This is a genomic window from Bibersteinia trehalosi (assembly GCF_004346205.1).
Lineage (GTDB): Bacteria > Pseudomonadota > Gammaproteobacteria > Enterobacterales > Pasteurellaceae > Bibersteinia > Bibersteinia trehalosi.
The window spans coordinates 1-230,686 of the sequence record NZ_SMAM01000001.1; the positions used below are offsets into that span (position 1 = coordinate 1).

General features: G+C 40.5%; 224 protein-coding genes, 5 tRNA genes, 1 rRNA gene, 1 other RNA gene, 4 pseudogenes, 1 CRISPR repeat array, 3 riboswitches and 1 other annotated feature (1 of these 240 cut by a window edge). Of the genes and pseudogenes, 169 read left to right on the plus strand and 66 right to left on the minus strand.

Annotated features, from left to right (window positions below; translation table 11 throughout):
• The 4 genes from rrf to EDC51_RS00015 form a co-directional block, all read left to right on the plus strand.
• Positions 1-94 (plus strand): 5S ribosomal RNA (gene rrf, locus EDC51_RS11060); the annotation flags it as partial.
• A 434-nt stretch (positions 95-528) separates the two neighbouring features.
• Positions 529-933, plus strand: a complete 405-nt coding sequence (locus tag EDC51_RS00005) for a hypothetical protein (RefSeq protein WP_131927831.1) — start codon at positions 529-531, stop codon at positions 931-933.
• Positions 934-968: 35 nt separating this feature from the next.
• On the plus strand, positions 969-1,373 hold the full coding sequence (locus EDC51_RS00010; protein WP_131927832.1) for a hypothetical protein: 405 nt from the start codon (positions 969-971) through the stop codon (positions 1,371-1,373).
• 446 nt (positions 1,374-1,819) lie between these two features.
• Positions 1,820-1,999 (plus strand): YegP family protein, encoded by a 180-nt coding sequence (locus tag EDC51_RS00015; protein ID WP_015432215.1) that lies wholly within the window; start codon positions 1,820-1,822, stop codon positions 1,997-1,999.
• Positions 2,000-2,046: 47 nt separating this feature from the next.
• Here the strand turns inward: EDC51_RS00015 and EDC51_RS00020 are convergent.
• Together EDC51_RS00020 and EDC51_RS00025 are read right to left on the minus strand one after the other, a co-directional pair.
• Positions 2,047-3,253: pseudogene (locus tag EDC51_RS00020) on the minus strand (IS3 family transposase).
• Between the two features lie 78 nt (positions 3,254-3,331).
• Entirely contained in the window at positions 3,332-4,786 is a 1,455-nt protein-coding gene (locus tag EDC51_RS00025) for an aminoacyl-histidine dipeptidase (RefSeq protein ID WP_131927833.1), read from the minus strand.
• A gap of 167 nt (positions 4,787-4,953) precedes the next feature.
• On the opposite strand from EDC51_RS00025, the gene gpt reads away from it, so the two are divergent.
• The 4 genes from gpt to thiI all read left to right on the plus strand — a co-directional run bounded on the left by gpt (position 4,954) and on the right by thiI (position 9,217).
• Positions 4,954-5,433 carry a xanthine phosphoribosyltransferase gene (gene gpt / locus EDC51_RS00030; protein WP_015432219.1) on the plus strand — a complete coding sequence of 160 codons (480 nt, stop codon included), beginning with the start codon at positions 4,954-4,956 and terminating at the stop codon, positions 5,431-5,433.
• Between the two features lie 103 nt (positions 5,434-5,536).
• On the plus strand, positions 5,537-6,160 hold the full coding sequence (gene gmk, locus EDC51_RS00035; RefSeq protein ID WP_015432220.1) for a guanylate kinase: 624 nt from the start codon (positions 5,537-5,539) through the stop codon (positions 6,158-6,160).
• 117 nt (positions 6,161-6,277) lie between these two features.
• On the plus strand, positions 6,278-7,675 hold the full coding sequence (gene tdeA, locus EDC51_RS00040) for a toxin/drug exporter TdeA (protein ID WP_131927834.1): 1,398 nt from the start codon (positions 6,278-6,280) through the stop codon (positions 7,673-7,675).
• A 93-nt stretch (positions 7,676-7,768) separates the two neighbouring features.
• On the plus strand, positions 7,769-9,217 hold the full coding sequence (thiI, locus tag EDC51_RS00045; RefSeq protein WP_131927835.1) for a tRNA uracil 4-sulfurtransferase ThiI: 1,449 nt from the start codon (positions 7,769-7,771) through the stop codon (positions 9,215-9,217).
• 86 nt (positions 9,218-9,303) lie between these two features.
• On the opposite strand, the gene pfkA is transcribed toward thiI, so the two are convergent.
• From pfkA to EDC51_RS00070, 5 genes are all read right to left on the minus strand, one after another.
• Positions 9,304-10,269, minus strand: a complete 966-nt coding sequence (gene pfkA / locus EDC51_RS00050; protein ID WP_015432223.1) for a 6-phosphofructokinase — start codon at positions 10,267-10,269, stop codon at positions 9,304-9,306.
• Between the two features lie 95 nt (positions 10,270-10,364).
• Complete coding sequence (locus EDC51_RS00055) at positions 10,365-11,168, minus strand: Rossmann-fold NAD(P)-binding domain-containing protein (RefSeq protein ID WP_131927836.1); 804 nt, start codon at positions 11,166-11,168, stop codon at positions 10,365-10,367.
• Positions 11,156-12,352: an aminotransferase class V-fold PLP-dependent enzyme gene (locus EDC51_RS00060; RefSeq protein WP_131927837.1), complete on the minus strand. Its 1,197-nt coding sequence runs from the start codon at positions 12,350-12,352 to the stop codon at positions 11,156-11,158. The genes EDC51_RS00055 and EDC51_RS00060 overlap by 13 nt, the downstream gene beginning before the upstream one ends.
• Positions 12,349-13,020 carry a thermonuclease family protein gene (locus EDC51_RS00065; protein ID WP_131927838.1) on the minus strand — a complete coding sequence of 224 codons (672 nt, stop codon included), beginning with the start codon at positions 13,018-13,020 and terminating at the stop codon, positions 12,349-12,351. The genes EDC51_RS00060 and EDC51_RS00065 overlap by 4 nt, the downstream gene beginning before the upstream one ends.
• On the minus strand, positions 13,020-13,370 hold the full coding sequence (locus tag EDC51_RS00070) for a DsrE/DsrF/TusD sulfur relay family protein (protein WP_015432227.1): 351 nt from the start codon (positions 13,368-13,370) through the stop codon (positions 13,020-13,022). The genes EDC51_RS00065 and EDC51_RS00070 overlap by 1 nt, the downstream gene beginning before the upstream one ends.
• Before the next feature lie 431 nt (positions 13,371-13,801).
• On the opposite strand from EDC51_RS00070, the gene yedE reads away from it, so the two are divergent.
• The 7 genes from yedE (at position 13,802) to rplI (ending at position 18,438) form a co-directional block, all read left to right on the plus strand.
• A complete protein-coding gene (yedE, locus tag EDC51_RS00075; RefSeq protein WP_131927839.1) occupies positions 13,802-15,019 on the plus strand; it encodes a selenium metabolism membrane protein YedE/FdhT in 1,218 nt (405 codons plus the stop codon).
• A 30-nt stretch (positions 15,020-15,049) separates the two neighbouring features.
• Positions 15,050-15,319 carry a sulfurtransferase-like selenium metabolism protein YedF gene (yedF, locus tag EDC51_RS00080; protein WP_131927840.1) on the plus strand — a complete coding sequence of 90 codons (270 nt, stop codon included), beginning with the start codon at positions 15,050-15,052 and terminating at the stop codon, positions 15,317-15,319.
• Between the two features lie 281 nt (positions 15,320-15,600).
• Positions 15,601-16,857, plus strand: a complete 1,257-nt coding sequence (locus tag EDC51_RS00085) for an NRAMP family divalent metal transporter (RefSeq protein WP_015432237.1) — start codon at positions 15,601-15,603, stop codon at positions 16,855-16,857.
• A 187-nt stretch (positions 16,858-17,044) separates the two neighbouring features.
• Positions 17,045-17,422, plus strand: a complete 378-nt coding sequence (rpsF, locus tag EDC51_RS00090; protein ID WP_025267160.1) for a 30S ribosomal protein S6 — start codon at positions 17,045-17,047, stop codon at positions 17,420-17,422.
• Complete coding sequence (priB, locus tag EDC51_RS00095; protein ID WP_038443097.1) at positions 17,397-17,735, plus strand: primosomal replication protein N; 339 nt, start codon at positions 17,397-17,399, stop codon at positions 17,733-17,735. Before rpsF ends, priB begins: the two co-directional genes overlap by 26 nt.
• Positions 17,736-17,745: 10 nt before the next feature.
• Complete coding sequence (rpsR, locus tag EDC51_RS00100) at positions 17,746-17,973, plus strand: 30S ribosomal protein S18 (RefSeq protein WP_005598105.1); 228 nt, start codon at positions 17,746-17,748, stop codon at positions 17,971-17,973.
• Positions 17,974-17,988: 15 nt separating this feature from the next.
• Positions 17,989-18,438, plus strand: coding sequence for a 50S ribosomal protein L9 (gene rplI, locus EDC51_RS00105; RefSeq protein ID WP_131927841.1), 450 nt, complete (start codon positions 17,989-17,991; stop codon positions 18,436-18,438).
• A gap of 43 nt (positions 18,439-18,481) precedes the next feature.
• On the opposite strand, the gene EDC51_RS00110 is transcribed toward rplI, so the two are convergent.
• A complete protein-coding gene (locus EDC51_RS00110) occupies positions 18,482-18,697 on the minus strand; it encodes a YdcH family protein (protein WP_015432242.1) in 216 nt (71 codons plus the stop codon).
• A gap of 171 nt (positions 18,698-18,868) precedes the next feature.
• Here EDC51_RS00110 and EDC51_RS11030 point away from each other — a divergent pair, with 171 nt between their 5' ends.
• Complete coding sequence (locus EDC51_RS11030) at positions 18,869-19,567, plus strand: pyruvate formate lyase-activating protein (RefSeq protein ID WP_131927842.1); 699 nt, start codon at positions 18,869-18,871, stop codon at positions 19,565-19,567.
• Positions 19,564-20,502: a substrate-binding domain-containing protein gene (locus EDC51_RS00120; RefSeq protein ID WP_015432244.1), complete on the plus strand. Its 939-nt coding sequence runs from the start codon at positions 19,564-19,566 to the stop codon at positions 20,500-20,502. Before EDC51_RS11030 ends, EDC51_RS00120 begins: the two co-directional genes overlap by 4 nt.
• Before the next feature lie 53 nt (positions 20,503-20,555).
• Here EDC51_RS00120 and groL read toward each other — a convergent pair whose 3' ends face one another.
• From groL to EDC51_RS00140, 4 genes are all read right to left on the minus strand, one after another.
• The gene (gene groL, locus EDC51_RS00125) at positions 20,556-22,199 is read right to left on the minus strand and encodes a chaperonin GroEL (RefSeq protein WP_025267158.1); all 1,644 of its coding nucleotides are present in this window, start codon (positions 22,197-22,199) and stop codon (positions 20,556-20,558) included.
• A gap of 110 nt (positions 22,200-22,309) precedes the next feature.
• Complete coding sequence (locus EDC51_RS00130) at positions 22,310-22,597, minus strand: co-chaperone GroES (RefSeq protein ID WP_025289181.1); 288 nt, start codon at positions 22,595-22,597, stop codon at positions 22,310-22,312.
• Positions 22,598-22,730: 133 nt separating this feature from the next.
• Positions 22,731-23,615, minus strand: coding sequence for an NAD(+) kinase (locus EDC51_RS00135; RefSeq protein ID WP_015432247.1), 885 nt, complete (start codon positions 23,613-23,615; stop codon positions 22,731-22,733).
• Positions 23,616-23,648: 33 nt separating this feature from the next.
• On the minus strand, positions 23,649-24,587 hold the full coding sequence (locus EDC51_RS00140) for a DMT family transporter (protein WP_131927843.1): 939 nt from the start codon (positions 24,585-24,587) through the stop codon (positions 23,649-23,651).
• A 49-nt stretch (positions 24,588-24,636) separates the two neighbouring features.
• On the opposite strand from EDC51_RS00140, the gene EDC51_RS00145 reads away from it, so the two are divergent.
• The 5 genes from EDC51_RS00145 (at position 24,637) to rlmC (ending at position 30,627) form a co-directional block, all read left to right on the plus strand.
• Complete coding sequence (locus EDC51_RS00145) at positions 24,637-25,827, plus strand: BaiN/RdsA family NAD(P)/FAD-dependent oxidoreductase (protein WP_025267155.1); 1,191 nt, start codon at positions 24,637-24,639, stop codon at positions 25,825-25,827.
• An 88-nt stretch (positions 25,828-25,915) separates the two neighbouring features.
• Positions 25,916-27,589, plus strand: a complete 1,674-nt coding sequence (gene recN / locus EDC51_RS00150; RefSeq protein ID WP_131927844.1) for a DNA repair protein RecN — start codon at positions 25,916-25,918, stop codon at positions 27,587-27,589.
• Positions 27,590-27,684: 95 nt separating this feature from the next.
• Positions 27,685-28,356, plus strand: coding sequence for a DNA mismatch repair endonuclease MutH (mutH, locus tag EDC51_RS00155; RefSeq protein WP_025267153.1), 672 nt, complete (start codon positions 27,685-27,687; stop codon positions 28,354-28,356).
• Between the two features lie 65 nt (positions 28,357-28,421).
• Positions 28,422-29,459 (plus strand): beta-N-acetylhexosaminidase, encoded by a 1,038-nt coding sequence (gene nagZ / locus EDC51_RS00160; RefSeq protein WP_131927845.1) that lies wholly within the window; start codon positions 28,422-28,424, stop codon positions 29,457-29,459.
• Positions 29,452-30,627, plus strand: a complete 1,176-nt coding sequence (gene rlmC, locus EDC51_RS00165; RefSeq protein WP_131927846.1) for a 23S rRNA (uracil(747)-C(5))-methyltransferase RlmC — start codon at positions 29,452-29,454, stop codon at positions 30,625-30,627. Before nagZ ends, rlmC begins: the two co-directional genes overlap by 8 nt.
• Before the next feature lie 63 nt (positions 30,628-30,690).
• Here rlmC and EDC51_RS00170 read toward each other — a convergent pair whose 3' ends face one another.
• The gene (locus EDC51_RS00170; RefSeq protein WP_015432254.1) at positions 30,691-32,058 is read right to left on the minus strand and encodes an alanine/glycine:cation symporter family protein; all 1,368 of its coding nucleotides are present in this window, start codon (positions 32,056-32,058) and stop codon (positions 30,691-30,693) included.
• A 103-nt stretch (positions 32,059-32,161) separates the two neighbouring features.
• A riboswitch (glycine riboswitch) is annotated at positions 32,162-32,279 on the minus strand.
• 2 nt (positions 32,280-32,281) lie between these two features.
• Positions 32,282-32,367, minus strand: a riboswitch (glycine riboswitch).
• Between the two features lie 155 nt (positions 32,368-32,522).
• Here EDC51_RS00170 and hemC point away from each other — a divergent pair.
• The 18 genes from hemC to EDC51_RS00260 all read left to right on the plus strand — a co-directional run bounded on the left by hemC (position 32,523) and on the right by EDC51_RS00260 (position 47,928).
• The gene (gene hemC, locus EDC51_RS00175; protein ID WP_131927847.1) at positions 32,523-33,446 is read left to right on the plus strand and encodes a hydroxymethylbilane synthase; all 924 of its coding nucleotides are present in this window, start codon (positions 32,523-32,525) and stop codon (positions 33,444-33,446) included.
• A 5-nt stretch (positions 33,447-33,451) separates the two neighbouring features.
• Positions 33,452-34,210 carry a uroporphyrinogen-III synthase gene (locus tag EDC51_RS00180; protein WP_015432257.1) on the plus strand — a complete coding sequence of 253 codons (759 nt, stop codon included), beginning with the start codon at positions 33,452-33,454 and terminating at the stop codon, positions 34,208-34,210.
• An 18-nt stretch (positions 34,211-34,228) separates the two neighbouring features.
• On the plus strand, positions 34,229-35,623 hold the full coding sequence (locus tag EDC51_RS00185; protein ID WP_064318066.1) for a uroporphyrinogen-III C-methyltransferase: 1,395 nt from the start codon (positions 34,229-34,231) through the stop codon (positions 35,621-35,623).
• Positions 35,624-35,636: 13 nt separating this feature from the next.
• On the plus strand, positions 35,637-36,902 hold the full coding sequence (locus tag EDC51_RS00190) for a heme biosynthesis protein HemY (RefSeq protein ID WP_125135293.1): 1,266 nt from the start codon (positions 35,637-35,639) through the stop codon (positions 36,900-36,902).
• A 378-nt stretch (positions 36,903-37,280) separates the two neighbouring features.
• Complete coding sequence (locus EDC51_RS00195; protein ID WP_015432260.1) at positions 37,281-38,831, plus strand: cytochrome ubiquinol oxidase subunit I; 1,551 nt, start codon at positions 37,281-37,283, stop codon at positions 38,829-38,831.
• Positions 38,832-38,843: 12 nt separating this feature from the next.
• Positions 38,844-39,980: a cytochrome d ubiquinol oxidase subunit II gene (gene cydB, locus EDC51_RS00200; protein ID WP_015432261.1), complete on the plus strand. Its 1,137-nt coding sequence runs from the start codon at positions 38,844-38,846 to the stop codon at positions 39,978-39,980.
• A gap of 11 nt (positions 39,981-39,991) precedes the next feature.
• The gene (locus EDC51_RS00205; protein WP_081601334.1) at positions 39,992-40,090 is read left to right on the plus strand and encodes a cytochrome bd oxidase small subunit, CydX/CbdX family; all 99 of its coding nucleotides are present in this window, start codon (positions 39,992-39,994) and stop codon (positions 40,088-40,090) included.
• A 13-nt stretch (positions 40,091-40,103) separates the two neighbouring features.
• Positions 40,104-40,391, plus strand: coding sequence for a cyd operon protein YbgE (gene ybgE / locus EDC51_RS00210; RefSeq protein WP_131927848.1), 288 nt, complete (start codon positions 40,104-40,106; stop codon positions 40,389-40,391).
• A gap of 141 nt (positions 40,392-40,532) precedes the next feature.
• On the plus strand, positions 40,533-40,922 hold the full coding sequence (ybgC, locus tag EDC51_RS00215) for a tol-pal system-associated acyl-CoA thioesterase (RefSeq protein ID WP_015432263.1): 390 nt from the start codon (positions 40,533-40,535) through the stop codon (positions 40,920-40,922).
• Between the two features lie 33 nt (positions 40,923-40,955).
• Positions 40,956-41,636, plus strand: coding sequence for a protein TolQ (gene tolQ / locus EDC51_RS00220; RefSeq protein WP_015432264.1), 681 nt, complete (start codon positions 40,956-40,958; stop codon positions 41,634-41,636).
• Positions 41,637-41,696: 60 nt separating this feature from the next.
• Positions 41,697-42,137, plus strand: a complete 441-nt coding sequence (tolR, locus tag EDC51_RS00225; protein WP_015432265.1) for a colicin uptake protein TolR — start codon at positions 41,697-41,699, stop codon at positions 42,135-42,137.
• Between the two features lie 17 nt (positions 42,138-42,154).
• Positions 42,155-43,447, plus strand: a complete 1,293-nt coding sequence (gene tolA, locus EDC51_RS00230; RefSeq protein WP_131927849.1) for a cell envelope integrity protein TolA — start codon at positions 42,155-42,157, stop codon at positions 43,445-43,447.
• A gap of 18 nt (positions 43,448-43,465) precedes the next feature.
• A complete protein-coding gene (gene tolB / locus EDC51_RS00235) occupies positions 43,466-44,752 on the plus strand; it encodes a Tol-Pal system beta propeller repeat protein TolB (RefSeq protein ID WP_064318062.1) in 1,287 nt (428 codons plus the stop codon).
• Positions 44,753-44,773: 21 nt separating this feature from the next.
• On the plus strand, positions 44,774-45,253 hold the full coding sequence (pal, locus tag EDC51_RS00240; RefSeq protein ID WP_015432268.1) for a peptidoglycan-associated lipoprotein Pal: 480 nt from the start codon (positions 44,774-44,776) through the stop codon (positions 45,251-45,253).
• A 125-nt stretch (positions 45,254-45,378) separates the two neighbouring features.
• A complete protein-coding gene (gene djlA / locus EDC51_RS00245) occupies positions 45,379-46,224 on the plus strand; it encodes a co-chaperone DjlA (protein WP_131927850.1) in 846 nt (281 codons plus the stop codon).
• 13 nt (positions 46,225-46,237) lie between these two features.
• Positions 46,238-47,206, plus strand: coding sequence for a tRNA dihydrouridine(16) synthase DusC (gene dusC, locus EDC51_RS00250; protein ID WP_131927851.1), 969 nt, complete (start codon positions 46,238-46,240; stop codon positions 47,204-47,206).
• A gap of 1 nt (position 47,207) precedes the next feature.
• Positions 47,208-47,648: a nucleotidyltransferase substrate binding protein gene (locus EDC51_RS00255; protein ID WP_131927852.1), complete on the plus strand. Its 441-nt coding sequence runs from the start codon at positions 47,208-47,210 to the stop codon at positions 47,646-47,648.
• 16 nt (positions 47,649-47,664) lie between these two features.
• A complete protein-coding gene (locus EDC51_RS00260) occupies positions 47,665-47,928 on the plus strand; it encodes a nucleotidyltransferase family protein (protein ID WP_170169261.1) in 264 nt (87 codons plus the stop codon).
• Positions 47,929-48,069: 141 nt separating this feature from the next.
• On the opposite strand, the pseudogene EDC51_RS11035 reads toward EDC51_RS00260, so the two are convergent.
• Positions 48,070-48,279, minus strand: a pseudogene (locus tag EDC51_RS11035) (tetratricopeptide repeat protein); the annotation flags it as partial.
• A 164-nt stretch (positions 48,280-48,443) separates the two neighbouring features.
• On the opposite strand from EDC51_RS11035, the gene EDC51_RS00275 reads away from it, so the two are divergent.
• The 4 genes from EDC51_RS00275 (at position 48,444) to EDC51_RS00290 (ending at position 51,430) form a co-directional block, all read left to right on the plus strand.
• Positions 48,444-49,478: a YcjF family protein gene (locus tag EDC51_RS00275; RefSeq protein ID WP_131927853.1), complete on the plus strand. Its 1,035-nt coding sequence runs from the start codon at positions 48,444-48,446 to the stop codon at positions 49,476-49,478.
• A gap of 80 nt (positions 49,479-49,558) precedes the next feature.
• Positions 49,559-50,155 carry a LemA family protein gene (locus EDC51_RS00280; RefSeq protein WP_015432274.1) on the plus strand — a complete coding sequence of 199 codons (597 nt, stop codon included), beginning with the start codon at positions 49,559-49,561 and terminating at the stop codon, positions 50,153-50,155.
• Between the two features lie 49 nt (positions 50,156-50,204).
• A complete protein-coding gene (locus EDC51_RS00285) occupies positions 50,205-50,654 on the plus strand; it encodes a TPM domain-containing protein (protein ID WP_131927854.1) in 450 nt (149 codons plus the stop codon).
• Complete coding sequence (locus EDC51_RS00290) at positions 50,651-51,430, plus strand: TPM domain-containing protein (RefSeq protein ID WP_131927855.1); 780 nt, start codon at positions 50,651-50,653, stop codon at positions 51,428-51,430. Before EDC51_RS00285 ends, EDC51_RS00290 begins: the two co-directional genes overlap by 4 nt.
• A gap of 77 nt (positions 51,431-51,507) precedes the next feature.
• On the opposite strand, the gene menC is transcribed toward EDC51_RS00290, so the two are convergent.
• Complete coding sequence (gene menC, locus EDC51_RS00295; protein WP_131927856.1) at positions 51,508-52,479, minus strand: o-succinylbenzoate synthase; 972 nt, start codon at positions 52,477-52,479, stop codon at positions 51,508-51,510.
• A 1-nt stretch (position 52,480) separates the two neighbouring features.
• On the minus strand, positions 52,481-53,389 hold the full coding sequence (locus EDC51_RS00300) for a LysR family transcriptional regulator (RefSeq protein WP_025289195.1): 909 nt from the start codon (positions 53,387-53,389) through the stop codon (positions 52,481-52,483).
• 358 nt (positions 53,390-53,747) lie between these two features.
• On the opposite strand from EDC51_RS00300, the gene atoD reads away from it, so the two are divergent.
• The 6 genes from atoD to EDC51_RS00330 all read left to right on the plus strand — a co-directional run bounded on the left by atoD (position 53,748) and on the right by EDC51_RS00330 (position 60,019).
• Positions 53,748-54,395: an acetate CoA-transferase subunit alpha gene (atoD, locus tag EDC51_RS00305; protein WP_125135298.1), complete on the plus strand. Its 648-nt coding sequence runs from the start codon at positions 53,748-53,750 to the stop codon at positions 54,393-54,395.
• Between the two features lie 18 nt (positions 54,396-54,413).
• Positions 54,414-55,073 carry a 3-oxoacid CoA-transferase subunit B gene (locus tag EDC51_RS00310; protein WP_131927857.1) on the plus strand — a complete coding sequence of 220 codons (660 nt, stop codon included), beginning with the start codon at positions 54,414-54,416 and terminating at the stop codon, positions 55,071-55,073.
• A gap of 10 nt (positions 55,074-55,083) precedes the next feature.
• Entirely contained in the window at positions 55,084-56,427 is a 1,344-nt protein-coding gene (locus EDC51_RS00315; RefSeq protein WP_015432281.1) for a TIGR00366 family protein, read from the plus strand.
• A gap of 125 nt (positions 56,428-56,552) precedes the next feature.
• Entirely contained in the window at positions 56,553-57,734 is a 1,182-nt protein-coding gene (locus tag EDC51_RS00320) for an acetyl-CoA C-acetyltransferase (protein ID WP_015432282.1), read from the plus strand.
• A gap of 35 nt (positions 57,735-57,769) precedes the next feature.
• Positions 57,770-58,528: a 3-hydroxybutyrate dehydrogenase gene (locus tag EDC51_RS00325; RefSeq protein WP_015432283.1), complete on the plus strand. Its 759-nt coding sequence runs from the start codon at positions 57,770-57,772 to the stop codon at positions 58,526-58,528.
• 102 nt (positions 58,529-58,630) lie between these two features.
• Positions 58,631-60,019, plus strand: a complete 1,389-nt coding sequence (locus EDC51_RS00330; RefSeq protein ID WP_015432284.1) for a GntP family permease — start codon at positions 58,631-58,633, stop codon at positions 60,017-60,019.
• 87 nt (positions 60,020-60,106) lie between these two features.
• Here the strand turns inward: EDC51_RS00330 and EDC51_RS00335 are convergent, their stop codons facing one another.
• Positions 60,107-62,029, minus strand: a complete 1,923-nt coding sequence (locus EDC51_RS00335) for an ABC transporter ATP-binding protein (protein WP_131927858.1) — start codon at positions 62,027-62,029, stop codon at positions 60,107-60,109.
• A gap of 78 nt (positions 62,030-62,107) precedes the next feature.
• Between EDC51_RS00335 and EDC51_RS00340 the strand changes: the two genes are divergently transcribed.
• The 4 genes from EDC51_RS00340 to EDC51_RS00355 all read left to right on the plus strand — a co-directional run bounded on the left by EDC51_RS00340 (position 62,108) and on the right by EDC51_RS00355 (position 64,896).
• A complete protein-coding gene (locus EDC51_RS00340; protein ID WP_025267145.1) occupies positions 62,108-62,728 on the plus strand; it encodes a MarC family protein in 621 nt (206 codons plus the stop codon).
• A 15-nt stretch (positions 62,729-62,743) separates the two neighbouring features.
• Positions 62,744-63,973 (plus strand): molybdopterin molybdotransferase MoeA, encoded by a 1,230-nt coding sequence (gene moeA, locus EDC51_RS00345; protein WP_131927859.1) that lies wholly within the window; start codon positions 62,744-62,746, stop codon positions 63,971-63,973.
• Between the two features lie 19 nt (positions 63,974-63,992).
• A complete protein-coding gene (moeB, locus tag EDC51_RS00350) occupies positions 63,993-64,751 on the plus strand; it encodes a molybdopterin-synthase adenylyltransferase MoeB (RefSeq protein WP_131927860.1) in 759 nt (252 codons plus the stop codon).
• 69 nt (positions 64,752-64,820) lie between these two features.
• A tRNA-Asn gene (locus EDC51_RS00355) sits at positions 64,821-64,896 on the plus strand.
• Positions 64,897-65,034: 138 nt separating this feature from the next.
• Here EDC51_RS00355 and trpCF read toward each other — a convergent pair.
• Positions 65,035-66,450, minus strand: coding sequence for a bifunctional indole-3-glycerol-phosphate synthase TrpC/phosphoribosylanthranilate isomerase TrpF (gene trpCF / locus EDC51_RS00360; protein ID WP_131927861.1), 1,416 nt, complete (start codon positions 66,448-66,450; stop codon positions 65,035-65,037).
• A gap of 51 nt (positions 66,451-66,501) precedes the next feature.
• On the opposite strand from trpCF, the gene EDC51_RS00365 reads away from it, so the two are divergent.
• From EDC51_RS00365 to EDC51_RS00380, 4 genes are read left to right on the plus strand one after another with little or no spacing between them, the layout of a single operon-like run.
• Positions 66,502-66,810 carry a YqcC family protein gene (locus EDC51_RS00365; RefSeq protein ID WP_131927862.1) on the plus strand — a complete coding sequence of 103 codons (309 nt, stop codon included), beginning with the start codon at positions 66,502-66,504 and terminating at the stop codon, positions 66,808-66,810.
• Between the two features lie 46 nt (positions 66,811-66,856).
• Positions 66,857-67,588 (plus strand): tRNA pseudouridine(65) synthase TruC, encoded by a 732-nt coding sequence (gene truC, locus EDC51_RS00370; RefSeq protein WP_015432291.1) that lies wholly within the window; start codon positions 66,857-66,859, stop codon positions 67,586-67,588.
• 17 nt (positions 67,589-67,605) lie between these two features.
• The gene (locus tag EDC51_RS00375) at positions 67,606-67,761 is read left to right on the plus strand and encodes a YoaH family protein (protein ID WP_015432292.1); all 156 of its coding nucleotides are present in this window, start codon (positions 67,606-67,608) and stop codon (positions 67,759-67,761) included.
• Entirely contained in the window at positions 67,762-68,226 is a 465-nt protein-coding gene (locus tag EDC51_RS00380) for a hypothetical protein (protein ID WP_025267142.1), read from the plus strand.
• 51 nt (positions 68,227-68,277) lie between these two features.
• Here the strand turns inward: EDC51_RS00380 and EDC51_RS00385 are convergent, their stop codons facing one another.
• Positions 68,278-69,117 (minus strand): CYTH domain-containing protein, encoded by an 840-nt coding sequence (locus EDC51_RS00385; protein WP_131927863.1) that lies wholly within the window; start codon positions 69,115-69,117, stop codon positions 68,278-68,280.
• A gap of 87 nt (positions 69,118-69,204) precedes the next feature.
• Here EDC51_RS00385 and EDC51_RS00390 point away from each other — a divergent pair, with 87 nt between their 5' ends.
• Entirely contained in the window at positions 69,205-70,611 is a 1,407-nt protein-coding gene (locus tag EDC51_RS00390) for a YcjX family GTP-binding protein (protein WP_131927864.1), read from the plus strand.
• Between the two features lie 82 nt (positions 70,612-70,693).
• A CRISPR array of direct repeats spans positions 70,694-71,524; the repeat unit is 32 nt; unit sequence GTTTCAACTCTCAGCTACCTACAGGTAGCTGC.
• Positions 71,525-71,859: 335 nt separating this feature from the next.
• Here EDC51_RS00390 and alr read toward each other — a convergent pair.
• A complete protein-coding gene (gene alr, locus EDC51_RS00395; protein WP_015432296.1) occupies positions 71,860-72,984 on the minus strand; it encodes an alanine racemase in 1,125 nt (374 codons plus the stop codon).
• A 123-nt stretch (positions 72,985-73,107) separates the two neighbouring features.
• Here alr and EDC51_RS00400 point away from each other — a divergent pair, with 123 nt between their 5' ends.
• Both EDC51_RS00400 and EDC51_RS00405 read left to right on the plus strand, forming a co-directional pair.
• Entirely contained in the window at positions 73,108-74,031 is a 924-nt protein-coding gene (locus EDC51_RS00400; RefSeq protein ID WP_015432297.1) for an SPFH domain-containing protein, read from the plus strand.
• Positions 74,032-74,067: 36 nt separating this feature from the next.
• The gene (locus EDC51_RS00405) at positions 74,068-74,505 is read left to right on the plus strand and encodes an NfeD family protein (RefSeq protein ID WP_025289199.1); all 438 of its coding nucleotides are present in this window, start codon (positions 74,068-74,070) and stop codon (positions 74,503-74,505) included.
• Positions 74,506-74,721: 216 nt separating this feature from the next.
• Here EDC51_RS00405 and hrpA read toward each other — a convergent pair whose 3' ends face one another.
• The 4 genes from hrpA to grpE form a co-directional block, all read right to left on the minus strand.
• On the minus strand, positions 74,722-78,714 hold the full coding sequence (gene hrpA / locus EDC51_RS00410) for an ATP-dependent RNA helicase HrpA (protein ID WP_131927865.1): 3,993 nt from the start codon (positions 78,712-78,714) through the stop codon (positions 74,722-74,724).
• Positions 78,714-79,166: a DUF441 domain-containing protein gene (locus EDC51_RS00415; protein ID WP_131927866.1), complete on the minus strand. Its 453-nt coding sequence runs from the start codon at positions 79,164-79,166 to the stop codon at positions 78,714-78,716. The genes hrpA and EDC51_RS00415 overlap by 1 nt, the downstream gene beginning before the upstream one ends.
• Positions 79,167-79,226: 60 nt before the next feature.
• Positions 79,227-79,508, minus strand: a complete 282-nt coding sequence (locus EDC51_RS00420) for a CCDC90 family protein (RefSeq protein ID WP_131927867.1) — start codon at positions 79,506-79,508, stop codon at positions 79,227-79,229.
• A gap of 96 nt (positions 79,509-79,604) precedes the next feature.
• Complete coding sequence (gene grpE, locus EDC51_RS00425) at positions 79,605-80,180, minus strand: nucleotide exchange factor GrpE (protein WP_015432303.1); 576 nt, start codon at positions 80,178-80,180, stop codon at positions 79,605-79,607.
• Positions 80,181-80,340: 160 nt separating this feature from the next.
• Between grpE and aspS the strand changes: the two genes are divergently transcribed.
• Together aspS and EDC51_RS00435 are read left to right on the plus strand one after the other, a co-directional pair.
• Positions 80,341-82,107: an aspartate--tRNA ligase gene (gene aspS / locus EDC51_RS00430; RefSeq protein ID WP_131927868.1), complete on the plus strand. Its 1,767-nt coding sequence runs from the start codon at positions 80,341-80,343 to the stop codon at positions 82,105-82,107.
• A 111-nt stretch (positions 82,108-82,218) separates the two neighbouring features.
• Positions 82,219-83,136, plus strand: coding sequence for a glutaminase (locus tag EDC51_RS00435; RefSeq protein WP_249038444.1), 918 nt, complete (start codon positions 82,219-82,221; stop codon positions 83,134-83,136).
• Between the two features lie 50 nt (positions 83,137-83,186).
• Here EDC51_RS00435 and hpf read toward each other — a convergent pair whose 3' ends face one another.
• Positions 83,187-83,474, minus strand: coding sequence for a ribosome hibernation-promoting factor, HPF/YfiA family (hpf, locus tag EDC51_RS00440; protein ID WP_025267140.1), 288 nt, complete (start codon positions 83,472-83,474; stop codon positions 83,187-83,189).
• Positions 83,475-83,650: 176 nt separating this feature from the next.
• Between hpf and EDC51_RS00445 the strand changes: the two genes are divergently transcribed.
• The 5 genes from EDC51_RS00445 to EDC51_RS00465 all read left to right on the plus strand — a co-directional run bounded on the left by EDC51_RS00445 (position 83,651) and on the right by EDC51_RS00465 (position 86,830).
• Complete coding sequence (locus EDC51_RS00445) at positions 83,651-84,592, plus strand: Kdo(2)-lipid IV(A) acyltransferase (protein ID WP_131927869.1); 942 nt, start codon at positions 83,651-83,653, stop codon at positions 84,590-84,592.
• A gap of 87 nt (positions 84,593-84,679) precedes the next feature.
• The gene (gene rdgB / locus EDC51_RS00450; protein ID WP_015432308.1) at positions 84,680-85,276 is read left to right on the plus strand and encodes an RdgB/HAM1 family non-canonical purine NTP pyrophosphatase; all 597 of its coding nucleotides are present in this window, start codon (positions 84,680-84,682) and stop codon (positions 85,274-85,276) included.
• A gap of 10 nt (positions 85,277-85,286) precedes the next feature.
• A complete protein-coding gene (locus EDC51_RS00455; protein WP_125135319.1) occupies positions 85,287-85,604 on the plus strand; it encodes a YbjQ family protein in 318 nt (105 codons plus the stop codon).
• Positions 85,604-86,068, plus strand: a complete 465-nt coding sequence (locus tag EDC51_RS00460) for a YcgN family cysteine cluster protein (RefSeq protein ID WP_131927870.1) — start codon at positions 85,604-85,606, stop codon at positions 86,066-86,068. Before EDC51_RS00455 ends, EDC51_RS00460 begins: the two co-directional genes overlap by 1 nt.
• Positions 86,069-86,077: 9 nt before the next feature.
• Complete coding sequence (locus EDC51_RS00465; protein ID WP_131927871.1) at positions 86,078-86,830, plus strand: SDR family oxidoreductase; 753 nt, start codon at positions 86,078-86,080, stop codon at positions 86,828-86,830.
• A gap of 62 nt (positions 86,831-86,892) precedes the next feature.
• Here the strand turns inward: EDC51_RS00465 and leuD are convergent, their stop codons facing one another.
• The 4 genes from leuD to rsuA all read right to left on the minus strand — a co-directional run bounded on the left by leuD (position 86,893) and on the right by rsuA (position 91,201).
• Positions 86,893-87,498, minus strand: coding sequence for a 3-isopropylmalate dehydratase small subunit (gene leuD / locus EDC51_RS00470; protein ID WP_131927872.1), 606 nt, complete (start codon positions 87,496-87,498; stop codon positions 86,893-86,895).
• A 94-nt stretch (positions 87,499-87,592) separates the two neighbouring features.
• Entirely contained in the window at positions 87,593-88,999 is a 1,407-nt protein-coding gene (gene leuC, locus EDC51_RS00475) for a 3-isopropylmalate dehydratase large subunit (RefSeq protein WP_015432313.1), read from the minus strand.
• A 316-nt stretch (positions 89,000-89,315) separates the two neighbouring features.
• On the minus strand, positions 89,316-90,509 hold the full coding sequence (locus EDC51_RS00480) for a Bcr/CflA family multidrug efflux MFS transporter (RefSeq protein WP_131927873.1): 1,194 nt from the start codon (positions 90,507-90,509) through the stop codon (positions 89,316-89,318).
• Positions 90,509-91,201, minus strand: coding sequence for a 16S rRNA pseudouridine(516) synthase RsuA (gene rsuA, locus EDC51_RS00485; protein WP_131927874.1), 693 nt, complete (start codon positions 91,199-91,201; stop codon positions 90,509-90,511). Before rsuA ends, EDC51_RS00480 begins: the two co-directional genes overlap by 1 nt.
• A gap of 364 nt (positions 91,202-91,565) precedes the next feature.
• On the opposite strand from rsuA, the gene EDC51_RS00490 reads away from it, so the two are divergent.
• From EDC51_RS00490 to trpA, 5 genes are all read left to right on the plus strand, one after another.
• The gene (locus tag EDC51_RS00490) at positions 91,566-92,216 is read left to right on the plus strand and encodes a YchE family NAAT transporter (RefSeq protein WP_015432317.1); all 651 of its coding nucleotides are present in this window, start codon (positions 91,566-91,568) and stop codon (positions 92,214-92,216) included.
• The gene (locus EDC51_RS00495) at positions 92,216-93,769 is read left to right on the plus strand and encodes a peptide ABC transporter substrate-binding protein (protein WP_131927875.1); all 1,554 of its coding nucleotides are present in this window, start codon (positions 92,216-92,218) and stop codon (positions 93,767-93,769) included. Before EDC51_RS00490 ends, EDC51_RS00495 begins: the two co-directional genes overlap by 1 nt.
• Positions 93,769-94,866, plus strand: a complete 1,098-nt coding sequence (gene apbC, locus EDC51_RS00500) for an iron-sulfur cluster carrier protein ApbC (protein WP_131927876.1) — start codon at positions 93,769-93,771, stop codon at positions 94,864-94,866. Before EDC51_RS00495 ends, apbC begins: the two co-directional genes overlap by 1 nt.
• A gap of 126 nt (positions 94,867-94,992) precedes the next feature.
• A complete protein-coding gene (trpB, locus tag EDC51_RS00505; protein WP_131927877.1) occupies positions 94,993-96,183 on the plus strand; it encodes a tryptophan synthase subunit beta in 1,191 nt (396 codons plus the stop codon).
• Positions 96,183-96,995: a tryptophan synthase subunit alpha gene (trpA, locus tag EDC51_RS00510; RefSeq protein ID WP_131927878.1), complete on the plus strand. Its 813-nt coding sequence runs from the start codon at positions 96,183-96,185 to the stop codon at positions 96,993-96,995. The genes trpB and trpA overlap by 1 nt, the downstream gene beginning before the upstream one ends.
• A 79-nt stretch (positions 96,996-97,074) precedes the next feature.
• Here trpA and EDC51_RS00515 read toward each other — a convergent pair whose 3' ends face one another.
• Positions 97,075-97,839, minus strand: coding sequence for a TOBE domain-containing protein (locus EDC51_RS00515; protein WP_170169254.1), 765 nt, complete (start codon positions 97,837-97,839; stop codon positions 97,075-97,077).
• Positions 97,840-97,996: 157 nt separating this feature from the next.
• Here EDC51_RS00515 and EDC51_RS00520 point away from each other — a divergent pair, with 157 nt between their 5' ends.
• The 18 genes from EDC51_RS00520 to recO all read left to right on the plus strand — a co-directional run bounded on the left by EDC51_RS00520 (position 97,997) and on the right by recO (position 113,142).
• Positions 97,997-98,278: a hypothetical protein gene (locus tag EDC51_RS00520; RefSeq protein ID WP_125135327.1), complete on the plus strand. Its 282-nt coding sequence runs from the start codon at positions 97,997-97,999 to the stop codon at positions 98,276-98,278.
• Positions 98,279-98,287: 9 nt separating this feature from the next.
• A complete protein-coding gene (locus EDC51_RS00525) occupies positions 98,288-99,070 on the plus strand; it encodes a DUF5358 family protein (RefSeq protein WP_131927879.1) in 783 nt (260 codons plus the stop codon).
• A gap of 179 nt (positions 99,071-99,249) precedes the next feature.
• Entirely contained in the window at positions 99,250-99,624 is a 375-nt protein-coding gene (locus EDC51_RS00530) for a type II toxin-antitoxin system RelE/ParE family toxin (RefSeq protein WP_131927880.1), read from the plus strand.
• A gap of 1 nt (position 99,625) precedes the next feature.
• On the plus strand, positions 99,626-99,937 hold the full coding sequence (locus EDC51_RS00535; RefSeq protein WP_025289220.1) for a helix-turn-helix domain-containing protein: 312 nt from the start codon (positions 99,626-99,628) through the stop codon (positions 99,935-99,937).
• An 88-nt stretch (positions 99,938-100,025) separates the two neighbouring features.
• On the plus strand, positions 100,026-100,781 hold the full coding sequence (modA, locus tag EDC51_RS00540) for a molybdate ABC transporter substrate-binding protein (protein ID WP_131927881.1): 756 nt from the start codon (positions 100,026-100,028) through the stop codon (positions 100,779-100,781).
• 82 nt (positions 100,782-100,863) lie between these two features.
• Positions 100,864-101,550 (plus strand): molybdate ABC transporter permease subunit, encoded by a 687-nt coding sequence (modB, locus tag EDC51_RS00545; RefSeq protein ID WP_025289222.1) that lies wholly within the window; start codon positions 100,864-100,866, stop codon positions 101,548-101,550.
• Positions 101,550-102,605, plus strand: a complete 1,056-nt coding sequence (modC, locus tag EDC51_RS00550; RefSeq protein WP_131927882.1) for a molybdenum ABC transporter ATP-binding protein ModC — start codon at positions 101,550-101,552, stop codon at positions 102,603-102,605. Before modB ends, modC begins: the two co-directional genes overlap by 1 nt.
• Before the next feature lie 85 nt (positions 102,606-102,690).
• Positions 102,691-102,766, plus strand: a tRNA-Ile gene (locus EDC51_RS00555).
• Between the two features lie 137 nt (positions 102,767-102,903).
• On the plus strand, positions 102,904-103,587 hold the full coding sequence (locus tag EDC51_RS00560) for a 2,3-diphosphoglycerate-dependent phosphoglycerate mutase (RefSeq protein ID WP_015432328.1): 684 nt from the start codon (positions 102,904-102,906) through the stop codon (positions 103,585-103,587).
• 99 nt (positions 103,588-103,686) lie between these two features.
• An RNA gene (gene rnpB, locus EDC51_RS00565) (RNase P RNA component class A) lies at positions 103,687-104,076 on the plus strand.
• Between the two features lie 54 nt (positions 104,077-104,130).
• Positions 104,131-104,766: a DUF1007 family protein gene (locus tag EDC51_RS00570; RefSeq protein ID WP_131927883.1), complete on the plus strand. Its 636-nt coding sequence runs from the start codon at positions 104,131-104,133 to the stop codon at positions 104,764-104,766.
• Complete coding sequence (locus EDC51_RS00575; protein WP_211334979.1) at positions 104,763-105,755, plus strand: nickel/cobalt transporter; 993 nt, start codon at positions 104,763-104,765, stop codon at positions 105,753-105,755. The genes EDC51_RS00570 and EDC51_RS00575 overlap by 4 nt, the downstream gene beginning before the upstream one ends.
• A 186-nt stretch (positions 105,756-105,941) precedes the next feature.
• Entirely contained in the window at positions 105,942-107,390 is a 1,449-nt protein-coding gene (locus EDC51_RS00580) for an alanine/glycine:cation symporter family protein (protein WP_015432331.1), read from the plus strand.
• 172 nt (positions 107,391-107,562) lie between these two features.
• A complete protein-coding gene (gene lepA, locus EDC51_RS00585) occupies positions 107,563-109,356 on the plus strand; it encodes a translation elongation factor 4 (RefSeq protein ID WP_064318342.1) in 1,794 nt (597 codons plus the stop codon).
• 140 nt (positions 109,357-109,496) lie between these two features.
• Positions 109,497-110,459, plus strand: a complete 963-nt coding sequence (gene lepB / locus EDC51_RS00590; RefSeq protein WP_131927885.1) for a signal peptidase I — start codon at positions 109,497-109,499, stop codon at positions 110,457-110,459.
• 48 nt (positions 110,460-110,507) lie between these two features.
• Positions 110,508-111,179 (plus strand): ribonuclease III, encoded by a 672-nt coding sequence (gene rnc / locus EDC51_RS00595; protein WP_025289228.1) that lies wholly within the window; start codon positions 110,508-110,510, stop codon positions 111,177-111,179.
• 289 nt (positions 111,180-111,468) lie between these two features.
• Entirely contained in the window at positions 111,469-112,368 is a 900-nt protein-coding gene (era, locus tag EDC51_RS00600) for a GTPase Era (RefSeq protein ID WP_131927886.1), read from the plus strand.
• Positions 112,369-112,419: 51 nt separating this feature from the next.
• Positions 112,420-113,142: a DNA repair protein RecO gene (gene recO / locus EDC51_RS00605; protein WP_064318030.1), complete on the plus strand. Its 723-nt coding sequence runs from the start codon at positions 112,420-112,422 to the stop codon at positions 113,140-113,142.
• Between the two features lie 17 nt (positions 113,143-113,159).
• Here the strand turns inward: recO and metX are convergent, their stop codons facing one another.
• The gene (metX, locus tag EDC51_RS00610; protein WP_282957647.1) at positions 113,160-114,284 is read right to left on the minus strand and encodes a homoserine O-acetyltransferase MetX; all 1,125 of its coding nucleotides are present in this window, start codon (positions 114,282-114,284) and stop codon (positions 113,160-113,162) included.
• 265 nt (positions 114,285-114,549) lie between these two features.
• Here metX and EDC51_RS00615 point away from each other — a divergent pair, with 265 nt between their 5' ends.
• The 8 genes from EDC51_RS00615 (at position 114,550) to EDC51_RS00650 (ending at position 120,416) form a co-directional block, all read left to right on the plus strand.
• The gene (locus EDC51_RS00615) at positions 114,550-115,161 is read left to right on the plus strand and encodes a SanA/YdcF family protein (protein WP_249038454.1); all 612 of its coding nucleotides are present in this window, start codon (positions 114,550-114,552) and stop codon (positions 115,159-115,161) included.
• A 77-nt stretch (positions 115,162-115,238) separates the two neighbouring features.
• Positions 115,239-115,844 (plus strand): LPS export ABC transporter periplasmic protein LptC, encoded by a 606-nt coding sequence (lptC, locus tag EDC51_RS00620; RefSeq protein ID WP_131927888.1) that lies wholly within the window; start codon positions 115,239-115,241, stop codon positions 115,842-115,844.
• Positions 115,845-115,857: 13 nt separating this feature from the next.
• Positions 115,858-116,370, plus strand: coding sequence for a lipopolysaccharide transport periplasmic protein LptA (lptA, locus tag EDC51_RS00625; protein ID WP_131927889.1), 513 nt, complete (start codon positions 115,858-115,860; stop codon positions 116,368-116,370).
• A 9-nt stretch (positions 116,371-116,379) separates the two neighbouring features.
• Positions 116,380-117,105 carry an LPS export ABC transporter ATP-binding protein gene (gene lptB, locus EDC51_RS00630; protein ID WP_025289234.1) on the plus strand — a complete coding sequence of 242 codons (726 nt, stop codon included), beginning with the start codon at positions 116,380-116,382 and terminating at the stop codon, positions 117,103-117,105.
• 54 nt (positions 117,106-117,159) lie between these two features.
• On the plus strand, positions 117,160-117,678 hold the full coding sequence (locus tag EDC51_RS00635; RefSeq protein ID WP_015432342.1) for a PTS sugar transporter subunit IIA: 519 nt from the start codon (positions 117,160-117,162) through the stop codon (positions 117,676-117,678).
• Positions 117,678-118,541: an RNase adapter RapZ gene (rapZ, locus tag EDC51_RS00640; protein WP_131927890.1), complete on the plus strand. Its 864-nt coding sequence runs from the start codon at positions 117,678-117,680 to the stop codon at positions 118,539-118,541. Before EDC51_RS00635 ends, rapZ begins: the two co-directional genes overlap by 1 nt.
• Position 118,542: 1 nt before the next feature.
• Positions 118,543-119,727 carry an FAD-dependent monooxygenase gene (locus tag EDC51_RS00645; protein WP_131927891.1) on the plus strand — a complete coding sequence of 395 codons (1,185 nt, stop codon included), beginning with the start codon at positions 118,543-118,545 and terminating at the stop codon, positions 119,725-119,727.
• A gap of 134 nt (positions 119,728-119,861) precedes the next feature.
• Positions 119,862-120,416, plus strand: a complete 555-nt coding sequence (locus EDC51_RS00650) for a hypothetical protein (RefSeq protein WP_025267130.1) — start codon at positions 119,862-119,864, stop codon at positions 120,414-120,416.
• A gap of 59 nt (positions 120,417-120,475) precedes the next feature.
• On the opposite strand, the gene yacG is transcribed toward EDC51_RS00650, so the two are convergent.
• From yacG to ppdD, 6 genes are read right to left on the minus strand one after another with little or no spacing between them, the layout of a single operon-like run.
• Positions 120,476-120,682 (minus strand): DNA gyrase inhibitor YacG, encoded by a 207-nt coding sequence (gene yacG / locus EDC51_RS00655; protein WP_131927892.1) that lies wholly within the window; start codon positions 120,680-120,682, stop codon positions 120,476-120,478.
• Between the two features lie 2 nt (positions 120,683-120,684).
• On the minus strand, positions 120,685-121,302 hold the full coding sequence (gene coaE, locus EDC51_RS00660) for a dephospho-CoA kinase (protein WP_131927893.1): 618 nt from the start codon (positions 121,300-121,302) through the stop codon (positions 120,685-120,687).
• A gap of 29 nt (positions 121,303-121,331) precedes the next feature.
• The gene (locus EDC51_RS00665) at positions 121,332-121,997 is read right to left on the minus strand and encodes a prepilin peptidase (protein WP_131927894.1); all 666 of its coding nucleotides are present in this window, start codon (positions 121,995-121,997) and stop codon (positions 121,332-121,334) included.
• Positions 121,994-123,190 (minus strand): type II secretion system F family protein, encoded by a 1,197-nt coding sequence (locus tag EDC51_RS00670; RefSeq protein WP_131927895.1) that lies wholly within the window; start codon positions 123,188-123,190, stop codon positions 121,994-121,996. Before EDC51_RS00670 ends, EDC51_RS00665 begins: the two co-directional genes overlap by 4 nt.
• Positions 123,183-124,580, minus strand: coding sequence for a GspE/PulE family protein (locus EDC51_RS00675; protein WP_131927896.1), 1,398 nt, complete (start codon positions 124,578-124,580; stop codon positions 123,183-123,185). The genes EDC51_RS00670 and EDC51_RS00675 overlap by 8 nt, the downstream gene beginning before the upstream one ends.
• A gap of 58 nt (positions 124,581-124,638) precedes the next feature.
• The gene (ppdD, locus tag EDC51_RS00680; RefSeq protein ID WP_025267127.1) at positions 124,639-125,085 is read right to left on the minus strand and encodes a prepilin peptidase-dependent pilin; all 447 of its coding nucleotides are present in this window, start codon (positions 125,083-125,085) and stop codon (positions 124,639-124,641) included.
• Positions 125,086-125,259: 174 nt separating this feature from the next.
• Here ppdD and radA point away from each other — a divergent pair, with 174 nt between their 5' ends.
• Positions 125,260-126,639: a DNA repair protein RadA gene (gene radA / locus EDC51_RS00685; RefSeq protein WP_125135342.1), complete on the plus strand. Its 1,380-nt coding sequence runs from the start codon at positions 125,260-125,262 to the stop codon at positions 126,637-126,639.
• A gap of 90 nt (positions 126,640-126,729) precedes the next feature.
• Here radA and EDC51_RS00690 read toward each other — a convergent pair whose 3' ends face one another.
• A complete protein-coding gene (locus tag EDC51_RS00690) occupies positions 126,730-128,274 on the minus strand; it encodes a Na+/H+ antiporter NhaC family protein (RefSeq protein WP_131927897.1) in 1,545 nt (514 codons plus the stop codon).
• Between the two features lie 115 nt (positions 128,275-128,389).
• Positions 128,390-128,558, minus strand: a riboswitch (Lysine riboswitch).
• Between the two features lie 220 nt (positions 128,559-128,778).
• On the opposite strand from EDC51_RS00690, the gene EDC51_RS00695 reads away from it, so the two are divergent.
• The 25 genes from EDC51_RS00695 to epmB all read left to right on the plus strand — a co-directional run bounded on the left by EDC51_RS00695 (position 128,779) and on the right by epmB (position 155,884).
• Positions 128,779-129,180: an H-NS family histone-like protein gene (locus tag EDC51_RS00695; protein WP_015432355.1), complete on the plus strand. Its 402-nt coding sequence runs from the start codon at positions 128,779-128,781 to the stop codon at positions 129,178-129,180.
• Positions 129,181-129,521: 341 nt separating this feature from the next.
• Entirely contained in the window at positions 129,522-129,980 is a 459-nt protein-coding gene (gene rnhA / locus EDC51_RS00700; protein ID WP_064318020.1) for a ribonuclease HI, read from the plus strand.
• Between the two features lie 193 nt (positions 129,981-130,173).
• Complete coding sequence (locus tag EDC51_RS00705) at positions 130,174-131,763, plus strand: ABC transporter substrate-binding protein (protein ID WP_025289243.1); 1,590 nt, start codon at positions 130,174-130,176, stop codon at positions 131,761-131,763.
• A gap of 138 nt (positions 131,764-131,901) precedes the next feature.
• Positions 131,902-132,855: an ABC transporter permease gene (locus tag EDC51_RS00710; protein WP_131927898.1), complete on the plus strand. Its 954-nt coding sequence runs from the start codon at positions 131,902-131,904 to the stop codon at positions 132,853-132,855.
• Positions 132,855-134,819, plus strand: coding sequence for a dipeptide/oligopeptide/nickel ABC transporter permease/ATP-binding protein (locus EDC51_RS00715; RefSeq protein ID WP_131927899.1), 1,965 nt, complete (start codon positions 132,855-132,857; stop codon positions 134,817-134,819). Before EDC51_RS00710 ends, EDC51_RS00715 begins: the two co-directional genes overlap by 1 nt.
• Positions 134,816-135,622 (plus strand): ABC transporter ATP-binding protein, encoded by an 807-nt coding sequence (locus tag EDC51_RS00720; protein WP_131927900.1) that lies wholly within the window; start codon positions 134,816-134,818, stop codon positions 135,620-135,622. Before EDC51_RS00715 ends, EDC51_RS00720 begins: the two co-directional genes overlap by 4 nt.
• Positions 135,623-135,660: 38 nt before the next feature.
• Entirely contained in the window at positions 135,661-137,244 is a 1,584-nt protein-coding gene (locus EDC51_RS00725; protein WP_131927901.1) for an FAD-binding protein, read from the plus strand.
• Positions 137,245-137,253: 9 nt separating this feature from the next.
• Complete coding sequence (locus EDC51_RS00730) at positions 137,254-137,748, plus strand: CvpA family protein (RefSeq protein ID WP_015432362.1); 495 nt, start codon at positions 137,254-137,256, stop codon at positions 137,746-137,748.
• Between the two features lie 227 nt (positions 137,749-137,975).
• Positions 137,976-139,871 carry a two-partner secretion domain-containing protein gene (locus EDC51_RS00735; protein WP_131927902.1) on the plus strand — a complete coding sequence of 632 codons (1,896 nt, stop codon included), beginning with the start codon at positions 137,976-137,978 and terminating at the stop codon, positions 139,869-139,871.
• Positions 139,872-139,992: 121 nt separating this feature from the next.
• Positions 139,993-141,117 (plus strand): hypothetical protein, encoded by a 1,125-nt coding sequence (locus EDC51_RS10890; protein WP_249038445.1) that lies wholly within the window; start codon positions 139,993-139,995, stop codon positions 141,115-141,117.
• A gap of 12 nt (positions 141,118-141,129) precedes the next feature.
• The gene (locus EDC51_RS00745; protein ID WP_025289250.1) at positions 141,130-141,468 is read left to right on the plus strand and encodes a hypothetical protein; all 339 of its coding nucleotides are present in this window, start codon (positions 141,130-141,132) and stop codon (positions 141,466-141,468) included.
• A 111-nt stretch (positions 141,469-141,579) separates the two neighbouring features.
• Positions 141,580-141,735, plus strand: a complete 156-nt coding sequence (locus EDC51_RS00750; RefSeq protein WP_231495165.1) for a hypothetical protein — start codon at positions 141,580-141,582, stop codon at positions 141,733-141,735.
• Between the two features lie 14 nt (positions 141,736-141,749).
• Positions 141,750-142,109 (plus strand): hypothetical protein, encoded by a 360-nt coding sequence (locus tag EDC51_RS00755; RefSeq protein WP_064318009.1) that lies wholly within the window; start codon positions 141,750-141,752, stop codon positions 142,107-142,109.
• A gap of 1,311 nt (positions 142,110-143,420) precedes the next feature.
• Positions 143,421-144,725, plus strand: a complete 1,305-nt coding sequence (locus EDC51_RS00765; RefSeq protein ID WP_015432366.1) for an acetyl-CoA C-acyltransferase — start codon at positions 143,421-143,423, stop codon at positions 144,723-144,725.
• A gap of 8 nt (positions 144,726-144,733) precedes the next feature.
• Positions 144,734-146,878 (plus strand): 3-hydroxyacyl-CoA dehydrogenase NAD-binding domain-containing protein, encoded by a 2,145-nt coding sequence (locus EDC51_RS00770; protein WP_131927904.1) that lies wholly within the window; start codon positions 144,734-144,736, stop codon positions 146,876-146,878.
• 26 nt (positions 146,879-146,904) lie between these two features.
• The gene (locus EDC51_RS00775; RefSeq protein WP_131927905.1) at positions 146,905-148,272 is read left to right on the plus strand and encodes a YdgA family protein; all 1,368 of its coding nucleotides are present in this window, start codon (positions 146,905-146,907) and stop codon (positions 148,270-148,272) included.
• A gap of 19 nt (positions 148,273-148,291) precedes the next feature.
• The gene (gene ttcA, locus EDC51_RS00780; protein ID WP_131927906.1) at positions 148,292-149,215 is read left to right on the plus strand and encodes a tRNA 2-thiocytidine(32) synthetase TtcA; all 924 of its coding nucleotides are present in this window, start codon (positions 148,292-148,294) and stop codon (positions 149,213-149,215) included.
• 100 nt (positions 149,216-149,315) lie between these two features.
• Positions 149,316-149,452: a sequence feature (His leader region), on the plus strand.
• 50 nt (positions 149,453-149,502) lie between these two features.
• Entirely contained in the window at positions 149,503-150,873 is a 1,371-nt protein-coding gene (locus EDC51_RS00785; RefSeq protein ID WP_025267118.1) for a Na+/H+ antiporter family protein, read from the plus strand.
• 64 nt (positions 150,874-150,937) lie between these two features.
• Positions 150,938-151,741, plus strand: coding sequence for an exodeoxyribonuclease III (gene xthA / locus EDC51_RS00790; protein WP_131927907.1), 804 nt, complete (start codon positions 150,938-150,940; stop codon positions 151,739-151,741).
• Between the two features lie 170 nt (positions 151,742-151,911).
• Positions 151,912-152,385 (plus strand): N-acetylneuraminate anomerase, encoded by a 474-nt coding sequence (gene nanQ / locus EDC51_RS00795; protein ID WP_015432373.1) that lies wholly within the window; start codon positions 151,912-151,914, stop codon positions 152,383-152,385.
• Entirely contained in the window at positions 152,386-153,252 is an 867-nt protein-coding gene (locus tag EDC51_RS00800; RefSeq protein ID WP_025267115.1) for a MurR/RpiR family transcriptional regulator, read from the plus strand.
• A 77-nt stretch (positions 153,253-153,329) separates the two neighbouring features.
• Positions 153,330-154,211: an N-acetylneuraminate lyase gene (gene nanA, locus EDC51_RS00805; protein ID WP_015432375.1), complete on the plus strand. Its 882-nt coding sequence runs from the start codon at positions 153,330-153,332 to the stop codon at positions 154,209-154,211.
• A 188-nt stretch (positions 154,212-154,399) separates the two neighbouring features.
• Complete coding sequence (secG, locus tag EDC51_RS00810) at positions 154,400-154,723, plus strand: preprotein translocase subunit SecG (protein WP_025267114.1); 324 nt, start codon at positions 154,400-154,402, stop codon at positions 154,721-154,723.
• Positions 154,724-154,737: 14 nt separating this feature from the next.
• A tRNA-Leu gene (locus EDC51_RS00815) sits at positions 154,738-154,822 on the plus strand.
• A gap of 51 nt (positions 154,823-154,873) precedes the next feature.
• Positions 154,874-155,884, plus strand: a complete 1,011-nt coding sequence (epmB, locus tag EDC51_RS00820) for an EF-P beta-lysylation protein EpmB (RefSeq protein ID WP_131927908.1) — start codon at positions 154,874-154,876, stop codon at positions 155,882-155,884.
• 36 nt (positions 155,885-155,920) lie between these two features.
• Here epmB and ycaO read toward each other — a convergent pair whose 3' ends face one another.
• Positions 155,921-157,684, minus strand: coding sequence for a 30S ribosomal protein S12 methylthiotransferase accessory factor YcaO (ycaO, locus tag EDC51_RS00825; RefSeq protein ID WP_064318002.1), 1,764 nt, complete (start codon positions 157,682-157,684; stop codon positions 155,921-155,923).
• Positions 157,685-157,976: 292 nt separating this feature from the next.
• On the opposite strand from ycaO, the gene nrdD reads away from it, so the two are divergent.
• The 4 genes from nrdD (at position 157,977) to EDC51_RS00845 (ending at position 163,388) form a co-directional block, all read left to right on the plus strand.
• The gene (gene nrdD / locus EDC51_RS00830) at positions 157,977-160,103 is read left to right on the plus strand and encodes an anaerobic ribonucleoside-triphosphate reductase (protein WP_015432380.1); all 2,127 of its coding nucleotides are present in this window, start codon (positions 157,977-157,979) and stop codon (positions 160,101-160,103) included.
• Between the two features lie 12 nt (positions 160,104-160,115).
• The gene (gene nrdG / locus EDC51_RS00835; RefSeq protein WP_015432381.1) at positions 160,116-160,595 is read left to right on the plus strand and encodes an anaerobic ribonucleoside-triphosphate reductase-activating protein; all 480 of its coding nucleotides are present in this window, start codon (positions 160,116-160,118) and stop codon (positions 160,593-160,595) included.
• A 94-nt stretch (positions 160,596-160,689) separates the two neighbouring features.
• The gene (gene rng, locus EDC51_RS00840) at positions 160,690-162,165 is read left to right on the plus strand and encodes a ribonuclease G (protein WP_015432382.1); all 1,476 of its coding nucleotides are present in this window, start codon (positions 160,690-160,692) and stop codon (positions 162,163-162,165) included.
• Positions 162,166-162,350: 185 nt separating this feature from the next.
• Positions 162,351-163,388, plus strand: a complete 1,038-nt coding sequence (locus EDC51_RS00845; protein WP_025267112.1) for an extracellular solute-binding protein — start codon at positions 162,351-162,353, stop codon at positions 163,386-163,388.
• A gap of 288 nt (positions 163,389-163,676) precedes the next feature.
• Here the strand turns inward: EDC51_RS00845 and EDC51_RS00850 are convergent, their stop codons facing one another.
• The 3 genes from EDC51_RS00850 to EDC51_RS00860 all read right to left on the minus strand — a co-directional run bounded on the left by EDC51_RS00850 (position 163,677) and on the right by EDC51_RS00860 (position 166,317).
• Positions 163,677-164,282, minus strand: coding sequence for a TIGR04211 family SH3 domain-containing protein (locus tag EDC51_RS00850; protein WP_131927909.1), 606 nt, complete (start codon positions 164,280-164,282; stop codon positions 163,677-163,679).
• Between the two features lie 80 nt (positions 164,283-164,362).
• Positions 164,363-165,625 (minus strand): inorganic phosphate transporter, encoded by a 1,263-nt coding sequence (locus tag EDC51_RS00855; protein ID WP_131927910.1) that lies wholly within the window; start codon positions 165,623-165,625, stop codon positions 164,363-164,365.
• An 11-nt stretch (positions 165,626-165,636) separates the two neighbouring features.
• The gene (locus tag EDC51_RS00860) at positions 165,637-166,317 is read right to left on the minus strand and encodes a TIGR00153 family protein (protein ID WP_015432386.1); all 681 of its coding nucleotides are present in this window, start codon (positions 166,315-166,317) and stop codon (positions 165,637-165,639) included.
• A gap of 254 nt (positions 166,318-166,571) precedes the next feature.
• On the opposite strand from EDC51_RS00860, the gene pheS reads away from it, so the two are divergent.
• The 4 genes from pheS to EDC51_RS00880 all read left to right on the plus strand — a co-directional run bounded on the left by pheS (position 166,572) and on the right by EDC51_RS00880 (position 171,035).
• Positions 166,572-167,555 carry a phenylalanine--tRNA ligase subunit alpha gene (pheS, locus tag EDC51_RS00865; protein WP_131927911.1) on the plus strand — a complete coding sequence of 328 codons (984 nt, stop codon included), beginning with the start codon at positions 166,572-166,574 and terminating at the stop codon, positions 167,553-167,555.
• 188 nt (positions 167,556-167,743) lie between these two features.
• Positions 167,744-170,131 (plus strand): phenylalanine--tRNA ligase subunit beta, encoded by a 2,388-nt coding sequence (gene pheT / locus EDC51_RS00870; protein ID WP_131927912.1) that lies wholly within the window; start codon positions 167,744-167,746, stop codon positions 170,129-170,131.
• 10 nt (positions 170,132-170,141) lie between these two features.
• Positions 170,142-170,438, plus strand: a complete 297-nt coding sequence (locus EDC51_RS00875; protein ID WP_015432389.1) for an integration host factor subunit alpha — start codon at positions 170,142-170,144, stop codon at positions 170,436-170,438.
• A 54-nt stretch (positions 170,439-170,492) separates the two neighbouring features.
• Positions 170,493-171,035 (plus strand): NlpC/P60 family protein, encoded by a 543-nt coding sequence (locus tag EDC51_RS00880; protein ID WP_131927913.1) that lies wholly within the window; start codon positions 170,493-170,495, stop codon positions 171,033-171,035.
• 211 nt (positions 171,036-171,246) lie between these two features.
• Here EDC51_RS00880 and EDC51_RS00885 read toward each other — a convergent pair whose 3' ends face one another.
• The 5 genes from EDC51_RS00885 to EDC51_RS00905 all read right to left on the minus strand — a co-directional run bounded on the left by EDC51_RS00885 (position 171,247) and on the right by EDC51_RS00905 (position 174,943).
• Positions 171,247-172,962, minus strand: coding sequence for a DUF3413 domain-containing protein (locus EDC51_RS00885; RefSeq protein WP_131927914.1), 1,716 nt, complete (start codon positions 172,960-172,962; stop codon positions 171,247-171,249).
• A 7-nt stretch (positions 172,963-172,969) separates the two neighbouring features.
• The gene (locus tag EDC51_RS00890; protein WP_064317997.1) at positions 172,970-173,185 is read right to left on the minus strand and encodes a YejL family protein; all 216 of its coding nucleotides are present in this window, start codon (positions 173,183-173,185) and stop codon (positions 172,970-172,972) included.
• Between the two features lie 100 nt (positions 173,186-173,285).
• A complete protein-coding gene (gene can, locus EDC51_RS00895; protein WP_015432393.1) occupies positions 173,286-173,981 on the minus strand; it encodes a carbonate dehydratase in 696 nt (231 codons plus the stop codon).
• A gap of 84 nt (positions 173,982-174,065) precedes the next feature.
• The gene (locus EDC51_RS00900; protein WP_015432394.1) at positions 174,066-174,275 is read right to left on the minus strand and encodes a cold shock domain-containing protein; all 210 of its coding nucleotides are present in this window, start codon (positions 174,273-174,275) and stop codon (positions 174,066-174,068) included.
• 98 nt (positions 174,276-174,373) lie between these two features.
• Positions 174,374-174,943, minus strand: a complete 570-nt coding sequence (locus EDC51_RS00905) for a DUF1439 domain-containing protein (protein WP_015432395.1) — start codon at positions 174,941-174,943, stop codon at positions 174,374-174,376.
• Between the two features lie 73 nt (positions 174,944-175,016).
• Here EDC51_RS00905 and EDC51_RS10985 point away from each other — a divergent pair, with 73 nt between their 5' ends.
• The 8 genes from EDC51_RS10985 (at position 175,017) to mukB (ending at position 184,660) form a co-directional block, all read left to right on the plus strand.
• A complete protein-coding gene (locus EDC51_RS10985; RefSeq protein WP_015432396.1) occupies positions 175,017-175,148 on the plus strand; it encodes a hypothetical protein in 132 nt (43 codons plus the stop codon).
• Between the two features lie 64 nt (positions 175,149-175,212).
• Complete coding sequence (lolA, locus tag EDC51_RS00910) at positions 175,213-175,860, plus strand: outer membrane lipoprotein chaperone LolA (RefSeq protein ID WP_015432397.1); 648 nt, start codon at positions 175,213-175,215, stop codon at positions 175,858-175,860.
• A 91-nt stretch (positions 175,861-175,951) separates the two neighbouring features.
• Complete coding sequence (trpR, locus tag EDC51_RS00915) at positions 175,952-176,260, plus strand: trp operon repressor (protein WP_015432398.1); 309 nt, start codon at positions 175,952-175,954, stop codon at positions 176,258-176,260.
• Complete coding sequence (gene mtgA / locus EDC51_RS00920; RefSeq protein ID WP_015432399.1) at positions 176,247-177,032, plus strand: monofunctional biosynthetic peptidoglycan transglycosylase; 786 nt, start codon at positions 176,247-176,249, stop codon at positions 177,030-177,032. Before trpR ends, mtgA begins: the two co-directional genes overlap by 14 nt.
• A gap of 7 nt (positions 177,033-177,039) precedes the next feature.
• Positions 177,040-177,945, plus strand: a complete 906-nt coding sequence (locus tag EDC51_RS00925; RefSeq protein WP_131927915.1) for an ATP-grasp domain-containing protein — start codon at positions 177,040-177,042, stop codon at positions 177,943-177,945.
• A gap of 115 nt (positions 177,946-178,060) precedes the next feature.
• Complete coding sequence (gene mukF / locus EDC51_RS00930; RefSeq protein ID WP_131928043.1) at positions 178,061-179,395, plus strand: chromosome partition protein MukF; 1,335 nt, start codon at positions 178,061-178,063, stop codon at positions 179,393-179,395.
• Positions 179,396-179,468: 73 nt separating this feature from the next.
• Positions 179,469-180,200: a chromosome partition protein MukE gene (mukE, locus tag EDC51_RS00935; protein WP_025267108.1), complete on the plus strand. Its 732-nt coding sequence runs from the start codon at positions 179,469-179,471 to the stop codon at positions 180,198-180,200.
• Positions 180,200-184,660, plus strand: coding sequence for a chromosome partition protein MukB (gene mukB / locus EDC51_RS00940; RefSeq protein ID WP_131927916.1), 4,461 nt, complete (start codon positions 180,200-180,202; stop codon positions 184,658-184,660). Before mukE ends, mukB begins: the two co-directional genes overlap by 1 nt.
• A 93-nt stretch (positions 184,661-184,753) precedes the next feature.
• On the opposite strand, the gene EDC51_RS00945 is transcribed toward mukB, so the two are convergent.
• The 8 genes and pseudogenes from EDC51_RS00945 to lolB all read right to left on the minus strand — a co-directional run bounded on the left by EDC51_RS00945 (position 184,754) and on the right by lolB (position 190,281).
• Positions 184,754-185,404 carry an IS1595 family transposase gene (locus tag EDC51_RS00945; protein ID WP_131927917.1) on the minus strand — a complete coding sequence of 217 codons (651 nt, stop codon included), beginning with the start codon at positions 185,402-185,404 and terminating at the stop codon, positions 184,754-184,756.
• A 48-nt stretch (positions 185,405-185,452) separates the two neighbouring features.
• Positions 185,453-185,569 (minus strand): annotated as a pseudogene (locus EDC51_RS00950) (HI_0552 family protein); the annotation flags it as partial.
• 13 nt (positions 185,570-185,582) lie between these two features.
• Positions 185,583-186,311 carry a hypothetical protein gene (locus tag EDC51_RS00955; RefSeq protein ID WP_249038446.1) on the minus strand — a complete coding sequence of 243 codons (729 nt, stop codon included), beginning with the start codon at positions 186,309-186,311 and terminating at the stop codon, positions 185,583-185,585.
• A 59-nt stretch (positions 186,312-186,370) separates the two neighbouring features.
• Positions 186,371-186,691: pseudogene (locus EDC51_RS00960) on the minus strand (IS1595 family transposase); the annotation flags it as partial.
• Between the two features lie 6 nt (positions 186,692-186,697).
• Positions 186,698-187,726, minus strand: a complete 1,029-nt coding sequence (gene pyrD / locus EDC51_RS00965) for a quinone-dependent dihydroorotate dehydrogenase (RefSeq protein ID WP_131927918.1) — start codon at positions 187,724-187,726, stop codon at positions 186,698-186,700.
• 111 nt (positions 187,727-187,837) lie between these two features.
• Positions 187,838-188,788 (minus strand): ribose-phosphate pyrophosphokinase, encoded by a 951-nt coding sequence (locus tag EDC51_RS00970; protein ID WP_015432408.1) that lies wholly within the window; start codon positions 188,786-188,788, stop codon positions 187,838-187,840.
• Positions 188,789-188,806: 18 nt separating this feature from the next.
• Positions 188,807-189,649: a 4-(cytidine 5'-diphospho)-2-C-methyl-D-erythritol kinase gene (gene ispE, locus EDC51_RS00975; protein ID WP_131927919.1), complete on the minus strand. Its 843-nt coding sequence runs from the start codon at positions 189,647-189,649 to the stop codon at positions 188,807-188,809.
• Positions 189,649-190,281, minus strand: a complete 633-nt coding sequence (gene lolB, locus EDC51_RS00980; protein WP_064317991.1) for a lipoprotein insertase outer membrane protein LolB — start codon at positions 190,279-190,281, stop codon at positions 189,649-189,651. The genes ispE and lolB overlap by 1 nt, the downstream gene beginning before the upstream one ends.
• 128 nt (positions 190,282-190,409) lie before the next feature.
• On the opposite strand from lolB, the gene sbcB reads away from it, so the two are divergent.
• The 4 genes from sbcB to EDC51_RS01000 all read left to right on the plus strand — a co-directional run bounded on the left by sbcB (position 190,410) and on the right by EDC51_RS01000 (position 194,524).
• Positions 190,410-191,966, plus strand: coding sequence for an exodeoxyribonuclease I (gene sbcB, locus EDC51_RS00985; RefSeq protein ID WP_131927920.1), 1,557 nt, complete (start codon positions 190,410-190,412; stop codon positions 191,964-191,966).
• 122 nt (positions 191,967-192,088) lie between these two features.
• A complete protein-coding gene (locus EDC51_RS00990) occupies positions 192,089-193,084 on the plus strand; it encodes an SAM hydrolase/SAM-dependent halogenase family protein (RefSeq protein WP_131927921.1) in 996 nt (331 codons plus the stop codon).
• 31 nt (positions 193,085-193,115) lie between these two features.
• On the plus strand, positions 193,116-193,709 hold the full coding sequence (locus EDC51_RS00995; protein WP_131927922.1) for a DNA glycosylase: 594 nt from the start codon (positions 193,116-193,118) through the stop codon (positions 193,707-193,709).
• Positions 193,706-194,524, plus strand: a complete 819-nt coding sequence (locus EDC51_RS01000; protein WP_131927923.1) for a PHP domain-containing protein — start codon at positions 193,706-193,708, stop codon at positions 194,522-194,524. The genes EDC51_RS00995 and EDC51_RS01000 overlap by 4 nt, the downstream gene beginning before the upstream one ends.
• A gap of 47 nt (positions 194,525-194,571) precedes the next feature.
• On the opposite strand, the gene folC is transcribed toward EDC51_RS01000, so the two are convergent.
• Together folC and accD are read right to left on the minus strand one after the other, a co-directional pair.
• The gene (gene folC, locus EDC51_RS01005) at positions 194,572-195,870 is read right to left on the minus strand and encodes a bifunctional tetrahydrofolate synthase/dihydrofolate synthase (protein WP_131927924.1); all 1,299 of its coding nucleotides are present in this window, start codon (positions 195,868-195,870) and stop codon (positions 194,572-194,574) included.
• Positions 195,870-196,766 (minus strand): acetyl-CoA carboxylase, carboxyltransferase subunit beta, encoded by an 897-nt coding sequence (gene accD / locus EDC51_RS01010; RefSeq protein WP_015432416.1) that lies wholly within the window; start codon positions 196,764-196,766, stop codon positions 195,870-195,872. Before accD ends, folC begins: the two co-directional genes overlap by 1 nt.
• Before the next feature lie 180 nt (positions 196,767-196,946).
• On the opposite strand from accD, the gene parC reads away from it, so the two are divergent.
• The 8 genes from parC to mltA all read left to right on the plus strand — a co-directional run bounded on the left by parC (position 196,947) and on the right by mltA (position 204,567).
• Positions 196,947-199,193, plus strand: a complete 2,247-nt coding sequence (gene parC / locus EDC51_RS01015) for a DNA topoisomerase IV subunit A (protein ID WP_025289275.1) — start codon at positions 196,947-196,949, stop codon at positions 199,191-199,193.
• 18 nt (positions 199,194-199,211) lie between these two features.
• Positions 199,212-199,457, plus strand: a complete 246-nt coding sequence (gene moaD / locus EDC51_RS01020; RefSeq protein ID WP_025267098.1) for a molybdopterin synthase sulfur carrier subunit — start codon at positions 199,212-199,214, stop codon at positions 199,455-199,457.
• Complete coding sequence (moaE, locus tag EDC51_RS01025; RefSeq protein ID WP_025289276.1) at positions 199,458-199,910, plus strand: molybdopterin synthase catalytic subunit MoaE; 453 nt, start codon at positions 199,458-199,460, stop codon at positions 199,908-199,910.
• A gap of 16 nt (positions 199,911-199,926) precedes the next feature.
• A complete protein-coding gene (gene ybeY / locus EDC51_RS01030; protein WP_025267096.1) occupies positions 199,927-200,418 on the plus strand; it encodes an rRNA maturation RNase YbeY in 492 nt (163 codons plus the stop codon).
• Positions 200,418-201,488, plus strand: coding sequence for an AAA family ATPase (locus EDC51_RS10895; RefSeq protein ID WP_249038447.1), 1,071 nt, complete (start codon positions 200,418-200,420; stop codon positions 201,486-201,488). Before ybeY ends, EDC51_RS10895 begins: the two co-directional genes overlap by 1 nt.
• Positions 201,409-202,221: a GNAT family N-acetyltransferase gene (locus tag EDC51_RS10900; RefSeq protein WP_249038448.1), complete on the plus strand. Its 813-nt coding sequence runs from the start codon at positions 201,409-201,411 to the stop codon at positions 202,219-202,221. The genes EDC51_RS10895 and EDC51_RS10900 overlap by 80 nt, the downstream gene beginning before the upstream one ends.
• A gap of 73 nt (positions 202,222-202,294) precedes the next feature.
• Positions 202,295-203,275, plus strand: a complete 981-nt coding sequence (gene mglB, locus EDC51_RS01040) for a galactose/glucose ABC transporter substrate-binding protein MglB (RefSeq protein WP_125135041.1) — start codon at positions 202,295-202,297, stop codon at positions 203,273-203,275.
• 185 nt (positions 203,276-203,460) lie between these two features.
• Entirely contained in the window at positions 203,461-204,567 is a 1,107-nt protein-coding gene (gene mltA, locus EDC51_RS01045) for a murein transglycosylase A (RefSeq protein ID WP_131927925.1), read from the plus strand.
• 106 nt (positions 204,568-204,673) lie between these two features.
• Here mltA and EDC51_RS01050 read toward each other — a convergent pair whose 3' ends face one another.
• The 3 genes from EDC51_RS01050 to znuC all read right to left on the minus strand — a co-directional run bounded on the left by EDC51_RS01050 (position 204,674) and on the right by znuC (position 207,182).
• The gene (locus EDC51_RS01050) at positions 204,674-205,474 is read right to left on the minus strand and encodes a class II glutamine amidotransferase (RefSeq protein WP_025267094.1); all 801 of its coding nucleotides are present in this window, start codon (positions 205,472-205,474) and stop codon (positions 204,674-204,676) included.
• Between the two features lie 113 nt (positions 205,475-205,587).
• Positions 205,588-206,373 (minus strand): zinc ABC transporter permease subunit ZnuB, encoded by a 786-nt coding sequence (gene znuB, locus EDC51_RS01055; protein ID WP_131927926.1) that lies wholly within the window; start codon positions 206,371-206,373, stop codon positions 205,588-205,590.
• Between the two features lie 8 nt (positions 206,374-206,381).
• Entirely contained in the window at positions 206,382-207,182 is an 801-nt protein-coding gene (znuC, locus tag EDC51_RS01060) for a zinc ABC transporter ATP-binding protein ZnuC (protein WP_131927927.1), read from the minus strand.
• Between the two features lie 137 nt (positions 207,183-207,319).
• On the opposite strand from znuC, the gene mepM reads away from it, so the two are divergent.
• The 6 genes from mepM (at position 207,320) to dapA (ending at position 214,286) form a co-directional block, all read left to right on the plus strand.
• Positions 207,320-208,891, plus strand: coding sequence for a murein DD-endopeptidase MepM (gene mepM / locus EDC51_RS01065; RefSeq protein WP_131927928.1), 1,572 nt, complete (start codon positions 207,320-207,322; stop codon positions 208,889-208,891).
• Between the two features lie 16 nt (positions 208,892-208,907).
• Positions 208,908-209,591 (plus strand): bifunctional protein-disulfide isomerase/oxidoreductase DsbC, encoded by a 684-nt coding sequence (gene dsbC / locus EDC51_RS01070; protein ID WP_015432428.1) that lies wholly within the window; start codon positions 208,908-208,910, stop codon positions 209,589-209,591.
• A gap of 111 nt (positions 209,592-209,702) precedes the next feature.
• On the plus strand, positions 209,703-211,421 hold the full coding sequence (recJ, locus tag EDC51_RS01075; RefSeq protein WP_131927929.1) for a single-stranded-DNA-specific exonuclease RecJ: 1,719 nt from the start codon (positions 209,703-209,705) through the stop codon (positions 211,419-211,421).
• 128 nt (positions 211,422-211,549) lie between these two features.
• Positions 211,550-212,404, plus strand: coding sequence for an OmpA family protein (locus tag EDC51_RS01080; RefSeq protein ID WP_025289283.1), 855 nt, complete (start codon positions 211,550-211,552; stop codon positions 212,402-212,404).
• Between the two features lie 62 nt (positions 212,405-212,466).
• Positions 212,467-213,282 (plus strand): pyridoxal phosphatase, encoded by an 816-nt coding sequence (locus EDC51_RS01085; RefSeq protein WP_025289284.1) that lies wholly within the window; start codon positions 212,467-212,469, stop codon positions 213,280-213,282.
• Between the two features lie 116 nt (positions 213,283-213,398).
• Positions 213,399-214,286 (plus strand): 4-hydroxy-tetrahydrodipicolinate synthase, encoded by an 888-nt coding sequence (gene dapA / locus EDC51_RS01090; RefSeq protein ID WP_025267089.1) that lies wholly within the window; start codon positions 213,399-213,401, stop codon positions 214,284-214,286.
• A gap of 43 nt (positions 214,287-214,329) precedes the next feature.
• On the opposite strand, the gene folD is transcribed toward dapA, so the two are convergent.
• A complete protein-coding gene (folD, locus tag EDC51_RS01095; protein WP_015432433.1) occupies positions 214,330-215,181 on the minus strand; it encodes a bifunctional methylenetetrahydrofolate dehydrogenase/methenyltetrahydrofolate cyclohydrolase FolD in 852 nt (283 codons plus the stop codon).
• 224 nt (positions 215,182-215,405) lie between these two features.
• Here folD and EDC51_RS01100 point away from each other — a divergent pair.
• The 5 genes from EDC51_RS01100 to EDC51_RS01120 all read left to right on the plus strand — a co-directional run bounded on the left by EDC51_RS01100 (position 215,406) and on the right by EDC51_RS01120 (position 217,725).
• A tRNA-Pro gene (locus tag EDC51_RS01100) sits at positions 215,406-215,482 on the plus strand.
• Positions 215,483-215,522: 40 nt separating this feature from the next.
• Positions 215,523-215,599 (plus strand) — tRNA-Arg (locus EDC51_RS01105).
• A 239-nt stretch (positions 215,600-215,838) separates the two neighbouring features.
• Positions 215,839-216,990, plus strand: coding sequence for a tRNA guanosine(34) transglycosylase Tgt (gene tgt, locus EDC51_RS01110; protein ID WP_131927930.1), 1,152 nt, complete (start codon positions 215,839-215,841; stop codon positions 216,988-216,990).
• Positions 216,983-217,495: a hemerythrin domain-containing protein gene (locus tag EDC51_RS01115; RefSeq protein WP_015432435.1), complete on the plus strand. Its 513-nt coding sequence runs from the start codon at positions 216,983-216,985 to the stop codon at positions 217,493-217,495. The genes tgt and EDC51_RS01115 overlap by 8 nt, the downstream gene beginning before the upstream one ends.
• Positions 217,495-217,725, plus strand: coding sequence for a sulfurtransferase TusA family protein (locus tag EDC51_RS01120; RefSeq protein ID WP_131927931.1), 231 nt, complete (start codon positions 217,495-217,497; stop codon positions 217,723-217,725). The genes EDC51_RS01115 and EDC51_RS01120 overlap by 1 nt, the downstream gene beginning before the upstream one ends.
• Before the next feature lie 66 nt (positions 217,726-217,791).
• Here EDC51_RS01120 and EDC51_RS01125 read toward each other — a convergent pair whose 3' ends face one another.
• From EDC51_RS01125 to EDC51_RS01135, 3 genes are read right to left on the minus strand one after another with little or no spacing between them, the layout of a single operon-like run.
• Entirely contained in the window at positions 217,792-219,756 is a 1,965-nt protein-coding gene (locus tag EDC51_RS01125) for a TRAP transporter permease (protein ID WP_131927932.1), read from the minus strand.
• The gene (locus EDC51_RS01130; RefSeq protein ID WP_131927933.1) at positions 219,722-220,228 is read right to left on the minus strand and encodes a DUF1850 domain-containing protein; all 507 of its coding nucleotides are present in this window, start codon (positions 220,226-220,228) and stop codon (positions 219,722-219,724) included. Before EDC51_RS01130 ends, EDC51_RS01125 begins: the two co-directional genes overlap by 35 nt.
• Before the next feature lie 3 nt (positions 220,229-220,231).
• Entirely contained in the window at positions 220,232-221,239 is a 1,008-nt protein-coding gene (locus tag EDC51_RS01135) for a TAXI family TRAP transporter solute-binding subunit (protein ID WP_131927934.1), read from the minus strand.
• Positions 221,240-221,598: 359 nt separating this feature from the next.
• Between EDC51_RS01135 and EDC51_RS01140 the strand changes: the two genes are divergently transcribed.
• Positions 221,599-222,678 (plus strand): zinc-dependent alcohol dehydrogenase family protein, encoded by a 1,080-nt coding sequence (locus tag EDC51_RS01140; RefSeq protein ID WP_015432439.1) that lies wholly within the window; start codon positions 221,599-221,601, stop codon positions 222,676-222,678.
• Between the two features lie 185 nt (positions 222,679-222,863).
• Here EDC51_RS01140 and leuB read toward each other — a convergent pair whose 3' ends face one another.
• Entirely contained in the window at positions 222,864-223,940 is a 1,077-nt protein-coding gene (gene leuB, locus EDC51_RS01145) for a 3-isopropylmalate dehydrogenase (RefSeq protein WP_025267087.1), read from the minus strand.
• Positions 223,941-224,066: 126 nt separating this feature from the next.
• Between leuB and EDC51_RS01150 the strand changes: the two genes are divergently transcribed.
• Entirely contained in the window at positions 224,067-224,297 is a 231-nt protein-coding gene (locus EDC51_RS01150; protein WP_025289290.1) for a YceK/YidQ family lipoprotein, read from the plus strand.
• Position 224,298: 1 nt separating this feature from the next.
• Here the strand turns inward: EDC51_RS01150 and ubiG are convergent, their stop codons facing one another.
• Positions 224,299-225,021: a bifunctional 2-polyprenyl-6-hydroxyphenol methylase/3-demethylubiquinol 3-O-methyltransferase UbiG gene (gene ubiG / locus EDC51_RS01155; protein WP_064317975.1), complete on the minus strand. Its 723-nt coding sequence runs from the start codon at positions 225,019-225,021 to the stop codon at positions 224,299-224,301.
• A 280-nt stretch (positions 225,022-225,301) separates the two neighbouring features.
• On the opposite strand from ubiG, the gene gdhA reads away from it, so the two are divergent.
• The 3 genes from gdhA to EDC51_RS01170 all read left to right on the plus strand — a co-directional run.
• Entirely contained in the window at positions 225,302-226,651 is a 1,350-nt protein-coding gene (gdhA, locus tag EDC51_RS01160; RefSeq protein WP_131927935.1) for an NADP-specific glutamate dehydrogenase, read from the plus strand.
• A 123-nt stretch (positions 226,652-226,774) separates the two neighbouring features.
• Positions 226,775-228,793: an excinuclease ABC subunit UvrB gene (gene uvrB, locus EDC51_RS01165; RefSeq protein WP_131927936.1), complete on the plus strand. Its 2,019-nt coding sequence runs from the start codon at positions 226,775-226,777 to the stop codon at positions 228,791-228,793.
• A gap of 184 nt (positions 228,794-228,977) precedes the next feature.
• Positions 228,978-230,686 carry the 5' portion of a DUF262 domain-containing protein gene (locus tag EDC51_RS01170; RefSeq protein ID WP_131927937.1) on the plus strand. It continues 43 nt past the right edge of the window, so the window shows 1,709 of its 1,752 coding nt (coding positions 1-1,709); its start codon is at positions 228,978-228,980; its stop codon lies off the right edge, out of view.

The window sequence follows — 230,686 nt, forward strand, 5'->3', positions numbered from 1 at the left end:
TCCCACCTGACTCCATACCGAACTCAGAAGTGAAACGCAGTAACGCCGATGGTAGTGTGGGGTTTCCCCATGTGAGAGTAGGGCAACATCAGGGTTTAATTTAAGGAACCCCAAGTCGCAAGGCTTGGGGTTTTTGCTTATGGATGTTTTGAGTTTATCCGAAATGTTTTATTGTATCTGCTACGTATTCGCTACACCTTTGCAGATTTTTAGAAGAAACAAACCGCTTGTTTAATAATGTTCCATTTGGGCGTACGATGTATTCCCCTACAAATGAGCAATTCTAGCCGGAGTGTAAAAATTCCAAGTGTAGGGATGCGATGCGTCCGCAAAATCTTAGCCTACAGTTTGTATTCAAGAAGAGAATACAAGCAGTTTTTTTATGCCTGAAATTTGCAAAAGTTGGTTTTTATGCAAGTGAATAAATAATAATCAGCAAATAGGATAATCCTATTATTCTACTTGCTACACAACTAGAATAAATCAATGCCTATCAAAATATAACAGAAATATAGGAGAATGAGAGTTATGGAGCTTGTTGTTATTTATGCTGCTGCAAATCGTGGTAAAACTACGATGTTAGAAAATGTTATTCATTTTCTTCAGCCTGAACTTATTTTGGACGAATGTCGTTCTGTTGTTATTTCTGTTAATGGCGTTCAGATAGGAATTGCTTTAGATGGTGATGATGAACAAACAGTAAGCAATAATTTAGAGGCATTTAGAAAAGCGAAATGTGATCTTATTGTTACGCCATCTCATGTAAGGGATAAAACGGTTGATGTGGTTAAAGAATTTGCGCAGCAATATAAAATAGCACCTATTTGGATTAAAAAATCAGAGTTATCAGAATATCTTAAAGATTATTATGATGAATTGAATAAATGTGAGGCTAAATGCCTTGTTGATTATCTAAAACGTAATTTTATTTAGGAGCTTATTATGAAGAAATTAATTTTTTCTTTTCAATGTTCTTTTTTTTAAATCCTGCTGTATTTGCTAATGTAGATACACCTTATCCACCTGAGTTGATGAAGTTTTTGGGCTGTGGTAGAGAGAATAGTTTGCAGGCTTCAGAAGCAATGGCTATTTTAGCAGAGTATAGGAAAACCCTTAACCCATTTCCCGAGCCTTCTTCCCGTAAGGGGAGTAGCAATAAACCCGAAGTTATCGCATATCGCCAAGAGGCTGAGCGAATAAGAGAAATGTTCCAAAAGAAAGAAGAGGAATATTGTGCGGCTAAAAATCCTATTTCTAGTTATGAAGATATTGTAAAGCTGCCTATTTCTGATTTTGCTATCATATTACAAAAGAATTATTTTTATGGGAATCAATTTGCTTTTAATTCAATGGAAGCAATTTTAGATTGCTGAATTTGGAAATGGGTTTATATATTCATTTCCTATATATCGAGTAGCAGATGTTAGTTTGGAGGATGCCGCAGAATGTCCCTATATAAACTATGAACAATTACAGGAAAATTTAGTTAAACAATATGGCAAACGAAATCTAGATCAAGTTAATGCTGTAATTAAGCAGGTAAAATCCCGTTGTGCATCTATGCTGCAAGTGAAAACAGGCGATTTAATTGAAACATATGTCAAACAGTTAAAAAGATAATTTTGTAGAAGCCAAATTTTAACTTTTGTAATTTATCTTTCTGAACAGCAAAAGCTTTACTTTGCTAGGAAAAAGGAGCATTCAGGAATTTAAAAGGGTTACAAATAAAGATTACGCAACTCTTGCTTTTTTCCTCCCTTGTTTATAAGCTAGTAGCTCTAAGCACTTTTGCTTAGTCTTTATACAAGAGGGTACTAAAATGTATTTTGAAATTTACAAAGATGTACGAGGCGAATTTCGTTGGCGCTTAAAAGCGGGTAATCATCAAGTGATCGCAACTGGTGGTGAAGGATATTCAAGTAAGCAGTCTTGTCAAAAAGGCATTGAGGCTGTGAAGAAAGTGACAACTGAAACAGAAGTTAAAGATTTATCACTATAAAAAGTAAGGCTAGATTATCTGATCTACCCCCAAAAAGTTAGACTCATTTAATTCAAGGACTGAGTTCTGTACGCCACAGGACTTAGTCCTTTTAGTTTCACTTGAATACGCTCATTATTGTAGTAGTGAATGTAATCGTGAATAGTTTGCTTAAGTTCAGCCAGCGTTTCAAACCGCTTGTCAAAGTAACATTCCGTTTTCAGCCGTCCGAAAAAACTCTCCATTGCCCCATTATCCAAACAATTTCCCTTTCTTGACATACTTTGAATTATGCCATTCTGTTTGCAAATTGCTTGAAAACCCGGCATCTGATACTGCCAGCCTTGAGCGGAATGTAACATCGGTTTTTCGCCGTTCAGCCTTGCTATTGCTTGATTTATCATTCGAGTAATCTGTTCAAAATTAGGGCTTTCTGCTAAATCATAGGCGATAATTTCACCATTAAATAAATCTTTGCTCGGCGATAAATAGAGCTTACCTTCTGCACATTTGAACTCAGTCACATCTGTCACCTATTTCTCATTTGGCTGAGCCGCAAAGAAATGTTGTTTTAAGAGATTAGCCGTAATTTTGCCGACTTCGCCTTGATATGAACGGTATTTTCTGCGCTTGCATTTCCCTTTTAATCTCAATTTTTGCATTATCGCTTGGACTTTTTTGTGATTGATTGTCCAGATTTTTTTCAATAAAAAAGTGATACGACGATAGCCAAAATTTCCAAAGGAAATTGCATTCGTAAGGCTTTTACGAGACCTGCTTTTTCCGCATTTTTGCTTGGTTGAGTTCCTGCAACTTTTTTAGGACAGCAACCTCCGCTTCTAACTCTAAAATACGATAACGCAAGCGTTCTTCTTCGGTTTTAGGCGGCGGAGGCATTTTGGGGTATTTTGGTTTCATTGGCGGACGCCCTTTGAGTTTAGGTAACAGCGCGTTTATACCTTGTTTATCAAAGACTTGCAACCATTGGCTAATACTCCCCGAGTTGGCGATACCAAAATAAAGACAGGCAGATTCTGCAGAAAATTGCCCATTTTTGACCGCTTGTATCACGGATAATTTGAATTCAGGTGAGTAAACCTGTTTAGTTTGACAAACAGCTAACCCATTGATGCCATTATGATTATATTGCTGAATCCAATGTCGTAATGTCGTATCTGTAAGCTGAAAATATTGACGAGCCAGTGACCGATTTTTACCATTTTGAAGATAAAACTCGATGACTTGTTGTTTGAAAGATTGGTTGTATTTAGTCATAAAAAATCTGCACCTTAATCTGTTGGTTTTTTAGTCCAACTTTTGGGGGGCAGATCAATTATCCTCTAGCCTTTTAAATTATTTATTCGGTACTTGTTCTAACAATTTTGTTAGCAATTCCCAGTAAATTTGCACAGCTGGAATATGCACTTTTTCGTCTGGCGAGTGGGCGTTTCTGATAGTTGGTCCAATAGAAACCACATCTAAATCAGGGTAAACTTTTTTAATCAATCCACATTCTAGCCCTGCGTGAATGACTTTAATTTTAGATTCATAGCCCAGTACTTCATCGTAGATTTTTTTCGTGAGCGGGGTAATGGCTGAGTTTGGATCGGGTTCCCAACCAGGATAGTTGCCAGAGAATGTGGCTTTTGCCCCGACAAGTTCGGCAAGTGAGGTTAATTTTCCACGCACATCTGCTTTGCCACTTTCCACTAATGAGCGAATTAAGATATTTGCTTGTACGCAGTCGGCTTTTGTTTCTAAAATCCCGATGCTCAATGATGTTTCTACTACATTTTTTACCACATCACTATTACGAATAATGCCGTTTGGTAACACGTTTAAGAAGCGGATCACATTTTGGCTGGTGGCTTGATCAAAAATTTGAGTTGGGGTTTCGCATTCATTTAGTTCAAATTGCATATTTGGTTCGGCATATTGCAATTCTGTTTTTAATTCTTGGCTAATTCGCTCAATACAAGCGGTGAGTTTTGCCTGATTTTCTGCAAAATAACTTAGCGTTACGCTTGCTTCTCTTGGAATCGCATTGCGAACTGTGCCTCCTCTGATATGAGTAATTTGGAACGGCACTTCGGCATTTAATGCGGCTAGAAAACGTGCTAAGAGTTTGATTGCATTTACACGGCTAGTATGAATATCACAGCCAGAATGTCCGCCATTTAAACCTTTGAGATTAATTTGTAGTGTGCGATCAAAAGAGTTTGCTTGAAGTTGAACGGGCAGCTGTAGATCGGCATCTTCTCCCCCTGCACAGCCGATATAGATTTCACCATTATCTTCGGTATCGGTGTTGATCAACATTTCTGCTTTCAACCAATTTGGTTTCAAGGCAAGAACGCCTTCCATTCCTGCTTCTTCGGTCATAGTAAGCAATGCTTCAATTTCTGGATGGGCTAAATCATCACTATCTAATACCGCAAGGCAAGATGCTAGTCCGATGCCATTATCAGCCCCAAGAGTTGTGCCTTTTGCTTTCACCCATTCGCCGTCAATATAAGGCTTAATCGGATCTTTGGTGAAATCGTGAATTGTGCCCTCATTGGCTTGTGGTACCATATCTAAATGAGCTTGCAGTGCAACAGTTTTGCGATTTTCCATGCCTTTTGTTGCCGGTTTGCGAATTAAAATATTACCGGCGTTATCTCTTTCAGCAAAAAGACCTTTGCCTTTTGCCCAATCAAGAATAAATTCAGCCAATTGCTGTTCATGGTAAGAGGGGTGAGGGATCGCGCAAATTTGATCAAACCATTTCCAAAGCAGGTGAGGTTGTAGTGTTTGAATTTCTGACATTGTTTTTTTCCTTATGAGTAGCGAGCGGTTAAATTGGCAGAAAAATCTGCAAAATCGACCGCTTGTATGAAAAATTAAGGGGTAAATCATAGCACGAAAGCCATTTTTAGGTTATCATTCGGCAATTTTTTTATTCAGCAATTTTATTACTCTTTTAGGTGAATGTTATGAGCGAAAAATATACAAATGAAAAATATGTGGTAACGTGGGATATGTTCCATATGCATGCCCGTAAATTAGCGGAGCGTTTGTTACCAGCAACACAATGGAAAGGCATTATTGCAGTTAGCCGTGGTGGTTTATTCCCTGCTGCAGTATTGGCTCGTGAATTAAGCATTCGCCATGTAGAAACAGTTTGTATTGCTAGTTACGATCACGATAATCAAGGTGAGCTGAATGTGTTACACGCTAGTCAGCCAGCTAATGGCGGTGAAGGCTTTATTGTCGTGGATGATTTAGTGGATACAGGGAATACGGCTCGTGCAATTCGTGAAATGTACCCAAATGCAAAATTTGTTACTGTATTTGCTAAGCCATTAGGTGCTGACTTGGTTGATGATTATGTCGTGGATATTCCACAAGAAACGTGGATTGAACAGCCTTGGGATTTAGGCATCACTTTTGTGCCACCATTAGCGAAACAGTAATTTTTGAAGGACACAATGGTGTCCTTTCTTCATTGTAGGGGCGTATGCCATACGCCCTATGTGTAAACGGACGTATAATATACGTTCCTACGATATTGTTATTATGAATTTAGGTAATCTTTATATTATTTCTGCACCAAGTGGTGCCGGAAAATCTTCTTTAATCAATGCATTGCTTGCGGATTTACCGCGTAGTGAAGTACAACTTTCTATTTCACATACCACGCGCAATCCTCGTCCTGGTGAAGAGAATGGCGTACATTATTACTTTACCGATCACGCAGAATTTAAAGCGTTAATTGAAAAAGGGCATTTTTTAGAATGGGCGGAAGTATTTGGTAATTATTACGGTACCTCACTCCCGATGATTGAGCGTAGTTTGGAACAAGGGATTGATGTTTTTCTTGATATTGATTGGCAAGGTGCGCGCCAAATTCGCGAAAAGTTGCCCAATGTAAAAACCATTTTTATTTTACCGCCAAGCCGAGCAGAATTAGAAAAGCGGCTTATCGGGCGCGGACAGGATTCTATAGAAATCATCGCAGCTAGAATGGAAAAAGCAGTATCAGAAATGAGTCACTATAATGAATTTGATTATGTGATTATTAATGATAATTTTAAAAGCGCATTAAGCGAATTGAAATGTATTTTAGCTGCGGAACGGTTAAAGCAAACTAGTCAGGCTATACGCCATAAGGTGTTGATTGAGCAATTATTAGCAGATTAACAAGCGGTCGTAAGTTGGCAATTTTTTGCAAAATGAACGTTCGTTCATTTTTCGCTAGTCTAACGGAGCGTATTTGGCTAAAATACGCGCCATCGTTTTTTATAAGGATATTTTAAAATGCAATTATCTAAATCGCTTTCTGCTATTGCTTTAGCTGTTGCGCTTGCCGCTTGTAGTTCTGGAAAAATGACACAAGATGGAACTCTTGAACATGCGCAGGCAACTTATCAGCAGTATGAAGATATTACACGACAATATCATGTTACAGAGCAGTGGTGGCTAGGCTATAACGATCAGCAACTTAATCGTTTAATTGAACGCGCATTAGCCAATAATATTGATTTGGCTAAAGCTGCAATCGCAGTAAACCGAGCTTACTATAATGCCAATTTAGTTGGTGCAGATTTAGTTCCAACTTTTAGTGGTTCTGCATCTTCTTCGGTTTCTAAAGGTGTTGGTTCAGCAAGCCATAATGTTAATTCAACAGGCGCGTCAAACATCGGTAATAATCTTGGATTTAATTTAAGTTATACTATTGATCTCTGGGGGCGTTTAAAAGATGCGGCGAGTGCAGCTGAATGGGAGCATAAAGCGACTCAGGAAGACTTGCAGGCTGCACGCTTATCTATAATCAATGGTGTAATCAGTAGCTACTATAATTTGGCGTACTATAAAGATGCCATCAATGTGACTCAGCAGACGATCAAAAACTACGAGCAGATCAGCAAAATTATGAATAATAAATTGAATGCTGGCGCAATTGATAGTTTAAGTGTTGATCAAGCTACTCAAGCTACTCTAGGTGCAAGAAGCACGCTTATTAGCTTACAGACAGCACAAAAGGCGACCGAACAAACGTTACGGAATTTGTTGAATGTAAAACCCAATGAACCACTGAATGTGCGCTACCCAAGTATCCTAGGCGTGAAATTACAGGGGGTAAATACAAATGTGCCAGTCTCTGCGATCGCGAATCGTCCCGATGTTATTGCTGCATTGCAACGATTGCAAGGTTCGTTTAAAAGCTTAAGAGCCATGGAAAATAGCTGGTTTCCAACGATTACCCTTGGTGGTAGTTTAACTAGTGCAGCGCGTAATATTGGCAACATCGGTGAAAATCCATTAGCGGGAGGAAGCATTTCATTTAGCCTACCGTTTTTAGATTGGAACCGTGTGCAAAATAATATTCATCTTTCGGAAGAAAGCTATAAGCTTGTGAAACTTAACTATGAGCAAACTATCACATCAGCCCTAAATGAGATAGACAACTACTATTACGCTTACCAACAATCTCGTCACGGTTATAGTAACTTGCAGAAAAAATATGAGTATGACAAGAAAATCACTGGCTACTATAAAAACCGTTATGACCAAGGTGTATCAGAATTCCGTGAATGGGTAAATGCGATTAATACTGAACGCTCTTCACTGCTTTCATTATTAGATGCGAAATACAGTATTCTAAGAAATGAAAATGCAGTATATCAAGCGATGGCAGGTAAATACCGCCGTTAATTTCTGTTAAATCAAGCGGTGCGATTTTCCCGATTTTTTGCAAAAATTTGGTAAAATCGCACCGCTTGTTATTTTTATTTTTTGATTTTTATTATGAAATTTATCATTAAACTTTTCCCTGAAATTATGATTAAAAGCGATTCGGTGAAGAAACGCTTTATTAAAATTCTTACCTCGAATATCCGCAATGTGTTGCTGCGTGAAACTGAAGAGATTTCAGTCGTTCGTTTTTGGGATTGCATTGAAGTGCGTGCAAAAAATCCTGACGAAGCACCGCTTGTGTTGGATCTGCTGAAACGTACACCGGGTATTCACCATATTTTAGAAGTGGAAGAAACGCCATTTACGGATTTGCATGATATTTTTGAGCAAACTTATGCAGCAGTGAAAGATGAGATTGCAGGCAAAACATTTAGCGTGCGTGCTAAACGTAAGGGGAAACATGAGTTTCGCTCCCTTGATATTGAACGCTATGTAGGCGGTGGTTTAAATCAACGAGTGGAAAGTGCCAGCGTTCGTTTGAAAAATCCTGATGTAACCGTTCGGATTGAAATTGATCATGACAAAATGTTGCTGATTAAAGCTCGCCACGAAGGGCTAGGCGGTTATCCAATCGGCACACAAGAAGATGTGCTTTCACTGATTTCTGGCGGTTTTGATTCAGGCGTATCAAGTTATATGCTGATTCGTCGTGGTTCTCGCACCCACTACTGTTTCTTTAATTTAGGCGGTGCAGCACACGAAATTGGTGTGAAACAGATGGCATATCATATCTGGCAGCGTTATAGCTCATCACACAAAGTCCGTTTTGTGGCGATCAATTTTGAAGGCGTGGTCGGAGAAATTTTAGAGAAAGTGGATAACGGGCAAATGGGCGTAGTGCTAAAACGAATGATGGTGCGTGCTGCCAGCAAAGTTGCCGAACGTTTTGATATTCAAGCGATTGTAACAGGTGAAGCACTCGGACAAGTTTCCAGCCAAACGCTTACGAATTTACGCTTAATTGATAAAGCAGCGGATGCCTTAGTGTTGCGTCCATTAATTACCCACGATAAAGAGCAAATTATCAACATTGCCAAAGAAATTGGGACGGACGATATTGCCAAATCTATGCCAGAATTTTGTGGCGTGATTTCTAAAAATCCAACGGTAAAAGCGGTAGAAAGCAAAATTTTGCAAGAAGAAAGTCATTTTGATTTTACGATTTTGGATCAAGCGGTACAAAATGCCCAATATCTTGATATTCGTGATATTGCTCAACAAACCGAGCAAGAAGTCATTTCAGTAGATACCACCTCAGAAATTGGCGAAAACGATGTGATTTTGGATATTCGTAGCCCCGAAGAGACCGATGAAAATCCATTTGAATTAAACGGTGTGAATGTGCAAATAATGCCGTTCTACAAACTCTCAAATAATTTCGGTTCGTTAGATCAAAGCAAAAATTATTTGCTTTATTGCCAACGAGGGGTAATGAGTAAATTACAAGCCTTGTATTTAAAAGAGCAAGGTTTTGCGAATGTGAAGGTGTTTCGTCAATAATTGAGAGCAATATGTTTTAGCAATGGAATGCTAGTTTGAACAGATAAAAAAATGCAGACATAAGTCTGCATTTTTTGTTAGCTTGATTAGAATAATTTTCTTGCGGTTTCGAAAATTTCTTTTTTGAAAGGACGGCGCATATTATTAATTGCATCAATAATATCGTGATGAACCAATTGTTCTTTTTGGATCCCCACACAGCGACCTTTATGTCCTTGCATTAAGAGTTCTACAGCGTAAACCCCCATGCGAGAAGCTAAAATGCGGTCAAATGCACAAGGTGCTCCGCCACGTTGGATATGTCCTAACACTGTTGCACGGGTCTCGTGTCCAAAACGTGCTTCAATTTCTTTTGCCAGTGCGTGTACATCGGTCATTAATTCTGTGATCGCAATAATGGCATGGCGTTTGCCTTTTTGGAATCCTTCATCAATATGGCGCATGAGTGATTCTTTATCTAAGCCATTTTCAGGCACAATGATGTATTCACAGCCACCAGCTAATGCCGCGCTAATAGTGAGATCGCCACAGTGACGCCCCATAATTTCTACAATTGAAATGCGTTGGTGTGAAGTTGAAGTATCACGTAAACGGTCAATGGCATCTAGCGCAGTCTCTAGTGCAGTTTGGTAACCAATGGTGTAATCGGTACCTGCTACATCGTTATCAATTGTTCCTGGTAAACCGATACAGGCAATACCATGTTCTTCAGTGAGTAATTTCGCTCCCATATAAGAACCATCACCACCGATAACGACTAAAGCATCAATGCCATGTGATTTCAAATTTGCTACACACTGTTTGCGTACTTCTGGATCGCGGAACTGTGGGAAACGCGCGGAGCCCAAGAATGTTCCTCCGCGGTTGATAATTTCTGATACAGAACGGCGTTCAAGAGGGATAATTTTATTGTGAAATAAGCCAAAATAGCCATCTTGTACACCACATACATCTAAGCCTTCGCTTAATGCAGCACGAACCACACCGCGGATCGCGGCATTCATACCTGGCGCATCACCACCACTGGTTAGCACAGCAATTTTTTTAATCATAAATTTACCTATTAATTTTAAAGTTTAAAATAAATCGAAAACGGTGCGAAGATTAACGCATAAGTGTTTTTTGTTCTAGCAAAAAATGTGGTAAATCACGCTTTTTTTGATCTGTTTTCATGTTTGAAATCATAAGGCGAGCGGTAGCGATACTGAAAACCAAGCGTATAACAAATTTTATCTGCAAGGATAATGCGCTCAAGCGGGTCTTTTTCTGGTAAAAAATGCAAAGTAGGTAGCTGAAGTTGCTGAGCCATATCGCAGTAATACGCTTGTCGGGTTGGATGCTCTGGCGCACAAAGATGAAAAATTCTCGCCCCGTTCGGCTTTTCTAGTAATAGGGTAATCGCTTGAATGGCATCCTCTAAATGCACTAAATTCACCGGCTGATTTGCCCCGCTCAACTGCTGTTTGCCTGCCAAATAGTAAACAGGGTGGCGTTGTTTTCCGACTAATCCAGCCAAACGTAAAATATCACAATGTATCGGTTGTGAAAGTAGCCACTGTTCTAAATCAGCTAATAATGAAGGTGCTATTGGCGTATTTTCATCAAATTGCCCTGTTTGCATCGGTAACACAGAAGTAGAACTAATAAAAATTAAATGCGCTAGCCCGTGCTGTTGTGCTTTTCTCACTAAACGTTGAATACCTTCTCGATATTTTTCGGGCGTGGTGGTATTCGGCGGTAAAGTGATAATCATCGCTTCACTTTGCAATACCGCATAGAGTTCATCACTGATAGCAAATTGGTTAAGATCGAAAGAATAATTTTCAATCGAGCAATGTTCAACTTTGCGTTTTGTGCCTTTAACTTGCCAGCCCTGTTGTTGTAGATGTTCAGCAAGGGGTAAGCCAAGCCAGCCTAACCCCCAAATTGAAACGTTTTTTATACTTCGCATAAGATAGCCAAAGCCGTATTTAGTGCGGTGATCAAATGCTCAACATCCTCTGCCGTATTATAGTGAGCTAAAGAAACGCGTAATGTGCCACTTTTGTTGAGATAACGTAAATAGGGCTTTGCACAATGCTCACCTACACGAATGGCGACTTTTTGTTCATTTAACAGCGCGGCAATATCGGCATGGTGTTGCCCTTTAATCTGAAAACTGAAGGTTGTGCGTTTCGGATTATCCCCTAAAATTTGCAAATTTTCGATGCTATTTAACCGCTTGTAGAGCTGTTCGCCAAGTTGATAGAGCCTATGATTGAGCGATCTAAAATCCCAGTTTTCCAACCATTTCAATACCTCGCCAAAGCCAATAATGCCAGCAATGTTGGGAGTGCCTGCTTCTAAACGATAGGGTAGTTCTGCAAGGCTTAAATGGCTTTCACTGATATCTTGCAACATTTTTCCACCGAAAAAGAGTGGGCGAAGCTCATTTAAACTTTCTTTTTTACCCATCAATACTCCAACCCCTGTTGGGCCATAGATTTTATGTGCTGAGAAAGCGTAAAAATCCGCATCAAGCTGTTGCACATCGACTTGTTCCGTACAAACTGCTTGAGCGAGATCCAAGACTATTTTGGCTGAACTATACTGCCGAATGATTGGGATCAATGTTTCGGCAGGCTGGCGAATACCGGTTACATTTGAAACCAAATTAAACGCTACAATTTTTGTACGCTCAGAAAGTGCCTGACGTAGTGTCTGTGGCGCGATCTGATATTGCTCATCTAACGGCAGCACAATTAATTTTGCTCCTGTTTGCAGGGCAAGCTGTTGCCACGGAATAAAATTGGCGTGATGTTCGGCAACAGAAATAATAATTTCATCGTTCGTATTGAGTTGAGATGCCAAACCTTGTGCCACTAAATTTAGCGAATGGGTTGTGCCACTTGTCCAAATCACGCAACGAGGATCAGCAAGCTGAAAGCGTGCAGCGACTAATTGGCGAGCTTGCTCAAAAGCCTGTGTTTGTGGCAAATCGTACTGGCTACGATGCACCGAGCCTGCTGAACGATAAAACTCGCCAGTGCTATCAATCAATACTTGTGGCTTGAGCGTAGTTGCCGCAGAATCAAGATAAGTCCACTCTTGGTGTTCTGTAAAAAAGGGAAAATGTTGGCGAAATTGTTGGATCATCGTTGTTGTGCCTTACGATAGAGTTTATTACACGGAATACCATCGTTATTACCATCGAGCTCTTGCCAGCCACATTGCCGAAAATGGAGAAGTGCGGTGGTGTAATCATTAAACTGTGAGCAGCTTTTTTTTACATGACAATTTACGTTATTGATGACAATCGGTGCAGTTTGGCGATTGTTCGGCAAAATTTGACCGCTTGATTTCTGGTTAGCCCGCCATTCGATAGGCTCGATCGGATGTTTATCTTGCCAAAGCCCTAAACGTTTTTGCTGTGCAGTCTGTTGGGCATAACGGTATTCGTCTCTGGTCTGGCGATATGCCCACGCCATTCCTTGTTCGACAAGTGCAAGGTTGATATTTCGCTTGCCGTCCCATACCACTGCAAGTAAACGGTTATAGCGATCATAGCCTGAAATTTGCAAACGAACTTGCTTTTTAAACACCATGCTGGCAAGTGCCTGTTTGGATTTTTGACCATAGGCTTGCCCACTTTCAGGTGCATCAATATATTGTAGGCGTATTTTTAATTGATTACGCTCATGTAAACAAGTAAGCGTATCGCCATCAGCGATAGCAACGACTCGGCATTGAAGTTGGCGTTCATCCGCTTGGGCAAGCGGTAGAAAAGCGAGCAAAATGTGCAAAATAATAAGGAAACGCAGCATTAGAAATTTAGCACCTTATCTGCCCAAAGTGTCCAATCAGCAAGCTCGACTAACGTACCGATTTCCACGCCTTCTGCAAGGGGTAATTCCGTTATACCGCGTGCGTTGGTACAGGTTTTACACAGTTTAATACCTGCTCCTTGAGCGGTAAGAATTTCTAACATTTGCTGTAGATGATAACCCTCCGCAGGATTTTGTTTTGCCAGTCCGCCGCTGACTGCATCAGACATTAAGAAAATTTTGATTTCAGCTTGTTTGGTTTCCTGAATTTGCAAGGCTAAACGTAAGCCACTAAAGAAAGATTCGTTGCCGTATGGGGCTGAATGGATGATAAAGAGTAATTTTTGCATACAATATTCCTAGTATTAGAAAATGATATCCTATTAGAGATGGTTTCAATACGGTTGTGTTTTTCTAAAAGTCTTTACTTTAGAATCAATTTGCTAGGCAAGGTATTGCTTGATCCCATATCTCTCTAAAAAGGGGGGAAAGAGATTTTTAGAGAAATGAATCAAAAAACATATGATGTCTCATTTTATCTCTTGCTTACTAATCCTTATTACATAGCCTAAAAATGGCGGTATTTTAGCATAATCAAGCGCCTGTATTTTACGAAAATTTTACAATTCTAATTTTCCCGCGTACAATTTATCTGCATTTTTGCATTTCGTTATATCGCAAGTTTTGTGTATAGGAAATGAACAAATTTCTAATTTTCATTGTTATACCTCTCTTGCAAATTTCTTTTCATCCTCCTTTATAAGGTTTATAGGGCATTTTTATGAAAGAGATTTGGCTTCAATTTAAACAAGACTATCTTATCAAATTCTGGAATCCAACTGCTGCTGTAATAGCCGCGGGGATTCTATCAGCATATTATTTTGGATTAACTGGCACATATTGGGCGGTAACGGGGGAATTTACGCGTTGGGGCGGGCATTTTTTGCAAGCCATTGGCGTAGATATTTCTGATTGGGGATATTTTAAAATTATCGGCTTAGAAGGAAACATTTTTACCCGTATTGATGGGCTTATGATTTTAGGAATGTTTGCTGGTTGTATCGCAGCGGCACTTTGGGCAAACAATATGAAAATTCGTCTGCCCCAAAATAAAATCCGCATTGTGCAAGCGGTGATTGGCGGTATTCTTGCTGGCTTTGGTGCAAGACTCGCAATGGGCTGTAATCTTGCTTCGCTATTCACCGGCATTCCTCAATTCTCAATGCACGCTTGGTTTTTTACCGTTACCACTGCAATTGGCTCTTATATCGGCGTAAAAGTTACGTTACTTCCTATTTTCCGTCCACCGCTTAAATTAAAAAAAGGGGCAGGGAAAGTGGAAAAAACCGATTCTAAGCAAGCTCAACGCCGTTTTTGGTTTGGTATGTTAATTTTTGTGCTTTGGGCAGTTGCTTCAATTTATGTGATGCAAGCGGTGAGTATCAAGCTGGGTTTTGCCATGTTATTTGGCTTGGGCTTTGGCTTGTTAATTGAACGTGCACAAATTTGTTTTACTTCCGCATTTCGTGATCTCTGGGCAACTGGACGTGCTTATATGGGCAAAGCGATTATCTACGGTATGCTTATCGGCACAATCTGCGTATTTAGCTACATTCAAATGGGTGCGAACCCGAAAATTATGTGGGCTGGCCCGAATGCTATTTTAGGCGGTTTGCTTTTTGGTTTTGGAATTGTGTTAGCAGGCGGCTGTGAAACTGGCTGGATGTACCGAGCAATGGAAGGGCAAGTCCATTTTTGGTGGGTGGGATTAGGCAATGTGATTGGCTCAACAATTTTAGCCGCTTGGTGGGACGATATTGCTCCTGCGCTTGCCTTAGATTATGACAAAATCAATTTACTCAAATCCTTTGGTGATATTGGTGGGCTATTGATTAACTATGGCTTAATGATTGCTTGCTTAATTTTCATCGTTTGGTGGGAAAAACGCTTTATTGCCAAAGCAAAACAAACTCGCAATACACCATCTTGCGGTTGCTAATACTAACATTACATACAAAAGGAAAACATTATGGCTATGACTGTTGTTCAACAACTTGATAAACACCCTTCTGAAATCACCCCAGATTATACGCTAGATATGCTAGGTGAACCTTGCCCCTATCCAGCGATTGCAACCCTTGAAATTATGCCTACTTTAAAAGAAGGGGAAATTTTAGAGGTGTTAAGTGACTGCGCACAATCTATCAATAACATTCCCGTTGATGCCAAAAATCACGGCTATACCATGTTAAGTATTGAGCAAGATGGCGCAACTTTGCGTTATTTGATTCAAAAATAAGCGCTTAATTGCAGGCGATAAGATTATTTTATCGCCTGTTGTTTACAAAAAATCAATCTACCATTTTTTTCTCCTTTCTCCCTACTTTAAAATGACAATTGTCATTTGTTTGGTTTTAAATCCTTTATTATGTGTTTTTATTGAAATTTTATTTTTTCTCAAGGTGAAAATATAGGCTGTTTTTAGTGTTTTTCTTTATTTTATTTTTATCTTGGGGTTGAGATTATTTTCTATTTATGAGTAAACTTATACAGATTTTTAACAAATAAACAGGAACAGATATGACACAACAAGTAGAATCAGCTTCTTCATGGGCAAGCAAATTTGCCGCGGTGGGGCCAGGGATTTTAATGGCATCTGCCGCAGTTGGAGGATCACACATTATTGCTTCAACCCAATCTGGTGCAATTTATGGGTGGCAGTTGGCTATCATCATTATTCTAGCCAATCTTTTCAAATATCCATTTTTCCGTTTTGGTGTGCAGTATACTCTCGCCACCAATAAAACATTATTAGAAGGTTATAAAGAAAAAGGGACATTTTATTTACTGGTTTTCTTTTTCCTCAATGTATTTGCAACAGTTGTCAATACCGCAGGAGTAGGAATTGTTACTGCCGCGATTTTAAGTTTCTTGATGCCTGATCTCGGTTTGAGTATTCCTGTGGCAAGCACGGTGATTATCGCGCTTACTTGGGGAATGATTTTGCTTGGGCAATACCGTTTTTTAGATCGCCTTTCAAAATGGATCATGATCGCATTGACCATTTCTACCGTAACAGCCGTGATCATTGCGGCCTTTAAAGGTTCAGTTCGGGCGCCTGATTTTATTGATCCATCGCCGTGGAATTTAGCTTCGCTAGGTTTTATTGTTGCGCTAATGGGGTGGATGCCTGCGCCAATTGAGATTTCCGCAATTACTTCGATGTGGTCTGTCGCGAAACGTCGTATTCAAAAAGTGAGCTATCAAGATGGCTTATTTGATTTTAATGTAGGTTTTATTGGCACAGCATTATTAGCATTGGTGTTCTTAGCGTTAGGTGCATTGATTCAATATGGCACAGGCGAGCAGGTGGAGCAAGCGGGTGTAAAATATATCGCTCAACTTATTAATATGTATGCTTATGCAATTGGGGATTGGTCTCGTTTATTGATTGCATTAATTGCCTTTATGTGTATGTTTGGTACAACAATTACTGTCATCGATGGCTATTCTCGTGCTAATGCAGAGGCATTACGTTTATTAAGCAATAAAGCAGAAACACCTGTTCGTCAATTAAACATTTGGTACACTTTTGCAGCGGCCTCAGGCTTAATTGTGATTGCTTTTTTTATGAGTGATGTTGCTGCAATGCTTAAATTTGCCATGATTGCTTCATTTGTTTCCACACCAATTTTTGCATGGTTGAACTTATCGTTGGTTTTAAAAGGCGAGCATAAAGTACAAGGTGGGCTATTCTGGTTAGCGATTATAGGTTTGATTTATCTCACAGGCTTCACCCTGTTATTTATCTTGTGGCAGTTAGGTTTGCTTAGCTAATAAATACTTCTAGCAAGCGGTTAGTTTTGTAAAAAATTTTGCAAAATTACCCGCTTGTTTATTTTTTGATTGCAAAAAGTTTTTGGCTGCGTATAATGCGTGCCTTCAGTCACATTTTTCCTTTTAATCCTTGCTTCCAAAGCTGGTGACTGGCATGTTGGGGGCTATTAACCCGTAAGGATCAATAATGCGTCACTACGAAATCGTTTTTATGGTTCACCCGGACCAAAGCGAACAAGTACCAGGTATGATCGAACGTTATACTGCTGCGGTTAAAGAAGCAGGCGGTCAGGTACACCGTTTAGAAGATTGGGGTCGTCGTCAATTAGCATACCCAATCAACAAACTTCACAAAGCACACTATGTGTTAATGAATGTAGAAGCGCCACAAAGCGTAATCGATGAGTTAGAAACTAACTTCCGTTATAACGATGCGGTTCTTCGTAACTTAATCGTTCACACTAAAGCTGCAGTAACCGAAGCATCTCCAATGGCAAAAGCTAAAGAAGAGCGTAAAGCAGCAGAAGTGGTTGCAGAAGTTGCAACAGAAGAAGCAGGCGAATAATTCGCCGATTGATAACTGTTTAATCCTAAGTGGCACAGTTGCTACAAGTATTAAACAGAGCCGAAGCCCGATTGGCATTCCCACTTATTCTTTTTATTTAGAACATCGTTCTAAACAGCAAGAAGTGAATTTAGAACGCCAAGCGTGGTGCAAAATCCAAGTGGTTTTGGCAGGCAATCAATTTAGTGGTATAACCCAACAATTAACAGTCGGTGTGAAAGTACGAGTGAAAGGATTTATCCACACTCACAAAGATTTTAATGGTTTAAACCAATTAGTGTTACACACCGAACAGATTGAATTTATAGATTAGGAGAAGCCAAATGGCACGTTATTTCCGTCGTCGTAAGTTCTGCCGTTTCACAGCGGAAAATGTTGTTGAAATCGATTACAAAGACATCGCGACATTAAAGAACTACATTTCTGAGAGCGGCAAAATTGTTCCAAGCCGTATCACTGGTACTCGTGCGAAGTATCAACGTCAATTAGCTCGTGCAATCAAACGTGCACGCTACCTTGCGTTACTTCCATACACTGATAACCACCAATAATCAGGAGAGAGTACAATGCAAGTAATTTTATTAGATAAAGTAGCTCACTTAGGTACTGTGGGCGATCAAGTAACTGTTAAAGCAGGTTTTGCTCGTAACTTCTTAATCCCACAAGGTAAAGCAGTGATGGCAACTGCGGCAAACATTGCTCACTTTGAAGCTCGTCGTGCGGAATTAGAAGCGAAAGCAGCAGAAGCTCTTGCAGCAGCGCAAACTCGTGCAGCAGCAATTGCTAATCTTGCAGCAGTTGTTATCACTTCAAAAGCAGGTGATGACGGTCGTTTATTCGGTTCTGTTGGCGCTCGCGATATTGCAGATGCAGTATCAGCAGCAGGTGTTGAAGTGGTTAAATCTGAAGTTCGTTTAGGCGAAGGTGCGTTACGTACTATCGGTGAACACGAAGTGAAATTACACTTACACCCAGAAGTGAATGCAGTTGTAACAATCAACGTTACTGCTGAATAATTCATAGAAAACCCGACGTTATGTCGGGTTTTTTGTTTGTCAGCTAGTCAGATTTTTTCTTCAAAATAGCATACAGTTCATCTTTTAATTGCAACTTCTCTTTCTTGAGAACCTCAATCTCAGCTGCTGTTGCAAGTTCAATCTGTGCTTCCATATTCTTAATCTGTTGATCGAGTTCGTTGTGTTTATCAAACAGTTTGGCGAAATGAGCGTCTTTAGTTTTTAATTGTGTGATTAAATCACGATATTCAGGAAACATAGTTACTCCTTCATGGTTAAATTCTGTTAATAATATTAACATTTTCATTTCATTTCATAAGTATAAAATATTAAATTTTTGAACTCGATCACAATTTATTCTTTATTGCATGGGGATTATTTTGTTTTAGCGCTATAATGTACATATTTTGCTTTGTATTATGTGAATAGAATGATACGTCGTTTTTTTATTTTGCTCTCTGTTTTTCTTTCAGCACAGTCGGTTGCACAATGGCTAAAGATAAGTGATGCAGATTATATCTGGGGGCCTTTTAAGATCTATAATATCGCCCTTTTTTCAGAGGATGGGGGATATGTAGAGGGCTCTCGCCCACTTATGCTGACGTTAAAATATGCTAAGCCTGTGGAAGGACGTGATTTTGCAATTTCTCTGGCACGTTCTTGGTCAAACCTTGGTATTACATTGCCTGAACAAGACAGTGTTGTTGAACGTTTAAGAAAAATTATGCCGAATATTCGTACTGATGATCGGCTAAGCTACATAGCCTTGGAAGATCGCGGTTATTTCATTTTAAATGATCAAGTTATTCCAGAAGAGTTTAATCAAGACTTTAATAATGCGGTAGTATCTGTTTGGCTAGATCCGCGAGTTGAAATTGGACGTACTTTATTAAAAGATGTGCCAAAAACGTTAGTTTCAGCTCCGGTTGAAACGAAAGAAAACGCAATTGTGCCAGAGAGTCTGGGTTTGGAGACAAATGTTGTGTCATCAGAAATGATTCACCATAGTCTAATTGAAAATAATCAGGATACGAAAGGGAGCGAGCAACATTCAGATACAAAGTATCCTAATCCTGAGATTGAGATATTGCCACCATTTGATGCGCCTTTGAATATTAATGACAAATGAAATATACCATTAACGATATAGCCCAGATTTGTAAAGTTGGGAAATCAACAGTTTCACGAGTTTTGAATAAAGATCCAAATGTGAAAGAGGAAACTCGCCTACGCGTGCAAGAAACTATTGATCGACTAGGATTTCAGCCTAACCGTAGTGCACGCGCTATGCGTGGTATTTCAGAACGCGTGGTGGGTATTATTGTGACTCGCTTGAATTCAACTTCTGAATCTCAAACGTTGAGTAAGATTCTACAAGAGTTACATTTACAGAATATTACCCCCCTGATTGTCGAGAGCCAGTTTCAAGAAGAGTTAGTTAAGCGTCATTTACAAGTATTTCGGCAAAGACAAGTGGATGGTGTAATATTATTTGGTTTTTCAGGGCTAAACCAGGATGCGTTAAAATTGTGGAAATCGAGTCTTGTAACAATTGCAAGGCAGTATCCTGGTTACTCGGCAATTTTATATGACGATGAGAATGCGGTAAGTTATTTACTTACTGAATTTTATCAAAAGGGGTATCGTCATATCGGTTACCTAGGTGTCAATGCGAATGATGAAACAACTGGAAAATTGCGTAATGCAAGCTATCAACGTTTTTGTCAAAAGCATTGTATGGAGAGCAATTCCGTCCTAGGTGAGTTAAGCGCAGAAAGTGGCTATCAGAATATTACAAAATTATTTGAGCAAGAAGTGGATGCCATTGTATGTGCGAGTAGTAGCTTAGCTATAGGGGCATTAAAATTTTTGCAAAAAAATGAACAAAAAGTCCCGCTTGCTTGTATTGGCAAAAATGAGCTGCTGCAATATCTTATACCTGATATGATTTGTTTAGACTTTGGTTATCAGACCGCTGGTCACTGGGCGGTTGAAATGTTAATGAAACAAATTAATGGCGATAGGCATATTGAGCAACGTATTGTTCCATTTAAATTGAGCTAAAAAATGCCACGAGATTTAATCTCGTGGCATTTTGTTTAGGGGGTAAAAGGGAATTACATCATTCCGCCCATTCCACCCATACCGCCCATACCAGCAGCAAGGTCTGCTTTTTCATCTTTTGGTAAGTCGGTGATCATACATTCAGTCGTGATCATTAAGCCTGCAATAGATGCTGCAAATTGTAATGCAGAACGAGTTACTTTGGTTGGATCTAAGATACCCATTTCTAACATATCGCCATATTGCTCTGTGCCTGCATTATAGCCGTAGTTACCGCTACCGTCTTTGACGTTACGAGCCACAACTGACGCTTCTTCACCCGCATTGGTCACGATTTGACGAAGTGGAGCTTCCATCGCACGAAGGGCTAATTTGATCCCCACATTTTGCTCTTCGTTGTCGCCTTTTAATGTTTGAGCAACTTTAGTTGCTGCACGCACTAATGCCACACCACCACCAGGGACGATACCTTCTTCTACTGCGGCACGAGTTGCGTGAAGGGCATCATCAACACGGTCTTTTTTCTCTTTCATTTCAACTTCGGTTGCTGCACCCACTTTGATTACCGCCACACCGCCAGCGAGTTTCGCTACACGCTCTTGCAATTTCTCTTTGTCGTAGTCAGAGGTTGAATCTTCAATTTGTTGGCGAATTTGGGCAATACGACCTTTAATTTGTGCTTCATCACCGATACCATCAATGATAGTGGTATTGTCTTTGCTGATCACCACACGTTTTGCTTGACCTAGCTCTTCAAGGGTTGCTTTTTCAAGCTCCATACCGATCTCTTCAGAAATTACGGTACCTGCGGTTAAAATCGCAATATCTTGTAACATTGCTTTACGGCGATCACCAAAGCCTGGTGCTTTCACCGCAGCCACTTTCACGATACCACGCATCGTATTCACCACTAAGGTTGCTAATGCTTCGCCTTCAATATCTTCTGCGATAATAAGTAATGGTTTACCTGCTTTTGCTACCGCTTCTAACACCGCTAATACTTCACGAATGTTAGAGATTTTTTTATCTACTAATAAAATATATGGATTTTCTAATTCCACTGTGCCATTTTCAGGTTTGTTGATGAAGTATGGAGAAAGATAGCCACGGTCAAATTGCATACCTTCAACTACATCTAACGCATCTTCTAAGCCTGTACCATCTTCAACGGTAATCACACCTTCTTTGCCCACTTTTTCCATCGCTTGAGCAATCAATTTACCTACAGTTTCATCAGAGTTTGCAGAAATTGTACCGACTTGCTCAATCTCTTTTGAGCTTTCACATGGTTTAGAAATCGCTTTTAACTCTTCCACTACCGCAGAAACCGCTTTATCAATCCCACGTTTTAAATCCATTGGGTTCATACCTGCGGCAACTGCTTTTAAACCTTCGTTTACGATAGCTTGTGCAAGTACAGTTGCAGTAGTGGTACCATCGCCAGCTGCATCGTTTGCTTTGCTCGCAACTTCTTTTACCATTTGTGCGCCCATATTTTCAAATTTATCTTCTAACTCAATTTCACGAGCCACAGATACACCGTCTTTGGTAATAGTTGGTGCGCCGAAAGATTTATCTAACACCACGTTACGGCCTTTTGGACCTAAGGTTACTTTTACTGCGTCTGCAAGAATGTTCACGCCGTTTAACATTTTTACACGAGCATCATTGCCAAATTTAACGTCTTTTGCTGCCATTTTTTTGTTCCTTATTTTGAGGGCGTATGCAATACGCCCCTACATATTTGTGAATGAATAAAATTTATTTATAAAACATCGTAGGGGCGAATTACATTCGCCCCATTCCATTATTCTACAATCGCTAGAATGTTATCTTCCGAAATAATCAACACTTCTTCGCCATCAATTTTTTCTTCTTTTGCAGCGAAATCATTGAAAATCACCACATCACCCACTTTCACATTGAGTGGTAACACAGTGCCGTTATCTAATGTGCGACCGTTACCTACCGCTAAGACTTTACCACGGTTAGATTTTTGTGCTGCTGAACCAGTCAGTACAATACCGCCTGCAGATTTAGTTTCAATTTCTTCACGTTTTAAGATCACTTTGTCGTGTAAAGGACGAATATTCATTGTGTTTCTCCTAAATAATTAAAAATTTTACGCCCTTTAAATGGCGCAACGAGCGAGTATTTAAGGGCGTGTAAAATGATTTCAAGGGGCAAGCGGTAAAATTTGCAAAAAAATTTGCAAAAACGTGCGCTTGTTAGAATAATTTGCTTAACCAGCCAAGCTTGGAACCTAACACTGTAAAATAGTTATAGTCTTTTAAGTGTAATAATTTCAGCGGAGCAGGGCTTTTTTTCACAATAATGCGGTCATCTACATCAAAGGGAAAAAGTTCTTGGCTATCGCAAGAGAGCATCAAATTAGGCTGATTATAGCGAGCAAAACGCAGAGAAATCAGACTGTCTCCGCTCACGACTAACGGGCGAGAAGCTAAACTGTGTGGATTCATTGGCACCAGCGCAATCGCATTTAAATTCGGGGTTAAAATAGGGCCGCCAGCAGAAAGCGAATATGCGGTTGAGCCAGTTGGTGTTGCGATAATTAAACCATCAGAACGCTGAGAAAAAGCAAACTTACCATCAATACTGACTTCAAAATCAATGGTTTTGGCAATTTGGCTAGAATGTACCACAATTTCATTTAAGGCATTGTTGGATTCAATAATTTTGCCGTTACGTTCAATTTTAGCTTGCAGTAAGAAACGTTCTTCAATAAAGAACTCTTGCCGTCTTAGGCAACTGTGTAGCTGTTCGAAGGCGGTTTGCGGAGCAATATCGGTTAAAAAACCTAGATTGCCGCGATTGATCCCGATCAATGGCACATTATATTTGGCAAGACGGCGAGCCATGCCAAGCATATTTCCATCGCCCCCAATCACTATGACCAAATCTGCTTGCTCTCCAATTTGTTCAATACTGTAGCCATGGGGAATATCGCAAATCTTTGCCACTTGAGCATCAAGCATCACATTATAACGATGGTCTTTTAGCCAATTATAAACCGACAGATGGGTTTCAAAAGCCGCGTTGTGGCGCGGTTTACCCACAATTGCAATGGTATTAAAAGGAGAAGTGAATGCCATAATTCTGTTTCTGAGAGTAAAAATGTCGTTATTTTACGCTGATTTTGCTGAGGCCGCTACTTTATGACGACTTACTTTTATTATGCCTAAGGCACAACTTGCTCCAATGATCACAATGATTGCAAAAACAAGCTGAATAAAATGAATCGCTTCACCTAAAATAAAATACGCCGCAATTGCGGTGGTGACGGGGATAAGCAGTTCTAGCACTTGGTAGGTAATTAAGCCCTGTTGTTGAATAATATTAAAAGCTAGCGCCATTGCTGCAAAAACAGCGTAAATACCCGCCGCAATCAGTAATACAATAAGCCAAACAGGCAGCGAATGGAGTTCGCTTAATGTCGAATTTTGCATACTTAAAAATAGACTTGAAAATGAGGCAGAGAGTGAGGTAAAGCAGCTAAAGGCAAACATACTGACTGATCTTGCCGATTTTACGATTAAGTTTTGTGTGTTTCGAATACAAATTGAGAGAAATAAAAATAGCGATCCCAGCGTGAACCCTTCATCAATAGTTAAGGAGTTGCCATACCAGATAAAGCCAAAAGCCCCGAGAATAGTTAAAGCAGAACCCAACCAGAAACCTTTGTTGCGGGTTTTTTGTCTTTCATCTGGATAAAAAAGTGCGGCAATTAATACGCCAAATGGCATCGCCAGCACACCAAATAGTGATGCAGTTACGGCATTGGTTAATTGAGTGCCTTTGAGCCAAAAATACATATTAGCTGCCAGCATGAGACCAACGAGTATGCTCATTAGTATATTTTTCGGCTGAGTAAGCAATAGCCGCAATTGCGTGGGATACTGCCAAATAGCAAACAGGCTCAATACGATACCGCCGGCTAAAAATCGGATTCCATTATTATTAAGTGGCTCAATATGTTGACTTAAAAAACGTAATAGCACGATATTTAAGCCTATGCCCAACACATAAAACAGGTTGATTAAAATTAAATAACGGCGTGAGAGCATAATCAGTATAAAATAGACAGAAAATTTGAATTTTATCGAAAGGAACAATATGAAACAATACGATGCAGTGGTTATCGGAGCAGGGGCAGCAGGCTTATTTTGTGCAGCCCAACTCGGGCAGGGCGGTAAATCAGTACTAGTGTTGGATAACGGCAAAAAGATCGGTCGTAAAATTTTGATGTCGGGTGGAGGTTTTTGTAATTTTACTAATCTAGAGGTAGGTTCTAATCATTATTTGAGCCAAAACCGCCATTTTGTAAAATCAGCACTCTCTCGTTATACCAACTGGGATTTTATTTCGCTGGTGGTCAGTTATGGCATTACCTATCACGAAAAAGAACTTGGCCAGCTATTTTGTGATGAAGGTGCGCAACAGATTGTTGAGATGCTAGAGGCGGAATGTGAAAAAGGTGGCGTAGAGATTTTATTGCGCCAAGCGGTTGGAAATATCCAAAAAAATGCAAAATTTTTTGAAATTCAAACCGCTTGTGAGCAATTTCAAACGGAGAATCTCGTTATTGCCACAGGTGGGCTTTCAATGCCGGCATTAGGTGCAAGCCCTTTTGGTTATAAAATTGCCGAACAATTTGGTATCTCGGTTATCCCGCCAAGAGCCAGTCTAGTGCCTTTTACGTGGAAAGAGAGTGATAAAGTATTTTCGAATTTATCAGGGGTTTCCTTACCTATTACAGCCAGTACTAGGCACAAAAGTTTTAGTAACCAGATGCTCTTTACTCACCGAGGGCTTTCAGGGCCTGCCATTTTGCAGATTTCCAATTATTGGGAAATGGGAGATATGGTTGAAATAGATCTATTACCGAATGAAAATATTATTGATATTTTGCAAGAACTTCGTCAATCTTCGCCGAAATTACAGCTAAAAACAGTCTTGTCTCGCTATTTACCGAAAAAATTAGTGGAATTGTGGTTAGCGCAAAAAATGCTAAACGATCAAGTAATCGCACAGCTTTCTAATGCCGATCTGCAATACCTTGAGCAATTAATCCATCGCTGGCAATTTTTACCAAATGGTACAGAAGGCTATCGTACTGCAGAAGTAACGAAAGGAGGTGTAGATACGGATTTTATTTCATCAAAAACGATGGAAGCAAAAAATGTACAAGGGCTTTATTTCATTGGTGAAGTGCTTGATGTCACCGGTTGGCTTGGTGGGTATAATTTTCAATGGGCATGGTCGTCAGCATTTGCTTGTGCTGAAGGGATTTTAAACAAGCGCTAGAAAATAATAAAAATTTTGCAAAAGTGCTTTACTGGATAATAAAACAATTATACTATATGTTTAATCAGTGTTTTATTATCCAGTTTTTATGCTTACTCAACTTACTATCAATAATTTTGCGATTGTTCGCCATCTTATCCTTGAGCTCAATGAAGGAATGTCGGTGATTACCGGTGAAACCGGTGCAGGGAAATCTATTGCAATTGATGCACTCGGCTTATGTCTTGGTTACCGTTCAGAAAGTTCAATGATTCGTAACGGTGCAGACAAAGCGGATATCACGGCTACTTTCTCAATGCAGCCAACTAGCCCCGCTTATCTCTGGCTAGCTGAGCATGAATTGCTTGATGAAGATAATCCATCCGAATGTATTTTACGGCGTATGATTAATCTTGAAGGACGTTCAAAAGCTTTTGTGAATAATCGCCCAATTCCTGCTTCACAATTAAGAGAACTTGGACAATATTTGATTCACCTGAATGGTCAGCATGCCCCCCAACTCTTACTTAAAAGTGAATATCAGCTAGAAGTATTGGATAATTATGCAGATATCCATACCTTGCTTACTCAAATGGCAGAACAATATCAGGTGTGGAAAAAGCTAAACAAGCAGGTTAAAAATTTTCATCAACAATGCAAAGAGAATGAAGCACGTAAACAGCTATTGCAATATCAGGTTGATGAATTGGATGAGTTTGCGATTAAAGCAGGCGAGTTTGAACAGTTAGAAGAAGACCAAAGTCGATTAGCAAATTCAGAACAGCTAACGGCATTATCGCAATCTGTGATTGGCAGTTTGAGCGATAATGATTTGAATATTGATTCCATGCTTTATCGTACCATTCGAGAGTTAGAAGAGCTGGTTGAGCTAGATACAAGTTATCAATCTGCATTAGATATGCTCAATGATGCACTTATTCAAATACAGGAAGCAAGTTCGGAAATTGCACAAATTGCAACAAATATTGAGCAAGATCCTGAATTGTTGAATGAGCTAGATGAGCGGATTAGCACAACAATGCAACTGGCACGTAAGCATCATGTTCAGCCACAGGAATTATGGAAACAGCATAAAACGCTGAAAGTTGAGCTACAGCAACTACTTGATTTTGAAGGAAACGAAGAGCAACTGATCTTAGATGAAAAAGCAGCTCACCAACGTTGTGTTGAACTTGCAGATGATATTTATCAAAAACGCCAAGCGGCGGGGCAAAAACTTGCGAAAAAAGTCACAGAGCAAATTAAGCAACTGGCGATGGAAAACGGAGAATTTTTTATTGATATTCAGCATAATCTAGAAAAACTTTCGCCAAATGGCGCAGATTGTGTGGAATTTAACCTACGCAGTAATTTGGGGCAAAGCGCACAGCCGCTGGCAAAAATTGCATCGGGTGGTGAGCTTTCTCGAATCTCACTTGCTGTGCAAGTTTTAACTGCAAATAAGCTTTCTACTCCAACTATTATTTTTGATGAAGTGGATGTTGGCATTAGTGGACCAACAGCAACAGTGGTTGGACAATTGCTGCGTCAGCTGGGTAAAAAGTGCCAAGTACTTTGTGTAACGCACTTACCGCAAGTTGCCAGCCATGGCCACCATCATTTTAATGTCCAGAAATTTGTAGAAAATAACCAAACTGAAACACAAATGACACTCCTTACAGAGGTTGAACGCGTGAATGCACTAGCGCGTTTGCTTGGTGGCAGTTGTATTACTGATGCTGTATTGGCTAATGCTCAAGAGATGTTGGCGCTTGCAAAGTAGTATCGGTCAAGTTTTGAATGGCTTTCCTCTTCTCGCGTTTGGCGCAGAGAGAGCAAGCGGGTAAAATAACAGAAAATTTTGCAAAAGGAATCTTTATGAAACTTGCGACTTTTTCTGCTTCAGAACAAGAATTACTTGAAAAGGCTCAATGGCTAGCGGGATTTAGCCTTGGTGAAATTGCCTCCTTACTAAATATACCCGTACCACCAGATTTAAAGCGAGATAAGGGCTGGGTGGGGATGCTGATTGAGACTGCATTAGGAGCAAGAGCTGGAAGCAAACCAGAGCAAGATTTTGCTCATCTAGGGATTGAGCTTAAAACAATTCCTGTGAATCAACAAGGGTTTCCTCTTGAGACAACTTTTGTCAGCCTTGCCCCTTTAACGGATAATCATGGCATACTCTGGCAAACCTCACATGTGCGTCATAAATTGCAAAAAGTGCTTTGGCTCCCAGTGCAAGGTGAGAGAGAAATTCCATTGGCAGAACGCCGAATAGGTCAGCCAATTCTATGGTCACCAAGTCCTGAGCAAGAGTGGCAGCTACAACGCGACTGGGAAGAGCTAATGGAGCTGATTGTGCTTGGTAAGCTGAATGAAATTAATGCTAAGTTGGGAGAGGTGATGCAGCTGCGCCCTAAAGGGCAGAATAGCAAAGCACGAGCGGGGGCATTTAATGCACAAGGTGAAAAAATTCGCTCATTGCCATTAGGATTTTACTTACGTAAGGAATTCACGGCACAAATTTTGCGTGATTTTCTACGATAGGCGACTTGAGTAGTGATTTCGTTGTAGAATAACGCCCTTCCTAATTTTTTACCGATGAGCAAATAATGTTATTAATTGATATAGCAGGACAAGAATTAACCCAAGAAGAGCAAGAAATTTTAGCACATCCGCTAGTTTCCGGCTTAATTTTATTTACCCGTAATTTTTATGATAGAGAACAAATTCAAGCATTGATTAAATCTCTCCGTCAGCGGGTAAAAAAGCCATTACTTGTGACTGTAGATCAAGAGGGGGGAAGAGTACAGCGTTTTCGTGAAGGATTTACCAAATTGCCTGCAATGCAATCATTTCAGACAATATATGCCGAACCAATTCAACAGCAAAAAGCGGCGAAGGAAGCCGGTTGGTTAATGGCTGCGGAAATGTTTGCATTAGATATTGACCTGAGTTTTGCCCCTGTGCTTGATCTTGGACATGACTGTAAAGCAATTGGTGATCGTTCTTTCGGCTCAGAGCTACATAGGGTTTTACCAGTAGCTGAAAGCTTTATTGATGGCATGTTAGAAATAGGAATGGCGACCACCGGCAAGCATTTTCCTGGACATGGGCATGTTTTAGCTGATTCCCATCTTGAAACGCCATTTGATGATCGCTCGAAAGAAACGATTTTTAGCTATGATATTCAGCCGTTTAAACAGCTTATCAGTAAAAATAAACTCTCAGCAGTTATGCCTGCCCATGTTGTTTATACTCAATGTGATAGCCAGCCCGCGAGTGGTTCGGCATATTGGCTGAAAGACGTTTTACGCCAGCAGCTTAATTTTAATGGTGTGATTTTCTCAGATGATCTTGGTATGAAAGGTGCGGGCTTTATGGGCAATTTTGTAGAGCGTAGTGAGAAAGCTTTACAGGCAGGCTGCGACTTATTGTTACTTTGTAATGAACCGAAAGGGGTTGTGCAAGTACTTGATGGCTTAAAGTATCAACCAACAGCAGCACAACAAGCGCGTCATTTAAGTTTGATGAAGCGTAAACAATTTTCTTGGCACGAATTAACCGCAACAACACGTTGGCGTGAAGCAACCCAATCGTTGGCAAAACTGCAAGATGATTGGTTGGAGTGGAAAGTACAGCATGCTTAATTTTTTGCGTTGCCACCATTTTGATCGAAAAGATTGTCAATCTTGTCAGTGGTTGGATAAAAGTTATCCAGCGCAAATCAATGACAAAGTTGCAGATCTCAAACGCTTGATTTCGCCTTTTATTTTGCAAAAAACACAGGTTTTTCCACCGCTTGTTTCATCACCCTCTGCTTTTCGTAATAAAGCTAAAATGGTGGTATCAGGAAGTGTAGAGAGACCTCTTTTAGGGATCTTACGAGAACAGACTGATCCATCTAGTGCAGTGGATTTAACCGATTGCCCTTTATATCCAAGCGAATTTGTCGCACTTTTTCCTGTCTTGAAAGATTTTATCGCGAGAGCAGGGCTGGTGCCGTATAACGTAGCGAAGAAAAAAGGGGAGCTTAAGTATATTTTACTTACCCAAAGTCAGCTAGATAAAGCGGTTATGATCCGTTTTGTGTTGCGTAGTGAATTGAAATTGCCATTGATTGAGCGAGAGTTTGCTGACTTTTGGGCAAAACTGCCGATGAATTCTGTTGTTAGCGTAAATATTCAGCCACAACACGCAGCGATTTTGGAAGGTGAGAAAGAGATTTTTTTAACAGAGAGACGAGTATTAGCGGAGAATTTTAACGGTATTCCACTTTTTATTCGCCCGCAGGGTTTTTTCCAAACAAACCCAATGGTGGCGAGTGAGTTATATCGAACTGCTCAAAATTGGGTTGCGCAGTTACCAATACAACGTTTATGGGATCTTTTTTGTGGCGTCGGTGGTTTTGGCTTACATTGTGCGGCCAGTTTGCAACAGAAAAATCCTGAGGTTGCATTAACTGGCATTGAGATTTCTGCTTCAGCAATTGCCAGTGCTACTCAATCAGCTGAACAATTAGGGTTGAAAAATGTACAGTTTGCTAGCTTGGATTCTGCAAATTTTGCCTTAAATAAACAAGGGGAGCATCCTGATTTAATCATTGTTAATCCGCCTCGCCGGGGGATTGGTAAATCCTTAGCGGACTATCTGAATCAGCTTGCTGCGCCTTATTTGATTTATTCCAGCTGTAATGCTCAAACGATGGCAAAAGACTTTGCTAGTTTAACCAACTATCAGCTGGAAAAAGTACAATTATTTGATATGTTTCCGCACACCTCGCATTATGAAGTTTTAACTTTCTTAACACTTAAATAAGCAAGCGGTGCAATTTGGCAGAAAAAATGCAAATTTGCATCGCTTGTTTTTTAGTCACTTAAACTATTCAATTAAGCCTTTTTTCAAGCGTTCAAAATAGCTTCTGGTTTCATCCAACACGACATGACGTAATGCGACTAAAGCAATTAAGTTTGGGAATGCCATTAAACCATTCACGATGTCAGCGAGAGTCCAGATAGTATTGAGCTGAATAAAAGGTGCTGAGGCAATTAATGCAATAAAGGCTAAACGATAGAATTTAATCCCTTTGGTGCGCCCGCCTGTTAAATAGACAAAACAGCGTTCTCCATAGTAGCACCAGCCTAAAATTGTCGTGAAAGCAAAGAAAATTAAGCCTACACTGACAATAATTGAGCCGATATTGCTGAATAGCCCTTGATTGAATGCGAGATTAGTAATGGCTGCGCCTTGGGCAGACCCTTGCCATGCTCCGGTGAGTACAATGACTAGGCCGGTCATCGTGCACACAATGATAGTATCTAAGAAAGTACCGGTCATTGAAATCAGCCCCTGACGCACGGGTTCTTTAGTGTGGGCGGCTGCGGCTGCAATAGGTGCAGAACCTAAGCCAGATTCGTTAGAGAAGATCCCACGTGCGACACCTGACTGAATTGCCTGCATCACTGTAAAACCGATAGCTCCTCCAAATGCTGCGCTAGGATTAAAAGCTGATTCCACGATAAAGGCGATAGTAGCTGGTAATTTTTCGGCATTCAGTACCAAAATTAAAATGGACGCGCCGACATAAGCGAGCGCCATAAATGGCACAATCACTGTAGCTATTTTTGAGATGCGTTTGACCCCACCTAAGATGATTGCTGCCACCGCAACAGTAAGAATGGTTGCTGTCAGGCTAATCGGGAGGCTAAAAGTATCTTGTAATGCCGTTGTAATTCCGTTTACTTGCGGAAATGTTCCAATACCAAAGAGTGCCACAAGTACACCAAAGAAAGCGAATAATTTAGCAAGCCATTTCCATTTTTGCCCCATTCCCATTTCAATATAGTACATTGGGCCACCTGCAATATAGCCATCTTTATCTTTGCCGCGGAATTTAATAGCAAGCAAGCATTCGGCATATTTTGTTGTCATGCCAAATAGAGCTATTAACCACATCCAGAATAGCGCACCAGGGCCACCAGTTTGAATTGCGGTGGCAACACCGACAATATTTCCTGTACCGATGGTTGCGGCAAGTGCGGTTGCAAGTGCGCCGAAAGCCGAAATATCACCTTGTTGCTCATTGCCTTTTTCTTTTTTGAAAATGTAGCTAAATGCGCGAGGTAGTTGGAAGAGTTGGAGTAATTTAAGTTTGAAAGTGAAATAGATACCTACACCTGAAATAAGTATCAGAAGTGGAGCACCCCAAACAATATTGTTGATAGTATTAAGAATAGTGTCGATTGACATTGTTGGTTCCTCGTAAAACTGCTTACAAGGAAAGAAAAGGCGAAAGACAAGCGGGTATTTTGCAAAAAATCCGCAAAATTAACCGCTTAAGATAAGCTTTTCTCCCCTGTCCTTTTGCCTGAGCGTTTCACATTGCCTAAACAGCTAACGCTTGCGCCTTCGGCGTCCATTTTCCTATTTACCCATTGGGGTAACAATGACGGATTGGATCTCTCCAAGGGTTCGTCCAATAGCTGTCCTCGCCATCGCACCTGAAAGAGTTTACCTCGTCGGTGTGGGGTCAATCCCCCGCTCTCCAGCTATCTTCATCCGAACTGTAGGAATAGGATTCTAATACTTTTGTTTTGGCTGTCAATGAGAAATGTGAGCTTATCGACAAAATTATTTGCTCGCTATGCAGATCTTTTGGCAGAACTAGCAAAAAGTGATAGCATAACCACGTTACATTTAATGTAGAGAAAATAATGAAAGAAACACTTCGAATTGCAACTCGCCAAAGCCCGCTTGCATTATGGCAGGCGAATTTTGTGAAACAGGCTTTGGAACAACGCTTTCCTGAATTATCGGTGGAGCTGGTTACGATGGTGACCAAAGGCGATATTATCCTTGATACCCCCTTAGCTAAAATTGGCGGCAAAGGTCTCTTTGTTAAAGAATTAGAACTCGCATTGTTAGAAAATCGAGCCGATCTTGCGGTGCATTCTATGAAAGATGTGCCGATGGAGTTTCCTGAAGGTTTAGGTTTAGCTGTGATTTGCCAGCGAGAAGATCCTCGCGATGCTTTCGTCTCTAATCAATATGCAAGTTTAAATGCGCTGCCTAAGGGGGCTGTTGTTGGAACTTCTAGCTTACGCCGTCAATGTCAGCTCATGGCTCGTTATCCACATTTAACAGTAAAATCATTGCGTGGTAATGTTGGTACTCGTTTAAGTAAATTAGACAATGGCGAGTATGATGCAATTATTCTTGCCTCTGCAGGGTTAATCCGCTTGGGATTGCAAGAACGTATTCGTTGTTTTATTGAAGTTGAGGATTCTTTGCCTGCCAGTGGGCAAGGTGCAGTAGGGATTGAAACACGTGTTAATGATGAGCGGGTGTTAAAATATATTAATAGCTTAAATCACCCAGAAACGGCTTATTGCGTGAAAGCCGAACGTGCTATGAATGCGCGTTTGCAGGGTGGTTGTCAAGTTCCTATTGGCGCTTATGCGACACTGCATGGCAACACAATTGCGATGAATGCATTGGTAGGGGCTTTAGATGGTTCGCAAATTATTCGAGCATCTGGTGCAGCTTCTGTGTCTCAGGCAGAATTGCTGGGCGTTAAAATAGCGGAGCAACTCTTAGCGCAAGGGGCTGATAAAATTCTTGCCGAAGTGTATGCTTAATTAATATGAATGTATTAGTTACTCGCCCTGATGAACGAGGGCAACAGCTGGTTAATATGTTAGCAGAACGGCAAATTTTTGCGATTCATCAGCCTATTTTGCGTATTGAGGCTGGGAATGCGTTGCCACAGCTGCCTTCTGTTCTTGCGCGTTTAAATGCGGGTGATTATGTCTTTGCCGTTTCTAAAAATGCGGTAGATTTTGCGGTAAAAGCATTAAAAGAAACGGGGTTTAGATGGCGAAGTGATTTAACTTATTTAGCGGTAGGGCAGGGGACTGCAAATTATTTCTGTAGTCAAGCAGAGTTGTCGGTTCGCTATCCAATTGAGAGCGAAAATAGCGAAGGTTTACTCAATTTAGCCGGTATGCAGAATCTTGCGGATAAGCAAGTAGTGATTTTACGTGCGAATACGGGACGAGAGTATTTTAGTGAGCAGGTTCAGCTACGAGGGGCAAAGGTAGAAACGGTTGAATGCTATCGTCGTTTATTGTGGGCAGAGGATTTGCCTGAAAAAATGAGCTTGGCAAAACGTTCTGGTATTGACACTTTAGTTATCACTAGTGGTGAGATTTTATCAACACTATTTACGCAAACGTTAGAGACCGATCGAGACTGGTTATTGGCATCTCGTTTAATTGTGGTTGGACGTAGAGTGGCGAATTTAGCAATAAAATTAGGTTGGCAAAGTGATTTAATTACGATTTCAGAAAAAGCAGACAACTACAGCTTGCTGGAATCGGTATTGCAAGGTATGAAATCTTAAAGGAAAGAGGTGCTGTAAATGAGCAAACAAAATAGAAAGCCTAAAACGGTTGAAAACGTGGATACTCATGCGGTTGAGTCAGTTGAAGTTGAAACAGTTGTTACAGAAACAGCTGAAGTGGGGCAAGCGGTAGAAAAAACAGAAGATTTTGCAAAAAAATCAGTGAAAGAGACCGCTTCTGCGAGGGATAAAGCAGAGAAAGAGGATGAGAGTATGACAGATAAAGCACCTAAACAAGAAAAGGCAAGATCTGGTGGCACAGGTATTGCCTTATTAGCGTTATTAGTTGCTCTTGGAGTAGGCGGCGCAGGTTATTTCTTAGGAAACCAAAAATTTGTTGAGCTTGATGGGCAAATTAAAGCATTAGGCCAAAAAGTTGCGCAAATGCCCCAAACCGTGATGCAATCGCCGGAAATTGAGATACCAAGTTTTGAGGCAGAAAAAACACAAATTGCCCAATTGGCACATGCGTATCAGCAAGCAAATAGCCGAGTTGAGCAATTAGAGAAAGAACAAAATGCATATACACAGCAGATTAATGCATTACAGCAACAAGTTCAGCGTTTAGGTGCAAATCCTGTGGCTGAACCTACAGCATGGTTGTTCTCTGATGCGGATTTTTTACTCAATAATGCGCTACGCAAAATGGCGCTAGACAATGATATTGATACCGCAAGAAGTCTATTGATTGAGGCGGATAATGTTCTGAGCCAAGTTTCAGATCCAAAAGCATTAGCAATTCGTAATGCAATTAAAACAGATCTTAATACTTTAGATAGCGTGAATGAAATCGATCAGAATACACTGATGCAGCGTTTGGCGAGATTGGCAAATTTAGTCGATAACCTGCCAATGGCAGATAGTGGCGAGAGCGAAAAAGCAGATAATGGGGAAGTGAGTGATTCTATAGACGATTGGCAGAAAAATATTGAGAAAAGTGCAGATTCATTCTTAAGCCATTTTATCCGCATTAATGATAAAGGTCGCGTAGTAAACGACAAGGCATTTATTGCACCTAATCAGGAAATTTATCTGCGTGAAAATATTCGTTTACGCCTACAAATCGCTATTCTGGCAGTACCGCGTCAGCAAAATGAGCTATACAAACAATCCTTGGAAGCCGTATCTACTTGGGTCAGAAGCTATTTTGATTTGCAAAATGCAGATGTGCAGACATTCTTAAAAGAGCTAGATAGCGTGGGAGAGCAGTCAATTTATGTTGATGCGCCACATAAATTGCAAAGCCTAGAATTGCTAGAGAGAAATTTGAATAAAGCATCTAAGCCAATTGTTAAAGTACAGTTGGATGAGACAAAAGCTTTAGAACAGCTAAAGGCCGAAGACGCTCAAATGCCTGTAGAACCAAGAGTTGATGCGGCGGAGCCTACACTAGCACCAGCAACAGAACAATAAGGAGGATAGTATTATGTTTCGAGTTCTCTTTTTAATGTTGCTTGTATTAGCAGGTTTAATTGCAGGTCCTTATATTGCTGGGCATCAAGGCTATGTGCGGATTGAAACCGATACTAAAGTTATTGAAATGAGCTTGGTAATGTTAGTTGTTTTCTTTGCATTAGCAATGGCTATTGTTTACTTAGCGGAATGGATTATTAGTCGATTTTTACGTTTAAGCCGTGATTCTTATCACTGGTTTGGTAATCGTAAACGTAAGAAAGCACAAAAGCAGACCCTTGAAGGTTTAATGAAAATGACCGAAGGGAATTATTCTAAGGCAGAGAAATTAATCAGCAAGAATGCGAAACATTCTGAAGAGCCAGTATTAAACTTTATTAAGGCAGCAGAAGCCGCACAGTTGCAAGGTGATGCTTTTTCAGCGAATCAGTATTTAATGGAAGCAGCAAAATTAGCCGGCCCTAATTCTGTTGCTGTTGAATTGGCTCGTACGCGTTTGTTATTACAACAAGAAAAATTGCCAGCAGCACGCAGCGCTGTAGATAGCTTATTGGAGTTAGCACCAAATAATGTTGATGCGCAACGACTAGCGATTGAGATCTATCAGAAATCAAAAGCGTATAAAGCATTAGATGCTATTTTGGAAACCATTGGACAACGTAGTTTCTTAGAGGCTGAGGAATATGAAGCATTAGTACGAGAAGCTGATGATGGCCTACTGGATGAAATTCTTAATGAGGAAGGGCAAGAAGGCTTACTGAAATGGTGGGAAGAGCAACCAAGCCGTCGCCGTCGTTCAGTTTATACTCGCTCTGCGGTGATTAAGCGTTTGATCGATAGCGATGATCATGATTCTGCCGGTGAGATTGCCTTGGAAACCTTGAAGAAATTTGAGGACGAGCAATTAGATTTGTTCTTTGTCCAATTGACACGTTTACAAGTAGATCAAGAGAGTAAACTCGTTAAACTGTTAGCTAAACGGGCTGAAAAAGCGCGAGAAAATTACTCGGACGATTATGCGCGAGCATTGGGATATATTTACACTCGAGATGGCTTATTTGATAAAGCAAAACCTTACTTTGTTCAATTGCTTGAACATCATGAATGTGAAGCCAATGATCGTATTATGGCATTATATGTTGCGGAGCAAACTCACGATTTAGAATTGGTTGCGCGTTTAAAAGCAGAGAATTTGAAATCCGTGAATGTTGAAGCAATTGAGCAACAAGATATTTCATCAGAAATACTCGCATTACCAGAGCAGATTGCGCAGAAATAGCAAATATTTTGCTAAGTACATTTAGTGTTAAGTAAGCCCCTCCTTCTCGGAGGGGTTTTTACTTTTCGCAAGCGGTCAATTTTGGATTTAATTTTACAAATTAAATAAATCGTACTCAGAATATACATTCTCGTACTATTTTAGCTATTTGATTTATATCAAAACGATGTTAGTAAGATTGCTAAATTTTATTAAATTAAATTTAAAAATCTTGTTAATAATATTCTTTTACTATTTTTTCTTTGTGTATTTATGAGTAAAATATGCAACCGACTATAAGTGTAATTTTTTCAATAAAATAGACACTTATCGGTTTTTGGGGTGGTTGCAAATTGTTTGTAACCGTTTAATCAGGCTTGAAATATAAAGAGGTTTGAGATGTTGGACGTTGTTGAACTCTCGCGCTTGCAGTTTGCTTTAACTGCACTCTACCACTTCTTATTTGTACCGCTCACATTAGGTCTTTCTTTCGTGCTTGTCGTGATGGAAACACTTTATGTAACCACAGGTAAAGAAGTGTATAAAGATATGACCAAGTTCTGGGGTAAATTATTTGGTATTAACTTTGCCCTAGGTGTGACAACCGGTATCACAATGGAGTTCCAATTTGGTACTAACTGGTCTTATTATTCTCACTATGTTGGTGATATCTTTGGTGCTCCATTAGCCATTGAAGGCTTAATGGCGTTCTTCCTAGAATCAACCTTCATTGGTCTTTTCTTCTTTGGTTGGGATCGCTTGTCAAAAGCTAAACACTTATTTACAACATATATGGTTGCTTTTGGTTCTAACTTTTCAGCAATGTGGATCTTGGTTGCTAATGGTTGGATGCAATTCCCTACAGCAGCAGAGTTTAACTTCGAAACAATGCGAATGGAATTAGTGAGCTTTATGGATTTATGGTTAAATCCTGTTGCGCAAACTAAATTTGTTCATACTGTCAGTGCCGGTTATGTTTGCGGTGCTATCTTCGTTTTAAGCATTAGCGCTTACTATATTTTAAAAGGTCGTGATTTACCGTTTGCGCGTCGTTCATTTTCTGTGGGGGCAAGCTTTGGTCTATTAGCGATTATTGCAGTGGTGTTAGCTGGTGATGAAGCTGGTTATGAAATCGGTCAAACTCAGCCAATGAAATTAGCTGCAATGGAGGGTGAATTTGACACACACCCAGCGCCAGCAGCATGGAATGCATTTGTGATTCCGAATACAAAAGAAATGCGTCATGAAATGGCAATTGCTGTACCTTACGCGGCAGGTATCATTGCAACTCGTTCTTTGGATAAGGAAATTAAAGGCGTTAAAGACATTCGTAATGAGAACGTGCAACGTGTTCGTAATGGTATGGTTGCTTATGCATTGCTTGAAAAATTACGTACAGGCAGCTATACAGAAGAAGAAAAAGCGGCATTTAAATTAGTACAAAAAGATTTAGCTTTTGGTTTATTACTCAAACAATATGCACCTAATGTAATTGATGCAACAGAAGAGCAAATCCAAAAAGCAGCTGATGCAACTGTACCTAATGTAGGGCCAACTTTCTGGGCATTCCGTATTATGTTAGCAGCTGGTGGCTTGATGCTATTATTAATTGCAACAGCATTTGTTAAAAATATGCGTAATACTGTGGCAAAACATCCAATGTTCTTGCGCGTGATGTTATGGGCTATCCCACTACCATGGATTGCAATTGAAAGTGGTTGGTTCTTGGCAGAATATGGGCGTCAGCCATGGGCAATCTATGAAATGTTGCCAACGGGCGTTGCAAACTCTGCATTAACAACGGGTGAACTATGGTTATCTATTGGTTTACTCTGTGGTTTATACACCTTATTCCTAATTGTAGAAATGTATTTAATGTTTAAATATGGCAAACTTGGTCCAAGTGCATTAAAAACAGGTCGTTATCACTTTGAGCAATCTGCGAAATAATAGGAGTTAGAAATGTTAGATTATGAGATTCTACGCTTTATTTGGTGGGTGCTAATTGCTGTTCTACTCATTGGTTTTGCGATTACTGATGGCTTTGATATGGGCGTATTAACTCTGTTACCAATTGCAGGTAAGAGTAATGTTGAGCGCCGTATTATGATTAACTCAGTAGCACCTCACTGGGATGGTAACCAAGTATGGTTATTAACTGCAGGTGGTGCAATTTTTGCTGCATGGCCTACAGTCTATGCGACTTCATTCTCAGGTTTCTACATCGCGATGATTTTAGTGCTTGCTGCGCTATTCTTCCGTCCAGTAGGCTTTGAGTATCGTGCAAAAATTGATGATCAAAGATGGCGTAGTGCTTGGGATTGGGGCTTATTTGTTGGTGGATTTGTTCCATCACTCATTTTCGGTGTTGCATTTGGTAATTTATTGCAAGGTGTACCATTTGAATTTAACAATATCAACCAAGTTCAATACACAGGTTCATTCTTTGGCTTGCTAAATCCATTTGCATTACTTTGTGGTGTCGTGAGCTTAATGATGCTAACTACCCAAGGCGCAACCTGGTTACAAATGAAAACTACAGGTGAATTACGCAATCGCGTTCGTGGTATTGCACAAATTACCGCAGCTGTCACGGTGGTTGCATTTTTAGCTGCTGGCGCATGGTTATATTTCAAAGATGGTTTTGTGATTACTAGTCAGCTAGACCACAATGCGCCGTCATTGCTAACTAACAAATCAGTTGAGTTGGAAAGTGCGGCTTGGTTTAAAAACTATGCAGAAATGCCGATTCTTTGGATCGTTCCTGCGTTAGTTGTGATCGGTGGATTATTAACTGTTGCTAGTTCAAAAGCTAACCGTTCTGGTTTTGCATTCTTCTCATCATCAATCACTATTGTTGGTGTTATTTTAACCGCTGCAGTATCGATGTTCCCATTCATTATGCCTTCTATTTCTCATCCAGAAATGAGCTTAACTGTATGGGATGCAACTGCAAGCCAGAATACTCTCACCGTGATGTTAATTGTAGCATTGATTTTCGTACCATTAGTGCTCTCTTATACGGTTTGGTCATACTTCAAAATGTTCGGTCGTTTAGATTCGAAATTTATTGAAGATAACAAAGCAAGCTTATACTAAGGAGAAACACAATGCTTTATGTTAGTTGGTTTTTAGGTATCTTACTTGCTGTGTTATTCGCAACTGTGGTTACGATCAGCATTGAGAAAACAGGTAAGTTTGACGAGTAATTGAGAAGGAAAAATGATTCATTCTCTTTATAATATGACAAGAAAGGGCTGGCTAAAGGCCCTTTCTTTTATCCTAGCTTCAGCAATGTTTGTGATGATCTTGTTGAAATCATCGCTTTTTGCTCACTATTTTGGTGAAGTGTCTCCGCTGTTGGTAATTATCGTTTTCTATGCAATGGTGATACTCTGGATTCATGGTAGTGGTTTTGAAATAAAAGCAACCTTATGGAGAGTAATTTTCCTTCCTGTTGTGGGTTATTTCATCCTAATTCCTTGTCTTTCCTATCTTATTTGGCTTTAGTCAAGTCTTATTTTACAAGCCCTGATTATTTTTGTATTTTGAATTGAAAAGGGCTTGCATAAGCAATTATCTCTCTCTAAAATGACGAACCTCAGCGCCTAGTTTTTGGGCGTTTTTCTTTTGCATTCAAACAGGGTACGTATGAAATTTCCTATTCGCGTTTATTATGAAGATACAGATGCCGGTGGTGTTGTTTATCATGCGCGCTATCTGCATTTTTTTGAACGGGCAAGAACAGAATTTTTGCGAGAAAAAGGTTTTTCACAGCAGCAATTGTTAGCAGAAAATTTGGCTTTTGTTGTTAAAAAAATGGAAATAGATTATAAAATCCCAGCTAAACTTGATGATTTTCTGGTAGTTGAAAGCCAAATTTTGGAACTAAAAGGTGCGAAAATAGTCTTTTCGCAGCGCCTTTGGCGAGAAGATGTATGTTTAAGTGAAGCAACAGTCGTCGTTGCAAGTGTTGATTTAGCAAAAATGAAAGCAGTGGCAATACCTAGTGAAATAAAACAGGTATTACAAGCGGTCTAATTTATTCAAAAATTTACCCATTTGGAGTTTTTAATGGCAACTGAATTTAATTTAGTTTCATTGTTTATGGAAGCGAGTATTGTAGTAAAACTCGTGATTTTAGTTTTAATTACATTCTCAGTGCTTTCTTGGGCGGTGATTATTCAACGTAGTCGAGTATTGAACCGTGCGAAAAAAGAATCGGAAACATTTGAAGATCGTTTTTGGTCTGGTGAAGATCTTCATCGCTTACACGAAGGGTTAGAGAATCGTCGTGATGGATTAAATGGCTCTGAGCAAATTTTCTATGTCGGCTTTAAGGAATTTAACCGTTTACAACAAGCAAATCCAGATTCGCCTGAAGCTATTATTCAAGGATCAAGTCGCGCGATGAATTTAGCTTTAAATCGTGAAATGGAGCAAGCTGAAAATTATATTCCGTTTTTAGGCACGGTTGGCTCAATTAGCCCATATATTGGTTTGTTTGGTACGGTTTGGGGTATTATGCATTCATTTATGGGGTTAAGTGCGGTTAAACAAGCCACATTACAATCCGTTGCACCAGGTATTGCAGAAGCGCTCATTGCAACGGCAATAGGTTTATTTGCAGCAATTCCTGCGGTAATGGCATACAACCGTTTAAACTTGAAAGTAAATAAATTAGAGCAAAACTATGTGAATTTTATTGATGAATTTACAACGATTTTGCATCGTCAGGCATTCGCAAAAAAGTAATTTTGTAAAAAACAAGGGGAAATAAACCGCTTGTTATAAAGGTTTAAGAAAGAGGAAAGTATGTCTGATCGTCGTCGTAAACGCAATGACATTAAATCAGAGATCAACATTGTTCCATTTTTGGATGTGTTATTGGTGTTATTACTGATTTTTATGGCCACAGCACCAATTATTAGTCAAAGCGTAGAAGTTGAATTGCCAGAAGATCGTCACAGTCAATCGGTGTCAAATGAAGATAAAACACCTGTAATTTTAGAGATTGCAGGGGTTGGCTTATATAAGTTAAAAATTGAAGGTAATTATGCCCAGAGTAATGGGGCAGAAAATATCAGTGATGATGAAGTGGTTGCTTATGCCGCGGATGCCTTTCAAAAAGATAACAATACGTTATTTTTGGTTGCAGGTGGTAAAGATGTACCTTATGAAGAGGTGATGAAAGGTATTTCATTATTAAAAGATGCGGGCATTAAATCTGTTGGTTTAATGACTGAAGGCAAATAAAGATTCAAGGATAGCGTGTGAAATATCAAAATGATCGGTTAGAACTAGCAGTTATTGTTTCGATCTTATTGCACTTGGTATTGATCGGCTTACTATTTTTAGGTTCATTGTTTACTAAAATAGTATTACCTGCTGCTGGTGGTAGCGGTGGTGATAGCGATGCATTTGATGCGGTAATGGTTGATACAGGACAAGTTGCGGCAGAATATGGGCGTTTGAAAGCAGAGAAGCAAGGAGCTAAAGAGAAAGCTGAACCTGTTAGAGAAGAACCGAAAAAAGAAGTTATTGTTGAAGCACCGGTTGACGAGTCTCAGACAGAATCTGTTAATAATGTTGTTGAAGCTGCTCAACAGCAAGAACAAGAGCGTGCTTTGCGATTTGCTCAGCAACAAGAGGCAGAAGAGCTACGTAAACAAGAGTTAGCAAAACGCGAAAAACAACGTCAAGAGCAACTAAAATTAGAGCAAGAAAAGAAACAGCAAGCAGAAGAGGCAGCACGTAAAAAAGCAGCAGAGGCGGCTCGTTTAAAGGCGGAAGCAGAAGCAAAACGTCTAGAAGCTGCAGCCAAACTGGCTGAGGAAGAGCGTAAAGCAAAAGCGGCTCAAGAGCGGGCTACTAGAGAGAAAGTAGCCAAAGAGCAAGCTGAAAAAGCAGCGGCTGAAGCAAAGGCTAAAGCAGAGAAAGAGGCGAAGGAAAAAGCTGAGAAGGAAGCAAAGGCTAAAGCAGAAAAAGAAGCAAAATTAAAAGCAGAGAAAGAAGCGAAAGTCAAAGCAGAAAAAGAAGCGAAAGAAAAAGCCGAAAAAGAGGCAAAAGCGAAAGCTGCTGCAGAGGCTAAAGCAAAAGCTGCTGCAGAGGCTAAAGCAAAAGCAGCGGCAGAAGCTAAAGCAAAAGCGGAACAAGCGAAGAAAAATAAAGCATTGGATGATTTCTTAAGTGGTGGCGATATTGGCGGTGGCTCAAGTAAAGGGGGCAACCGTAACAATGCAGGTTCTGCGGGAGCTGGAGGCACAACTGGACAAGGTTCAGGAACAAATGCTGATGGCGCAGCTTATGCTCAGCGGATTAAGAAATTAATTCAGTCTAAATATCGTGTTGATCCAAGTTTTGCGGGAAAAAGTTGTGATGTTAAGATCTTCTTAGAGCGCGACGGCACAATTAAAAATTATCAGGTTGGTCGAGGAAATAAAGAGGTCTGTGATGCCGCAGTCAGTGCGATTGTCGCAACTCGTAAAGTTCCACCAGCACCCACTGATGCGATTTATAACCAATTTAAATCGCCAACATTGGATTTTAGTTTAAAAATTAAATAGCCTATTTTGAGGTAAGTTATGAAGTTATTATCCCGTATGGCGGGCTTGATTAGTGTAGTGGCTGTGTTGTTTACGGCTACAGCCAAAGCTGAATCAGATGTGCGTATTAGCATTGATTCAGGGGTTAGCATGGCACAGCCAATAGCAGTTGTTCCTTTTAAAACCGTAGGGGGAGTACCTGCGGATGTAGCGCAAATTATCTCTGATGATTTGCGAAATTCTGGCAAATTTACACCGCTTGATCGTAGTCGTTTACCGGCACAACCCGGTTCTGCGGCAGAAGTGAATGCCGAGCAATGGACGAATATTGGAATCGATAATATTATCGTAGGACAAGTTTCAGCAGGGGGGAATGGCTATAACATTGCTTACCAATTGATTGATACTTTAGGTACTAGCGGAAACGCTGGTAATGTTATCGCCCAAGGCTCATTTACAGTATCTGCGGCTCAAATTCGTTTAGGTGCGCATACTGTGAGTGATCAGGTATTTGAGGCATTAACACAAATTCGAGGTGCATTCAGAACAAAAATTGCTTATGTGGTGCAGCGTGGTACGAACGCTTATGAAATTCGGGTTTCGGATTATGATGGTTTTAATGCTTTCACCGTGGTAAATAGCAAAGAGCCTTTGATGTCGCCGGAATGGTCGCCAGATGGTTCAAAACTAGCCTATGTTACCTTTGAAAATAAGCGTCCACAAGTTGTAGTACATGATTTACGTTCTGGTGCACGTAAAGCTGTGGGGGCATTGAAAGGGCATAATGGCGCGCCGTCATTCTCTCCAGATGGTTCTCGTATTGCCTTTGCTTCGAATCAAGATGGCTTATTAAATATCTATGTAACGGGGGTAAATGGCGGGACTCCGCGTCAATTAACCAGTAATGCAGGTAATAATACCGAGCCAAGTTGGTCACCAGATGGGGGATCAATTTTCTTCACTTCCGACCGTGCGGGAACGCCACAAGTTTACCGTATGAGCTCTGCCGGCGGCGGTGCAAGCCTAATTGGAGGTAATGGTAGCGGTAAAATGTCCGCAGATGGCAAGAATTTAATCATGGTCGCAGGCGATAAAATCGTGAAAAAAGATCTCGCTTCAGGTAGCACAGAAGTTCTGAGTTCTACTTTCTTAGACGAAAGTCCGAGTATTTCACCAAATGGTACCATGGTTATTTATAGCTCTACCAAAGGTGTGAGCAAAGTGCTACAATTGGTGTCCGCAGATGGCCGTTTCAAAGCTAATTTGCCGGGAGCAGGTGGGCAGTATAAATTCCCTGCTTGGTCACCTTATCTGAGTAAACAATAATTTTCTTTTGGAGAATAAAAAATGAAAAAACTTGCTAAAGTTTTAATGATCGCGGCACCAGCTTTTGTATTAGCAGCGTGCAGCAGCTCAAAAAACGATGACAGCGCAACTGTAAATGCTAACGCAGCAGGTGCAGATGTAAGCGGCCAAACTTTTGGTGGCTTATCTGTTCAAGATTTACAAACTCGTTACAACACCGTATATTTCGGTTTTGACCGTTACGACATCGAAGGTGAATACCGCAACTTATTAGACGCTCACGCTGCGTACTTAAATGCTGCTAAAGGTAGCGTAACTGTTGCTGGTCATGCTGATGAGCGTGGTACCCCTGAGTACAACATCGCATTAGGTCAACGTCGTGCAGACGCAGTGAAAAACTACTTAGCAAACCAAGGTGCAGCTAATGTATCTACTGTTTCTTACGGTGAAGAAAAACCAGCTGTATTAGGTCACACTGAAGCTGATTACGCGAAAAACCGTCGCGCAGTATTAGAATACTAATTCTAAATTGCAAAGTTTCTGTAAAAGCTCCGAGAAATCGGAGCTTTTCTTTTTTCTATGATTCATTATTTTTTCAGAATTTTCAGCTAGAATAACGTATTTATCATTAGATGTAGGGAAAGAAGATGCAATACATTGGGAAATTTCTAGGGTTCTTTCTGGGGTATTACTATACCCGCAGTTTTTTTGGTGGTTTAGTTGGCTTATTCCTTGGTCATTTTGCTGATAAAAAACTTTATGAAATGGGTAGCGTTTCATCAAGTGTCTTTGGCAAAGCTTTGACTCATCAGTCGTTGTTTATGCAAACCACTTTCGCAGTATTAGGGCATATGGCAAAATCGAAGGGGCGAGTTACCGAAGACGATATTCATCTGGCTCGTCAACTGATGGCAAGGATGAAATTAGATCATGTTCATCAGCAACTAGCTCAACAGGCATTTACTCAGGGTAAAGAGAGTAATTTTCCTCTTCGCCAAGTGCTAAAAGAGTTTCGTGAAGCTTGTGGGCAGCGAGCTGATTTAATGCGCTTTTTTGTGGAAGTACAAATGCAAGCGGCATTGCAAGATGGTGTGCTTGATCAGAATGAGCAGCGAATTTTATATACTATCGCAGAAGGTCTAGGTATTTCTCGCCTGCAATTTGAGCAGATGATGGCAATGATGGCTGCGGCTCAGCGCTTTCGTTCTGGATACTATCAGCAAGAAGGGCATCAGCAAGGGCAGTATCAAGGTAATCAGAGTTATTCTCCATCAGCACCAAGTTTGGAAGATGCTTATAAAGTGCTTGGCGTCTCGGCAGGCGATGAGCAAAATACGGTAAAACGGGCTTATCGTAAGTTAATGAATGAACATCACCCAGATAAGCTGGTGGCAAAAGGCTTACCACCTGAAATGATGGAAGTTGCAAAAGAGAAGGCACAGCAAATTCAAGCTGCCTATGATTTAATTTGTAAAGCGAAAGGTTGGAAATAAGCGGTCGTTTTTTATGGAAAACTTGCAAAATATAAGGGTTATTCTTGCGCCAATGCAAGGAGTTCTTGATCCTTTTGTTCGTCGTTTGTTAAGTTCAGTGAATGATTATGATCTCTGTATTTCTGAGTTTGTACGGGTCGTCGATCAAAAGTTGCCAAAGAAAACCTTTTATCGTCTTTGCCCAGAGCTTTATCATAATGGTTATACGGAATCAGGGAGTCCTGTGAGGGTACAGCTTCTTGGGCAGCATCCAGAGCCTCTTGCTGAAAATGCTCAATTGGCAATTGAACTTGGCTCGCATGGGGTAGATCTGAATTGTGGTTGCCCATCGAAAACTGTTAATGGCAGTAATGGTGGTGCTTCATTACTTAAAGATCCTGAGCTAATTTATCAAGCAACCAAGGCGATACGTGCAGCTGTACCAAAAGAGCAAGTAGTGTCTGTGAAAGTACGTTTAGGCTGGGATAGTGCGGAACAGTGCTTTGAAATCGCTGATGCAGTGCAACAAGGCGGTGCAAATGAGATTACTGTGCACGGTAGAACCAAAATGGATGGTTACCGAGCAGAGCGAATTAATTGGCAAAAAATTGCTGAAATTCGGGAAAGATTAACGATTCCTGTAATCGCCAACGGTGAGATTTGGGGTTTTGAATCTGCAAAAAAATGTGTCGAAATGACCGCTTGTCATGCTTTAATGATTGGGCGTGGCGCATTAAATGTACCAAATTTAAGCCAAGTAGTAAAATTTAACCAGCCTAAAATGGCGTGGACAGATGTAATGCAGCTGCTTTATCAATATGTGCAAATGGAAAACAAAGCCGACACAGGTTTCTACCACGTCGCTCGTATAAAACAGTGGTTACGTTATCTTGATAAAGAATATCCGCAAGCTATTGAATTATTTGAGATTTTAAAAACCGAACACGGTTATGATGGCTTGAAAAAGCATATTGAAAAAGCGGTGGATTTAGAAAGGAAATAAAATGGAAAAATTAGAATTACAACCCTTGCGAGATGCGTTCACATCACTCACTGAAACCCTTGTAGAATTGGAAGACATTGCTTGGTTTAACCAACAAAAAACCGTAATTCAAGACACCTTAATCGCAGGTGCTATCCAAAAATTTGAATTTGTGTATGAACTTAGCCTTAAAATGATGACTCGCCAGCTAAAGTTGATGGCAATTTCTGATGAGAATGCTGAGTTAAACGATTTTCGTGATGTTTTGCGAGAAGCGGTTAAAAAAGGCTTAATTGAAGATATCGATGATTGGATTGGTTATCGCAAAATGCGGAATATCACTTCCCAGACTTATGATTATGAAAAAGCGATGGCGGTTTACAATCAGATTTCCGCATTTATGCAACGCAGCGGTTTTTTATTACAACAATTGGAAAAATACAATGCCACAATTACAGATTAGTGAGTAAGAATTAAAAATTGTGCAAGATATTTTGACAGAACATTTACCAAATACGCCTGTTTGGGCTTTCGGCTCTCGGGTAAAAGGCAATAATGGACGTTATTCTGATCTTGATCTTGCTTTAATGACCGAAACCCCTCTGGACTTTGTGCAACTCGCCAAAATTGAACAAGCATTTTCCGATTCCGATTTAGTTTGGAAAGTGGATCTATTAGATTGGGCTGCGACAAGCGAGAGTTTCAAAAAAATCGTAGCGGAAAATTATGTCGTGATTCAATAGTTTTCAACGTAGGGACACGGTGTATTGTGTCCGTAATGTTAATCATTTGATAATGTTGGAAAATCTACTGCTTGTTGATGGCAAATAAAAAGTCCACGTTTAGAAACGTGGACTATCGGGATTTTTATTAACCTTAGAAAATTAACGAATACCTTGCTTATTGAGTTCTGCATCGCCCTCACAGCCACCTGGATAGTCATTATCACAAGCATACCCATAGAATTCTTTTGCTTTGTATACATCTCTTCGTACACCTTTTCCATTGTCATATATTCTGCCTAGAGTGAATTGTGCTTTTGCATACCCTTGCTCAGCAGCTTTTTTGAACCAGTAAACGGTTTTTTTGTCGTTTTCGGCTAAGACAGTATACTGCCTGTCCTATAAAGGACTGCTAAATCCTTTGCTCGATCTAGGCTTTCCTACTACATATTATTTCGCCACCAAAAACCGTCTGTTTTGTGATCGCCTTTTTCGTCTTATAATAACGCCGACTTTTCCTTATTTGAGAGAACCTTATGGAAAAACGAATTTTTGACGAACAGCCTTTGGATACAGCTCAACCTTTTCAGGCAAAAAAAGAGTTTGAGCAAGATGTGGTTGTACTTGATGAACCGCAAGAAGTGGAAGCCGAGCTGATTGCAGAAAACAGTTTGCGTCCGCCCCGTTTTTGGCTACGAGTCTTTTTAGGTTGCTTGGCGTTACTCAGTGTGGCGGTGTTTGCTCAATCTATTCAATGGCTGATTGATACTTGGCAGGCAAAGCAATGGATTTATTTTGCGTTTGCTATCGGTTTTTTGGGAATCAGTTTAGCGGGAGTTGGGGCATTAATAAATGAATGGCGTAAGCTCGTGAAGCTCAGAAAGCACCACTACCAACAGCAGCAAAGTGAACAGTTGTTATTAGACAATCAAGCAAGCGGTGAAAAAGCGGTAAAATTTTGCAAAGACATTTTAGCTAATATGCAAAACCAGCAAGCCATGTTGGGCGCACAGCGTTGGCAGGCACAGCTTGATGAGGCGTACAATAGTCAAGAGGTGTTGTATTTATTTGGGGAAAATGTGCTCACGCCTATTGATAGACAAGTTAAACAACTGATTAGTAAACATGCTGCGGAAAATGCGGTGATTGTTGCAATCAGTCCATTAGCGATTGCAGATGTACTGATGGTTGCATGGCGAAATATTGCATTAGTAAATAAAATCACGCGTGCTTACGGCATGGAGTTAGGCTATTTTAGCCGTTTAAAACTGTTTAAATTGGTGCTAACGAATATGGTTTTTGCGGGCACAACAGAAATCGTGACAGAGCTTGGTTCGGAATTTTTCGCACAAAATCTTACCGCAAAACTTTCGATGCGAGCTGCACAAGGAATTGGGGTTGGGCTTCTGACTGCTCGTTTAGGGATTAAAGCCATGGAGTTTTGCCGTCCAATTGTGTTTAAAAATGGGGAACGACCGAGGCTTTCTATGGTCAGAAAGGAGCTATTGAGCGTAGTAAAAAATGTGATTTTCACAAAATCGGCTGAAAAATCAGGTGAGAAAGCACATTAATCGCTTATAATAGGCATACTCTAGCCGTTATGGACATCGGTCTATAATGAATTTTTCGTTTAATTTTTTAAGGATAAACCATGAAAAAGTGGCTCATTATTATTTTAGTAGCAATTATTGGCTGTGCGGTGTTATTTGGTAGCACGATTTCAAATAGCTACAATAACTTAGTGAAAGCAGAAGAGGATATTAATTCGGTATGGGCGAATGTCGAATCTTCTTATCAACGCCGCGCAGATCTTATTCCAAACTTAGTGAATACAGTAAAAGGTCAAGCAAATTTTGAGAAAGAGACGCTGACGAACGTTATTGAAGCACGTGCAAAAGCAACCCAGACTAAAATTGATCCGAGCAATGCGACCGAAGAGCAAATGGCACAGTTCCAACAAGCTCAACAGGGTTTAAATTCGGCTCTGTCTCGTTTATTAGTGAGTGTGGAGAAATATCCAGAATTAAAAGCTCATGAAGGCTTTTTAAATTTACAAGCACAAATTGAAGGCACGGAAAATCGTATTAACGTTGAGCGTAACAATTTCAACGCTGCGGTAAAAGAGTACAATAAACAAGTACGCCAATTCCCAACTAAATTAGCTGCATGGATTTTTGGCTTTAAAGCAAAACCACAATTTAAAGCCGAAGCCGGTTCAGAAAAAGCGCCAGTAGTTAGCTTTGACTAGGATTTACTTCCCCCGTAAGGGGGAATTTTTTATCGCAAGGAAAGTAAAGATGAAATTTCTCTCGGTTTTCCAGCGCAAATTGCCTGTCGATACGCAACAAATCGAGCAGGCAATTTCGCATTTGGAGCAGCAAACTTCGGCAGAATTGCGTGTGGTCGTTGAGCGTAAAGCAAAAAAAGGTCAGTCAGCTATTGCGCGGGCAGAACAACTATTTGCTGAATTAGGAATGCAAAATACGGTGCAACGCAATGCAGTGTTAATTTATCTTTCATTTAAGCCGCATTATGTGGCGGTAGTTGGAGATAAGGGTATTCATGCGAAAGTAGGTGATGATTTTTGGCAATCGGTTTACGCGACGATGAAACTTTTGTGCCGACAAGGGGATTATACTCAGGCTATTTGTCAGGGCATCCTGCAAGTAGAACAACAACTAGCAAGACATTTTCCCGTTCAATCGAATGATGTCAATGAACTGCCGAATGAGGTGATCATAAAATGATGAAACACGTTTATAAAAGCCTCTTAGCATTAGGATTGCTATTATTTAGTTTAGCAAGTGTTGCGGTAAATTATCCTGCTCTTCCAAACCCTTTTCGCTATGTAGTGGATTACACCAAGACCTTAAATGCTCAGGAGTGGCAAACACTTGAAAATGCTTTAATTGAGTATGGTAATAAAACAAGTTCACAGATTGAGGTGGTGATTGTACCAACGACAGGTGGTGAAGATATTTCTAATTATACGTTCAATTTAGGCAATAAGTGGGGGATAGGGCGAAAAGGCGAAAAGAATGGCATATTATTCTTAATTGCTAAGAATGATCATAAAGTGTTTATTGCAACGGGATATGGCTTAGAAGGGGCTTTACCCGATGCCATTATATCATCAATTATTCGTCATGATATTTTGCCCTATTTTAGGCAAGAACAATATGCCCAAGGCATTGCAAAAGGGCTATCTTCGATTATCGCCGCAACCCAAGGTGAATATGCTGCTTTAGCGGTTGAAGAGAACGATGATGATTCAGAAATGGATTTTATGTTCTTTTTACTTTTTGGCTTAATTATTGCGTTAATTTTCTTCCCACGAGGGGGAAATGTTTATATTAGCCCACAAGCGGCTGATCGTATTATTCGTACTACTTCAACCATTCATCGCAATGGTGGATTTGGTGGAGGAAGTTTTGGTAGTGGACGTTCGGGGCGTTCTGGTGGCGGTTACGGCGGTTTTGGTGGTGGTAGCTTCGGTGGTGGAGGCGCTGGCGGAAGTTGGTAATTTTGCCGATTTTTAGTGGAAAATCACCGCTTGTAAATCTAAAGAAAGACGAAATTGGGCAATTTCGTCTTTTTCTTTTAAGCAATTTTTTGTAGAAAAGAGCTTTCTATGCCATAAAGTGGCAGGGAGGATAGAGGGAATGCTCTGATGAGCTGCTGTTGCATAAGTGATAGTGTATCTAAACCAGCTGCTGTTTGTGGGGTAACTTGTTCTGCAAAATGAGCCAATTGGCTTAGTCCCAAACTGCTTTCAATACTTGAACTAAGTACTGCTTGCAGTCCGAGCAGGTGAGCTTGTTTAATCATTGCTAAACATTTTTCTCTAGAGCCGATAAGCATTGGCTTGATGACAATAGCAGCAAGCCCTTCTTGTATTTGTAGCTGAACTTCTTTTAATTGTAAACTTTCGTCCCAAGCGATAGCAATTTGCTGATTTTTTGCAAATTGTAATGATTGTTCTACTGTTTGGCAGGGTTCTTCAATAAATACAATCTGCCGTTTTTCGGCTGGAGAAAGCCGTAATGCAAATTGTGATGCCGTATTGAGATCCCAAGCCCGATTAGCATCTAACCTTAATGAAAGATGAGGCATAGCATTAAGTAATTGCTGAACGGTTTTCGCATCTTGCTCGAGAGAATATCTGCCAACTTTTAATTTTGCTATAGTTATATTCTGCTGCTTTAAGCGTTCAATAGTTTTGGGAGAGCTATCGCTACAAAGTGGGACGGTCAAGACTGATTTTGCTTCGCACAAGCCGTGGCGTAGTTCATACAATGCCATACTTAAGCCAAAGGCAACCGATGGAAAGAGCGCTTCTAGAGTTTGAGTTTTACCATTTTGCCAGCAGGTAAGCCAAGCTAATGCTTGGTTTTCAGCTTGTGCTAGTGATTCTTGGCTAAATCCACTTAGTGGGGCTATTTCCCCCCATCCTTCATGATGTTTTTCCGCTAAGTAGCAAATCAAGCCTGTACGAAAGCGTTGAGTTTGAGCGCGCAAAATCAGGCCGCTTTGTAGCGGAATTTGGTATCGATAGAGTGAAAATTTGCGCATATCATTCCTTTTGGGTTGCTTGGAACATACTCAGAAGCTCGTCAAAGATGTAATTTTCAGCATTTGAATATCGATCTTTTTTCAAACGACATAGTGTCACTCGCCATAAAATAGGATCTTTTATACGAACGCAAACTAAATCTTTATCAGGATAAAGCTCGGCAGTTGCTAAGGGTAAAATAGTGAGAATATCGGGGTTTGTTTTAGCCGTGTAATAGAGAAAATCCCATGAACTGGATTCACATAGAATATCAGGATAGATGCCATATCGCTCAAAACGCTCATTCAAATGCTGATAGATCATAAACGTTTTATCGAAGCTTACCATTTTCTCTTGATGTAACGTTTGCCAGCTGATCATCTCCTGACCAGCAAGGTGGTGATTTGGGGAACAAAACACCGCAAGCTCTGAGCGGTAGATCTCAAAAGAATCCATAATATGGTGAGGAATTTGTTCGGGATAGAGCAAGGTCGCAAAATTAATATTGCCTAGCAGTAACTCATTTTTTAAGGAAAATGCGCCTTGTTCTTTAAATAGAAACTTGATATTCGGGTTGTTTTGTATCAAGTTTGGAATCACTTTTGGAAAGACAACCGATAAAATTAATGGTGGAATGCCTATCGTGATATTGCCATTGATCTGCCGTTTTTTCGTGTGCAAATCCCTGTTCATTTGATTATATTTTTCAATCAATTCTTTGGCATCACGGTAGTAGTTTTCTCCTACGTAGGTAAGCCCTGTAATTTTACCGTTAGCACGATTGAAGAGCTGAATATTTTCCCGATTTTCAAATTCGTTCACCATCATGCTGAGTGCCGGCTGAGAAATATACAAATTCTGTGAAGCTCGGCTAAGATTGAAGTCATTTTCAACAATACCGATAAAATAGCGCAAATGTTTAATGTCCATTTTTTCTCCAATCAAAAAGACGACTTTTTCTTCAAAATGTGAACAGTTTCACACTTTTTTCCTAAATTGTCTCCTTTAATACCTCTTTAGTTGATTCTAGTCAATCTATAAATTTTTCTTATATTTTTGTAAAAAATCTGTATTGCCGTTTTGCCAAATTGTACTGTTATAATTTTGTAAAAGAAAGTTTTCAAGCGGTGTTTTTTAATAAATTTCTTGCAAAACAAATGGTTGCGTTTTGTTTCTTGCCTGCAAGAATGCCTTCGATGCATTTTTTTCTCGTTAATATATTGTAACCATCTCATCCGCAGAGACTTTCTTATATAAATTTACTTTATCTTAATGACTGGAGAAGACTATGTCTAAACTTATTTCTATTGGTGAAGTTAGAGCGCATTTCTCTGACGGTATGACATTAATGTCAGGTGGCTTTATGGGCTGTGGTGCCCCTGAGCTGATTATTAAAGAAATTCTCGATGCAGGCATTAAGGACATTACCCTAATTAGTACTGATACCGCTATGGTTGATACTGGGGTAGGTCCTTTAATTGTTAATGGGCGAGTAAAAAAACTTTATGCCTCTCATATTGGTACTAATCCAGAAACAGGCAAACGCATGATTTCAGGAGAGTTAGAAGTTGAGCTGTGTCCACAAGGTACTTTGGCTGAACGTATCCGTGCAGGTGGTGCTGGTTTAGGCGGTATTTTGACGCCAACAGGTGTTGGTACTGTGGTGGAAGAAGGTAAGCAAAAACTTACAATCGATGGTGTTGAGTATCTGCTTGAGCGACCACTTACTGCGGATGTTGCAATCATCAAAGCGGATATAGCCGATGAGAGTGGAAATTTAGTGTTTGCTGGTTCAGCTCGCAATTTTAATCCTTTAATGGCACTCGCGGGTAAAACTGTCATCGTGCAAGCAACAAAGGTAGTTAAAGTGGGCGAAATTGATCCAAATATGGTGATGATTCCTGCTGCTGTAGTGGATTACATTGTAAAAGCTTAATGGGAAGGAGAACAGAAAATGAATGCAAAAGAAATTATTGCCCGCCGTATTGCACTTGAATTTAACGATGGCGACATTGTTAACTTGGGTATTGGCTTACCAACAATGGTGGCAAATTATGTACCAAGTGACATTTCTATTACCCTCCAGTCTGAAAACGGCTTCTTAGGTTTAAGTGCATTTGATCCTGAAAATCCGGATGAAAATATTGTGAATGCCGGCGGTCAACCTTGTGGTATTCAGCCTGGTGGTATGTTTTTTGATAGTGCTTTTTCATTTGCCTTAATTCGTGGTGGTCATGTTGATGCCTGTGTATTGGGTGGCTTAGAAGTTGATCAAGAAGGTAACTTAGCTAATTGGATGGTACCCGGCAAAATGGTTCCTGGTATGGGAGGAGCAATGGACTTAGTCACAGGTGCACGCCGTGTCATCATCGGTATGGAACATTGTGCTAAAACAGGTAGTTCAAAAATCTTGAAAAAATGCACCTTGCCATTAACCGCGCGTAATAAAGTGAAAATGGTGGTCACTGAGCTTGCTGTATTTGAGTTTATTGATGGTCAATTAACCCTAACAGAAATTGCTGAAGGCTGTGATTTAGCCACAGTTAAAGGCAAAACGGAAGCAGAATTTACTGTTTCGCCAAACCTCAAAACCATGCCATTAGCAGGTGTGTAAGGAAGCGCTTATGATTAGCCGTATTTCCCGATTTATGACGACCATCGTCAGCAAATATATGCCAGAACCACTGGTTTTGGCGGTATTGCTGAGTATCGTCATCTTCTTTTGGGCATTTGGAGTAACAGAACATAGCGCTGGCGCATTAGTAGAAATGTGGGGGAATGGTTTCTGGAATCTGCTGGCTTTCTCAATGCAAATGGCAATGGTGGTAGTAACAGGTAATGCGCTTGCCTCTGCACCACAAATTCGCCGTTTCCTTTCAACCGCGGCTTCTGTGGCAAAAACACCAACACAGGGAGTCATGCTTGTTACTTTTATGAGCTGTGTGGCCTGTGCGATTAACTGGGGATTTGGTTTAGTCGTTGGTGCTATGTTTGCCAAAGAAGTCGCTCGCCGCATTAAAGGTGTGGATTACGCATTGTTAATTGCCTGTGCTTATATTGGATTTATGACATGGGGAGGCGGTTTTTCTGGTTCTATGCCACTACAAGCGGCAACACCAAATAACCCTATCGCTCGCTTTATCACAGATTCAAACTACGCAGATGGCATTATTCCTGTCACCCAAACTCTACTCACAGGTTACAACATCTTTATTGTAGGGATGCTGATTATTTGTCTGCCATTCCTTACCAAGATGATGCATCCAAAAGCAGATGAAGTAAAAGCAGTAGATCCGCGCTTATTGCAAGAAGATCCTGATTTCAGCAAAAAGCTCACCGCGGATTCAACTATTGCCGAAAAAATTGAAGAAAACCGTTGGCTTGCTTACTTAATTTCGGGCACTGGTTTTGTTTATCTTGGCATGTATTTCGTAGATAAAGGCTTTAACCTCACCATTAACATCGTGAACTTCATTTTCTTAATGGTAGGTCTTGCCTTACATGGCTCCCCAGCCGCTTATGTACGAGCAATTACCAATGCCGCGCGTAGTACCGCAGGGATCTTAATTCAATTCCCATTCTATGCGGGGATGCAGTTAATGATGGAGCATTCTGGCTTAGGCGGAATGATCACTCAGTTCTTTGTGGATATTTCAAATAAAGATACTTTCCCACTTCTCACTTTCTTTAGTTCAGCATTAGTGAATTTTGCTGTGCCGTCCGGTGGTGGTCACTGGGTCGTGCAAGGACCATTCGTTATCCCAGCTGCGCAAGAATTAGGTGCTGATTTGGGTAAAGCGGTAATGGGGATTGCTTATGGCGATATGTGGGCAAACATGGCTCAACCGTTCTGGGCATTGCCTGCGCTCGGTATTGCTGGTTTAGGAGTGCGGGACATTATGGGCTACTGTATGACTGCTCTGATCTTTACCACACCAATTTTCGTGATAGGGCTCTATTTTCTATAAAGATAAAACCAAGCGGTCGTTTTTAGCAAAAAATCTGCAAAAAAAGAGCGCTTACAAGGTGCAATTTACTGCACCAAATAATTTTTAATGGTGCAACAAGTTGCACTCTACAGAAGGAAAACAGTATGAAAAATATAGTTATTGCAAGTGCGGTGCGCACCGCAATCGGCAGTTTCGGTGGTTCTTTAGCAGGGGTTTCGGCAGTGGAACTCGGCACAACAGTAATCAAATCTGCGATTGAGAGAGCCGGTTTAGACATGACTAAAGTAGATGAAGTGATTATGGGGAATGTGCTTCAGGCCGGACTTGGGCAAAACCCTGCCCGCCAAGCGTTATTACGCGCAGGTATTGCCCAAGAAGTCCCCGCTTATACAGTAAACAAAGTATGTGGTTCAGGTTTAAAGGCTGTGGCACTTGCTGCTCAAGCAATTAAAGCCGGTGATGCAAATATCATCATCGCTGGCGGTATGGAAAATATGAGCCAAGCACCGTACTTGTTAGATTCTAAGTCACGCTGGGGCTATCGTTTAGGCGATGGCAAAGTACAAGATGTGATTTTATCCGATGGCTTAATGTGTGCAGAAAATCACTACCATATGGGGATTACGGCAGAAAATGTTGCCAAAAAATATGGTATTACCCGCCAAATGCAGGATGAATTGGCACTTTCCTCTCAGCAAAAAGCCACTGCTGCCATTCAATCAGGTGCATTCAAAAATGAAATCATACCAATGAATGTAAAAATTAAACGCAAGGAAGTGGTTTTTGATACCGATGAGTTTGTAAAACAAGATTCAACTCTTGAAGGTTTATCTTCACTTCGTACTGCGTTTGATAAAGAAGGAACAGTTACCGCAGGGAATGCTTCAGGTATTAACGATGGCGCTGCTGCATTAGTGGTGGTCGAAGAAGAAACAGCAAAAGCATTGGGATTAAATATTCTTGCGCGTATTAAAGGCTATGCAAGCGGTGGGGTTGCGCCAGATATTATGGGCATGGGGCCTGTTCCTGCAACACAAAATGCGCTGAAAAAAGCAGGCTTAACCTTAAACGACATTGATCTCATTGAAGCTAATGAAGCATTTGCGGCACAGTTCTTAGCAGTGGGTAAAGAGTTAGGTTTTAACCCTGAAAAAGTCAATGTAAACGGTGGTGCAGTAGCTCTAGGTCACCCTATCGGTGCAAGTGGTGCGCGCATCTTAGTCACTTTATTACACGCAATGCATGCCCGTGATAAACAATTCGGTTTAGCAACGCTTTGTATCGGTGGTGGACAAGGCATTGCCATGATCGTTGAACGTATTTAATAACAACCAAAAAATGAAAACAGAAGGAAAATCTTATGACTAAAAAAGTTGCATTAGTAACAGGTGCTGCAAGTGGTATTGGCTTAGCTGTATGCGAAAGTTTAGCGACGGAAGATCTGAATATCGTTATGGTCGATGTAAACGAAGATGCGTTAAAAGAACACGCAACGCGTTTACAAGCGGCCTACATTAAAGCAGATCTTTCGCAGCGAGAAGGTTGCCAAGCAGCAGTGGAATTTGCGGCTCAAAAGTTTGGCAGCGTGGATATCCTCGTGAATGTGGCAGGGATTCAGAACGTCTGTGCGATTGATGAATTCCCAGAAGATAAATGGGATTTTATGATCAATTTAATGCTTACCGCGCCATTCTTGCTTACTAAATATAGCTGGAAATACATGAAAGCCAATAAATGGGGACGTATCATTAACTTGAATTCCATTCATGGCTTAGTCGCTTCAGATTACAAATCTGCTTATGTTTCAGCAAAACACGGTTTATCGGGCTTAACAAAAGTTGCAGCTTTGGAAGGCGGTGAATTTGGCATCACTGTAAATTCTATTTGCCCAGCTTATGTCCGTACTCCGTTAGTGGATAAACAAATTGCAGATCAAGCACGTAATCATGGTATTTCTGAAGAGGAAGTGATCAGCAAAATCATGCTTTCAAAAGCAGCCGTTAAACGCATGATTGAGCCAGAAGAGCTGGGCGCTTTCGTTAAATTCTTATGCTCTGATGCTGCAGCTTCTATTTCTGGCGCAACGCTCACCATGGATGGAGGCTGGACTGCCGGCTAAATTTTAGGGCGGTACTGTTTCTCCTGTGCAGTGCCGCCTATTTTTATATTTTTTATTTTTATATTTTTTAAAGTTTTACTTACTAAACAAGGAAACATCGCTATGAGTACTATTGCAATTATTCTCTCATTATTGATGCTGATGTATTTCGCTTATCGCGGAATGACTGTTTTACTACTTGCTCCGCTACTTGCTATTTTTGCGGTAGTATTAAGTGGTGACGGTATAATGATGATGCCCAAATATACCGAAACCTTTATGACGGCGTTAAGCGGTTATTTACTTAATTTCTTTCCTGTATTCTTATTTGGCGCACTATTTGGACAGCTTATGGCAGATTCAGGCGCTGCTGCGGGTATTGCTAAAGGCATTGTAAAAATGCTAGGTAGCCGTCAAGCAATTTTAACTGTGATTATTGCCTGTGGTTTATTAACCTATGGTGGTGTATCGCTTTTCGTGGTGGCTTTCGCTATTTATCCGATTTCGAAAGTATTATTCCGTGAAGCAAATATTCCTAAACGTTTAATTCCCGCAACCATTGCTTTAGGTTCATTTACCTTTTCAATGACCGCATTACCAGGTACGCCTGCGGCAACCAACGCTATCCCAATGCCATTTTTTAATACTAATGCTTTCGCCGCTCCAGGTTTAGGCTTAATCGGTGCTGCAGTGATGTTTGTTGGTGGCTGGTTATGGCTACAAAGCCGTGCAAGAAAAGCCGCGGCAAATGGTGAAGGTTACGGTGAACATACAAGCGAAAAAGATGAAGATATGTCTGCGTTAGACAGCAATGTCATGCCATTTGGGCTTGCAATTTTACCATTGATATTAGTAATTGCAGTGAATGCCTTATTAACCTACGGCATTTTCCCCAATGTAGATTTTAGCTCAATTACTGAGGCTTTCCCAAACCTTGCGATTAAAGGACGTTTAGGCTTGTGGGCAATCATTACTTCACTTGCGGTGGCATGTGCAGTATTAATCGCTTTACGATTAGGTAAATGGAAGTCGCTGCAAGGTACGGTAAACAAAGGGGTATATGGTTCGATGTTGCCAATCTTTAATACCGCTTCAGAAGTAGGTTATGGTGCGGTCGTGGCATCATTAGCGGGCTTTGCGATTATTCGTGATTCCGTATTAAATGTGTCTTCTAACCCGTTAGTATCAGAAGCGGTGGCAATGAGTACCCTTGCTGGTATCACTGGTTCATCGTCTGGTGGCTTGAGTATTGCATTAAAAGCATTAGGTGAAGATTATCTCCGCATGGCGATGGAAGCCGGTATTGATCCAGAACTATTACACCGTGTTGCTGTAATGGCAGCTGGTGGCTTTGATACCTTACCACATTGCGGTGCAATCATTACCTTACTTTCAATTTGCCATTTAAATCATAAACAGTCATACCTCAATATTGCCATGGTGACAATTGCTATCCCTGTTTTAGCGGTTATTACGGTGATTACCTTAGGTACTATGTTCGGATCGTTCTAATCTATTTAGTAGATTTTGAGTAAAAAAAAGACCGCTTGTAGTGTCCAATGTGGGGTGGACAAACAGCTACAAGCGGTCTTTTTCATATTATTCGCTCATGATGGTATCTAATTCATCTTGCAATTCTAGCCACTGCATTTCCACTTCTTCGAGGGCTTTTTTCACTTTCACTTGTTCGGTAAGAGTGTCGGTTAATTTGGCTTTATTGGCAGTTTCATAGATTTCAGGGGCAGCGAGAGTTTGTTCTAAATGATTTAGCTGAGCAGTGAGTTTCTCAAGCTCTTTTTCAAGTTGCGTGAGTTTCTTACGAATCGGAGCCGCTTGCTGGCGGCGTTCTGCTTCTACGCGTTTTTGCTCTTTGCGATTTTGCGCTGAGTGTTCTTTCAGTTCTTCGTTACAAGCGGCCGTATTTTCCGCTTTTTTTGCAAAATCGGGTTGGCTGTTAAGTGCGTTTAGCCATTTTTGATAGTCGTCTAGATCACCGTGAAACTCTTCAGCTTTGCCATCGTGTACTAAGTAAAATTCGTTTACAGTAGAACGGAGCAAATGACGATCGTGCGAGACTATCACCAGCGAGCCTTCATATTGGGTTAAAGCCTCAGTGAGAGCTTGACGCATATCTAAATCAAGATGGTTAGTAGGCTCATCTAGCAGCAATAGATTCGGGCGTTGCCAAACGATTAATGCTAAAACAAGTCGGGCTTTCTCGCCACCAGAGAACGATTTCACTGCTTGTTTTACTTTATCTCCGTGAAAGGCAAAACCGCCCAAATAGTTTCGTAGCTCTTGTTCGGTTTTTTCAGGAGCAAGGCGGCTTAAATGCCAAATTGGGCTTTCTTCTGCACGTAGCGTATCAAGCTGATGTTGAGCAAAATAGCCAAGCTGTACACCTTTGGCTAATTGCACCATACCAGATTGCGCCGCAATTTCCCCAGCTAATAATTTGATTAGCGTAGATTTTCCCGCGCCATTTTTCCCCAATAAACCAATACGAGAACCTGGAACAAGATTGAGTTTCACTGAGTTTAAAATTGTTTTTTCACCATAGCCTGCACTCACCTTTTCCATCATTAACAGTGGGCTGGGTAAGGAAAGCGGTTCGCGAAATTCAAAGGAGAACGGGCTATCGGCATAAGCTGGTGCAATGAGCTCCATCTTTTCTAATGCCTTCACTCGGCTTTGCGCTTGTTTCGCCTTTGTTGCTTTTGCCTTAAAGCGGTCGATAAATTTTTGCAGATGCGCGATTTTATGTTGTTGTTGCTGATAAGCCGCGTTTTGCTGCGCTAGCTTCGTTGCTCGTTGAATTTCGAACGAAGAATAGTTACCGGTGTAGTCAAAAATTTTCTGCTGCTCAATGTGAAATACGCGATCAATAATAGGATCAAGAAAATCACGGTCGTGTGAGATTAAGATCAACGTACCACGATATTGGCTTAACCAACGTTCAAGCCAAATCACGGCATCTAAGTCTAAGTGGTTGGTTGGCTCATCAAGCAATAATAAATCAGATCGACAGAGTAACGCTTGAGCAAGATTTAGACGCATACGCCATCCACCGGAAAAGGATTTGACCGGAAGTTGTAACTGTTCTTGGCTAAAACCCAAGCCATCAAGCAATGTTGCTGCACGCGATTGAATGCTCCAAGCATCGATCGTTTCCAAGCGGCTATGTAAAGTAGCAATGAGATGCCCGTCATTCGCAGCATTTGCTTGCTCTAGCTGGTATTGCAAGGTGGTATATTCACGATCACCTTGAATCACGTAATCTATTGCAGAAATGTCTAGTGCTGGTGTTTCTTGGTTTACCCAAGATATTGCCCAATTAGTAGGGTATCTGATTTCACCACCCTCAGCATGCAGCTCGTTTTTTAATAAGGCAAGTAGAGAAGATTTACCACAACCATTTTTACCGACTAATCCAATTTTTTGTCCGGTATGAATGGTTGCATTTGCATTTTCGAGCAAGAGTGTTTGCCCGCGTTTAAGCGTTAAATTATTGAGAAAAATCATTTAAATTTGAATAAGTTAGTTGGTTTTGTTTAGCTTTTATTGCACAATATTGCTCGTTTTTAGCTTACGGAGTGAATGATGTTTGATTCATTAGTTGTGCAATTTGTGGTGCTTTGGGCAGTCATTGATCCTGTGGGGTCAATTCCAGTCTATTTGGCAAAAACTATCGGCTTATCACCAGATGATCGCCGTAAAATCGCGCGCAATGCAACATTAATTGCAGCGGGGATTTTACTCTTTTTCTTGGTGTTAGGACAATGGCTATTAGAGGCAATGCAAATACCGCTGTCAGCCTTCCAAATTGCGGGTGGGTTAGTGTTGCTGCTGTTCGCCTTAACCATGATTTTTGGGCAAAGTAAGCCTGATCAAGAAATTAAAATGAAAAGCAGTTTAAGTGAACTGGCGGTATATCCTCTGGCTGTACCATCAATTGCTTCCCCTGGGGCGATGATGGCTGTCGTGTTATTGACAGACAACCATCGCTATAACTTACTGGAACAGGCTATCACTGGCGGAATTATGCTGGCGGTTGTAGCGATTACTTATGTACTTTTGCTGCTTGCAAACCATATTCAAAAATATATTGGCAATGCAGGTGCTGCTATTATTAGTCGTGTGATGGGGCTTATTTTGTCTGCCGTTGCCGTCAATAATATTCTCGTTGGGCTGCGTGATTTTGTGCAGCAAGCTGCGCTATAAATTTAAGGAAATGCTATGTCTCTTTTATCTCTTTCTTCTGCTTTAGAAAATCTTTTAACTTGTTTGCCAATACCGAATCAATTTGAAACGATTGCATTGCATGAGGCTGCAAACCGTGTGTTGGCAGAGGATGTTTTCTCACCGATTAATGTCCCAAATTTTGATAATTCCGCAATGGATGGCTACGCGATTTCTTTGCAAAATTTTTTAGAAAATCAACCGCTTGCTGTGATTGGCAAAGCATTTGCTGGTAATCCCTTTAGCGGTAAAATTCAATCCGGACAATGTGTCCGGATTATGACGGGAGCAAAAATTCCCGAAAATACGGATGCAGTTGTGATGCAAGAAGATACCATTATTCGTGATGATGGTACGATTATGATAACTAAACCGGTTAAGCTTGGGGCAAATATTCGCAGAGTAGGAGAAGATGTTGCGCAAGGCAGCTTAGTGTTGGCAAAAGGTAGTCAATTAAATGTGAGCAGCTTGCCGTTATTGGCATCACTCGGTATTGCAGAGGTAAAAGTTTTCCCTAAAGTTAAAGTGGCAATACTTTCAACCGGCGATGAATTGGTTTCGGTTGGTGAGCCTTTAAATGAAGGACAGATTTATGATACCAATCGCTTTACGGTGCGGTTAATGTTAGAAAAATTAAATTGTGAGATTTTAGATTTTGGCACATTACCTGATAACCCTAAAATTTTTGAGCGAACCTTTGTGCAAGCGCAACGCCAAGCAGATGTGTTGATCACCAGTGGCGGGGTTTCTGTGGGGGAAGCCGATTTCACCAAAACTGTCATTGAAAAATTGGGCAAAATTGATTTTTGGAAAATTGCTATGAAACCAGGTAAGCCATTTGCTTTCGGAAAATTGGAAAAAGCATGGTTCTTTGGGCTTCCTGGCAACCCGGTTTCGGCATTAGTAACCTTTTATCAGTTGGCTCAGCCTGCACTCATGAAACTTGCCGGTTTTTCAGCTGAAAAAATTGCAAATTTTTCGCCTAAATTGACCGCTTGCGCGGCTGTTTCAATGAAAAAAGCAGTGGGACGGCAAGATTTCCAACGGGGATTTTTCTATGCTGATGAAAATGGGCAGTTGGTTGTGAAGACGGTTGGAACACAAGGTTCACATATTTTCAGCGCCTTTAATGAGAGCAACTGTTTTATTGTGCTAGAACAGGAACGAGGAAATGTTGAGGTCGGCGAACGCGTAGTTATTCAGCCGTTTAATTTACTTTTATCTTAAAACCTAAGGCAGCGATAATATGGAACTTTCCGATCAAGAAATGTTGCGATATAACCGTCAAATTGTTTTAAAAAATGTTGATTTTGACGGGCAGGAAAAATTAAAAGCTAGTCGAGTGTTAGTGGTTGGGGTTGGAGGCTTGGGCTGTGCTGCTAGCCAATATCTTGCCAGTGGCGGAATAGGGCATTTAACCTTAGTGGATTTTGATAGTGTCTCTCTTTCTAATCTTCAACGCCAAATTTTGCATACAGATGCCACAATTGGCGAACCTAAAGTATTTTCTGCCCAACAACGGTTGCAGCAACTTAATCCACATATTGAAATTAAGCCGATTCATGCCGAATTGAGTGAATTGCAGTGGCAAACATTGATCCCTGAATATGATGTTGTGTTAGATTGTACTGATAATGTGAATATTCGAAATTTACTTAATCAAATCTGTTTTCAGCATAAAATTCCGTTGGTATCCGGCTCCGCTATTCGATTTGAAGGGCAACTCAGTGTATTTCGTTATACAGATAATGAGCCTTGCTACCAGTGTTTAAGTACGTTGTTTGGGGAAAATATACTCAGTTGTGTTGAGGCTGGGGTAATTGCGCCTATCGTTGGCGTAGTTGGTAGCCTACAAGCGTTGGAATGTATTAAGGTATTATTAGGTATTGGGCAAACCTTATCTGGGAAATTATTGATGATCGATGGTTTAAATTTTTCGGTACGAGAGATGAAATTGCCGAAACAGCCACACTGTCAGATCTGTAAGAATTTTCTAGAAAGTTAAAGAAATGCAAAGATTTTATTTTACCCTTGACTATTGGGAACGTTATCATTAACATTTCCTTTGTTTTGTTCCTCCTTAGTTCAGTCGGTAGAACGGCGGACTGTTAATCCGTATGTCGCTGGTTCAAGTCCAGCAGGAGGAGCCAATTCATTTCCTCCTTTAGTTAGTTTTTACTTTTGACCTTGTTTTATTTGTCTCCTTTTATAAAACAGTGATTCATACCTCCTAGAATTAGGTCAAAAGAATTGCCCGCCAATTGCGGGCATTTTTTTTATCTAACGCGTTATTTTGCATGTAAACGGATAAGCTGGAAGGCTTGTGCAATTTTGTCTGCATGCTTGATTCCTTTGGCTGTTTCTAACCCCGAATTAAGATCAACGCCTAAACAGCCTACCTGTAAAGCCTGTTCGAGATTTTCTAAATTAATCCCGCCAGCTAAGATAGCTTTTGATTTTAGCTTTTCAGGAATCAATGCCCAATTAAATGTTTTCCCTGTGCCTCCTTGTTGATTTGTCGTTTTACTATCTAAAATATAACGTTGAATAAGAGGATTATCTGCAAAATCAAATTGTTGTGCATCGACATCAATTGAAATTGCTTTCCAAATTTGAACATTTCCCTCAAGCTGCTCTGCAAGCTGGGCAATATAAAGTTCATTTTCGTTACCATGTAGTTGCACAGCATAAAGCTCAAGCTGTTTTGCAATTTTTACGACAAACTCGACCGCTTGATTTTGGAAAACACCAACAAAGCGTAAAGGAGCCTGTACGACTAATTCTTGCGCTTGACGCAGAGATAAGGCACGCACAGATTTTTCTGCAAAAATCAGCCCACCATATAGTGCACCATTGGCATAGGCTGCTTGCACATCTTGTGGGCGAGTTAAGCCGCAGATTTTGTTTTCACCAAAAATGACTGCGCGCACTGCATTATTCAGATCACGGCTTCCCATTAAGCTGCTACCAATTAAGAAACCATGAGCGCTTTGCGAGATACTTTTCACTTGGCTATGATCGTAAATGCCAGATTCGCTAATTAAACGCACATCAGCGGGAATTTGGTCACGATATTTTGCTACCAACGCGATAATGCGGTTCATATCTATGCTTAAATCATGCAAGTTGCGGTTATTCACCCCGATCACTTTTGCCCCCAGCGCTAAGGCTCGTTCAAATTCTTGCTCATTGCTGGTTTCTGTGAGAACACCCATCCCCAAACTGTGTGCTAAATCGCTTAATTGACGATAGGTGGGGTCATCTATAACCGAAAGCATCAATAAAATTGCATCAGCGTGGTGATAGCGGGCAAGATAAACTTGATAAGAAGAGATCATGAAGTCTTTACACAAAATAGGTTGGCTAACCTGATTTCGGACTTGCGAGATAAAATGAAAATTGCCCTGAAAATATTGTTCATCAGTGAGTACAGAAATGACGCTAGCATAGTGTTTATAGACTTGCGCAATAGCATCTAAATCAAATTCTGCGCGAATTAATCCCTTTGATGGTGAAGCTTTTTTGCATTCTAAAATATACACCGGTTGTTGGTGAGAGCCTTTTGCAAGCGCAGCATAAAAATCGCGATCACTTGGCTGTAGTTGCGCTTGAAATAGTGAAAGTGGAAATTGTTGTTCGGCATTTGCTACCCAAAGGGCTTTATCTTTGACGATTTTTTGTAGAATAGTAGGTTGATTTTGCATTTTGATCCCTTATAGTGTGCGACTATTTTTCATCTTTATAAAGGATTCATCATGAAAACACAAGTTCGCGTACAGTTAGATCGGCTGCAAGTTGTGTTACATAGGTATCAACTTTGGGAAACCGAAGCGCCTAGCACCGAAAAGTTAGCCAGTACGCAACCTTTTGCGCTGGATACACTAACAGCAACCCAATGGTTACAATGGATTTTTATTCCAAGGATGCATGTACTACTTGATGCTAATGCAGAGTTGCCAACAAATTTTGCAGTAAGCCCATATTTGGAAGAGAGTTTGAAAAATGAGCGCTATTTGGCAGAGTTAGTACAGCCGATAGTAGAAATAGAAAAATTGCTTAAATAATGGGGTTTTTAGGTTTTCTTACTCAGGAATAAGTTAAGTACTCAACATGATAACATTGGATATTTTATACCGAGATGAAAGTCTCATTGCAATCAACAAGCCGGCAGGTATGTTGGTGCATCGCTCTTGGCTGGATAAACACGAAACGGTATTTGCAATGCAAACCTTGCGTGACCAAATTGGACAACATGTTTTTCCGATTCACCGCCTAGACCGCCCAACCTCAGGTGTTTTGTTATTTGCCTTGAATGCGGAAATGGCACGACAAATGAGTGAACAGTTTGAACAGCATCAATTAATGAAAAGTTATCTTGCTGTGGTACGAGGTTATTTGAACGGAGAAGCTCGTATTGATTATCCACTTAAGGTGAAACTGGATAAAATTGCCGATAAATTTTCTACAGCAAAAGAAGCACAGCAAGCAGTCACGGACTATAAACATCTTGCCGGCATTGAAATGCCATATCCGGCAGGTAAATATCAAACGGCTCGCTATAGCTTGGTGCAACTTTGGCCGCAAACAGGGCGTAAACACCAACTTCGTCGGCATATGAAACACCTATTTCATCCGATTATGGGGGATACCAATTACGGCGATTTGCATCAAAATCGGGCTTTAACAGAAAATACTGGCTGTGATAGACTATTTCTACATGCCAATAGTTTGCAGTTTACCCATCCAGACACTTTGCAAAAAATCATGATAAATGCTCCGCTTGATCACCAATGGCAGCAACTTTTTTTGCAATTTGGCTGGAACTTTCCGCAATTTTTTTAGACGATGATAGGCTTTTTATGGATAATTTACTTTTGAATTTAACTCATGAGCAGCAGCAACAAGCTGTAGAGAAAATTCAACAATTAATGCAACAGGGGGTTAGTAGTGGTGAAGCCATCGCTATCGTTGCCCAAGAGTTGCGTCATACTTATAGCAAAAACTCGGAGAATTAAATGAAAAAATTATTAGCGTTGGCAAGCATTGCCACTGTGGGAGCGCTAACTGTTTCAGTACAGGCTGTAGCACAAACAGCAGAGATACCTAGAGCATATTTATCTGTGATGGATATGTCCGGCAAGGTAGCTAAAAATACTGGGAATCAGATCTATTCCGTTAGCAATAGCAATTTGCAGCTTTGTTGGGCTGCTTCAGGTATTCCGCTTGAGCCGGCAAATCTGAATAAAGTAACAGAACTTTTTATTGCCCCAAGTGTAAAAGCAAAATTTGTAAAACCGGGAGCCACAATTAAGGTTGAGAATGAACGTTCAGCCATCACCAGTATGATGGGTAGTGCCGATGGTAAAATGATTCAAACTTGTTGGCGTTTTGATCAAAATGATCCGCTTGGCAAATATACATTGCGATTGAATGTCAATGACATACAGTTTGATGATCTCGTATTTGAGCTTGTCAAATAAGGTACTTAAAGGCAGAAATTAGATTTTCTGCCTTTCTTTTTGCGATAGCATCTAACACCTTTGTTGCATGTGCGAGAGTTGCTGATCTAGATAACGTGCGGAAGTGAGGTAATCAAAAATATCCCTCAAAGGGATATGTTCAAGGCCTAATTGTGAGCGTAATATTGTTGCTTCTGGAGATAAGCGTAAAAAATCTGCCATTTGCTGCTGGGCTTGATAGCGCTCGACTTCTGCCATATTATCTAAATGGCAAGCGCTCAGTTTTTCGATTTCTTTTGCAATTTTGTCCATTCTTCCAACGAAATAGCCCCGTTGCGCTTTACTCAAACTACTGAGCCACATCCCGTCTCGTTTAGGCATATTTTGAATTAAAGCAAATAAATCGGTTAGATTCCCTTGTTTTAATTCAAACTCCAATTCACAAATTGGCTCTTCACCAAAACGGTTTTTGATAATCCCCATATCAAGCGCAATTTCAATTTGGCTGTGCTGATAATTTAATAACCAACTTTCTCGCTCAAAATCGGTACTAAATGTCGCCTGAAGATTTTCGGCAATCGCATCGCTATTGGCAATTTGCAAATTATAGTGTGAAACTAACCGCTTGAAATCGGGCTGGCTGTTTGGCAAATCAAGATTATATTCAGGACGAATATGCAAACCGCCAACAATATCGCCTTTCATTTTTAACGTGATTTCATGCTGATTGTTTTTAGTGCGTACTCGTAAGCCCATCTGTGCTTTTGCAAAAAAAAGCTCAGGCGTGTCAAAATAGGTATTCCCCAATGTTTGTCGCTGATATTTTTGTATTGGCTGCTGGGTAAGCCACTGCTTTATTAAAGCAATATTCTCTGGCAACAGCATAATTTTAATTTCGATTTCGTCTTGCATGCTATTTCTCTTGGTTTTTTAAGGAGATGAATCATACCCCATTTTTTGCTATATTTCGCCCCAGTTTTTTCAACATATTATCAGAAAATGTTTAACCGAATTCAAAATAAAGTAACCCATTTTGTGCAACGCGGTTTCGATAACCATATTCGTCTTGCTGTGACAGGCTTAAGTCGCAGTGGTAAAACAGCTTTTATTACTAGCTTTGTTGATCAACTATTACATATTCAGCCTGAAAAGAATGCGCATCTTAATCTGTTTGCCGCAGCCAGAAATGGGCAAATTTTATCAGTGAAGCGCGTAGAGCAAGGCGATCCTACAGTACCTCGTTTTGAGTATGATCGTAACCGCGCTTGCTTTGAGCAAGAAGAACCGAAATGGTGTCCCTCGACCACGGGGATTAGTGAAATTCGGTTAGCAATCCGTTACCGTAACCGCAGTAGTTTCAGCCGTATTTTTAAAGAAACCTCCACACTTTATCTCGATATTTTTGATTATCCAGGAGAGTGGTTGCTAGATTTGCCATTAATGTCGCAATCTTTTAAAGAATGGTCGCAAGCACAGCAAGTGGTGCACACAGGCGAACGGGCAAAATTGGCTCAAGCTTGGTTAAATGAAGTGAAGAAATTAGATCTAAGTGCTGTTGCGGACGAAAATCGCCTTGCAGATTTAAGCGATATTTATACCGCTTACTTACTGCAATGCAAGCAAGCTGGCATGCAATATATTCAACCAGGCCGCTTCGTTTTGCCAAATGCAGAACGAGGCGCACCTGTTTATCAATTTTTTCCTTTATTAGATTTAAGCGAACAAGAATGGCAATCGCTTGAAAATAGTCCAACTAATAGCGTTTTTCATACTTTGAAAAAGCGTTATCGCCAATATCAAGATAAAATTGTGAAACCGTTTTATAAAGATTATTTCTCACAATTTGACCGACAGGTGATCTTAGCAGACTGCTTAACGCCATTAAATCATAGTCAGCAAGCTTTTATTGAGATGAAAATTGGCTTACAGCAATTATTTAAGCATTTTCACTATGGTAACCGTTCACTGTTTCATCGCTTATTTTCATCTAATATTGATAAACTTCTATTTGCCGCAACTAAAGCCGATCACATCACAAGTGATCAGCTTCCAAATTTAGAAAGTCTTATGCGACAGTTAGTGCAGGAAGGTGGCAGACACGCTGAATTTGACGGGATTGAAACAGCTTATCAAGCCATTTCTGCAATTCGAGCGACCGAAGCTGTGACGGTGAGTGAAAATGGGCAGAGTTTTAAAGCTATTCGAGGGGTACGGACAAAGGATAAGCGACAGGTAACCCAGTTTGCAGGGAGTGTCCCCAATCGGCTACCGAATTCGGATTTTTGGCAAAATCATACCTTCGATTTCGATCAGTTTGAACCTAGAAAAATCGACTTTGACCAAGCTCTTCCTCACTTAAGAATGGATTCGGTATTGCAATTCTTGCTTGGAGATTTGTTTGAGTAACATTCATCTTTGCTAGAAATAGAATGGCAGCTACCCGTAGGTAGCTGCCACTTGAGGGGGTAACGGTATGCAAAACCATTAAGTTTCAACTCTCAGCCACCTACAGGTAGCTGCTTAAAGCTGTTTTTCTGAATTTTTCCAGAACGATGTTTCAACTCTCAGCTACCTACAGGTAGCTGCACAGGCACATCACCGCACCGGGCTACACTGGCAGGCATTGTTTCAACTCTCAGCTACCTACAGGTAGCTGCTATTGAGGGATGGAAATGGCTAAATACCAAATGATGTTTCAACTCTCAGCTACCTACAGGTGGCTGCAGGTTAGTAAGGGCGGGATCGGTTAAACGTTGCTGTTTCAACTCTCAGCTACCTACAGGTAGCTGCTTGCACCGATTACTGCGCCGATACCAGTCCACGAGTTTCAACTCTCAGCTACCTACAGGTAGCTGCGGTTACTTTTGGCTCTATGCAGTCTGTTTATAAAGTTTCAACTCTCAGCTACCTACAGGTAGCTGCATCTAACTTTTATGCTCATTGAACTCGGTTCATGGTTTCAACTCTCAGCTACCTACAGGTAGCTGCATCCTGAAACGTTTGAGCAGCTAAACGCCAAAGGCGTTTCAACTCTCAGCTACCTACAGGTAGCTGCTTCAAAACGAAGACAGTGTGTGGGTTAAACGCTTGTTTCAACTCTCAGCTACCTACAGGTAGCTGCTTGCTCGCTTGATCTAGCAATTCTGCCAAGCTATGTTTCAACTCTCAGCTACCTACAGGTAGCTGCCCGAACGACAAGCAAGGGCAAAAGTGCAGATTGTGTTTCAACTCTCAGCTACCTACAGGTAGCTGCCGCATAGTTGTACAAACCTCGGTAAGCTGCAGTGGTTTCAACTCTCAGCTACCTACAGGTAGCTGCTCCCTATATATCAAAGCATTACGTCACAAGGATTAAACCCTAACAATTCGCTAGCTTAAAATATGGGGATTGATTTACAGTGTAGCATAATATCTGTTATATGATGGAAGTTTGTAACAACTTGATTCGTAAGGGAAATAATAAATCGCTAACCTCTTGGTATTTTGATGAGAACCGAGGGTTAGCGAGAAGAGAAATAAACATGAAACATTAGGAGGTAATGTTGCTTTATCTTATGTAAGCGGTCTATTTCAGGGAATTTTTTACAAACTATTCAACGCTGTGTAATATCCTTTTTTTGAATGATGTTACAAGATTATTTAAATGTGCTAGCGTTAATCAAGATATTCAAAAAGCACTCTTGGGGTTAATTTGGTAATTAATTCATAATTGATTACCCCCATGGCATTAGCGACTTCTTCAATTAACAAATTTTCCCCCCAAAGCTCAGCTTCATCCCCCACTTTATCATTACTATTAATACCAAGATCGACAGTCATCATATCCATTGATACTCGTCCTACGATAGGTACTCTTCGCCCATTGATAAACACCGGCGTACCAGGTGGCGCATTACGTGGATAGCCATCGCCATAACCAACGGCAATAACACCGATTTTGGTATCCTGCTCAGCTACCCAAGCACCGCCATAACCAACAGGTTCACCCGCTTTATGGGAGCGAATAGCAATAAGCGATGAAGCAAATTTCATCACCGGTTTAAAGCCTAGCGAGGTAATGGGGTGAGTGTGAGGAGAAATACCGTGCATAATAATTCCTGGACGAACCCAATCATAATGAGCTTGTTGCCAGTAAAGAATGCCATTAGAAGCGGAGATACTGCGTTCGCCTTCGTAGCCTTTTGTTGCCTGTTCAAAGATCGCAATTTGTTTTTCAGTGTAGCCACAATCAGGCTCATCTGCGCGGCTAAAGTGGCTGACAAAATTGACCTTCTCAACCAAGGCACAAGCGGTCAATCTTTGGTGAAATTCTGCAATTTGCTCTGGATGGATACCTAAACGGTGCATACCTGTATCAATTTTGAGCCAAACGGTAATTGGGAAATAAATTTTTGCTTTTCGTTTCCAAAAGCCTTTTGCCTGTTCAGTTTGCCATTCAGCAGAAACTTGTTCAAGTAATTCAAGCTGTTCAATACAATGCACAACGGTATCAAAGCGCCGAGAAACCGTTTTAAGTAGCTCTTCGCGGTCAAAAAAGCCTTCTAATAAAAGGATTTTTCCTTCATAGCCACTTTCTTGAATTGCAAGCGCTTCTTTGATGCGGGCGACACAAAAGCCATCAACGAGATCGTTTAAATTTCTAACAAGATGATGTAAACCTTGCCCATAAGCATTTGCTTTTGCTACAGCACAGTGTTTACTATGAGGGGCGAGTGTTTTGATTAATTGCATATTATGGCGGAGATTTTTTCCGCTTAGTGTTGCTGTTGCTGGTTTCATTTTCTTTGAGTAACAACTTGATAATGGCAGAATTATACGCTTGAAATTATAAAATTTACTAGTAATTCTGAGAAAAGAGATTACTATACCAACTCCAATTCTTCCAAAGTAAAGGAGCATAAAATGTTTGGTTTGGATTTTTCTCTATTGCCTATTTTGTTCGTTTTACTCATCGTTTTTACGCTTTCTTCAACAATTAAAATTGTACCGCAGGGTTATCATTGGACGGTGGAGCGTTTTGGTCGCTATACCAAAACACTCACTCCGGGGTTGAATATTGTCGTGCCGTTTATTGAGCGAATTGGCCGTAAAATCAATATGATGGAGCAAGTGCTAGATATTCCATCGCAAGAAGTCATTTCTAAAGATAATGCAAGTGTTGCGATTGATGCTGTATGTTTTGTGCAGGTTGTTGAAGCTCGGCGAGCAGCTTATGAGGTCAATAACCTAGAAGATGCGATTGTTAATCTCACTATGACTAATATGCGTACCGTGCTTGGTTCAATGGATCTGGACGACATGCTTTCTCAACGAGATTTAATTAACGGTAAATTGCTCACTATTGTTGATGAAGCCACCAATATCTGGGGGGTGAAAGTTACTCGTATCGAAATTCGTGATGTGCGTCCACCGCGTGAACTTGTGGAAGCCATGAATGCTCAGATGAAGGCAGAGCGTAATAAGCGAGCGGATATTCTAGAGGCTGAAGGGATTCGACAAGCTGAAATTTTACGTGCAGAAGGTGAAAAACAATCCCGTATTCTCAAAGCAGAAGGGGAACGCCAAGAAGCTTTCTTACAAGCGGAAGCACGTGAACGCGCAGCTGAGGCGGAAGCTAAAGCAACTCAAATGGTTTCAGAGGCAATTGCAAAAGGCGATACTACTGCAATTAACTATTTTATTGCACAAAAATACACTGAAGCCCTCAAAGATATTGGCTCGGCAGATAATAGTAAAGTAGTGTTAATGCCGTTAGAAGCAGGTAATTTAATTGGTTCAGTAGCTGGTATTGCTGAGCTACTAAAATCAAATAAAAGCTCATCATAATAGGGCGTCTCTTCCCTTGTCTCATCAGGAGGAAAAATGGATTGGTTATTGAATTGGGCTGGTTGGTTAAGTTTAGGCTTTTTACTACTGGCTCTAGAATTAATTGCGCCAGGCGTGTTTATTATGTGGTGGGGACTCGCGGCTCTCATTTTAGCCGCAGTTTCTGCACTCTTACCGAATTTAGAGCCTGCCTACCAAGTCACAATTTTTGCTGTGCTAGCGATTACTTTCAGCCTAGTTTGGTGGAAATACCAGCATGGTAAAGATCAACAAGATGATGAACATAGCTCTCTGAACTCAAGAGAACACGCAATGATAGGAGCAAGAGGGGTGATTGTCGAGATACTGGAGAACGGTATTGCGCGAGGCAAATTTGATGATACCACATGGCGCGTGATTGGTGAGAATCTACGTATTGGTGATTCGGTGCAAGTGTTCCGAGTTGAAGGTATTACATTATTTGTAAAGAAATAGGCACTCTTTGAAATATCTAAGCTTATTTAACCCATCTCCAACAGATTTCTGGAAAAAGACTAAAGAAGCCTAGAGTATTTCAACGTAAGTTTACAAGCGGTCGATTTTCTTCAAAACTTTACAAATTGATTAGCGTATGCTGAGGTTTAAAGTAGTGAATTAGCTTAGGTAGATTTTACCCTAGCCAACTAAAAGAAATCTAACCGCTTAATATTGCTATTTTACTTCCGCAATCACATTCAAAATCCGCTTGTCCGAAATCGGGTATTTTGTGCCGAGCTGTTGAGCGAACAGGCTGACCCGCAGTTCTTCGATCATATAGCGAATTTCCAGCACTTCGTCCGGTACCGCTTTGGATTTTGGCAGTTTAGCAAGAAGCTGTTTATATGCCTCTTGCACCGCTTCCACCCGTAGCATTTTGGCTCGGTCGGTGTTGCTGTCCACCAACAGTTTATCCAAACGGCGTTCGATAGCGGTCAAATAACGGTATAAATCTGCAAGGCGGGCGTAGCCGGTTTTGGTGACAAAATCGGGGTAAATCAGCCCTTCGATTTGGGCTTTGATGTCGCTTAACGCAAACGCCATCGTAAAATCGAGCTTGCCTTTTAACCGCTTGTTTAGCTCGTAGGCCAGCGTGAGGCACTTTTCAACCTGTTTGGCAATTTCTACGGTTTTATCGTTTAAATTTGCCCGCACAAATTCGTGCAATTCATTGAATTTTTCCTCCGTCCAGACAAACCCGCCGAACTCTTCTACCAGCTGATCTACCGCACAGGCAATGCAGTCGTCAATCAGCTCCAACACTTTGCCGAACGGGGCAAAATATAAGCCTAACTTGGCTTTGTTCGGCAGTTTTTCGTGCAGATATTTAATCGGAGACGGTACATTTAGCAGCAGCAAACGGCGAAGTCCTGCTTGCATTGCTCTTGCTTGTTCAAACTCGGTTTCAAACAGTTTCACCCCCACAGCCGTTTGCTCATCAACAATCGCAGGGTAGGCTTTCACGCTGAAATGGGCTTTTTTCTGCTCATAGAACTGCGGTAATTCGGCAAAATTCCAAATATGCACGCCACTTTGCTCAATGCCGTCATCGGCAATGTTGGAAAGGGTGTTCTGCACCGCATCTTTCAAGGTAAATTTCAGCTCATCAAGGTTTTCGCTCTCTTGCAGTTTCTTGCCTTTATCGTCAATCACACGGAACGTCATGCGCAAATGTGGTGGCAGTTGGGTTAAATCCCACTGCTCAGGCTCGACCAATACGCCCGTCATTCGGCGTAGTTCGTGGCTTAGACTGTCCAGCAACGGCTTTTTAAACGGCTCGGCTCGCCCTAAAAAGGCGTCCGCATAATTTGGTGCCGGTACAAAATTCCGCCGTAGCGATTTTGGTAAGCTCTTAATCAGCGAGACGATCAGCTCGTGGCGTAGCCCCGGAATTTGCCAATCGAACCCTTCGGGTTCCACTTGGTTGAGCAGCGGCAGCGGAATATGCACCGTTACGCCATCGTGATCTTTGCCGACCTCGAACTGATAGCTCAGTTTGAGTTTTAAATCGCCTTGATGCCAGAAATTCGGGAAATCCAGCTCGCTGGCAAGTGTAGCGTTGTCGTTAATCAGGAACGATTTTTCAAAGTTCAGCAGTTCAGGATCTTTTTTGCTTGCCTGTTTCCACCAAGTATCAAAATGCTTGCTCGACACAACTTCGGTGCCAATTCGCTGATCGTAGAACTCAAATAGCACCTGCTCGTCCACCAAAATATCACGGCGGCGGGATTTGTGTTCCAATGCTTCAACTTCACGGATCAAGCGGTGATTTTCTTTGAAAAATTTGTAATTGTTGTGCCATTCGCCCTCCACCAACGCCGAGCGGATAAAAATTTCACGGCTGACGGTTGAGTCTATCGAGCCATAATTTACCGAGCGTTGTGCCACAATCGGAATGCCATAGAGCGACACTTTTTCCGATGCCATTACCGCCCCTTTGGACTTCGCCCAGTGCGGTTCGCTGTAACTGGATTTAGTGAGGTGTACCGCCAACGGCTCCACCCATTCCGGCTCAATACGAGCAACCATTCGCCCCCAAAGTTTGGTGGTTTCCACCAACTCTGCCGCCATTACCCATTTCGGCTGTTTTTTGAAAAGTGCCGAGTTCGGGAAAATGAAAAAGTGGGCATTTCTTGCTCCTAAATAGTGCATTTTTTCATTATCTTTCAAGCCGATATGCGACAACAAGCCGGCGAGCAAAGCGGTATGAATTGGCTGATAACTTGCCGGCTCACTGTTAATTTTTAGGCCCATTTCACGCACAGCAAGGCGGAGCTGGTGATAAATATCCTGCCACTCCCGCACACGGTTGTAGTTCAAATAATCCTTACGGCAGAGGTTGCGGAACTGGTTTTTCGACAGTTCTTTTTGCTGGGTTTGGATAAAGTGCCACAAATTCACAAAGGCTAAAAAATCGCTCTCTTTATCGGCAAAACGGCGGTGTTTGTCGTCTGCCGACTGCTGTTTCTCCTGCGGACGCTCACGAGGATCTTGGATTGAGAGAGCTGATACAATCATCATCACTTCGTGCAGCGAGCCGTTTTTTGCTGCCTCAATGACCATTCTGCCTAAGCGAGGATCGACTGGCAGTTGGGCGAGTTGGCGACCGATTGGGGTTAATCTAAACCCCTCCCCCCGTTTACGGGGGGAGGTTGGGAGGGGGGGAGTGCCATCATTAGAATGGTTTTCCCCCCTCCCTAGCCCTCCCCCGCGAGCGGGGGAAGGGATTTTTTCATTTGGAATAATAGCCTGTAACTCCTCCAACAGCCGAATCCCGTCCTGAATTTGTCGGCTATCAGGTGCATCAACAAACGGGAAATTGGCAATATCACTCAATCCAAGCGAAGTCATTTGCAAAATAACGGCTGCAAGGTTGGTTCGCAGAATTTCCGGATCGGTAAATTGCGGACGGCTGTTGAAATCCTCTTCCGAATAGAGGCGGATACAGATCCCTTCCGAGGTTCGTCCACAGCGCCCTTTACGCTGGTTGGCGGAGGCTTGCGAAATTGGCTCAATCGGCAGGCGTTGCACTTTGGTACGGTAGCTATAACGAGAAATACGAGCCGTGCCGGTGTCGATCACATATTTAATATTCGGAATAGTGAGCGAGGTTTCCGCCACGTTGGTCGCTAGAATAATGCGGTTTAGTCCACCGCTTGGCTGGAAAATCCGTTGTTGCTCGGCAGCCGACAAGCGGGCGTAAAGAGGTAAAATTTCGCTATGTCGCAGTTCCTGCTTTTGCAAGGCTTCTGCGGTGTCCCGAATTTCCCGTTCACCGTTCATAAAAATCAGAATATCGCCACGCCCTTCGGCTTGCAGTTCGTCCACCGCATTCAAAATACCTTGCAGTTGATCCTGATCTTCCTCTTCCACTATCGGGCGATAACGTACTTCCACCGGGAACGTCCGCCCAGAGACTTCAATAATCGGGGCGTTGTTGAAATGTTTGGAAAAACGTTCCACATCAATGGTTGCCGAAGTGATGATCACTTTTAGATCGGGGCGTTTATGCAGAATTTGTTTCAGATAACCCAAGATAAAATCGTTATTCAGCGAACGCTCGTGGGCTTCGTCAATAATCAGCGTATCGTACTGATTTAAATAGCGGTCGTGCTGGATTTCCGCCAGCAGAATACCGTCCGTCATTAGCTTGATTAAGCTGTTTTCACTGACTTGATCGTTAAAGCGGACTTTGTAACCGACCGTCTCGCCCAGTTCCGATTTCAGCTCTTCGGCAATGCGAGTGGCAACCGAGCGTGCGGCAATTCGGCGGGGCTGGGTATGCCCAATCAAGCCCTTCACCCCTCGCCCGAGTTCCAAGCACATTTTCGGCAACTGGGTGGTTTTGCCCGAACCGGTTTCCCCGGCAATCACCACCACCTGATTTTCGCTAATCAGTTTTAAAATTTCCTCACGGCGAGCGGAGACGGGTAGATCAGGGTAGTCAATTTTCAGGTTTTGGGCGTGCTGAGTTCGTGCGAAAAAACGTGCCTGACAAGCGGTGAGATCTTGCGAAATTTCTGCTAAAACCGACCGCTTGTTTTCCTCGTTTTTAATGTTTTCTGCCCCTTTTAAGCGACCGAGCAGACGGCGGAAATCGACGGTAGTGATATTTTCCAGCTTCACAAGCGGTGGTTTTTTATGATTTTTTTGCAATTTATCCGTCATCACGATTTCCCTAATACCAACGACAAAATCCCTGCCGCAATCAACGGTCCGACCGGTACGCCTTTTAAGAACGCCACACCGATTACTGTGCCGATTAAAAGCCCAGTCACCAGCACCGGTTGGTTGCCCATTAAGTTTACGCCTCTACCACCCAACCACGCTACCAACACGCCGGCAACAATCGAGAGTGCCATTTTCCAGTTTAGCAGTTGGGCAAGTTCGGGGAGCGTAATTCGCCCTGAAACCAAGGGGCTAAGTACGCCGATGGTTAAAATGATAATCCCGATTTTTAAGCCGTATTGATCGACAAAAGGAATAAATTTAGAAAGTAAGGTTTGTTGCATAATCAGCAACACCGCTGCTGAAATGGTAACCGCACTGTTTTGGCTGATGAGCCCTAAAATAATCAGCACAACAAGTAGAAGTGCTACTGCATTAAATTGTAAAGTCATAGGATTAAAACGTAAAAACCCTTACCTAATTAAGGTAAGGGTGGGTAATTAAACATTGAGCTAGTTAATAAATTTCATCATCGCCATTAAAAAGCCAATTAAGGCAACATTTAAGCTAATTGCCTTAAATATGCTTGCATTGATTGTTGTTATCAACTCATTCTTTAGTTTAGCAAGCTCAATTTGCAAATCAGCTTTTGTGGCTAACGGACTTTGACTCTGTTCTAAGGCTTCATCCAGTGCATTAGCAAATGCCTCAGCCATTTCAGGTGTTTGATTGGCTTCTTGCAGACGTTTTACAAAACGTAATTTATCAAATCGTAGGCTCATTGTGCTATCCATTTTGTTCTCCCATTGCAACTGAAATATAGCGTAATCTAACACAATTACAATCGGAAAATTTTTCGATTTTTGGGATAGAGATCCCAAAAGTACGAGTTAGCCTGCCACCATTACCATTGCTGGGCGAATAACACGACCTTGCAATGTATAACCTTTTTGGAGTACCACACTAATATGGTTTGCTTCAATCCCTTCGGCTGGTTGCATTGAAATTGCTTGATGTAAATCTGGATTAAAGGCTTCACCCACTACACCAACAGCCTCTACGCCAAATTGAGCAAGGGTTGAAACTAATCCTTTGTGGGTTAATTCCACGCCCGATTTTACACTTTCTTCCGCCCCTTCAAGCGCTTGTAAACCACGTTCTAAGTTATCTACTACATTCAATAACTCTTTTGAGAATTTTTCTAAAGCGAATTTGTGAGCTTTCTCTACATCTTGTTCCGCACGGCGGCGAACGTTTTCAATTTCTGCTCTAGCACGCAATGCAATATCCTGCTCACGAGCATCGGCTTCTGCAATATAGGCTTCTAATTCGGCAATACGAGCATTTGCAGCATCAAGCGGATCGATTTCAACATTTGCATTTTCTTGTTCAGTTTCTACCGCTTGTTCTACGGTTTCTTCAACGATCTCTTGCTCAACTGGCTCTTTTTCAGTCTGGTTGGTCATTGTTTATCCTTATTACGATGAAATATAAAAACGTTGGCTAATATAGCGGTAAATTACGAGATTTCAAGCCCTATCTGATTTTATTCCCTAATCTACGCAATTGCTTCTTTTTCTGCTAAACTTCACAAGTTTTTTCCAATTTAAATTTAAGGACAGAATTATGATGCGTTCTCATTATTGTGGTGCGTTAAATCGTGCTAATGTTGGTGAGCAAGTTACCCTAAGTGGTTGGGTTCACCGTGTGCGTAACTTAGGTCGTTTTATTTTTATGCAAATTCGTGACCGAGAAGGGATCGTGCAAGTTTTCTTTGATGAGAAAGATGAAGCGTTATTTAAAGCAGCAAGTGCATTGCGTAATGAGGCTTGTGTACAGATTAAAGGCGAGGTGATTGCCCGTGATGAAAGCCAGATCAACCCTGATATGGCAACGGGTGAAATTGAAGTGTTAGTGCGTGAGCTAAAAGTATATAACAATGCCGAGGTTTTACCATTAGACTTCAATCAAAATAATACCGAAGAACAACGCTTAAAATACCGTTATTTAGATTTACGTCGCCCTGAAATGGCGGAAAAACTCAAAACTCGTGCCAAAATCACCAGCTTTGTCCGTCGCTTTATGGACGATCACGGTTTCCTTGATATTGAAACCCCGATGCTGACCAAAGCAACCCCAGAAGGTGCGCGTGATTATCTTGTGCCAAGCCGTGTGCATAAAGGTAAATTCTATGCGCTACCACAATCTCCTCAGCTTTTCAAACAGCTTCTGATGATGTCAGGTTTTGACCGTTACTATCAAATCGTAAAATGTTTCCGTGACGAAGATTTGCGTGCTGATCGTCAGCCAGAGTTTACCCAAATTGATGTGGAAACCAGCTTTATGACTGCCGAAGAAGTGCGTAGCACAATGGAAGAAATGATTCACGGTTTATGGTTAGATCGCTTAAACGTGGACTTAGGCAAATTCCCGATGATGACGTGGCAGGAAGCGATGAATCGTTTTGGTTCAGATAAACCTGATTTACGCAACCCATTAGAATTGGTGGACGTTGCCGATATTTTCAAAAACGTTGAATTTAAAGTGTTTGCTGAACCTGCAAATAGCCCAGATGGTCGTGTAACAGTGTTGCGTGTGCCAAATGGGGCAAGCTTAACCCGTAAACAAATTGACGAATATACCCAATTTGTCGGCATTTACGGTGCGAAAGGTTTAGCGTGGGCGAAAATCAATGATGTCAATGCAGGCTTAGAGGGCGTGCAAAGCCCAGTGGCGAAATTCTTAAATGAAGAGGTGATTAACGCCTTGATTGAACGCACCCAAGCCCAAACAGGCGACATTCTTTTCTTTGGGGCGGATAAATGGCAAACCGTTACCGATTCAATGGGTGCATTACGTTTAAAAGTGGGGCGTGATTTAGAACTTACCGATCTCAGTGCTTGGAAACCGCTTTGGGTAGTAGATTTCCCAATGTTTGAGCGAGATGAAGAAGGCAATCTTTCTGCCATGCACCACCCATTCACCAGCCCGAAAGATTTTACCCCAGAGCAACTTGCCGCTGATCCAACCAATGCAGTCGCAAATGCTTACGATATGGTGATCAACGGCTATGAAGTGGGCGGTGGCTCGGTGCGTATTTACGATCCAAAAATGCAACAAACCGTGTTCAACATTTTAGGCATTAACGAAGAAGAGCAACGTGAAAAATTTGGTTTCTTATTAGATGCGTTAAAATTCGGTACTCCGCCGCACGCAGGACTTGCTTTTGGTTTAGACCGCTTAACCATGCTCATCACCGGTACAGAAAATATCCGTGATGTCATCGCTTTCCCGAAAACGACCGCAGCAGCGTGTTTGATGACCGAAGCGCCAAGTTTTGCGAATCCACAAGCGTTAGAAGAGTTAGCGATTAGAACCATTCCACAGGAATAATCCATATCAACGAGGGGCGAAATATCGCCCCTTTCATTTCTTTTGCAAGCGGTTTAAATTTGCACTTTTTTTGCAAAAGTTTACCGCTTGTTATTTTGTTTTGTGTGTTTAATGATGAATTACCAAACGATAATTTCAACTATTTATCAACGTATTCGCGCTGAAGAAAATGGTGGGGAATTAGCAATGTATATTCCAGAGCTTGCTAATATTAGCCCCGATAAATTTGGTGTTGCCTATTTTGATTTAAAAGATAGCACTATTGGTGTGGGCGATTATCAAGAAAAATTTTCCATTCAGAGTATCGTAAAAGTACTGTCGCTGGTGTTTGCTTACAAACATCTAGGTGATAGCATTTGGAAGCGAGTGAATGTAGAACCATCAGGTACCTCTTTCAATTCCCTTTTGCAGTTAGAAACAGATTGTGGCATTCCACGTAATCCATTTATCAATGCTGGTGCAATAGTGATTTGCGATATTTTGCTTTCGCTATTTGAAAATCCTAAACAAGCCTTTTTAGATTTTGTGCGAGATGTGGCGAACAATCCGAACATTCACTATTGTGAAAAAGTAGCAGAATCAGAAAAAGCAGTTGGCTATCGTAATTTTGCTTTATGTTATTACATTAAATCTTTTGGCAATATTCAAAATGATCCGAATGAGGTGTTGGATTTTTATTTCCATATCTGCTCAATTGAAATGAGCTGTGAAGAAATTGCTTATGCATTTAGTTTTTTAGCGAATGATGGCGTGAAATTGCACGATAACCAGCAGGTGTTAAATAAAAGCCAAACAAAACGTACCAATGCATTAATGCAAACTTGCGGGTTTTATGATGAATCGGGTGAATTTGCTTTTCGTGTGGGCTTACCGGGTAAAAGCGGTGTCGGTGGTGGTATTGTGGCGATTATGCCAAATCATCATTGTATTACGGTGTGGAGCCCGAAATTAAATGAGAAAGGAAATTCCTATCGTGGAATGAAGTTTTTAGAAGAATTTACTACACAAACGAAAATCTCGGTGTTTTAAGGTAAAAAATACCCCCGATTTTTCGGGGGTAAAGTGAGTTTTAATAAGATTTAACGATGTTCTTTTTTCTCTTTTAATTTTACTAATTGTCCCTCTAATTTCACTTCAACTTCATTGATAGCTTGATAAAGATCTTCATGTTTCGCCTTGGCGAATAAATCACCGATTGGCGTGCCGATAGAGGCTTCAACTTCGTATTCATTCGGCAATTTGTGAATCATAAAGTGCGGATTGATTAATTGAGTATGCCATTTATTCAATTTCGCCAAGCGGTCTTCGATATGGCTGCGGATTGCAGGAGTTACATCCATTTGTTTGCTGGAAATGTTGATTGTCATAGCATTGTCCTCTTTTGTTGTTGAATTGGGATGGCTTTAAGGTATGCCTTTCATTTGTAGATTTCAACCCCGAAAGTCACAATAAACTGAAAAATTTGATCTACTTAACACTTTTTCCGTTTAATTGATTATAATCTCGGCTTATTTTTCTAACGTATTTCTCACAAGGAAGAATAATGGCAGCAGAGAAATCACTTCCGCCGTTTCAGATGACATTTTTGCACCCGAAATTTTGGGGACTATGGCTCGGCTTAGGGCTATTTCGGTTAATGTTATGTTTACCATATCCGGTGTTAGTCAAAATTGGATTAGGGTTGGGCAAGCTGTTTGGCTCGCTTGGTTTTGGCAAAAAACGGATTCGTATTGCGAAAAAAAATCTTGAATTATGTTTTCCTGAATACAGTGAAGCCCAAATTCAACAAATTTTAGCGAAAAACATACAATCAGTTGGCATGGCGATTATCGAAACAGGTATGGCATGGTTTTGGTCGGATAAACGCATTCTTAAATGGTCGAAAATTGAAGGCTTAGAACACCTTAAAAATCCACCACAAGGCACAGGGATTATTTTTGTTGGTGTGCATTTTCTTACCTTAGAATTGGGGGCGAGAATTGTCGGTCTTCATCATCAAGGTATTGGCGTTTACCGCCCGAATGATAATCCATTGCTTGATTGGATTCAGTTCCGTGGGCGAGTGCGTTCAAACAAAGCGATGTTAGACCGTAAAGATCTACGTGGAATGATTAAGGTGCTACGAGCCGGCGAAACGATTTGGTACGCACCCGATCACGATTATGGGCGTAAAAATAGTGTTTATGTGCCATTTTTTGCTTTCCCTACCGCTTGCACTACCGCTGGAACAAGAATGCTTTTGCGTTCCGCCCCAAATAGTATCGTTGTACCCTTTACCCCAATGCGAAACGAAGATTTTTCAGGCTATACGGTAAAAATCGGCCCAATGGTGGATTTTAGTGATTGTGATGATGAGATCAGCACAGCAACCAAAATGAACAAAGTAGTTGAGCAAGAAATTATGCAAGCTCAAAGTCAGTATATGTGGTTGCATCGCCGCTTTAAGCACTTGCCTGATGGGACAGATGGTAAACTTTATTCCTAAAATGTAGGGGCGTACTGCGTACGCTCACGGGCGTGAGCATCACGCCCCTACATATTCATAAGGTTACAATAACGAAGAGAAATTAAGATGACAAAACAAAAAATCGTACTCGCCACTGGCAACAAAGGCAAAGTAAAAGAGATGGCAGACGTGCTTGCTGATTTCGGATTTGAAGTGGTGGCACAAAGTGAGTTTGGCATTGAAAGTCCTGAAGAAACAGGCTTAACTTTTGTGGAAAATGCACTGATTAAAGCACGTTATGCGGCTCAAATGACAGGATTACCGGCAATTGCTGATGACTCAGGTTTAGCAGTTGATGCATTAGGTGGTGAACCGGGGTTATATTCCGCACGCTATGCGGGAGTTGATGGTGATGATGCGGCAAATCGTCAGAAATTATTAACTGAAATGGCAAATGTTGCTGATGAAAATCGTACGGCTAAATTTGTCAGCTGTATCGTGATGTTACAACACGCCACCGATCCAACGCCAAAAATCGCTATTGGCGAATGTTTTGGCACAATTTTAAATGAAGAACGTGGCGAGAATGGCTTTGGCTACGATAGCTTATTTTTCTATCCGCCCAAAAATTGCAGTTTTGCTGAATTAGAAACGGTTGAGAAGAAAAAGATTTCACATCGCGCTATCGCATTACAATCCCTAAAACAACAGTTACAAAAATAAGGAGAGCTAAATGATTATTACCACAACACCGGCTATTGAGGGAAAACAAATTAGCGAATACAAAGGGCTTGTTTTTGGCGAAGTCGTGGTAGGGGCAAATATTATTCGTGATTTTTTTGCAGGCATTACCGACATTATTGGTGGACGTTCAGGGGCATATGAAAGCAAACTCAATGCCGCTCGCAAAGAAGCGTTGAAAGAGCTGGAATTTGAAGCTCGCAAGGCTGGAGCAAATGCTGTGGTTGGCGTTTCGTTTGATTATCAAACCTTAGGGACAAAAGATATGTTTGTGGTGGCAGCAACAGGCACAGCAGTTGTGGTGCAATAATGTTGCAAAAAAATTCACAAAATCTACCGCTTGAGCCCAATTTCTGGCAGAAAAAATCGTTGCTTGAAATGAATGAAACGGAATGGGAAGCCTTGTGTGATGGCTGCGGAAAATGTTGCTATCGCAAATATATTCAAGGTCGAGGCAAACGAGAGCGGTTGTATTACACTCGGGTGGCTTGCAATCTTTTAGATGTGGAAACAGGCAAATGCACTAATTATCCTAATCGCTTCAAAATTGAACGTGATTGTACGAAATTAACCAAAAAGAATTTGCCTGATTTCGGCTGGTTGCCACAAACCTGTGCTTATCGCTTACTCTATGAAGGCAAACCCTTACCTGATTGGCATCCACTGATCTCAAAAGACGCTCATTCAGTAAAAACAGCAGGTATGCTCATTCCGAATGGCATTCACGAAAAAGATGTGATCGATTGGTTTGAGTTTGTGATTGATGAAATATAGGAGAAAAGTATGAAAACCGCATTAGTAACAGGGGCAACTGCTGGTTTTGGCTTGGCAATTTGTAAAACCTTAATCCAAGCTGGTTATAAAGTAATTGGTACAGGCAGAAGAGCGGAGCGCTTAGCCAAATTGCAGGCTGAATTTGGTGAGCAATTCTTGCCATTGGCGTTTGATGTGTCGAATGTTGAACAAACAGAAAAAGCGTTAAATAATCGTCCAGTAGGTTGGCAGCAAATTGATTTGCTTGTTAATAATGCAGGATTGGCGCTGGGCCTAGAACCTGCACATAAAACCAATCTTGCTGATTGGTATCAGATGATCGATACCAATATCAAAGGGTTAGTTACTGTTACGCGTTTAGTTCTACCTGAAATGGTTGCTGCCAACAGCGGGCATATTATCAATTTAGGCTCTATCGCAGGGAATTATGCTTACCCTGGTGGTAATGTTTATGGTGGTACTAAAGCCTTTGTAAAACAGTTTAGCCTGAATTTGCGTGCAGATTTGGCAGGGACAAAAGTGCGAGTAACGAATGTTGAACCGGGGTTATGTGGCGGTACAGAATTTTCAAATGTACGTTTTAAAGGCGATGACGAAAAAGCCGCTAAAGTTTATGAAAACGTGCAATCGGTACAGCCGCAGGATATTGCCGATATTGTATTGTGGCTTAACCAACAACCGTCACACGTCAATATCAATCGGATTGAAGTGATGCCAGTAGCTCAAACTTTCTCACCACTTGCGGTTGCCAAAGGCGTGTAGTATTAAAAATGCCTATCATTTGATAGGCATTTTGCATTTTTCTGTTTTATTTTGACCGCTTGTTAGCGTAAGAATGCAGGGATTCTACTTTCATAATCAGCAATCTTGGCTTCATGTTGAAGCGTTAAGCCGATATTATCCAAACCATTTAATAAACAGTGGCGGCGGAATTCATCAATCTCAAATGAGTAGGATTTACCATTGGCTTCTACCGTTTGTTTTTCTAAATCAACCGTAATTTTTGCTCCTTCATTTGCACTAACATATTTGAAAAGTTCATCCACTTCTTCTTCAGTTAAACGTACAGGAAGCATTTGATTATTTAGGGCATTGCCGTAGAAAATATCGGCAAAACTTGGGGCAATAATGACACGAATACCATAATCGTCTAATGCCCAAGGTGCATGTTCACGGGAAGAGCCACAGCCAAAATTCTCACGAGCCAATAAAATACTTGCACCTTGATAACGTGGAAAGTTGAGCACAAATGAGGGATCAGGCTGTGTGCCTTCATCATCTAAAAAACGCCAGTCGTGGAATAGATGAGCCCCAAAACCAACTCGAGTCACTTTTTGTAAGAATTGTTTTGGAATAATTGCATCAGTATCTACATGCGATACATCAAGTGGTACGGCTAAGCCAGTGTGTTGTTTAAATTCTCTTGCCATGTTATTTTTCCTTAATTTGGTACGGATTGTTCGGGGCGTATTACATACGCCCACGAACACAACGATTGCGTCCCTACATGTGGGAACGTAGCATTTAGTGTAATTCTACATCTCGAATATCAACGAATTTGCCGAATACTGCCGCTGCTGCCGCCATCGCTGGGCTGACTAAGTGAGTGCGACCACCACGACCTTGGCGACCTTCAAAGTTACGGTTAGAGGTTGATGCACAACGTTCTCCAGGTTGGAGGCGGTCATTATTCATTGCCAAACACATTGAACATCCAGGCTGGCGCCACTCAAAGCCTGCTTCAATAAAGATTTTATCTAAGCCTTCTTTTTCAGCTTGTTCACGTACAAGTCCTGACCCTGGAACGACAAGCGCTTGAACATTTGCTGCAACTTTACGCCCTTTGGCCACTGCCGCAGCAGCTCGTAAGTCTTCGATACGAGAGTTGGTACAAGAGCCGATGAAGACTTTATCTACAGAAACATCAGTTAATTTAATACCCTGTTCTAATCCCATGTAAGCTAGCGCTTTTTCTGCTGCTTGGCGAGTGATTGGATCACTCATTTCTGCTGGGTTTGGAATGTTTTCATTGACACCGATCACTTGCCCTGGATTGGTTCCCCAAGTCACTTGAGGCTCAATTTCTGCCGCTTCTAAGGTTACTACTGTATCAAATTCCGCACCTTCATCGGTGTGAAGGGTTTTCCAATAGGCAACCGCATCGTCCCAATCTTTGCCTTTAGGGGCACTTGGCTTGTCTTTTAAGTAAGCAAAAGTGGTTTCATCAGGTGCAATTAAACCAGATTTCGCCCCTAATTCAATTGCCATATTACACACGGTCATACGACCTTCCATAGAAAGATCACGAATCGCTTCACCACAGAATTCAACAACGTGTCCCGTACCACCAGCCATTGTCGTTTTACCGATAATGGCTAACACAATGTCTTTTGCGGTGATACCTTCACGTACTTTACCGCGCACTTCAATTTTCATTTTTTTCGCACGGGCTTGTTTTACAGTTTGAGTGGCAAGCACGTGTTCAACTTCTGATGTACCGATACCAAATGCCAATGCACCAAAAGCCCCGTGCGTTGCGGTGTGAGAGTCGCCACAAACAATGGTCATACCCGGTAACGTTAAGCCTTGCTCTGGCCCCATTACATGTACGATACCTTGATTGATATTATTAATATCGAACAGTTTTACCCCGAATTGGTCGGTATTTTTGGCAAGTTCCACCATCTGAATACGCCCCATTTCACCCGAACCGCCAATATCACGGCTATCTGTAGGCACGTTATGATCCATCGTTGCAACGGTTTTGCTTGGTTGGCGTACTTCACGATTCATTGCACGTAAGCCATCAAAAGCCTGTGGAGAAGTCACTTCGTGCACCAAATGGCGGTTAATATAAAGCAATGGTGTTTCACCCGCAGCCTCATGGACAATATGGGCATCAAACAATTTTTCGTATAAGGTCTTTTTCATAGTCACGCTTCCAACTCTAATCTAAAAATGGCAAGCGGTGAAAATTTGCAAATTTTTTGCAAAATTCAACCGCTTGTGAATGGTTTGGAATATAACGTCTATCAATATGAATGTAAAACGCTATTTTTAGGGCAAAAATAGGATTTTTATTCTGTTTGAAAAGCAATAAATAGCCGATTTTGAGTATTGTGCAGTGAAAAATATGGTAGCTGTTTGCTTTTTTAGCGTGATATTCAGTGAATATTCTGATTTACAGAGCTTTTCTATATTTACGGCAAATTGATTATGTTTGAATTAAAAGGTAAATCCTATCAAATTACTGTGCTTTATTTCGACAACATAAGAAATAGTATGCCGCAAAACAACTAAAGGTACAGAGAGCCATCGCATAAAGCATCGGGCGTTCAGAGGTGAGAGTAACCATAGAAAGCAAACCACCAATAATTGAGCCAAGCCCAAAACGTGCCGTGCCTGCGACGGCATTTGCAGTGCCAGCCATTTGTGGATAGCGATCTAAAATCGCGGCAGTAGCATTACTACCAATGGTAGAAAGCACCCCGACAAAGAAAGGAACGCCGAATGCCATTGACCAGAAGCCAAATTGAAATGTCGCTGAAATAGCAAGCCAGAGGCCTGCAGTAAATTGAATCACCAAACCAACTCGTAGCATTTTCTCTGAGCCAACTTTGACCACGAGTTTGCCGTTGATCACTGTCATCACCATCATTACTGCAATATTCATAATAAAGAAGTAACCGAAATGTTCAGGTGAAACCCCATAAATACTGATGTAAACCAGTGAGCCTGAGGTTAAAAAGCAGAACATGCCAGCAAAGGATAAACCGCCAACTAGTACATAGCCTAGAGTTGGTTTGTGGGAAATTAAGGCAACAAAATTTTTGATGATATTACTGAAATTTAGTGGTTGGCGTTTTTCTTTTACTAAGGTTTCAGGGATTTTAAAACCGATCAAGAGTGCACAAAGCCCCCCCATCAGCATTAAAGCATAAAAAATTGAGTGCCAGTGAAACCATTTTGCTAGGTAGCCGCCAAGAATGGGGGCAAGCAGTGGGGCGATCATTGAAATAATCATGATGACAGACATCATCTGTGCAAAGCGATTGCGCTCAAATAAGTCACGCACTAATGCGCCTAATACTACAGCAGGTGCTGCACCACATAAACCTTGGATTAAACGCCACAGATAGAAATTTTGGATATTTTCAACATGGGTGAGAAACAGTGCTGCAATGGCTGAACCAACTAAACCGAGTAAAATAATCGGTTTACGCCCAAAACTATCAGCGACTGGTCCCCAGAACAGTTGTCCGCCTGCAAAACCAATGGTAAATACGGCAAGAGTGGCTTGTACGCTTTCTTGTGAAACCTTCAGGTCTTGAGCAATATCAATAAAAGAAGGAAGATACATATCGATCGCAAGGGGAGGGAGCATCGCTAGCATTCCCATAATAATCACAAAACAGAGATGTTCTCGCTTAGCTGCGTTCATTAAAAACCTCCAATTTCTTGTTTATTCAATGCACGAAATTCACCTTCTTCGAGTGTTTCATCTAAAATAATCTCACCAATCCGCCAGCGGTGTAGCGCCACAACTTTATTGCCTAATGCGGCAAACATGCGTTTTACTTGATGATAACGTCCTTCAGAAATCGTGAGATTGAGATTATAGTCGTCTAAAATTTCCATTTCTGCTGGTAGTGTTGGCGTTTTTTCGCCGCGCAAGAGAATACCCTCACGTAATTTTGGGGCATAAAAATCTTCGATAGGATCAGCAAGAGTGACTAAATAGGTTTTTTCACAATGGTGTTTTGGGGAAGTGATCCGGTGCGACCATTTACCATCATCAGTTAAAAGTACTAAACCTGTGGTATCTACATCTAAGCGTCCTGCGGTGTGCAAACGGCTGCTGAGAGGGTAATCAAAGAATTGGAAGACAGTCGGATAATCGCCATCATCGTGGGAACAAACGCAGCCTTGTGGCTTATTCAGCATAAAATACTGTCCGGTTTCAACCCATTCTAGGTGCTCGCCATCGTAGTAAATTTCATCCTGTTGGCTAATTTTAATCGCACCAGCTTTAACGATTTCACCGTTTACGGTGATTAAACCTGCTTTAAGCTCTTTGGCCGCTTGTGAACGAGTTAAGCCGGTATTTTCTGCAATAAATTTATCTAAACGCATTAGTGTCCTTTTTATGTTTTGAAAAACAGAGAATCGATAGTTGATTAAGGGTTGTTACTTTACTTAGCTTCGTCACAAATGCTTGCGTTTGAAATTAGTTTTACCGAGAGCACGCAGTATGGGCGTAGTGAATAAAGAAAGTAACCAAAAGAAAGGCGTCCCGACTTTGTGGCTTTTCTTTGCTTGATTTGAATTTTTAGAGCGAAGAATCTTCATTTTAGGTTAAGAATAAATCTCTTTGTAAATTCAAATGCGCGCAAGCGGAACGAAATGTTTGGGATTATACGCTTATTTTGGTTTTTACAGTAAAAAAATTTACTTTCCTGAATTATAATGCTCCTAAATTTCTCAACGAGATCACGCTGTGGATATTTTAAACTTCGCTATCTATTTACAATTTTTTATCGGATTGTTTGCAATTGTTAATCCTTTTGGGACATTGCCGATCTTCTTTAGTATGACGGCTCATCAATATGAGACTGAGCGCAACCGTACCAATTTAATTACTTCTATTTCAATTGCAGTCATTCTTTTAGTTAGCCTTTATTTCGGCAAAATCATTCTGGATGCTTTTAGTATTTCACTTGATTCTTTCCGTGTGGCAGGCGGGATTTTGATTGTGAGTATTGCGATGACGATGATCAGCGGTAAGCTGGGTGAGCATAAGCAAAATAAAGAAGAGCAGAAAGCAGATCTGACTGAATATGAAAATATTGCGGTTGTGCCATTGGCTATGCCAATTATGGCGGGGCCAGGGGCGATTGGTTCAACGATTGTGTGGGGAACCCTCTACCATAATTGGGTCGATTTTGTCGGCTTTAGTGTGGCAATTGTGCTATTTGCGTTAATCTGTTATGTGCTGTTTCGTTTTTCTGCGCCTTTGGTGAAAAAATTAGGGCGGACAGGTTCAAATGTTGTTACTCGTATTATGGGGTTGATTTTGATGTCACTCGGTATTGAAATTATTGTTGCCGGTTTAAGCAATCTTTTTCCGGGATTAACGGCGGTAAGCTAATGAACATTGGGAAGGCTTTTGGGCTACAAGCGCTCCATTTTGCAAAATATTGTGCAAAACGGAGCGCTTGCCTCTGCTTAACTGTGGGGTTATTAGCAAGCTGTGAAAAGCCAGAACCATTAGAACTTATTCCACCTCCAGAAAGAAGCGATACATTACTAAGTCGTGCATTATTGAATAGTACGTTACAGCTTGATCCGCATTTTGTGACCAATGTAGCAGAAAGTGCGTTAGTTCGAGATTTATTTGTCGGACTGACTGCCTTTGATCAATATGGCAATGTTATTCCCGCCGTAGCTCGACATAGTTTTAGCGAAGATGGGAAAACATGGCTGTTTATACTAGATGATAATGCCGTTTGGTCAAATGGTGAAATAGTCAGCGCAGATGATTTTGTTGCGAGTTGGCAGCGCTTATTAGATCCACAATCTGCATCGCCTTGGGCTAATTATCTGGTTGATATGCGCATTGATAATGCTAAGGAAATTCTTACCAAAGAAGTGCCACTTTTTGAATTAGGTGTGAGAGCATTAAGCCATAATACATTACAAATTGAGCTGGAAGTGCCTAATTTTCAATTGCCAGCTATGTTGGCTCATGTGGCACTATTGCCAAGTTATAAAGGGCAAAAGCCAGAAAACGAGCTCATCTCAAATGGCGCTTATGTGTTAGAAGGTATTGAAAAACAGCGTGTTACATTGCAAGCGAGAGAAACACATACGGCATTTCAGCATGTGATTTATCAACGAGTAGGTGAAAAGCAGAGTTTGCAAGGATTTGATTTAGTTGAAAACCCGCCCGTAGATTATCCGAATGAGGCATTTAGACTACCAAGACTGTGTAGCTATTTTTATGAATTTAACTTTAGTGATCCAGTCATTGGGCAGAAAAGTGTCAGACAAGCAATTCGCTCAATGCTTGTTACACCTGAAATTGGCAAGGGGCTTGGTATTCCGCTACATTCGATCTTGCCTAAGACAATGTTGGAAGGATTGGATCATCTGCCTTTTACTGGCAGTGCAGAATCTATTTTGGCGCAAACGGAGTTAGATTATACTAACCTCCCACCTTTTACACTCACTTTTGGAAAAGATGAGTTACAGCAATTGGTTGCGAATCGTTTTGTGCGCCAGTTGACCCAGTCAGATCTCTTTCGCATTCGCTTACAAGCCATGGATTTTGCCGAATTAGAGGAGTTGCACCAGCAGCAGAATTTCCAGATTATGCCAAGGGAAATTTGTGCAGCTTATACAGACCCATTGGTTTTCTTAGCGCAATTTCATTCTCAAAGCATGGATAATCATAGTGGTTATGGCAATGAAAAAGTGGATTCATGGCTAGATGAATTACAGTCACGCCCTTTGACACAAGAACAGCGTGATGAAAGAATAATGAAAATTGTTCAGCAGATTAACGAGGATGTGGCGATTTTGCCACTTTTCCAATATCAACGTAAAATAGCGCTAAATCCAAGCATTATCGGCATTCATAAAAATAACGATAGTGGTGTGGTTTATAGCAAAGATTTATCTAGACAAACAAAGGACGAGTAATGAACTTACTGACAGAACAACATATTGTTGAAATCAAAGGGATTTTACAAGCATTTAGCCACCCAACATTACACAAAGATTTAATTGCCTTAAACGCATTTAAAAAGGCTGAATTAGGTGGTGATTCTTTACGAATTGAATTAACCATGCCATTTGCGTGGAATAGTGGGTTTGCTGCATTAAAAGCTGCAACGGAAGAGAAGTTGAAAGCAAGCTGTGGTGCAAGCGGTGTAAAATGGGTATTAAATTACCAAATCGCGACTTTAAAACGTGCTAATAATCATCCGGCCGTAAATGGCGTAAAAAATATCATTGCGGTCACCTCCGGCAAAGGTGGGGTAGGGAAGTCTACAACGTCTGTCAATCTTGCCCTTGCCTTGCAAGCTCAAGGAGCAAAAGTGGGGATTTTAGATGCAGATATTTATGGCCCATCAATTCCACATATGTTAGGCGCTGCAGATCAACGTCCAACTTCGCCAGATAATCAACATATTACGCCAATTATTGCGCATGGCTTACAATCTAATTCAATTGGTTATTTAATGGAGCCAGATAATGCCACCATTTGGCGAGGGCCGATGGCAAGCAGTGCGTTAAGTCAGTTATTACAAGAAACATGGTGGAATGAGCTTGATTATTTAGTGATCGATATGCCTCCTGGTACGGGTGACATTCAACTTACTCTCTCACAGCAAATTCCTGTCACCGGTGCCGTTGTTGTTACCACACCACAGGATATCGCTCTACTTGATGCAATTAAAGGCATCTCTATGTTCCAAAAAGTGTCAGTGCCAGTATTAGGTATTATTGAGAATATGAGCGTGCATATCTGTGCAAACTGTGGTCATCACGAACATATTTTTGGTACAGGCGGAGCAGAAAAAGTCGCACAGCGTTATGGCACACAAGTGCTAGGGCAAATGCCGTTGCATATTCGTTTGCGTGAAGATTTAGATAATGGTATGCCAACAATGGTAGCAGCACCAGATCACGAAATCAGCCAAGCTTATCTTGAGTTAGGCGCTAAAGTCGCAGCAGAACTTTATTGGCAAGGCAGCGTTATCCCGTCTGAAATTATGATTCGGGAAGTAAAATAGAGAATAAGCGAAAAACTGGAAGCTAGCTTCCAGTTTTTTGTTTCGTGTTTTCCTTAAAAATTCCCCTTTGCTTTTGTACTAGTTTAGTAGTACACTCTCATTACTCATTTCTAACAGGAAGCGACTATGAACACACTTCTCAACCCTTATTTTGGTGAATTTGGTGGAATGTACGTTCCCGAAATTCTTGTCCCTGTGCTAAAAGAGCTAGAAAAAGCTTTTGTGGAAGCACAAAACGATCCGGATTTTCAGGCAGAATTTGCCGATCTTTTGAAAAACTATGCAGGCAGACCAACTGCACTTACCCTTTGTCGCAATCTTACCAAAGGCAGTAAAACTAAGCTCTATTTAAAGCGTGAAGATTTATTGCACGGTGGTGCGCATAAAACCAATCAAGTTTTAGGGCAGATTTTGTTGGCAAAACGTATGGGCAAAACCCGTATTATTGCAGAAACGGGGGCAGGGCAACACGGTGTGGCAACTGCATTAGCGTGTGCTATGTTGGATATGCCTTGTGTAGTGTATATGGGGGCGAAAGATGTAGAACGTCAATCACCAAATGTATTTCGTATGCGTTTGATGGGGGCGGAAGTCATTCCTGTAGAAAAAGGCTCTTGCTCGCTGAAAGATGCTTGTTGTGAAGCAATGCGTGATTGGGCAGCCAATTACGAAACTACGCACTATTTACTCGGCACAGCTGCCGGCCCTCACCCATTCCCAACCATTGTGCGAGAATTTCAAAAAATGATTGGGCAAGAGACCAAACGCCAAATATTAGAGCGTGAAGGACGTTTGCCTGATGCGGTAATTGCTGCGGTGGGCGGTGGCTCTAATGCCATTGGTATGTTTGCCGATTTTATTGAAGAAGAAAGCGTGAAGTTGATTGGTGTTGAGCCAGCAGGCAAAGGCATTGAAACAGGTGAACACGGTGCGCCGCTTAAACACGGTACAACGGGTATCTATTTCGGTATGAAATCGCCAATTATGCAAGATAAAGATGGGCAAATTGAAGAATCTTACTCCGTTTCAGCAGGGTTAGATTTCCCATCGGTCGGGCCACAACACGCTCATCTTAATGCAATCGGACGAGCAGATTATGTCTCGATTACCGATCAAGAAGCCTTAGACGCTTTCCAAGCGTTAGCGAAAAATGAAGGGATTATTCCTGCATTAGAAAGTTCACACGCTCTAGCTTACGCCTTGAAGTTAATTGCTCAATATCCAGAGAAAGAGCAACTGTTAGTGGTGAATCTTTCAGGGCGTGGCGATAAAGATATTTTTACGGTGGATAAAATTTTGAATGGGGGGAATGAATGATGAGTCGTTTTGAACACTGTTTTGCCAATTTGAAAGCGCAAAATCAAGGTGCTTTTGTTCCCTTTGTTACTCTTTGTGATCCTGATTTTGATCGCTCGTTGCAAATTATTGACACGCTGGTAGAAAATGGAGCTGATGCGTTAGAGCTTGGTTTTCCATTTTCCGATCCATTATTAGACGGCCCTGTCATCCAAGCGGCAAATAAACGAGCCTTAGATGGTGGATATAGCACTGACAGCTGTTTTGAAATGTTGGGCAAAATCCGTGCGAAATATCCCGCAATCCCGATTAGCTTGCTGCTTTGTGCAAATCTTGTCTTTGTCGCTGGGGTAGAACGCTTTTATCAACGTTGTGCGGAAAATGGCGTGGATGCAGTGTTAATCGCCGATCTGCCTGTGGAACTGGCTTCGGAATTTGCACCAATAGCGAAAAAATACGGCATTGCGCCGGTGTTTATCTGCCCACCGAATGCTGATCAAGCAACCATTGAAAAAGTGGCACATTTAACAGAGGGCTATACTTATTTAGTTTCTCGTGCGGGTGTGACCAGTGCGGAAAATCAAAGCCATTCTGCCAATTTAGATCATTTAGTGGAGGCTCTCAAGCGGTCAAATTCTGCTCCAATTTTGCAAGGTTTTGGGATTGCCAAGCCCGAACAAGTAAAACAGGCATTAGAGTTAGGTGCAGATGGGGCAATTTCAGGTTCGGCGATTGTCAAAATTATTGAGCGAAATTTGGATAACCAAGCGAATTTGTTGAACGAATTAGGCGTATTTGTGAAAACGATGAAAGCGGCTAGTTTGCGTGGTTAATAATCTGCAAGCGGTTGATTTTGCAGGAAATATGCAAATCAACTGCTTGTTTTGTATGGTATAAATAAGGGAAAGCCTGTTAAATCGTTAATAGCACAATCTGTTCTGGATCAATGGTGATCCAAACTTCTTGTCCTTGCTGCCAAAGCTGTTCACGAGACCCGCTTGCAAAACAGGTTATGCCGACCCAATCTAGCGCAATATCTTGATTTTTCTCTTTATCTACCACTGAGATAACTTTTGCTTGAAACACATTTTCACCTTTTGGTTGTTTACTATGTAATTTTAACCAAGGTGCTTTAATCATCAACATTACTGATTTCCCCCTCTCTAACGCTAGCCGTTCGGCACTTTGAACAGTAATACAAGCGGTTAAATATTGTGGAAACGCTGCAAGTTTTACCAATACATTACATTTATTTTCTTGAGAATAGAGTGTTTCAACTGTACCAAAAAACTGATTTCTAGCACTGCTTTTTAAAGCAAATTTGGCAGTGGCGAAAAGTGAGTTATCCAGCGGAATATGTTCATCTTGCAGAATGTCGAAGGCTCGTTGTTGAGTTTCTTCTAACAAAGCATAAAGTTGTAATAATCGCTCAGCGTAGCGAGTTAATACTGTCCCCCCGCCATTTTTTCCCCCTGCTGTGCGTTCAAATAACGGTTTGGGGCTAATTTCATTCATCAAAGATAAATGATCCCACGCACTTTTATAGCTGATTTGGCAATTTTTTGCTGCTTGATTGATAGAACCGCACTGTTTGATTTCGTTTAGCAACGCAATACGTTTTGGGTCAGCAAAGAGGGCTTGGTTGAGTTTAATGGTGAGTAAAATTTCAGTGGACATCGTATTCTTTGATAGTTTTAACTTGTGAAATTGTAGCATAACAGTAGGATTTGATAAGAATAAAAAATGAGCTGGTTTCAGCATAGTACTATGCTGTTCCCTTAGCTTGACAGCTAAGGGAAACAATCCTTAATAAATAAACTAAAAGGGAAGCACAATGCCTGAAACCATTTATATCGATTCAATGCCACAAATTCGTTTAGTGATTTTAGATGTTATTTTGAATAAAGGTAAAATCTTTGATGAGATCAATAAAAAGCTAGAAGAAAAAGGTTTTTCTTTTAAAGAAGAAAAGAATGATGATGTTTGGCATTTTTTTAGATTTACTAAAAAACAAGAATTTCATTTTAATCAGTTAGATAATGCAGAGAAAATTATTGAATCAGATATAGGGAAATGTCTTGATTGTAATGTGCGAGTTAAGTTGAGTGAAGTTTAGGAGAAAGCTATGAAAAAGAAACTTATCATTTCTGTATTATTAGGGGTATTATTAACGGCTTGTGCTAGTCCTAAATATAAAATTTCAGATCAAAGAGTAAAGAATTGGATTGGGTTAGCCAATGATATTGAGCAATGCATTAACCCGAATTTAACGAACGAAGCATCCTATTCTTTACTTAGCAAAGAAGAACGCTCACTATTTGTTGATTATGGCTATGATTTATTATCCCAAATGATTGGTGGGCAGCAATATCAGATGATGAAATCTGATCCTAAAAGTTGGGCATATTTTAAGGAGAAACATACTGAATTTAATAATAATATAAAAGCGAATTTACTTACTTCTGCTCAATGTGAAGCCTATAAAGCCAAATTTGCTAATGATTTAGTCGCTTTAAGGCAGAAAAATTTAGCAATAGCACAACAAAAACAAGCAGAAAGGAAAAGGAATGCAGAGATTCGACAAAAATCTGAAGCTTTTAGATCAGCGGTTCACGCTGAAATACTGAAATCAGTAGTAAGGCAAGTTACTGGTAATATGACGCCATCTGAAACAGCACTTGCAGTCGCTCGACAGCAACAAATACAACAAAATAGTCAGGCTCAGCAGCAACTGTATATGCACCAGCAACAATTAGATATGCAACAACGGCAAAATCAAGCTATGCTAGAAATGCAGGAGCGCCAACATCAAGAAAGAATGCAAATGATGCAGAATAATCAAAATAGATCATATGATGTTAGTTGTAATAACTATGGTGGCTACACAACTCGTTGTCAGGTGAGATAAAGTCAATAACCGCTTTTCCAAGCGGTTATTTTTTACCTAAAATTTGCAAATTTAAAAAAAGCAAAAGTGAAATGTTATTTTCTCGATCAAGATCGCAAAAAGCGATGTTGATGGTTGAGTCTGTCTATTCATTTGTTACTCTTTACATAAAAGTGAGCTGTAATGCTAAGTAGTACAGTGTGCGGATTTTTAAAACAAAACCATTTGCGAAATTTGCAGAGAAACAAAAAATCAGTGATGAACAGCTTATGTGGGCAATTCAGCGAGCAGAACAAGGCTTGATAGATGCTAATTTAGGCAGTAACATCATTAAGCAACGAGTAGCAAGGCAAGCTCAGGGGCGTTCAAGCGGTTATAGAGTGCTGATTTTTTACAAAATTAGAGATAACCATTTCTTTGTTGCAGGTTATGCTAAAAATGAACAAGAAAATCTTTCGGATACAGAGTTAAAAACATTGAAACAGATGGTATCTATGTATGAAAATTATGCCGAAGAAAAGCTAAATTTATTGTGTGCCAAAGGAATTTTGATTGAAATAATCACGGGAGAATAATATGAAATATCGTAGTCCAGTAAGCCAAATGCTACATGAACATGCAAGTGATCTCTTTAATGCTGGTTTTATTGATAAAGCAACAATGCAATACTTTGATAAATCTTGTTTAACCGAAGTCAAACCGCTTTCACCCGATGAAATCAAAGCGATTCGTAAAAATAGCCAAACGTCACAAGCCGTCTTTGCAAATTATTTAAACATCAGCAAAAATTTGGTTTCAGAATGGGAAAGAGGGGTGAAAAAGCCGAGTGGAACAGCCTTAAAGCTCCTAACATTGGTGCAAAAGAAAGGATTAGAGGCGATTGCTTGATAGGAAAGCGAGAAAATTATTCTCGCTTTTTTGAATGCAATCGTTATATAATTTTTTATATAACATTTCATTATCAAGGAGAAATACAATGAAAAACACTTTATCAGCCCTTGTGCTTAGCTCACTTTTTGCTTTTTCTCAAACTGCATCAGCGGAAAATATTACCGTGTTTGCTGCCGCTTCAATGACCAATGTATTGCAACAAATTGGGGCAGAGTATGAAAAAGCGTATCCCGAAGATAAATTAACTTTCTCTTTTGCTGGTTCAAGCACGCTTGCTAAACAGATTGAACAAGATGCGCCAGCGGATCTTTTTATTTCCGCTGATCAGAAATGGATGGATTATGTTGCAGAAAAACAGCCTGAAAAAACCAAGAACATTCAGATTTTAGCAGAAAATGAATTGGTGTTGATTGCGCCAAGTGAGAGTCAATTTCAAGCCGAGAGCATTGCTGATATTGATTTTGACAAGGTGTTAAAAGGCACTTATTTAGCAGTGGGTGATGATAATGTGCCAGTGGGGCGTTATGCTAAAAAAGCATTAGAGCATTTGCAACTGTGGGATAAAGTGGAAAGCCGTTTATCTAAGGCAAAAGATGTGCGTGCAGTGCTTGCTTATATTGAGCGTGGTGAATTGCCGTTAGGGATTGTTTATTCCACTGATGCGAAAGTCACAGACAAAGTGAAAGTGGTTGCTACCTTCCCACAAGAAAGCTACGGCAAAGTGGTTTATCCTGCGGCGACAATCAGTGAAAAAGCCGAAGCGAAACGTTTCTTAGATTATTTGTCGTCTGATACGGCAAAACAAACGTTTGAAAAAGCAGGGTTTAAGACGGTAGAATAATAAATGTAGGGGCAGACCGATGTGTCTGCCCAAATAAATGTTGGAATATCAGGGCGGATACATCGCTCCGTCCCTACTTAAAATGTTTAATTTTTCATTTCAAGAACTTAATGCAATCTATTTAAGCCTAAAAATCGCCAGTGTTGCGATATTATTTGCGTTACCCCTTGCGATTTTTGTCGCTTGGATTTTAGCTCGTAAAAATTTTTGGGGCAAAAATTTGCTGAATGGCATTGTGCATTTACCGCTGGTGCTTCCCCCTGTGGTGATTGGTTATTTATTGCTGATTTCCATGGCGAAAAAGGGCGTAATTGGGCAATATCTTTGGCAGTGGTTTGGTTTCTCGTTTAGCTTTTCGTGGCGCGGCGCGGTGCTCGCTTCAATGGTGATGGCATTTCCTTTGATGGTGCGTGCTATTCGTCAAGCCTTTGAAGCGGTAGATCCCAAATTAGAACAAGCAGCTCGCACACTTGGCGCAAATCCGCTCAAAGTCTTTTTTACACTTACGTTACCCCTCTCGTTTTCAGGCATTATCGCAGGTGCAGTATTAGGCTTTGCCCGTTCACTGGGCGAATTTGGCGCAACCATTACCTTTGTGTCTAACATTCCTAATGAAACACAGACGATTCCAGCCGCACTCTATACCTTTATTGAAACCCCTGATGGTGAACTCGCAGCCGCAAGACTCTGCGCGGTGGCGATTCTTATTTCACTCGGTGCATTGTTTATCTCAGAAATGTTGGCAAGTCGGCAGAAGAAGTATCAATAATGTTAAGTATCAATGTAAAGCAGCAACTGAGCGATCTTCGCTTAGAGATTAATGTACAAATACCTCCCAAAGGTGTTACTGCTATTTTTGGACGTTCCGGTGCAGGGAAGTCCAGTTTAATTAATTTGGTAGCAGGGTTGTCGAAACCAGATTCTGGGTGCATCTATTTGAATGGACAAGCCTTGTTTGATAGCAAGCAAAATATAAACTTGCCGCCTGAAAAACGCAATGTCGGTTATGTATTTCAAGAACATCGCTTATTTCCGCATTATTCGGTGGAGAAAAATCTTAAATATGGTTGCAAGCGGGCGAATTCTGCAAAATTTTTGCAAATTGTACAGCTGCTTGGCATTACTCATTTGCTAGATCGTTTTCCAAATAGCTTGTCGGGGGGGGAAAAACAGCGTGTGGCAATTGGACGGGCATTATTAAGTGAGCCGGATATTTTGCTGATGGATGAGCCGTTATCGGCACTCGATCTTCCTCGCAAGAAAGAGTTGCTAGACTACTTAAGCATATTGGCACGTCAAGTGGCGATCCCGATTTTATATGTTAGCCATAGTCTTGATGAAGTGGTAAGGCTAGCCGATTATTTACTGTTATTGGAACAGGGAAAAATGGTGGCCTTTGATCGTACGGAGCAAGTTTGGCGTAGTGATGTGTTTAGTTCGTGGCAACCAGAAAAGCAACGCGTAAGCCTACTTGAATTACCGATTATGGCAAAAAATGCACATTATCAACTTGTGGGACTTGATTTAGGTGAGCAGTGTCTTTGGCTAAATGCGACACAACATTATCAGACTGGCGAGAAATTGCGTGTTACACTGAATAGTCGAGATATTTCTCTTACACTCACAAAGCCTGAACAAACCTCTATTCGTAACATCTTATACGGCAAAATTTGCAAAATTTCCGCAGAAATAGACCGCTTAGATCTTGCTATCCAAGTTGGTGAATATGAAATTTGGGCAAGTATTAGCCAATGGGCGTTTGATGAATTAGGATTAGCTGAAAATCAGGCAGTTTATTTGCAGATTAAAGCAGTATCTCTTTGATTTGCATTAAATTTCAGCGGATAAATCTTAAAAACTCGCTTTTTTATGGATTTCTAGTATAATCAGCACGTTTTCATTTCCCTATCCCCCCTTAGCTCAGTGGTTAGAGCAGGCGACTCATAATCGCTTGGTCGCTGGTTCAAGTCCGGCAGGGGGGACCAATCAAGTAGAAATTTCCTGTTAGTTTTAACTTAATCAAATTCCATCAAACTTTTTGGTGCTATTTATTTCTTTACGTAAAAAAATTTGCTATAAATGGCGAGTTTTCAAATCAACTTTTATCTTATAGGAGAAACTTATGGAATTAGTGCTTATCCGTCATGGTTTTAGTGAATGGAATGCTAAAAATTTGTTCACTGGCTGGCGTGATGTCAATTTAACTGAGCGCGGTGTGGAAGAAGCAAAAGCTGCGGGTAAAAAATTGTTGGAAGCTGGTTATGAGTTTGATATCGCATTTACTTCAGTATTAACTCGTGCAATTAAAACTTGTAACATTGTGTTAGAAGAATCTAACCAACTTTGGATTCCGCAAGTGAAAAACTGGCGTTTAAATGAGCGTCACTATGGTGCGTTACAAGGCCTAGATAAAAAAGCGACTGCAGAACAATATGGCGATGAGCAAGTGCATATTTGGCGTCGTTCTTATGATATTTCTCCACCAGATTTAGACCCACAAGATCCAAATTCTGCTCATAATGATCGCCGTTATGCGCATTTACCAAAAGATTTAATTCCAAATGCAGAAAACCTAAAAATTACTCTTGAGCGTGTTTTACCATTCTGGGAAGATCAAATTGCACCAGCACTATTGTCAGGTAAACGTGTTTTAATTACAGCACACGGCAACTCACTTCGTGCTTTAGCAAAACACATTATCGGTATTTCTGATGCGGATATTATGGATTTTGAAATTCCGACAGGTCAGCCGTTAGTGTTAAAACTGGATGACAAATTAAATTTTGTTGAGAAATTCTATCTGTAAATCGATTTCTGTGAAAAATGCCTGATTGTATCGGGCATTTTTTGTTTCAAGCGGTCAAAAATTTGCAAAAATCTGCAAATCTCTTTATACTCGCCCGCCTGAGTTGGTCAGACAATCGCTGGTCTATTGAAGCCCTAAACCGCCTGTTGCGAAACAGTTTGCGACCTAGTGGGACAAATAGACGAGAGGAAAGTCCGGGCTACATAGGGCAGAGTGCCGGATAACGTCCGGGGGGCGCGAGCCTACGACTAGTGCAACAGAGAGCAGACCGCCAGCTTTGGCTGGTAAGGGTGAAAGGGTGCGGTAAGAGCGCACCGTGCCAGTGGTAACATTTGGCAGCTAGGTAAACTCCACTCGTAGCAAGACCAAATAGGAACTCAATCGGTGGCCCGCCGAGAGTTCGGGTAGGTTGCTTGAGCTTGTGTGTAAATGCAAGCCTAGAGGAATGATTGTCCACGACAGAACCCGGCTTATCGACCAACTCACCTTATTCTTCAGCGAACAGAATTCTGTTCGCTTTTTTGTATCTTGCAGGAGATGACGATGAAGAAATTATTCCTTTCTCTGTTTGGCCTTTTGTGTTCTACCTCACTAGTTGCTCACCCGCATTCTTTTCTTGACATGCAGAATAAGGTTTTGATTAATCAAGATAAATTAGAAGGTTTTGAATTGACATGGTGGCTAGATGAAATTACCTCTGCTGAATTGATTTATGAGATTAAATCGGCGGCAAATCAGGCAGAAGCAATACAGAAAATCACGCGTGAAATGGATATTTCTGCAGTTGAAAATCACTATTTCAGTGAGCTCTATAATGCAGAAAATCAGCCGATTAAATTCAAGGCAAAGCCACAAAAGTCTTCAATGGAAATCAAAGATAACCGCATTGTTTACCGTTTCACGTTGGCATTATCTGAACCCCCAATGGTGAAAGGGCAATCTTTCCGTTTTTATACTTTTGAACCGAGTTATTACCTTTCCATGGCCTATGAAAGTGCAAAAGACGTAACCGCAAGCGAGCAACATCTATGTAAAGTAAGCATGGAAGAGCCAAAAGTTAATCAAGATCTGCGTTTATATGCTTCGCAGTTAGATAAAGAGGATATGCCAGATTTGCCATCAGAGAGTTTATCGTTGGGAGCGCAATTTGCTCAAAAAGTGAGTATTGTATGCAAATGAAGATAAAGCAACAATTAGGGGGCGTTGTCTTATTTGCCATAATTGGCACTATTTGGTATTTCTATCCGGTAATTTTATTTAAGGTGACAGAATGGCAACGTTTATTTAACTCCGAGCTTTCCTCCTCATTAAAAAGTTTGCAGGCAAATAGTACTCAGGCAGGTTTTAGCCTGATTGTTGTGAGCTTTCTTTATGGCGTGTTCCATGCCGTTGGACCAGGGCACGGTAAATTTATTTTAACGGGCTACCTCTCTTTTGAACAAACTAAGCTCCCACAAGCAATTAAAATTACCTTGTTATCAGCGTTAGCACAAGGCATAGTTGCGATTTCATTAGTGACAGTTGTGGTGGTGCTATTTACGCTGTCGCGTCAATATTTTAACCTCACTTTAAAATGGATAGAACGTGGTAGCTTTTTGCTGATGATCGCTTTTGGAGGATACTGGCTTTATCAAGTTGGGCGAAAACTGCTTAAAGATAAACGCAACAAGCGCTTAAAAATTACGAAAATTTTGCAAATTTCTGGGCAGAATCGCCCGCTTGCTACTCAAGTTTTGGGTTGTTGTCATCAGGATGCCGCACATTGTAGTTGTGGGCATCGCCATTTGCCTTCTCACACTGAAATTGAACAAGCGAGAGATTGGAAATCGTTATTCATACTAATTTTGAGTATTGGCTTGCGCCCTTGTTCTGGCGCAATTTTGGTGCTATTTCTGGCATATACACTTGATCTTTACGCTTGGGGAGTATTATCGGCATTAGCGATGGCGCTAGGGACAGGCCTCACACTAAGCTTATTTGCTTGCTTAGTTTTATTTGCACGAAATCGTGCGATCCAAGCTGGGAAGTGGTATTTGTCGTTTGCAGAAAGTGAGTATCTTGCTTTAGGGCTAAAACTATTGGCAGCTCTGATCTTGATTTTGTTAGGTGTCGTATTATTCCATAGCAGTTTATTAGATAGCAGTAGCAGTATATTATTCAAGCGCTAAGATGGGCTGCTTATAATATAGCTTTAAAAGGATATTTGGGGCAAAAATGTTTGAAAGAGAGTGTTGTCAGACTTTTATACACGAATCGCCCAATTATTTTTTTTTATAAAGACAATTAAAAAACTTCTCAAATGTTAAAAAATCATTACAATGGCAGCTTTCGTTTAATTTTTAATAAGGATTTTTATGGAGAGTATTGTTACATTCTTTGAAAGCATCCTCACTTGGGTTGTAAACACCCTAGATGGTCCACTTTGGGATATTACCGTTATTACGCTTTTAGGCGTAGGCTTATTTTTTACGGTGACTACGGGCTTAGTGCAACTGCGTTTGCTTCCACGTAGTTTGCGTGAAATGTGGTCTGGCCGCTCTTCGGATGGTAGCGCATTGACGCCTTTCCAAGCCTTTGCAACGGGACTTGCCAGTCGTGTTGGGGTTGGTAATATCGGTGGAGTTGCCACAGCAATCGCGCTTGGTGGGCCGGGTGCCGTCTTCTGGATGTGGATTACTGCATTAATTGGAATGAGCAGTGCTTTTGCTGAATCTTCTCTTGCCCAAGCATTTAAAATTCGAGATCCCGATGGTATGTTCCGTGGTGGTCCAGCTTACTATATTACTAAAGGTTTGAAAGCGCACTGGTTAGCTGTGGCATTTGCGACTACACTTATTTTTACTTTTGGCTTTGCATTCAATGCTGTGCAGGCAAATTCTATTGTTGAAGCATCAAGCAATGCTTGGGGATGGAATGCGAATTATGTTGGTATCGTACTCGTTGCTTTAACCGCATTAATTATTTTTGGTGGGGTAAAACGTATCGGCCAAGTTGCTTCAAAAATTGTACCAACGATGGCGTCTTTCTACCTTATTATTGCAGTAATAATTTTAGGGATGAACATTGGTCGAGTGCCTGAAATTTTAAGCTTAATTGTACGCGATGCATTTGATTTCTCAGCGATGGCTGGCGGTATGTTTGGGGCAATTTTCTCTAAAGCAATGCTACTTGGTGTTAAACGAGGCTTATTTTCAAATGAAGCCGGTATGGGGTCGGCACCAAACTCTGCGGCAGCCTCGGATGCAAAACACCCAGCAAGCCAAGGTTTAATCCAAATGCTTGGGGTATTTGTAGATACTATCGTAGTCTGTACTTGTACTGCGATTATTATTTTAATGTCAAATGATTACGGTGGTGAAAGTTTACGTGGTGTATCATTAACGCAAAAAGCATTAGAATTCCACTTAGGTGAGTTTGGCTTACATTTCTTAGCGTTTGTATTATTACTTTTCTGCTATAGTTCTATTATCGGTAACTATGCTTATGCAGAGACCAATATCCGCTATATCCGCAATAAACCAGGTTTTGTGTTAGCATTCCGATTAGTTGTACTTTTCTTTGTATATTTCGGTGCTGTGCGTAGTGGCGGTATTGTGTGGGATTTTGCGGATACAGTAATGGCATCGATGGCGATGATTAATTTGGTGGCAATTATTATTCTTGCGCCAATTGTTTGGGTCATCTTAAAAGATTATATGAAACAAGTTCGAGCTGGTGTTGAACAGCCTGTATTTGATGTGACGGTACATCCAGAGTTAATCAAACGTGGTGTTGATCCTGAAATATGGAAAAGTAGAGATTAAGCACTAACGGATAAATAGCGAGTAAGCGGTCTGTTTTCTTGAATTTTTTGCAAAATTCTACGGAAAACAGACCGCTTTCTTTTTCTTTTTGGCTCAATTTCAGGTAAAATCCGCCGATTATTTTTTCTTACAACGACAACGACTGAAACAGGACAATTTCTGCCCGATGAACATGAAGAACATTCGTAACTTTTCGATTATTGCCCACATTGACCACGGCAAATCCACCCTTTCTGACCGTTTAATTCAAACCTGTGGCGGTTTATCCGACCGTGAAATGCAAGAGCAGGTACTTGATTCAATGGATTTGGAAAAAGAGCGTGGGATTACGATCAAAGCGCAAAGTGTAACACTTAACTATAAAGCCAAAGATGGTGAAACCTATCAACTTAATTTCATTGACACACCGGGACACGTGGACTTCTCTTACGAAGTTTCCCGTTCTTTGGCAGCTTGTGAAGGAGCATTATTGGTAGTGGACGCAGGGCAAGGCGTAGAAGCTCAAACACTCGCCAACTGCTATACCGCTATTGAGATGGATTTAGAGGTTGTGCCAATTTTAAACAAAATTGACTTGCCAGCGGCAGAGCCTGAGCGTGTCGCCGAAGAGATTGAAGATATTGTTGGGATTGATGCGATTGATGCGGTGCGTTGTTCAGCAAAAACAGGCGTAGGGATTGAAGATGTATTAGAAGACATTGTGCATAAAATTCCTGCACCAGAAGGCTCTCCTGATGCACCGTTGCAAGCATTGATTATTGACTCGTGGTTTGATAACTACTTAGGCGTGGTATCGTTGGTGCGTGTGAAAAATGGTGTGATCAAAAAAGGCGATAAGATCAAAGTGATGTCCACAGGACAGTCTTATAACGTAGATCGTCTTGGTATTTTCACGCCGAAACAAGTGGATACCACTGAACTGAAAACAGGCGAAGTAGGTTGGGTGGTTTGTGCGATTAAAGATATTTTAGGTGCACCAGTGGGCGATACCTTAACCCATCACCACAATTCAGCGACTGAAGTGTTACCGGGTTTTAAAAAGGTTAAACCACAGGTTTACGCAGGATTATTCCCAATTTCATCGGACGATTACGAAGCCTTCCGTGATGCCTTAGGTAAATTGAGCCTAAATGATGCCTCACTTTTCTATGAGCCAGAAAACTCAACCGCACTCGGCTTTGGTTTCCGTTGTGGCTTCTTAGGTTTGTTGCACATGGAAATTATCCAAGAGCGTTTAGAGCGTGAATACGACTTGGATTTAATTACCACCGCTCCAACCGTAATTTACGAAGTGGTGCAAACTAATGGCGAGATCGTTTATGTGGATAGCCCGTCAAAATTACCGCCAATCAGTAACATTGCGGAAATTCGTGAGCCGATTGCAGAATGTAATATGCTGGTGCCACAAGAATATCTCGGCAATGTGATTACCCTTTGTGTGGAAAAACGTGGGGTGCAAACCAATATGGTGTATCACGGCAATCAAGTGGCTTTAACCTACGAAATCCCAATGGGTGAAGTTGTATTAGACTTCTTTGACCGTTTGAAATCCACCTCTCGTGGTTATGCGTCTTTGGATTATGGTTTTAAACGTTTCCAAGCAGATGATATGGTGCGTGTGGATATTATGATTAACGGTGATCGTGTAGATGCCCTTGCGTTAATTGTACACCGCGCGAATGCGATGTATCGTGGTCGTGAATTAGTGGAAAAAATGAAAGAGTTAATTCCACGCCAACAATTTGACATCGCAATCCAAGCGGCAATCGGCAACCAAATCATTGCCCGTTCAACCGTAAAACAACTTCGCAAAAACGTGTTAGCGAAATGTTATGGTGGGGACGTAAGCCGTAAGAAAAAACTGTTACAGAAACAGAAAGAAGGTAAAAAACGAATGAAATCGCTCGGTAACGTGGAAGTACCACAAGAAGCATTCTTAGCGATTTTGCACGTTGGGAAAGACTAATGCAAGCGGTCAAAATAATTGAATTTTTTGCAAATTTTTCGTTCAAATTAACCGCTTGTAGAGGCGAATTATATTCGCCCAAGATTTAAATACGAATAGGGCGAATGTCATTCGCCCCTACAATGATTTCAGGAGAAAAAATGGGCAATCTTTTAACCATTATTTTTATTGCAGGGCTTTATGGTATTTGGAAAGTATTAGATGACATGCAGTTACCAAATACGATTTCGATTATTCTAGTTGGTTTAGTCGTTATTTGTGGTAGTTTCTGGGCATTCTATAAATTTAGTGCAGATCCGCGCCGTAAAGCTAAAATTGTCCGAGAGGAGAAAAAATTAGGCAGAGCGTTAAACGATGAAGAAATTGCTCAAATTCAACCTCGTTCAGCCCTCGGCGAATTTTTTGCTTCACTTTTTGGTGTGTTATTTATTATCACGATTATTCGCTCTTTTATTTTTGAGCCATTTCAAATCCCAAGCGGTTCAATGGAGCCAACTTTGCGTGTGGGCGATTTTTTAGTGGTGGAAAAATATGCGTATGGGATTAAAGATCCGATTTTTCAAAATACCATTATTCCGATAGGCAAACCGCAACGCGGTGATGTGGCAGTATTTAAAGCACCAAAACAACCACATATTGATTACATTAAAAGAGTTGTAGGTGTAAGTGGCGATAAGGTGAAATATGATTTCCGTAGCCAAGAATTGACAGTGACACGAGGTGATACGGGCGAAGTGCTTACTTTCCAGTATAGTGAAGGTAAAGCAAATCCTGAGTTTTTCTATCATGGCGATATGCAAATAGAGCGTACTGAACAAGGCAGCGTAACGCATCAGATTTTAAATAATCCACAGGCATTCAATTATGCGCCTTATTTCTTTAAACAAGAAGGGCAGAACGCAGGTGAATGGGTGGTACCTGAAGGGCATTACTTTATGATGGGAGATAACCGTGATAATAGTGAAGATAGCCGTTTCTGGGGCTTTGTTCCTGAGAAAAATATGGTCGGTAAAGCCACTTTTATTTGGTTAAGCTTAGATAAAAAAGCCAATGAATTCCCAACGGGATTACGCTTTAATAGAATGTTTACCACGATTAAATAATAAATACAGGGGCGGATAATTATTCGCCCCAATCCTTAAATAACACTTATGCAATTAGAACGATTACAGAAAAAAATTGGCTATCAATTCGCCAATGTGGATTACCTAAAACAAGCCTTAACTCACCGTAGTGCCGCTGCGAAAAATAATGAGCGTTTAGAGTTCCTAGGCGATTCCATTTTGAATTTTACGATCGGTAAAGCCTTATTTGAAAAATTTCCTAAATCGAATGAGGGGGAATTAAGCCGGATGCGAGCTGCATTAGTGAAGGAGCAGACGCTTGCCATCATTGCTCGTCAATTTGATTTGGGCGAGTATCTCAAATTAGGTGCAGGTGAAATGAAAAGCGGAGGACACCGCCGAGAATCGATTCTTTCTGACTGCGTTGAAGCGATCATTGCGGCGATTTTCCTTGATAGTGGCATGGATAAAGCGATGGAGCGAACCATTGAATGGTATAAGGCTCTGCTGGCTCAAATGCAACCCGGCGAAGCGCAAAAAGATCCTAAAACTCGTCTGCAAGAGTTTTTACAGAGCAGAAAAATGCCACTCCCAGAATATGAAGTGATTGATATTAAAGGCGAGGCGCACAATCAAACGTTTAAAGTCAGCTGTAAAGTGCAGAATTTAGATGAGATATTTGTGGGCGTTGGGACAAGCCGCCGTAAAGCAGAACAGAATGCGGCAGAGCAGGTGATAGGGAAGTTAGGGGTAAAATAGGTTTTAACGCTAAAATTAAGATCTCACTCCGATATTACCTTGTTACTTTTCTTTGCTTCGCCACAAACGCTTTGCGTTTGAACATCGGCTTTGCCGATGGCACGAAGTGCGAGCGTAGCGAGTAAAGAAAAGTAACCAAAAGAAAGGCGACCCGAGCAAAATTGCTTATCCGCCCTTTGTTGCGATTTTCTTAACGGAAAATTTGTAAACTCGCCAACTACGTTGGCTCAAACAATAAAACCCCCGATATAGATTTTTACACCAAACCGAATTAAAAAAGAGAACAACAATGACAACCAAAACCTACTGTGGCTTTATCGCCATTGTCGGCAGACCAAATGTCGGCAAATCAACCCTGCTCAATAAAATTTTAGGGCAGAAAATTTCCATCACTTCCCGTAAGGCACAAACTACTCGCCACCGTATTTTAGGAATTAAAACCGAAGGAGCATACCAAGAAATTTATGTGGATACTCCAGGACTACACATTGAAGAAAAACGTGCAATTAACCGTTTGATGAACCGAGCTGCGAGTAGTGCGATTGGCGATGTGGATATGGTGATTTTTGTAGTGGAAGGCACAAAATGGACAGATGATGATGAAATGGTGCTAAACAAACTTCGTTCTACTAAAGCCCCTGTCGTGTTGGCGATTAATAAAGTGGACAATATCAAAGAAAAAGAAGAATTGTTGCCACACATCACTGAGCTTAGCCAAAAATTCCCATTCAAGGATATTGTGCCGATTTCAGCTCAAAAAGGGAATAATGTGCAGATCTTGGAAAAGTTAGTGCGTGAAAATTTACGTGAAGGTATCCACCACTATCCTGAAGAATACGTTACCGATCGTTCACAACGTTTTATGGCATCGGAAATTATCCGTGAAAAACTGATGCGTTTTATGGGCGATGAACTGCCATATTCAGTAACGGTTGAAATTGAGCAATTCAAAGTGAATGAACGTGGCACTTATGAAATCAATGGTTTGATTTTAGTAGAACGTGACGGGCAGAAAAAAATGGTGATTGGTAATAAAGGACAGAAGATCAAAACCATTGGTACTGAAGCCCGTGCGGATATGGAACGTCTATTTGATAACAAAGTACATTTAGAGCTTTGGGTTAAAGTCAAAGCGGGATGGGCTGATGATGAACGAGCGTTAAGAAGCTTGGGTTATATTGATGAATAGTGATAATAAACTTGTAAGTTAGCTTACAAGTTTATTTTTCTAGGAATACATATGCATGAACAGTGGCAGCGAGGTTTCGTATTACATCGCCGAGAGTATAGCGAAACTAGCTTATTGGTAGATTTTTTTACTGAAGAGCACGGGCGGATAACGTTGTTAGCCAAAGGGGCTAGACGAGCACGTTCGCCATTAAAAGCGGTATTACAGCCCTTCACGCCTTTGCTATTACGCTGGACAGGTAAAGGGGAATTGAAGATCCTTACCAAGGCAGAATCTGCTTCCTTGGCATTGCCGATGAATACACATGCACTATATAGTGGTTTCTATGTAAATGAGCTTTTATCTCGTATTCTTGAAAACCATACAGCATATCCAGAACTTTTCCAAGACTATTTCAAATGTATGCTTGATCTAGCAAGTCATGCAGATAGCCTTGAGCCTACCTTAAGAACCTTCGAATTTAAGCTGCTACAAGCGGTTGGTTATGGCTTAAATTTTACAAATTGTGCTGCAACGGGCGAACCCATTTCGCCAACAATGACTTATCAATTCTACGAAAATGAAGGTTTTATCGCTTCGCTTTTACAGAATAATCACACCTTTTTAGGGAAAGAATTATTGGCATTTTCTGAACTGGATTTTTCTCAAAAAGAGACGCAGCAAGCTGCTAAGCGCTTTACACGGATTGCGCTGAAACGCTTTTTAGGTAATACACCTTTAAAGAGTCGTGAGCTCTTTCAATCTATTTTGCCAAATAAAGTAAAAGCAACTTAGGCGTTTCTCTGTGCTAATTAGTTTGAATCCTCAACGCTCCCTAGACCTTTACGAATCATGGCTTCAAAAAATGGGTAATCCACTAAGAACGCATCATGTCCGAAATCGGAATGGAATTCATAGTAATCGACAACTACACCTGCTTTTTCTAAGCGTTGGCAGCTTTTTTGTACATCAATCTGTTTAAAAAGCTGATCACTGGTTACTCCGACTAAAGTATAGTGGGCTTTAATTCGAGAAAGTGCTTCTTGTTCACTCGAAAAACCTAAGGCAGGATCGTATAAATCTAAGGCTCTTAATAAGCGTAGGTAGGAGTTAGCATCAAAGCGATCTAAAAATTTTACACCTTGGTAGCTTAAATAGGATTCCACTTGGAAGTGATCACCCCAGATTAAACCATGCTGTTTTGTCTCTCGACCAAAAGCTCGGGCTAATTGAACATTGGTTCGATAGGTGAGCATACCGAGCATGCGGGCAAGTTTTAAACCATCGCTAGGTGGTGTGCCATCATAATAATCACCGTGGTTAAAATTGGGATCATTAATGACAGCCTGACGCATCACATGGTTAAACCCAATAGCTTCTGCACTGAGGGTGAGAGAAGAGCAGAGGTTGATAATATTATCGACAAATTCCGGATAACTGATGCCCCATTGTGTTGCTTGCATTCCGCCAAATGATCCCCCGGCAACTGCGTGGAGATGAGGAATACCAAGTTTGTCCATTAACGCTTTTTGTACCGCAACAATATCTTGTACTGTAATAATTGGGAATAGACTCCCATAAGCTTTGCCTGTTTGTGGATTAATAGAAGAGGGCCCTGTAGTACCTTTACAACCACCTAGTACATTTGAACAAATAAAAAAGTATTTATTGGTGTCGAATGCCAAACCTGCGCCAATAAAATCCTGCCACCAACCTTTATCCGCAGGTGGTGCATAATAGGGTTCGGCATCACCTGTTAATGCATGGCAGAGTAGTACAACATTACTTTTATCCTGATTAAGTGTTCCGTAAGTCTGATAGGCTACTTGAATAGGTGAAAGCTCGCCGCCTAAAGCTAATTTCAACGGGGTGTCTTGAAAAAGTGTCAGGGATTGTGCCATTGCCGTTCCTGTGTTTGCAAAATTTTCTGCGAAAATAACCGCTTGTTAAAATAATGCGGAGTAACTTAGCGGTGATGGCGTAGCTTGTCAAGGAATTTTAGAAGTCTAAACGTCTAGAATGATAAACGGCTAAAATTTCTTTACTTGCAATTTTACTTAGCTTAGTTATGCTTATCCAGTTTTCTATATCTATGATTTATTTATGCACTCGAAATACATATCACAATGCCATCCTAGGCAGCAATCTTGTTCTAGCCTTGTCAGCTTTGTGCTCAAAGCAACAGGGCTATTACTTGTCTTAATGTTGCTCATCTTGATTGTGATTGATGTGGGAACAAGTTATTTAGTGCGAGATAGGGTATATAAGAAATTAACAGATTTACCTTACCGTGAGCATACTGTAGTGCTCGGGACGGCGAAATTTTATCTTAGCGGTTCGCCCAATCTTTATTATAAATATCGCTTACAAGCGGCAAAATACTTATATGAAGCACAAAAAAGTCATTATTTGTTAGTGAGTGGCGATAATAAGACACCATATTATAATGAGCCTAGAATGATGACACAGGATTTAGTCAAAATGGGGATTCCGCAAGCAGATATTAAGCAAGATTATGCGGGGTATAACACGTTAGATTCTGTCGTTCGTGCTGCTAAAGTGTTTGAGCTAGAACCTTTTACAATTATTTCGCAACAATTCCACTGTGAACGAGCATTATTTATTGCCAAAGTAAAGGGCATTGATGCTATTTGTTATGCTGCCGAATATCCTTCAGAACATTATAAAGTTCGTATCCGTGAATTTTTTGCGCGGGCAGGGATGGCGCTTTATTTATTGTTCGGTGTTGAGCCAACAAGCTTAGAACCCTCTAAGATCAATGCATTGCCGTCGAAAAAGTCGGCGGAAAGTTAGAATTTTCGTAATCACAGCATAATTTGTGCTATGATCGCATGCTGTTTTTAGCTTACAAATTAGGGATATCCCCTAGTATGAATAGACGTTTAAATTTACTTTTAATTTTGATTACCTTGGGGCTAGCGAGTTGGGCTTACTATCTTTATCAAGAAAATGAGCAAGCAGGGCTATCTCAGTTAATTAAAAAAGATGGCGAACCTGAATATACTGGTAACCGAATGGAAACCATGGTTTATGATGATAAAGGTTTACCACAGTACTTTGCATCCGCAGATGAAATCAAACGTTATGAAAGTAACGAACGCACGGAGTTTTTAAAACCGTTATTGGAGCTTTTTGGTAAAGAGACTCACTTAAAACAGTGGAAGGTTAGCGCAGATAGTGCTGAAATTACCAAAGAAAAAATGCTGTTTTTGCGTGGCAATGTAAAAATAGAGAGCTTAGATAAAAGTTCGCGTTTACAACAAATAGAGACTGATGCCGTAACGGTTGATTTAACGACTCAAGATATTTTTTCAGAAAGTGTGGTTAAATCAACAGGATTGGGCTTTAGCTCAACTGGGAAAGGTCTGACAGGTAACCTAAAAAAGCAGGCTGCAACTTTACTTCAAGATGTTAAAACCTATATTGAACCAACGGTTATTCCAAATAACAGTGGGCGAACTGAACATAAAAATTAAGGTAGATGAAAGTATGAAATTAATGAAATCTGTACTCTTTTGCTCATTACTAGGCATGAGTAGCGCTACATTGGCGTTGAAAGGGGATACTGATCAGCCAATTAATATTGAGTCTGGTAGTCAATCGCTTGATATGGAAAGCAATGTCGTTATTTTTAGTGATAATGTTGTGATCACACAAGGTTCAATTAAAGTGAATGCTGCCAAAGTAACCATCACACGCCAAGAGGGCAAAAAAGAAGTCATTGATGCTTCAGGTTCTCCGGTAACATTCCAACAAACCTTGGATAATGGTAAGCCGGTACGTGGGAAAGGTAACAAAGTGCATTATGATTTAGCGACGGAATTTTTAGTGCTGAGTGGTAATGCTGAGCTAAGACAAGAAAGCAGTGCCATTCGAGCTGAAAAAATCACTTATGACGTGAAAAAACAGCAATTAAAAGCAAGTAGTAGTGGAAAAACACGCGTGAAAACAGTGTTATATCCAACACAATTACAGAATAGTAAAACAAGTAAGAAAAAATAGGTAGAAAGTATGCCAACGCTTTATGCAGAACATTTGGCGAAAAGTTATAGCGGTCGTCAAGTGGTTAAAGATGTCAGTTTTAATGTCAAAGCGGGGGAAATTGTCGGTTTGCTTGGTCCGAATGGGGCAGGGAAGACAACTTCTTTCTATATGGTTGTTGGGCTTGTACGTCATGATCACGGAACAATTCGTATTGATGAGCAAGATATTAGTGTCCTGCCAATGCATGATCGCGCTAAGCAAGGTATTGGCTATTTACCGCAAGAAGCCTCTATTTTTCGTCGTTTGAGTGTGTATGACAACTTAATGGCGGTGCTACAAATCCGTAAGGATCTGAATGAGCAGCAACGTAAGGCACGGGCAGACGAGCTGATTAGCGAATTTCATATTGAGCATATTCGTAATAGCTTGGGGCAATCTCTTTCTGGCGGTGAGCGTCGTCGCGTTGAGATCGCACGAGCACTAGCGGCCAATCCTCAGTTTATCCTGCTTGATGAGCCTTTTGCAGGGGTTGATCCTATTTCTGTGATCGATATTAAAAAGATTATTGTGAACCTAAAAGAGCGAGGCTTAGGGGTTTTGATTACCGATCACAATGTGCGTGAAACCCTAGATGTGTGTGAGCGCGCCTATATTGTTGGTAGTGGGCAGATGATAGCGAGTGGTACGCCACAGCAGGTACTAGATAATGCTGATGTAAAACGCGTTTATTTAGGCGATCAGTTTAAACTTTAAGAACAAGCGGTTATTTTTTGCAATTTTTTTGCAAAAGCACTGCTTCTAATACAAATGAAATTAACGGAATTTTTAACGCCGGAAAATATTCGGCTTGGCGTGGCTGTTTCCAGCAAAAAACGTGCGTTAGAGCTAGTGGGTGAAGTAGTTGCGGATTATCTTAATCAGCAACAAGATAGTGAAACAGGGCAAAATCTATGCCCAGTGGCTTGCTTTACGAACCTATTTAAACGGGAAAAGCTCGGTTCAACAGGGATCAATCAAGGGGTTGCTTTACCGCATGCAAAACTACCAGAAAATAGCTGTGCGAGCTTGCCAAAACCTGTGGCAGTTTTTTTGAAACTTGAAGAACCGATAGAGTTTGAGGCAAGTGATAATAAACATGTTGATTTAATTTATGCGTTACTCTTTCCTGAAGATTGTTGTGGCGAATATAAAAATAAATTGCCAGAAATTGCGCAATTGCTCGGTGATAAAGCATTGCTCAAACAGCTACGGGCGGCTGAAAGCGCGGACGATATTTGGCAAATTTTAGATCGTAGTGAAATTCAACAGAATGAGAGTGAAAACTGATGGAACTCATTATTATTAGCGGCCGTTCAGGATCTGGAAAATCAGTTGCCTTACGAGCATTAGAAGATGTGGGATATTATTGTGTGGATAATATCCCTTTGCCGTTAATACCACAGCTTACCGAATATGCAATGAAAACGGATAAATCGGTAGTGGTTAGCTTAGATATTCGTAATTTTCCAGAAAATGCACGAGAGTTTGAGTCTATTTTACATAGCTTACCTCAGTGTATTTCAACGAAAATTATCTTCTTAGAATGTGAGCGAAACAGCTTAATTCGTCGCTATAGCGATTCTCGTCGCTTACACCCTCTCTCTAGTCAAGATTTATCTTTAGAAAGCGCGATTGATTTAGAAACTCGTTTGCTTGAACTATTAGTGCAACAAGCAAATTATATTATTGATACCACACATCTTTCTTCTCACTCTCTGGCAGAACAACTGCGTGAATTATTACGAGGTTCTTCAGAAAAAGTGCTCCAAATTATTGTGGAATCTTTTGGCTTTAAATATGGTGTTCCGGCAGATGCGGATTATGTATTTGATGTGCGTTTCTTACCTAATCCACATTGGAATGTTGAATTACGTCCAATGACAGGGCTTGATCAACCTGTTATCGCATTTCTTGAGCAACATGCTGAGGTGCATAATTTTATTTACCACACTCGCAGTTATTTAGAAATGTGGTTGCCTGCTTTAGAGAAAAATAATCGTAGTTATTTGACGATTGCAATTGGTTGTACTGGTGGCAAACATCGTTCGGTTTTTATTGCAGAGCAAATAGCCAAATACTTTGCTAGTCGCGATAAAAAAGTACAGGTGCGTCATCGCAGTTTAGAGAAACATCATAATAAGAAAAGTTAAAATGAAAACAGCAGATATTGTGATTGTTGGTGGCGGAATGGTCGGGCTTGCCGTTGCAGGTTTGCTGGCTAAAACAGATTGCCAAATTAAGATTATTGAACAGCATGTACCGCAGGTTTATGAGGCAGAAATCAGTAACCGTGTGAGCGCCATTAATCGTGCCAGCCAACAAATGTTACAAGTCATAGGTGCATGGCAACTGATTCCTGAAGAGCGTTTATCGGCTTACGATAAAATGTCGGTATGGGAAAGGGACAGTTTTGCTAAAATCTGTTTTGATAATCATGATCCCGTAATTCGCCAGCTAGGGTTGGATCAGCTTGGTTTTATTATTGAGAATAATCAAATTCAAGCAGCTTTATGGCAAAAAGTGAGTCAGCAAGCCAATGTTGAGATCATTTTAACTCAACCTAAAACATTAGGGATTAGTGAAAATGGCGCTTTTCTTACTTTAGAAAATGGCGAAATGTTATCGACCAAATTAGTGATTGGCGCGGATGGTGCAACTTCTTGGGTGCGCCAGCAAGCTAAAATTCCGCTAGTCAGCCGCGATTATCAGCATTCTGCTTTGGTATGTAATGTACAAACGGCTGAAAAACACGAAAAAACAGCACGACAAATTTTTGCACCAGACAGTATTTTGGCTTTTTTACCATTACCTGATCAAAATCTCTGCTCTATTGTTTGGTCATTACCACCAAATAAAGCGAAACAGCTTGTAGAATGTGATGAAATGCAATTTAATCAAGCGTTAAGTATTGCTTTTGATAATCGTCTTGGACTTTGTTCTTTGCAAAGTTCTCGTGCAATTTATCCGCTTGTTGCGCGTTATGCGCGGGATTTTGCACGTTCTCGAGTGGCTTTAGTTGGCGATGCCGCACACACTATTCACCCATTGGCTGGTTTAGGGGTAAATTTGGGTTTTGCGGATGCAATGTTATTAGCGAAAGAAATTCAAGTGCATTTGCAGCTTAGTCATGATATCGGTGAATATCGTCATTTACGCCAATTTGAACGAATGCGAAAGGTTGAGGCAGTAAAATTACTTACCGCAATGGAAGGAATTAAACAGTTATTCAGTGGTGATAATCCATTAAAAAAATTGGTTCGAGGCATAGGTATGTCTGCAACAAATCAGAATAGTTTGTTGAAAAAATTCTTGATTGAACAAGCTATTGGTGTTTAACCGAGTGTTTTTTGCTCGTTTAAGTATAGAGGTTGAACAAATTGTCTAAATCTCTGTCTTAGGCGAAGTAATTAGCGAGCCTTATGCGATAAAATAAGGCTTATTTTTATTTATCTTCATAAAGGACTGTTCAAATGAACAAATTTACCAAAATTAGTGCAGCTGCATTATTTGCTCTTTTCTTAACCGCTTGTGATAAACCAGCTGAAAAAACTGCGGAAGCACCAAAAGCTGAAGCAGCGCAAGCTCAAGTTACTCAAGCAGTTGATCAACAAGAAGTTGCTGATTTTCAAAAAATCGTGGAATGGAATCAAGCACAAGAGGCCGCTTTAGCAGAGTCGCAAGCCGCGTTACAAGAAACTATTGCAACAGGCGACAAAGCCAAAATTGAAGAGTCATTAAAAGTATTTACCACTAAAGTAGCAGAAGTATTAAGTAGCTTAGATGCTGTAGAAGTGAAAAGTGAAGCAGTTTCTCAATTCAAAGCAAAAACGAAAGAAACTTTAACGCTATCTAATGATTTAATTACTGAATCGGTAAAAGTGATGGCAAATCCAACTGCTGAAGCACAACAGGTGATTCAAGAAAAAAGCCAAGTGTTGATTAAAGCTGGTCAAGAATTACAACAGCTTCAATTACAGTTACAACAACGTTTGATGCCAACAGCACCAGCTGCGGATGCAAAATAAGCAATAAATATAAAGCCAAGATTTTCTCTTGGCTTTATTTGTTTTATCTGCTCTTCAGCTTAATTGTGATTTTCCATCTCTTTCAATTTTATTTGGAGTTCTAAATCTTCCGTCATTAAATCATCAGAGCTACCAGCGATACTGCGGCTTTCGCTTGCCCATTCGCCTAAATCAATTAAACGACAGCGATCGCTGCAAAATGGACGGTATTTACTCTCTTCAGACCAAATTACTTCGGCTTTACAAGTCGGGCAGTTTACTTTCATTGTTATTCCTTATGTTGAGCTTTCGCTAAATAATATTGGTGCAGTGCATTCACTTGTTCTTTCAGTTTTTTAGCGTTATCCGCAATCGGCAGATTATTTTCAATAATATCATGGGCATGTTTAAGACGCTCTTCTCGGCTGACTTGTGCTTTAATGATATTTTTGATTGTTTCGATGCGGTTATTATCGCGTTGTACTGCTCGTTTTAGTTGAATATCAGGCTGAACATCGATCACTAAAATACGATCACAGTACGCAGTTAAATTATTTTCTATTAATAGTGGTACAACCCAAATTGCATAAGGGAAATGAACCTGTGCTAGCTGATGTAGCATTTCAGTACGAATGGCGGGGTGGAGCAGATTATTGAGCCATTGTTTCTCAGTTTCATTATGAAATACAATTTGTCGTAACTTTGTGCGATCGAGTTCCCCCTGCGTGGTTAGGATCTGAGAGCCAAAATGTTCGACAATTTGTGTTAAAAGAGGCGAACTTTTTTCTACGACTTCTCGCGCGACAATATCTGCATCAATAATTGGTACGCCTAATTGGGCAAAATAGTCAGCAATGGTTGATTTACCACTGCCGATACCACCTGTTAAACCTACAATGTATGTCATGGCACGTTCCGTTTTCTTATCAACAGACTCTAGAGTTTAACAATAAAGAGAAAAAATGTCGAAAGGCTGATAAATGGAATAAAGGGCAAGCGGTCGATTTTGTATTTAAATTTGCAAAAATAGGCAAGTGCAAAACCTAAACCTGCGATAGATGCGCCTAAAATGAGCGTAATCATTTGCTCAAAATTAAACAATGGTGCGATCGCAATCAATAACATGACATCGCCAAAGCCAAACATTTCTTTTTGGTAGATGAGCTGAGTAACCACAGCAAATCCAATAAAAAAGGTAGAGGTAATCAATAAATTGAGAATGTTTTCCTGTAAATTTTCAGGGGTATAAAAGAGCAAATAAATGAATGCAAGCCAAAAAATTAACCCGATATAACGGCTATCAGTGAGGGAGTAATGATAGTCAAGCAACGCAAGATAGATCAATAATAGTGTAATGATCTGTAATGGTATTGGGGCGTGGAATAAGCAGAGTGAAGCGATAGGGCAGAGCAAGAAAAATCGGTGCCCCGCTGAGTGGTGCAGTGGCTGAATTTTTGACTGCTGTAAAAATTTATCAAAGCTAAGAGTCAGTGGGTATAGCTGACTGAAATCGCTATAGATCTGGTAATTTAAATGACGATAGAACCTATGTAGCGCCCGTTGAAACCAGAATGCAGCAAGCAAACTCAAGGGAATTATCATTCAATCATTGCTCCCATATCAAAAATAGGTAGATATAAACCGATTAAAATAGTACCGACAATGAATCCTATCACGAGCATTAACAGCGGCTCTAGCATTTGTGAAAGTAAGTCAATTTGATATTCTAATTTTTGGCGATAAATTTCACTCACTTGTAATAACATCTCGGCCAGTTTCCCACTTTGTTCACCTACCTTTATCATTTGTAATACTTCATTTGGAAATAAATGGGCAGGTAAGCAGTCAGAGAGCCTATAGCCTTGCTTTAAGCGTGCTAATGTTTTAGAAAGTTCGGGGGATAAAATAGGATCGTTGCTTTTGGCTGAGATAAAACTATCAAGTACGCTGTCAAGACGTAAGTGTGCTTGCAGCATTAATCCACAGTTGTAGCAGACAAAGACTAAACGAGCCTGTAAATGGATTTGCTTAAACAGTGGTAGAATAGAAAGAATCTGAGCTTTCAAGCGGGTAAGAATTTGAGTTTTTTTACTAATAAAATACAGTAACAAGCTTAAACTTATAATGGAAATGAGTAGTGCAATAAAGTGGTGTTGTAAAAAATCTGACAAGTAGAAGAGAATCTTTGTCATTAACGGTAGCTCTCTGTTTTTAGCATCATAAAGCTCTGCGAATTTAGGAACGATAAATAATAGAAGAAGTACAGATAAGCTAATGGAAATGAACAAGATCATGATGGGATAAAATAAAATTTTTTTGAGTTTTTTATTGAGTTGTTCACTACGTTGACGATTTTGTGAGATATTGCTTAAAATCTTATTGAGCTCGCCACTTTGTTCGCCAATTTTAATGAGCTGTATTTCTTGCTGTGTAAGAAATTTCCCCGTATTTTCAAAGGATTGAGCAAGAGAGAAGCCATTTTCAAGTTGCTGAATAACAGCTCTTAGCCACAAATATATTTTGCTGTTTTGGCAGTTTTCTAACAGCATTGTTAAGCTGAGTTTTAGCGGAATAGTTGCGTTAGCCAGCAGAGCAAATTGCTGTAAAAATTGTGTAATTTCACTTGATTTTGGTTGTTGTGGTAAAACAAAATTCCGCTGAATGCGAATATGACTGAAGCCCTGCTGTTGCAAGCGTTGCTCAAGTTGTTGCGTGCTTTCAGCAAGCTGTTTACCAGATTGTTTTTGCCCAAAACGATCACGTGCTTGCCAACGAAATTCATAAACGTTAAACATGGCCAAATACCCGTTCAATTTCATGCAAGTCGGTTAGATTTTCAGCTAATTTGTGCTTTGCGCTTTCCTGTAATGTGGGATAGTCTAAGCAAGCGGTTGATTTTTCAAACTGTTCTGCAACACGAGAGAAAAGTTGAAATACGCCTATTCGTCCTTTGTAGCCTTGATAACATTCTTGGCAACCTTTGCCCTTGCATTTAGGGCAAATAAGGCGAACCAAACGTTGAGCAATCACTAATAACAGTGAATTTTTTATTTCATAGTCTTTAATACCGAGTTGATTTAGGCGTTCAATCGCTGAGGGCGCATCATTTGTATGTAAAGTAGAAAGCACTAGATGGCCTGTTTGTGCTGCTCGTAATGCAATTTCGGCGCTCTCTTCATCTCGAATTTCTCCCAGCATAATAATATCTGGATCTTGGCGGAGAAATGTACGTAATAGCCGGCTAAAATCAAGTTGAATAGCGTGGTTTACTTGTGTTTGAATTAAGCCTTCGATCTCAATTTCAATAGGATCTTCAGCAGTAAGAATATGCTTATCGCTTTGGTTTAAATAATTCAATGCACTATAGAGCGTAATACTTTTACCACTCCCAGTTGGGCCTGTTACGAGAATCATTCCTTGAGGTTGTTTTAAAGCATTGAGCAGTTTCTCTTGTTGCGCTTGGGTAAAACCGAGCGAGAGAAAATCCAAGTGAGTAGGTTTATTTTTTTGTAAGCGCAGAACCATTTTTTCACCATATTGCACAGGTAGGGTAGAAACACGAAAATCTAAGATTTCATTCAGTTCGGTAGTAAAGCTAAACTGTCCATCTTGTGGTAAACGATTTTCACTGATATCTAGTTTGGCTAATAGTTTCAGACGAGAAAGTAAACGACTTGAAAAATGGGTGGGTAAGGTTTTATAAAGTTGGAGTACACCATCAATACGCAGACGAATCATTAAATGCTGTTTATGGGGCTCAATGTGAATATCAGAAGCATTTTTCTGTAAACAGAATTTAAATAGATTATCTAGAGTGCGAATAATCGGATCATTAAAATCAAGTCCGTCAGAGAATGTTTGCTCATCGATATGTAGAGTTTGAAATTCATCAAAGTCTATTGCTACCTCATTTTCAGGGGATAACTGATTAAGTAAAAATTTCAATTCCTCGCTTTCAACTAATACAGGTTCAACCTGTTTATGCGTGAGAAAAGTAAAAATTTCACAAGCATTTAGATTATTTTCATCATCAAGCGCCAGCCAGATTTTCTGCTCATTTTCCTGCAGAGGCATAGCAAGATAACGGCGTAGTAGTTGCTTTTCATCGCAGTTTTTTTGCCATTGTCGTTCACTGATTTCAAACTGGGTTGATGAGTTGAGTGCGCAGATGGTGTATTTAGACATAGGTTTTCCTTGGTGATAACAAGGGGCGTTCCCCCTTGTTTGTATGATTCAAGTCGTGTTATTCCGAACTACAGAAATTAGCAGGGAATAAGCCTGTGTCTGCTCCAGTGCAATTGACTGACCAAGTAATATTGTTGTTAGCAAATTTAGGTGTCATGGTATAGCTATATCCATCAAGGCTGCCTTTACCTTCAACATTAATAATGCCATTAGTGACAGAGACTGATTTCAAATATTTTGTATCACTACTCTCTGTTTTCGCAGCTTGAATTCCATTTGATCCTGCGGAGCAGTTGGTAGTAGCCCCTGTGTTATAAATACAAATTTCCACATCTGATTTGTAAGAGGCAGAAGCACGTAACATTTCAGAGAGAGCCGCTTTTTGAGTATAGTTGGTATAAGATGGAATCGCGATAGTAGCGAGAATCGCAATGATCGCAATCACGATCATGAGTTCAATTAAAGTAAAGCCCTTTTGAAGTGGGCGAAAGTTAGAAATTTTCATAGCATATCCTTTTGGCTGAACGTAAAATTTACGCACTAATAGTTTGCAAAATTGGCAAAAAATTGCGAACAGTAAAAATGCTTTTTGGGATCGCCATCCCAAAAATAGAAAGAGTCCTGTTCATTTATACACTATTTTGTTAATATTTGCGAAATTTTTTGATGGAGTAAAGGAATGGCAAAAGCACCGAAAACCGCTTATGTATGTAGTGATTGTGGCGAAGAGTATTCAAAATGGATGGGGCAATGTCGTGCTTGTTTAGCATGGAATACGATTAGTGAAGTACGGTTAATTTCGTCAAAACAAGAAACCAAAGGTGCTCGCTTTAGTGGCTACGCGGGGCAAACTTCTGGTAAGGTACAAACGCTTTCAGAGATCAGCTTGCAGGAAGTACCAAGGTTTAGCAGTGGCTTTAATGAACTAGATCGAGTATTAGGCGGAGGGATTGTACCTGGAAGTGCAATTTTAATTGGCGGGCATCCCGGGGCAGGAAAAAGCACTTTATTACTCCAAGTTATGTGTGGCTTGTCATCAAGATTGCCAACACTCTATGTAACAGGTGAAGAGTCATTACAACAGGTTGCCATGCGAGCAAATCGTTTGGGGTTGCCAACCGAGCATTTGAAGATGCTTTCAGAAACCTCTGTTGAGCATATTTGTAATCTTGCAGATCAGGAAAAACCCAAATTGATGGTTATTGATTCTATTCAGGTCATGCATCTTGCTGATATTCAATCTTCTCCAGGGAGTGTTGCACAGGTGCGAGAATGTGCTTCTTTTTTAACTCGTTATGCGAAAACCCGTCAAGTAGCGATTATTATGGTTGGACATGTGACGAAAGATGGCACCTTAGCAGGTCCAAAAGTGTTAGAACATGCCATTGATGCATCATTATTGCTAGAAGGAGAAGCAGATAGTCGTTTTAGAACCTTGCGTAGTCATAAGAACCGTTTTGGTGCAGTGAATGAACTCGGTGTGTTTGCTATGACTGAGCAAGGTTTACGTGAAGTGAAAAATCCATCAGCGATTTTCTTAAGTCGAAGTGAAGAACAAACTTCTGGCAGTTCAGTTATGGTGCTTTGGGAAGGAACACGTCCATTATTAGTGGAAATTCAGGCATTAGTTGATCACTCTATGCTTGCCAATCCTCGCCGAGTTGCAGTGGGATTAGAGCAGAATCGTTTATCTCTATTGCTCGCTGTTTTGCATCGTCATGGTGGCTTACAAATGTCCGATCAAGATGTATTTGTCAATGTCGTTGGCGGAGTAAAAGTGACTGAAACTAGTGCAGATTTAGCCCTGCTGTTAGCCTTGCTTTCTAGTTTTCGTAACCGACCATTGCCTCATGATCTGGTGGTTTTTGGCGAAGTAGGGCTAGCAGGCGAAATCCGCCCAGTACCAAGTGGACAAGAGCGTATTAGTGAAGCCGCAAAACATGGATTTAAGCGCGCGATTGTCCCTGCTGGAAACATACCAAAGAAATCAATTAAGGGGATGGAAGTGCTTGGTGTGAAAAAGCTAAGTGATGCGTTGGATATTGTTGCGAATCTTTAGGGGCTGTTAGTAACAAATTTGAATGACTAATAACCCAAGCTAAAAGCCAGATTGTTTTCTTAATCTGGCTTTGTACTTTTTAGTAGAAAATTAAGCGCTTGCTTTTTTGCGAGCTTTAAAAATGAGGATTAATCCTGCTAAAACCACTGCTGTTACTACAAAGGCAAGCGGCGCTGAAAGGGTAAATCCAAGGACTAGATAACCAACAACAGTTGCCGTTGCGATAGTCAATGCATAAGGTAGTTGTGAAGTAACATGGTCCATATGGTTACATTGAGCCCCCGTTGAGGACAGAATCGTTGTATCCGAAATTGGAGAACAGTGGTCGCCGCATACAGCTCCAGCCATTACTGCCGAAAGGCTTGGTAACAGTAGTGCGGGTTCTGCATTGGCTGCCATTGCTGCTGCAATTGGTAACATAATGCCAAAGGTTCCCCAACTTGTGCCAGTTGAGAATGCCATAAATGCCCCAAGCACAAATAAGATTGCAGGTAAGAAAGCAGGGTTTAATGTACCAGCTACTAAGGTAGAAAGGTAAGTTCCTGTCTGCATATCTTTTACAATGCCATTGATAGTCCAAGCAAAGAAGAGAATTGTGATTGCGCCAAGCATAGATTTTACGCCAATTACGTAAGACTTGAAGTAATCCACAACACTGATTTTAGGGCCAATGCTTAAGAGAATGCAAAGTGTTGCGACAACAATAGCACTTATCCCACCAACGACTAATGAGATCCCAACAGTAGTATTTTCAAAGGCACCTAGAATAGAGAAAGCTTTGTCATCAGAAGCTAAAGCTTGTCCTCCAGTATAGAGCATCATGGCAACGGTTGAGGCAATTAATGTTAGCATAGGTAATACGAGATTACGCATGCGTCCGATAGGCACTTCGTCATTTTGAGTATCTTCATGATGTGCTTGCTGTAATGCTTGTTGCTCAAATCGTGCCATTGAACCTAAATCAAATGAAAAATAAGCGACAAAGAATACCATTACGATAGAGAAGATCGCATAGAAATTCATTAAACTCATTTCAATAAATGCGCCCAGTGGTGTATAGCCTGTAATGCCATAAGTAGTGAGTAATCCTGCGATGAGAGTAATAATATAAGCTCCCCAACTAGAAACAGGCATCATCACACACATTGGTGCAGCAGTTGAGTCTAGAATATAAGCCAGTTTCGCTCTAGAAACGTGAAATTTATCGGTCACAGGACGCGCAATAGCACCGACAGCAAGGCTATGGAAGTAATCGTCAATAAAAGTAACGAATACCAAACATGCTGCCATTAGCTTTGCGCCCCGTCTATCTTTAATTCGTTTTCTTGCCCAATTCGCAAAGGCTTGATTACTGCCCGAAATACTCAATAAAGCTGTTAAAATGCCGAGTAAGATTAAGAAAAGAACGATATTGACGTTATCAAAATCAATACCATCATCATAAACTAAGCCAATGACTTTCTTGATGAGATAACTTATCGCATCTAATGGATTACCTGCATTGAGCATAAATGCACCAGCAAGAATGCCGAGACTCAGCGAGATAAGTACCTTGCGTGTAACAATTGCTAATAATAATGCAAGTAACGCAGGCACAACCGACCACAATGATGTGGAATAATTTACTAATTCCATAAAACCTCTAAGATTGTTTTTTGTTATTGATTTGTCAAACAAAGAAAGAGATCTACTGAATAAATTTATACGAATAGAGAAGTATAAAAGGAAGGGAGGTATGAATAAACCCAGCCTAAACAGTAGCACTCCACAGCGTTGCTGTGACAGTGTCGTTCCTTTCGGTAACGACCCCAACCGATTAAGATGACGCTTAATCGATTTCGGCAAATACCCCTTTCCGCCTTTTTCATCGCTTTCCGCTCTAAAGGAATACTTATGGCATTCGCACCTCTACAATTTGTAGGACGGTAGATAGCTTACCTGAAATAGGTATTTTTGCAATAGAAACTTGTAAATTATGTTTGGCTATTTGGCAATATGGCATTTTTCTGGAAAGAAAATTAAAATAGAGGATAAATTTTAAAATTAAATTATTTACCCCAGAAAATAATTAGGCTAATATATTTAGTGTTTCAGAATCACTGAAATAGACTTTTAAATTTATAATAGGAGATTACTAAGATGTCAGATATGTTAAAAGTACTTAACAATATTCGTAGCTTACGTGTTTTTGCTCGTGATAATACGTTGGAGACATTAGAAGGTATTGCTGAGAAATTAGCGATTGTAATTGAAGAAAAACGTGAAGCATTGAAAGCGCAGGAGCTTGAGAATGCAAAACGTTTAGAAGGCTTAAATAAATATAAAGAATTACTTGCTCAAGACGGTCTTTCTATTGAAGAATTAGCTTTCTTATTAGGTGGGGGAGAGATGAGCACTAAAAAACGCGAATCTCGTCCAGCAAAATATAAATTCATTGATGAAAATGGCAATGAAAAAACTTGGACTGGTCAAGGTCGTACACCAAAAGCATTACAAGCCGCATTAGATGCAGGTAAATCCTTATCAGATTTTGAAATCTAATTCTAGTTTAAAAAGAGAGCTCCGATGAGTTCTCTTTTTTATATCAAAAGAATATATCTTTATTCATTATATTTAAATACTATTTTTCTTTTCTCATTACGTGAATTTTTCTTTTAATAATCCACATTATTCTAATGATGTTTATAGACATTTGTGTTAAACGAGATTATAAATGTAGTGCTTATTACTATCTGTAACAAGGTGTTAAGGAGAAATCTAGATGTCTTTGTGGCTTGGAATAAAATTGTGGTACTATACGGACAGCGTAGCTTAGAGCGTGCTCTAGAATAGAGAGATTTTACAAAACGTGGGTAACATACTCACGTTTGTTTTTTAGAAGTATGAAGACAGTTGAAATTTTTACAGATGGTTCTTGTTTAGGTAATCCTGGTAAAGGTGGTATAGGTATTTTATTACGTTATAAACAGACTGAAAAAACCTTAAGCAAAGGCTATTATTTGACCACAAACAATCGAATGGAACTGCGGGCAGTAATTGAAGCTCTTTCATTGTTAAAAGAGCCTTGTAATGTGATTTTGCATAGTGATAGCCAATATATGCAAAATGGCATCCAAAAGTGGATTTTTAATTGGAAAAAGAACAATTGGAAAACAAGTAATAAAACACCAGTGAAGAATCAGGATTTGTGGATAGCGCTAGATAATGAAATTCAGCGCCACCAAATTGAGTGGCGATGGGTGAAAGGGCATTCTGGACATAGAGAAAATGAGATTTGTGATGAATTGGCTAAAGCAGGGGCAAATAGCCCTACTTTAGATGATACTGGCTATGAAACTTAGGGCGTTTTCTGATTTCGTGAACTAGATCACAAATGTAATTTGTTATTGAGATAAATCATTGACTTGGTATTGCTTAGTGCTATGATAATTTCAATCCATTTTGGGTTTTCTTTTTGATTAAATCACTTCAAATTCGATTGTTCAGTTTGAGTTGTATTGAACAATAAACTACAACACCTCAAAGGAGTCTATGATGACTAAACATTTCGAACATAATGAATCTCGCCGTCATTTTATGAAACTAATGGCGGGGGTTGGTGCTGGTTTCGCTTTTAGCGGTACATTAGGCACATTTTCTCCAAATGCTTTTGCAGCACCAGTTGCAGGCTCAACGATAGAAGCAGGGATTGCTTACCCAATCTCTACGGGGTTTGACCCTCTGACTTCAAGTGGCGCTTCCTCTTTAGCAGCTAACTTACATATTTTTGAAGGTTTAGTTGATTTACATCCAGCAACACGTCAACCATATCTTGCACTGGCAGCAAAAGAGCCAGAACAAATTGATGATACTACTTGGCGTATTGAACTGCGTGAAGGGGCGATATTCCATAATGGTAATGCGGTGACAACGGAAGATGTTGTTTATTCTTTTGAGCGTGTACTCGATCCTGCACAGGCTTCGCTTTTTGCACAATTTATTCCATTTATTGAAAGTGTGAAAGCTATTGACGATAAAGTGGTGGAATTTAAACTCAAATATCCATTTGCACTATTTAAAGAGCGTTTAACTATCGTCAAAATTGTGCCAAAAGCACTCATTGAGGCAAAAGGTCAGCAAGCGTTTGACGCTCATCCAGTCGGCACAGGTCCATATAAATTTATTTCTGCAGTGAAAGATGACCGTATCGTCTTTGAAGCATTTGATAAATATAATGGCATTTATCCTGCAACCGTAGAAAAAATGACATGGTTCTTACTTTCTGATGATGCAGCCCGAGTCACGGCTCAGGAGTCAGGTCGTGTACAAGCGATTGAAAGTGTGCCATATCTTGATGCGGAACGCCTAAAACGTAAAGGTGTAGTAGATTCGGTTCAATCTTTTGGTTTAATGTTCTTAATGTTTAATTGTCAAAAAGCGCCATTTGATAATGTTAAGGTACGTCAAGCTTTACATTATGGTATGGATACACAGAAGCTGATTGATATCGTTTTTCTTGGTAATGCAAAAGCGGCAAGTTCTTATGTGCAAGATACTCACCCTGACTATGTGAAAGCGGATAGCCAGTACGATTACGATAAAGAAAAAGCGGTAGCACTATTAAAAGAAGCTGGCATTGAAAAATTAGAATTTGAATTACTCGCAACAGATCACTCTTGGATCAAAGAATGTGCGCCGCTCATTCTTGAGTCTTGGAATGCAATCCCTGGAGTTAAAGTGACCCTTAAACATCTGCAATCAGGGGCATTATATGGTGCGCACGTAGATAAAGGCGCATATGAAGTAGTGATAGCACCGGGGGATCCATCAGTATTCGGTAACGACTTAGACTTACTATTAAGCTGGTGGTATCGTGGTGATGTATGGCCGAAAAAACGCTTTGGCTGGGCAGAAACTGCAGAATATGCTGAAGTTCAAGAATTACTTGATGCAGCAGTGCGTGCTAAATCGAAAGAGGAAGCTAAAGAAGCTTGGACGAAAGCGATTAATATCATTGCACGTGAAGTTCCGCTTTACCCAATTGTTCATCGTAAACTACCTACAGCTTGGAATGATAAAGTATTGGATGGTTTCCAATCTTTACCAACCACAGGTATGTCATTCTTAGGCGTGAGCCGCAAATAACCCGCAAAGGGGAATAATTCAGCAGAGGATAATAATGCATCATCTCTGCGCGATAAGGAGAAGTTCAAGCGGTCAGATCGTAAAAAATTTTGCAAAATTTTGCGCTAATCTGACCGCTTGTTGATTTCTGGAGTACTTATGGAAATTATCTTACGTTTATTATTGCGTCGTTTAATGGCGTTGCCGGTGATGATGTTAGGGGTTACCGCCCTTGTATTTGTCGTATTGCAGTTTACCCCTGGAGATCCCGCCACGATTGCTCTGGGCGAAAGTGCCAGTGAAGCAGCAAAAGCACTTTATCGTGAACAACACGGTTTAAATGATCCGATTATCGTGCAATATTTTCGTTTTATTGGCAACTTATTGCAATTTGATTTTGGTATGACCACGCCCCCCGCTCAACCGATTGTAGATATGATTGGCCAAGCATTCCCTCTCACTTTACAGCTGACTTTTATTGGCGTATTGCTTGCGGCGGTGATCTCGTTTAGTTTAGGTGTAACGGCTGCGCTTTATCGAGATCGAATAGCAGATCAAATTATTCGTTTTCTCTCGGTTGCAGCCGTTGCAACGCCCTCTTTTTGGCTGGGTATTTTATTAATTCAATGGTTCTCTTTAGAACTGGATTGGCTTCCTTCTGGTGGTTTTATTCCATTTAGTAAAAGCCCAAGTGGTTATTTTCGTTCAATGGTATTACCTTCTCTTGCCTTAGCAATTCCTGTGTGTGCGTCCTTAATTCGTGTCGTACGTACTACTATGGTGGAAGAGATGGATAAAGACTATGTTCGCACTGCGATAGGTAACGGTGTGCCTTATGCAACCGTGATTCGCCACAATGTATTGCGCAATGCCTTAATTACACCGGTTACGGTATTAGGTTTACGAGTAGGCTATTTATTAGGTGGTGCAGTGGTAATCGAGCAAATTTTCGACTTACCAGGTATGGGAAAACTGATTTTTAATGGCATTGTGAACCATGATTTAAATTTAGTACAAGGGGTGGTTCTCACTATTGCCTTTACCTTTGTCGTGGTGAATATCATTGTGGATATTCTCTATGTTTTGATTAACCCTAAAATTCGGAGTCTATAATGTTTCGTCAAGAATTAGCAGAACGTCTTGCTGCTGGCGGAGCAAGATTTAAAGCCTTACCGACAAGTTCAAAAATTGCCTTAATTTTTTTAGTCTTTGTTGCGCTGGTAGCGATTTTTGCCCCATTGGTCGCACCTTATGATCCATTACAAACACTACGCCCAATACAAGCACCACAAGCGGATTATTGGTTTGGGACAGATCGTTTAGGGCGAGATGTCTTTTCTCGGATTGTTTATGGGGCACGAACTTCATTGTTTATTGGTCTCGGTGCAGTTGCTTGTGCGATTGTTTTCGGGAGTATTTTAGGGGCAACAGCGGCAACAGCCCAAAAATTTGGTAATGAAGTGATTATGCGTTCTATGGACGTATTAATGGCATTCCCTGGCATTGCACTGGCAGCAGTATTACTGGCTACTTTTGGTAATTCAGCCCCTGTTATTATCATTACCATTGCCATTGTTTACACGCCACAGCTTGCTCGTGTTGTGCGTGCCAATGTCGTTTCTCAATGGGAAGAAGATTATGTGCGTGCAGAGCGAGTCATCGGCGGAAGTCGAACTTATATTTTGCTCAAACATGTCGTACGTAATACCGCTGCGCCAGTATTAGTGTTTGCGACAGTGATGGTTGCTGATGCAATCGTTTTAGAAGCCTCACTCTCTTTCTTAGGTGCTGGAGTTCAACCTCCTTTCCCATCTTGGGGGAATATTCTGTCTGAAGGCCGTAATCTCGTATTAAGTGGATTTTGGTGGGCAACAACCTTTGCTGGTATGTGCATTTTACTCACCGTACTTGCCTTAAACATTCTTGCTGAAGGGCTAACCGATGCACTGGTGAATCCGAAACTCAAACGTTCTCCAACCAATAAAGCGAAAGATGATGTCTCTAAACCGCTTTCAACCGATGTACAAGAAGCAATGGCGGAAAGCCTTGCCTTAAAACGCTATTTGCTTAAATTACAGGAAAAAGAGACAACTCGTACTGATAGAATGGTATTAAACCCGCATGCGAAGCCGATTTTGCAAGTCAAAAATCTTTCTATCCGTTTCCCCAATCGCTATGGCGATATTCCACTTGTGGATAACATCAGCTTTACCGTTCACGAGGGAGAAACGATGGGATTAGTAGGTGAATCTGGCTGCGGTAAATCGATCTCAGCATTCTCTATCATGGGGCTGTTACCAAAAACTGCTCAAATCACAGGGGAAATTTTATTTACGGATAGAGCAGGCAATCAGTACGACTTATTAAAAACAGATAAGCTCAATGAGTTACGAGGACACGAGATTGCGATGATCTATCAAGATGCATTGAGTGCATTAAACCCATCAATGCGAATTAAAGATCAAATGGCACAGCTCATTTCTCGGGGAGGAAAACAGTCTGCCGAAACCTTATTACAATGGGTAAAACTTGATCCAGAGAAAACATTAAACCGTTATCCACACGAATTATCAGGTGGACAGCGCCAACGTGTGCTCATTGCAATGGCATTAGCCCGAGAGCCTAAATTATTAATTGCCGATGAGCCAACAACAGCACTTGATGTGACTGTTCAAGCTGAAGTGATCAAACTACTCAATGAATTGCGTGAGAAACTCGGGTTTGCGATGGTCTTTGTCAGCCACGATTTAGCCCTTGTTGCACAGATTGCTCACCATATTACAGTCATGTATGCAGGGCAAGTGGTGGAAGCAGCACCAACCACGCCACTATTAGCGAATCCAATGCACGAATATACGCGTGGTTTGCTTGGTTCGGTGCTTTCAACAGAATGCCGTGCAGAGCGCTTGTATCAAATTCCAGGCAGTGTGCCATCCCCATTTGATTTTGCAAAAGGTGACCGCTTTGCCAGCCGTTCATTACGTCCAGATGCCAACCCAGAACAACGTCTTAAACTTGTACCAACAGGCGATCATCCACAGCATATTTGGGCATCACATTTGGAGGATAGAGTATGAGTATGAAACATATTGAGCCCCAGCCGATTATTGAGTTGGAAAATATCGTGGTGCAGTTCCCCTCCCGTGATGGCAACTGGTTTAACCGCAAAAAATTTACCGCGGTAGGGGGCGTGAGCCTAAAAATTAATGCAGGAGAAACCGTAGGGCTTGTGGGGCAGTCGGGGTGTGGCAAATCCACTCTCGCTAATGTGATCATAGGCTTGCAAAAACCGACAGCAGGTTCGGTTAAATTTAACGGCTTACAAATGAAATATGGCAGTACCGAAGCACGCAAACAGTTTGGACGGCAGGTCTCGGTGATTTTCCAAGATCCCGCTACTGCACTGAATCCAAGAATGCGAGTGTTGGATATTTTGAAAGATCCGATGGATATTCATAATATCCTTGAACCCCAAGAAAGGGAAAAACGCGTCTATGAACTACTTAATCGGGTTGGCTTACCGCGTTCGGCAGCATTGGTTGAACCTACTCGTTTATCAGGTGGGCAAAAACAGCGCGTAGCAATTGCTCGAGCATTAGCACTCAATCCCAAATTAATTGTGGCGGATGAACCAACTTCTGCGCTCGATGTATCTGTTCGGGCTCAAGTGCTTAATTTGCTTGCGGATCTGAAAAAAGAGTTAAATTTATCCATGGTGTTTATCTCCCACGATTTACAAACTGTCCGCCAAGTTTCTGATCGCATTGTCGTGATGAATGCTGGACAAATCGTAGAGCAAGGTAGAGCAAGCGATGTTTTTGAACATCCGACTCAGGAATATACCCGCATTCTGCTTAATGCAGCCCCATCTCTACTCTAATAAAGCAAGGGGGATTCCCCTTGTTTGCTTATTGATCTATGAATGCGATTCAAATTACCCAAACTATCTCCGCCGATCTCTTGATTGTCGGTTCAGGCATTGCAGGCTTATCTGCCTGTGTTGAAGCCCACTCGAAAGGCTTAAATCCTACGCTAATAACAAAAACAGTGATAGGGAGTGGTGCGAGTTATTTTCCCTTGAAAGCGACATTGGGTATTCAGATTACTGGTGAACAAGATGAGGATAAATTTAGACAAGATATCGAACGAGTCGCACAGGGGCAGAATAACCCGAAAATTGTTCAAGCCTATATTGAAGATTCACCACAAGCGATTAACTTACTCTCTCGCATTGGCTTTCAGGCTTGGCTGCGTGATGACAATCGTCCTGCCTGTTTTGCTCAACATTCACGCCCTATTTATCTGATTAACAACTGGCAACGTGCAGCACAAAAAGCAAGAGAAATTATCGCAGCCCAACAAACGCCTGTTTATGAAAATGCAACACTACTTTACATTGCAACTGTAAACCAGCAAGTGCAAGGGGCGGTATTTTCTTTCCGAGCAAGCGGTAAAATTTGCTACATTTTTTGCAAAACATCACAAATAATTTTAGCTACTGGTGGCATTGCTGGCTTATATAAAGACAACCTTTATCCAGCCGATGTGATTGCTTCTAGTCATTATCTGGCACAGCTTGCTGGTGCAGAATTGATTAATTTAGAATTTATTCAATTTATCCCAGCTTTTGTTGAACCAAAATATAAAGTGTTATTTGGTGAGCATACGCTGAAATATGTGGAAAAAATCACGGATAGCCAAGGGAAAAACCTTTTCGCACATTTAAATCAGACAGAATTTAAACAGATGATGACAGAGCGAAGTCGCTATGCGCCATTCAGCATTGATTTTAATTGTGTTGAATTTGATTTGGTGATGATGCAGCATTTGCTTGAAAATCCACGAGCAAAAGGCATTTATCTGCACTATTCTCCCAAACTTTATCAAGATAAAGAGGCATTTTATACGGTTTATCTCCATTGGCTCAAACAAGAAGTTGGTATTGATTTGCTCAAGCAGCCGATAGCTATCGCCCCTTTTGCACATAGTTGTAATGGCGGTGTCGTGATCGATGAATTTGCTCAAACTCGAGTAAAAGGGCTGTTTGCCGTAGGGGAAGTGGCATCTTGTATTGAAGGCGCAAATCGTTTAGGCGGTAATTCGGTGGGGGGCAGTTTGGTTTTTGCTCAGCGTGCCATACAACAGATTTTGCAAAATTTAGCTGAAAAGCCACCGCTTGTGATGAGTGAACAGAGTATAAAACAGGCAGAAGATTATTTCCGTTCGTTACAAAATCAAAACAGTGATAGAATGCTCCGTCCGAGCGATGTCTTAACGCTAATTCGCTCACAGATGGCAAATTATGCAAATGTCTATCGCACTCGTGCAAATTTGCAGGCATTAGCAAAAACGTTAGTACAAATTGAACAAGATTTTTGCCCGATTAAACAAGCAGAATTTCACGGCATTGAAATTTATCACGCATTGAAATCCGCACAACTTATTGTGCAAGCAATGCTACAACGGCAACAGAGTTTAGGTGCACATTATCGTGCAAATTAAGAGGTTTTTATGGTTGATGCAATCATTATTGGCATTATTGTTTTTTCGCTGATGGTCAGTTTATGGCGAGGTTTTATCCGCGAAGTCCTTTCGCTTGCGGGTTGGGTTGTTGCCTTTTTTATCGCCAGTAAATTTTATCCGAATTTAAGTGCTGTATTACTTGGGTTAGATTCCCCATATTTACAGAATGAATACTTACGCAATGGTATTGCGGCTGCAATTTTATTTATTGCGGTGTTAATTATGAGCGGGATTGTGAATACCTTGCTTTCTCAATTAGCGGATAAAACAGGCTTAACAGGTACAGATCGAGTATTAGGCGCGGCATTTGGTGTACTGCGTGGTGTATTTATTGTAGCCGGTTTGCTCTTCTTTATTGGGCGATTTACCTCATTTGATCAAAGCGATTTATGGAAAGAATCACAGCTGATCCCTCATTTTGATTTTATTGTGGCATGGTTTTTTGAACAGCTGGAAGCCAATAAACATCTCATCCAATCCTAATTTCAAGTTCAACAAGCGGCACAAATTTTGTAAAGTTTTGCAAATTGTGCCGTTTTTATCGTTATCTTTATTTGAGAGTGATTATAATCTTTGCCCGATTCATTCCCTTCGGGAAACGTGAGGTGAGTTTTTTCGCCTTGATAGCATTGCGCCATGTGTTAGTTAGACGACTTTAGCTGTTTCGATTCCATCGTAGGGGTTGTAATAGTTTTTAGGCAGGATTAACTATGAACAAGCAATGTTTCCGCGTTATTTTCAGTAAAACACGCCAACGTTTAGTGGTGGTCTCTGAACTCGCAAAATCAGAAGGTAAATCTAGCGAACCATCCTCTTTTTCTGTTTTGCCACTTTTTGCCAAAATTCGACCGCTTACCTTTAGCTTATTTTGTGCGCTAGGTTTTGTCATGTTTTCGGATGCAGCATTGGGCGAGACATTAATTATTCGAGCCGATAAATCCGCCCCGAAAAACCAGCAACCCATTATCCTTTCGACCGCCAACGGCATTCCGCAAGTCAATATTCAAACCCCAAACGATAAAGGGCTTTCCCATAATAAGTATTCGCAATTTGATGTCGCTGAAAAAGGGGCAATTTTAAATAATAGCCGAACAAATACTCAAACTCAGCTTGCGGGGCAGGTTGCGGGCAATCCTTATCTGGCACGCGGTGAGGCGAAGGTGATTTTAAACGAAGTCAATTCTAGCAAGCCTTCGGTCATGAAAGGCTATGTGGAAGTGGCAGGCAAAAAGGCGGAGGTGATTATTGCTAACCCAAGCGGTTTACATTGTGAAGGCTGTGGGATTATCAATTCAGACCGTGCGACATTAACCACAGGCAAACCGCAAATTAAACACGGTCATTTAGACAGTTTTGTGGTGGAAAAAGGCAAGGTGAAGGTTTCAGGCAAGGGGTTGGATAATAGCCGTGTGGATTATACGGAGATTATTAGTCGTCATGTGGAAGCCAATGCGGGCATTTGGTCGAAAAAAGAGACCCGCGTCATTACGGGGAAAAACACTGTCAAGCGGTCAGATTCCGACAAAAATTTGCAAATTATTCACACAAAGCAAGCGCTTGCAGGGGAGTCAAAACCGCAGGTGGCCATTGATGTGGGCGAGCTGGGCGGTATGTACTCGGGCAAAATCCATTTGATTGGCACGGAACAGGGCGTGGGCGTACGTAACGCAGGGCATATTGGGGCAAGCGCTGAGACGCTCACCATCGACAGTCAAGGGCGGATTGTAAACAGCGGCACGCTCAATGCGCAAAAGCCCGTGCAACTGACGGCGCAAAACGGCATTGATAACCAAGGCAAAATTGAAAATAAACAGGGCGATATTCAGCTTAACTCGAAAGCCGATATTCAAAATAGCGGTTCAATTGTGGCGAGAGGCGGCAATATTCAGCAACAAGCCAAAAGCGATATTAAACAACGCGGTGAAACGGTGGCAAAAGGCAATATCACCTACACCGCCCACCAAATTCACGCCGATAAAAATTCACTGATTGCCGCAGGGGTAGACGTAACCGACACTGCACAAGGCGAAGTGCGGAAGCTGGAAACTCAATCTGCGGCAGGAAAAACCATTCAGCTCACTTCTACAGAAAAAACAGCCGTACAGGGTAAAAATATCGCTTCGGGTAAAATTAACGTTTCGGCGGCTAGCATTGATGCCAATCAGAGTCAAAACAGTGCCCATACCGTTGAATACAGTGCCAAATCGGGGGATATTCAGGCGAATAACGCCCGTTTAACGGCAGAGCTAATTCATTTAACTACGCCAAACGTACTTTCTACGCAAGGCAGTTTTTTAACGGCAAAAGCGATAAACACTTCACAACAATTCTTAAATGCACAAAATGCGGTGTGGAAACAAACGGGCGAGCAAGATTTTCATTTAACGGGAGAGAGTGTTAATACGCAAGGGGGTGAGTTTAGCACACAAGGTAATTTTTTCGTTAATGCTACGCAATTAGACAATAATCAAGGTACGCTAAGCAGTGGAAAATCACTCTTTTTGGATTTAAAAGGTGATTTAAATTCGGCTGATGGAACATTATTTGCAGGTGAAAATCTCACACTTAATAGCCAACACTTAAATAATGACAACGGCTTAATTTAGTGATGGAATATTTAATATTCAGGATGTAGAAGGGCAAGAAAATCTAGACCGAATTACAAAATCAATAGTAGAACAAACAAATCATTTAGATAAACCTGATTATCAATCGTTGAGAAAAGACGTGGAAACGGATTCATCTATTAAACGACAATTCTTTTCGAATATAGCAGGGTTTACGGATGAGGCTTATCGGACGATGTTTATCGCTGAACATAGAATGATGACTGCGGAAGTTGATGAAAAAGGAAATCCGATAAAAGATAAACAGTTGGAAAAAGCCCTAGATAATGAGGCTCGTAAAGAGATTGATAAAAAATTAAGTAAGGGAGAAATTACCCAAGCCGAATATAACAAAGAAGTTAATAAATATAAAAAAGATGAATTAGGTAAAGGTCGTAATATTTATCAGTTACGCGAAATTTCTGATCAGGAGCGAAATAACCTGCAAAAAGTAACTTATACAGATCCTCTGACAGGAAAATCGGAAACAAGGTATGTGGTGGCGTTTAACGGTATTTTTAATGACGAAAATGCAGCAGCTAAATTTGCTTGGCAAAACTATATGGCTAAAGAAAGTGAATCAGGAAAAATAGACAGCCGAATTTATAAAGATGTCTATTTTGTTCATCATCCAGAAGCAAAAAATCCTATTTCTGAGTTATTGGTTGCAGGTTATGAAAAAATGTTTGAAGGTTCTTTTGGTAACTTATTGGGAATGGATAATTCCAGTTTACAAGCAAAAGATATTATGACTAAGTATGGTAAAGATAATCTGTTTATTGGCTCACACAGCCGTGGTACTTTAACCGTTGCTAATGCATTAAGTGCATTAAATACCAAAGAAAATCGTGAGGCTAAACTACTATCTGATACAAAAGTTAAAATGGTTGGTCCAGCAGCAAATGTAACCAATTCAGATAATACATTAAGCCAATTACAAACAGGTTCTTCAAGAAATGAGGAAAATAAAAATGGCTCTATTCGTATTGAAAATCATAAGTTAGATCCTGTTGGTAGTTTACCGATTGTATTGGGCGGAAATCTAGCTACGATGAATGATAATGTCCATGATAGAGGCGTAGTCAGACGAATCCTTGATATGTTCGGACCTGATTCATCTATGCATAACTGCTATGGTTTAGGGCAGGAGCAGTGTGTAATGGATGGTTATCGTAAAGAAAACGATTTAATCATGAATAAAGAACAAACTATTTATGATTTGAATAGAAATTCAAACAATAAATAAAGGAGAAATACGATGAAAGCATTCACGGTCATTTTTAGTATTTTCCTTTTAATTGGTTGTTCATTTGGTGGGTTTAGACCTCCTCCACGATATTATGTTTGGTTTTCTAAAGACAAGACATTTGACTCATTAGTTGAATTAGTTGCTACGAGAAAGAAAGAGATGTTAGCTTGCGGAATGGATCCAGTGCTAGGAGAAAGTGGTAATTCTAAAGTTAATTTATGTTTCGAATCAAAAGGTTGGTATTTAAAAGGTGGCCCTGTATGTGAAAATAAATTGATGTGGAATGATGAATTATGTATCAAATGGCGAGCGAAATATAGTAAACCGAATGCGAAACCATGGGGGTAATCATTCTAGATAGTAGCCCATTAAGATCATGTCGGTAGCTTACCTATTGTATTGGGCGGAAATCCATCCACACTGAATGATAACCACGAAAATAGAGGAGCAATACAACGAATGATTGATATGTTCGGAGATAACTCATCTATGCATAATTGCTATGGTCTAGGTCAGGTACAATGTATCAAAGATGGATACCGACAAAAAGGAGATTTAATGATGAATAAAGAACAAACAATTTATGATTTAAATAGAAATCAAAACGGTAAATAAAAGGAGAAATAGTGATGAAAATATTTAGTATTATTGTTGGTGTTTTCTGTCTGATTGGATGCTCATTCGGTGGATTTAAACCACCTCAGCCGTATTACAAATGGCGTCTTCATGACTCAATAAAATTATATCCGCCTTCACAAGAAGGTAGCTTTTTTGAATTATTAACTCATCGTGAGAATGACATGAGATCTTGTGGTATGGATCCTGTATTAGGCGAAAGCGATAAACTTAAAGTTAATTTGTGTATGGAAAAAAAAGGATGGTATCTAGAACAGGGTCCGGTGTGTGAGGAAAAAGATGTATGGAATGAGCCAGAATGTATTAAATGGCGTGCAAAACATAGTAAACCCAATGCGAAGCCGTGGGGGTAACTCATCTGCGTATACCTCCGATGGTATTAATAAAAAGTAAGGAATGAAACTATGAAAAAATTTTTTATTTTGCTAAGCCCATTGCTTCTCAGTGGATGTCTGTTAGCTACAATCTTTCCAAATGATTACTATAAATGTGCTTAGTGGATGGTGTAAAGAGAAACCAGAACGACAAAATTATGTTTGGAATCTGCGTTCTAGTGAAAATCATAGATTGCCTGCAGCTACTGATAACAACTTTATCTCTGCCTATCTAACAGTACGTAAGGAGGATATGAGATCTTGTGGAATGGATCCAGTATCAGGTTATAGTAATGATATAGAACCTAGCTTATGTTTAGAGAAAAAAGGATGGTATTTGAAAGGTGGTCCTGTTTGTGAAAGCAGAACAAGATGGGATAATCCTAAGTGTGTATCATGGCGTTCGAAATATAGTAAACCAGATGTAAAGCCTTGGGGATAATGAATTAAATAATAAGTAAGAAGCGGTTAGATTCTCTAAAAATTTTACAATAAATTGTAAAATTTTTAAGAAATTTGACCGCTTGTTATATGAAATAGTATAAAAATATATATGGTTATTTTAATCACAATAATTTAATGATGTGTAACCTTTTACAAATCCTAATTTTGTAGAGGATGAAAAAAGTACGGTTGGAACAGTATCAAAATAAAAAGGATGGTAAATAATGATAAGAAATGTGATAGCAGTTCTTATTATTATGCTTATGTCCTATATATTGTGTTTTTTGGCGTTTGCGATAATTTTTGCTGCACTTGAGTTTATTCCATTTGGCGGAGACATAAATGAATATCTCTTAGATTTAAAGGAAATTGCAGAGCGAAGTGTTATATTCAGTATCGTAGTAGGAATTAGATACTTCCTTTTAATATTTTTCAAATTTTAGCAGTAAATCAACCGCTTGTTTGGTAAGAGCGAGGACGCTCGCACCATCGGGGGGCAAAAGGTCAGGCAGCGAAGCAAGAAATGGAGAAAGCCATTAGAGAGTATATCGAGAAATAACATCCAACTATTTATCAAACGGCGGAGGATGTTTATCTGAAAGGGGGATTACGTTTGAGTGCCAAATTGGTGTCGATGCAATTACGGTAGCAGTGGAGTATTAGAACGAGAGTTATTACAGAAAAGCCTCTGGTAAGTTGGCTAAAAATTTAAGCACAGCAGAATAAGCAGTGGTGTTTACGTTTTAGCAAGCGGTGCGATTTGTGAAAAATTTTGCAAATCGTACCGCTTTCTTTTACAGGCATGCTAGAATTAGCGCCATTTTTCGGTAGGCAGCTTACTTTTCTATGGCAAAACAGCATCTTTTAACTGTGGGTGGCGAGCGTGTGGCAGTTGTCAGCGGCGTGCGTACGCCATTTGTCGATCGTGATGGGGGATTTAAATCTTCTTATGCGACAGATCTTGGTACTATGGTCACTAATGAACTTTTAAGTCGTAGTGCTTTAGCCCATCAGCAAATTGAGCAATTAGTCTTTGGGCAGGTGATTCAGCAACCTGATATTCCCAATCCTGCACGGGAAATCGCTTTGGCATTGAATATGCCCACGACCCAATCTTATACGCTGAGTAGTTCTTGTCTTTCAGGGTTGCAAGCTTTGGTTAATGTTACTGGGAGCATTGTAAGTGGGTCGATTTCGGTTGGTATTGCAGGGGGGGCAGACTCAATTTCTAATGCACCATTTAGTATTAGTCCGCGAGTGGTTTATCAGCTGAAGAATATTTTGAAAGCACCGACTTTAGAAGAAAAATATCGTCGGTTTAGAGCCTTTTCTTGGCGAGATTTAAAGCCGCATTCAGTGGATTTGAAAGACTATATGACTCGGCTTTCTGTTGCTGAAATTTCGGAACAGATGGCTCAACAGTTTCATATTAGTCGTGCAGATCAAGATGCGTTTGCGCGCCAGTCCAATATTAAGGCTCAAGATGCTTGGAAAATTGGGCTGTTTAAAGAAGAAGTCATCCAGGCATTCCCTCGTCCTTATACTGATTTTGTGGTATCAGATACTCTGTCTTCACAAGCCTGCCGTATGCGTTTTTATGAGCGTGCACCGACAATGCTAAATAAAAGCTATGCCACTGTGACAGAAGCTAATATTCCAAAAGTAAAAGATGGGGCGGCGGCTGTGCTGTTAATGCGTGAGAATAAAGCAAAGGATTTGGGATTACAGCCTTTGGGGTATATTCGTAGCTATGCGGTTACTGGTAACGATATTTGGCAAAACATGTTTATGGGAGCGGTCATCTCAAGTAACGAAGCGTTGAAACGAGCAAACTTAGCTCTGCAAGATATGGATTTAATTGATATTCATGAAACTTCAGCCAGTCAAATTTTGGCGAATATGCAATTGTTCGAGAGTGAAAAATTTGCAAAAGATCAGCTAAATCGTACCGCTTGTTTGGGACGAATTGATATGAGCAAGTTAAATATAAATGGTGGCTCAATTGCTTTTGGTAACCCGAGAGCAGCAACTAGCCTACGTATTTTAATCCAATCATTGTATGGCTTAAAACGACGAGGTGGCGGCTTATCATTAGTGGCTTCTAGTGGATTAGGTGGATTAGGTGCGGCAATGGTACTGGAGAGCGAATAGGATAGTGTATGGAATTAAATCAAACGCAAATTGAACAAACGCAATCTGCTTTCCAAGTGGAAATTGACCGTAATAGGATTGCGATTGTGACCATTGATGCCCCAAATAGTATATTGAATTGGTTGCCAGATAATTTTGTGGATGCACTGAGAGAAGTGATTGGTACCGTGATTTATCAGCAAGCGCGTGGGGTTATTTTAGTCTCTGGTAAGCCAAATCATTTTATTCAAGGCTATCGACCAAGCCATTTATTGTCATTGAGCCGAGAACAACTCATTGCATTTTCAAATAATGCTCAACTGGTGATGCGAGAAATTAATACGTTAAAAATGCCAGTGATTGCAGTGATTGATGGTGAATGCTATGGCTTAGGTTTGGAGCTCGCTCTTGCGTGTGATTATCGTATTGCCAGTGAATCAGTGCATACTCGTTTTTCTATGCCGCAAGTGCGTTCGGGTATTTTGCCTTTTGCTGGCGGTACACAACGTTTAACGCGTTTAATTGGTTTGCCAAATGCCATGACAATGTTGCTTTCAGGGCAGAAAATTGGGGCTGAGAAAGCATTAAGTTTGGGACTGGTCGATAAATTAATTCCCGCTTCTAATTTATTTGAAACGGCGTATTCTCTCTTGCTCAACAACCAAGTGCAAAAAATTGACCATAAACGACCGCTTGTCCGTTTTAAGCACTGGCGTAAACAGATTGAATCTATTCCATTGATTCGTAATAAATATCTTGCCATGGTCGAGAATCGGGTATGGTATAAAACTTTTGGTAATTATCCTGCGGTAACAAAATTATTAGAGCTGTTAAAAGAACCTCATTTTAAGCAAGGATTGGCATTGGAGCAGCAGGCTCTGGCTGAATTGCAAGCTACTGAGCAAGCAAGAGTGTTGATCAATCTAAAAGTCACAGAGCGGGAAATGAAATCGCAATATGTCAATTTGGCACAAGTGCAAGATGTAAAGCAGGTAAGTATTCTTGGTAGTGGCTATATGGGGGCTGGGATTGCGTATATTACGGCAAACTATGCCCAAATTCCTGTGCGGATTAAAGATATTCATCCACTAGGCATTCAAAAGGCTTTGCGTTCTTGCTATTTGCTAATGCAAAAAGCGGTGAATCAAAAACGTATTTCGCATGGAAATATGATTCAGCGAATGAATTTAATCACAGGCGGAGAGCGTTTATTAGCGGCTAAATCGACTGATTTTATTATCGAAGCCGTCTATGAAAATTTGGAACTAAAACAGCAAATGGTGCGAGAGAGTGAAGCGTATTATAGCGAAAATACGATTTTTGCCACGAATACTTCAACCTTTGCAATTCGTGATATTGCATCAGTGGCAAAGCGTCCAGAAAATGTGATTGGTTTGCACTATTTTAGCCCTGTGACTAAACGGAAAATGGTTGAGATAGTCCCTCATGAAAAAACTTGTGAGAACACCGTTGCAACCGCGATTCATTTTGCTATTCAGCAAGGTAAAATTCCGCTACTAGTTTCTGATAGTGAAGGCTTTTTTATCAATCGTATTTTAACGCCCTACCTATTAGAAGCGATTGAATGTGTGGTGGAAGGGGAGGCAATTGAATTTATCGATCGTTCACTGCTGGAATTTGGTTTTAAAATTGGGCCTTTGGCAATGATCGATGAAATCGGCTTAGACGTATTGGCAAAATCTATCCCTGCGATGGTAGAAAAGCTGGGCGAACGATTTAGTTTGCCGGAAAAAGTAACGTATTTGATCGATAACGATCGTAAAGGGCGCAAAAACCGTCGTGGTTTTTATCTTTACGACAGCAAAGGTAAACGTAGCCAAGAAGATAAAAGTATTTATCATGTGATGGAAACCATCACGACCAATGATCTTGAAGCGGAGCAGATTGCCCGTCGTTGTTTGTTGCGTATGATTAATGAGGCGTGCTGGTGTTTGCAAGATAAGGTGATTCGTAGTACCGATGAAGGCAATGTTGCTTCGGTATTTGGGGTGGCGTTCCCTGATTTTCGTGGCGGCATTTATGCTTATATCGAAAAAATTGGGGCAAGTGAGATCGTAAATCAGCTTCGTAAACATGTTCAGATTTACGGTAGCCGTTTTGAGCCATGTGAATGGCTAATCAAACAGGCTGAACAAGCGGTACAAAATCAATAATTTTTTACAAAATAAAAGGAAACATTATGAAATTTTCTAAAATTGCCTTATCAGTTGCTGCTATTGTTAGTGTTATTGCAGTAGGCGGAAGCTGGTACACAGGAAAACAAGCCGAAAGCCGTTATCAACAGTTGGTAGAGCTTTCGAATAAGCAACTTAAAGGGCTAGAAAGTCATGGCATTTTCGCTGAAATTAAAGATGTAAAATTAGAGCGTCATTTTTTTAGTTCGGATGTGGCTTATCGTTTAGAAGCTAAAGTTGATGGTGAGAAATTTGTCGTAGATGGGCAAGATAAGCTCTATCACGGGCCATTCCCATTAAATCGATTAAGCCAATTCAAATTATTCCCTGTTGTTGCCAGTTTACAATCAAAATTCATTTTACCAGAGCAATGGCAGCAAAAATTGCAACGTACGGAATTAGGAGAAGGTGTTGCTGATTTTGCTTATAGTGGTGCGATTGATGGTGTATTTACTGTTCCCGCATTGAGTTATCAAGAAGATATGGGCGATAAGCTTGAGCTTGCCGATGTTACGATGAAATATAGCTATCACCAGAATTTGAACGGGGGACAAGGGGAGATCTCGACTGATCTCGTGAAGCTTTCTGATGATTACGGTAGTCATACTGAGATTTCAGGGGTGACTTACCATTTTGATTATAAGCCAAATTCAAATTATGCTTTGCTGGGCGATAGTAATGCTAAAGTCAACGTTAAGCAGATCAAAGGTGGTAAAGGAGATAGTATTGAAATAAAAGATTTTGAATTAGACTTTGACGGCAAAGTGGAAGGAGAGCGAGCTTTATCGGATGTTTTACTAAGCTTTAAGTCGTTAATGGTTAATGGCACAAATAATTTCGGTTCAATGCAGTTGAAAAGTGATTGGAATGTGGATGCCGCACTTTATCAGCAATTTTTAGATTTAAGTGCTTCTGGTGAAGTTGAGACAGAAATCATTGGCGATGTGATGCTGAAATTATTGGCTAAACAAGCAAGTTTCAACATTAAAGCACTTAAATTAGAGAATAAAGGCGGTAAAGCAAATTCAGCACTCTCATTGAATTTTAATACATTTTCTCCAGAAAAATTCGCTAATACTGACTTAACGAATGTGTTAAAAGCATTAAGACAATCTTCTTTAGATGTTGCTTTAGATAGAGATTATGTCGCTCATCTTATGCAAGCGGGGGGGGATTCAAAAGAAGATGCCCAAAAAGCGGCTGAAGAATTCTTTGCGACATTGAAAATGTTTTCCCTTGTATCGCAAGAAGAAAATAGAGCAAAATTGGCATTAGCCATTGATAATGGCAAAGTCACATTAAATGGCAAAGCGCTATCAGATGATGATTTGCAAGGATTATTATTTATGTTAGCAATGATGGCTGCTTTTTAAACGGAAAGTAAAAATTTTTATGACTGAAAAAAAAGAACAATACAACTTAAATAAACTTCACAAACGCTTACGCCGTAATGTTGGCAATGCGATTGCAGATTTCAATATGATTGAGAATGGCGATAAAGTGATGGTGTGTCTTTCAGGCGGGAAAGATAGCTATACTTTATTGGATATTCTGCTTAATCTTCGCCTAAATGCTCCAATTCATTTTGATATTGTGGCAGTTAATTTAGACCAAAAACAACCAGGGTTTCCTGAACACGTTTTGCCAGAATATCTTGAAAGCATTGGGGTAGAGTACAAAATCGTGGAAGAGAATACTTACGGCATTGTGAAAGAGAAAATTCCAGAAGGAAAAACGACTTGTTCGCTCTGTTCGCGCTTACGTCGGGGCATTTTATATCGTACCGCAACTGAACTCGGGGCAACTAAAATCGCACTTGGTCACCATCGTGATGATATGCTGGAAACGCTCTTTTTAAATATGTTCTACGGCGGTAAATTAAAATCAATGCCACCTAAGTTAATGAGTGATGATGGTAAGCAGATTGTGATTCGTCCTCTTGCGTATTGTAAAGAGAAAGATATTGAGCGTTATGCTGAGGCAAAAGCGTTTCCGATTATTCCATGTAATTTGTGCGGTTCACAGCCGAATTTGCAGCGCCAAGTGGTTAAAGAAATGTTACAAACTTGGGATCGTCAATATCCAGGACGTATTGAAACGATGTTCTCGGCATTACAAAATGTGGCACCATCGCATTTGTGTGATCCAAATCTCTTTGATTTCAAAAATATCAAGCGTGGGCGATTGCCAGAAGGTATTGAAGGAGATATTGCCTTTGATAAAGCAGAAATTCCAGCCGTGCCAGCGGTACAAGATGAAGATGATGAAATTCGAGATTATCGAGGAAATGGAGTGATTAGCTTTAAAGCGGTATAAAATTGAAAAAATTTTGCAAAACCGTTGCTTTTCCATATGGGCTAAGTTATATTCTCATTCATTCAATTTTGGAGCTAATTATGAACACATTGAACACTCTGCATCATCACCATTTCCCTGAATAGTCTTTCGGGCGTTTTGGTATGTTCGGAAGATAACTTCCGAGCGAGAGTGTTAGAATTAGCTAGCAAATACTGATTTCACCCCTTGGAAGTTTACTTTCGAGGGGTTATTTTTTATCTCTGGATTGAATATTTTGCGTTTAATTTAATAAAGAGGACAAATACATGTTATCGAACGAAGTCGTTATCTCGATTATCGTGTTGCTCGCATTAAGCTTAATGCGGATCAACGTGGTAATTGCGTTGATCATTGCTGCTTTAACTTGCGGCATTATTGGCAATGCTGGCAATGGTATGGCATTAGGCGAAGCGCTAAATGCGACTGTGAAGAGCTTTACTGGTGGTTTAGGTGGTGGCGCTGAAACTGCAATGAATTATGCGGTGTTAGGGGCATTTGCTGTTGCTTTATCAAAATCAGGCGTAACGGATTTACTCGCCTATAAAGTAATTAAAGCTTTTGGCAAACGGCCGTCAGGGCGCTCAGTCTTTTGGTTTAAATACACGGTGTTATTTACGTTAGTTGCGTTTTCAATTTCCTCACAAAATGTTATCCCTGTTCATATTGCTTTTATTCCAATCGTTGTGCCACCTTTATTGGGTGTAATGAATCAGTTAAATATTGATCGTCGAGCGGTAGCTTGTGCCATCACATTTGGTCTAACAGCAACCTATATGTTTATTCCTGCAGGCTTTGGTCAGATCTTTATTGAAAATATTTTGGTGAAAAATATTAATCAAGCCGGCGAGGCTTTTCAGCTTTCTGCGGATTTAGCCAGTGTTGCCAAAGCGATGAGTATTCCTGTCATGGGAATGGTATTGGGCTTATTATTTGCTTTATTTGTAAGTTATCGTAAGCCAAGAAGCTATATTGCTCGTGTTGAAGTAACACAAGATGATTTAGCAAATAGAGTGGCAAAGGTTTCTCAATTTCATATTGCAGTAAGTATTGCTGCAATTGTTGCAACCTGTGTGGTACAGTTGAGTTGTAATTCTACCATTTTAGGGGGCTTAGTAGGTTTAATTATTTTTGCAGCAGGTGGCGTATTTAAGCTTAAACAGAGTAATGACATTTTCCAAGATGGTTTACGCTTAATGGCGATGATTGGCTTTGTCATGATTGCAGCCTCTGGGTATGCTAGTGTAGTGAATTCTACAGGTGGTGTGTCAGCATTAGTTGAGAGCCTAAGCAGTGCAATTAGTAGCAAGGAAACCGCTGCATTTCTAATGTTATTAGTCGGCTTATTGGTGACAATGGGGATTGGCTCTTCCTTCTCAACGGTGCCGATTTTGGCTTCAATCTATGTGCCTTTGTGTGTTTCTTTCGGTTTTTCACCGCTTGCCACGATTGCCATTGTTGGTGTTGCAGCAGCACTTGGCGATGCAGGGTCACCGGCTTCCGATTCTACCTTAGGCCCAACATCAGGCTTAAATGCAGATGGTAAGCACGATCACATTTGGGATTCTGTTGTGCCGACTTTCTTGCACTATAATATTCCGCTTTTAGTGTTTGGTTGGATTGCGGCAATGGTGTTATAATCCACTTGTTTTTTAATAGACCGCTTGCTTTGCAAGCGGTTTGTTTTTACAGGAAATTTGCAAAATGAAATTTATCTCTTTTAATATTAATGGCTTACGCGCTAGACCTCATCAGCTTGAAGCGATTATTGAAAAACACCAACCAGATGTGCTGGGTTTGCAAGAAATCAAAGTGGCAGATGAAGATTTTCCCTATGATTTAGTTAGTCATTTGGGCTATCACGTTTTCCATCATGGGCAGAAAGGGCATTATGGCGTTGCATTATTAACTAAGCAAAAGCCATTAGCAGTACGTAAGGGGTTCCCTACGGATGCCGTTGATGCACAAAAACGAATGATTATGGCAGATATCGAAACACCATTTGGCATACTTACTGTATTAAATGGCTATTTTCCTCAAGGGGAAAACCGTAGTCACGAAACAAAATTCCCTGCAAAAAAGAAATTCTATGCGGATTTACAGCACTATTTAGAAAGTGAATTGAAACCTGAAAATCCAATCGTGATTATGGGCGATATGAATATTAGCCCAACAGATTTAGATATTGGCATAGGCGAGCCAAACCGTAAACGTTGGTTACGTGATGGCAAATGTTCTTTTTTACCAGAAGAAAGAGCGTGGTTAGCAAAGCTGCACGGTTATGGCTTGGTGGATACTTTCCGAGCAATGCATCCAGCTACTGAAGATAAATTTTCATGGTTTGATTATCGCTCAAAAGGGTTTGATGATAATCGTGGTTTACGTATTGACTTAGTTTTAGCATCTCACTCACTGGCTGACCGCTGTGTGGAAACAGGAATTGATTTAGAAATTCGAGCAATGGAAAAACCATCTGATCATGCGCCAGTCTGGGCGGTATTTAAATAATTGCTAACGGCTTAGAAGTAATTCTAAGCCGTTATTTTTTTGATCTATTTCTCATTTTTTCTTTTTCCCTCTTGTTATTCCTCATACAAAAGCCTATGCTATGGAGCATATTTTTGCTCATGTAATGTAAGAGTGGAGCAAAATAATCAAAGTATTCAAAGGAGTTGATGATGTTATTAGGTGATTTATCCCGTGATGATTTTGCAAAAGCATTACCGCCGGTATTTTCAGACCTATGTCATAAATTAAAACAGTTAGATTTAGTCAATTTGCCTCTTGGTTGGCAAGAGCTATCCCCTGGTATTCGTATGAATGTCATGGCATTTGAAACGAGTGATGCTACAGGTAAAAAGGCAGAATTGCATCGCAAATTTATTGATATTCAGCTATTAATTAGTGGTGAAGAATCCATTGATTATGGTTTGGCACAACCAAATTTAGCTTTATTCGATACATATCGTGAAGAAGACGACTATCAATTGACTGAAAAGATCGAGTATAAAAATAGTGTGGTATTGCAGCCTAATATGTTTGCGATTTTTATGCCTTATGAACCACATACTCCTGGAAATTGGGTCGCAGGACAGCCTAAAATGCTGAAAAAACTTGTTGTGAAGGTGCCTGTAAATTTACTGGAGGGATAAATGTCGGCTAGAGGAAGAATTCTAGATACTATCGGTTCATTACAAAATAGTTTAACTAAAACAGAAAAAAAAATTGCACAGTCGATACTGTCTCATCCTGAATTATTGAGTCAGTGCTCGTTATCTGAAGTTGCTCGCCAGCTAGATGTAGGTGAAGCAACTTTTATCCGTTTTTGTCGTACTTTAGGTTTTAAGGGATATACCGATTTCAAATTAGATTTAGCGATTGAATTGGCAACCCAAGAAAAAAATAGTAATGCATTACTTGATACCGATATTTCTGAGCAGGATACACCGAAAGAAATTGCAATAAAGCTACAGACGGTTTTGAGCAATGTTATGAGTGAAACGGTTAATTTATTAGATTATGCGGCGTTAGAGCAAGTAGTAAATGAAATTCGTGTGGCTAAACGGATCTTTTTATTTGGTGTAGGTTCCTCTGGCTTGATGGCAGAGGATGCCAAGCACAAGCTAATGCGAATTGGTTTACAAATAGACGCAGCAACCAATAACCACTTTATGTATATGCAAGCTTCTCTCTTAAGAGAAGGGGATGTGGTGATTGGTATCAGTCATTCAGGCTATTCAGAAGAAACAATTAAAGCCATGCGAATTGCGCGTGAAAATCAAGCTAAAACTATTGCGATTACGCATAACCTGCGTTCGCCCATTACAGAAGTCGCAGATTATGTATTAATTAACGGTAATCGACAAGGACAGATGCAAGGAGGATCGATTGGCACAAAAATTGCTCAATTATTTGTGGTTGAGTTAATTTATGCCTTGTTAGTTAAAGCGGAACCGGAACAGGCTGTGCGCCATAAACAGAAAACGCTAGATGTGATTATGGAACATCGAGCGAAATAGTGTCACAAGCGGTAATTTTTGGCAAAACTTTTGCAAAGTAATGTCAGTTTATCGCTTCTCTATAAAAGGGAATAAAAATGAAAAATTTAAAAGGTATCTTCAGTGCTTTATTGGTTTCTTTTAATGAAGATGGTTCAATAAATGAGCAAGGGTTGCGTCAAATTATTCGTTACAATATTGATAAAATGAAAGTCGATGGTTTGTATGTTGGTGGCTCTACTGGCGAAAATTTTATGCTCTCGACTGAAGAGAAAAAGGCGATTTTCCGTATTGCCAAAGATGAAGCGAAAGATCAAATCGCCCTTATTGCTCAAGTAGGTAGTGTCAATTTAAAAGAAGCGGTTGAATTAGGTAAATATGCCACAGAATTGGGCTATGATAGTTTGTCGGCGGTGACACCCTTCTATTACAAATTTAGCTTTCCGGAAATTAAAAACTTCTATGAGACAATCATTCGTGAAACTGGCAATAAAATGATTGTTTACTCTATTCCATTTTTAACAGGTGTAAATATTGGCGTGAGTCAATTTGCGGAATTATTTGAAAATCCGAATATTATTGGCGTGAAATTTACGGCAGGCGATTTCTATTTATTAGAAAGATTACGTAAAGCTTTCCCAACGCATTTAATTTATGCAGGCTTTGACGAAATGATGTTACCTGCTGCAGTATTAGGCGTTGATGGTGCAATTGGTTCGACTTTTAATGTGAATGGTATTCGTGCGAGACAGATTTTTGAGCTAGCGCAGCAGGGTAAAATTAAAGAAGCTCTGGCTATTCAAAATGTTACCAATGATTTAATTGAAGGCATTCTTGGTAATGGTTTATACCAAACTATCAAAGGATTATTAGAAGAGGAAGGTATTCAGGCTGGTTATTGTCGAGAGCCGATGACAAAAGCATTAAGCGAGACGCAAAAAGCTGTAGTGAAAGAGTTAAAAGCGAAATACCTTTCATAAGGTAGAAAATTACTGAATTGCTTGGCGATTTCCTCCTTTATTTTGCTGAAAAATAAAGCGGCTGTAGGTAAATATCAAAAATCTACTTGCAACTCAAAAATGAAATCGTTAGTATGCTTACTATTAGAGCAAATTCCGCATCAATGCGGAATTTTATTTTGGACAGAATATAGAATTAAGAGAGAATAATGTTAATTAATTTACTTACTGGAATTTATCTCTTTGTTGCCATCATTCTTGTATGGTTTGTATTAATGCAGCAAGGCAAAGGCGCAGATGCTGGAGCATCTTTTGGTGCTGGCGCAGCAGGCACAGTGTTTGGTTCAGCAGGTTCTGCGAATTTCTTATCAAGAACGACTGCTATCTTGGCTGTCATTTTCTTTGCTATTAGCCTAGTGATTGGTAACTTAACTTCGAATAATGAAGCGCCGACTAGCCAATTTGAAGACCTAAGTGGTGTAGAGCAGAAGCAAGAAGTTCTTCCTAACGAGAATAGCGATATTCCACAATAAGTTAATATTTTTGCGCTCTGGTGGTGGAATTGGTAGACACGCTGTCTTCAGGTGGCAGTGTCTTCGGATGTGCGAGTTCGAGTCTCGCCCAGAGCACCAAATAAGCAGAACCCGACATTATGTCGGGTTTTTGTTACAAGTTTGTAAAAAATGAAAGAAAATCAACCGCTTGCTGAGCCTCAAAAAGCGGATTGGCTTGCCGATCTTGCTCTCGCTTTTAATGATCCCGTCTCATTACTTCATTATTTAGAATTGCCTGTTGCTGAATTTGAACAAGCTATTCAAGCTCGTAAACTATTTGCTTTACGCGTGCCACGCCCTTTTGCGGCAAAAATGCAAAAAGGCAATCGCAATGATCCGCTTTTTTTACAGGCGATGTCACAGGAAAATGAATTTTTAGCCGTTGAAGGTTTTTGCAAAGATCCTCTTGAAGAACAGCATTCTCCTGCGCCTAATATTTTGCATAAATATAATAATCGATTGCTATTTATGCTGAAAAATAGTTGCGCAATTAACTGCCGTTACTGTTTCCGACGCCATTTTCCTTACCATGAAGTGAAAAGTGGTAAGGTGAGCTGGCAACAGAGCTTGGCCTATATTTCTGCGCATACTGAAGTGGACGAAGTGATCTTATCGGGGGGAGATCCATTAATGGCGAAAGACCATGAAATGGATTGGCTTTTAACGGAGTTAGAGCAAATTCCGCATATTCGAACTTTGCGTATTCATAGCCGTTTACCAGTCGTGATTCCAAATCGAATTACTGAGCAATTGTGTGAGCGTCTCCAACGTAGCCATTTAAAAATTGTACTTGTTAATCACATTAACCATGCAAATGAAATAGATGCTTTTTTCGCAGAAAAAATGCAGAAGCTGAAACAATCAGGTGTGATTTTACTGAATCAGTCGGTGTTATTAAAAGGGGTTAATGATAGCGCTCAAAGCTTAAAGCTGTTAAGTGATAGGCTATTTGATTGCGGAATTTTACCCTATTATTTGCATTTACTTGATAAAGTAGAAGGGGCTGCACATTTTTATCTAGATGATAAAACCGCGCAGGAGATTTACACCGAATTACAGCGAATTAGTTCAGGATACCTAGTCCCTAAATTGGTGCGAGAAATCGCACATGAGCCAAATAAGACATTGTTGGGACGTTAAAAAATACCCCTGATTTAAATCAGGGGTGGTGAATATTTAACGCTGGATTGGAGTCACCTTCGCTTTTTGCACTTTACGATAAGCATTAAGCAATTTTTGGTGGGCAGGCATATTATTTAGACTTTCATCCGAACCTTGTAAACCGTGGAATGGATTTCCGCCTTGTACAGCATTCCAAGCAAATTCCACGGCTTCTTTGCCATACATTTTCTCAAATACTGCGCGATATTGTGCTGGTTCTCTGGTGTCGTCAAGGAATAACTCGATACTGTTGATTAAACAACGGTAGTAGTTATTTCGTTCAGGTGTAAAGACACTTGCGTTCATATTGGCGGTCCATGTTGCCCAATCAAGAGCCTCTTCTAAATTACCAGAAGCAAGATGCAACATAGATTTTAATTCACCAATACGTAGTGTTTGCAGCGCAGAACCTTTTTCTGCCACAATACCAAGAAATTCGCGTACACGCGTCATATCATCAATGCTCTGTTCATCTAATTCGTCAAGCAGCTCTTGGTAAGTTTCTTTGTCATGATGGAAATAAGGTAAATCAAGCAAAATTTCACGCCAACCCATTCCCATATTATTATTAGCGTAAATTAAGTCATCTGATGGGTAGATATTTGACATGCCAGGTGCAAGAATACGGCAAGCATATACGCCGAGATGTTCGTAATCCATAATATAGATCTCTTGCTCTAGCTCATTGAAAATTGCCATTAATTTGGCAAATTCTTGCTCTGTTGTGCCAGAGAAATCCCAGTGAACGAAAGGATAATCAGCATCTTTTTTGAATAAATCCCATGAAATTAGACCGCTTGAATCAATGAAGTGAGTTTCAATATTTGCGTGATCGGCCACTTCATCATTGTTAAATGATGGTGGTGCGAAGACATCTAAATCTTTTAGACCTCGACCTTGCAATAATTCAGTCACTGTGCGCTCAAATGCGACTTGGAAATTTGGATGAGCACCAAATGAAGCAAAACAAGTACCATTACTTGGATTTAGCAAGATTACGCAGATAACAGGATATTTACCGCCAAGAGATGCATCATAACAAAGAATAGGGAATCCTTCTTTTTCTAGCGTCTCAATTGCCTCTTTAATGCTAGGGTAACCATCAATCACGGCTTGTGGGATTTCAGGAAGGCTGATTGCTTCGGTAACAATGCGATGTTTAATCGCTCGTTCAAAGATTTCGGACAAAGCTTGTACTCGAGCTTCATTTTTAGTGTTCCCAGCCGACATTCCATTTGATACAAATAGATTTGCGATGATACTTTGTGGGATATATACCGTTTCACCATCTGACTGACGAGTGTAAGGTAACGCTACTATGCCGCGGTCAGGATTACCAGATTGGAGATCAATCAGCAACTCTGGGGTTAAATCGCCATACGGGTCAAAATAAGAGAGCAGATATGAATCTAATATGCCTTCAGGTAAATTTTCATCGTCTTTAATTTCGAACCATTTTTCATTCGGATAGTGAACAAAATCACTGTCTGCCATCTCTTTGCCAAGGTAGAAATCAGCCCAGAAATAGTTGGTAGAAAGACGCTCAAAATACTCACCTAGTGCTGAAGCTAATGCCGCTTTCTTGGTTGCACCTTTCCCATTAGTAAAGCATTGAGGGCAATCCTTATCACGGATATGCACTGACCAAACATGAGGTACAGGGTTTAGCCAAGAGGCTTCTTCAATCTCAAAGCCGAGTTGTTTAAGTTTAGTTTGAAATTTTTCGATGCTCACTTCAAGGGCTGCATCCTTGCCCGTAATAAAGGTTTGTTCGAACATGGTTGTTCTCCGTGAATAAAAACGGCGTGCAGACTATCAAATTATTGCAGGAAATCAAAGCCTGCCGATGAGAAAATTAAGCGGAAATTTTTTGCATTTAGATTTGATCTAAATCATAAAAATAAGCCGATTATTTTTGAGAATTGCTTATTGACAAAAAAATTCTACTGCAAAAGCAATTAATTGCTAACTTTTTAACGTATTTTTAATCGATTTTCAACAATTGATCTTAAGGCAGAACCCGATATAGTAACTAATACGTTTAACTCACCGATGATAAATAGGAAGGTAAATGAGTACATTTTTTGTAATCAAACGAGATGGGGCGCGAGCAACGTTTGAAATTCAACGTATTGTTAATGCAATAAAAAGAGCTGCGCAGTCCGTGGATATTCAAGATGAGCGTTATTATCATCAAGTTGGGCAGCAAGTGTGTAACGACATTTTTAGCCAGTATGAGCACGAAGTAGATATTAGTCAAATTCAGCGTATTGTTGAAGACCGCCTAATGGCAAGCGCGTATCCGCAAGTTGCTCGTGCCTATATTGAGTATCGGCATGATCGTGATTTAGCACGTGAAAAACGTAGCCGTTTAACAAGAGAAATTGAAGGTTTAATTGAACAGAGCAATGTAGAACTACTGAATGAGAATGCGAATAAAGACGCAAAGGTTATTCCAACACAGCGAGATCTATTAGCTGGCATTGTAGCAAAACATTATGCCAAAAATTATTTGCTGCCAGCGGATGTTGTAGCTGCACATGAAAGGGGAGAAATCCACTATCATGATTTAGACTACGCGCCATTTTTCCCAATGTTTAATTGTATGCTAGTCGATCTCAACGGCATGCTAACTCAGGGGTTTAAAATGGGGAATGCGGAAATTGAACCGCCAAAATCCATTGGTACCGCCACCGCAGTAACAGCACAAATTATTGCACAGGTAGCAAGCCATATTTATGGAGGCACAACGATTAATCGAATTGATGAAATCCTCGCGCCTTATGTTCAGCTAAGCTATGAAAAACATTTAAAAACGGCAGAGCAATGGCACATTCCTAACCCGTTACAATATGCTCAGGCCTTGATTGAAAAAGAGTGTTTTGATGCCTTTCAATCACTTGAATATGAAGTAAATACATTACATACCGCTAATGGGCAAACCCCATTTGTCACCTTTGGCTTTGGTTTAGGTACGAGCTGGCAAGAACGTCTTATCCAGCAGTCTATTTTAAGAAATCGTATCCGAGGTTTGGGCAAAAACCATAAAACCCCTGTTTTCCCGAAATTAGTATTTACAATTAAAAAGGGCGTTAATCAAGCGAAAGGTGACCCCAATTACGACATTAAGCAGCTGGCGTTAGAATGTGCTTCTAAACGGATGTACCCAGATATTTTGAATTACGATCAAGTAGTGAAGGTGACCGGTTCTTTTAAAGCACCAATGGGCTGTCGTAGCTTCTTAGGTGCGTATGAATATAACGGAGAGCTGCAGCATGACGGACGTAATAATTTAGGTGTGGTTAGTTTAAATCTACCGCGAATAGCTCTTGAAGCTAAAGGTTCTGAAAGTGAATTTTATCGTCTTTTAGATGAGCGTTTAGCAATAGCTAAAAAAGCGTTAATGACTCGCATTGCTCGATTAGAAAACACAAAAGCACGAGTTGCGCCGATTTTATATATGGAAGGCGCTTGTGGGGTTCGCTTAAAATCAGATGATAATATTGCGGAAATCTTTAAAAATGGGCGAGCTTCTATCTCCTTAGGTTATATTGGTATTTATGAAACAGTGAATGCGCTTTATCAGCAAGGACACATTTATGATAGCGCAGAATTACGCCAAAAAGGTATTGATATTGTGATGTATCTCGCGCAGGCTGTGCAACAATGGAAAGCTGAAACAGGATATGCATTCAGCCTTTATTCTACGCCGAGCGAAAATTTATGTGATCGTTTTTGTCGCTTAGATACCAAAGCTTTTGGCGTAATTGATGGTGTTACGGATAAAGGCTATTATACGAATAGTTATCATCTTGATGTAGAGAAAAAGGTAAATCCTTACGATAAAATTGATTTTGAAATGCCTTATCCACCGTTAGCTAGTGGGGGATTTATCTGTTACGGTGAATATCCGAATATTCAACATAATCTTAAAGCATTGGAAGATGTTTGGGACTATAGCTATGAACGAGTTCCTTATTATGGTACGAATACTCCGATTGACGAATGCTATGAATGCGGTTTTACCGGTGAATTTGAGTGTACCAGTAAGGGCTTTAGTTGCCCTAAATGTGGTAATCACGATAGTGAGAAAGTTTCGGTAACTCGCCGTGTTTGTGGTTATCTTGGTAGCCCAGATGCACGTCCATTTAATGCAGGTAAGCAAGAAGAAGTGAAGCGGCGAGTAAAACATTTATAACCGTCTAGTAATATGAATTATCTTCAATACTATCCTGTCGATGTGGTAAATGGTGAAGGCACTCGCTGTACCTTGTTTGTTAGCGGCTGTACCCATTATTGTAAAGGTTGTTACAATCAAAAAAGTTGGTCATTTGATGCTGGTGTTCCTTTTGATAAAGCAATGGAAGAACAAATTCTAGCAGATTTAAAAGATACCCGCATAAAGCGGCAAGGGCTGAGTTTAAGTGGTGGAGATCCTCTTCACCCGCGTAATGTAGAAACTTTGCTGCCATTGGTACAGCGGATTAAGCGAGAGTGCCCAGATAAAGATATTTGGCTGTGGACAGGGTATACGCTTGCCGAGTTAAATAATGTGCAACGGGCAATGTTACCTTATATTGATGTGCTGATTGATGGCAAATTTATTCAAGCGCAAGCTGATCCCGCTTTACTTTGGCGAGGCTCAGCAAATCAAGTAATTTATCGTTTTTCAGCGGATGAGATTTCTTGATTAAATTCAGGTTTTGTAAAAATTTTACTAAAAACAAGCGCTTGTAGTGCTAAAATTAGAACATGTCCGACAAGTTTAAGTAAAGCGATAAAAAATGGATTGTACAGAGTTATTAGTGAATGTAACGCCAAGTGAAACACGCGTAGCATTATTAGAAAATGGTTTGTTAAAAGAATTACATATTGAGCGAGAAGCAAAAAGAGGGATTGTAGGTAATATTTATAAAGGCCGTGTTACCCGAGTATTGCCAGGTATGCAGTCGGCATTTGTGGATATAGGGTTAGATAAAGCTGCCTTTTTACATGCCTCAGATATTGTTTCGCATACTGAATGTGTCGATGAAAATGAGAAAAAACAATTCATTGTAAAAAACATCAGTGAATTAGTACGGGAAGGGCAGGATATAGTTGTACAAGTGGTTAAAGATCCATTAGGGACAAAAGGTGCGAGATTAACTACTGATATTACATTGCCTTCTCGTTATTTAGTTTTTATGCCAGAAAATAGCCATGTTGGCGTTTCTCAGCGTATTGAAAGTGAAGATGAGCGAGTACGCTTAAAAAGCCTAGTTGAGCCATATTGTGATGAACTAGGTGGTTTTATTGTACGTACTGCAGCTGAGGACGTTAGTGAAGAGAGTTTACAACAGGATGCCAATTTTCTGAAACGACTATGGCGTAAGGTATTAGAACGCAAAGAGAAATATCCCGCAAAATCTATGCTATACGGGGAATTAGCATTGGCACAGCGGATTTTGCGTGATTTTGTCGGCACAAGGATTAATGCTGTACAGATTGACTCGAAAAATACTTGTGAAAAAGTAAAAGAGTTTTTGGCGGAATTTATGCCCGAATTAACGGAAAGTGTTAATCACTATACGGGGGCTCAACCACTTTTTGATGCTTATCGAATTGAAGAAGGGATTCAAAAGGCGCTTGATAAACGTGTTGATTTGAAATCAGGTGGATATTTGATCATTGAACAAACTGAAGCGATGACGACCATTGATATCAATACAGGGGCGTTTGTTGGGCATCGAAATCTTGCTCATACCATTTTTAATACCAATATTGAAGCAACACAGGCAATTGCTCAGCAACTCCAATTACGGAATTTAGGTGGTATTATCATTATTGATTTTATTGATATGCAAGAAGAAGAACATCGCCAAAGGGTATTAGAGTCTTTGCAGCAAGCACTAAAAGGTGATCGTGTAAAAACGAATGTGAATGGATTTACACAGTTAGGACTAGTTGAAATGACGCGTAAGCGTACGCGGGAAAGTTTAGAACGTGTTTTGTGCTGTGACTGTGAATCATGTAAAGGTAGAGGTACGATAAAAACAGTAGAAACAGTCTGTTATGAAATTTTGCGAGAAATTGTACGTGTACACCATTTATATAAAGCAGATCGTTACGTTGTGTATGCTTCGCATTTAGTCGCTGATTACTTGATTAATGAAGAATCCCATGCTCGGCTTGCAGAATTAGAGGTCTTCATTGGGCGCAAAGTAGAGATTAAAACGGAACCTTATTATCATCAGGATCAATTTGATGTTGTTGTAATGTAAGCGGTTGTTTTTTATCAAAAGTTTGCAAAATATAAATGACAGAATAAAAAAACATCAAAATGATGATAAATTTCTTGCAAAATATAGGGGGGGGCTTAGAATGCCCCCCGTCTTTCATTGTTTAGAAAGATTTAACCATGTTGGAATCCTCCAACCCTTTCTTTCATCATTTAGGAGAAACTGAAATGAAAAAATGGGCTGTAGCTTTATCAAGCGTAGCAATGTTTGGTGCAACAAATGCGTTAGCAAATGAGACTGTTCACCTTTACACTTGGACAGAATATGTGCCAGAAGGCTTATTAGAGCAATTTACTAAAGATACAGGTATCAAGGTTGAGGTTTCAACACTTGAATCAAATGAAACAATGTATGCTAAGTTAAAAATCCAAGGGAAAGATGGTGGTTATGATGTGATTGCACCAACCAACTACTTCGTGTCTAAAATGGCGCGTGAAGGTATGTTAATGGAGCTTGATCATAGTAAATTACCAGTGATTGCTGAACTTGATAAAGATTGGTTAGACAAGGATTATGACAAAGGCAATAAATACTCCTTACCGCAATTGTTAGGCGCGCCGGGTATTGCATTTAATACGGATTCCTATAAAGGGGAGCAATTTACCGCTTGGGGTGATCTTTGGAAAGAAGACTTTAAGGGTAAAGTACAATTATTAGATGATGCTCGCGAAGTATTTAATATCGCTCTATTAAAATTAGGTAAAAGCCCAAATACTCAAGATCCAGCAGAAATCAAAGCGGCTTATGAAGAATTGTTAAAATTACGTCCAAACGTATTATCATTTAACTCCGATAATCCTGCTAGCTCGTTTATTGCAGGTGAAGTTGAAGTGGGACAACTGTGGAATGGTTCTGTTCGTATTGCGAAGAAAGAGCAGGCAGCAGTAGATATGGTGTTTCCAAAAGAAGGTCCTGTGTTATGGGTGGATAACTTAGCGATTCCATCAAATGCAAAAAATCCTGAAGCAGCTCATAAGTTAATTAACTACTTATTAAGTGCGCCAGTTGCAGAGAAATTAACTCTTGAGATTGGTTATCCAACTTCTAACGTCAAAGCATTAGAAGTATTGCCAGAAGAGATCACTAAAGATCCAGCAATTTACCCAACCTCAGAAGTATTACAAAATAGCCAATGGCAAGATGATGTTGGTGATGCAATTGAGCTCTATGAAAAATACTATCAAGAGTTAAAAGCAGCACAATAATTTCATGCTGAATAAATAAAAAGACTCTTATTGATCTGCACCCCAAAAGTTGGACGAAACAACCAACAGATTAAGGTGCAGATTTTTTATGGCTAATACAAATAGTCTATTTTCCTCTATTCAAAATATTTAGGAGGCGGAGAGATGAAAAGAAAGAGAACTCTACAGAGCTTGAAACCTTTGTATAGTCTGAATGAATCTATTCAGTTGAAATAAAGGACTCAGCCCTATATATACAGAGCTCAGTCCTTAAATTCGTTTACTTATAATCGCTTTTCTTTTTTAGGATCAATGCCAGCCATTATGTCGTTTACGACGAGGCAGAATGGCAGGAAGAATTAACCCAAGTATTAATCCAATACCGAGAACAGAACCACCATAAATAAAATATTGGATCATAATTTCTCGTGCTTCCGCATTTTGTAATGCTTCGAGATCTCGGTTTTTGTTTTTCAGAATATCAAGCTCCCGTTTAAGCAGAGCATTTTGTTCAAGCAGTTCGCTACTTTGTTGATCAGCTTGTTGTGCGCGGCGTTGCATTTCAACGGTACGTTGTTGCCACTCTTTATCAATATTGTTTAATTTTAAGGTTAATTCTTGCACTTGCTGCTGCAGCTGTGGTGTTAATATTTTAGAACTGGGTGTATTACTGATTTCAGCAGTTAATATCCAGCCTTCGCGATTACGACTATCTCTTATTAATGTGTAACGCTCTTTTCGATCTAATACTGTTACTTTATCGCCAGCAGCAATTGTACCTGCAATTTTAAATTGATCACCAGGCCCTTTACGTAGGTAAGTATTTAAGTTTTCTGTGACATATTGAGTTTGTGCATTTGCTGAGAAAGAGAGGCTGAATAGTAATGTTGCTATGGCTGTAGAGATTTTCTGCATACTGACATAATCCTGTAAAGCGAAGGGAAGGCCTAAGACTTGATTTATTATCAAACCTTAGAGCTTCCTAGTAGATTTAATTAAAGAAAAATAAGTTTAAGAATATAGTAAATAATAATAGCGAGAATAGCACCAGCAGGTAGAGTGATCACCCAAGAAGCAACAATATTACGGATTACGCCTAAATTTAATGCTGCAATCCCTCGGGCAAAACCAACGCCTAGCACAGCTCCAACAAGCGTTTGTGTCGTAGAAATTGGCAAGCCGGTACCGGATGCCAAAACCACTGTAATTGAACAAGCAAACTGAGCAGCAAAACCACGGCTAGGGGTGAGATCCGTAATCCCTGTGCCAATCGTTCCCATTACTTTATGCCCCATAATCGCAAGTCCTGTTGCAATCCCGATAGCACCTAATGGAAGCACCCAAGGTGCCATAATGGTTTTTCCTTCAATCACACCGCCATTATCAACAATAGATACTACGGCAGCTAAAGGCCCAATAGCATTTGCAACATCATTTGAGCCATGCGCAAAAGCCATAGCACAGGCGGTAATGATCATCAAAATGCTAAATACCCGTTCAACACCACTAAATCCTTTTGATTGCAGATTAGATTGGAATGATTTTGTTTTTAAATAAAAGACACAAGCAATTGCCGAAACCAAAGCTAATAGCGCTGCAAGTAATGCGGTTTCTTTGCCTGAGAGGTTTAGGCCAACATGCTTTAATCCTTTATCTAAAGTAACAATACAAATAATAAAGACAGTTAAAGCTGTATAGTAGGGGGCATATTTTTTCGCATTTTTAAGAGGTTTATCGGTATCAAAAATTAACTTCTGGGTAGAGATAAAAATACCAAAAGCAATGATGCCAGCAATAAATGGCGTAATAAACCAGCTTCCTACAATGCCACTGAACTCAGACCAACGAACAGCTTCCATACCTACCGTGATACAAGCAAAGCCTACGATTGCACCAATAATCGTATGTGTAGTGGATACCGGCCAGCCCATTTGTGAAGCGAGAACCAGCCATACGCCCGCAGCAAATAATGCTGACATCATGCCCAAAGTAAGTATTTCTGGATGCCCTAAAAACGCATCAGAGGCAATCACACCACTTTTAATTGTTTCTGCAACCTCTCCACCAGCGAGATAAGCCCCACAAAATTCAAATACTAAGGCAATATACACGGCTTGTTTCGCTGTAATTGTGCCAGAACCCACAGAGGTTCCCATAGCATTTGCAACATCGTTAGCACCAATACCAAATGCCATGATAAAGCCGAAAATTGCCGTAATAATTACCAGAATAAATCCGTAATTATGAATCAAGTCCATAAGTCCCCCTATTATGAACGAGCTAACATTAATTCAATGCGAGAGCCAATGCGTTGCGCTTGATCAGCTAAAACACCAACCCATTCAATAATTTTGTATAAAATCATAATATCAATAGGATTATGCTGATCTTCAATACTAAAAATTGCTTTACGTAGCATAATTTGTAACTGATCGGTATCGTCCTCGATAGTATCGAGTTCGGTAATCATTGTATTTACAAAATTTAACTCGCGACCACGGAAACCTGTTTCAAGTAAGTGATCCATTTCACTAATCACCTTCCCGACTTGAACAGTCGCATCTAAGCTACGAGAAAGGAAATGCATAAAAGTTGCTTGGGTTTCAGTAGGAATAATGAGTTGGCGGCCGATAATTCGGCCAGAAATATCTTTAGAAAAGTTGGCAAGTTTGTCGAGTTGAGTAACCAGCTCTAAGAGATCTGAACGATCAACGGGCATAAATAAGCCGCGAGGTGATTTTAGACGGATTTCACGTTTGAGTAAGTCGGCACGGTGTTCTAAATCAGTAATTTGGCGACGAATTTCCTCTGCCTTTTCCCAGTCTTGCTCAAAGCTAGCTTGAAAAAAAGGCACTAATAGCCCACAACACTCCGTAACTTTTTTGGCATGTTTCTGTAACGGTTTCAAAGGGGATTGGGCGAATAAACCCAAAATATTATTCATTGCCATCGCAATGTTCTCCGTAAGTTTTTAAATATTCATGTTTGCTCTAGACAAAACGCCCCACATTTTACTTTATGTTTTAGGGAAGATCACGGATTAAAATTTACAAGCGGTTAAAAACTGAAAGAAATTTACAAAATCTCGTGAGGGCTATTATAAATCAATACGTTAGCGCGATTTTAAATTTACAATGGGGCGGAGAAGTATTATCATTCAAAACATTTTTATTCTACAACGGTTATTTTTATTAGAGGGTAGGTATGCAAAACCTAGAAAATCTTGTTTCACAGGCATTAGAAGCTGTGGCAAGTGCAAATGATATTGCAGCGATTGAAGCGTTGCGTGTGGAGTATTTTGGTAAGAAAGGACATTTCACTGCGTTAATGCAAGGCTTGCGCGATGTACCTGCGGACGAACGTCCAGTGGTTGGCGCAAAAATCAATGAAGCCAAACAACAAGCACAAGATGCTTTCAATGCTAAAAAAGCTCAGCTTGAAACCGCTGAATTAAATGCAAAATTGGCATCAGAAAGCATTGATGTTTCTTTACCAGGGCGTAAAACGGAATTAGGTGGTTTACACCCTGTGTCTATCACGATTGAGCGTGTGGTAAAATTCTTTTCTGAATTAGGTTTTACCGTTGAGAAAGGGCCAGAAGTAGAAACCGATTACTATAATTTTGATGCACTTAATATTCCAGCACATCACCCAGCTCGTGCCGATCACGATACTTTCTGGTTTGATGCGGAACGTTTATTACGTACGCAAACCTCTGGCGTGCAAATCCGTACAATGGAAAAAATGCAACCGCCTATCCGTATTATGGCACCAGGTCGTGTGTATCGTAACGACTACGATCAAACCCACACCCCGATGTTCCATCAAATTGAACTCCTCTATGTGGATAAAAAAGCGAATTTCACTGAGTTGAAAGGCTTACTTCACGATTTTCTACGTGCGTTCTTTGAAGAAGATCTACAAGTGCGTTTCCGCCCATCTTATTTCCCGTTCACTGAGCCGAGTGCTGAAGTGGACGTGATGGGCAAAAACGGCAAATGGTTAGAAGTGTTAGGTTGCGGTATGGTTCACCCAAATGTGTTACGCAATGTTGGCATTGATCCGAATGAATACAGCGGTTTTGCGGTGGGTATGGGCGTTGAGCGTTTAACCATGCTTCGCTATAACGTGACTGACTTGCGTTCATTCTTTGAGAATGATCTGCGTTTCTTGAAACAGTTTAAGTAATGTAAGCTCCCCTCTTTAGCAAAGAGGGGCTGGGGGAGATTTGGCAGAAGTGATAAACGGAGAAAATAAGTGAATAAGGCAAAAGAATATGAACATTATTCACACTCTCACTTCGCAAATTTCTCCTGTCAAATCTCCCTTAACCCCTCTTTGCTAAAGAGGGGAACAATATAGAAGGAAAATAAACAATGAAATTCAATGAATCTTGGTTGCGTGAGTGGGTAAATCCTGCAATTAGCACAGAGCAACTCTGCGACCAAATTACGATGTTAGGTTTAGAAGTAGATGGTGTTGAGCCAGTTGCTGGTGAGTTTAGTGGCGTGGTTGTGGGTGAAGTGGTGGAATGTGCCCAACACCCCGATGCGGATAAATTGCGTGTGACCAAAGTTAATGTTGGCGGTGATCGCTTATTAGATATTGTGTGCGGTGCGCCAAATTGCCGTCAAGGATTAAAAGTCGCTTGTGCGGTTGATGGTGCAGTATTACCAGGTAATTTTAAAATTAAGAAAACCAAATTACGTGGTCAGCCGTCAGAAGGTATGCTTTGTTCTTATTCTGAATTAGGCATTAAAGAAGATCATAGCGGGATTATTGAATTGCCAGCCGATGCACCAATTGGCACAGATTTTCGTGATTATTTAAATTTAAATGATCAAACGATTGAAATCAGCTTAACGCCAAACCGTGCGGACTGTTTAAGCATTGCAGGGATTGCTCGAGAGGTGGGTGTTATTAACCAAGCAGAAGTGAAAGCACCTGAAATTCAACCAGTGCCTGCAACCATTAGCGATAAAGTGGAGGTGAAATTAGACGCACCGGAAGCTTGCCCTCGCTATTTGGCACGTGTGATTAAAAATGTAAACGTGAAAGCACAATCACCATTGTGGTTACAAGAAAAACTGCGCCGTTGTGGTATCCGTTCTATTGATCCTATCGTGGATATTACCAATCTTTCTTTATTAGAACTTGGTCAGCCAATGCACGCTTTTGATGCGGCGAAAATTAGTGGTGCAATTCAAGTGCGTATGGCTCGTCAAGATGAAGAGTTAGTATTACTTGATGGCACAACCGCAAAATTAAAAGAAAATACATTAGTCATTGCTGATGAGAAAGGTGCATTAGCCATGGCAGGCATTTTCGGTGGTGAGCATAGCGGTGTATCTGAAACAACAACCGATGTGATTTTTGAAAGTGCATTCTTTGCGCCGCTTGCGATTGCAGGCCGTGCAAGACAATATGGTTTGCATACAGACGCATCGCACCGTTTTGAGCGTGGTGTTGATCCTGAACTTGCTCGCAATGCAATGGAACGAGCAACGGCGTTGCTCTTAGAAATTTGTGGCGGTGAAGCAGGGGAAATTGTAGAAGCGGTCAATAGCGAATGTTTACCAAAATCACACCGCTTGCAATTGCGCCGTGAAAAATTAGATAGCTTACTCGGTCATCATATTCCAACCAATACGGTAACAGACATTTTCACTCGTCTTGGTTTCCAACCAGAATATGCGGATGGTGTATGGACGGTGCAATCGCCAAGCTGGCGTTTTGATATTGAGATTGAAGAAGACTTGATTGAAGAAGCAGCGCGTATTTATGGCTATAACAGCATTCCAAATAAAGCACCGCTTGCTCACTTGCAAATGAAAGGTGTGCCAGAGAAAATTTTAGAAGCACTGCGTGTTCGTACCGCATTAGTGGATAGCGATTATCAAGAAGTGATTACGTATAGTTTCGTTGATCCAAAAGTGCAACAATTATTGCACCCTGAGCAAGAAGCATTGATTCTGCCAAATCCAATTTCTAGCGAAATGTCGGTAATGCGTGTTTCACTCCTAACAGGTTTGTTGAATACAGTGGCTTATAACCAAAATCGCCAACAAAATCGCATTCGTATTTTTGAAACAGGTTTACGCTTTATCCCAGATAGCCAAGCGGAAAGTGGTGTTCGCCAAGAAATGGTCTTTGGAGCTGTGATTGTCGGTGATAAACGTCCAACCCATTGGGAAAATAAAGGTGAAAATGTCGATTTCTTTGATTTGAAAGGGGATTTAGAACGTATTCTTTCACTCACCAAAGCACGCAATGATGTGCAATTTGTGGCGAAACAATTCCCTGCATTACACCCTGGGCAATCTGCGGCAATTATGCTTGATGGTAAAGAGATCGGCTTTATCGGTACAATTCACCCGAAAGTAGTACAACAATTAGGCTTATCAGGTAAACCCGTTGCTTTTGAATTGCTTGCTGAAGCGATTGCTGAACGCCCAATTCCAGCAGCAAAAGAGATTTCTCGCTTCCCTGCGAATAAGCGTGATATTGCCGTTGTGGTTGAGCAACATGTGCCGGCGGGTGAGGTGTTAGCGGCATGCCAGCAAGCAGGAGGTAATAAACTGGTTAATGTGACCCTGTTTGATGTGTATCAAGGCGCTAATTTACCGGAAGGTAAGAAAAGTTTAGCGATAAGCTTAACAATTCAAGATACGGAAAAAACGTTGGAAGAAGAAGAAATTAATGCGGTAATGCAAAATGTGATTAGCGCATTAGGGGAAAAATTCCAAGCAACATTAAGAGATTAAGGCGGTTACTATGGCACTTACCAAAATTGAGATGGCAGACAATCTGATGGAAAAATGCGGATTGGATAAGCGTGAAGCAAAGCAGTTTGTTGAGCTTTTTTTTGAAGAAATTCGTTTATGTCTAGAGCGTGGCGAAGAGGTCAAACTCTCTGGTTTTGGTAATTTTTCTGTCCGTGATAAAAAAGCAAGGCCGGGTAGAAACCCGAAAACTGGCGAAAGTGTAGCTGTTTCAGCTCGTCGAGTTGTTGTGTTTAAAGCTGGACAGAAAATGCGTGATCGCGTTGAAAATGCGAAAGTAACAGCTTAATTAACAAATAGATATGGCATTCCGTTGCTCGGAATGCCTTTTTTGTGAGATTGTATGTGGAAATTAACTAAAAAAAGCATTGCTATTGCCTCATTACTTGGTTGTACACTCATTCTAACGGCTTGTACAGCCTCATCGACCTCTTATTCAAAGCATAAGAATGCACCTTTTAGCAGCGAAGCACGGCAGGCTAAATCACAATATAAGGCGAGCCTTTCCGACCCGATTATGGCAATTAGCCGTTTGAGTGAACATCAACAAGAATGGAAAGGAACACGCTATCGTTTAGGTGGGACAACAAAACGAGGTGTTGATTGTTCCGGTTTTACGCAGCTGACTTATCGGGAATTGTTTGGTATTAATCTGCCAAGAATGACGGTTGATCAGGCTAAAGCGGGTAGAAAAATCGCTAAAAGCCAATTACGTACAGGCGATTTGGTCTTTTTTAACACAGGACGAGGTCCAAATGGCAAGCATGTAGGGATTTACGTGAAAGGAGATCAATTTTTACATGCCTCCACCAAAGGGGGGGTTATTTACTCTAGCTTGAACTCACCTTATTGGTCAAAAGCCTTCTGGCAGGCTCGTCGGTTGTAATTTTGAGAACTAGATCACAAAGTTAATAAAAAATCGTTAGATTTCAATGAAATGGTTTGATAATCAAGGTGATTTAACGTAATCTTGTGCCCAACAAAACAAGTGTTGTATCAAACAACCGTTTCATAAATTTGCTTTCCGAGTAGCCACTGATACAGTGGCTTTTTTTCTGCCTGATACAAGCGCTCCATTTCGCAATAAAATTTACAAATTATTTTTCGATGAATTGATTACTGTGTTGAATTAATTGCAAGAATAGCGCTAATGGTGGTCGTGATCCTTGAAGTTTCTCGCCATTTTGATCGTAATGCTCAAAATCACCTTTTGCATCAACATGGAATTGTTCGCCATCCGGCATAATTGCCACATTCCGTTTATAGTTTGAGCTAAGTAGCCATTTACGCTCATTAGGCTGAGTGAGATCAATCCCTTGTGAATAGTCACTGATTGGTGAGCTCACGCCAAAGAATTGTCTGAGAATGGTTGGAAGGATATCTAAATGGCTAGTCATTGCCGTATAGCGGCTCGCTTCGCCTTGCCAATACATGAGCATAGGAACTTGGATACGTTTTTTATCAAACATATTTGGTAAGCTTTCAAAGCTCGCGAGATCCGCGGTAATGACCACTAAAGTACGAGAGAGCAGAGAGTGTTGCTCTAATGCTTGCCAAATTTGTGCAATTTGATTATCTAATGTTGGTAATGGCACCAGCGCATCTAATTCTAAATAGCTAAAGAAAGGCTGCTCAGCGCGATTTTCTAGCCACTGTTGCCACTGCGCAATACTTTGCTGATTACCTTGGGTTTGAGGGAGAGAAAAATCTTTAAATAAAGCACGTTGATAGATAGGCTCAGCAAAACCATTGTGTGAAAATAAACCAAATTGATAATGCGCTTTTTCTAAGCTTGTCACTAGCGCAGAAGGCTCCTGTTCATTCAAAATAGCATCAACATATCGCCCGCTAATACCATAAAATAGGCCAGCAATACCCGCAGTAATATTATCACCGCTGCTGTAATGTTGCATAAAACGACGTGATTTTACTGCAATATTTGACAGATGAGGCATTTGCGCTGTTTGAATAGCCTCATTCGACAGGCCAGAGAGATTAATAAATAAGAGATTTATTGGCGCAGGTACATTTTGGTAGCGTAATGTATGGCGCGGATAGTTGAGGTAGAACGTATCTGGACGACCTTGCTCTTCGAGTTTCTGTTCAAAGCTGACACGATCAAGTAAGTTGTGTCGTTCAAGAAAACTACGCGCAGTCATTGGATAGGAAAGCGGATAATTCGCTTTTTGTGCCGTAATAGGGCGATAAAGCATCAAATCTGCACTAGCGTATAACAGGTGAGTAGCACTGAAGCAGCTTAAGAAAAATAGCGCAACATATTTGCCCCAACGTTGGCGACTTAAGCTACGCAATTTTTGCCAAGACCAGCGGGAGAATAACATTTCAGCCAAAAAAATGAGAGGCATTGGCACGAAAAGCAATTGCCATTTGCGAGAAAGCTCGGCTTCATCTGGGTTAATTAATAAATCCCAAACTAATGGCGATAAATGCAAAAAGAAACGCTTGAAAACCTCAGTGTCTAACAACAAAAATGCCATTCCTACTGTTGCGATTAATACAGAAATAGAACGATAAGTTTTGCTATTTTTAATCACAAAACTGAGTGGAAAAAGCAATAAAAGATAGATTGCAAAGACTACAAAGCTGAAGTGGCCAAATAAGCTTACAAAAAAGTAGAGTTTACCCGCTAAAGTATTTGGCCAGTCACTATTGAATGCATAACGACTGGCAATAATTAAAGCAATGATAATGTTAAACAGCGCAAACCAGTGCCCCCAAGTAATGCGTTGTGAGATTTCCTCGCGGTATTGGCGTGAGTTTTCTGGCAATAGCTGGTGCAGGCGGTTTAACATAGATGCTTTATTTCAATGAATTTTTTAATGCAGAGGCAAAACTGTCCGCAACTGCGTGACGTTGAGCCTCGGTTTGAAAATTGTTTTTTAAAATATTAGTGACAAGGTTACCCAGTGCCATTAAAGAGAGATCCGCAGGAGCTTTGTGTTTTTCTAAGGCGATAATGAGATCATTCACTAGCGCATCTAGTTGTACGTCTTGGTATTTTGATTTGATAGCCATATGTATTTTCCATAAAAATTGAGTCGTCATACTAGCACAAAACCACCATGCAAGCGGTGGTTTTTGCACAAAAATTTGCAAAATAGTGAAAGTATGGTGGTTAAAGTTGCTCGTTTTTTGCTTGTTCGATTTGAGTAGCAATTTCATCGGCTTCTGTCATCAGTTTTGCAATGGCATTGCGGTATGTTATTTCAAGGCTTTCTCGGCTAGTGGCGATAACACCCTGATCATGTAAGAAACCATCATTTACATCATAAACCCAACCATGTAGAGAGAGCGTTTTCCCTCGCTCCCAAGCTGATTTTACGATGGATGAACGTCCGAGGTTATAGACTTGTTCTGCGACATTTAATCGTGCCAACATATCGGCACGACGTTCACTTGGAATTTTACCGATAAGATGGCTATGTTTAAATAGCAGATCCCGAATGTGTAATAGCCAGTTACTAATTAACCCGTGATCTTTTGTGCCAATTGCAGCTTTAATTCCGCCGCAATTGGTATGTCCGCAAATAATGATATGTTCAATATCTAGTACATCGACCGCATATTGCACAACGGATAAGCAATTAAGATCAGTATGAATGACCAAATTAGCAACATTACGATGGACAAATAATTCCCCCGGCTCTAGGCCTGTTAGCTTTTCTGCAGGTACACGACTATCGGAACAGCCAATCCATAAATAAGTAGGGTTTTGGTGTTCAGCGAGCTGCTTGAAAAAATCGGATTGCTCATCTTTCATCTGGGTTGCCCAGGCATGATTATTGGCAAACAAACGTTCAATTTTTTTCATTTATTATTTCTCTGAATTTCAACGGCGGGGGATTCTAACAGAAATAGATGAGGATGAAAAATGATGCCCCTTACGGGGCATTGTTTATTCAGGAAGGATAATAAGTTTGGTTACGCTTGCTCCTTTATCGCTATCTACAAACTCAATTTGTACTTTTTGCCCCATTTTCAGTGTACGGTAGCCTTCACCTTCTATCGCACTAAAATGAACAAAAATATCACCATCAAAACTGTCACAGGTTACAAAACCAAAGCCTTTAGCATTATTAAACCATTTGACACACGCTTGCTCCATTCTCTTCTCCTGATTTGCTATGTAAGTCACCATATCTTAGAGTAAAACAAAATTGGCTCAACTAGCAAAATCAAAAATTTCGAAGCAGATCACAAAATTTAGAAGATTTGTGTTTCTAAACGTAATGCTCCTTTTTCCACCACAATCGCTTTACCGAATTTTTTGATTAATGCCTCTTTGGTTTTGTTTTCATCAAGAGTATAAACAGGCGTGTTATTTAAAACATGGGCAATACCATCGGCAAGAAAAGGTAGAAACATTTGCAATTCATGACGATATTTATCGTGATCTGCATGCCAACTTAATAGGCGCACATCCTTTAAGTAAATCGCCCCTTCTTCTGCTTGATAATAAGGCACAGTATCAAGATTTAGCTGTAGTTGAATCGCATATTTTTTGCCACGAGCAGTCAGTTGGCTGTCAATGATGCCTGTCAGTTCTACACGTTGAGCAGCATTTTGTCCAATTTGAGTGCTCAAATTATGTAAATGATAATTTAACTGAAACAAGCCGGGTACACCGACTTTATCTTGCAATGGCACTTTTTCAGTAAGATGGGTAGCGAGATATTGATTAATTTCTTTTTCACTAATACTGAGCAGTGAAGCATGTAAATTGGGTGCAAGTAGCAGTAAACAGAACAAGGTTATGCGGGATAACGCTTTCATAAATATCTCCTTTTCAGTAAAATGGCTAAATCATACGATGGCACAATAATAGTTTGATTTTAAGGAATTAGAAATGAAAAAACTGATTTTTTGTGTGCTCGCATTATCGTTAGTGGCTTGTAGCGTTGGCGGTAATGTGAGTGCAGGTGGCGGCTCAAATGGAGTTGGAATGGGCTTTGGTATTGGTACGGGATTCCGTTTTTAAGAACTTTTAAGTTAAGTGCTGTCAAAGGCGAGTATCTCATTTATACATAGGAATGCATAACAAGATGAAACAGTTAATGAAAAAATCACTGCTTGGGGTTAGTTTGCTTTGTGCAACGCAATTGGCTTTTGCTGATGCAGCCGCGGTAGCTGAGCTACAAAAACGTTTAGAACTTGCCAGTCAATACAGTGCAGATTTTGACCAAACTGTGCGCTCAAATAAAGGGAAAGAGATTCAGAAGGGGAAAGGCAAATTTTATGTAAAACGCCCAAATTTATTCCGTATGGATACCCAAAGCCCACAGGAAAATTTGATTGTCTCTGATGGTCAAACACTATGGTTCTTTGATCCTTTTGTGTCACAAGCAACTGCGAGTTGGGTGAAAGATGCGGTAAACGATACGCCTTTTGTGTTGCTCACCAGTAATGAAAAAAATCATTGGGATCAATATGATGTGACACAGAGTATGGACAGCTTTGTGCTTAAACCGAAATCGAAAAAGAGTAGTATCAAACAATTTGATATACGAATCGACAATAATGGCTTGTTAAAAGGGTTTAGCACGATTGAACGGGATGGACAAAGTAATTTATATGTGTTGCGTAATATTTCAACTGCAAATGTGGCAAATGATCTATTTAAATTTAATCTGCCAAAAGGGGCAGAGCTAGACGACCAACGTAATGGTAAAAGTAAGAAAGCCAAGAAATAACAGCAACAAGCGGTTTCATTTTTACATAATTTTGTAAATTATGTTGTGTTTTTGACCGCTTGTGCTTTTAGGATTTTAAGCATAAATCACTATGAAAGCACTTTTTAATCAACGTGATCCGCAAGAGTGGCAACAATTTATTAGTTTGCTCACCCAAGCGGTACATGAAAATAAAACGGAAGCGTTACTTGCCATGTTATTAACCGCTGATGAACGCACTTCTCTCGGGCTTCGGGTGCAAATTACGCGTGAATTGTTGAATAACCAACATTCACAGCGAGAAATTCAACAGAGGCTAAACACCAGTGCTGCAACGATAACACGTGGTTCAAATATGCTGAAAACAGTTGAACCAGAAATTTTAAGCTGGGTAAGCGATAAATTGAATGGCAAAGCGTAAAACAAAAAGAAAGGCAAAACGCCGTTCTTGGTTGGGAACGATGCTACGTTTTTTCTTACCGGAACCCTTATCTTCCTTGAAAGAATGGATCTGGTTTTTCTTTAGCCGAGTCGGGTTACCGATTGCGGCTTTTTATCTTTCTCTCACGCTGATTTTTTCAGTCGTTCCTGTGCCGTTTTCAGCCTATATGGCACAGAAAAAAATAGAAAGTCTCTGGCAAGCACAGCCATACCACCTTCACTATCAGTGGGTAAGTTTAGATAAAATCTCGTGGCAGATGCAAATGGCAGCAATTGCAGCTGAAGACCAGAAATTTGATAGTCATTTTGGTCTCGATCTTTATGCGATCCAGCAAGCGCTAAAACGCAATGCCAGAACGGATAAAAAAGCGATGGGCGCTTCTACTATTAGTCAGCAAACGGTAAAAAATCTCTATTTATGGCATGGTACAAGCTGGGTGCGTAAAGGGCTAGAAGTGCCATTAACCTTACTAGCGGAAAGCATCTGGAGTAAAAAACGGGTACTTGAAATTTACCTCAATATTGCAGAATTTGGGACGGGTATTTTTGGTGTAGAGGCTGCAGCACAGCACTACTTTAAAAAATCGGCGAGTAAATTAACACTGCAAGAAAGTGCTTTGCTAGCCGCTTCATTGCCAAATCCGCTGATTTATCGCGTGAAAACACCGAGTAAAACGATGACTCACCGACAGCAATGGATTATACGCCAAGTGCAAAATCTTGGTGGAAGGCAGTATTTAAATAAATTGTAGGAAGATAATGCGATTATTACAACTTTGCCGAGAACCTCGCCTGTATAGTTGTCAGCGATTAACACAAGCGGCAGAAAAAGCGGGATATGCGATGGATATTCTTGATCCGAATCGTTTTCTGCTAAAAATTACCCAAGGGCATCTGCAAGCCTACTACCAAACTTGTGAACCTTTTCAAAAAATACGTGAAGTACCGCAGCCTATTGCTGAATATGTAGGGGTTATTGGGCGTTTTGGCAGCTCAAGTACCGAGCAAGGTTGTCGCGTTTTATTACATTTTGAGCGACAGCAGATTGCTTGCCTCAATCGCGCAAATGCGTTTGCTATGGCACGGGATAAATGGCTGAGTCTGCAAACCTTGGCCAGTGCAGGCATTGCTGTACCAGATAGTTTGATTGCGGGAGATTTATTAAAAGGCGCAGATCTTAGCGTACAATTACCAGCACCAATGGTGATTAAAACGCTTATCGGCTCTCAAGGAGTAGGTGTAATGTTGGCTGAAGGCGAAAAATCTGCTCAGAGTTTATTCGATACGTTAATTGCAAGCAAAGTGGCTAGTCTCGCTCAAGCATTTATTCATGAGGCTCAAGGACATGATATTCGGGCTTTTGTGGTAGGTGGAGAGGTGGTAGCCGCAATGCAACGTATAGGACAGAATGGTGATTTTCGCGCTAATATTCACCAAGGTGGTCGTGCTAGAGCAATAAAATTATCTGTGGAGGAACAAGCTCTCGCGATCAAGGCTGCGAATGTCATAGGGCTAGATGTTGCTGGGGTTGATTTAATTCGCGCGAAACATGGTGTAATGGTGCTTGAGGTGAATGCTTCACCAGGATTGGAGATGATTGAAAAAGTGAGTGGGGTAGATATAGCAGGTAAAATGATAGCCTCTCTACTGGCAAAAAAATCCTGAAAATCAAGCGCTTGCTTATGCCATTTTTAAGCGATAGTACCAATTCATTTGAATTGTCGGCTGAGCCTAGGTTACAATACGCCCTATTTTTGAAACGCCTAAGATAGATTGCATGATGTATAACGAATTGGCACAAACGTTGCCAGAATTAATTGATTGGACGAAAGAACGTGAATTTTCCCTTTCGCTGAGCACAGAACGTTTAGCATTTTTATTAGCAATTTCGCTATATAATAATGAAAGAACGGATGGTGAATTGCTCGAAAGTGATCTGCAGGATCTATTTCGGCATATCTCTAAAGCCTTTGAACAATCTGAAGCAACTCTTGCTCAACGCGCTAATAATGCGATCAATGATTTAGTCAAACAGCGTTTTCTTAACCGTTTTTCCAGTGAATTTACCGAAGGTCTAGCCATTTACCGTTTAACACCACTTGGTGTGGGCGTATCTGATTACTATATTCGCCAACGTGAATTTTCTTCTTTACGCCTCTCTATTCAACTTTCTATTGTTGCAGATGAAATTCAGCGTGCATCGACTTCAGCAGAAGAAGGTGGCGATGAACGTTTCTGGCGCAATCAGGTTTTTGCGCCCTTGAAATACTCGGTGGCTGAAATTTTCGACAGCATTGATCTTTCCCAACGAATGATGGATGAAAACCAGCAACAAATTAGAGAAAGAATCGCCGCACTCCTTAGTCAAAATTGGTTTGAAGCAATTGAAACCTGCCAGCAACTGTTAGATGAAACGTCAGGCAATCTGCGAGAGTTACAAGATACGCTCAATGCTGCAGGAGATAAACTTCAAGCGCAGTTACTTCGTATTCAAAGCTGCTTAATTGCAGAGCAAAATTTAGATTTGGATTTTGTCGATCAGCTAGTGGTTAATTTGCAGAATAAACTTGACCGTATTATCAGTTGGGGGCAGCAAGCGATTGACCTTTGGATCGGCTACGATCGTCATGTGCATAAATTTATTCGTACCGCGATTGATATGGACAAAAATCGGGTATTTGGGCAACGCTTGCGTCAATCGATTCAAGGTTATTTTGATAATCCATGGCTGCTTTATATGGCGAAAGCGGAAAGCTTATTAGATTTGCGCGATGATGAAAGCGAGTTAAACGAGGCGGAAGCAGTGGGTGAACTGCCAAGTGAACTGGAATATGAATCCATGAGCCAAGTACAAGAGCAGATCGTGGCAATTATGCAGGCGCATTTAGCCCCATTCCGAGAGCAGGGTAAACCGATTGATTTAGGTTTGATTTTGCGTGAGCAACTGGCGCTTTACCCTGATAGTCGTCATTTTGATGTAGCAAGAATTATTGTTGATCAAGCGGTTAAGTTAGGTATGGCAAGTCTTGATAGCCAAGCAGTTTATCCAGAATGGCAGACAATTAACCAAACTGGCGCAGAAGTGCAGGCCAATGTAATTGACCAATATAAATAATTATAGGGTGCTATTGTTGCGCCATCATCTTTAAGCACGGGGCAATATGTTGCACCTTACTCGAGAAAATAAAATGACAGAAAGTATCCAAGATTTTATTTCAACCAAATTGGCACAAGCGATTGCCAATCCGATTTTTCCTAGCCTAGATAGTCAATTGCGTGCAGGTCGGCATATTAGCCTCGAGCATTTGGACGAACACGCCTTTTTAATGGATTTTCAAGCTGAACTAGAGCAGTTTTACCGTCGTTATCACGTGGAACTCATTCGTGCACCAGAAGGTTTCTTTTATTTGCGTCCGAAAGCTACAACACTGATTGCACGCAGCGCAATGTCGGAAATGGAAATGTTAGTGGGCAAAGTATTGTGCTATCTCTATCTCAGCCCAGAACGCCTTGCTCAACAAGGGATTTTCAGCTATGACGATGTTTATGATGAACTGCTTAATCTTGCTGATGAAAGCAAACTGCTCAAAGCGATTAATCCTCGTTCAACTGGTTCGGATTTGGATAAAGCCAAATTACAGGAAAGAGTGGGCGGGGCATTACGCCGTTTAGCACGTATTGGTATTGTCACTCGTGTTGGAGAGCAAAACAGTAAGAAGTTTATTATTTCAGAATCGGTATTTCGCTTTGGCGCGGACGTACGTACAGGTGATGATCCTCGAGAGGCGCAATTGCGTTTAATCCGCGATGGGGAAGCGACCACGCCAGAATTATTAAGCCAACAAGCGCTTGAATTAGCAGAAAATTCTGCAAACAGTGAAGAAAATGAACAAGATGAATTGGAGAATGAGGAAGCCTAATGGAAAGTCAAACTTTGCAAAATAATGAAATAATCGCACCGCTTGTCCGTCAAGACAGTGTTGTGCGAGGTAAATTCCGTTCTCTGACATTGATTAACTGGAACGGCTTTTTTGCTCGTACTTTTGATTTAGATGAATTAGTTACCACGCTTTCTGGTGGTAACGGCGCAGGTAAATCAACCACAATGGCTGGCTTTGTTACCGCGCTTATTCCGGATTTAACTTTGCTCAATTTCCGTAATACGACAGAAGCGGGTTCAACCTCGAGCAGTCGAGATAAAGGCTTATACGGTAAGCTGAAAGCAGGTGTTTGTTATGCGGTGTTAGAGAGCGAAAACTCCCGTGCTCAGCGTATTTTGACCGGTGTGCGTTTACAGCAAATTGCAGGGAGAGATAAAAAAGTTGATATTCGTTCATTCTCTTTACAAAACATTGAGCAAAATCAAAGTGTTATCAGCGTATTTACAGAACAGCTGGGGGAAAAGGCTCGCGTGCTTCCTCTAAATGAGTTGAAAGAAAAATTTGATGAGAGTGAAGTACTGTTTAAACAATATCACTCTATCACCGATTACCACTCATTTATGTTTGATCTGGGGGTGATCCCAAAACGGTTACGTTCATCGTCAGATCGCGCCAAATTCTACAAACTGATTGAAGCCTCTCTTTACGGCGGCATATCCAGCGTGATTACGAAATCGCTACGTGATTACTTATTGCCGGAAAATACAGGCGTTCGCCAAGCATTCCAAGATATGGAATCGGCACTGCGTGAAAACCGAATGACTCTGGAAGCGATTAAGGTTACGCAGTCCGATCGTGATATGTTTAAAAAGTTGATTACCGAATCCACGAACTATGTTTCTGCTGACTATATGCGACACGCCAACGAACGCCGTGGCAATGTACAAAATGCGCTAGAAAAACGCCAAGAGTGGTATCAGGTGCAATCTAAATTAACTCTTGAGCAGCAACGCTTGGTTGAATTTAGCCGTGAAGTAGCGGAATTAAGTGAAGCAGAAGGCGGCTTAGAGACAGAATATAATAGTGCGTCCGATCATCTCAATTTGGTGCAAAATGCGCTTCGTCATCAAGAAAAAGTGGAACGTTATCAAGATGAAGTTGAAGAACTGCAAGGCAAAATTGAAGAGCAACAGATGGCAGTGGAAGAGATTGCCGGAAAAGTGGAAACATTGCAAGGACGCTCGGATGAAGCAGAAGATGTTGTGGAAGAGTTGCGGAGCCAAATGGCAGATTATCAACAAGCTTTGGATGCGCAACAAACTCGAGGCTTGCAATATCAGCAGGCGGTTGCGGCATTGGAAAAAGCAAAACAGCTTTGTGGTTTGCCGAATTTGGATCTGAATAATATTGAAGATTACCACGCTGAATTTAGTGCGCAACTTGATGAAATTACCGATCAGGTGTTTGATTTAGAGCAGCGTCTATCCGTATCGGAAATGTCGAAAACGCAGTTTGATAAAGCGTATGAATTAGTTTGCAAAATTTCGGGAGAAATTGACCGCTTGCACGCATGGGAAATGGCTCGAGATTTACTGGCTGAATTCTCCAACCAAAAAGCACAAGCGCAACAAGCGGTAGGGCTTCGCCAAAAACTTGCCGAATTAGAGCAACGCTTGCAATTGCAACAGAGTGCAGAACGTTTATTAGCTGAATTCAATCAAAAAGCGCAAATGCAGCTTGAGACAACTGATGAGCTAGAAAACTTCTTTGATGAGCAGCAAGCACGCCTTGAAGATTTAGAAAGTGAATTGGCGGAGCTAGTCGAGCATCGTTCAAGCCAGCGCCAACAACGAGAACAACTTAACCAACAATATCAGCAGCTTGCGAGCAATGCGCCTGCGTGGCATACCGCACAGTCTGCATTAAACCGTTTACAAGAGCAATGTCATGAAACCTTCGAAAATAGTCAAGCTGTGATGCAATTTATGCAGAATACGCTTAGCCGTGAAAGGGAAATGACACTTGAACGAGATGAATTAGCTCGCCGTGAACAGCTGTTAGATGAACAAATTTCGCGTTTGAGTCAGCCAGACGGTTCAGAAGATGTGCGTTTAAATCATATTGCTGAAAAATTTGGCGGTGTGTTGCTATCTGAATTGTATGATGATGTATCGCTTGAAGATGCGCCTTATTTCTCTGCACTGTATGCCGAAGCTCGTCAAGCTATTGTGGTGCGAGATTTAGAAGCGGTTAAAGCACAGCTTTCACAGCTTGATGATTGCCCTGATAATCTCTATTTGATCGAAGGTGATCCAAATGCCTTTGATGATAATGTATTTGCCAGCGAAGAACTGGGTGACGGGGTGGTTGTGCAGCTTTCTGATCGTCAATGGCGTTATTCTAAATTCGCTGAATTTGCGGTATTTGGTCGCGCTTCTCGTGAGAAACAGTTGGAAAAACTGAAAATTGAGCGTGATGAAACCGCAGAGCAGCACGCAGAACGAGCCTTTGAGGTGCAAAAATGTCAACGATTACACCAACATTTAAGCCAATTTGTGGGGACGCATTTGGCTCTTGCCTTCCAGCCTGATCCGGAAAGTGCTATGCAAGAAATTGCACAAAAACGGGTTGAATTGGATCGAGAATTAAATCAAGCACAAGGGCAAGAAAGCCAACTTCGTCATCAATTAGAGAACACTAAAGGTCTGTTACAGCTTTTAAATAAAATTATTCCGCAAATTGGATTATTAGCGGACGATAGTTTAGTTGAACGGGTAGAAGCTTGTCGTGAGCAATTATTGGAAGCTCAAGAAGATGAGCAATATATCCGCCAATTTGGCAACTATTTAAGCCAGCTAGAGCCGATTGCAGTAGCGTTAAAGAGTGATCCAACGCAATTTGAACAGCTTGAAAATGATTACAAACGCTCGGTTGAACACCAAAAATTACTCAATCAGAAAGTATTTACTTTAGCTGATGTGAACAATCGCCGTTTACATTTCAGTTACCAGGAAACGCTTGGGACAGAAGGTTCTGCGCTTACAGAACAACTTCGCCAACGTTTAGAAAATGCTCAACGAGAACGTGAACAAAGCCGTGAACAGCTTCGCCAAGCGCAAACACAATATAGCCAATATATGCAGGTGTTGACCTCATTAAAAAGTGCATTTGATGCAAAAAATCAGATGTGGCAAGAGTTGTTGCGTGAAATGGACGAATATGGCATTCGTAATAATGACACCTCTGCGCTTGAACGAGCAGAAAATCGAAAAGAAGAAAGCTATCAACGTTTAAGCCAATTACGTACTCGCAAAGGTTATTTAGATAAACAACTTGCGGTGATTGAAGCAGAAATGGATAACCTCAATCGTACAGTACGTAAAGCAGAACGAGATTATCATACCCAACGTGAGATTGTGGTGCAGGCAAAAGCAAGCTGGTGTTTAGTGCAAAAACTCTCTCGCAACAGCGATGTGGAAAAACGCTTAAATCGCCGTGAACTCGCTTATCAATCAAGTGATGAGTTGCGTTCTATTTCGGATAAAGCATTGGGGGCGTTGCGCCAAGCGGTGGCGGATAATGAATACCTGCGTGATAGCTTGCGAGCGTCAGAAGACAGCCGTAAGCCTGAAAATAAAGTCGCATTCTTTATTTCGGTTTATCAGCATTTACGTGAACGTATTCGCCAAGACATTATCAAAACTGATGATCCGATTGATGCGATTGAGCAGATGGAGATTGAACTCTCTCGTTTAACCAATGAGCTGACTAGCCGTGAGAAAAAATTGGCGATCAGCAGTGAAAGTGTGGCAAACATTTTGCGTAAAACCATTCAGCGTGAGCAAAATCGTATTCTGCAATTGAACCAAGGCTTGCAAAATATTGCTTTTGGTCAGGTAAAAGGTGTGCGTTTGGTTGTAAATATTCGTGAAACCCACGCGATTTTATTGAATGCATTATCAAGCGAACGAGAGCAACATTCTGATCTGTTTGAAAACCAAAAACTTAGCTTCTCGGAAGCGCTTGCCATGTTGTATAAACGAGTAAATCCACATATTGAGATGGGACAACGTACACCACAAACTATCGGTGAAGAGTTACTGGATTATCGTAATTATTTAGATCTAGAAGTGGAAACGTTTAGAGGGGCTGATGGTTGGATGCGAGCAGAGAGTAGTGCACTTTCCACTGGTGAGGCGATTGGTACGGGGATGTCTATCTTATTGATGGTCGTACAAAGTTGGGAGGAAGAATCTCGCCGTTTACGTGCTAAAGATCTTCTACCTGCTCGTCTATTATTCCTTGATGAAGCCGCCCGTTTAGATGCTACTTCAATTAACACGTTATTTGAACTCTGTGAACGTTTAGATATGCAATTGTTAATTGCCGCACCAGAAAATATTAGCCCAGAACGAGGCACAACTTACAAATTGGTACGTAAGATTAGCCATAATCAAGAGTACGTACATGTGGTTGGATTGAAAGGCTTTGGTCAGTAATCGCTAAAAGAGAGAATGAAAATTCTCTCTTTTTTTGATGATTGGCATACTGCCGGCAAAGTACATTAAAGCTTAAGGGGCTGTCCTAGATAACTAGCTCAAACTCCTCTTAACTAATTGTTTTAAAAAGGAAATTTGAGATTTTAAGTCACTGTGATTAAAACGCCATTCACATTCCTTCAAATACAGCTCAAAATGGGCTTTGGGAATGCCGTTAAACTTACGTAAATGGCGTTTTGCTTGGCTCCAAAAATTCTCAATTCCGTTAATATGGTTTTGATTTTCAGCGAAGTGCGTGCAGTGGTTGATGCGAAAATGATTAAATTCGCTCACATCAAGCACATCATAGCTTCGATAGAAATCTGTGTAAACAATGCTGTCCGGTTTCACTTTCTCTCGAATTATCGGCAAAAGTGTGGCAGATTGCATGTTCGGTACGACAACGGTGTAAACCTTGCCGTCACGCTTTAACAGCCCGAATAAGGCGGTTTTGCCTGCGGCGCCACGACCTCGTTTGCCTTTTCTAGCACCACCGAAATAGCTTTCATCCGCTTCAATTTCGCCCTCCAACATTTCCAAATGAGGGCTATGTTGATAGATGAGTAGTCGCAAACGGTGAAAATAATAGGCTGCGGTGGTTTTGTTTACATTCACCAACTCAGACGCTGTTAGAGCAGTTACGCCTGCGACAAACAGCTCGATGAGCTTATGTTGTTTGTACTGACTTAGACGACTTTTTCTCATTAGGTTATCTTAACCTAAATGGAGTTTTAGTCGTTATCTAGGACAGCCCCATGTTTTTTTATACTCAGCCTTAATACGAGGAATATCCTCAGGGCAATATTTCTTCATTTGAGAAAATTGGAAAAATGGTATATCAAACGGGCTGCAAGATTGCGAGGTAAGCATAAAATCTCCTTATTTAATTCCCCAATGCCCACAGCAATAATGGTAATTGACCTACTGCGACAAACGGAAGAAAAATAATTGAAGCAGGTTCTTCTACAACAATATCCATAGCATCCCCTACGATCGTGGATGACTTAGTCTGAAACCACATATCTTGCTTGGCTCGAGCAATTTTAAACGGTTGGCTAAATTTGAATTTCTGCAAGATTTCCTCTCGATTACTGATCGAAATTACTTGCCCGCCATCTAATATTCCCCAAGCATATAACGCATCTGAAGGTTCATTGTTTTCACGCCCGATACTAAATGGTGCTTGATCTTGAATTTTCTCTGCCGAGAGTAATTGCTGTCTTTCTGTGTTCGATAGTCTATTTGCAGGCATGATACCCCGATAAATAAAAGTCACCACAGGTTTTGCGTGCTTATCTTTCTTCGTTAGCCAAATTTCAGGATAGCTATCTGTAAGCCTTTTTCTATAAACTTTATCAAAACTCACAATAGTTGAAAAAGCATCAATATTCTCTTTCCCTTCAAACGCATAAGAATACGTTTGCCCAATAACAATTAACTTATTCTCCACCACACCTGCGGCAAGAATTTTTTCATCATAAAATCGCACAGTTCTATGATCTTTCGTTGATGTACAGGCAGCAAGAAACAAACTGACTAATAACAGTATTTTATGAAGCAATTTCATCATAAATTCCTCTTGTTTATCGTGTAACTTGAGTTCGTTAAGCATTATATTTGCGAAATAGCAAGCGGTTGAATTTGTAAAATTTTTGGGGCTGTCCTAGATAACTAACCTAAACTTCTCTTAACTAATTGTTTTAAAAAGGAAATTTGAGATTTCAAGTCGCTGTGATTAAAACGCCATTCGCATTCCTTCAAATACAGCTCAAAATGGGCTTTGGGAATGCCGTTAAATTTACGCAAATGACGTTTTGCTTGGCTCCGAAAATTCTCAATTCCGTTAATGTGATTTTGATTTTCAACGAAGTGCGTGCTGTGGTTGATGCGAAAATGATTAAATTCGCTCACATCAAGCACATCATAGCTTCGATAAAAATCGGTGTAAACAATGCTGTCCGGCTTCACTTTTTCCCGAATAATCGGCAAAAGGAAGTTTTAGTCGTTATCTAGGACAGCCCCAAGCTTAATGTTTCGCACTAAATCATGAATTAATTTAGGGCCTTGGTAAACCATGGCAGAGTAGAGTTGTAATAAACTTGCGCCGGCGGCAATTTTCTCTTGTCCGGATTGTACGGAATGGATCCCGCCGCTACCAATAATAGGGATACGCCCTTTTAACTCCATATTAAGGCGAGCTAAGGTTTGCGTGCTTAATTGGTGTAATGGCTTACCGCTTAGCCCACCCTGTTCCTGTGCAAAAGGTTGCCCTTTTACCATATCTCTGGCTAGTGTGGTATTGCCAGCAATAACGCCATCAATCTGATGCCGTATAAGGCTATCTGCGACAGCAATGATTTCACTTTCTGTTAGATCAGGGGCGATCTTTAGTACAAGAGGTTTATAGGTTTGGTAGGTCTCAGCAAGATTTTTTTGTTCTGTTTTAAGCCGAGCAAGGAGATCATCTAATGCTTCGCCATATTGTAAGGTTCGTAAGTTTTTTGTGTTTGGCGAAGAGATATTTACCGTAATATAACTTGCATAGGGATAAACTTTGCGTAAACAGGTTTGATAATCATCGAAACTATTTTCTATCGGTGTCAGTGCATTTTTACCAATATTAATTCCTAAAATATCTCGATATTTTGCCTGTTTTATATTTTCAATTAATACGTCTACACCTAGGTTGTTAAAACCATTACGGTTAATAATGCCTTGTGATTCCAGCAAACGAAATTGGCGTGGGCGAGGGTTACCTTCTTGCGCTTTTGGGGTAATGGTCCCTACTTCAATAAACCCAAAACCAAGCTTCGCAAAGCCATCAATAGCTTCGCCATTTTTATCTGCACCAGCAGCTAGGCCGATCGGATTTTTAAAGCGTAATCCCATCACTTCAACAGGATGGTCGGGTAGGTTAGGCAGAGGGGATAAAGGCAGCTTACCAAGTAAGCTGAGGGCTCGAATGCTGAAATGGTGAGCGTTTTCTGCATCCATTGAGAATAGGGCTTTACGAATTAAACAGTACATGTTGTAAATTTTCCGAGAAAAATCACCGCTTGTTAGATTTCGTCTAATCTGCATGATCATAGACTTTTAAAACAATAAAAAGCCCAATCAATAGATTGGGCTAAATGAATGTTAGTGGCTAAACATGGCTGAAATGGATTCTTCGTTACTGATACGGCGAATCGCTTCCGCTAGCATGCCAGATAAAGTTAATTGGCGCACTTTATTTAATGCGCGGATTTCCGCAGAAAGTGGAATAGTGTCGGTGATTATCACCTCATCTAAGGCTTCATTTGCTAAGTTTTTTGCGGCAGAGCCAGAGAATACCGCGTGAGTTGCATAAGCAAATACACGGCGTGCACCACGTTCTTTTAATGCTTCAGCCGCTTTGACTAACGTGCCACCAGTATCGATCATATCATCAACTAAGATACAGTCACGATCTGCAACATCACCAATAATATGCATCACTTGCGCGACATTTGCTTTCGGACGGCGTTTATCAATAATTGCCATGTCGGCATCATTTAATAATTTCGCAATTGCTCGTGCACGTACTACACCGCCGATATCAGGTGAAACAACGATAGGGTTCACTAAATCGGTTTTTTTCAAAATATCATCAAGTAAAACTGGCGAACCGAAGACGTTATCTACTGGTACGTCAAAGAAACCTTGAATTTGTTCTGCGTGTAAATCACAAGTCAATACACGATCTACACCAACACTAGAGAGGAAGTCTGCTACCACTTTTGCAGTAATAGGTACACGAGCAGAACGTACACGACGATCTTGACGAGCATAACCGAAGTAAGGGATAACAGCGGTGATACGACCTGCAGAAGCTCGGCGTAATGCATCTACCATCACAACTAACTCCATTAAATTATCATTAGTTGGGGCGCAGGTAGATTGCACGATAAATACATCAGAACCACGCACGTTTTCATTAATTTGGACTTGAATTTCGCCATCACTAAAACGTCCCACAGTGGCATCACTTAAAGAAATGTAAAGACGTTCAGCAATACGTTTAGCTAATTCTGGCGTCGCATTGCCGGCGAAAAGTTTAATATCTGGCATTGGAAGGGACCTCGTAAATTAATAGAAATTGAGAGTTTGATGTAAAGGCGAAATGTTTTGTCCTTGGGCAACAAAACCTTGGTAATCAGAAGGCATTGCTTGGAACGCAGCAAGAGCATCATCTTTACAGTCGAATTCGGCGAAAACACAGGCACCTGTGCCTGTCAATCGGGCTGGGGCATATTTTATCAACCAAGATAGACATTCATCAACCTCTGGATAAAGATCTTTTACAATTTTTTCGCAATCGTTTAACCAGGGTGACTGTAAAAGCACCGTTAAAGTGCGCTTGGGTGTATTACGTGGTAGATCCGGATGGGAAAAAATAGCAGCGGTAGAAATCGCAACATCGGGTTTGAGTACCAAATACCATTTTTCCGGAATTTTGCAGGGGGTTAATTTTTCACCAACACCTTCGGCAAAAGCAGCGAAACCGTGCACAAAGATAGGCACATCTGCACCTAAGCTTAAGCCTAGTTCCGCTAATTGTTCCAAGGATAACTGGGTTTGCCATAAATGGTTTAACGCGACTAAAACCGTAGCTGCGTTTGATGAACCACCACCTAAACCCGCTCCCATTGGCAATTTTTTGTTTACTGCAATTTTGGCTCCTTGCGAACAAGCGGTCTGTTTTTGCAATAGTTTTGCTGCGCGATAAATTAAGTTGTCTTCGGTTGCGACTCCCTCAACAGCATTGAGTAGTTTGATCTCAGACTGTGCTGTGATTTCAATTTCGATTTCATCGCCAAAATCTAAAAATTGAAAAAGGGTTTGCAATTCGTGATAACCATTAGGCAGTTTGCCTGTAATATACAAAAAGAGATTTAATTTTGCTGGACTGGGGAAACAGTATTTACGCATTAGTACACCCAATTATCAATACGAATTTTCAAGGTTTGTTTACCATTAATAAGACTGATCAGTTTTGGCAAGTTTGGCTGGCTATCTTCATGATATTCCACAAATGAAACTTGCCACACTGTACCGTTTACAGGGTAGTCAAATTGTGCCAATTGACGTTTTTCATTTACTACATAGTGGCTGTGGGCTTCAGGCTGCCCCTTCACCCAGTAAGCAAATTGGTCGATGGGAAATGAAACACCAATAATCTCTTCCATTAGCGCATTCACATTGCGTTCGGTGCGGGAGCGCCCTTTTTCATCGGAGATCGTCATTCCCTGTGCAGTACGCTGAAAGGTTAATGATTTACTTGAAAGATTCGATGACATCGTCAGGCTAAAATTAGTTGGTGTTTTGTACTGCCACTTAAAGTGAGAAGAAAATCGCTCTTCTGGCGAGATATAGCCAAATTGCCCTTGTGCTTGGTAGCTATTGATTTTTTGCAATTGTGCTAAATGTTGCTGCCATTGCAGATCATTATGCGGGATTTGTACTGAGGGCTGCTTAATTTGCGTAGGAGCATCTAACACAGATTGACAACCAGTTAAAATAAGTAATGCCGAGAGAGATAAATAAAAACGAAGTTTTTTCATAATGAAAAGAAAAAAATGAAAGTGGTGAAAGTATAGCGAAAATTGCTATTTTCAGCAATTTTGCAAAAAATCCTGCAAATTCGACCGCATGTGTTAGAATCTTGGCGATTTTCTTTGGAATAAATAGTATGAGCCAAGCGACATTTTTTATCTATGATTTTGAAAGTTTTGGGGTAAACCCTGCTAGTGATCGCCCTGCACAATTTGCCGGCATTCGTACCGATATGGATTTTAATATTATTGGTGAGCCAGTGATGATCTATTGCAAGCAAACAGCAGATTATTTGCCTTCGCCTGAGGCCGTGATGGTGACAGGTATTACCCCCCAAATATGCAATGAAAAAGGGGTCTCTGAGCCAGAATTTGCTGCGCAAATTCACGCTGAATTTAGTCAGCCAAATACTTGTATAATGGGGTATAACAATATTCGCTATGACGATGAAATGACGCGTTATACTTTCTTCCGTAATTTTTTTGACCCCTATGAATATAGTTGGAAAAGTGGTAATTCGCGTTGGGATCTATTAGATGTGGTACGCGCGTGTTATGCCTTACGCCCAGAGGGGATTGAATGGGCATATGATGACGAGGGTATGCCGAGCTTTAAACTAGAAAATTTAACTAAAGCGAATGGTATTGAACATGAAAATGCACATGATGCAATGGCAGATGTGTATGCCACGATTGCGATGGCGAAATTAATCAAACAAAAACAGCCGAAATTATTTGAGTTCTTTTTTAAAAACCGCGGTAAAAAAGCCATAGAAGCGATGATTGATACTGCAGAACTCACACCTTTAGTTCATGTTTCCGGAATGCTGGGGAATTATCGCGGCAATACGGCGTGGGTAGTGCCTTTGGCTTGGCATCCGACTAACCAAAACGCTGTTATTGTGTGTGATCTTGCAGGCCAAATAGATGATTTGTTAAATGAACCGGCAGAAGTATTAAAACAACGACTCTATACTAAAAAAAGTGAGTTAGAAGAGCAGGGGCTTACAGCAGTACCACTAAAATTAGTGCACATTAATAAATGTCCCATTATTGCTCCTGCAAAAACGTTATTACCAGAAAATGCAACACGTTTAGGTATCGATCGCCAAATGTGCTTGGAAAATCTACAAAAACTTAAGGCACAAAAAGGGTTAGTGCGAGAAAAGGTACTGGATATTTTTAATGAAGAGCGAGTTTTTGCTGAAAGCGATAATGTAGAAACTTCATTGTATGATGGTTTTTTTGAACCGGCAGATAAGAACAATATGGCGATTTTGCGCCAACTTAAGCCAGAAGAGTTAGCAAATCACGGATTGAAATTTAATGATCCTCGTGTGGAAAAATTGCTGTTTCACTATCGTGCCAGACACTATCCACATACTTTAAATCGTGCTGAACAAGTTCGTTGGCAAAAATATTGCGATCAGCAGCTTGAGCTGCGAGCAAAACCATTTAGCGAAGCTTTACATCGCTTGGCGATAGCGTTTCATGATAACCCAGAAAAATTGCAGTTACTTGAACAGTTGGAGCAATATGCTGTGCAAATTACACAGGAAGGGCAACTCATTCCCTCGCAAGAAAGTCATGAGAATCAAGCTATCGTGAATGCATTGAATTCACTTGCTGAGCAGGCGTTAGATAAATCGGCTAAACTTAAAATGCTGAATCAACTATTAGCTGTGAAAGCATAGGCTAAGTTAAAAATGTTCAATCAGTAAAATTAGGCCGAAATAAAATCTTCAATCATATAGACAATCGTTTGCCAAGCTTATAATATGGGAAAGCTGGTTAGATTAATTAACAAGAGTTTTATATGAGAAAAACCATTTTAGCGGCACTGGTTGCCGTTTCTTTTTTAGGTGGTGAGAATGCCATCGCAAACACAACACAAGCGGTCGAAATTTCAGAAAATTCTGCAAAACAGGCATTGGTGATGCAAACTGATTTTAGTTTGCGTGATGGCGCCGTTTCTGCGATGAAAGGCGTTGCATTTGGGGTAGATAGTCATTTGAATATGTTCGATCTTACCCATGAAATTCCGCCATATAATATTTGGGAAGCCGCTTATCGTCTCTATCAAACGGCAACCTACTGGAAACCGGGAACAGTCTTTGTTAGTGTGGTTGATCCCGGAGTAGGTACAGATCGTCAATCTGTGGTATTGAAAACGAAAACGGGACATTATTTTGTGACACCAGATAATGGTACGCTAACTTTAGTTGCTGAGCATTTAGGTATTGAGGCTGTGCGCCAGATTGACGAAAGTAAAAACCGCCTTGAAGGTTCTGAGAAATCCTATACCTTCCATGGGCGTGATGTATATGCCTACACAGGAGCAAGATTAGCCTCAGGGCAGATTAGCTTTGAGGAAGTTGGGGCAGAGCTTGAGCCAAAGGTAGTAGAGATTGATTATCAACGTCCAACCTTAGAGGACGGTGTGTTAAAAGGGAATATTCCAGTATTAGATATTCAATATGGCAATATTTGGACAAATATTAGCGATACACTATTAGCTCAAGCAGGTATTGAGAAAGATCAGCGGCTGTGTGTTGAAATTAGAGAGCAAACCGATGATGGTATACGTATTCGCTATAGTGGCGCAATGCCGTATAAAAATAGTTTTGGCGATGTAGAAGAGGGGAGACCTCTTATCTATTTGAATAGCTTACTGAATGTCTCTTTTGCATTGAATATGGATAGTTTTTCCGAGAAATACAAAATTGGCTCGGGAGCAGAATGGTCGGTTGCGATTAAATCCTGCGAAAAGAAAAACAGTGAGAAAAGTAACGAAAAGACAGAAATTAAATAATTTAGGGGGCAATAATTGCCCCCGATTCATTATGATGAAACTGATTGAAAAACATCCATTTCCAGCTATTTTGCCACAGCATGCGACTGTCATGATGATGGGAACATTTCCGCCAACGGTCGAAAAGCGTTGTATGGAATTTCACTATCCTAATTTTCAGAATGATATGTGGCGTATTTACGGCGCACTCTTTTTTAATGATCCGGCATATTTTTGCGTGCCAGGAGAGAAACGCTTTGATCCTCTGAGAATAGAACAATTTCTACGTTCTCAGGGGATTGCATTGTGTTCTACGGCGCAACGCGCAATTCGTGAACAAGGCAATGCCGCAGATAAGCATTTACGTATTGTTGAGCCTGTTGATTTAACGGCTGTTTTAGCCAAACTGCCTGCTTGTCGATGGATTTTCACCACTGGCGAAAAAGCGACTGATACCCTGTTATCGCTATTACCAAATAAAATCAAAATGCCTAAAACAAACGAATTTATTACTTTTCCCTATTGTGCTGAGCGAGAGCTCTTTTTATATCGTTTGCCTTCTACTTCTCGGGCTTATCCACTAAGTTTTGCGAAGAAATGCGAAGCATATCGTCGTTTTTTTGAAATAAGCGGAATTTTAGCATGATTTATGATTTACACAGCCATAGCACTGCATCTGACGGCATGCTTACGCCGACAGAGTTAGTACAACGTGCGTTGGATAACCAAGTTGAAATGTTGGCATTAACGGATCACGATACGCTGGGAGGAATTGCAGAAGCAAAAGCTTTTGCAGCAGATAAGGCTATTCGCTTTATCAGTGGGGTAGAGATCTCTATTTTATGGGAAAATAAAAGTATTCACCTTGCTGCATTGAATATTGATGAGCATCATGCTGCGCTAAATCAGCTTTTAGAACAACAAAAAATTTGGCGAGAAGCTCGCGCAATACAAATTGGCGAAAAACTGGCTAAAGCGGGTATTCCAAATGCATATGAAGGGGCAAAGAAATTAGCCAGCGGTGAAGTGACCCGTGCCCATTATGGTCGTTTTCTGCTTGAACAAGGTCATGTTAAAAATATTGAACAGGCATTTAAACGTTATTTAGGCATAGGAAAACCGGCTTATGTAAAACCTGTGTGGTGTTCATTACAAGAGGCGGTAGATATTACTCATCAAGCGGGGGGAGTAATTTGTGTCGCTCATCCATTACGCTATAAACTCACTGCGCGTTGGGTGCGTCGTTTAATCACAGAATTTAAGCAAGCTGGCGGAGATGGCATTGAGGTGGCCGGTGCAGCACAAACGCCTGATCAGCGTCACCTTTTAGCACGTTGGGCTGAAGAGTTTGATCTCTATGCTTCAGGCGGTTCTGATTTCCATTATCCGACAGGCTGGATTGAATTAGGTAAGGGGCTTACGCTCCCCCAAAATTGTAAACCGATCTGGCAGTTATTTTAAGGACAAGATAAATTGGGATGCTCACAGCCTTGAGCGGCTGTTGAGCATTATTGTGCTAGCCATTGCATAAAATCAGCAACAGTAAAGAAGGAGCCAAAGATTAAAATGATATCTTGGGCGTTAGCATGTTCAAAGGCGGCCAATGCAGCTTGATTTACCTGGGCAAAGATATGGCAATCTGCATGAGGTAACTGTCGTTGAAGCTTATTGGCAACATCTGTGCCACTTTGTCCTCGATAGCCAGCTAAGCCAGCGCAATACCAATGATCAATAATCCCAGTAAGTGGTTGTACAATACCATTTAAATCTTTATCCACCAAAGCGCTAAATACAGCATAAACTTGTGTTTCTGGTGTTTTTAAGGCTTGTAACCTTGTTGCCAAATAGCGTGCTGCGTGGGGGTTATGCCCGACATCAACAATCACTTTTGCAAGCGGTCGTTTTTGCGAAAATTGTGCAAAATCTTGAGCATCTAAGGTTTGGAAGCGTCCTACCATTTTGGTATTTTTTACCGCATTTTCTACCGCTTGTTCGCTGATTTCAAATGGCAGTAAATCGACAACAGCAAGTGCTGTCGCACAATTGGGTTGAGGAATTTGTGGCAAAGGTAATTGGCGTTTGTATTGCTTCCCTTGCCAAATAAACTGATCGCCTGAGATCTGAAACTGCCAATCTTGATCACGTTGTGAAATGTGGCAGTTTAACTGTTTGGCATATTCCAATACGGATATCGGACAGTCTGGCTCGCCAATCACTACGGGGATATTTTCACGGAAAACCCCAGCTTTTTCTCGCCCGATCGCTTCACGGTTGTCGCCAAGAAATTCAACGTGGTCAATATCAATAGAGGTGATCACGGCTAAATTAGGATCTACAATGTTGGTTGCATCTAAGCGCCCCCCTAGTCCGACTTCTAAAATCGCGACATCAACTTGAGCTTGGCGAAATATATCCAATGCAGCTAAAGTGCCGAATTCAAAATAGGTTAAGGATTGAGATTTATGCTGTTCAATATAATTAAAACTTGCGATTAAAGCGCTATCATCAACGGGCATACCATTAAGGCGCACTCGCTCATTATAGTGGATGAGGTGTGGTGAAGAATAAACGCCAACTTTCAAACCGCTATTTAGCAAAATTTGCTCAAGTAATCGACAAGTTGAGCCTTTGCCATTTGTGCCGGCAACGGTAATTACATAAGAGGTGGGCGTTAATAAATCTAAGCCGCTAGCAACGGTTTTAACACGCTCTAATCCCATATCAATGGGTTTAAAGTGACTTTTTTCTAAATAGGAAAGCCACGTTTCCAAAGAATCCGTGGCTTTTGGTTTCATCGTATTGTTCATTATTCAACAACTTCTTCAAGCAATTCGCCTGCTTTAAATGGGCTTGGTTGATTAGTGAGTTTAGCAACAAGGCGAGCAAGCGTATCTCGCATTTCTTTACGCTCTACGATCATATCAATCGCGCCTTTTTCTAATAGAAACTCACTGCGTTGGAAACCTTCCGGTAGTTTTTCGCGGACGGTTTGTTCAATCACTCGAGGCCCAGCAAAACCGATTAACGCTTTTGGCTCTGCGATATTGATATCGCCTAACATCGCTAAACTTGCTGAGACACCACCTAAAGTTGGGTCAGTTAAGACAGAAATAAATGGCACGCCCATTTCACGCATACGCGCTAAAATTGCACTGGTTTTTGCCATTTGCATTAATGAGAGCAGTGCTTCTTGCATACGTGCCCCGCCTGATGCGGAGAAACAGATAAAAGGAATATTTTCTGATAAAGCTTTTTCGGCAGCTCGTACAAATTTTGCACCGACTACAGAGCCCATTGAGCCGCCCATAAATTCAAAATTAAAAGCCGCAACAACGACAGGCATATCAAACAATTTACCAGACATTACAATCATGGCGTCTTTTTCGCCAGTCTGTTTTTGTGCGCTTGAAAGACGATCTTTATATTTTTTCAGATCTTTAAATTTTAAAACGTCTTGCGGCTCTAAATCTAAACCAAGTTCTTGGGCACTATCTTGATCCAGCAAGTTTAATAAGCGAGTACGAGCATTGATACGCATATGGTGGCCACATTTTGGGCAAACTTGCATATTGCGTTTTAATTCTTCGCTATATAACACCTGTTCACAGCTAGTGCATTTTGTCCATACGCCTTCTGGAATTTTTGATTTGGCGTGGCTAGAGGATGTCGAACTTTTACCTAAAATGCGTTCAATCCAACTCATTGGGAATTCCTTCTTTATTCACTGAAAAATTGGCGTGCATTAAAGCATAAAATCGCACAGATTGCCATAATCAAAGGTTTAACCACTTATTGATTTGGGGAGAATTGGACAAATTGCCCTAAATAAGCGAAAATTCGCCCTTTCGTTTTTTTACCTTTTGCCAAACAGATTTGTAAACCAATGACCAGCGAAATCAACTATGACGGCGTAGAGCAGATGCCGCTCAAGCAATTTACCGAAAGTGCTTATCTTAACTATTCCATGTATGTGATTATGGACCGAGCCTTACCATTTATTGGTGATGGTTTAAAGCCAGTGCAACGCCGCATTATTTATGCGATGTCAGAAATCGGGCTAAAAGCCAGTGCGGCTTATGCAAAATCCGCTCGTACTATCGGGGAAGTGATCGGTAAATATCACCCTCACGGCGATGCAGCTAGTTATGGGGCGATGGTGCTGATGGCTCAACCATTCTCTTACCGCTATCCGCTCGTTGATGGGCACGGTAACTTTGGTTCGCCTGATGAGCCGAAATCTTTTGCTGCAATGCGATACACCAAATCTCGCTTGGCAAAATTTGCTGAATTACTGCTTGAAGAACTTAATCAAGGTGCCGCAGAGTATCAACCTAACTTTGATGCAACGCTTGAAGAGCCAAAATCTTTCCCTGCTCGCCTACCACATATTTTGCTCAACGGCACAATGGGGATTGCGGTTGGGCTTTCCACCAACATTCCATCGCACAATATCAATGAGCTTGCCGATGCTTGCGTGATGTTGCTGGATAATCCAAATGCAAACTTAAATGATCTGCTTACCGTAGTACAAGCCCCCGACTACCCGACAGAAGCAGAAATTATCACGCCAAAATCTGAACTGGCAAAAATGTATGAAAGTGGCAAAGGCTCTGTGACCCAACGTGCGGTTTGGACAAAAGAGAAAGGCGATATTGTTGTAACTGCCTTGCCTTATCAAGTTTCGCCATCGGAAATTATCAGTCAAATTGCCAAGCAGATGACGGATAAAAAACTACCACAAATCGAAGACGTGCGTGATGAAAGCGGTAAGGATAACGCTACTCGTTTAGTGATTATTCCTCGCTCAAACCGAGTAGATGCCGAAGAAGTAATGAGCCACCTATTTGCCACGACGGATCTTCAGAAAAACTATCGAGTCAATATGAATATGATCGGACTTGATGGCAAACCCGCAGTAAAAGGCTTGGTGCAAATTTTAAGCGAATGGCTTACCTTCCGTCGCCAAACAGTTACCCGTCGCTTAAATTTCCGCTTAGATAAAATTTTAAGCCGTCTGCATATTCTTGAAGGCTTGATGATTGCTTATCTCAACATTGATGAAGTGATCGAAATTATCCGCAACGAAGATGAACCGAAAATGGTATTGATGGCGCGTTTTAATTTAAGCGATACGCAAGCAGAAGCCATTTTAAACTTGCGTTTACGCCATCTTGCTAAATTGGAAGAGCATGAATTACAAGCTGAACAAGCCAAATTAGAGGAAGAGAAAAGCTATCTACAAGCGATTCTAGGTTCAGAACGCAAGCTCAACAATTTAATTAAGAAAGAAATTCAAGCCGATGCGAAAACATTCGCTAGTCAAAGAATGTCGCCACTGGTAGAACGAGCAGAAGCAAAAGCCTTTAGTGAAAGTGATATAACCCCAGTGGAAGCTGTGACCATTATTCTTTCTGAAAAAGGCTGGATTCGTTGTGCCAAAAGCCATGATTTTGATGCACAGAATGCCAGTTATAAAGCTGGCGACCGTTATTTAGCTCATGCTTGCGGTAAGAGTAATCAAGCTGCAGTATTTATTGATAGCACAGGACGGGCTTATGCACTTGACCCAAATTCTCTGCCATCAGCAAGAACGCAAGGTGAGCCTATTAGCGGACGCATTAATTTACCAGCAGGTGCAACTATTGAAACTGTACTCATTGGCGATGAAAGCCAAAAAGTGCTCATGGCATCGGATTCGGGTTATGGATTTATCTGTACACTTGGTGATTTGATTTCTCGCAACAAAGCGGGTAAAGCGGTCATTTCTCTGCCAGAAAATGCAAAAGTGTTACCGCCACAACTGATTGATGAGAGCGAAGAAAATCTACTTGTGGCGATGAGTAGTGTCGGTAGAATGTTGGTATTCCCAGTGTCGGAATTACCAACGCTAGCAAAAGGCAAGGGTAATAAGATTATCAACATCTCTGCTGCCGCAGCCAAAGACGGTACAGAATTATTAGCACGGCTGTTTGTGATTAAGCCAAGTAATTCTCTCGTCTTTATTTCAGGTAAACGAAAAATCACGCTTAAACCAAGCGATATTGAGCACTATCGTGGCGAACGTGCGAGAAAAGGCTCGCCATTAGTACGTGGGTTAAATGCCAATACAGAAGTTGAGATTATTGAGTAGAATAATTAAGGAAAAACAATGATTAACGTTTTATTTTTCGCCCAAACTCGTGAATTAGTGGGGCAAGATAGCCTAGAAATTGAGGCGATATTCCATACCGCAGACGAACTACGCCAACATCTCGCCAATCAAGGTGGGAAATGGGAACTGGCGTTACAAAGCGGTAAATTATTAGTGGCAATTAACCAAACGATTTCACCACTTTCTACTGAAATTAAAGATGGCGATGAAGTTGCCTTTTTCCCGCCAGTCACAGGGGGCTAAATGGAAAATTTAATCAAAGTACAAACGGAAAATTTTGATCAAAATGCCGTTTATCGCTGGCTTGCAGAAAATCATCGAGTTGGTGCAACAACGGTTTTTGTGGGCAAGGTGCGAGAAATGAATTTAGGTGATAGCGTTTCAGGTTTATATTTAGAGCACTATCCAGCGATGACTGAAAAAGCCCTAAATGAAATCGTGACTGAAGCACGGCAACGCTGGGAATTGGAGCGTGTGGCGGTGATCCATCGTGTTGGGCAACTCTATACAGGTGATGAAATTGTTCTTGTGGGCGTCAGCTCTGCTCATCGTGGCAATGCCTATGCCGCTAATGAATTTATTATGGATTATCTTAAAACCAAAGCCCCATTTTGGAAACGAGAAACCACTGCACAAGGCGACCGCTGGGTTGAAGAGCGTGAAAGCGATCTACAAGCGGCAGAAAAGTGGCAATAATTTGCAAAAGATAAAAATGGAAAATTTATATATTGATCTACAAATCGCCTGTGAAAACAGCGAAAACTTACCCACTGAACAACAATTCTATACTTGGGTACACAAAGCCCTCGCAATGCAAGCAAAAACCGAAGATTTCCCCGAAACAGAAATCACTATTCGCATTGTAGATGAAGCGGAAAGCCACGAACTCAATCTGACCTATCGTGGTAAAGACAAACCGACTAATGTGCTTTCCTTTCCGTTTGAAATGCCTGAGGGCGTGGAAGATTTGCCACTACTCGGCGATCTGGTTATCTGCCGTCAAGTAATGGAAAACGAAGCCAAAGAGCAACAAATTTCCGAAGAAAGCCACTGGGCGCATTTATCCGTACACGGCACACTGCATTTGCTTGGTTACGATCATATTGAAGAAGATGAGGCGGTTGAGATGGAAAGTCTAGAAACGGAAATTATGATCGCACTGGGGTATGGTGATCCTTATTTAAGTGAGAAATTGCCTGAATAATGCGAAAACTGGTCATCATTAACCAAACGGGCGTACGCAGTACGCCCTCACAACCTTCTATCCAAATTCCCCCACATTTTGAGCCTATTCCTTTTTCCAATGCCAAATCTCTGCTCGGGAATGAATACCCTTTTGCGATTTATGATATGCGTGCAGAAAATGGTATCCATTTTAATTTAGAAGCCTTTGCGATTGTGGCGGGGACAATTCAACGTGGTGGCACACTCTATTTGTGTTGCAAGGATTGGGACAACGTAGAAAATACGCTCGATTTGGATAGCCTGCGTTGGAATGAAGATAATGCGATTTCTACACCGAGATTCTGGGCATTTTTTAAGGTGTTGGTACAGAAATATGGTTTTGAGTGTAGGGGCGTATGTTATACACCCGAAAAAATGGGCGATATCGTGGGCGTACGCAGTACGCCCCTACAATTCAATGCACAACAGCAATTTATTCTTAAAAAACTACCGCTTGATGACGCCGATATTCATTTAATCACTGCCCCTCGTGGTCGGGGGAAATCTACACTGGCTGGAAAACTTGCCGAGCAACTTTCACAGCAACACAACGTCATCATTACCGCACGTTCAAAAGCGGCTTTGCCAAGTTTTTGGCAACAGATTAAAAGTGAAAACATACAATTTTTTGCGCCTGATTATTTATTGCAAGCGGTGCAAAAAGGTGAAAATGTTGCAAAAACGTGGTTATTTATTGATGAAGCGGCAAGCTTACCCTTGCCTATGTTAAAAGCCTTAACAAATGCGTTTGAAAAAGTGGTGATGACGACCACCACGCAAAATTATGAAGGGACAGGGCGTGGATTTGAGTTGAAATTGCCGAAAATGTTGAATAAACCTTTTCAACATTGGACGTTGCACACGCCGTTGCGCTGGGGGGAGAATGACCCGTTGGAAGGGTTTATCAATGACTTACTCCTTCTTACCGATGAACAAACTCCCCTCTTTGCTAAAGAGGGGGAGCAGTATTGTGGAAAAAATAACTTTCTACCACTTACTCACCACAGCCCACTACAAAACCACCCCTACCGATCTTCGCCGCTTATTTGATGGCGAAAATCAGAAGCTATTTGAAATTCGGGAAAATCAGCAGTTGATTGCTGGGGCTTGGGGGATTTTTGAAGGGGGGCTAGATAGAGAGCTGACTCAGGCAATTTGGCGAGGTGAACGCCGTCCAAAGGGGAATCTCGTTGCACAATATCTTTGTTTTCAGGGCAATTTTCCGCAGGCTTGCCAATTGCGATCTCTTCGGATCTCTCGTATTGCAGTAGCCCCTGAAATGCAAGGAAAAGGCTACGGCAAGCGGTTGATTTCTGAGATGATTTTGCAAATTTCAGTGCAAAATCCACCGCTTGATTTTCTTTCCGTGAGCTTTGGAATGAATGATGAATTACTGAATTTCTGGCAACAATGCGGTTTTCAGCAGGTAGCAATTAGCCAGAATCCTGAAGCCAGCAGCGGTTTATACAGCGCGATGATGATTTATCCTGTCTCGCTACGAGGAAAAGCGTTTGTTGATCAAGCAAGCGTACAATTCCAACGCAACCAAATTTTGCAAAAAAATATAGAATTTCAACCGCTTACTGAGTGGGATTGGCAGAATATTAAGGGATTTATCCGCGCTTCTCGGACATTTACGGCTTGTTTGCCAAGTTTATTGCGCCTTGCTCAAATAGATAAATTTACTTTTGTGCGAGATTATTTGACGCTGGAAAAACTGGATAAACCACGCCTTCAGCAGTTCAAAACGACATTATGTCATTCTTTATATTTTTTGAACTAGATCACATACGCAAACGTTTTTTTTCGCTAGAATTTTTTTAACCACATGGAAGTTTCATGATAAGGAGCAAACAATGAAAATTGTGTTAAATACATTAGCTTTGGCTGTTGGTTTTGCTGCTATCTCGTCTGTGGCAGCGCAAACACGTATTGGAGTGGCTATCTATAATTATGATGACAATTTTATGTCATTAATGCGTAAGGAGATAGTACAAGAAGCCGCACGTATGAAAGAAGTTAATTTGCTGCTAAATGATTCTCAGAATGCTCAGTCTATTCAAAATAATCAGGTTGATGTGTTAGTTCCTCGAGTGGATGTTTTGGCGGTAAATTTAGTTGATCCGATGGCAGCTGAAACCATAATTGGTAAAGCTAAATTGCGCAATATGCCAGTGGTCTTTTTTAATAAAGATCCTGGTGAGAAAGCTATTCAAAGCTATGAACAAGCCTACTATGTTGGGGCGAATCCACCTTCAGAAGCGGGTAAGATTCAAGGTGAATTAATTGCTAAACATTGGCAGGCAAATGCAAATTTTGATTTGAATAAAGATGGCAAAATTCAATATGCGCTATTGCAGGGCGAATTAGGTCATCCTGATACTGCGGCGCGTAGCCAAGCTGTGATTGCCGAACTTAATAGACAAGGTATTGCAACAGAAGCTATTTTTGTCGATAGCGCATTATGGAAGAGTGAATTGGCTCAACAAAAAGTAACCACTTGGCTAGCAAGCCCTAAAGCGGATGAAATTGAAGTGGTCATTGCAAATAATGATGCAATGGCAATGGGGGCGTTAAATGCGCTGAAAACAGCAGGTAAAAAATTGCCGCTTTTTGGTATTGATGCTTTGCCTGAAGCTTTAGCTTTAGTGAAGAGTGGCGATTTAACCGCGACTGTGTTAAATGACGGGATGAGTCAAAGTAAAGCGCTGGTGCAGGTTGCTCAAAATTTAGCAACTGCTAAACCCGCAACAGAGGGCTTAGTTTGGCAGATGCAAGCACGCAATTTGCGTATTCCTTATATTGGCGTTGATAAGGATAATTTACCTAAATTTTAGGTGGCCATTTATCGCTTATTAAGCCGTAACTTTAGCCGAAAATACCAACCCATAATAAGGGTTTTGTGTATCCTTTTTCGGCTTTTTTTGCTACTCTAATTAAGGTGTGTTGAAGTTTAACAATCGCACCAGACTAAAACGTTCAGCATTTCTCACCTTACTTTTGTTATTTTTAAGGATATGACATGGCTTGGAAAGCATATAAAAAATTCACTTTTTTAACCGCTGTAGCACTATTAGTTGCAAGCTGTAGTGGTGATAAACAAAAATCATCAGCAGGAACTAACTTTGATCCAGAAACCGCAAAATTTGGTGCGGTATTTAAAGGCAGACAATTCATTTCTCACTCGACGCCACTGGCGCTAAGTAAAGGCGTGAATATGAGTGGGAAAGTAATTAATACTAAAGATTTCATCAATCAGCTACGTTATGTAAATGCATATTCAAACAGCATTGCTGAAACTTATGGTTCAACATATAACAAAATGTCTCGCTGGTTGGCTTCAGGTGGAAATGTTGCCGACCTTGCTAAATATGGTATCTATACCCGCCAAATGCGAGGCATGGATGGTTATCAAAATGTGCTGATGACGGGGTATTTTATTCCTGTTATAGAAGCACGCAGCCGCCCGCAAGGTGAATTCCGTCATCCTGTGCATGCTGTGCCGCAGGGTAATCGTAAATATTCGCGTGCAGAAATCTATGCAGGGGCATTAAATGGCAAAGGCTTAGAATTAGCTTATTCTAATTCCATGCTAGATAATTTTTTGATGGAAGTGCAAGGTTCAGGCTTTATGCGTGTTGATGGGCAATTACGTCATTTTGCATATGGTAATAAAAATGGTTATAGCTATACGAGTATTGGACGTTTACTCGTTGAAGATGGCGAAATTGCTAAGGAAAAAATGTCTACTCAAGCCATTAAAGAATGGGCGGCGAGAAATCCATATCGTTTGCAAAATTTGTTAGAACGTAATCAATCTTACGTTTATTTCCGTCCTGATCCAACTTTTGATGTCAAAGGCTCAGCAGGGGTGCCATTAGTCGCTTTAGCATCTGTTGCTTCTGATACGAATCTTGTGCCATCGGGTTCGGTTTTGTTAGTTGAAATGCCATTAATTGATAGTAAAGGTAACTGGACAGGTAAACATGAGTTACGTTTAATGGTGGCTTTGGATCGAGGGGGCGCAGTAAAAGGCCAGCATTTCGATTTATATCAAGGTATTGGCGATAAAGCGGGACATACTGCTGGTCATCTGAAGCATTATGGTCGAGTGTGGGTGCTAAATTAAGGCTAGATTAACAAATGCACCGTTGGCAAAATTGCGAACGGTGCATTTTTTATATGGCTGAGTTTTGCAAAAAATTGCTCAATATTTACCGCTTGTGCGTTTATGATTAGACATGATCTAAATTATCGGGTAATGAGCCTTCTATTTCATATAAAAGATCACCATCTTTAAAGAAGACATAACCACCATTTTTCATTTTGACCCAATTTTCGTTTTTAGTGAGGGGCTTGGTGGTAATGATAGTAACCTTGTCAGCTTCTGTGGTATATTCGCGGAAATCAATCATTACATCATCATCACGCAGTGCTTTGCCAAACGGGGCTTTACGCGTAACGTAATGCAGGTGAGTAGAGCAACGTGCGATCATCCAATGCCCATTGGACAAAATAAAATTAAATACACCATAATTTGCCAGTTCCGTGGTGATATCAACTACCGCATCAAAAATTTCTTTTTCTGATGGCTTTTGGGCAAAACGCTGTTTTAATTTATCTGCGATACAACAAAATGCCAGCTCTGAATCCGTTGAACCAATCGGCTGGTAGTGGCTTTTTGGGCAATGTTGGAGATTTTCCACGGTACCGTTATGTGCAAAGACCCAGTTCTCTCCCCAAATTTCACGGATAAAGGGATGAGTGTTTTCGAGTACTACGCCGCCTTTGGTTGCTTTACGGATGTGAGCAATCACGTTATAGGATTTTATACGATATTGGGAGACAAGATCACCGATAGGTGATGATGAAGCTGCCTTATTATCGCGAAAAATGCGAATACCTTTACCTTCAAAAAATGCAATGCCAAAACCGTCTGTATGGCAGTCAGTTAAGCCTGCACGCCGTCGAAATCCTTCAAAAGAAAATGTAATATCCGTAGGAGTATTACAGTTCATCCCTAATAATTGACACATAATCACATCCAAAAATTTATTTCAAAAAAATCCCCTAAAACAGGGGATACAAGGGGTGTGATTTAACCGAAAATCTGCAAAAAATTCAATATGTTTTTGGATATTTTCTGTGATTAATTTTCTGTTTTTTTGATTAACGCCAAAATAAACAGTAAACCAGAACAGACCACGACCGATGGTCCCGCTGGCGTATCTTTCAGAGCGGAGAGTAGTAAACCACCACACACAGCAAGCCAACCAAATAACATCGCGTAACAAACCATCTGTTCTGGCGTGCGGGCAAAACGGCGGGCAGTTGCGGCAGGAATAATCAACAGTGATGTAATGATCAGTGCGCCAACAAATTTCATACTTAAAGCGATGGTCATAGCGGTGAGTAACATCAGCAATAAACGTAGACGCTCAACATTTAACCCTTCGATTTGAGCAAGCTCAGGGCTGACCGTAATGGCAAGGAATTTTTGCCAAAAAATCAGGGTAATAACACCAATAATGGCAACGCCAATTGCGATAAAGAAAACATCATCAGTATGAATGGCGAGCAAATCACCAAATAGGTAGCCCATAAGATCGACTCGTACATTGTCTAATAAGGCAATAGTGAGTACGCCTAACGAAAGACTGGTATGAGCAATAATTCCCAATAAGGTATCGACTGAGTGATTAGAACGTCGTTCTAACCAGACTAATGCGAAAGCGAGTAGCACAACCATCAAAATCACAGCGATATAGGGATCGGTTTGCAGGAAGATGCCTAGTGATACTCCTAATAATGCAGAGTGCGATAATGTATCGCCGAAATATGCCATTTTCCGCCAAACTACAAAAGCACCCAACGGGGCAGTAATCAAAATCAGTAATGAGCCAGCAATCCATGCAGGCAATAAAATATCAAACATAATTTTCCTTAATGACGGCATTGGCCATGACATACATCACCATGTAGATCGTGATGATGGTTGTGATGGTGGCTATAAAAAGCAACATTATTGGCAAATTGATCACCAAAAAAGTGGATAAAACTTGGGTCACCAGTAACGGTTTCTGGTGAGCCGGCACAACAGATATGTCGATTAATGCAGAGCACTTCATCAGTATTTGCCATCACTATATTCAAATCGTGAGAAACCATTAAAATCGCGCAATTAAGCCATTCACGTGTTTTATTTAGCAGTTGATAGAGTTCGGTTTGCCCTGTAATATCCACACCCTGCATCGGTTCATCGAGTACTAGTAATTGTGGGTGATCCAAAATTGCTCGGGCGAGTAGTACGCGTTGTAGTTCTCCACCGGACAGTTTTTGCATACTATTTTGGCTAAGATGAGTGATATTAAATAACGCCAAAGCCTGCTGGATATCACTTTTTGAGCTATTGGGCTTAAGAGCAAGAAATTTGGCAACAGTAATTGGGATAGAATAATCTAAATGCAATTTTTGTGGTACATAGCCGATTTTTAACCCTTTGCTATGCCATATATTGCCGCTGTTGGCTCGTTGTAGCTTAAGTAATACTTTAAGCAAGGTTGACTTGCCGCCACCATTAGGCCCTACGATGGTTGTAATAGAGTTAGGGTAGATGGAAAGATTAATATTTTCCAGAATAGATTGTTCCCCAAATGTGACGTTAATCTGCTCTAAACGCAGTAAAGGTTCGGCTTTTTCTACCTTTGTTGGTGAAATTTTCGCCCGAATCCGTTGAATTTTCATAGCAATAAATTTTTTATGGATATAAAACATGTTAAACTTAGCGGATTTTTAAGCCTTTGACAAGATTTAGCTTGTATCAAGTGCTTGAGTTTTGTAGAAATTTTACGGTAACTAAAGATAGAGATTAGGAATAAATTTTGCAGCATGTTGTTTTTGCTAGAGAACGACGCCGTAAAAAACTTCGCCTAAGAGGGTTGCTGTTTTTTATGGCGTTGATCTGTATTGCGATTGGGATTGGATTAGCACTAAAAAATGAAGATACGCGTTTACCTAAAAATAGCCTTGTAGTTTTCGAAGAGCATACTCTTTTGGGAAAAGAATTTGATTCTGAAAATGAACGAGACATTTTAGGCACAGATGCGCACGCGAATATTTTAAGTGGTGAACCAACCTATATTGATATTGAGATCAATGAGGCGGATAGTGGTGAAGACACTATTGGACAAGTAGAAGAAGATATAAATGCGACTTCTTATGAAGATGAATTAAGTGAGCATGATGATATTGATAGCGAAATGCCAAACATGGGTGAAATGCTGATCAGTAATGCTGAAATTTTTGAAGATCTTAGCATCGCGCTTGCACAAGGGGATATCAAGCTGGATGATAAAGTGTCCTCTGAACAACCTGATAGCACACCGGAAAAGCCACGAAAAGCGCGTCATTATAGCTATACGGTAACCCGCGGGGATAAATTGCGTGACGTGTTAGAACAGTCTGGTATTTCGGCGAGTTTCTCAAAGGCATTAGAACGCAAATTTCCGCAGCTGGCTAGTTTACAAACAGGGCAACAATTCCAATGGGGATTAGATGCTGATGGTGATTTAGAATACATGCATTGGTTAGTCTCAGAAAAGGAAGAGCAGCGGTTTGAGCGCAAAGAAAAAAATCGATTTACAGTGCGTAAAATCGAGAAAAAAGGCGTTTGGAAACAGGATGTAGTGAAAGGCACAATTGATGGTAATTTTGTTGCCAGTATGAAAAATGTAGGGTTGTCGGCTCGTCAAATCCAACAACTTGCTAGTGGCTTGCAATGGCAAATTTCAACTAATAAGCTGAAAAAAGGCGATAGGTTTGCAATTTTAGTCAAGCGGGAGTATATCAATGGCAAGGTAACGGATTTAGGTAATGTGGAGGCTTTGCATATTATTAGTGGTAACAAAAGTTATTATGCAATTCAAGCTGAGAACGGACGCTATTATAGCCGTCACGGTGAAACTTTAGGTAAAGGCTTTGCGCGTTATCCATTACAATTTACCCCAAGAATTTCGTCATCGTTTAACCCAAGACGAATTCACCCTATTTCAAAGCGATTAAGACCACATAAAGGGGTCGATTTTGCCGTGCCGACAGGAACACCGATTATCGCTCCAGCAGATGGTGTAGTTGAGCATGTTGCCTATCAGGCAAAAGGCGCAGGGCGTTATATTAAAATCCGTCATGGTGGGCAATATACCACAGTCTATATGCATTTAAGTAAACCATTGGTAAAAATCGGACAGAGCGTTAAAAAAGGCGAACGGATAGCCCTTTCAGGAAATACGGGCGGTTCAACAGGAGCACATTTGCATTATGAATTTCATATTAATGGTAACCCAGTTAATCCGATGACGGTTAAACTGCCTGGGACGGGCTCAGGAATGCCAGATAAAGAACGTAAAGCATTTTTGGTCAAAGCCAAAGGTGTAGAAACGAAATTGAAACTCTAACTTTTAAGGAACTTTTATGAAAAACAGTCTAATTACATTACTCGGATTTTCACTTGCCTGCTCGGCATTTGCTGATGATGCAAGCCTAAAAAAACAATTAGAAAAAATGGGGGCAACAAATGTGGTGATTAGCCCATCAGCATTGCCAAATTTCAAAACGGCAGTGACAGATCAAGGCGTGTTGCAAATTAGTGAAAATGGTCGCTTTGTAATTCAAGGACAGGTATTTGAACTCAAAGAGGGCAAGGCGATTGATATTACCAATAATGCACTATTAGCAGAATTAAACACCTTGGAGAACGAGATGATTATTTATCCAGCTAAAAATGAAAAACATGTTGTGACTGTATTTATGGATATTACTTGCCATTATTGCCATATTCTGCATAGCAAACTTAAAGAATATAATGAATTGGGTATTACTATCCGTTATTTGGCTTTTCCTCGTGGTGGCATGAATACGAAAACAGCAAAACAAATGGAAGCAATTTGGACAGCAGATGATAAGGTATTCGCTTTAAACGAAGCAGAAAAGGGCAACCTACCAAAAGAGCAAAAAACACCTAAAATTGTGAAAAAACACTATGAATTAGGCTTAAAATTTGGGGTAAATGGTACACCAAATATGGTAACCAAAGAAGGAGAATTAATTCGTGGCTATGTTGAGCCGAAAGAATTAGCGGCTATGCTAAACGAATAATTATCAATAGCTCCTAGCAAGCGGTATATTTCATACAAATTTTTGCAAAAAATTTGCGAAACACTACCGCTTGTTAATGTTTATTTTTACTCTTAATTTTTAAAGAATTACGTGAAACTGATCAAACAACGCCAGCCACAAACCACGGCACATCTTTCTGAGCATCCACTCCTTAATCGAATTTACCAAAATCGCGGGGTTCAATCACCTGATGAATTAGCGCTAACGTTGCAGCACATTCATTCTCCGAGTTTATTAGCGAATATCGATCAAGCTACAGATCTACTGGTATCAATGTTTTTGCGACAGGCGAAAATTATCGTTGTGGGTGATTTTGATGCCGATGGGGCAACAAGTACTGCTTTAGCTGTTATTGGCTTACGGCAGTTTGGTTTCCAACAAGTTGATTATTTAATTCCAGATCGTTTTTCACAAGGCTATGGGCTGAGTGAAAGTGTGGCTGAAATGGTGATTGCTAAAGGCGTTGATCTGGTTTTAACGGTTGATAATGGTATTTCTTCTTTTGAGGGTATCGCGCTGTTAAAACAGCAGGGAATTCAGGTATTGGTTACCGATCACCATTTACCTTCAGACGGCTTGCCGGTTGCTGATGCAATGGTAAATCCGAATTTACCGCAATGTACTTTTCCATCGAAGAACCTTGCTGGGGTTGGTGTTATTTTTTATGTCATGATTGCATTGCGGGCAAAATTCCGAGCATTAGGGCTATTCTCAGCAAAAGAACCTAATATAGCGGAATTATTAGATTTGGTTGCACTAGGTACGGTTGCTGATGTTGTTCCGCTAGATCATAATAATCGGATTTTGGTGAATCAAGGGTTATTGCGTATTCAAGCGGGGCAATGCCGAGTGGGTATTCAAGCATTAATTGAAATTGCCAAAAGGGAAGCGGCAACATTGCAAGCGGCAGATCTTGGTTTTGCGGTTGCACCGAGGTTGAATGCGGCAGGACGTTTAGAAAATATGTCGTTAGGCGTAGAGTTATTGATCTGCGATAATCTCGCATTAGCACGGCAATTGGCCTTGGAGCTTGATAGCTTAAACCAAACACGTAAAGAATTTGAGCAAGAAATGAAAACGGAAGCACTTGCTATTTGTGCTAAGTTACCAGAGTTAGAGCAAAAAGATCAGGCACATGGCATAGTGTTATATCAAGCAGATTGGCATCAGGGTGTGATTGGTATATTAGCCTCAAGAATTAAAGATCAATTTCATCGTCCAGTTATTGCTTTTGCCCAAGAAAGTGATGAAAGCAAATTATTAAAAGGTTCGGCAAGATCGATTGCAGGATTACATATTCGAGATATTTTAGAACGAATTGACAGTAATTATCCTGAATTGATTGTGAAATTTGGTGGGCATGCTATGGCGGCTGGTTTAACGATTCATCAGAGTCAATTAGAGCAATTTAAAATGGTGTTTAATCAGACGGTAAATGAATTTGCCGAGCCAGCAATGTTACAAGGTATTGTATATACAGATGGAGAATTACAAAAAGGGGAATTTAATTTACATACCGTTGAATTATTACGCCAAGCAGGGCCTTGGGGACAAAATTTTCCTGAGCCGATTTTTGAAGGTAATTTCAAAGTATTACAACAACGTTTGCTAGCAGGAAAGCACCTAAAATTATTATTAGAAAACGAACAAGGCATGCTTTTAGATGGGATTTGGTTTAATACAGATTTACGTTATTACCCAGATTTATCAATTAAATACGCTAGAATTTGTTATAAGTTGGATATTAATGAGTTTCGTGGTAGCCGTAATTTACAACTATTAGTTGAGTATTTTTCTACGATAAATTGAATAAATTTCATCAGCCAACTAGAATAATCTAGATTAGTATTGTAAAATCGCAAACGTTTTTGTCTCTTAACAGGCAAAATAGCTTATTGATAAGCTTAAATATACTTTTCTATAAAGGAACTACTAATATGAAAAAAACGACTGTTTTTCGCGGTTTATTACTGTCAAGCGTTGCGTTGGCTGTAGCTGCTTGCGGTAACCTAAGCGAAGTATCTGATGCAGGTACAACAGATAATCCTGTTTTCCCAAAAATTTCTGAGTCTGAGTTCAACCATGACGGTTCTCAATTTGGTTCTTGGCCAAACTGGGAAAATGTACGTCAAATTGAACGCGGTATGAATAAAGATCAATTGTACTACTTAATCGGTCGTCCACACTTTGAAGAAGGTTTATATGCCGTTCGTGAATGGGACTATGCATTCAACTACCGTGAAAACGGCGTTCACAAAATTTGCCAATTTAAAATTTTATTCGACAAAAATATGAACGCTCAGAGCTTCTTCTGGTATCCAAATGGTTGTAATGGTAACGCAAGCTATAACTTAGAAGGTGACTTCTTATTTGATTTCGATAAAGACACTTTAACAGCTAAAGGTAAAGAGGTTGTTGATAATGTTGCAGCACAATTAAAATCTTCAGGTGCTCAGCAAGTAAAAATTGAAGGTCATACTGACCGCTTAGGTTCTGTTGCTTATAACTTGGATCTTTCACAACGCCGTGCGAATATGGTGAAAGCACGTTTACAACAACAAGGCGTTACCGCAGAGATGACTGCGGTAGGTTTAGGTAAAGCGCACCAAGTTAAAGCTTGTGAAGGCTATGCACATGCAAGTCAAGCTGAAAAAGATTGCTTGCGCCCTAACCGTCGTGTGGTGATTTCTGCAAATGGCGGCGTGTTGAAACAGAGCGAGGGTGGTAATGTTGCAGGTCCTACTGGCCCAGCACCACTTTATCAAACTCCAGCATACAACACTGGTAAATAAATTTTTAATATTAAATGAAAAAGGACGAGTAATCGTCCTTTTTTGTCTATATGGAGTTATCTATGTCTTATAAAGCGATTGCCTTCGATCTCGATGGCACATTATTATCTAGCCAAGCCACTATTTTAGATTCAAGTAAACAAGCAATTAAAGCAGCGCAAGCAAAGGGGTTAAAGATCTTCATTGTGACAGGCCGTCACCATACAGCAGTCCGCCCATACTATGCTGAATTGGGTTTAGATACGCCAGTGGTATGTTGTAATGGGACTTATCTGTATGATTTTAAAAATGATCAGGTATTGGCATCTAATCCCTTGAGTGCAGAACAGGCGACTTTCTTGATTACACAAGCTAAACAACAAGGAATTCATACGGCAGTTTATACACGCGATGCGATGGTGTATGAGGTGTTAAATCCCCATTTCGAAAAATTGCAGCAATGGGTGGCAAGCTGTCCAGAAGATGTACGCCCAAATGTGCATCAAATAGAGGATTTCCTGTCATTAGTTGATAGTGGTAACACGATTTGGAAAGTGCTGATTAGTGATCCTGATTTAAATAAAATGCAAAATTTTGTTGAAAAGCTACCGCTTGATCAATTTAGTCCCGAGTGGTCTTGGGTTGATCGCGCAGATATTACTCGTACAGGTAATAGTAAAGGAAACTGCTTAGCAGAACTATTAAAACGAGAACAGATCGATCCTAAACAGGTCATTGCTTTCGGTGATAATTTTAATGATATCAGTATGCTCTCTCTAGTGGGAATGGGCATTGCAATGGGGGGCTCAGAGCTGGAAGTGCAACAAAATGCAAAACGTGTAATAGGCTCAAATAACGAAGATAGCATTGCGCAAACATTAGCGGATTTGTTGAAATAATAGCAAGCGGTATATTTCTTGAGATTTTTTGCAAAGTGTAAAATTTTGCTTGCATATTTCTCAAGTTTTTTGCAATCTAGCGAACATAATTTTTCTTATAAACAGGAGTGAATTTTATGTCTAAACCGCTTTTCTCAGGTAGTATCGTTGCCCTTATAACTCCAATGCGACATGGAGAAGTCGATTTTGATGGCTTAAAAAGCCTAGTCGAATTTCACATTAAAGCAGGCACCCATGGTATTGTTTCTGTGGGTACAACAGGTGAATGTAGCACATTGAGTATTGATGAAAATGTGAAAGTGATTCGCAAAACCGTGGAATTTGCAGCAGGGCGAATTCCTGTTATTGCAGGGACTGGTTCAAATGCGACTAGCGAAGCCATTACGATGACTAAATTAGTTGCAGACAGTGGGGTAGCTGGCTGTTTAAGCGTGGTACCTTACTATAATAAACCAACTCAGGAAGGTTTATATCAGCACTATAAAGCCATTGCTGAGTGTACTGATTTACCTCAAATTTTATATAACGTTCCAGGACGTACAGGGTGTGATTTAAAACCTGAAACCATTGGCCGTCTAGCTGAAATTCCAAATATTGTTGCGGTAAAAGAGGCAACAGGAGATTTAAGTCGTTTGCCATTAATTAAAGAGCTAGCAGGAGACGATTTTATTTTCTTAAGTGGCGATGATGCAACAGGATTTGAGTCAATGAAACAGGGGGGGCAAGGGGTTATTTCAGTTACCAATAACCTTGCTGCAGCAGATATGGCAAAAATGTGTGAATTGACACTGGCAGGAAAATTTGATGAAGCTGAAGTGATTAATAAACGCTTAGATGCCTTACATCACAACTTATTTGTAGAGGGTAATCCAATCCCTGTTAAATGGGCAGCACACCGTATAGGCTTAATTAGTGAGCCAAGCTTACGCCTACCATTAACGGTACTTTCTGAGCAATACCATTCAGTAATTGAAGACGCGCTAAAACAAGCCGGCTTACTGTAATTTTACTAAAACTAACCCCGCGCGGTGCGCGGGGTTTTGTTTTTTAAGCAGTATGCTGTTGATAAGCTTGTAAGGTATTTTTCATTAGCATTGCAACCGTCATCGGGCCAACTCCACCTGGGACAGGTGTAATGAATGATGCTTTTTGTTTGGCCGTCTCGAATTCTACATCACCAATAATCTTTCCTTCGACACGATTAATGCCAACATCGATCACGATCGCGCCTTCTTTAATCCATTCGCCTTTGATTAAGTGTGGCTTACCTACCGCAACAATCACTAGATCTGCTTGGCGGATATGTTGCTCAAGATTTTCAGTGAAACGGTGTGTAATAGTAGTGGTACAGCCTAAAATTAATAGTTCCATTGCCATTGGTCGCCCAACAATATTTGATGCGCCAACAATTACAGCATGCTTACCGCGAACATTTACGTTAGTACTTGCTAGTAATTCAACGATGCCATAGGGAGTACAAGAGCGCAATGTCGGAATACGCTGGCAGAGGCGTCCCACATTGTAAGGATGAAAACCATCGACATCTTTATCTGGGCGAATCGCCTCTATAACTTTACTACTGTCAATTTGTTCAGGAAGAGGTAGCTGAACTAGAATCCCATCTATTGTGTCATCTTGATTAAGCTGAGAAATTAGCGCCAGTAAATCTGTTTCAGTGGTATTAGCAGGTAAATCGAAAGATTTTGATAAAATCCCCATTTCTTCACAACTTTTACGTTTATTCGCAACATAAATTTGCGATGCAGGATCTGCGCCTACTAAAATAACGGCTAAGCCAGGTGCTCGTTTTCCTTCCCCTTTATAGTATTGAATTTGCTGCGCAATGTTAGATTTAATTTGCTTAGCAATAGCGGTGCCTGAAATAATCGTTGCAGTCATAAATAAAAATTCCTCATAAAGTTATGATTTGCTTATTATATCACATGCGCAAACGTTTGCTTATATAATAAGACAAAATTTTAATTTTGCCTTATTTTCGCAAAAAAATGTTTGATTGATAAGTAAAATTAGCAATATGCATAAATAACCACCATTCAACCACAATTTTTCCAAAAAGCATTGACGACAAGAAATTATCACCTATAATGCACAGTACTTTACGTCGGCGAGTAGCGCAGCTTGGTAGCGCAACTGGTTTGGGACCAGTGGGTCGTAGGTTCAAATCCTATCTCGCCGACCACTTTTTCTAAAAGCCCCTCTAAGTAAATTTCCAATACTACGCGCCCTTAGCTCAGCTGGATAGAGCAACGCCCTTCTAAGGCGTGGGTCAAAGGTTCGAATCCTTTAGGGCGTGCCATTTTATTCCCTGTGTTGATATTTAAAGTAGTGTGTTTATCCGCTTGAAAATGGCACAATTGAAGAAAATATACCGAATAGAGTTTTTCTTTTCAAAAATTTACTGATGAAGTCTCTGTGATTTGAACGTATAACTTTTGCCTTAAAACCTATTAACACTTTCTATTCTTCCTTACTTTTTATCCTAAAAACAGTTAGAATACCTCTCCTTTTAGCTTGAACTGTTTATTCGAGAAATTTATGAAATATGAACTGAAAAAAACAAGTGGTAACGCGCGTCGTGGCCGCTTAACCTTCTCTCGCCCGAAAGGCGAGTTTCACGTTGAAACACCGGTTTTTATGCCTGTTGGGACTTACGGCACTGTTAAAGGAATGACCCCTGAGGAAGTTGCAGCAACGGGAGCCCAAATCTTACTTGGCAATACTTTCCACCTTTGGTTACGTCCTGGGCAAGAAGTGATGAAAATGCATGGTGATTTGCACGATTTTATGCAATGGCATGGACCGATTCTAACCGATTCGGGTGGTTTCCAAGTGTTTAGTTTGGGTAAATTACGTAAAATTAAAGAAGAAGGTGTCCATTTCCAAAATCCAATCAGTGGGGAGAAAATTTTCTTATCTCCTGAAAAGTCAATGGAGATTCAATACGATCTCGGTTCTGATATCGTGATGATCTTTGATGAATGTACGCCATATCCTGCCACTTTTGATTATGCAAAACAGTCTATGGAAATGTCACTACGTTGGGCAAAACGTAGTCGTGATCGCTTTGATGAACTGCAAAATCCAAATGCGTTATTTGGTATTATCCAAGGTGGTGTTTACGAAGAGTTGCGTAAAATCTCGGTGGAAAAATTAGTTGAAATCGGCTTTGATGGATATGCGGTGGGCGGTTTAGCCGTAGGTGAGCCAAAAGAGGATATGCACCGTATACTAGAATATGTTTGCCCACAAATCCCTGCAGATAAACCTCGCTATTTAATGGGTGTGGGTAAGCCTGAAGATTTGGTGGAAGGTGTACGTCGTGGAATTGATATGTTCGATTGTGTTATGCCAACTCGTAATGCGCGGAATGGCCATTTATTTGTGACTAATGGCGTGGTAAAAATCCGTAATGCCAAATACAAAACGGACACCACACCGCTTGACCCAGAGTGTGATTGCTACACTTGTAAAAACTACACAAAAGCCTACCTTTATCACTTAGATAAATGTAATGAAATTTTAGGCGCGAGATTAAACACCATTCATAATCTGCGTTATTATCAACGCTTAATGGCTGAAATTCGTCAAGCGATTGAAGATGATCGTTTTGATGATTTTGTGGTGGAATTTTACCAACGTATGGGTAAAGAAGTCCCCCCATTACAATTAGGGCAAGACAATGCTTAATTTAGAGCCTCAGAAATTCGTCACTTGGGATGAACCGATAGAAATGCTTTATGCTTGCCACAGTCGGGTTAAACAGTTTTGTCGTCAGTTATTAATACTGCCTGATTATATTGCTCAGAATGGCGTAAATCAGGCGGTAAAAAACGATGTACAGCAGATTTTGAATTACTTTAATCAAGCTGCACCGTTACACCATGATGATGAAGAAAAGGATTTTTTCCCTGCGTTAGCTCAGAAGTTACCAGAAACACAGCAAGCCATTCATGAGCTGGAAAGCCAGCACGAGGCTTTACACCAAAACTGGTATGAACTGCGAGAGAAATTACAGGATTTACTGGCAGATAAGCTAGAGAATATCGAACCTGAATTGATCAAGCGGTTTGTGTCTGGCTATGATTTGCATATTTCAATTGAAGAACCGTTGTTTGAATTGGGACGAGTGCATTTAGCGGAAAGTGAGTTGGAAACAATGGGAAAAATAATGGCAGAACGCCGTAAAATCTAATGGAATACCAGCTTGATTTAACCGCCTATCGTTGCCCTTTGCCGTTGCTAATGATTAAAAAAGCCTTAGCGACGCTCGCAAAGGGCGATGTTTTATGGGTCACACTTGCAGTGCATAGCAGTGTGGAGGATATTCGCTTACTCTGTGATGAATTAGGTTATGAGTTTCAATCAAAACAGCCAGTTAATCAAACAGACAAGCGCTTGGTTTTTGCTATTTTTTTACAATAAAGATAAGCATAAACTTTCTTAAAGTTGGATTACCATTATTGGCCGTGAAACGGCTTTTACAAGCGGTTATTTTTGGCGATAATTTAGCAAAATTATTGCTGTCACAATTGCAATACCTGCCAAATCAGTTATTAATTCAGGAATGATCAGCATTAATGAACCAGCAGCAAGTATAATTCTTTGCCAAAGTGCCATTGGATTTTTAAAATAGCCTTCCACTGCCGCGGAAAGCCCTAATACACCAATTACTGATGATATAATGACGACAGCTATCTCCGTGGCGTTTGGTAATGGGAAAGTTTTTGTCATGACTGCAACATTAGCCGTTTCAATCATTAGCATATGCGGATTATAAACAAACATAAACGGCACAATAAAACCAGCAAGTGCTAATTTTAGCGATTGCCAACCCGTTTTCATTGGATCTCCCTGTGCAATTCCAGCTCCTGCAAATGAAGCAAGAGCAACAGGTGGAGTAATATTGGCAAAAATACCAAAGTAGAATACAAACATATGAGCGACTAATACTGGGATCCCAAAGGTGGCTAAGGCTGGGGCAGCCATGGTGGCCGTGATGATATAAGCGGGGATCGATGGTAAGCCCATGCCAAGAATAATGGATGCGATCATCGTTAAGAGCAACGTTAAGAATAATGAACCTGCACCTAAGGTCACAATTGAAGAGGTAATGACACTACCAAAGCTTGTGAGATTGACCACGCCAATGACGATTCCTACTACGGCACAAGCTGCCATCACAGATAATGATTGTTTTGCCCCGTCTTCTAACGCTTCAATAATTTCTTTTATGCCCATACGGGTTTCTTTGCGAATTTGGCTAACAAGCACGGTAATACCAATCGTATAAGCGGCGGCATAGCCAATAGGGACAGACTCAATTAATAACCAAATTAATGCCACAATAGGCAACAGCATGTGTCCACGGGTTTGCATGATTGCTTTAAATTTTGGCAATTGCTCTTTAGGCAGCCCTTTGAGATTTTGCTTACCTGCTCGGAAATGCACTTGAGCGATCACCCCTAGATAGTAGAGTAGTGCTGGCAGCAGAGCCGCTAATGCAATAGTTGCATAGCTTACCCCAGTTGTTTCCGCCATAATAAATGCACTTGCGCCCATAATGGGCGGTAAGATTTGTCCACCGACAGAAGCACTAGCTTCCACTGCGCCTGCGAAGTTTTTGTGATAACCAATTTTCTTCATTAACGGAATGGTAAACGCCCCTGTGCTGACCACATTTGCGACTGCCGCGCCATTAATACTGCCCATAAAACCACTGGAAATCACAGCAACTTTAGCTGGGCCTCCTTGTTTATCACCAGCTAGCGCAAGAGCAATATCATTGAATAGCTGCCCCATACCCGATTTAGCAAGAAATGCCCCGAAGAGAATAAACAAGAAAATGAACGTGACGGAAGCACCAATTGCAGAGGAGAAAATGCCTTCAGTTTTTAGATAAAGTTGCCCGAAAATATCCCCGAGATCGTAAGGGCGAGTTAGGAGTTTATCCGGCATAAAATCCATGGAGCTAATAAATGGATAAAGCAAAAAAATCAATGCAAACAAAATTAAGATCCAACCGGTTACACGCCGAGTTGCTTCAAGTACCACTAAGGTAGTGATAATCGCAAAAATAATATCAAGCGTATTAGGAATCCCGCCTCGTACCGTCATTAATGCTTGGTATTGATGCAGTAAATATCCTACGCTCCCTATGCTACCTAAAATCCATACCCAATCAAACCATGCCATATTGCTTTGGCGGCTTTTAGATGAAGCAGGATAAATCAAAAAAATTAATAACGTCCCAACGCCAACGTGAATAGCGCGTTGCAAAAGGGTAGGCATTGGGTAGAAAGTAATATAGAGGTGGAAGAGTGAATAAAGCACCGCAATTATAGTGATTGCAAATTTTTGGACAGAATGACCCGCTTGTCGCATGAGCGATTCACGATCGTATTTTTCCAAAATCTCCTGCTCAGTTAGCGGGCTTTGCGTTTTTGCTTGAGACATTGCAAGAACTCCTTAACAGATAAAACCAAAATGGGGCACGTTTTGATTGAATATGAACGACGCTATACTCAGGTAAATATTGATATAAGGGTATTTCTTTGTGTTCTACCAGAAATGTTCCTTCCATATTGGGTGAAACCACCCAATCCAGTTCATTTACTCTTATTTGATGCTTATAGCCGATATAACCTTGAGGTGCATTGGTAATTGCTGTTGTATATGAAGGTGTTCCAGCACCGAAGGTTTGTAACCAGCTTTCAAATAGCTCAAATTGGTTTGCTTGATGGCGGTAGTGTTCATACCATAATTGCTTTTCGACAGAATGTCGCCAACGCAAACTAAAATATTTACTACGTATATTGCAATGAAGTGCCCCACTAGAAATAGAAAGATAAGAAACCGGAAAAAATCCAGCCAGTAAAATCACAGCATTAAATAGCCCAAAATACCGGCTGAATTTTTTCTTTAACATAGCTTATTTGGCATTGATTTCATCAAAATATTTTTTGGCACCCGCGTGTAATGGGGCAACCAAACCTTGTTGTGCATCTTGAATATTAATATCCTTTGCCGCTTGGTGAGCAGTTTGTAATTGTGGCAAACTCTCAAAGAATGTTTTAGTGAGTAGATAAACATCATTCTCGCTTAAATCCTTGCGGACAACCAACGCATTTTTAATTGCAGCGGTCGGAATAGGTGCTTCGTTACCATAAGTGTGTGCAGGAATGGTTAATGCGGTGAAATACGCTTTATCTTGGGCAATCTTTTCTACCCCATCAGTAGGAATAGCGACGACTTGCAAATCAAAGCCTTGCTGTAATTCCATTAATGATGAGTTGGGTAGACCACTTGTTAAGAATGCTGCATCTAGGCTGCCAGATTTCAACGCATCTGCAGCTTCTGCATAACCTAAGTAATCCACTTTAATATCATTATAACTAATACCAAATCCGGCTAAGAGATTACGAGCATTGACTTCAACACCTGAATTTTGTGCACCAGTTGCAACACGTTTGCCTTTTAAATCTGTAATGGTTTTAATGCCAGAACGCTTAGAGGTTACAATTTGAACATAGTTAGGATAAAGCGCAGCAATTTGTTCAATATTTTCTAATTTAGTCGGAAAGCTCCCTACACCATTTAAAGCATCACTGAGTGCATCACTCATCACAAATGCCATCTCAACTTTTTTTTGAGCCAATAAGTTAAGATTTTCAACTGATGCGCCCGTGGTTTGTGTTTTAGAATTGGTTGCCAATTGTTTGGCATAAATATCGGCAAGTGTTGTTGCGATAATATTGTAAGGGCCGGAAGCGCCACCGGTTGCGATTGTAACAAATTTGCTCTGTACTTTATCTATAGCATCTATAGCCCCCTGCCCAGTGCTGGTTCCGTTTGCTTGTGTTTTATCATCACATGCTGTTAGAGAGAAAGTTAATAATCCTAGTGTTAGTGTTGTGAGTACAAATTGTCGTATTTTCATAATAACTCCAAGTAAGGATAGTGAAGAGAAAAGGTTTAACAAATTTGAAATATTCATTGCAGAATTTTTGAATACATAAAAATCTGTTTATAACGTTATCGTTCTGTATAAATACCGCAAACGGTTGCTTTAATCAAGAAAAAGTAAAAATATCGTGATTTAGCTGGAATTCTACTTGATGGGCACTCATGTGCATCCCTTATTCAGTATTATCTTTGGTTAATTTTATGTTAATTAAGTTAAAAAATGGTTGCAATTTAACTATTGCCTGATCTATAGTGAATATGAGTACTATTAGTATTCAATCCCACCAAATAACATTGGAATCTTACTTTTATCCACTAATTAAGGAGAAAATTATGGCGACAATGAAAGCAATGACCTATTACGGCGAAAATGACATTCGTTTTGAGGAGCGCCCTATTCCGACTATTCAATCTGCTACTGATGCAATTATTCGCTTAACTAAATCAACTATTTGTGGTACGGATTTAGGAATTTGGAAAGGCAAAAATCCTGAAATTGAACAAACTGCGTTGGCTCAAACTGGCACATGGAATGGACGAATTCTCGGGCATGAAGGAATTGGCGTTGTAGAGGAAGTGGGGGAGGGTGTAAAAAACTTTAAACGAGGGGATAAAGTGATTATTTCTTGTGTTAGTCGTTGTGGCACCTGTGAGAACTGCCAGAAACAGCTATATGCGCATTGTCGTAATGGCGGAGGTTGGATTATGGGTTACATGATTGATGGCACACATGCAGAATATGTTCGCACACCTTTTGCGGATAACTCTCTTTATCACCTACCAGATGATATTAATGAAGATGTGGCAGTGTTACTCTCGGATATTTTACCGACAAGCCATGAAATTGGTGTGCAATATGGCGACGTAAAACCTGGAGACAGCGTAGCAATTGTTGGTGCAGGGCCAATAGGCATGTCAGCGTTACTTACCGCACAATTTTATTCACCTGCTGAAATTATTATGGTAGATATGGATGATAACCGTCTTGGGCTGGCTAAAGAGCTCGGTGCAAGTCATGTGATCAATTCCAAAAAAGAAGATGCAGTAGCAAGAATATTGGCTTTAACTGATGGACGAGGTGTAGATTGTGCGATTGAGGCCGTGGGTTATCCCGCTACATGGGATATTTGTCAAAATGTAGTGAAAGAGGGAGGACACCTCGCTAACGTAGGGGTTCATGGTCAGCCCGTACAATTTAATATTGATAAGCTTTGGATTAAAAACCTCAATATCACTACCGGTTTAGTGAATGCAAATACGACAGGAATGTTATTGAAAACCTGCCAGTGTGGAAAATTGCCTCTGCATCGTTTAGCAAGTCATCATTTCAAATTTAGCGAAATGGAAAAAGCTTATAATGTATTCAAGCATGCCGCAGAAGAGAAAGCGATGAAAGTAATGATTGATTTCTAGCTATTTGATCGTTCTAAAAATCCTCGACTTGGTCGAGGATTTTAAGCATCAACACACCTTACAGACAAACCCATCTTTTTCACATGTGCCAATTTAGATGGGTTTATTTTGGGGCTTTCGAAGCATTTTGGCGTTTGCAAAAAGTTCGTATTTTTTAACCGCTTGTTGGATTTTTTATTTGCTATTTAGATATTATTAGCAATTAAATCGCCCATTTCGCTGGTTGAAACCGGCGTGGATTGATCGGCTAAATCAGCGGTGCGGTAGCCTTCGGCTAATACTTTTTTCACGGCATTTTCAATGGCAACGGCGGCATCTTCAAGATTAAAACTATAACGTAACATCATTGCCGCAGACAGAATTTGGGCAATAGGGTTAGCAATATTTTTGCCTGCAATGTCTGGAGCAGAACCGCCTGCCGGTTCATACAAGCCAAAACCTTTTTCATTTAAGCTGGCAGACGGCAGCATTCCCATTGATCCTGTAATCATGGCACATTCATCAGAAATAATATCACCGAAAATATTAGAACAGAGTAACACATCAAAGAACTCTGGCTGTTTAATCAATTGCATCGTCGCGTTATCAATATAGATATGGTCGAGCTTGACTTCAGGATATTCTTTTGCCATTTCATTAACGACTTCACGCCATAAAATCGAGCTCATTAGTACATTCGCTTTATCTACTGAGGTTACGTGTTTTTTACGTTTCATCGCCGTTTCGAACGCGACACGAGCGATACGCTCAATTTCATAGCGATGATATACCTCTGTGTCAAAGGCTTTTTCATTCGCCCCTTCACCTTCACGACCTTTAGGCTGACCAAAATAGATTCCACCAGTCAATTCACGTACAGTTACCATATCAAACCCTTTAGCTGCAATATCAGCACGCAAAGGACAGAATTGTTCCAAGCCTTTATAAAGTGTAGCTGGGCGCAAGTTGCAGAATAACGCGAAATGCTTACGAAGTGGTAATAATGCGCCACGCTCAGGTTGTTCATTTGCTGGTAGATGTTCCCATTTTGGCCCGCCTACGGAACCAAATAGAATGGCATCAGCTTGTTCACACCCCAGCTTAGTGCTTTCTGGAAATGCTGTACCATGGTTATCAATCGCGATCCCGCCGATATCATAATAATTATAATTGAGCGTGAAACCGAATTTTTGTTGGACTTTATCAAGTACTTTAACCGCTTGCGCCATAATTTCTGGGCCAATTCCGTCACCGCTTAATACTGCAATGTTGTAGCTTTGCATACAATTTCCTTTTATTTGAGTTTGCATTGAAAAACGTACTATAAAACATTTTTAGTCAGAAATGGCGACTTTTTTGCAGAAATTCATTACGTTGATTAGAATGTGCTAGATTTTGAGGATTTTTATATGAAACAAACCGCTTGTAGATGGATTTTTTTGGCTTGCTGCGCCTGTTTATTATCGGGGTGCGGTACGATTATTAGCTTGATTGAGCAAGATTACAGCGTTTATGCAGGTGTAGGACGTGATTTCTCAGCTATTCAGCAGGGTAGTTTGTTTAGTATAGTGGCAGTTATCGATCTGCCACTGAGTTTTGTCTTAGATACGTTAATGCTACCCGTTACGCTTTCGCAGTAGGCTATGCGTGTTGCATTACGGCAATATAGTTACAACTCACATCTTGGTTAAGCCAAAATTTTTCGGTAAGCGGATTAAAATGATAACCCACCATTTCACTGCATCTTAATCCAACCTGATCACTCCAGTTCAGCAATTCAGCCGGTTTAATAAATTTTTCAAATTCATGCGTGCCTTTGGGTAACATTTTGAGCACATATTCCGCCCCAATCACAACTAGCATATAGGCTTTAAACGTGCGGTTAATGGTTGAGAAGAATAACGTACCGTTTGGTTTTAATAAGGCTTGACAGCTTTGGATAATCGACAATGGTTCAGGGACATGTTCCAACATTTCCATGCAGGTGATCACATCAAATTTTTCCGCATTGCAAGCGGTCTGTTTTTGCAAAAAATCTTCAATGGTTGTTTGTTGATAATCAATGTTTAGCCCACTTTGTTCTGCGTGCAAACGTGCGACTTCAAGCGGTTTATCAGTCATATCAATGCCCGTAACGGTTGCGCCCAGTTTTGCCATCGCTTCACTTAAAATGCCGCCGCCGCAACCAACATCAAGCACTCTTTTTCCAAAAAGCCCTTGAGATTTTTCATTAATGTAGGCGCTACGCAACGGGTTGAGCAGATGAATGGGCTTGAAATCACCTTGTGGATCCCACCAAGTTTTTGCCATTTTTTCAAATTTAGCCAGTTCTTGAGGATCAATATTTGGAGTAGATTGTTGCATAAATTTTCTTCAGATAAATTTTTCTAATGATAAGCAGCGTTATTTTACCGAATAAAACGGGATTTTGCTGCTGAATGGGATAAAAAGTGGATGGAAAGACCATAAAATGTGATCTGCCTCACAAAATTGCACAAAAAAACAGCATTTAAGCATACTTTTTTTAATTTATTGGATAAATTTTTCTAATTGTTATTGCAAAGTTTAAAATCACTGCTAGACTGCACAGCGTTTTGATTTAACACAACATTCACAAAAATTTTAAATATACAGGAGTAACACTATGAGCGATTTACACGCCCTCAATTCCCTTTTTCAAAAAATCAAACAACGTGATCCAAACCAAGCACCATTTCACCAAGCTGTAGAAGAAGTTTTTGGTAGCCTTGCGCCATTCTTAGAAAAAAATCCACAATATACTAAATATGGTTTGTTAGAGCGTATTGTTGAGCCAGAGCGTGTGATCACTTTCCGTGTGACTTGGGTTGATGATCAAGGTCAAGTGCAAGTAAACCGTGGCTATCGTGTGCAGATGAACTCGGCAATTGGACCTTATAAAGGTGGTTTACGTTTCCATCCAACTGTCGATTTAGGTGTTTTAAAATTCTTAGCCTTTGAACAAGTATTTAAAAATGCCTTAACCACATTGCCGATGGGCGGTGGTAAAGGTGGTTCAGACTTCGATCCAAAAGGTAAATCTGATGCTGAAGTAATGCGCTTCTGCCAAGCCTTTATGAGCGAGTTATATCGCCACATTGGTGCGGATACCGATGTGCCAGCAGGTGATATTGGCGTAGGTGGGCGTGAAATTGGCTACTTATATGGTCAATACAAAAAATTACGCAATGAATTTACTTCTGTTTTAACGGGTAAATCGTTAACTTGGGGGGGGAGCTTAATTCGTCCAGAAGCGACAGGTTATGGTACAGTTTACTTCGCTGAAAGTATGTTAAATACTCGTGGTCAATCAATTGAAGGCAAAGGCGTAGTAATTTCTGGTTCTGGTAATGTAGCACAATACGCTGCAGAAAAAGTGATTCAAAAAGGTGGACGAGTTTTAACGGTGTCAGATTCAAATGGTTTCGTTCAGTTCCCAGCAAGCGGTATGACAGAAGCACAATTACAAGCATTATTTGAACTCAAAAATGAACGTCGTGAGCGTTTATCCGTCTATGCGAAAGAGCAGGGCTTAGCCTATTTTGACGGTCAAAAACCATGGGGAGTCGCGTGTGAAGTGGCATTACCTTGTGCAACCCAAAACGAATTAGACGGGGAAGATGCGAAAACCCTACTCAAAAATGGCTGTATCTGTGTTGCAGAAGGGGCAAATATGCCTTCAACTCTTGCTGCTGTTGAAGTGTTTACCGATGCGAAAATTCTTTATGCACCGGGTAAAGCATCGAACGCAGGTGGTGTTGCAACCTCTGGTTTAGAAATGAGCCAAAATGCTATTCGCTTGTCTTGGACGCGTGAAGAAGTTGATCAACGTTTATTTGATATTATGGCGAATATTCACCAAAACTGTGTTGAAAATGGCTCAGAAGCAGGTGGCTATGTAAACTATGTGAATGGCGCGAATATTGCAGGCTTTAAAAAGGTTGCGACTGCTATGCTAGAGCAGGGTGTAATCTAAGGCTAATTTCTTGTGAGTGAATGAAGAGCAGGCTATAAAGCCTGCTTTTTTTGCAGAAAATTATAAAAAAATCACCGCTTGCTTATGCTAGAATCTTACTAATTTTTCTAAGATTGCATACAAATGAGTAAAAACAGCAAACCCTTTATTCTCCATTCTCCTTTCACCCCCTCCGGCGACCAACCAAGTGCGATTACTAAACTGACCGAAGGCTTAAATGACGGCTTGGCACATCAAACCTTACTTGGCGTAACCGGCTCGGGCAAAACCTTTACCATTGCGAATGTGATTGCGAAGCTCAATCGCCCAGCGATGGTGCTTGCCCCAAATAAAACCCTTGCCGCTCAGCTTTATGCCGAGATGAAAGCGTTCTTTCCGGAAAATGCGGTGGAGTATTTCGTCTCTTACTACGATTACTACCAGCCCGAAGCCTATGTGCCGGCAAGCGATACCTTTATCGAGAAAGATGCCTCTATCAATGAACAGATCGAGCAGATGCGACTGTCGGCAACCAAATCCTTTTTGGAACGCCGAGATACGATTGTGGTTGCCTCCGTTTCTGCCATTTACGGCTTGGGTGATGTGGACGCTTATATGCAGATGATGTTGCATTTGCAAGTGGGGGCGATGATTGGGCAGCGTGAAATTCTCTCCCGCCTTGCGGAATTGCAATACACCCGTAACGATCAGGCGTTCCAGCGTTCGACTTTCCGAGTACGGGGCGATGTGATTGATATTTACCCTGCCGAAAGCGATGAAGTGGCGTTAAGGGTAGAGCTGTTTGATGATGAAATCGAAAATCTGTCGCTATTTGACCCGCTTACAGGGCATAGCTTGGGAAAAGTGCCACGCTATACTATTTACCCGAAAACCCACTATGTGACCCCACGAGAGCGGATTTTGGAGGCGATTGAGCAAATTAAGGTCGAGCTTGCCGAGCGACGTACTTATTTCATCAAAGAGAATAAATTGCTGGAAGAGCAACGGATCGCCCAACGTACGCAGTTTGATATTGAGATGATGAACGAGCTGGGCTACTGTTCGGGCATTGAAAACTACTCCCGCTATCTCTCGGGCAGAAAAGAGGGCGAAGCCCCACCAACCCTGTTTGATTATATGCCTGCTGACGGTATTTTGGTGATTGACGAAAGCCACGTTACTGTGCCACAAATTGGCGGAATGTATCGTGGCGACCGAGCGAGAAAAGAAACCTTAGTACAATATGGTTTCCGCTTGCCGTCCGCACTGGATAACCGACCGCTTAAATTTGAAGAGTTTGAACGCCTTTCGCCTCAGACTATTTATGTTTCAGCGACACCGGGCAATTACGAATTAGAGAAAAATCCTGACGTGGTAGATCAAGTCGTGCGTCCAACAGGATTATTAGACCCAATTATTGAAGTTCGCCCTGTTGCGACACAGGTGGACGATTTGCTTTCTGAAATTCATAAGAGGGTAGCGGTGGACGAGCGAGTGTTAGTAACAACGCTCACCAAAAAAATGGCAGAAGATCTCACCGACTATTTGGACGAACACGGCGTGCGAGTTCGCTATCTGCATAGCGATATTGACACCGTAGAAAGGGTAGAGATTATTCACGATTTGCGAATGGGAATGTTTGATGTGCTAGTGGGGATTAACTTATTGCGTGAGGGCTTAGATATGCCCGAAGTGTCGCTGGTTGCCATTCTTGATGCGGATAAAGAGGGCTTTTTACGTTCCGAACGCTCGTTAATTCAGACCATCGGACGTGCCGCCCGAAACCTCAACGGCAAAGCGATTTTATACGGCGACCGCATTACCAACTCAATGCAAAAAGCGATTACCGAAACCGAACGCCGCCGTGAAAAGCAGATGAAATACAACGAAGAACACGGCATCACGCCACAAGCGTTGAACAAAAAAGTCGGCGAATTGCTCGACATCGGACAATCCGACAAGCCAAAACGGGGCAAACAAGCGGTCAAAAAAGCCGAAAATTCTGCAACCGACTACAAGCCGAAATCCCGTAAAGAACTGGAAAAAGAGCTTAAAACGCTGGAACAACAAATGCGTGATTTTGCGAAAGATCTGGAATTTGAAAAAGCGGCTGCGGTAAGGGATAAAATCGGGCAGTTGAAGGTGTATTTGTTGGAGGTTTGAGTAAATTTCTGCAGATACGATGAATGGGATTCTATTAGAGGAGGATATGCATGTATAATATTAAGAAGAGGAACTAGTTAATTCCTGTGAGAGTTTTTTTCAGAATATAGCTAGTTTAAACGAGAGTTGTTTCAGTTTTTTACAACAGGAAGATTTATTATATTTCTTTTAATAGGAGATTTTTATGTCTAAAGATGAAATGAGATTTAGTGCAAATCACAAGACTTTTTCAACTATTCTTGAGCCAAACTATAAGTATATTATACCAAGATATCAAAGAGAATATTCTTGGGAAAAAGAAACTCATATCCAGGCTTTTTGGGATGATTTAATAGAGCAAATAGATATAACAAATGAATCTGATTATCGAACAAGAGATTATTTTGTTGGTTCTGTTGTTTTAGTTGGGTATGAAGGGAAAGATACTGAGTTTTTAGTAATCGATGGACAGCAAAGGATTACGACATTAACTATTTTTCTTTCTGTTTTAACACATATTGGATTAAAGTTAAGTGAATCAAAAAATAATCCTGATTTTAAGGATTTTGCTGAAGTTTGTTATAGATATATAGAAGGACGGGATAAGAAAAATAAAGAGTTTTTTAAATTAGTTAATGAAACGCCCAAACCATTTTTTCAGGAAAATATTCAGTATAAAGAGAAACAACGTCAGGGAATAGCTAAAACAGATGAAGAAAAAAGATTGAAAGAAGCATACGAATTCTTTTCTAAATCCATTGAGGAAGATTTAAAGAAACACCCTAATAGAGAATTGGAATTCCTGACGGTGATTAGGGATCAGGCATTAAGATTTAGCATTATAAATATTACTGTTAATAATGAAATTTACGCGCAGAAAATATTTGAGACATTAAATACAAAAGGAAAAGATCTTGAAACAATAGATTTAATAAAAAATAAAGTTTTTGATGTTTTAAATAAAGAGCATCCAGATGATAAAGCCAAAACCAAATGGAATGAGTTAAAAGAGATTCTTATTTCAAGAGAGGATGATATAGCACTATCTAAATTCTTCCATCATTATTGGATGTCTAAATATAATTCTGTTGCAGAGCACAAAATATACTCATCATTCCTTAAAAATGTAGAGCAAACAGAAAATTCATACTTAGAGTTTTTAGAAGACATAATTTCTTTTGCTAAACTTTATGTCAGGGTCGTATCACCACAAGAATCAGATTGGAAAGAACAAGATAAAAAAGATATATTTAAGTCATTGATGTCGTTAAGAAGTTTTAAATTAACAGCTCACAGGACAATTATTGTTACTCTTATATGTTTTTATAATAAGAAGCTAATTTCTCTTAAGATTCTAAAGGAATTATTATATAAAATGGTGCTATTTCATTTTATATTTATTGTTACACCATTTAGATCAAGAATTGAAACTACATATGCAAAATATGCGAGACTAATTAATCTGGAAACAGATAAAAAGACCATCTCCATGGTTATTAAGGATTTTAATAATGAGCTAAAAGAAAAATTAGGTGGTGTATCAATAAAAGAGTTTGAGACAAAATTTATGGAGCTAAAATATTCAAACTCATTTACTCAACATAAGGATATTATTAAGTTTATATTTGAGCTAGTAGAATTGCAGATTGAATCAAATACAAAAGAACTTAAGTTTGATCAAGTAACATTGGAGCATATAGAGCCCCAAAGTAAAAATGCTAAATGGATTGATGGTATAGGAAATTTGTTACCGTTAGGTGGTGAAATTAATGGTAAATGCGATAGTAAATCATTTAAAGATAAAATTAGTTTATATCAAAAATCTAATCTTAAGCAAGTTAAATCTTTTTGTAGTAAATATTCTGATAAAGATGTTTGGACAGAAGACTTAGCACAAGGAAGAGCTAATGAAAT

Coding starts and splice junctions, on each gene's coding strand:
- ybeY (WP_025267096.1), top strand. CDS start 199,927: ATGGAAAATTTATATATTGATCTACAAATCGCCTGTGAAAACAGCGAA.
- EDC51_RS00560 (WP_015432328.1), top strand. CDS start 102,904: ATGGAATTAGTGCTTATCCGTCATGGTTTTAGTGAATGGAATGCTAAA.
- EDC51_RS00415 (WP_131927866.1), bottom strand. CDS start 79,166: ATGACTTTACAATTTAATGCAGTAGCACTTCTACTTGTTGTGCTGATT.
- modB (WP_025289222.1), top strand. CDS start 100,864: ATGTTTAATTTTTCATTTCAAGAACTTAATGCAATCTATTTAAGCCTA.
- tolQ (WP_015432264.1), top strand. CDS start 40,956: ATGGCAACTGAATTTAATTTAGTTTCATTGTTTATGGAAGCGAGTATT.
- rpsF (WP_025267160.1), top strand. CDS start 17,045: ATGCGTCACTACGAAATCGTTTTTATGGTTCACCCGGACCAAAGCGAA.
- EDC51_RS00800 (WP_025267115.1), top strand. CDS start 152,386: ATGTCGGCTAGAGGAAGAATTCTAGATACTATCGGTTCATTACAAAAT.
- EDC51_RS00315 (WP_015432281.1), top strand. CDS start 55,084: ATGATTAGCCGTATTTCCCGATTTATGACGACCATCGTCAGCAAATAT.
- pal (WP_015432268.1), top strand. CDS start 44,774: ATGAAAAAACTTGCTAAAGTTTTAATGATCGCGGCACCAGCTTTTGTA.
- EDC51_RS00570 (WP_131927883.1), top strand. CDS start 104,131: ATGAAGAAATTATTCCTTTCTCTGTTTGGCCTTTTGTGTTCTACCTCA.
- era (WP_131927886.1), top strand. CDS start 111,469: ATGACAACCAAAACCTACTGTGGCTTTATCGCCATTGTCGGCAGACCA.
- EDC51_RS00285 (WP_131927854.1), top strand. CDS start 50,205: ATGAAATTTCTCTCGGTTTTCCAGCGCAAATTGCCTGTCGATACGCAA.
- EDC51_RS00875 (WP_015432389.1), top strand. CDS start 170,142: ATGGCACTTACCAAAATTGAGATGGCAGACAATCTGATGGAAAAATGC.
- EDC51_RS00650 (WP_025267130.1), top strand. CDS start 119,862: ATGAACAAATTTACCAAAATTAGTGCAGCTGCATTATTTGCTCTTTTC.
- EDC51_RS00755 (WP_064318009.1), top strand. CDS start 141,750: ATGAAAATATTTAGTATTATTGTTGGTGTTTTCTGTCTGATTGGATGC.
- lptC (WP_131927888.1), top strand. CDS start 115,239: ATGAATAGACGTTTAAATTTACTTTTAATTTTGATTACCTTGGGGCTA.
- EDC51_RS00365 (WP_131927862.1), top strand. CDS start 66,502: ATGAAAACACAAGTTCGCGTACAGTTAGATCGGCTGCAAGTTGTGTTA.
- EDC51_RS00120 (WP_015432244.1), top strand. CDS start 19,564: ATGAAATATACCATTAACGATATAGCCCAGATTTGTAAAGTTGGGAAA.
- EDC51_RS00730 (WP_015432362.1), top strand. CDS start 137,254: ATGGTTGATGCAATCATTATTGGCATTATTGTTTTTTCGCTGATGGTC.
- parC (WP_025289275.1), top strand. CDS start 196,947: ATGACCAGCGAAATCAACTATGACGGCGTAGAGCAGATGCCGCTCAAG.
- EDC51_RS00715 (WP_131927899.1), top strand. CDS start 132,855: ATGTTTCGTCAAGAATTAGCAGAACGTCTTGCTGCTGGCGGAGCAAGA.
- EDC51_RS01050 (WP_025267094.1), bottom strand. CDS start 205,474: ATGTGTCAATTATTAGGGATGAACTGTAATACTCCTACGGATATTACA.
- EDC51_RS00420 (WP_131927867.1), bottom strand. CDS start 79,508: ATGGATAGCACAATGAGCCTACGATTTGATAAATTACGTTTTGTAAAA.
- mltA (WP_131927925.1), top strand. CDS start 203,461: ATGGCTTGGAAAGCATATAAAAAATTCACTTTTTTAACCGCTGTAGCA.
- EDC51_RS00195 (WP_015432260.1), top strand. CDS start 37,281: ATGTTGGACGTTGTTGAACTCTCGCGCTTGCAGTTTGCTTTAACTGCA.
- EDC51_RS01120 (WP_131927931.1), top strand. CDS start 217,495: ATGGAATACCAGCTTGATTTAACCGCCTATCGTTGCCCTTTGCCGTTG.
- EDC51_RS00765 (WP_015432366.1), top strand. CDS start 143,421: ATGGCAAAACAGCATCTTTTAACTGTGGGTGGCGAGCGTGTGGCAGTT.
- sbcB (WP_131927920.1), top strand. CDS start 190,410: ATGAGCCAAGCGACATTTTTTATCTATGATTTTGAAAGTTTTGGGGTA.
- EDC51_RS00135 (WP_015432247.1), bottom strand. CDS start 23,615: ATGGCATTCACTTCTCCTTTTAATACCATTGCAATTGTGGGTAAACCG.
- EDC51_RS00290 (WP_131927855.1), top strand. CDS start 50,651: ATGATGAAACACGTTTATAAAAGCCTCTTAGCATTAGGATTGCTATTA.
- EDC51_RS00170 (WP_015432254.1), bottom strand. CDS start 32,058: ATGTCAATCGACACTATTCTTAATACTATCAACAATATTGTTTGGGGT.
- EDC51_RS00720 (WP_131927900.1), top strand. CDS start 134,816: ATGAGTATGAAACATATTGAGCCCCAGCCGATTATTGAGTTGGAAAAT.
- pyrD (WP_131927918.1), bottom strand. CDS start 187,726: ATGTACTGTTTAATTCGTAAAGCCCTATTCTCAATGGATGCAGAAAAC.
- EDC51_RS00025 (WP_131927833.1), bottom strand. CDS start 4,786: ATGTCAGAAATTCAAACACTACAACCTCACCTGCTTTGGAAATGGTTT.
- EDC51_RS00145 (WP_025267155.1), top strand. CDS start 24,637: ATGAAACAATACGATGCAGTGGTTATCGGAGCAGGGGCAGCAGGCTTA.
- EDC51_RS00750 (WP_231495165.1), top strand. CDS start 141,580: ATGATTGATATGTTCGGAGATAACTCATCTATGCATAATTGCTATGGT.
- moaE (WP_025289276.1), top strand. CDS start 199,458: ATGGAAAATTTAATCAAAGTACAAACGGAAAATTTTGATCAAAATGCC.
- hrpA (WP_131927865.1), bottom strand. CDS start 78,714: ATGACGGATAAATTGCAAAAAAATCATAAAAAACCACCGCTTGTGAAG.
- pheS (WP_131927911.1), top strand. CDS start 166,572: ATGCAAAACCTAGAAAATCTTGTTTCACAGGCATTAGAAGCTGTGGCA.
- EDC51_RS00405 (WP_025289199.1), top strand. CDS start 74,068: ATGGATTGGTTATTGAATTGGGCTGGTTGGTTAAGTTTAGGCTTTTTA.
- EDC51_RS00005 (WP_131927831.1), top strand. CDS start 529: ATGGAGCTTGTTGTTATTTATGCTGCTGCAAATCGTGGTAAAACTACG.
- thiI (WP_131927835.1), top strand. CDS start 7,769: ATGAAATTTATCATTAAACTTTTCCCTGAAATTATGATTAAAAGCGAT.
- EDC51_RS00945 (WP_131927917.1), bottom strand. CDS start 185,404: ATGAGAAAAAGTCGTCTAAGTCAGTACAAACAACATAAGCTCATCGAG.
- alr (WP_015432296.1), bottom strand. CDS start 72,984: ATGAAACCAGCAACAGCAACACTAAGCGGAAAAAATCTCCGCCATAAT.
- cydB (WP_015432261.1), top strand. CDS start 38,844: ATGTTAGATTATGAGATTCTACGCTTTATTTGGTGGGTGCTAATTGCT.
- EDC51_RS10895 (WP_249038447.1), top strand. CDS start 200,418: ATGCGAAAACTGGTCATCATTAACCAAACGGGCGTACGCAGTACGCCC.
- coaE (WP_131927893.1), bottom strand. CDS start 121,302: ATGACATACATTGTAGGTTTAACAGGTGGTATCGGCAGTGGTAAATCA.
- EDC51_RS00070 (WP_015432227.1), bottom strand. CDS start 13,370: ATGCAAAAATTACTCTTTATCATCCATTCAGCCCCATACGGCAACGAA.
- EDC51_RS00275 (WP_131927853.1), top strand. CDS start 48,444: ATGGAAAAACGAATTTTTGACGAACAGCCTTTGGATACAGCTCAACCT.
- EDC51_RS00850 (WP_131927909.1), bottom strand. CDS start 164,282: ATGCAGAAAATCTCTACAGCCATAGCAACATTACTATTCAGCCTCTCT.
- EDC51_RS00705 (WP_025289243.1), top strand. CDS start 130,174: ATGACTAAACATTTCGAACATAATGAATCTCGCCGTCATTTTATGAAA.
- EDC51_RS00385 (WP_131927863.1), bottom strand. CDS start 69,117: ATGCAAGACGAAATCGAAATTAAAATTATGCTGTTGCCAGAGAATATT.
- epmB (WP_131927908.1), top strand. CDS start 154,874: ATGAAAGAAAATCAACCGCTTGCTGAGCCTCAAAAAGCGGATTGGCTT.
- modA (WP_131927881.1), top strand. CDS start 100,026: ATGAAAAACACTTTATCAGCCCTTGTGCTTAGCTCACTTTTTGCTTTT.
- xthA (WP_131927907.1), top strand. CDS start 150,938: ATGAAATTTATCTCTTTTAATATTAATGGCTTACGCGCTAGACCTCAT.
- EDC51_RS00400 (WP_015432297.1), top strand. CDS start 73,108: ATGTTTGGTTTGGATTTTTCTCTATTGCCTATTTTGTTCGTTTTACTC.
- EDC51_RS01000 (WP_131927923.1), top strand. CDS start 193,706: ATGATTTATGATTTACACAGCCATAGCACTGCATCTGACGGCATGCTT.
- znuC (WP_131927927.1), bottom strand. CDS start 207,182: ATGAAAATTCAACGGATTCGGGCGAAAATTTCACCAACAAAGGTAGAA.
- lptA (WP_131927889.1), top strand. CDS start 115,858: ATGAAATTAATGAAATCTGTACTCTTTTGCTCATTACTAGGCATGAGT.
- EDC51_RS00015 (WP_015432215.1), top strand. CDS start 1,820: ATGTATTTTGAAATTTACAAAGATGTACGAGGCGAATTTCGTTGGCGC.
- EDC51_RS00465 (WP_131927871.1), top strand. CDS start 86,078: ATGAAAACCGCATTAGTAACAGGGGCAACTGCTGGTTTTGGCTTGGCA.
- nrdD (WP_015432380.1), top strand. CDS start 157,977: ATGAGTACATTTTTTGTAATCAAACGAGATGGGGCGCGAGCAACGTTT.
- EDC51_RS00855 (WP_131927910.1), bottom strand. CDS start 165,625: ATGGACTTGATTCATAATTACGGATTTATTCTGGTAATTATTACGGCA.
- EDC51_RS00110 (WP_015432242.1), bottom strand. CDS start 18,697: ATGTTTCCTGAATATCGTGATTTAATCACACAATTAAAAACTAAAGAC.
- leuB (WP_025267087.1), bottom strand. CDS start 223,940: ATGCAAAGCTACAACATTGCAGTATTAAGCGGTGACGGAATTGGCCCA.
- ppdD (WP_025267127.1), bottom strand. CDS start 125,085: ATGAAAATTTCTAACTTTCGCCCACTTCAAAAGGGCTTTACTTTAATT.
- groL (WP_025267158.1), bottom strand. CDS start 22,199: ATGGCAGCAAAAGACGTTAAATTTGGCAATGATGCTCGTGTAAAAATG.
- EDC51_RS01125 (WP_131927932.1), bottom strand. CDS start 219,756: ATGTCTCAAGCAAAAACGCAAAGCCCGCTAACTGAGCAGGAGATTTTG.
- EDC51_RS00770 (WP_131927904.1), top strand. CDS start 144,734: ATGGAATTAAATCAAACGCAAATTGAACAAACGCAATCTGCTTTCCAA.
- recN (WP_131927844.1), top strand. CDS start 25,916: ATGCTTACTCAACTTACTATCAATAATTTTGCGATTGTTCGCCATCTT.
- gpt (WP_015432219.1), top strand. CDS start 4,954: ATGAGCGAAAAATATACAAATGAAAAATATGTGGTAACGTGGGATATG.
- yacG (WP_131927892.1), bottom strand. CDS start 120,682: ATGAAAGTAAACTGCCCGACTTGTAAAGCCGAAGTAATTTGGTCTGAA.
- tolR (WP_015432265.1), top strand. CDS start 41,697: ATGTCTGATCGTCGTCGTAAACGCAATGACATTAAATCAGAGATCAAC.
- leuC (WP_015432313.1), bottom strand. CDS start 88,999: ATGAAAAAGACCTTATACGAAAAATTGTTTGATGCCCATATTGTCCAT.
- rlmC (WP_131927846.1), top strand. CDS start 29,452: ATGCTTAATTTTTTGCGTTGCCACCATTTTGATCGAAAAGATTGTCAA.
- EDC51_RS00880 (WP_131927913.1), top strand. CDS start 170,493: ATGTGGAAATTAACTAAAAAAAGCATTGCTATTGCCTCATTACTTGGT.
- EDC51_RS00335 (WP_131927858.1), bottom strand. CDS start 62,029: ATGATTTTTCTCAATAATTTAACGCTTAAACGCGGGCAAACACTCTTG.
- EDC51_RS00495 (WP_131927875.1), top strand. CDS start 92,216: ATGAACATTGGGAAGGCTTTTGGGCTACAAGCGCTCCATTTTGCAAAA.
- EDC51_RS00010 (WP_131927832.1), top strand. CDS start 969: ATGTTCTTTTTTTTAAATCCTGCTGTATTTGCTAATGTAGATACACCT.
- EDC51_RS00325 (WP_015432283.1), top strand. CDS start 57,770: ATGACTAAAAAAGTTGCATTAGTAACAGGTGCTGCAAGTGGTATTGGC.
- aspS (WP_131927868.1), top strand. CDS start 80,341: ATGATGCGTTCTCATTATTGTGGTGCGTTAAATCGTGCTAATGTTGGT.
- EDC51_RS01080 (WP_025289283.1), top strand. CDS start 211,550: ATGAAAAAAACGACTGTTTTTCGCGGTTTATTACTGTCAAGCGTTGCG.
- yedE (WP_131927839.1), top strand. CDS start 13,802: ATGAAAGAGATTTGGCTTCAATTTAAACAAGACTATCTTATCAAATTC.
- dusC (WP_131927851.1), top strand. CDS start 46,238: ATGGAAAACTTGCAAAATATAAGGGTTATTCTTGCGCCAATGCAAGGA.
- EDC51_RS00460 (WP_131927870.1), top strand. CDS start 85,604: ATGTTGCAAAAAAATTCACAAAATCTACCGCTTGAGCCCAATTTCTGG.
- EDC51_RS00520 (WP_125135327.1), top strand. CDS start 97,997: ATGCCTGAAACCATTTATATCGATTCAATGCCACAAATTCGTTTAGTG.
- EDC51_RS00710 (WP_131927898.1), top strand. CDS start 131,902: ATGGAAATTATCTTACGTTTATTATTGCGTCGTTTAATGGCGTTGCCG.
- EDC51_RS00060 (WP_131927837.1), bottom strand. CDS start 12,352: ATGATCCAACAATTTCGCCAACATTTTCCCTTTTTTACAGAACACCAA.
- trpR (WP_015432398.1), top strand. CDS start 175,952: ATGAAAGCACTTTTTAATCAACGTGATCCGCAAGAGTGGCAACAATTT.
- nrdG (WP_015432381.1), top strand. CDS start 160,116: ATGAATTATCTTCAATACTATCCTGTCGATGTGGTAAATGGTGAAGGC.
- EDC51_RS00435 (WP_249038444.1), top strand. CDS start 82,219: ATGATGAATTACCAAACGATAATTTCAACTATTTATCAACGTATTCGC.
- EDC51_RS00670 (WP_131927895.1), bottom strand. CDS start 123,190: ATGTTTAACGTTTATGAATTTCGTTGGCAAGCACGTGATCGTTTTGGG.
- ttcA (WP_131927906.1), top strand. CDS start 148,292: ATGACTGAAAAAAAAGAACAATACAACTTAAATAAACTTCACAAACGC.
- EDC51_RS00320 (WP_015432282.1), top strand. CDS start 56,553: ATGAAAAATATAGTTATTGCAAGTGCGGTGCGCACCGCAATCGGCAGT.
- EDC51_RS01130 (WP_131927933.1), bottom strand. CDS start 220,228: ATGTTAAAGAAAAAATTCAGCCGGTATTTTGGGCTATTTAATGCTGTG.
- nanQ (WP_015432373.1), top strand. CDS start 151,912: ATGTTATTAGGTGATTTATCCCGTGATGATTTTGCAAAAGCATTACCG.
- ycaO (WP_064318002.1), bottom strand. CDS start 157,684: ATGTTCGAACAAACCTTTATTACGGGCAAGGATGCAGCCCTTGAAGTG.
- EDC51_RS00615 (WP_249038454.1), top strand. CDS start 114,550: ATGTTGCTCATCTTGATTGTGATTGATGTGGGAACAAGTTATTTAGTG.
- lptB (WP_025289234.1), top strand. CDS start 116,380: ATGCCAACGCTTTATGCAGAACATTTGGCGAAAAGTTATAGCGGTCGT.
- dapA (WP_025267089.1), top strand. CDS start 213,399: ATGTCTAAACCGCTTTTCTCAGGTAGTATCGTTGCCCTTATAACTCCA.
- mukB (WP_131927916.1), top strand. CDS start 180,200: ATGGAAAGTCAAACTTTGCAAAATAATGAAATAATCGCACCGCTTGTC.
- gmk (WP_015432220.1), top strand. CDS start 5,537: ATGAATTTAGGTAATCTTTATATTATTTCTGCACCAAGTGGTGCCGGA.
- hpf (WP_025267140.1), bottom strand. CDS start 83,474: ATGACAATCAACATTTCCAGCAAACAAATGGATGTAACTCCTGCAATC.
- lepA (WP_064318342.1), top strand. CDS start 107,563: ATGAAGAACATTCGTAACTTTTCGATTATTGCCCACATTGACCACGGC.
- EDC51_RS00065 (WP_131927838.1), bottom strand. CDS start 13,020: ATGCTGCGTTTCCTTATTATTTTGCACATTTTGCTCGCTTTTCTACCG.
- EDC51_RS00665 (WP_131927894.1), bottom strand. CDS start 121,997: ATGATAATTCCCTTGAGTTTGCTTGCTGCATTCTGGTTTCAACGGGCG.
- EDC51_RS00280 (WP_015432274.1), top strand. CDS start 49,559: ATGAAAAAGTGGCTCATTATTATTTTAGTAGCAATTATTGGCTGTGCG.
- EDC51_RS00885 (WP_131927914.1), bottom strand. CDS start 172,962: ATGTTAAACCGCCTGCACCAGCTATTGCCAGAAAACTCACGCCAATAC.
- EDC51_RS00515 (WP_170169254.1), bottom strand. CDS start 97,839: ATGTCCACTGAAATTTTACTCACCATTAAACTCAACCAAGCCCTCTTT.
- EDC51_RS00480 (WP_131927873.1), bottom strand. CDS start 90,509: ATGAACGCAGCTAAGCGAGAACATCTCTGTTTTGTGATTATTATGGGA.
- can (WP_015432393.1), bottom strand. CDS start 173,981: ATGAAAAAAATTGAACGTTTGTTTGCCAATAATCATGCCTGGGCAACC.
- EDC51_RS00860 (WP_015432386.1), bottom strand. CDS start 166,317: ATGGCAATGAATAATATTTTGGGTTTATTCGCCCAATCCCCTTTGAAA.
- rsuA (WP_131927874.1), bottom strand. CDS start 91,201: ATGCGTTTAGATAAATTTATTGCAGAAAATACCGGCTTAACTCGTTCA.
- menC (WP_131927856.1), bottom strand. CDS start 52,479: ATGCGCAAATTTTCACTCTATCGATACCAAATTCCGCTACAAAGCGGC.
- trpCF (WP_131927861.1), bottom strand. CDS start 66,450: ATGCAAAATCAACCTACTATTCTACAAAAAATCGTCAAAGATAAAGCC.
- EDC51_RS00735 (WP_131927902.1), top strand. CDS start 137,976: ATGAACAAGCAATGTTTCCGCGTTATTTTCAGTAAAACACGCCAACGT.
- rpsR (WP_005598105.1), top strand. CDS start 17,746: ATGGCACGTTATTTCCGTCGTCGTAAGTTCTGCCGTTTCACAGCGGAA.
- EDC51_RS00455 (WP_125135319.1), top strand. CDS start 85,287: ATGATTATTACCACAACACCGGCTATTGAGGGAAAACAAATTAGCGAA.
- EDC51_RS00725 (WP_131927901.1), top strand. CDS start 135,661: ATGAATGCGATTCAAATTACCCAAACTATCTCCGCCGATCTCTTGATT.
- rplI (WP_131927841.1), top strand. CDS start 17,989: ATGCAAGTAATTTTATTAGATAAAGTAGCTCACTTAGGTACTGTGGGC.
- EDC51_RS00785 (WP_025267118.1), top strand. CDS start 149,503: ATGTTATCGAACGAAGTCGTTATCTCGATTATCGTGTTGCTCGCATTA.
- truC (WP_015432291.1), top strand. CDS start 66,857: ATGATAACATTGGATATTTTATACCGAGATGAAAGTCTCATTGCAATC.
- nanA (WP_015432375.1), top strand. CDS start 153,330: ATGAAAAATTTAAAAGGTATCTTCAGTGCTTTATTGGTTTCTTTTAAT.
- EDC51_RS00085 (WP_015432237.1), top strand. CDS start 15,601: ATGACACAACAAGTAGAATCAGCTTCTTCATGGGCAAGCAAATTTGCC.
- trpB (WP_131927877.1), top strand. CDS start 94,993: ATGAACACACTTCTCAACCCTTATTTTGGTGAATTTGGTGGAATGTAC.
- trpA (WP_131927878.1), top strand. CDS start 96,183: ATGAGTCGTTTTGAACACTGTTTTGCCAATTTGAAAGCGCAAAATCAA.
- moaD (WP_025267098.1), top strand. CDS start 199,212: ATGATTAACGTTTTATTTTTCGCCCAAACTCGTGAATTAGTGGGGCAA.
- EDC51_RS00955 (WP_249038446.1), bottom strand. CDS start 186,311: ATGCTTAACGAACTCAAGTTACACGATAAACAAGAGGAATTTATGATG.
- atoD (WP_125135298.1), top strand. CDS start 53,748: ATGTCTAAACTTATTTCTATTGGTGAAGTTAGAGCGCATTTCTCTGAC.
- ybgE (WP_131927848.1), top strand. CDS start 40,104: ATGATTCATTCTCTTTATAATATGACAAGAAAGGGCTGGCTAAAGGCC.
- EDC51_RS00190 (WP_125135293.1), top strand. CDS start 35,637: ATGTTTCGAGTTCTCTTTTTAATGTTGCTTGTATTAGCAGGTTTAATT.
- EDC51_RS00525 (WP_131927879.1), top strand. CDS start 98,288: ATGAAAAAGAAACTTATCATTTCTGTATTATTAGGGGTATTATTAACG.
- recO (WP_064318030.1), top strand. CDS start 112,420: ATGCATGAACAGTGGCAGCGAGGTTTCGTATTACATCGCCGAGAGTAT.
- djlA (WP_131927850.1), top strand. CDS start 45,379: ATGCAATACATTGGGAAATTTCTAGGGTTCTTTCTGGGGTATTACTAT.
- rnc (WP_025289228.1), top strand. CDS start 110,508: ATGCAATTAGAACGATTACAGAAAAAAATTGGCTATCAATTCGCCAAT.
- hemC (WP_131927847.1), top strand. CDS start 32,523: ATGAAAGAAACACTTCGAATTGCAACTCGCCAAAGCCCGCTTGCATTA.
- EDC51_RS00890 (WP_064317997.1), bottom strand. CDS start 173,185: ATGGCTATCAAATCAAAATACCAAGACGTACAACTAGATGCGCTAGTG.
- EDC51_RS00990 (WP_131927921.1), top strand. CDS start 192,089: ATGAGAAAAACCATTTTAGCGGCACTGGTTGCCGTTTCTTTTTTAGGT.
- EDC51_RS00905 (WP_015432395.1), bottom strand. CDS start 174,943: ATGAAAGCGTTATCCCGCATAACCTTGTTCTGTTTACTGCTACTTGCA.
- EDC51_RS00330 (WP_015432284.1), top strand. CDS start 58,631: ATGAGTACTATTGCAATTATTCTCTCATTATTGATGCTGATGTATTTC.
- rng (WP_015432382.1), top strand. CDS start 160,690: ATGGATTGTACAGAGTTATTAGTGAATGTAACGCCAAGTGAAACACGC.
- EDC51_RS00130 (WP_025289181.1), bottom strand. CDS start 22,597: ATGAATATTCGTCCTTTACACGACAAAGTGATCTTAAAACGTGAAGAA.
- apbC (WP_131927876.1), top strand. CDS start 93,769: ATGAACTTACTGACAGAACAACATATTGTTGAAATCAAAGGGATTTTA.
- yedF (WP_131927840.1), top strand. CDS start 15,050: ATGGCTATGACTGTTGTTCAACAACTTGATAAACACCCTTCTGAAATC.
- gdhA (WP_131927935.1), top strand. CDS start 225,302: ATGAGCGATTTACACGCCCTCAATTCCCTTTTTCAAAAAATCAAACAA.
- dsbC (WP_015432428.1), top strand. CDS start 208,908: ATGAAAAACAGTCTAATTACATTACTCGGATTTTCACTTGCCTGCTCG.
- EDC51_RS00535 (WP_025289220.1), top strand. CDS start 99,626: ATGAAATATCGTAGTCCAGTAAGCCAAATGCTACATGAACATGCAAGT.
- EDC51_RS00310 (WP_131927857.1), top strand. CDS start 54,414: ATGAATGCAAAAGAAATTATTGCCCGCCGTATTGCACTTGAATTTAAC.
- EDC51_RS00575 (WP_211334979.1), top strand. CDS start 104,763: ATGAAGATAAAGCAACAATTAGGGGGCGTTGTCTTATTTGCCATAATT.
- mukF (WP_131928043.1), top strand. CDS start 178,061: ATGTATAACGAATTGGCACAAACGTTGCCAGAATTAATTGATTGGACG.
- EDC51_RS11030 (WP_131927842.1), top strand. CDS start 18,869: ATGATACGTCGTTTTTTTATTTTGCTCTCTGTTTTTCTTTCAGCACAG.
- mutH (WP_025267153.1), top strand. CDS start 27,685: ATGAAACTTGCGACTTTTTCTGCTTCAGAACAAGAATTACTTGAAAAG.
- EDC51_RS00690 (WP_131927897.1), bottom strand. CDS start 128,274: ATGGAATTAGTAAATTATTCCACATCATTGTGGTCGGTTGTGCCTGCG.
- pheT (WP_131927912.1), top strand. CDS start 167,744: ATGAAATTCAATGAATCTTGGTTGCGTGAGTGGGTAAATCCTGCAATT.
- EDC51_RS00205 (WP_081601334.1), top strand. CDS start 39,992: ATGCTTTATGTTAGTTGGTTTTTAGGTATCTTACTTGCTGTGTTATTC.
- EDC51_RS00775 (WP_131927905.1), top strand. CDS start 146,905: ATGAAATTTTCTAAAATTGCCTTATCAGTTGCTGCTATTGTTAGTGTT.
- EDC51_RS00255 (WP_131927852.1), top strand. CDS start 47,208: ATGGAAAAATTAGAATTACAACCCTTGCGAGATGCGTTCACATCACTC.
- EDC51_RS00375 (WP_015432292.1), top strand. CDS start 67,606: ATGGATAATTTACTTTTGAATTTAACTCATGAGCAGCAGCAACAAGCT.
- EDC51_RS00995 (WP_131927922.1), top strand. CDS start 193,116: ATGATGAAACTGATTGAAAAACATCCATTTCCAGCTATTTTGCCACAG.
- EDC51_RS00645 (WP_131927891.1), top strand. CDS start 118,543: ATGAAAACAGCAGATATTGTGATTGTTGGTGGCGGAATGGTCGGGCTT.
- leuD (WP_131927872.1), bottom strand. CDS start 87,498: ATGGCAAGAGAATTTAAACAACACACTGGCTTAGCCGTACCACTTGAT.
- EDC51_RS01150 (WP_025289290.1), top strand. CDS start 224,067: ATGAAACAAACCGCTTGTAGATGGATTTTTTTGGCTTGCTGCGCCTGT.
- EDC51_RS00055 (WP_131927836.1), bottom strand. CDS start 11,168: ATGCGAAGTATAAAAAACGTTTCAATTTGGGGGTTAGGCTGGCTTGGC.
- radA (WP_125135342.1), top strand. CDS start 125,260: ATGGCAAAAGCACCGAAAACCGCTTATGTATGTAGTGATTGTGGCGAA.
- EDC51_RS00300 (WP_025289195.1), bottom strand. CDS start 53,389: ATGGACATTAAACATTTGCGCTATTTTATCGGTATTGTTGAAAATGAC.
- EDC51_RS00745 (WP_025289250.1), top strand. CDS start 141,130: ATGAAAGCATTCACGGTCATTTTTAGTATTTTCCTTTTAATTGGTTGT.
- mukE (WP_025267108.1), top strand. CDS start 179,469: ATGACAGAAAGTATCCAAGATTTTATTTCAACCAAATTGGCACAAGCG.
- EDC51_RS00695 (WP_015432355.1), top strand. CDS start 128,779: ATGTCAGATATGTTAAAAGTACTTAACAATATTCGTAGCTTACGTGTT.
- EDC51_RS01140 (WP_015432439.1), top strand. CDS start 221,599: ATGGCGACAATGAAAGCAATGACCTATTACGGCGAAAATGACATTCGT.
- EDC51_RS00900 (WP_015432394.1), bottom strand. CDS start 174,275: ATGGAGCAAGCGTGTGTCAAATGGTTTAATAATGCTAAAGGCTTTGGT.
- accD (WP_015432416.1), bottom strand. CDS start 196,766: ATGAGTTGGATTGAACGCATTTTAGGTAAAAGTTCGACATCCTCTAGC.
- ybgC (WP_015432263.1), top strand. CDS start 40,533: ATGAAATTTCCTATTCGCGTTTATTATGAAGATACAGATGCCGGTGGT.
- lepB (WP_131927885.1), top strand. CDS start 109,497: ATGGGCAATCTTTTAACCATTATTTTTATTGCAGGGCTTTATGGTATT.
- pfkA (WP_015432223.1), bottom strand. CDS start 10,269: ATGATTAAAAAAATTGCTGTGCTAACCAGTGGTGGTGATGCGCCAGGT.
- EDC51_RS00845 (WP_025267112.1), top strand. CDS start 162,351: ATGAAAAAATGGGCTGTAGCTTTATCAAGCGTAGCAATGTTTGGTGCA.
- EDC51_RS01115 (WP_015432435.1), top strand. CDS start 216,983: ATGCTTAATTTAGAGCCTCAGAAATTCGTCACTTGGGATGAACCGATA.
- EDC51_RS00970 (WP_015432408.1), bottom strand. CDS start 188,788: ATGCCAGATATTAAACTTTTCGCCGGCAATGCGACGCCAGAATTAGCT.
- grpE (WP_015432303.1), bottom strand. CDS start 80,180: ATGACCAACCAGACTGAAAAAGAGCCAGTTGAGCAAGAGATCGTTGAA.
- EDC51_RS10985 (WP_015432396.1), top strand. CDS start 175,017: ATGAAAAAACTGATTTTTTGTGTGCTCGCATTATCGTTAGTGGCTTGT.
- EDC51_RS00185 (WP_064318066.1), top strand. CDS start 34,229: ATGAGCAAACAAAATAGAAAGCCTAAAACGGTTGAAAACGTGGATACT.
- EDC51_RS01085 (WP_025289284.1), top strand. CDS start 212,467: ATGTCTTATAAAGCGATTGCCTTCGATCTCGATGGCACATTATTATCT.
- uvrB (WP_131927936.1), top strand. CDS start 226,775: ATGAGTAAAAACAGCAAACCCTTTATTCTCCATTCTCCTTTCACCCCC.
- lolB (WP_064317991.1), bottom strand. CDS start 190,281: ATGAAAAAACTTCGTTTTTATTTATCTCTCTCGGCATTACTTATTTTA.
- mtgA (WP_015432399.1), top strand. CDS start 176,247: ATGGCAAAGCGTAAAACAAAAAGAAAGGCAAAACGCCGTTCTTGGTTG.
- modC (WP_131927882.1), top strand. CDS start 101,550: ATGTTAAGTATCAATGTAAAGCAGCAACTGAGCGATCTTCGCTTAGAG.
- EDC51_RS00180 (WP_015432257.1), top strand. CDS start 33,452: ATGAATGTATTAGTTACTCGCCCTGATGAACGAGGGCAACAGCTGGTT.
- tolB (WP_064318062.1), top strand. CDS start 43,466: ATGAAGTTATTATCCCGTATGGCGGGCTTGATTAGTGTAGTGGCTGTG.
- EDC51_RS01135 (WP_131927934.1), bottom strand. CDS start 221,239: ATGAAAATACGACAATTTGTACTCACAACACTAACACTAGGATTATTA.
- ispE (WP_131927919.1), bottom strand. CDS start 189,649: ATGCGTAAATACTGTTTCCCCAGTCCAGCAAAATTAAATCTCTTTTTG.
- mglB (WP_125135041.1), top strand. CDS start 202,295: ATGAAAATTGTGTTAAATACATTAGCTTTGGCTGTTGGTTTTGCTGCT.
- EDC51_RS00140 (WP_131927843.1), bottom strand. CDS start 24,587: ATGCTCTCACGCCGTTATTTAATTTTAATCAACCTGTTTTATGTGTTG.
- rdgB (WP_015432308.1), top strand. CDS start 84,680: ATGACAAAACAAAAAATCGTACTCGCCACTGGCAACAAAGGCAAAGTA.
- EDC51_RS00380 (WP_025267142.1), top strand. CDS start 67,762: ATGAAAAAATTATTAGCGTTGGCAAGCATTGCCACTGTGGGAGCGCTA.
- rapZ (WP_131927890.1), top strand. CDS start 117,678: ATGGAACTCATTATTATTAGCGGCCGTTCAGGATCTGGAAAATCAGTT.
- moeB (WP_131927860.1), top strand. CDS start 63,993: ATGGAACTTTCCGATCAAGAAATGTTGCGATATAACCGTCAAATTGTT.
- EDC51_RS00635 (WP_015432342.1), top strand. CDS start 117,160: ATGAAATTAACGGAATTTTTAACGCCGGAAAATATTCGGCTTGGCGTG.
- folD (WP_015432433.1), bottom strand. CDS start 215,181: ATGACTGCAACGATTATTTCAGGCACCGCTATTGCTAAGCAAATTAAA.
- tgt (WP_131927930.1), top strand. CDS start 215,839: ATGAAATATGAACTGAAAAAAACAAGTGGTAACGCGCGTCGTGGCCGC.
- nagZ (WP_131927845.1), top strand. CDS start 28,422: ATGTTATTAATTGATATAGCAGGACAAGAATTAACCCAAGAAGAGCAA.
- lolA (WP_015432397.1), top strand. CDS start 175,213: ATGAAACAGTTAATGAAAAAATCACTGCTTGGGGTTAGTTTGCTTTGT.
- EDC51_RS00580 (WP_015432331.1), top strand. CDS start 105,942: ATGGAGAGTATTGTTACATTCTTTGAAAGCATCCTCACTTGGGTTGTA.
- folC (WP_131927924.1), bottom strand. CDS start 195,870: ATGAACAATACGATGAAACCAAAAGCCACGGATTCTTTGGAAACGTGG.
- tdeA (WP_131927834.1), top strand. CDS start 6,278: ATGCAATTATCTAAATCGCTTTCTGCTATTGCTTTAGCTGTTGCGCTT.
- EDC51_RS00340 (WP_025267145.1), top strand. CDS start 62,108: ATGTTTGATTCATTAGTTGTGCAATTTGTGGTGCTTTGGGCAGTCATT.
- secG (WP_025267114.1), top strand. CDS start 154,400: ATGTTAATTAATTTACTTACTGGAATTTATCTCTTTGTTGCCATCATT.
- EDC51_RS00390 (WP_131927864.1), top strand. CDS start 69,205: ATGTTTAACCGAATTCAAAATAAAGTAACCCATTTTGTGCAACGCGGT.
- rnhA (WP_064318020.1), top strand. CDS start 129,522: ATGAAGACAGTTGAAATTTTTACAGATGGTTCTTGTTTAGGTAATCCT.
- EDC51_RS00925 (WP_131927915.1), top strand. CDS start 177,040: ATGCGATTATTACAACTTTGCCGAGAACCTCGCCTGTATAGTTGTCAG.
- EDC51_RS00675 (WP_131927896.1), bottom strand. CDS start 124,580: ATGTCTAAATACACCATCTGCGCACTCAACTCATCAACCCAGTTTGAA.
- znuB (WP_131927926.1), bottom strand. CDS start 206,373: ATGTTTGATATTTTATTGCCTGCATGGATTGCTGGCTCATTACTGATT.
- ubiG (WP_064317975.1), bottom strand. CDS start 225,021: ATGCAACAATCTACTCCAAATATTGATCCTCAAGAACTGGCTAAATTT.
- moeA (WP_131927859.1), top strand. CDS start 62,744: ATGTCTCTTTTATCTCTTTCTTCTGCTTTAGAAAATCTTTTAACTTGT.
- EDC51_RS00445 (WP_131927869.1), top strand. CDS start 83,651: ATGGCAGCAGAGAAATCACTTCCGCCGTTTCAGATGACATTTTTGCAC.